Source organism: Halorubrum trapanicum (genome assembly GCF_017873555.1).
Taxonomy (GTDB): domain Archaea; phylum Halobacteriota; class Halobacteria; order Halobacteriales; family Haloferacaceae; genus Halorubrum; species Halorubrum trapanicum.
Genome location: NZ_JAGGKE010000006.1, coordinates 1 through 188987 on the forward strand (window position 1 = coordinate 1; position 188987 = coordinate 188987).

General features: G+C 69.1%; 173 protein-coding genes, 1 tRNA gene and 2 pseudogenes. 80 read left to right on the top strand and 96 right to left on the bottom strand.

Translation table 11 applies throughout. From position 1 onward, the window contains the following. The first annotated feature begins 223 nt into the window (after positions 1–223). On the top strand, positions 224–559 hold the full coding sequence (locus tag J2744_RS08030; protein WP_209546479.1) for a hypothetical protein: 336 nt from the start codon (positions 224–226) through the stop codon (positions 557–559). A gap of 699 nt (positions 560–1258) precedes the next feature. Here the strand turns inward: J2744_RS08030 and J2744_RS08035 are convergent. Next, on the bottom strand, positions 1259–2488 hold the full coding sequence (locus J2744_RS08035) for a hypothetical protein (RefSeq protein ID WP_209546481.1): 1230 nt from the start codon (positions 2486–2488) through the stop codon (positions 1259–1261). Between the two features lie 506 nt (positions 2489–2994). Beyond that, positions 2995–3390 (bottom strand): hypothetical protein, encoded by a 396-nt coding sequence (locus tag J2744_RS08040; RefSeq protein WP_209546483.1) that lies wholly within the window; start codon positions 3388–3390, stop codon positions 2995–2997. Between the two features lie 1635 nt (positions 3391–5025). Between J2744_RS08040 and J2744_RS08045 the strand changes: the two genes are divergently transcribed. Next, entirely contained in the window at positions 5026–15876 is a 10851-nt protein-coding gene (locus J2744_RS08045; protein ID WP_209546485.1) for a choice-of-anchor D domain-containing protein, read from the top strand. Position 15877: 1 nt separating this feature from the next. Here J2744_RS08045 and J2744_RS08050 read toward each other — a convergent pair whose 3' ends face one another. Further along, the gene (locus tag J2744_RS08050; protein ID WP_209546487.1) at positions 15878–16669 is read right to left on the bottom strand and encodes a rhomboid family intramembrane serine protease; all 792 of its coding nucleotides are present in this window, start codon (positions 16667–16669) and stop codon (positions 15878–15880) included. A gap of 317 nt (positions 16670–16986) precedes the next feature. Here J2744_RS08050 and J2744_RS08055 point away from each other — a divergent pair, with 317 nt between their 5' ends. From J2744_RS08055 to J2744_RS08070, 4 genes are all read left to right on the top strand, one after another. Beyond that, the gene (locus tag J2744_RS08055; RefSeq protein WP_321169796.1) at positions 16987–17691 is read left to right on the top strand and encodes an ABC transporter ATP-binding protein; all 705 of its coding nucleotides are present in this window, start codon (positions 16987–16989) and stop codon (positions 17689–17691) included. Between the two features lie 86 nt (positions 17692–17777). Next, entirely contained in the window at positions 17778–18917 is a 1140-nt protein-coding gene (locus tag J2744_RS08060) for an FtsX-like permease family protein (protein ID WP_209546489.1), read from the top strand. Next, a complete protein-coding gene (locus J2744_RS08065; protein WP_209546491.1) occupies positions 18917–20152 on the top strand; it encodes an ABC transporter permease in 1236 nt (411 codons plus the stop codon). Before J2744_RS08060 ends, J2744_RS08065 begins: the two co-directional genes overlap by 1 nt. A 116-nt stretch (positions 20153–20268) precedes the next feature. Next, entirely contained in the window at positions 20269–21423 is a 1155-nt protein-coding gene (locus tag J2744_RS08070; RefSeq protein ID WP_209546493.1) for a S24/S26 family peptidase, read from the top strand. A gap of 21 nt (positions 21424–21444) precedes the next feature. Here the strand turns inward: J2744_RS08070 and J2744_RS08075 are convergent, their stop codons facing one another. Both J2744_RS08075 and J2744_RS08080 read right to left on the bottom strand, forming a co-directional pair. Continuing rightward, positions 21445–22401, bottom strand: a complete 957-nt coding sequence (locus J2744_RS08075; RefSeq protein WP_209546495.1) for a HalX domain-containing protein — start codon at positions 22399–22401, stop codon at positions 21445–21447. Between the two features lie 177 nt (positions 22402–22578). Then, positions 22579–23157, bottom strand: coding sequence for a hypothetical protein (locus J2744_RS08080; RefSeq protein WP_209546496.1), 579 nt, complete (start codon positions 23155–23157; stop codon positions 22579–22581). A 215-nt stretch (positions 23158–23372) separates the two neighbouring features. Here J2744_RS08080 and J2744_RS08085 point away from each other — a divergent pair, with 215 nt between their 5' ends. The 5 genes from J2744_RS08085 to J2744_RS08105 all read left to right on the top strand — a co-directional run bounded on the left by J2744_RS08085 (position 23373) and on the right by J2744_RS08105 (position 27595). After that, positions 23373–23939, top strand: a complete 567-nt coding sequence (locus J2744_RS08085) for a hypothetical protein (RefSeq protein ID WP_209546498.1) — start codon at positions 23373–23375, stop codon at positions 23937–23939. A gap of 243 nt (positions 23940–24182) precedes the next feature. Then, positions 24183–24917, top strand: a complete 735-nt coding sequence (locus J2744_RS08090; protein ID WP_209546500.1) for a hypothetical protein — start codon at positions 24183–24185, stop codon at positions 24915–24917. A 103-nt stretch (positions 24918–25020) separates the two neighbouring features. Then, positions 25021–25560, top strand: coding sequence for a hypothetical protein (locus J2744_RS08095; protein ID WP_209546502.1), 540 nt, complete (start codon positions 25021–25023; stop codon positions 25558–25560). Between the two features lie 225 nt (positions 25561–25785). Beyond that, the gene (locus tag J2744_RS08100) at positions 25786–26331 is read left to right on the top strand and encodes a DUF7344 domain-containing protein (protein WP_209546504.1); all 546 of its coding nucleotides are present in this window, start codon (positions 25786–25788) and stop codon (positions 26329–26331) included. A gap of 262 nt (positions 26332–26593) precedes the next feature. Further along, positions 26594–27595 carry a hypothetical protein gene (locus tag J2744_RS08105; protein WP_209546507.1) on the top strand — a complete coding sequence of 334 codons (1002 nt, stop codon included), beginning with the start codon at positions 26594–26596 and terminating at the stop codon, positions 27593–27595. A gap of 46 nt (positions 27596–27641) precedes the next feature. On the opposite strand, the gene J2744_RS15490 is transcribed toward J2744_RS08105, so the two are convergent. The 3 genes and pseudogenes from J2744_RS15490 to J2744_RS08120 all read right to left on the bottom strand — a co-directional run. Next, complete coding sequence (locus tag J2744_RS15490) at positions 27642–28760, bottom strand: DUF5305 domain-containing protein (RefSeq protein ID WP_209546509.1); 1119 nt, start codon at positions 28758–28760, stop codon at positions 27642–27644. A 53-nt stretch (positions 28761–28813) separates the two neighbouring features. Further along, positions 28814–30001, bottom strand: coding sequence for a DUF7504 family protein (locus J2744_RS08115; protein ID WP_209546511.1), 1188 nt, complete (start codon positions 29999–30001; stop codon positions 28814–28816). Between the two features lie 377 nt (positions 30002–30378). After that, a pseudogene (locus J2744_RS08120) lies at positions 30379–30502 on the bottom strand (RNA-guided endonuclease TnpB family protein); the annotation flags it as partial. Positions 30503–30576: 74 nt separating this feature from the next. On the opposite strand from J2744_RS08120, the gene J2744_RS08125 reads away from it, so the two are divergent. Beyond that, complete coding sequence (locus tag J2744_RS08125) at positions 30577–31554, top strand: coiled-coil domain-containing protein (protein ID WP_209546513.1); 978 nt, start codon at positions 30577–30579, stop codon at positions 31552–31554. A 39-nt stretch (positions 31555–31593) separates the two neighbouring features. Here the strand turns inward: J2744_RS08125 and J2744_RS08130 are convergent, their stop codons facing one another. The 3 genes from J2744_RS08130 to J2744_RS08140 all read right to left on the bottom strand — a co-directional run bounded on the left by J2744_RS08130 (position 31594) and on the right by J2744_RS08140 (position 33034). Continuing rightward, positions 31594–31944: a hypothetical protein gene (locus J2744_RS08130; protein WP_245203273.1), complete on the bottom strand. Its 351-nt coding sequence runs from the start codon at positions 31942–31944 to the stop codon at positions 31594–31596. Positions 31945–32050: 106 nt separating this feature from the next. Then, on the bottom strand, positions 32051–32788 hold the full coding sequence (locus J2744_RS08135; RefSeq protein WP_245203274.1) for an NAD-dependent epimerase/dehydratase family protein: 738 nt from the start codon (positions 32786–32788) through the stop codon (positions 32051–32053). 51 nt (positions 32789–32839) lie between these two features. Beyond that, a complete protein-coding gene (locus tag J2744_RS08140; protein ID WP_007344879.1) occupies positions 32840–33034 on the bottom strand; it encodes a heavy-metal-associated domain-containing protein in 195 nt (64 codons plus the stop codon). 185 nt (positions 33035–33219) lie between these two features. Between J2744_RS08140 and J2744_RS08145 the strand changes: the two genes are divergently transcribed. From J2744_RS08145 to J2744_RS08155, 3 genes are all read left to right on the top strand, one after another. Further along, entirely contained in the window at positions 33220–33810 is a 591-nt protein-coding gene (locus tag J2744_RS08145; protein WP_209546517.1) for an AsnC family transcriptional regulator, read from the top strand. 66 nt (positions 33811–33876) lie between these two features. Further along, positions 33877–34027 (top strand) — tRNA-Gln (locus J2744_RS08150). Positions 34028–34259: 232 nt separating this feature from the next. Next, the gene (locus tag J2744_RS08155; protein ID WP_209546519.1) at positions 34260–34748 is read left to right on the top strand and encodes a hypothetical protein; all 489 of its coding nucleotides are present in this window, start codon (positions 34260–34262) and stop codon (positions 34746–34748) included. A gap of 403 nt (positions 34749–35151) precedes the next feature. On the opposite strand, the gene J2744_RS08160 is transcribed toward J2744_RS08155, so the two are convergent. The 3 genes from J2744_RS08160 to J2744_RS08170 all read right to left on the bottom strand — a co-directional run bounded on the left by J2744_RS08160 (position 35152) and on the right by J2744_RS08170 (position 37312). Further along, entirely contained in the window at positions 35152–36204 is a 1053-nt protein-coding gene (locus tag J2744_RS08160; protein ID WP_209546521.1) for a cell division protein FtsA, read from the bottom strand. Continuing rightward, a complete protein-coding gene (locus J2744_RS08165) occupies positions 36201–36686 on the bottom strand; it encodes a FlaD/FlaE family flagellar protein (protein ID WP_209546523.1) in 486 nt (161 codons plus the stop codon). Before J2744_RS08165 ends, J2744_RS08160 begins: the two co-directional genes overlap by 4 nt. 107 nt (positions 36687–36793) lie before the next feature. Continuing rightward, entirely contained in the window at positions 36794–37312 is a 519-nt protein-coding gene (locus tag J2744_RS08170; RefSeq protein WP_209546525.1) for a zinc ribbon domain-containing protein, read from the bottom strand. 171 nt (positions 37313–37483) lie between these two features. Here J2744_RS08170 and J2744_RS08175 point away from each other — a divergent pair, with 171 nt between their 5' ends. The 7 genes from J2744_RS08175 to J2744_RS08205 all read left to right on the top strand — a co-directional run bounded on the left by J2744_RS08175 (position 37484) and on the right by J2744_RS08205 (position 46386). Beyond that, positions 37484–38368: a pantoate kinase gene (locus J2744_RS08175; RefSeq protein ID WP_209546527.1), complete on the top strand. Its 885-nt coding sequence runs from the start codon at positions 37484–37486 to the stop codon at positions 38366–38368. 31 nt (positions 38369–38399) lie between these two features. Further along, positions 38400–39167: a DICT sensory domain-containing protein gene (locus tag J2744_RS08180; RefSeq protein ID WP_209546529.1), complete on the top strand. Its 768-nt coding sequence runs from the start codon at positions 38400–38402 to the stop codon at positions 39165–39167. A gap of 675 nt (positions 39168–39842) precedes the next feature. Continuing rightward, a complete protein-coding gene (locus J2744_RS08185; RefSeq protein ID WP_209546531.1) occupies positions 39843–40133 on the top strand; it encodes an AbrB/MazE/SpoVT family DNA-binding domain-containing protein in 291 nt (96 codons plus the stop codon). A 545-nt stretch (positions 40134–40678) separates the two neighbouring features. Continuing rightward, positions 40679–42073 carry a signal recognition particle protein Srp54 gene (locus tag J2744_RS08190; protein ID WP_209546533.1) on the top strand — a complete coding sequence of 465 codons (1395 nt, stop codon included), beginning with the start codon at positions 40679–40681 and terminating at the stop codon, positions 42071–42073. A gap of 515 nt (positions 42074–42588) precedes the next feature. Further along, positions 42589–43851, top strand: a complete 1263-nt coding sequence (locus J2744_RS08195; RefSeq protein WP_209546535.1) for an MFS transporter — start codon at positions 42589–42591, stop codon at positions 43849–43851. A gap of 25 nt (positions 43852–43876) precedes the next feature. Then, positions 43877–45670 carry a DNA polymerase/3'-5' exonuclease PolX gene (gene polX, locus J2744_RS08200; RefSeq protein WP_209546537.1) on the top strand — a complete coding sequence of 598 codons (1794 nt, stop codon included), beginning with the start codon at positions 43877–43879 and terminating at the stop codon, positions 45668–45670. A gap of 71 nt (positions 45671–45741) precedes the next feature. Next, positions 45742–46386 carry a DUF7095 family protein gene (locus J2744_RS08205; RefSeq protein WP_209546539.1) on the top strand — a complete coding sequence of 215 codons (645 nt, stop codon included), beginning with the start codon at positions 45742–45744 and terminating at the stop codon, positions 46384–46386. A 475-nt stretch (positions 46387–46861) separates the two neighbouring features. Here the strand turns inward: J2744_RS08205 and J2744_RS08210 are convergent, their stop codons facing one another. The 5 genes from J2744_RS08210 to kdgK1 form a co-directional block, all read right to left on the bottom strand. Continuing rightward, positions 46862–47704 carry a class I SAM-dependent methyltransferase gene (locus J2744_RS08210; protein ID WP_209546541.1) on the bottom strand — a complete coding sequence of 281 codons (843 nt, stop codon included), beginning with the start codon at positions 47702–47704 and terminating at the stop codon, positions 46862–46864. Positions 47705–47775: 71 nt separating this feature from the next. Beyond that, complete coding sequence (locus J2744_RS08215; protein WP_209546543.1) at positions 47776–48282, bottom strand: hypothetical protein; 507 nt, start codon at positions 48280–48282, stop codon at positions 47776–47778. A 92-nt stretch (positions 48283–48374) separates the two neighbouring features. After that, on the bottom strand, positions 48375–49211 hold the full coding sequence (locus tag J2744_RS08220; protein ID WP_209546545.1) for a deoxyribonuclease IV: 837 nt from the start codon (positions 49209–49211) through the stop codon (positions 48375–48377). 75 nt (positions 49212–49286) lie between these two features. Next, positions 49287–50159, bottom strand: coding sequence for a lipoate--protein ligase family protein (locus J2744_RS08225; RefSeq protein WP_209546547.1), 873 nt, complete (start codon positions 50157–50159; stop codon positions 49287–49289). Between the two features lie 15 nt (positions 50160–50174). After that, positions 50175–51131 carry a bifunctional 2-dehydro-3-deoxygluconokinase/2-dehydro-3-deoxygalactonokinase gene (gene kdgK1, locus J2744_RS08230; RefSeq protein ID WP_209546548.1) on the bottom strand — a complete coding sequence of 319 codons (957 nt, stop codon included), beginning with the start codon at positions 51129–51131 and terminating at the stop codon, positions 50175–50177. Between the two features lie 510 nt (positions 51132–51641). Between kdgK1 and J2744_RS08235 the strand changes: the two genes are divergently transcribed. Beyond that, on the top strand, positions 51642–52556 hold the full coding sequence (locus J2744_RS08235) for a serine/threonine-protein kinase RIO2 (protein ID WP_209546550.1): 915 nt from the start codon (positions 51642–51644) through the stop codon (positions 52554–52556). A gap of 269 nt (positions 52557–52825) precedes the next feature. Here J2744_RS08235 and J2744_RS08240 read toward each other — a convergent pair whose 3' ends face one another. The 6 genes from J2744_RS08240 to J2744_RS08265 all read right to left on the bottom strand — a co-directional run bounded on the left by J2744_RS08240 (position 52826) and on the right by J2744_RS08265 (position 59620). Next, positions 52826–53845 (bottom strand): AbrB/MazE/SpoVT family DNA-binding domain-containing protein, encoded by a 1020-nt coding sequence (locus J2744_RS08240; RefSeq protein WP_209546551.1) that lies wholly within the window; start codon positions 53843–53845, stop codon positions 52826–52828. A 2-nt stretch (positions 53846–53847) separates the two neighbouring features. Beyond that, positions 53848–54525, bottom strand: a complete 678-nt coding sequence (gene phoU / locus J2744_RS08245; RefSeq protein ID WP_209546553.1) for a phosphate signaling complex protein PhoU — start codon at positions 54523–54525, stop codon at positions 53848–53850. Beyond that, complete coding sequence (gene pstB / locus J2744_RS08250; RefSeq protein ID WP_209546555.1) at positions 54522–55445, bottom strand: phosphate ABC transporter ATP-binding protein PstB; 924 nt, start codon at positions 55443–55445, stop codon at positions 54522–54524. Before pstB ends, phoU begins: the two co-directional genes overlap by 4 nt. Before the next feature lie 6 nt (positions 55446–55451). After that, positions 55452–57080, bottom strand: coding sequence for a phosphate ABC transporter permease PstA (gene pstA, locus J2744_RS08255; RefSeq protein ID WP_209546557.1), 1629 nt, complete (start codon positions 57078–57080; stop codon positions 55452–55454). Beyond that, positions 57080–58213 (bottom strand): phosphate ABC transporter permease subunit PstC, encoded by a 1134-nt coding sequence (gene pstC, locus J2744_RS08260; protein WP_209546559.1) that lies wholly within the window; start codon positions 58211–58213, stop codon positions 57080–57082. The genes pstA and pstC overlap by 1 nt, the downstream gene beginning before the upstream one ends. A 153-nt stretch (positions 58214–58366) precedes the next feature. Next, entirely contained in the window at positions 58367–59620 is a 1254-nt protein-coding gene (locus J2744_RS08265; protein WP_209546561.1) for a PstS family phosphate ABC transporter substrate-binding protein, read from the bottom strand. A gap of 207 nt (positions 59621–59827) precedes the next feature. Between J2744_RS08265 and J2744_RS08270 the strand changes: the two genes are divergently transcribed. The 8 genes from J2744_RS08270 to J2744_RS08305 all read left to right on the top strand — a co-directional run bounded on the left by J2744_RS08270 (position 59828) and on the right by J2744_RS08305 (position 68059). Further along, complete coding sequence (locus J2744_RS08270; protein WP_209546563.1) at positions 59828–60763, top strand: halo transducer protein; 936 nt, start codon at positions 59828–59830, stop codon at positions 60761–60763. Positions 60764–60893: 130 nt separating this feature from the next. Beyond that, on the top strand, positions 60894–62165 hold the full coding sequence (locus J2744_RS08275; protein ID WP_209546565.1) for an ABC transporter substrate-binding protein: 1272 nt from the start codon (positions 60894–60896) through the stop codon (positions 62163–62165). Further along, entirely contained in the window at positions 62162–63202 is a 1041-nt protein-coding gene (locus J2744_RS08280) for an FAD-dependent oxidoreductase (RefSeq protein WP_209546567.1), read from the top strand. Before J2744_RS08275 ends, J2744_RS08280 begins: the two co-directional genes overlap by 4 nt. Next, positions 63199–64398 (top strand): FecCD family ABC transporter permease, encoded by a 1200-nt coding sequence (locus J2744_RS08285; RefSeq protein ID WP_209546569.1) that lies wholly within the window; start codon positions 63199–63201, stop codon positions 64396–64398. Before J2744_RS08280 ends, J2744_RS08285 begins: the two co-directional genes overlap by 4 nt. Continuing rightward, positions 64399–65355 (top strand): ABC transporter ATP-binding protein, encoded by a 957-nt coding sequence (locus J2744_RS08290; RefSeq protein WP_209546571.1) that lies wholly within the window; start codon positions 64399–64401, stop codon positions 65353–65355. It begins immediately after the preceding gene. A 95-nt stretch (positions 65356–65450) separates the two neighbouring features. Beyond that, positions 65451–66701, top strand: a complete 1251-nt coding sequence (locus J2744_RS08295; protein WP_209546573.1) for an ABC transporter substrate-binding protein — start codon at positions 65451–65453, stop codon at positions 66699–66701. Continuing rightward, positions 66702–66878: a hypothetical protein gene (locus tag J2744_RS08300; RefSeq protein WP_209546578.1), complete on the top strand. Its 177-nt coding sequence runs from the start codon at positions 66702–66704 to the stop codon at positions 66876–66878. It begins immediately after the preceding gene. An 86-nt stretch (positions 66879–66964) separates the two neighbouring features. Beyond that, positions 66965–68059, top strand: a complete 1095-nt coding sequence (locus J2744_RS08305; protein ID WP_209546582.1) for a DUF7551 domain-containing protein — start codon at positions 66965–66967, stop codon at positions 68057–68059. Between the two features lie 68 nt (positions 68060–68127). On the opposite strand, the gene J2744_RS08310 is transcribed toward J2744_RS08305, so the two are convergent. Together J2744_RS08310 and J2744_RS08315 are read right to left on the bottom strand one after the other, a co-directional pair. After that, complete coding sequence (locus J2744_RS08310; protein ID WP_209546587.1) at positions 68128–69189, bottom strand: TrmB family transcriptional regulator; 1062 nt, start codon at positions 69187–69189, stop codon at positions 68128–68130. 162 nt (positions 69190–69351) lie between these two features. Beyond that, a complete protein-coding gene (locus tag J2744_RS08315; RefSeq protein ID WP_209546592.1) occupies positions 69352–71712 on the bottom strand; it encodes an alpha-amylase family glycosyl hydrolase in 2361 nt (786 codons plus the stop codon). 104 nt (positions 71713–71816) lie between these two features. Here J2744_RS08315 and J2744_RS08320 point away from each other — a divergent pair, with 104 nt between their 5' ends. Further along, positions 71817–74003, top strand: a complete 2187-nt coding sequence (locus tag J2744_RS08320) for a glycoside hydrolase family 15 protein (protein ID WP_209546594.1) — start codon at positions 71817–71819, stop codon at positions 74001–74003. Positions 74004–74465: 462 nt separating this feature from the next. On the opposite strand, the gene J2744_RS08325 is transcribed toward J2744_RS08320, so the two are convergent. The 3 genes from J2744_RS08325 to J2744_RS08335 form a co-directional block, all read right to left on the bottom strand. Next, complete coding sequence (locus J2744_RS08325; protein WP_209546598.1) at positions 74466–74651, bottom strand: DUF7511 domain-containing protein; 186 nt, start codon at positions 74649–74651, stop codon at positions 74466–74468. Positions 74652–74749: 98 nt separating this feature from the next. After that, positions 74750–75568 carry an imidazole glycerol phosphate synthase subunit HisF gene (gene hisF / locus J2744_RS08330; protein ID WP_209546600.1) on the bottom strand — a complete coding sequence of 273 codons (819 nt, stop codon included), beginning with the start codon at positions 75566–75568 and terminating at the stop codon, positions 74750–74752. 45 nt (positions 75569–75613) lie between these two features. Further along, on the bottom strand, positions 75614–76684 hold the full coding sequence (locus J2744_RS08335) for a glycosyltransferase (protein ID WP_209546602.1): 1071 nt from the start codon (positions 76682–76684) through the stop codon (positions 75614–75616). Between the two features lie 258 nt (positions 76685–76942). On the opposite strand from J2744_RS08335, the gene J2744_RS08340 reads away from it, so the two are divergent. Further along, the gene (locus J2744_RS08340) at positions 76943–78262 is read left to right on the top strand and encodes an RNA-guided endonuclease InsQ/TnpB family protein (protein WP_209546604.1); all 1320 of its coding nucleotides are present in this window, start codon (positions 76943–76945) and stop codon (positions 78260–78262) included. A gap of 38 nt (positions 78263–78300) precedes the next feature. Here the strand turns inward: J2744_RS08340 and J2744_RS08345 are convergent, their stop codons facing one another. Next, a complete protein-coding gene (locus J2744_RS08345) occupies positions 78301–78573 on the bottom strand; it encodes a helix-turn-helix domain-containing protein (protein ID WP_137688989.1) in 273 nt (90 codons plus the stop codon). Positions 78574–78725: 152 nt separating this feature from the next. Here J2744_RS08345 and J2744_RS08350 point away from each other — a divergent pair, with 152 nt between their 5' ends. Continuing rightward, positions 78726–79118 carry a PPOX class F420-dependent oxidoreductase gene (locus tag J2744_RS08350; protein ID WP_209546606.1) on the top strand — a complete coding sequence of 131 codons (393 nt, stop codon included), beginning with the start codon at positions 78726–78728 and terminating at the stop codon, positions 79116–79118. A 100-nt stretch (positions 79119–79218) separates the two neighbouring features. Then, entirely contained in the window at positions 79219–79938 is a 720-nt protein-coding gene (locus tag J2744_RS08355) for a class I SAM-dependent methyltransferase (RefSeq protein WP_209546608.1), read from the top strand. A gap of 58 nt (positions 79939–79996) precedes the next feature. Here J2744_RS08355 and J2744_RS08360 read toward each other — a convergent pair whose 3' ends face one another. Both J2744_RS08360 and J2744_RS08365 read right to left on the bottom strand, forming a co-directional pair. Continuing rightward, complete coding sequence (locus tag J2744_RS08360; RefSeq protein WP_209546610.1) at positions 79997–80407, bottom strand: TRAM domain-containing protein; 411 nt, start codon at positions 80405–80407, stop codon at positions 79997–79999. A 95-nt stretch (positions 80408–80502) separates the two neighbouring features. Then, complete coding sequence (locus J2744_RS08365; RefSeq protein WP_209546612.1) at positions 80503–81150, bottom strand: helix-turn-helix domain-containing protein; 648 nt, start codon at positions 81148–81150, stop codon at positions 80503–80505. Positions 81151–81240: 90 nt separating this feature from the next. On the opposite strand from J2744_RS08365, the gene J2744_RS08370 reads away from it, so the two are divergent. Beyond that, positions 81241–82767, top strand: coding sequence for a cytochrome P450 (locus J2744_RS08370; RefSeq protein ID WP_209546614.1), 1527 nt, complete (start codon positions 81241–81243; stop codon positions 82765–82767). Positions 82768–82859: 92 nt separating this feature from the next. Next, a complete protein-coding gene (locus J2744_RS08375) occupies positions 82860–83765 on the top strand; it encodes a dihydrodipicolinate synthase family protein (protein WP_209546616.1) in 906 nt (301 codons plus the stop codon). 27 nt (positions 83766–83792) lie between these two features. Here J2744_RS08375 and J2744_RS08380 read toward each other — a convergent pair whose 3' ends face one another. Next, positions 83793–84578: a YkgJ family cysteine cluster protein gene (locus J2744_RS08380; protein WP_209546618.1), complete on the bottom strand. Its 786-nt coding sequence runs from the start codon at positions 84576–84578 to the stop codon at positions 83793–83795. A gap of 132 nt (positions 84579–84710) precedes the next feature. Here J2744_RS08380 and J2744_RS08385 point away from each other — a divergent pair, with 132 nt between their 5' ends. Further along, the gene (locus J2744_RS08385; RefSeq protein WP_209546620.1) at positions 84711–85157 is read left to right on the top strand and encodes a DUF5788 family protein; all 447 of its coding nucleotides are present in this window, start codon (positions 84711–84713) and stop codon (positions 85155–85157) included. Positions 85158–85170: 13 nt separating this feature from the next. Here the strand turns inward: J2744_RS08385 and J2744_RS08390 are convergent, their stop codons facing one another. The 6 genes from J2744_RS08390 to J2744_RS08415 all read right to left on the bottom strand — a co-directional run bounded on the left by J2744_RS08390 (position 85171) and on the right by J2744_RS08415 (position 90387). Next, on the bottom strand, positions 85171–85641 hold the full coding sequence (locus J2744_RS08390) for a Rieske (2Fe-2S) protein (RefSeq protein WP_209546622.1): 471 nt from the start codon (positions 85639–85641) through the stop codon (positions 85171–85173). 87 nt (positions 85642–85728) lie between these two features. Further along, on the bottom strand, positions 85729–86328 hold the full coding sequence (locus J2744_RS08395; protein WP_209546624.1) for a DUF5789 family protein: 600 nt from the start codon (positions 86326–86328) through the stop codon (positions 85729–85731). 80 nt (positions 86329–86408) lie between these two features. Next, entirely contained in the window at positions 86409–87359 is a 951-nt protein-coding gene (locus J2744_RS08400; RefSeq protein ID WP_209546626.1) for an aminotransferase class IV, read from the bottom strand. Continuing rightward, complete coding sequence (locus tag J2744_RS08405; protein WP_209546630.1) at positions 87356–87997, bottom strand: anthranilate synthase component II; 642 nt, start codon at positions 87995–87997, stop codon at positions 87356–87358. Before J2744_RS08405 ends, J2744_RS08400 begins: the two co-directional genes overlap by 4 nt. 40 nt (positions 87998–88037) lie before the next feature. Then, positions 88038–89753, bottom strand: a complete 1716-nt coding sequence (locus tag J2744_RS08410; RefSeq protein WP_209546633.1) for an anthranilate synthase component I family protein — start codon at positions 89751–89753, stop codon at positions 88038–88040. Positions 89754–89811: 58 nt separating this feature from the next. Next, entirely contained in the window at positions 89812–90387 is a 576-nt protein-coding gene (locus J2744_RS08415) for a helix-hairpin-helix domain-containing protein (protein ID WP_209546636.1), read from the bottom strand. Positions 90388–90490: 103 nt separating this feature from the next. Here J2744_RS08415 and J2744_RS08420 point away from each other — a divergent pair, with 103 nt between their 5' ends. Further along, positions 90491–90949 carry a transporter gene (locus tag J2744_RS08420; RefSeq protein WP_209546639.1) on the top strand — a complete coding sequence of 153 codons (459 nt, stop codon included), beginning with the start codon at positions 90491–90493 and terminating at the stop codon, positions 90947–90949. 537 nt (positions 90950–91486) lie between these two features. On the opposite strand, the gene J2744_RS08425 is transcribed toward J2744_RS08420, so the two are convergent. The 5 genes from J2744_RS08425 to J2744_RS08445 all read right to left on the bottom strand — a co-directional run bounded on the left by J2744_RS08425 (position 91487) and on the right by J2744_RS08445 (position 96575). Beyond that, positions 91487–92311, bottom strand: a complete 825-nt coding sequence (locus J2744_RS08425) for a shikimate dehydrogenase (protein WP_209546642.1) — start codon at positions 92309–92311, stop codon at positions 91487–91489. A gap of 73 nt (positions 92312–92384) precedes the next feature. Next, a complete protein-coding gene (locus tag J2744_RS08430; RefSeq protein WP_209546645.1) occupies positions 92385–93521 on the bottom strand; it encodes a DUF373 family protein in 1137 nt (378 codons plus the stop codon). A 112-nt stretch (positions 93522–93633) separates the two neighbouring features. Next, positions 93634–94569: a signal peptide peptidase SppA gene (sppA, locus tag J2744_RS08435; protein WP_209546648.1), complete on the bottom strand. Its 936-nt coding sequence runs from the start codon at positions 94567–94569 to the stop codon at positions 93634–93636. Between the two features lie 154 nt (positions 94570–94723). Then, the gene (locus tag J2744_RS08440; RefSeq protein ID WP_209546651.1) at positions 94724–95647 is read right to left on the bottom strand and encodes a coiled-coil protein; all 924 of its coding nucleotides are present in this window, start codon (positions 95645–95647) and stop codon (positions 94724–94726) included. A gap of 250 nt (positions 95648–95897) precedes the next feature. After that, the gene (locus J2744_RS08445) at positions 95898–96575 is read right to left on the bottom strand and encodes a 2,5-diamino-6-(ribosylamino)-4(3H)-pyrimidinone 5'-phosphate reductase (RefSeq protein WP_209546661.1); all 678 of its coding nucleotides are present in this window, start codon (positions 96573–96575) and stop codon (positions 95898–95900) included. A gap of 129 nt (positions 96576–96704) precedes the next feature. Between J2744_RS08445 and J2744_RS08450 the strand changes: the two genes are divergently transcribed. The 5 genes from J2744_RS08450 to J2744_RS08470 all read left to right on the top strand — a co-directional run bounded on the left by J2744_RS08450 (position 96705) and on the right by J2744_RS08470 (position 101527). Then, a complete protein-coding gene (locus tag J2744_RS08450) occupies positions 96705–97574 on the top strand; it encodes a helix-turn-helix transcriptional regulator (protein WP_209546664.1) in 870 nt (289 codons plus the stop codon). Between the two features lie 215 nt (positions 97575–97789). Continuing rightward, positions 97790–99010 (top strand): ABC transporter substrate-binding protein, encoded by a 1221-nt coding sequence (locus tag J2744_RS08455; RefSeq protein ID WP_209546667.1) that lies wholly within the window; start codon positions 97790–97792, stop codon positions 99008–99010. A 4-nt stretch (positions 99011–99014) separates the two neighbouring features. Then, the gene (locus tag J2744_RS08460) at positions 99015–100127 is read left to right on the top strand and encodes a FecCD family ABC transporter permease (RefSeq protein ID WP_209546670.1); all 1113 of its coding nucleotides are present in this window, start codon (positions 99015–99017) and stop codon (positions 100125–100127) included. Further along, positions 100127–101047 carry an ABC transporter ATP-binding protein gene (locus tag J2744_RS08465; RefSeq protein ID WP_209546673.1) on the top strand — a complete coding sequence of 307 codons (921 nt, stop codon included), beginning with the start codon at positions 100127–100129 and terminating at the stop codon, positions 101045–101047. The genes J2744_RS08460 and J2744_RS08465 overlap by 1 nt, the downstream gene beginning before the upstream one ends. Before the next feature lie 45 nt (positions 101048–101092). Then, positions 101093–101527 (top strand): VOC family protein, encoded by a 435-nt coding sequence (locus J2744_RS08470; protein ID WP_209546676.1) that lies wholly within the window; start codon positions 101093–101095, stop codon positions 101525–101527. A gap of 41 nt (positions 101528–101568) precedes the next feature. On the opposite strand, the gene J2744_RS08475 is transcribed toward J2744_RS08470, so the two are convergent. From J2744_RS08475 to J2744_RS08515, 9 genes are all read right to left on the bottom strand, one after another. Further along, a complete protein-coding gene (locus J2744_RS08475; RefSeq protein ID WP_209546679.1) occupies positions 101569–101772 on the bottom strand; it encodes a hypothetical protein in 204 nt (67 codons plus the stop codon). Between the two features lie 81 nt (positions 101773–101853). Beyond that, positions 101854–104022, bottom strand: a complete 2169-nt coding sequence (metG, locus tag J2744_RS08480; protein ID WP_209546683.1) for a methionine--tRNA ligase — start codon at positions 104020–104022, stop codon at positions 101854–101856. 310 nt (positions 104023–104332) lie between these two features. Beyond that, on the bottom strand, positions 104333–105247 hold the full coding sequence (locus tag J2744_RS08485; protein WP_209546686.1) for a thiamine-phosphate synthase family protein: 915 nt from the start codon (positions 105245–105247) through the stop codon (positions 104333–104335). Further along, complete coding sequence (gene dcd, locus J2744_RS08490) at positions 105244–105870, bottom strand: dCTP deaminase (RefSeq protein WP_209546689.1); 627 nt, start codon at positions 105868–105870, stop codon at positions 105244–105246. The genes J2744_RS08485 and dcd overlap by 4 nt, the downstream gene beginning before the upstream one ends. A gap of 92 nt (positions 105871–105962) precedes the next feature. Continuing rightward, positions 105963–106706 (bottom strand): YIP1 family protein, encoded by a 744-nt coding sequence (locus J2744_RS08495; protein WP_209546692.1) that lies wholly within the window; start codon positions 106704–106706, stop codon positions 105963–105965. Positions 106707–106787: 81 nt separating this feature from the next. Then, the gene (locus tag J2744_RS08500) at positions 106788–107450 is read right to left on the bottom strand and encodes an NfeD family protein (protein WP_209546695.1); all 663 of its coding nucleotides are present in this window, start codon (positions 107448–107450) and stop codon (positions 106788–106790) included. A 109-nt stretch (positions 107451–107559) separates the two neighbouring features. Further along, entirely contained in the window at positions 107560–107874 is a 315-nt protein-coding gene (locus tag J2744_RS08505; RefSeq protein WP_209546698.1) for a DUF7312 domain-containing protein, read from the bottom strand. Between the two features lie 85 nt (positions 107875–107959). Next, positions 107960–109717, bottom strand: coding sequence for a pyruvate kinase (pyk, locus tag J2744_RS08510; protein WP_209546701.1), 1758 nt, complete (start codon positions 109715–109717; stop codon positions 107960–107962). Between the two features lie 586 nt (positions 109718–110303). Further along, positions 110304–111239, bottom strand: coding sequence for a thiazole biosynthesis protein (locus tag J2744_RS08515; protein WP_209546707.1), 936 nt, complete (start codon positions 111237–111239; stop codon positions 110304–110306). A gap of 441 nt (positions 111240–111680) precedes the next feature. Between J2744_RS08515 and J2744_RS08520 the strand changes: the two genes are divergently transcribed. The 5 genes from J2744_RS08520 to J2744_RS08540 all read left to right on the top strand — a co-directional run bounded on the left by J2744_RS08520 (position 111681) and on the right by J2744_RS08540 (position 113167). Continuing rightward, a complete protein-coding gene (locus J2744_RS08520; RefSeq protein WP_048078289.1) occupies positions 111681–111947 on the top strand; it encodes an eL43 family ribosomal protein in 267 nt (88 codons plus the stop codon). Positions 111948–111950: 3 nt separating this feature from the next. Next, a complete protein-coding gene (locus J2744_RS08525; protein ID WP_007994536.1) occupies positions 111951–112085 on the top strand; it encodes a DNA-directed RNA polymerase subunit P in 135 nt (44 codons plus the stop codon). 25 nt (positions 112086–112110) lie between these two features. Further along, positions 112111–112368, top strand: a complete 258-nt coding sequence (locus tag J2744_RS08530) for a KEOPS complex subunit Pcc1 (protein ID WP_209546710.1) — start codon at positions 112111–112113, stop codon at positions 112366–112368. 120 nt (positions 112369–112488) lie between these two features. Further along, positions 112489–112875, top strand: a complete 387-nt coding sequence (locus J2744_RS08535) for a prefoldin subunit beta (RefSeq protein ID WP_209546895.1) — start codon at positions 112489–112491, stop codon at positions 112873–112875. Positions 112876–112879: 4 nt separating this feature from the next. After that, complete coding sequence (locus J2744_RS08540) at positions 112880–113167, top strand: DUF3194 domain-containing protein (protein WP_209546713.1); 288 nt, start codon at positions 112880–112882, stop codon at positions 113165–113167. 79 nt (positions 113168–113246) lie between these two features. Here the strand turns inward: J2744_RS08540 and J2744_RS08545 are convergent, their stop codons facing one another. The 5 genes from J2744_RS08545 to J2744_RS08565 all read right to left on the bottom strand — a co-directional run bounded on the left by J2744_RS08545 (position 113247) and on the right by J2744_RS08565 (position 118440). Further along, positions 113247–113801 (bottom strand): GMP synthase subunit A, encoded by a 555-nt coding sequence (locus J2744_RS08545; protein ID WP_209546715.1) that lies wholly within the window; start codon positions 113799–113801, stop codon positions 113247–113249. 104 nt (positions 113802–113905) lie between these two features. After that, positions 113906–115426 carry a tRNA pseudouridine(13) synthase TruD gene (gene truD / locus J2744_RS08550; protein WP_209546718.1) on the bottom strand — a complete coding sequence of 507 codons (1521 nt, stop codon included), beginning with the start codon at positions 115424–115426 and terminating at the stop codon, positions 113906–113908. After that, positions 115426–115764: a peptidyl-tRNA hydrolase Pth2 gene (gene pth2, locus J2744_RS08555; RefSeq protein WP_209546721.1), complete on the bottom strand. Its 339-nt coding sequence runs from the start codon at positions 115762–115764 to the stop codon at positions 115426–115428. The genes truD and pth2 overlap by 1 nt, the downstream gene beginning before the upstream one ends. Before the next feature lie 119 nt (positions 115765–115883). Then, positions 115884–116705, bottom strand: a complete 822-nt coding sequence (locus J2744_RS08560) for a bacteriorhodopsin (protein ID WP_209546724.1) — start codon at positions 116703–116705, stop codon at positions 115884–115886. 202 nt (positions 116706–116907) lie between these two features. Then, complete coding sequence (locus J2744_RS08565) at positions 116908–118440, bottom strand: phytoene desaturase family protein (protein ID WP_209546727.1); 1533 nt, start codon at positions 118438–118440, stop codon at positions 116908–116910. Positions 118441–118574: 134 nt separating this feature from the next. Here J2744_RS08565 and J2744_RS08570 point away from each other — a divergent pair, with 134 nt between their 5' ends. The 5 genes from J2744_RS08570 to J2744_RS08590 all read left to right on the top strand — a co-directional run bounded on the left by J2744_RS08570 (position 118575) and on the right by J2744_RS08590 (position 124295). Next, the gene (locus J2744_RS08570) at positions 118575–119342 is read left to right on the top strand and encodes a helix-turn-helix domain-containing protein (protein ID WP_209546730.1); all 768 of its coding nucleotides are present in this window, start codon (positions 118575–118577) and stop codon (positions 119340–119342) included. 61 nt (positions 119343–119403) lie between these two features. Then, entirely contained in the window at positions 119404–119829 is a 426-nt protein-coding gene (locus tag J2744_RS08575; protein ID WP_209546733.1) for a plastocyanin/azurin family copper-binding protein, read from the top strand. Between the two features lie 105 nt (positions 119830–119934). After that, entirely contained in the window at positions 119935–120771 is an 837-nt protein-coding gene (locus tag J2744_RS08580; RefSeq protein WP_209546736.1) for a sulfite exporter TauE/SafE family protein, read from the top strand. Position 120772: 1 nt separating this feature from the next. Beyond that, positions 120773–123361 (top strand): heavy metal translocating P-type ATPase, encoded by a 2589-nt coding sequence (locus J2744_RS08585; protein ID WP_209546738.1) that lies wholly within the window; start codon positions 120773–120775, stop codon positions 123359–123361. A 148-nt stretch (positions 123362–123509) separates the two neighbouring features. Then, complete coding sequence (locus tag J2744_RS08590; protein WP_209546897.1) at positions 123510–124295, top strand: aldo/keto reductase; 786 nt, start codon at positions 123510–123512, stop codon at positions 124293–124295. 15 nt (positions 124296–124310) lie between these two features. Here J2744_RS08590 and J2744_RS08595 read toward each other — a convergent pair whose 3' ends face one another. Then, entirely contained in the window at positions 124311–125774 is a 1464-nt protein-coding gene (locus J2744_RS08595; RefSeq protein ID WP_209546741.1) for a PAS domain-containing sensor histidine kinase, read from the bottom strand. A gap of 78 nt (positions 125775–125852) precedes the next feature. Then, a complete protein-coding gene (locus tag J2744_RS08600) occupies positions 125853–127703 on the bottom strand; it encodes a S9 family peptidase (RefSeq protein WP_209546743.1) in 1851 nt (616 codons plus the stop codon). 116 nt (positions 127704–127819) lie between these two features. Between J2744_RS08600 and J2744_RS08605 the strand changes: the two genes are divergently transcribed. Next, positions 127820–128869, top strand: coding sequence for a glycosyltransferase (locus J2744_RS08605; RefSeq protein WP_209546746.1), 1050 nt, complete (start codon positions 127820–127822; stop codon positions 128867–128869). A 47-nt stretch (positions 128870–128916) separates the two neighbouring features. On the opposite strand, the gene J2744_RS08610 is transcribed toward J2744_RS08605, so the two are convergent. The 7 genes from J2744_RS08610 to J2744_RS08640 form a co-directional block, all read right to left on the bottom strand. After that, on the bottom strand, positions 128917–129552 hold the full coding sequence (locus J2744_RS08610) for a halocyanin domain-containing protein (RefSeq protein WP_209546749.1): 636 nt from the start codon (positions 129550–129552) through the stop codon (positions 128917–128919). Positions 129553–130073: 521 nt separating this feature from the next. Further along, complete coding sequence (gene mfnA / locus J2744_RS08615) at positions 130074–131189, bottom strand: tyrosine decarboxylase MfnA (protein WP_209546752.1); 1116 nt, start codon at positions 131187–131189, stop codon at positions 130074–130076. A 77-nt stretch (positions 131190–131266) separates the two neighbouring features. Further along, positions 131267–133645 (bottom strand): phosphoenolpyruvate synthase, encoded by a 2379-nt coding sequence (ppsA, locus tag J2744_RS08620; RefSeq protein ID WP_209546755.1) that lies wholly within the window; start codon positions 133643–133645, stop codon positions 131267–131269. Positions 133646–134026: 381 nt separating this feature from the next. Continuing rightward, the gene (locus tag J2744_RS08625; protein ID WP_209546760.1) at positions 134027–134656 is read right to left on the bottom strand and encodes a hypothetical protein; all 630 of its coding nucleotides are present in this window, start codon (positions 134654–134656) and stop codon (positions 134027–134029) included. 196 nt (positions 134657–134852) lie between these two features. Then, complete coding sequence (locus J2744_RS08630; protein ID WP_209546763.1) at positions 134853–135452, bottom strand: hypothetical protein; 600 nt, start codon at positions 135450–135452, stop codon at positions 134853–134855. Next, positions 135449–136216 (bottom strand): nucleotide-binding protein, encoded by a 768-nt coding sequence (locus tag J2744_RS08635; RefSeq protein ID WP_209546766.1) that lies wholly within the window; start codon positions 136214–136216, stop codon positions 135449–135451. Before J2744_RS08635 ends, J2744_RS08630 begins: the two co-directional genes overlap by 4 nt. A gap of 119 nt (positions 136217–136335) precedes the next feature. Then, positions 136336–137748 (bottom strand): GntP family permease, encoded by a 1413-nt coding sequence (locus J2744_RS08640; RefSeq protein WP_209546770.1) that lies wholly within the window; start codon positions 137746–137748, stop codon positions 136336–136338. Between the two features lie 152 nt (positions 137749–137900). On the opposite strand from J2744_RS08640, the gene J2744_RS08645 reads away from it, so the two are divergent. Further along, complete coding sequence (locus J2744_RS08645; RefSeq protein ID WP_209546773.1) at positions 137901–138347, top strand: universal stress protein; 447 nt, start codon at positions 137901–137903, stop codon at positions 138345–138347. 376 nt (positions 138348–138723) lie between these two features. Here J2744_RS08645 and J2744_RS08650 read toward each other — a convergent pair whose 3' ends face one another. The 5 genes from J2744_RS08650 to J2744_RS08670 form a co-directional block, all read right to left on the bottom strand. Further along, positions 138724–138996: a DUF7385 family protein gene (locus J2744_RS08650; protein ID WP_004596496.1), complete on the bottom strand. Its 273-nt coding sequence runs from the start codon at positions 138994–138996 to the stop codon at positions 138724–138726. A gap of 120 nt (positions 138997–139116) precedes the next feature. Next, positions 139117–139989, bottom strand: coding sequence for an endonuclease V (locus tag J2744_RS08655; protein WP_209546776.1), 873 nt, complete (start codon positions 139987–139989; stop codon positions 139117–139119). After that, a complete protein-coding gene (locus J2744_RS08660) occupies positions 139989–140975 on the bottom strand; it encodes a rhomboid family intramembrane serine protease (protein ID WP_209546779.1) in 987 nt (328 codons plus the stop codon). Before J2744_RS08660 ends, J2744_RS08655 begins: the two co-directional genes overlap by 1 nt. 567 nt (positions 140976–141542) lie before the next feature. Next, the gene (locus J2744_RS08665; protein ID WP_209546785.1) at positions 141543–142250 is read right to left on the bottom strand and encodes a type I 3-dehydroquinate dehydratase; all 708 of its coding nucleotides are present in this window, start codon (positions 142248–142250) and stop codon (positions 141543–141545) included. A gap of 81 nt (positions 142251–142331) precedes the next feature. Continuing rightward, on the bottom strand, positions 142332–143306 hold the full coding sequence (locus tag J2744_RS08670; protein ID WP_006629799.1) for a transcription initiation factor IIB: 975 nt from the start codon (positions 143304–143306) through the stop codon (positions 142332–142334). Between the two features lie 280 nt (positions 143307–143586). Here J2744_RS08670 and J2744_RS08675 point away from each other — a divergent pair, with 280 nt between their 5' ends. The 3 genes from J2744_RS08675 (at position 143587) to J2744_RS08685 (ending at position 145380) form a co-directional block, all read left to right on the top strand. Further along, complete coding sequence (locus tag J2744_RS08675) at positions 143587–144387, top strand: cobalamin-binding protein (protein ID WP_209546787.1); 801 nt, start codon at positions 143587–143589, stop codon at positions 144385–144387. After that, positions 144384–144971: a DUF84 family protein gene (locus J2744_RS08680; protein WP_209546791.1), complete on the top strand. Its 588-nt coding sequence runs from the start codon at positions 144384–144386 to the stop codon at positions 144969–144971. Before J2744_RS08675 ends, J2744_RS08680 begins: the two co-directional genes overlap by 4 nt. A gap of 154 nt (positions 144972–145125) precedes the next feature. After that, positions 145126–145380, top strand: coding sequence for a DUF7123 family protein (locus J2744_RS08685; RefSeq protein ID WP_209546793.1), 255 nt, complete (start codon positions 145126–145128; stop codon positions 145378–145380). Between the two features lie 40 nt (positions 145381–145420). Here J2744_RS08685 and J2744_RS08690 read toward each other — a convergent pair whose 3' ends face one another. The 4 genes from J2744_RS08690 to J2744_RS08705 all read right to left on the bottom strand — a co-directional run bounded on the left by J2744_RS08690 (position 145421) and on the right by J2744_RS08705 (position 149916). Further along, positions 145421–146032: a winged helix-turn-helix transcriptional regulator gene (locus tag J2744_RS08690; protein ID WP_209546795.1), complete on the bottom strand. Its 612-nt coding sequence runs from the start codon at positions 146030–146032 to the stop codon at positions 145421–145423. A gap of 92 nt (positions 146033–146124) precedes the next feature. Then, a complete protein-coding gene (locus J2744_RS08695) occupies positions 146125–147264 on the bottom strand; it encodes an SPFH domain-containing protein (RefSeq protein ID WP_209546799.1) in 1140 nt (379 codons plus the stop codon). 116 nt (positions 147265–147380) lie between these two features. Then, a complete protein-coding gene (locus J2744_RS08700; protein WP_209546802.1) occupies positions 147381–147881 on the bottom strand; it encodes an SRPBCC family protein in 501 nt (166 codons plus the stop codon). A 31-nt stretch (positions 147882–147912) separates the two neighbouring features. Continuing rightward, positions 147913–149916, bottom strand: a complete 2004-nt coding sequence (locus tag J2744_RS08705) for a bacterio-opsin activator domain-containing protein (protein ID WP_209546805.1) — start codon at positions 149914–149916, stop codon at positions 147913–147915. A 207-nt stretch (positions 149917–150123) separates the two neighbouring features. Here J2744_RS08705 and J2744_RS08710 point away from each other — a divergent pair, with 207 nt between their 5' ends. Then, positions 150124–152187: an AAA family ATPase gene (locus J2744_RS08710; RefSeq protein ID WP_209546808.1), complete on the top strand. Its 2064-nt coding sequence runs from the start codon at positions 150124–150126 to the stop codon at positions 152185–152187. Between the two features lie 20 nt (positions 152188–152207). Here the strand turns inward: J2744_RS08710 and J2744_RS08715 are convergent, their stop codons facing one another. Next, on the bottom strand, positions 152208–152438 hold the full coding sequence (locus J2744_RS08715) for a hypothetical protein (RefSeq protein WP_209546811.1): 231 nt from the start codon (positions 152436–152438) through the stop codon (positions 152208–152210). Positions 152439–152502: 64 nt separating this feature from the next. Continuing rightward, positions 152503–153279 carry a bacteriorhodopsin gene (locus J2744_RS08720; protein WP_209546814.1) on the bottom strand — a complete coding sequence of 259 codons (777 nt, stop codon included), beginning with the start codon at positions 153277–153279 and terminating at the stop codon, positions 152503–152505. Positions 153280–153457: 178 nt separating this feature from the next. Here J2744_RS08720 and J2744_RS08725 point away from each other — a divergent pair, with 178 nt between their 5' ends. The 3 genes from J2744_RS08725 to J2744_RS08735 all read left to right on the top strand — a co-directional run bounded on the left by J2744_RS08725 (position 153458) and on the right by J2744_RS08735 (position 155917). Further along, positions 153458–153838: a hypothetical protein gene (locus J2744_RS08725; RefSeq protein WP_209546816.1), complete on the top strand. Its 381-nt coding sequence runs from the start codon at positions 153458–153460 to the stop codon at positions 153836–153838. Positions 153839–154018: 180 nt separating this feature from the next. Beyond that, positions 154019–155071: a Brp/Blh family beta-carotene 15,15'-dioxygenase gene (locus J2744_RS08730; RefSeq protein WP_209546819.1), complete on the top strand. Its 1053-nt coding sequence runs from the start codon at positions 154019–154021 to the stop codon at positions 155069–155071. Between the two features lie 105 nt (positions 155072–155176). Next, positions 155177–155917 carry a protein sorting system archaetidylserine synthase gene (locus J2744_RS08735; RefSeq protein ID WP_209546822.1) on the top strand — a complete coding sequence of 247 codons (741 nt, stop codon included), beginning with the start codon at positions 155177–155179 and terminating at the stop codon, positions 155915–155917. A gap of 96 nt (positions 155918–156013) precedes the next feature. Here the strand turns inward: J2744_RS08735 and psmB are convergent, their stop codons facing one another. After that, a complete protein-coding gene (psmB, locus tag J2744_RS08740) occupies positions 156014–156745 on the bottom strand; it encodes an archaeal proteasome endopeptidase complex subunit beta (RefSeq protein WP_209546824.1) in 732 nt (243 codons plus the stop codon). 240 nt (positions 156746–156985) lie between these two features. Next, the gene (locus J2744_RS08745; RefSeq protein WP_209546827.1) at positions 156986–157162 is read right to left on the bottom strand and encodes a hypothetical protein; all 177 of its coding nucleotides are present in this window, start codon (positions 157160–157162) and stop codon (positions 156986–156988) included. A gap of 346 nt (positions 157163–157508) precedes the next feature. On the opposite strand from J2744_RS08745, the gene J2744_RS08750 reads away from it, so the two are divergent. Next, positions 157509–158189 (top strand): uracil-DNA glycosylase family protein, encoded by a 681-nt coding sequence (locus J2744_RS08750; protein ID WP_209546830.1) that lies wholly within the window; start codon positions 157509–157511, stop codon positions 158187–158189. A gap of 260 nt (positions 158190–158449) precedes the next feature. Here J2744_RS08750 and J2744_RS08755 read toward each other — a convergent pair whose 3' ends face one another. Further along, entirely contained in the window at positions 158450–159685 is a 1236-nt protein-coding gene (locus J2744_RS08755; protein WP_209546899.1) for an asparagine synthase C-terminal domain-containing protein, read from the bottom strand. A gap of 5 nt (positions 159686–159690) precedes the next feature. Continuing rightward, positions 159691–160374 carry a PHP domain-containing protein gene (locus J2744_RS08760; RefSeq protein WP_209546901.1) on the bottom strand — a complete coding sequence of 228 codons (684 nt, stop codon included), beginning with the start codon at positions 160372–160374 and terminating at the stop codon, positions 159691–159693. Positions 160375–160619: 245 nt separating this feature from the next. Here J2744_RS08760 and J2744_RS08765 point away from each other — a divergent pair, with 245 nt between their 5' ends. Then, positions 160620–161354, top strand: a complete 735-nt coding sequence (locus tag J2744_RS08765) for an FAD-dependent oxidoreductase (RefSeq protein ID WP_209546833.1) — start codon at positions 160620–160622, stop codon at positions 161352–161354. A 47-nt stretch (positions 161355–161401) separates the two neighbouring features. Then, positions 161402–161827: a metal-dependent transcriptional regulator gene (locus tag J2744_RS08770; RefSeq protein WP_209546836.1), complete on the top strand. Its 426-nt coding sequence runs from the start codon at positions 161402–161404 to the stop codon at positions 161825–161827. A 25-nt stretch (positions 161828–161852) separates the two neighbouring features. Here the strand turns inward: J2744_RS08770 and J2744_RS08775 are convergent, their stop codons facing one another. The 6 genes from J2744_RS08775 to J2744_RS08800 all read right to left on the bottom strand — a co-directional run bounded on the left by J2744_RS08775 (position 161853) and on the right by J2744_RS08800 (position 168037). Further along, entirely contained in the window at positions 161853–162725 is an 873-nt protein-coding gene (locus tag J2744_RS08775; RefSeq protein ID WP_209546839.1) for a helix-turn-helix transcriptional regulator, read from the bottom strand. Between the two features lie 143 nt (positions 162726–162868). Then, entirely contained in the window at positions 162869–163735 is an 867-nt protein-coding gene (locus tag J2744_RS08780) for an ABC transporter ATP-binding protein (protein WP_209546842.1), read from the bottom strand. Then, on the bottom strand, positions 163735–164844 hold the full coding sequence (locus tag J2744_RS08785) for a FecCD family ABC transporter permease (RefSeq protein WP_209546845.1): 1110 nt from the start codon (positions 164842–164844) through the stop codon (positions 163735–163737). Before J2744_RS08785 ends, J2744_RS08780 begins: the two co-directional genes overlap by 1 nt. A gap of 4 nt (positions 164845–164848) precedes the next feature. Continuing rightward, positions 164849–166039 (bottom strand): ABC transporter substrate-binding protein, encoded by a 1191-nt coding sequence (locus tag J2744_RS08790; protein ID WP_209546848.1) that lies wholly within the window; start codon positions 166037–166039, stop codon positions 164849–164851. 175 nt (positions 166040–166214) lie between these two features. Next, positions 166215–166481, bottom strand: a complete 267-nt coding sequence (locus J2744_RS08795; RefSeq protein ID WP_209546851.1) for a DUF7513 family protein — start codon at positions 166479–166481, stop codon at positions 166215–166217. Further along, positions 166478–168037, bottom strand: a complete 1560-nt coding sequence (locus J2744_RS08800) for a Na+/H+ antiporter NhaC family protein (protein ID WP_209546854.1) — start codon at positions 168035–168037, stop codon at positions 166478–166480. The genes J2744_RS08795 and J2744_RS08800 overlap by 4 nt, the downstream gene beginning before the upstream one ends. 389 nt (positions 168038–168426) lie before the next feature. Between J2744_RS08800 and J2744_RS08805 the strand changes: the two genes are divergently transcribed. Genes J2744_RS08805 through J2744_RS08820 form a run of 4 tightly spaced genes read left to right on the top strand, consistent with a single transcriptional unit; the run spans position 168427 to position 171238 of the window. After that, positions 168427–168894 carry a 30S ribosomal protein S15 gene (locus J2744_RS08805; protein WP_209546857.1) on the top strand — a complete coding sequence of 156 codons (468 nt, stop codon included), beginning with the start codon at positions 168427–168429 and terminating at the stop codon, positions 168892–168894. Between the two features lie 40 nt (positions 168895–168934). Further along, positions 168935–170224: an exonuclease RecJ gene (locus tag J2744_RS08810; protein WP_209546859.1), complete on the top strand. Its 1290-nt coding sequence runs from the start codon at positions 168935–168937 to the stop codon at positions 170222–170224. Position 170225: 1 nt separating this feature from the next. After that, on the top strand, positions 170226–170594 hold the full coding sequence (locus J2744_RS08815) for a KEOPS complex subunit Pcc1 (protein WP_209546861.1): 369 nt from the start codon (positions 170226–170228) through the stop codon (positions 170592–170594). Beyond that, on the top strand, positions 170591–171238 hold the full coding sequence (locus tag J2744_RS08820) for a 30S ribosomal protein S3ae (RefSeq protein WP_209546863.1): 648 nt from the start codon (positions 170591–170593) through the stop codon (positions 171236–171238). The genes J2744_RS08815 and J2744_RS08820 overlap by 4 nt, the downstream gene beginning before the upstream one ends. Before the next feature lie 111 nt (positions 171239–171349). Here the strand turns inward: J2744_RS08820 and J2744_RS08825 are convergent. Further along, positions 171350–171852 (bottom strand): annotated as a pseudogene (locus J2744_RS08825) (GNAT family N-acetyltransferase); the annotation flags it as partial. Positions 171853–171909: 57 nt separating this feature from the next. Between J2744_RS08825 and J2744_RS08830 the strand changes: the two are divergent. Both J2744_RS08830 and J2744_RS08835 read left to right on the top strand, forming a co-directional pair. Then, positions 171910–172188, top strand: a complete 279-nt coding sequence (locus tag J2744_RS08830; RefSeq protein WP_209546865.1) for a DNA-directed RNA polymerase subunit L — start codon at positions 171910–171912, stop codon at positions 172186–172188. A 156-nt stretch (positions 172189–172344) separates the two neighbouring features. Further along, positions 172345–173373 carry a glycosyltransferase family 4 protein gene (locus tag J2744_RS08835; RefSeq protein WP_209546903.1) on the top strand — a complete coding sequence of 343 codons (1029 nt, stop codon included), beginning with the start codon at positions 172345–172347 and terminating at the stop codon, positions 173371–173373. Positions 173374–173409: 36 nt separating this feature from the next. Here the strand turns inward: J2744_RS08835 and J2744_RS08840 are convergent, their stop codons facing one another. After that, on the bottom strand, positions 173410–173733 hold the full coding sequence (locus J2744_RS08840) for a DUF7510 family protein (protein ID WP_209546867.1): 324 nt from the start codon (positions 173731–173733) through the stop codon (positions 173410–173412). Between the two features lie 157 nt (positions 173734–173890). Here J2744_RS08840 and J2744_RS08845 point away from each other — a divergent pair, with 157 nt between their 5' ends. From J2744_RS08845 to J2744_RS08855, 3 genes are read left to right on the top strand one after another with little or no spacing between them, the layout of a single operon-like run. Further along, positions 173891–175165, top strand: a complete 1275-nt coding sequence (locus J2744_RS08845) for a Single-stranded DNA binding protein (RefSeq protein ID WP_209546869.1) — start codon at positions 173891–173893, stop codon at positions 175163–175165. Beyond that, a complete protein-coding gene (locus J2744_RS08850) occupies positions 175162–176811 on the top strand; it encodes a hypothetical protein (RefSeq protein WP_209546871.1) in 1650 nt (549 codons plus the stop codon). The genes J2744_RS08845 and J2744_RS08850 overlap by 4 nt, the downstream gene beginning before the upstream one ends. After that, positions 176811–177605 (top strand): metallophosphoesterase, encoded by a 795-nt coding sequence (locus J2744_RS08855; RefSeq protein WP_209546873.1) that lies wholly within the window; start codon positions 176811–176813, stop codon positions 177603–177605. Before J2744_RS08850 ends, J2744_RS08855 begins: the two co-directional genes overlap by 1 nt. A 20-nt stretch (positions 177606–177625) precedes the next feature. On the opposite strand, the gene J2744_RS08860 is transcribed toward J2744_RS08855, so the two are convergent. The 4 genes from J2744_RS08860 to J2744_RS08875 form a co-directional block, all read right to left on the bottom strand. Continuing rightward, positions 177626–178099 carry a Zn-ribbon domain-containing OB-fold protein gene (locus J2744_RS08860; RefSeq protein ID WP_209546875.1) on the bottom strand — a complete coding sequence of 158 codons (474 nt, stop codon included), beginning with the start codon at positions 178097–178099 and terminating at the stop codon, positions 177626–177628. Further along, the gene (locus J2744_RS08865; protein ID WP_209546877.1) at positions 178096–179256 is read right to left on the bottom strand and encodes a thiolase family protein; all 1161 of its coding nucleotides are present in this window, start codon (positions 179254–179256) and stop codon (positions 178096–178098) included. The genes J2744_RS08860 and J2744_RS08865 overlap by 4 nt, the downstream gene beginning before the upstream one ends. Before the next feature lie 103 nt (positions 179257–179359). Further along, positions 179360–181654 carry a DNA mismatch repair endonuclease MutL gene (gene mutL / locus J2744_RS08870; protein ID WP_209546879.1) on the bottom strand — a complete coding sequence of 765 codons (2295 nt, stop codon included), beginning with the start codon at positions 181652–181654 and terminating at the stop codon, positions 179360–179362. A 477-nt stretch (positions 181655–182131) separates the two neighbouring features. Then, the gene (locus J2744_RS08875; RefSeq protein ID WP_209546881.1) at positions 182132–183265 is read right to left on the bottom strand and encodes an ABC transporter ATP-binding protein; all 1134 of its coding nucleotides are present in this window, start codon (positions 183263–183265) and stop codon (positions 182132–182134) included. 227 nt (positions 183266–183492) lie between these two features. Between J2744_RS08875 and J2744_RS08880 the strand changes: the two genes are divergently transcribed. The 5 genes from J2744_RS08880 to J2744_RS08900 all read left to right on the top strand — a co-directional run bounded on the left by J2744_RS08880 (position 183493) and on the right by J2744_RS08900 (position 187485). Next, a complete protein-coding gene (locus tag J2744_RS08880; protein ID WP_245203277.1) occupies positions 183493–184776 on the top strand; it encodes an extracellular solute-binding protein in 1284 nt (427 codons plus the stop codon). 15 nt (positions 184777–184791) lie between these two features. Beyond that, entirely contained in the window at positions 184792–185787 is a 996-nt protein-coding gene (locus tag J2744_RS08885; RefSeq protein ID WP_209546883.1) for a carbohydrate ABC transporter permease, read from the top strand. Beyond that, positions 185784–186872: a sugar ABC transporter permease gene (locus tag J2744_RS08890; RefSeq protein ID WP_209546885.1), complete on the top strand. Its 1089-nt coding sequence runs from the start codon at positions 185784–185786 to the stop codon at positions 186870–186872. The genes J2744_RS08885 and J2744_RS08890 overlap by 4 nt, the downstream gene beginning before the upstream one ends. Before the next feature lie 143 nt (positions 186873–187015). Beyond that, complete coding sequence (locus J2744_RS08895) at positions 187016–187222, top strand: hypothetical protein (protein WP_209546887.1); 207 nt, start codon at positions 187016–187018, stop codon at positions 187220–187222. A gap of 62 nt (positions 187223–187284) precedes the next feature. Then, positions 187285–187485, top strand: a complete 201-nt coding sequence (locus J2744_RS08900) for a hypothetical protein (protein ID WP_209546889.1) — start codon at positions 187285–187287, stop codon at positions 187483–187485. Positions 187486–187557: 72 nt separating this feature from the next. Here J2744_RS08900 and J2744_RS08905 read toward each other — a convergent pair whose 3' ends face one another. Then, positions 187558–188589, bottom strand: coding sequence for a glutathione S-transferase family protein (locus J2744_RS08905; RefSeq protein ID WP_209546891.1), 1032 nt, complete (start codon positions 188587–188589; stop codon positions 187558–187560). Positions 188590–188987: the final 398 nt, after the last annotated feature.

Here is a 188987-nt window from a genome sequence, read left to right on the forward strand (position 1 = left end):
TTCCGTGAGATCATCCTCTCGTTCGCCCTCAACAACCTCAAGAAGCTCACCAAAACACTATGATCCCGCTCCCGTACCGCATTTTCAATAGAGCACAATCGTCGGCTCTGTTGAAACCCTCAGCAGCTGATATATTTTGGTCCTTCGTGGTCAGTACAGGAGAAGCACGTATCATTCAGTACAGGCGGCATATTTACGTCGGTATTGTTCGATTAGACGACTAATGACTGATTGGGAGCGAGTAAGACAAGAACTCAAAGAGGCGGAGTATTCTGGATTTGAGTTCGATAGCGGCGATACGGCCGTGCCGGGATTATCCGGTGAGTGGGTATCTGGTAATATCCCACGCGAGGGAGGATTGAAACACGAGAACCAACCACTTTGGATACGGATTCTCGACGCGCTACCCGGGGGTGATACTGTGGAAGCCGACCCGGAAAATGCCCCGGAAAGCATACGCAACATCGCCACTGAACACGGGTTGGAAGTCGTGATATTCAGCGTCTCTGCTGACGAGGCACGTATCGCACTTTGTGACCCCTCAAAACATGATTTGTAACGGTGTGTTCGCAGCTCTCATCGACCGGCTGTTTCAGGCGAAAATATGTCTCAAGAATAGGATTTCAACAGAGCCCAATCGTCTTGACATCCTCCTCCGCCTTCAGGCGGAGGAATCCCGAGCGGTGGGAGTTTCAGGTTTGCAACCATGTTTCTGCCACTTTGCGGGAACCCGTTTAACCCAGTCGTCGTAGTCAGTGGCTGTCTGGCGGTGCCAAACCGCCGATACTCCTATCCTCAGTATCGGTGACTCCCATCTGTTGTTTTTGCCAGCAGGGAGTCGCTGACACGTCGGCGGACTCAGAGTTATCGTGAGGCTTGCTCAACCAACAGGCACGAGACGAACGCGTCTAGCATTCGTGTTCACCGTGTTGGCGTTTCGGATATTGTCTCATTAGTGGCGGGGAGACCGCCTCCAAAGGTCGTTCGGAATCGCTCCGTTCCGACCTGACCCTACCGGTATGGACGATGCACTAGTGAGTAAAAGTACGGATTGGAAACTCCGAACTGTCGTCAAACGGAGGCTGTTGAACGTACTGTCGGATTCATCCTGCGCCTAAACGCGCAGGTATTCTCCTTGATTTTCTATAATCTCACCGTCCCCTGTCGGCGTGTTCTCACTGGTGTGAGTGGTTCATCGTGTCTCGGAAGTGTCGCCGCCTGCTTGACTGTCTCCGACTCTCCCGTATCAGATCCCGGGTCAGTCCCTGCTACGTGTGCGAGAGAGCAGTCCGATCGCCAGAAGGGCGGCGAGGAACTGCGGAACCCCGGTCAGCGGTGCCTGCTCCTCGCTCACGACATCGTCAGTATCGTTGGGCTCGATCGAACCGTTGCCGTCAGATGTGGACTCGCTCGAATCTGACGATTCGTCGTCAGTCCCGTCGTTCGATGACCCGGAGTTCGACGACCCGTCCGTGTCCGTGTCGTTCCCGTCGGTTTCGTTTCCGCCGATGGAGTCCGTGCTATTTTCGTCAGTCTCGTTTCCATCGAGTGTATCCGTGCCGTTCTCGTTGGATTCTGTCTCATTCGCGCCTGTACTCCCCTCGCCGTTATCGGATCCATCAGAGGTATTGTCACCGCTTCCACCGGTACTCGCTCCGTTGTCGCTCGAATCGCTAGTGTTCTCCGTGTCGCTGTCGGAGTCACCGTCCCCATCGCCGCCGTCAGCGGAACCCCTATCTGAGCCACCGTCGGTGGTGGCCTCGCTCACTTCGATGCTCGTTTCGGTGATCTCTAGCACCTCCTGTTCGGTGGTATCGGCGATTGACCCCTCCCCGAACACGCTTGAGAACACCTCATACTCACCCTCTTCGTCAGGGACGGTTAGCCCGGTCTCGTACACGAACGTGTCTCCAGACGTGTCGGTCGCGTCCGCCTCGATCTGTTCCGGTTCGCTGCCGTCCATCACCACGAGTTCCACCGAATCGATCGCCGGTTCGTCGTCGGTTATCGAGTCGAGTTCGACGGTTGCGTTGACCGTTTCCCCCGGTTTCGCCTCATCTGGGACCGTCAGCTCAGCGTCGTAGCCCGCGACGACGACCGGTTGAGTTGCGCGTCCGCCATCTCCGTCCAACACGAGGAGATACGTTCCCGCGTCGATCTCGTCAGTCGAAAACGTGGTCGAACCGTTGCCGACCATCGGTGCGAAGTCAACCATGCTTCCGCTACTGTTGTAGTGGAGGAGCAGATAGTTCTCGTTTTCCGGCGCCGTCGTCGACGCTTCGATGCCCTCGCCGGGCTCCACGCGCGCAATGGACGTGATACTCAGCTCTTGCCCCCCGGCTTCGACGACGCGGTCAGGGACGTCGATCGGGTCAGGAACCGACACCTCGTACGTGGTGGAGGCCGCTCCGACCGCTGATAGACCCGTAGCTGTAAATAGGAGGACGAGCGTCGCGATGAGTACCAATCGCGATGCTGAAAGTTTCATTTACCGGTTCTTGGAAACTGTCATTGATAAATCTATCTTCATTTCACCCGAAACGGTCCATCTGAGGTGGTAAAAGTCCGAGTCGCTTGCCGCTCGATACGCGCTACTTTCTCGACACACATCTCCAGAGCGACCTCCGAGTGGTAAATAACGCTCCCGAGCCGACCACAGCGACAAGTTACAAACTTTGGATACAATAGACAGATCGTATCAGATAAACCAAACTATTATGTCACTCGATTATGTTATCGACCAGTATGCATCTGCCTAGCCGGCACCAATTTTTTGCGGTCACCTTTGCGTTCATCATGGTCGTTTCCATGATGGCGCCCGGCGTGGTCGCATCTGGGGGGCCAACAGCGAGCAACGGACCGATTGAGCAAACCGGTGACCAGATCGACGGCCAGTCGTCGAACACGACGACGAACCAAACGAGCGACCAGATCGACGGCCAGTCGTCGAACACGACAACGAACGAAACTAGTGACCAAACCGACGGCCAGTCGTCAACCGTAACTAGTGATCAGACCAGCGTCCAGTCGCCGGACGTAACCACGAACAGTGCGACCAACGTCGGCAGATATCTCGCGACACTCAACGGTAATCTCAGCGCTCTCGGTTCTCATGAGGAAGTCGAAGTCTACTTCGAATACGGCGAAGCGAACTCCGGTCTCACCCGACAGACTGAACCGGTGGTAGTGAACGAAACCGGGAGCTTCGAAACGCGTCTTGAGTTCCTTGACCCTAATACTAATTTCGAGTTCCGAGCCGTCGTCGAAGCCAATGAGACGGTTAGAGGAGAGACTCGATCCTTCAGTACGGAATCCGGAGATGTCTCGATTCCGTTTATCGAGGCGGGCGGCGTCGATAACCTGACAGTTTGGGCAGGAGCGGTCGCCCATCCGCGGGTCGACCCGCTCGGAACCCCATCCGACTCCGGAATGACCACTGCGATCCCGCCAACGTTTCTTTCTACCGGAGGCGTGAATGGTCAATTGGACAAAAACAGGGTTTCGGTGTATGACCGCGATCAAAATATTTCTATCCAGTACAACCAGAGACAGGGTGCGGTAATTGACGCCGGGGACTTCCAGGACTCTTCTGTCGACCTCGTCGCTGTGAGGACTGAAACCGGACAGGACGGCGTGCCGGACGTGACGGATATCGACTCGCTCTTACAGAGTGAGGAAAACACCGCGCAGTTCGTCGAACGCGACGCCACTCTCAATAACGGCAGCGCGAGTTTCGTCTTTGAGCCATCGACGCGTGGCAACTACGTATTCTTGGTGATGAACAGTGATTCAGTGGAAATTAGTGAAGGAAATATCACCGAGCGTGACAACGCACGCGTACTCGGTATTGATGTCGCCGTCGTTCAAGACCGAAGCTCCGTCGTCACGCCGACGCGGTCCGACGGGTATCCGGACGCCGAGTACCGACCGGGCGAAAACGTCACGGTGGATGTCGAAACCGAGATCGACAATTCGACCGGAACCATCACGCACGCCGTCGTCCTCTACAATGAGACGAAGCTTAGTGGTGAGAGCATTACTGTCGAGGCCGGGAGTCTCAGCGATGTTAGCTTAGACAACATCTCGTCCAGTACGACGATTAAGCGATTCGACGGGGTTCGCGAGACCGACGGCGATGCCGAGCTCATGGGCCAAGATCTCGGGGATCAATCGGAAATCGGGCCGCTCTTCTCGATCTCCGATCTGGTCGATTTCATCGGGAGCGGCATCGGTGAGAATCTCGCGCCCTCGGAAGGCGAGTCCGTGATCAACGCCTCGATGGTCGCCGTGTCCGGAACGAATGCGGACGCGACTCTCGAGGTCGGCACGCTCGAGAACTTCTCGACCGGTAGCGACGGGCAGCAAGAGTACACGATCGTTCACATCGCCGAGAACAACGAGACCGGTGAACTCGAGACGAACAGGGAAACCGTCACTCTACGGGATCAGCTAGACCCGTACGCAACCGTCGATATCGACGAAGAGGATTCTAGGCTCAACGTGCTGGACGGCGAGGAGATCGTCGTCAATGCGACGGTGACCAACGTCGGTAATGGGACGGTTGACGATGAAGCAAGTCTGTATCTTAACGGTACTCAAGCGGAGAAGTTGACCGGTTTTGAGGAGTCTGACTTTGGTCGGATACCCCAAACAGAAGACATTACTACGAGAATTACGTTAAATGCTGGCGAATCACAACGTCTCTCATTCGCGTATAATACATCTAATGATACAGCTACATCTGATGTCATTGATGAGGTTCCAACCGATCTACCAGTTGAGATTCGAACTAGCAATGGAACCGCCACAACAATTGCCCAAGTCGGCGATCAGGGAGAAAACTTCTCGGTTGATGTCGACCAGGGTGCCTCCGACAACGAGGTCGTCCAAGGCGAGAACCTGACGATCGTCACCAACATCACGAATGACGGAGACATCTCCGGCACCCAAACTATCAGTGCGACGTTGGAAAATACTTCAGTCGAGTATACTACCGAATCGGCCGAAGTCTCGGTCGATCCGGGCGTGACGAAACCGGTCGAGCTCACCTTCGAGAAGGTTGACCTCCCACAGGGTAACTACACCGTCAACGTCAGCTCCGAGAACGACTTCGACGAAGTCGGTGTCGAGGTCCTCCCCGGGCCGGACTTCGATGTCGAACTCACCGCCGTCGACGATTCGGTCGTGGCCGGTAACGCCGTCGACGTGACCGCCACCGTCTCGAACGTGGGCGGGGCCGCGGGCACGGAAGACGTCGAATTCCTGTTCAACGGGACGGCGATCACCACGAACGAGAGCGTCACGCTCAACGCCTCGGAGTCCGCCACGTTCGACTTCTCCGCTGAGACCAGCACAGCCGATATCGGCGAGCGGGACGTCACGGTGCGCGCCGGCGACGCCTCGAACTCGACCACCGTGACGGTACAGTCCCCGGCGGAGTTCGACATCGTCCAAGCCGAATCCGTCGAGGATGTCGCTCCGGGTTCGAACGCCACGATCGAAGCCGAAATCGAGAACGTCGGAGATGTCACCGGCACGCAGAACGTCACGCTGGTGGATCCGCCGGAAGACGACGAACTCGGAGGCAGCAACGAAACCGTCGGTGTGGAAGAAGACGTCACGATCGGATCCGGCGACACGGAGACGGTCGAGTTCGTCGTCGAGACCGAGGAGGAGGACGCCGGCGAAACGCTCTCGTACGCGGTCGCGACCGAGGACGATTACGAGCCGGTCAACGTGAGTCTCCTCTCCGATGCGCAGTTCGACGTCACCATCGATGAGGACGCCACGGACGGGAGCGTTACTGAAGGTGAGAACCTGACTGTCGTTGCCGATATTGAAAACACCGGTGGAAGCAGAGACGAGCAGACCGTCTCGTTCGATCTCCTCGACGAGCTCCCCGACGGTACGGAGACCGCTATCGACGGACCGGAGAGACCTATCGAACTCGGAGCTGGCGAGAACGAAACCGTCGAAGTCACTCTCGAAACCGATGAAACCCCGCCGGGCGCTTACAATGTGTCGGTCCTTTCCGAAGACGACGAGGCCAACCTCGGTGTCGATATTCTCGAAGCAGCCGACATCGGCGTCGGGATAACCGAAACCAATGAGCCGATCGTCGCCGGCGAGCAGCTCAACGTCACGGCGAACGTTTCGAACGCCGGGGAGGCGAACGCGACTCGGGACGTCGAGTTCCTGTTCGACGGTGCGCTCGTCGAAGGCGAGACCGAAGCGGACGTCACAATTGAAGGCGGGGAGACCCGACAGTTCGACTTCACCGTCACGACCGAGACGGACGACTTCGGCGAACCCAACGTCACGGTTCGTGCTGGCGCCGTTGAAGAAACGCGGGCGGTGACGGTCAGCAGACCGGCGGAAGTCGAGTACTCGAACCTCACGTCCTCGGATACAGCCGTCACAGTTGACCAGAACGTCACCGTGACCGCGGACGTCGAGAACGTCGGCGACGTCCAGACGACTGTCAACGCCACGCTCGCGGTCGCACTGGACGGCGAGCAACGAGCCACGCTGAACGATTCGGTCACCCTCAACGGCTCCGAACGGAAGCAAGTCCGGTTCGAGTACGGGTTCGACGACACGGGCACGTACGAACTGACGATCGTCGACTCAGGGATCGATCCACTGAGTATCGAGGTCAGCAACCGAGTCGTCGAACTCAATCTCAGCGCGAACGAGACGCAACCGCTGAACGGAAGCAACGTTCGCTTCACCGTGACGAACGCGACGGCCGATGGCAACCCGATCTCGGACGCGACGGTCACGGTGGACGGAGCCGAGGCGACAACGAACGGCTCCGGGGTGGCGGTCGTTCCGGTGACCGGTGACGATGAGGTCACCGCAACCGCGAGCAAGGAGACGAACGAGACGACGAACACCGCGTACAACAGCGACTCAGTTGAACTGTACGTCCTCCAGCCGTCTGACCTCGAGTACGGCAACCTCTATGTCTCACCGGACGATCCCGAGACGCGAGAGGAAGTCACGATCAACGCGACGGTCACTAACACGGACGACGTCCAACGCGCATACAACGCGACCGTCTACGTCGACGGCGAGCCGATCGACACGACCGAAAACGGTACCCTCAACGCGAGTGAGACCAGGGTACTGATCTTCACCACCGCGTTCGACACTCCCGGAATCCGGGAGATTGCCGTCGGCGATGCCGACATCGACGGTGAAAACCAGACCACGCCTGTCTCCATAGGCGTTGATACCGCGGAACGACAGCTACGCCTTACCGCCAACGAGACCGAAGTCAACCAGAACGACACCGTTGAGTTCATCGTTGAAACCGACAGTGAACCGGCGGTGAACGCCACGATTGACGTCGACGGTGAGGATCTACAGACCGGCGACGACGGAGCGGCGACCTACACCTTCGACGACTCAGGCGAGTTCACTGCGACGGCGACCAAGCCGTCGAACGATAGCGTGGCCTACCTCGATGATTCGGTCGACATTCAGGTCAACGCTCCCGCGGATATCCAGGTGACCGACGTCTCGCCGCTGCGAACCCAGATATACACCGACGAGACCCTGACCGTCGAGGTGACGGTCGAGAACGTCGGCGACCTCCGCGGCTCCGAGGAGGTCAACTTCGCCTTCCAGGAAACTGAGCTCAGCGAGACGACCGCCGAACTGAACGGGAGCGAGAGTCAGACGCTCGTGTTCGAGCCGACCGCGAACGAAACGGCGGGCCAATACCCCGTCACCGTCGAAGACCAGACGTACCAGACGATAACAGTCGATCCCGCTCTCGAAACGACCAAATTCACGGCTCCGCGGACCGTCACGATCGGTGAGGAGCTCGTCGTGACCGCTACCGTGGAGAATCGCGGGTCGGTTCCGGCTGACAAGACGGTCCGGCTGAACGTCAACGGGACTGAGGTGGCTACCGAGACAATTGAGAACGTCCCCGCCGGTGGCGAAGAGACGGTGGAGCTGACGTGGGACACGACCGGAACCGACGTCGGGCCGAAGACGGTCTCTGTCGACGGTCTCACCACGAGAACGGTGACGGTCGAACGCCGGAGTGTCGGCCTCACGATCGCTTCGAACGCGACGGCTTCGACGACGCCCGGAGATCCGGTTCGGTTCACGGTCAGGGCCGACGGCAAGCGGATCGACGGTGCGACAATTCGCGTGGCCGGAAAGACGCTCACGACCGGACCGGACGGCACCAATACGACCACGTTCGAGACGCCGGTCAGGAGTTTCGCACGCGCTCAAAAAAGTAGCACTGATACCAAGCGATTCCGCACCGATTCGACGTTCGTCGAGGTCCGCGAACCGGCGCAACTCTTCGTTGACGAGGCCTTCCTCCCGACTGACGAGACCTACGTCGGCGACGATGTCGAGGTCTTAGCGACCGTCTTCAACGTCGGCGGCGTCGAGGGCACCATCGAACTCAACGTCACGAACGCCTCGGACGAGACGGTCGAGACGCGTAACGTGACGCTTGGAAGGGGTGAGTCGACGACCGTCACGCTGACGCCGCAGCTCAACACGACCGCCGAGACGGAGACCCTCACTGTCAACGGCGTCGAAGCCGGAGACGTCGAGGTTCTTCGGCAGTCGGTCATAACTGACGTCTCGGTCAACTCGACGGCGATCACCACCGAAGACGCCGTTCTCGTCAACGCCACGGTCACGAACCGCGGAACCACCGCGGACGAGGACGGGGTCACGGTCAATATCACCGCTGGCGGCGAAACGAGTAATCTGACTACCGGAACAATTTCCGATGGTGAATCGGAGACGGTCTCCGAGACGTTCGCACCCGACGATGACGTCATCATCTCGGTCGAAGGACCGGCGAATTCGTTCACCCGGTCGGTTACGGTCGACAACGTGGTCGAGGATCTTCAGGTGGAGGCGAACCCCTCGACGGTGACTGAAGGGGAAGATCTGAATATCACCGTTAGGGCCAACGGAGGCCTCGTCGACGCGACGCTTGAGATCGACGGCGATACCTTCGACGTTACCGACGGGACGGCGAACATCAGCACGCCCGACGAGCTCGCCCCCAGCGACTACACCGTAGTCGCCACGAAAGAATCCGATGCCGAAACGAGCTACAACAGCGACTCGGTGGACGTAATCGTTCAGGAACAGGCAGACATCGAAGTCGACGACGCATACAGACTGGTCACGCAAGCGTTCACCGGTGACAACGTGACCGTTGAGGCCGACGTCGTCAACAACGGTGACCTGTCCGGGACCGAGACCATCAACCTCACCGACGGCTCGGGTGAGATTCTCGCCAACCAAACGGTCGACCTCGGTGGCGGTAACGAGACCACGATCACGCTGAACGCGACGTTCGACACCAGCGGAACGCGAACCCTCTCCGTGGGCGACGAAGTGGCCGGTCCGGTCGAGATCGACCCGCAGACGGTCGTGACCGACTACACGGTTTCGAACACGACCGTGACCGTCGGCGAGCAGGAGACGACGCTCAACGCGACGGTTCGTAACCGTGGATCGACACTCGACGAGAGCTTCGCGGTGAACCTCAGCGTCGGCGGCGAGGGAGACGTCGACAACGTCACCGTCACCGACCTCGGAGCGGGCGAGGTCGACCACGTCGAATTCAACCGGACGTTCGACACCGTCGGTCGAACCAACCTCACAGTCAATCAGGAGCAGCCGACGAGCGTCCTCGTCACCGAGCGCATCGAGGACCTTGACATCGACGTCGAAACTCCGAACCCGACTACGGGTGACGAGGTCCGCTTCAACGTCACGAACGGCACTGGCGGTGCCGTCGACGACGCGACGATCGTCGCAAGCGGTCGGGTCCTCGAGACGAACGCCAGCGGACTGGCGAACGCGACCTTCGCCTCCGGTACGATCACTGCGTCAGTGACGAAAGACGGCGATCAGACCACGTACAACCCCGACAGCGAGACGTTCACGGTCAACCGCCCGGCGGACGTGCGGCTGCTCGGCGCCGACGTGGATTCGGACACGGTGTACGCGGGGGAGAACGTCTCCGTCGAGGTCGATCTGCTGAACACCGGCGGGATCGCCGCCGACCGGAACGTCACCCTCGACGTCGACGGGGAGACGGTGAACGCCTCCGTCGAGACGATACCCGCCGGCGACGCGCCGACGGTGACGCTCTCGACGCAACTCAACGAGACCGGCGAACGGACGCTCTCCGTTTCGCACAACGGGACGGACGCGACCCGGCAGTCGACCGTTACCGTCGATCCCGCGACGAGCGTCGCGAACTACACCGTGTACGACACCGCCATCTCGGTGGACGGATCGGTCCGCGTCCAGGCGAACCTGGTGAACGACGGTGGGATCGACGACAACGTCACCGTGGACTTCTCCGTCGACGGTAATCAGGAAGATAGCCGGACCGTCGACGTCGCGGCCGGCGCGACCGACTCGACGAACTTCACGTTCATTCCCGAAACGAACGGAACGAGCACGGTCGCCATCAACGACTTCGAGCAGACCGAGATCTCCGTCGCGCGCGACCAGATTCAGCTCACCCTGACGACGTCGACGCCGACCGTCGCTTCCGGTGAGGACGTTGCGTTCACCGTCACCGACGAGAACGGTGACGACGTCCAGGATGCGACGATCGCGGTTGCGGACCAGCGGGTCTCCACTAACGTCATCGGTGAAGCCGAGACGACAGTTCGGGCAAGTGGGAACTACACCGCCGTGGTGACGAAGACCGGTACCGACGAAGTAGCGTATGAACACGACACCGTCGAAATCAACGTCACGGACCCGATCACAGTTGCGGCGACGGACGACGGAGACTTCGGTGAAGTCGGCGCCGCTCCGGCGGGCGGAACCGAAGAGACCGTCACCGTCGATATCACCAACGACGGCGGCCGTCCGATCTCGCTCGGCCGCGCCAGCATCAGCGGCGAGGACGCGAGCCAGTTCGAGGTCGAAGACGCTCCCGATTCCATCTCCGCGGACAGTACGAGGGAAATAACCGTCGCGTACGCGCCGACCGAGCGCGGTGATGCCTCGGCGACGCTCCGCTTCCGCGCCGATACTCCGAGCGACCCCGTCCGAGAAGTCGGTCTCGCTGGCACCGGCGTCGCCCCCGGGATTTCCGTCAACGCGTCCTCGATCGCGTTCGGCGACACCGACGTGGGTGCGCCGACGGAAACCGTCGAGATCACCAACACCGGTAACAGCGAACTCCGGTTCGAGACGGAGCTGACGGGCGGCTTCGACGGCACGGCGGCAGCGACCAGCCTCGGTCCGGGGAACAGCACCACGGTCGACGTGACGTTCACCGCGCAAGAGCCCGGGACGTACGGCAGTCAACTGCGCTTGGCATCGAACGATCCGTTCAACGGAACCGTGACGGTCGGCGCGAGCGGAACCAGGCTCGGCGGCGAGCTCCTGACCGACCCGAGCGGCGAGTACTCGTTCGGCGAAGTCACGGAGGGCTCCACCGCGAGCGCGAGCGTCCTCCTCGAGAACACCGGGACGGCCGGTCTGACCGTGACGCCTTCGGTCGATGACGAATCGAACGGCACCTTCACGGTCAGCGACGGAGGCGGCGACATCGCTCTCGGACCCGGTGAGTCCGAATTCGTCACCGTGGAAGTGACGCCGGAGGGCACCTCACCCACGGCGAACGTCACCTTCGACACGAACGATCCGAACGTCACGGGCACGCTGAACCTCTCCGCGACGACGCTCACCGCGACGGCAACCATCACGACGCCGGCCGACGACGCTAACCTCACGTTCGGTGGCGTCGCCGTGGGCGGGTCGGCCACCAACGCGACCGTCATCGAGAACACCGGCGACGCCGAACTCGAAATCGAGACGGCCAACGCGCTCTCGAATTCGGACTTCGAGGTCGTCGGCTCGCTCGGCACGGTCACGATTCAGCCGGGAGCGGCCCGCGAGATCCCGGTCAGGTTCACGCCGACGAACCCCGGAGATCGGACTACGAACCTGACGCTCGGAACGAACGATCCGAACAACGACCCGATCAACGTCACGCTTGAGGGCTCCGGTGAGACGACGAACCTCGTCGGAGACACCGGCACCATCGAGTACGAGACGATCGGTGAGGGCGATTCGGTCACGCGCACAGTCACGCTCGAAAACGACGGCACCGAGGAGCTCACCGGGCTCCGCGTCGACTCGAAGACCGGCAGCGGCGCCGGTCAGTTCGCGGTTGACGCCGACACCCTTCCGGACTCGCTTTCGGCCGGCGAGACGACAGATGTCACGGTCGCGTTCGAACCGACCGCGGACGGGAGTCACTCGGCGACCGTGATCTTCGCCGCGAGCGGTGACGTCGCCGGCTCCAGTCAGTACGCGGTCTCGCTCTCCGGTGAGGCGACACCGCCCGACGTCGCGGTCAACGATACCGACCTCCAGTTCGGGTACGTGAACACCGTCGAAGACGAAGACGCGACGGGCACGATCCAGATCACCAACGACGGTCGGTCGGGGACGAACCTCACCGTCGAGGGCGTGTCTATCACTGACAACGACACCGACGCCTTCACCGTCACCAATGCACCGACTGCCGGGACCGATATCTCGAGCGACGGCTCGGAGAGCGTCACCGTCGGCTTCGACCCCGACACCACCGGCGACAAAACGGCCACCCTGGCGATCGAGACGAACGATCCCGACGAAGACACGGTCGAAGTCTCGCTGACCGGTGTCGGCTCGGCCCCGAGCGCGGCGGTCGATCGAAACTCGACCCAGTTCGGTCAAGTCCAGACAAACACGACGAGCGCGTCGGCGGCGATCGAACTCACGAACGACGGCGGCGAAGCGCTCACCGTCACGGACGTCACGACGACCACGGATCAGTTCCGCGTGACGGACGGCGTCGAAGACGACGCGTCGACCGTCGTTCCCGGTGCGACTCGCACCATCGTGGTCGTGGCCGAACCGACTCGGACCGGTGAGCGGACGGCGAACCTCACGATCCAGTCGGACGACCCGGCCGGCGACACGAACGTGACCCTTGCCACGGAGGGTATCGAGCCGGTCCTCAGCAACACCACCCTGAACGGGAGCTTCGGTGATGTCCGCACGGGAAGCTCTGAACGGCGCTCCCTCACCGTCACTAACGACGGGAACGCGACGCTGGAGATCGACGCGTCGAGCATCAGCGGCTCCGACGTCGACGCCTTCACGATCGTGAGCGGCGAACCGACGTCGCTCGCTCCCGGCGAGGCTGAGACGTACTCCGTCGCGTTCGGGCCGGACGAAGAAGCCGAAGAGTACGGCGCGACGTTCGAGCTCACCTCGAACGACCGCGACCTCTCGGTCCCGCTCACTGGTGACGGCATCGCGGGCAACGCCTCGCTCTCCCCGTCTACCAGGGACTTCGGTTCGGTCCAGCTGGGCAGTAGCCGCGAACAGACGTTCACCTTCGCAAATGACGGGACCGCGCAGCTCGAAATCACGAGCATCTCCGTGACCGGCGACGACGCCTCCGCCTTCTCGGTGAGCGGCCTGTCGACCGGGACGATCGACGCCGACGAGTCGAGAACCTTCATCGTCGAATCCTCGCCGAGCGTGACCGGGAGCGCGACTGCGACGCTCGAGATCGATACGGCCCAGTCGGGAACCACCACGGCCAGCCTCGGCGTGACCGGGGTCGAACAGGATATCGAACTCGACGCCGAGAGTCTCACGTTCGACCGGACACGGCTCGGAACGACCACCACGACGACACTCACGATCTCCAATCCCGGCAACGCACCGCTGAACGTGTCCGATCTGGCGCTCGCTGGGACCAGCTCGGACCAGTTCAACGTGACCGAGCCGTCCGTCACCGACGGCTCGCCGCTGACGGTCGAGCCCGGGAGCAGCCGCGAAGTCGAGGTGGCCTTCTCGCCGCCGGTCGACGATGTCGAGGAGGCGAAAAACGGCACCGCCCAGACCGCGCGGCTCCTCGTGAGAAGCGACGATCCCGACGACGACGAGAGCACCCTCGAAGTCGCACTCGCCGGTACGGGCAAGACGCCCGAACTCCGGGTGAGCAGTGACGCGATCCGGTTCGGGTCCACGTCGCTCGGCGACACGTCCACGCGCGAGCTGACGGTCACGAACGACGTCAGCGCGACTGCGAACGTGACCATCCGGACCGTGGCCGCTTCGGGGGGTATCGGCAACGAATTCACCGTGACCGACGCCGGCAGGGACGCCCTCGAACCGGGCGAATCGACGACTGTCACCGTCGAGTTGACGCCGCAGGTCCCGGGCGCGAAGTACGGGTCCCTGAACGTCATCACGACCGACCCGCGCCAACCCGGCAAGTCGGTGTTCCTCTCGAACAGCGAGACGATCGTGACCGTCACGTACGGTAGCGTCATCGCCTCCTACCAGAACGTCCAACCGGGACTCCAGCCCGAGCGGTCGTTCCGCCCGTACCCGGACGACGACGCCGAAGTGATCGGGACGCAGCCGTTCGTCCAGACCAGCAGCGACTTCAACATCACTATCGACGGCTCGCCGACCCCGTTCGGTCAGGCGGTTAACGAGACCGAATACACCGATATCCGGTACCTCTCGGCGACTAAGTCGAACCTCTCGGCCAGTTCGCTCGAGAACAACACCTTCACGTTCCGCGTGAGCAAGTCCAGACTCTCCGAGCTGGATGCTGATCCGTCTAACGTCACGCTCCTCCGGTACGACGGAAGCGAGTACACCACCGTCGAGACCAGCTACCTAGCGGGCAGTACCAGTAGTATCGCTGGAAGCAATTACATCTACGAGGCGACGACCGACAGTCTCTCGCAGTTCGCCATCGCAGTGCCTGTAGAAGATCAAACGGATGACGACCCCGGCGACGACCCCGGCGACGACCCCGGTGACGACCCCGGCGACGACCCCGGTGACGACCCCGGCGATGACCCCGGCGACGACCCCGGTGACGACACCGGAGACGATCCCGGCGACGACACCGGAGACGGTACCGTCCCGACGCCGCCCGACATCGACGGTCCCGTCGACGTCGAACCGCCGGAACCGCCGGCGGACGTCGACGTCTCGGTCGACGAGACCGCCGACATCGAGGTCGATGCCGATACCGGCCAGTCGAGAGCAACCTTCGGCGAGAACAACACGGTCGAGTCGGTCGCGTTCGACTTCGAGGTGGAGGGCTCCGTCAACGCCCGCACGCTCGACAGCGAACCCGACGAGACCGGGCCCGCACCCGGTTCCTCCGTGGCCGTCACGCAGATTTCGGTCGGGGACCAGCTCGAGAACTCCTCGGCCACGATCCAGATGCGCGTCTCCAACGAGCGGCTCAACGAGACCGACGCTGACGCTGAGGACCTGCGGATCAACCGCTTCGCGGACGGCGAATGGCAGGGACTCGAGACGGCGATCGTCAACGAGACCGACACCCACGTTCGGATCGAGGCCCAGACGCCCGGGTTCTCCTACTTCGCGGCGTCCGCCGTGAGCGAACCCGAAGCGGTCGCTCAGGTGACGCCCGAGACGGTCGAACCCGGTGAGGAGGTCGAACTCTCGGGTGCCGAGTCCACGGACCAGTACGGCGACATCGCGGCGTACGACTGGAACGTCGCCGGCGAGACGCTCACCGGCGAGACGGTTACGACGACCGTCGACGAGACCGGAACGATCGAAGCCGAGCTGACGGTGACGAACGACGCGGGCGAGACGGACACCGCAACCGTCTCGTTCGCCGTCGAGGAACCGGCCGGTGACGGGACCGGCGATGGAACGGGTGACGGGACCGGCGACGGAACAGGCGACGAACCGGCCGAGGAGCCGGGCGGATTCCCCGTGGTCGCGCTCATCCTCGTGGTCTTCGTCCTCGCCGCGGTGGCGGTCGTCGCGCTGTACGCCCGCCAAGAGGAGTAGCTCACGACGAACCTGGTCGGCCGGCGTCGACCCGTTTTTTGACGCGATTCTCGAAGAACTCCCACTCGTGCGCGAGGTACGCGGTCATGAAGCCGAGAGCGTATCCGACGAAGTGGACGTACACGTTCGTGACGCTCCCGCCGGCGGCGACGGTCTGTGGGAACGCCGTCGCCAACAGGAGAATCCACGTCCCGGTCCCGACGATGACCACCGGATCGGACGCCGATGCCCGCCAGCGGTCGTGGGAGTTCGCCAGCCGCCGTTCGTGACGAACAAAGGACCCGCCGAACAGGACACTCAGCGCCACTCCGGCCGTTCCGACGGCGAACGTGAGCGCCGACTGCGGCACCGCGAGTATCGCGATACCGCTTATCGAGAGGAAGAACGCCGTGAGCAGCAGCGTCGTGTCGATCGGTTCCCCGCGGTTCGCCTCGATGTACCGCCCAATCGCGACCGGGAGGAACCCCACGAGCGCCATATTCACCCCCGAGAATCCGTACGTGACCGCGTCCCGAGGGACGGCGAGGTTGAGCAGCGATAGCGTCACGGGAAATATCGATAGCGCGGCCACGAGGGCACTGAGAAACAGCCACGGGGTCCGCGCGTGGCGAGAGAGCGCGTAGAACGCGCCCGACACGAGCAGAAATACGGCGACGTTCCCGGCGAGATGCTCCGCGGAGAAATGAACGAACGGGGCGGTGTACGCGGTCCAGAGCGACGGGTCAGCATACGCGAACGACAGCGTGCGGCGAGTCGACTCAGCCAGGCCGAACACACCAATGATAATTGTCATAATGACCCCAACTGGAATGAGAGCGAACAGCCTCTCAGGATTCGCAAAATTATCAAGACCAATTGACAATTTCGTATTCATATGAAATCTCGACGATGAGGGCTATAAACTTCTCCTGTAAAATTATCAAATATGGTTTTAAACGTCGTTTATTGGATGTGAAAACGAAGTAAGTCGTCGTAATTCTCACATATATCTATAAATTTTCTTTTACTATTCGGGATGAGATTCGGAAGCGCCGACGACTCGACCGCGTTCAGCGGAATCGCTCTCCGAGACGGCCGGTTTTTTGTTTATTCGAGACGGAAGGTCACTCCGTGACGGGTCCCTCCTCACCGCGACCGCTCGTCGTCTGTACGGAGGTAACACGGCGGTACGGTTCCGACGGCGGCCCGTTTACGGCCGACGGACGGACCGTGACGGCCCTGGATTCGGTTTCGCTCGACGTCGCCGGCGGCGAGGTGGTCGGCGTGGCCGGTCCGAGCGGGAGCGGGAAGTCGACGTTGCTCCACCTGCTCGCCGGACTCGACACGCCGACGAGGGGGGAGATCGAGGTCTGCGGCACGACCGTCGGCGCGCTGTCCCGCCGCCGACGAACGGCCTTCCGGCGGGAGAACGTCGGGATGGTGTTTCAACGGTTCCATCTGCTCCCCGCGCTCACCGCCCGCGAGAACGTCGCGCTCCCGCTGGTCCAAGCGGGCGTCGCTCGCTCGGACAGGCGGTCTCGCGCGAGCGAACTCCTCGCTGCCGTCGGGCTCGACGATCGGGGGTCGCATTACCCGAGCGCGCTCAGCGGCGGCGAGCAACAGCGCGTCGCCATCGCCCGGGCGCTGGCCGCCGACCCGGCCGTCGTCATCGCCGACGAGCCGACGGGCGAACTCGACAGGGAGACCGGCGAGCGCGTTCTCGACCTCCTCACCGACGTGAGCGACGGCCGTGCCATCGTCGTCGCCTCTCACGACGAGTACACGCTCGGCCGTACCGATCGCGTCGTCCGACTGCGCGACGGTGCCCGGCAATGAGCGCGCGACTCCGACGAACCGCGGCGGTGATCGGACTTGGGGTGCGGCGCGTGTTCGGCCGGCTTCGCGGTGTCGCACCCGGACGCATGGGTGTCTGTATCGCGGGCGTCGCCGTCGCGGTCGCGCTGTTGTTCGTCGTCGCGAGCGTGTCGATCGGCCTCGCGGGCAGTACGACCGTCGAGAGCGAGGACATCGACTACTGGATCGTCCCGGACGACGGCGGCACCGGGAGCGTCCCGCTGGAATCGGAAGGCGCCCGCCTCAGCCAGGTTCACACCATCACCGCGGACCTCACTGCCGACGACCGGATCGAGTACGCGTCCCCTGTCGCGTTACAGCCGCTTCGCTTGGAGAACCCGTCGACCGGCGACCGAGAGTACGTGATCGCGCTTGGGGTTTTACCGCCCGATAGCCAGCGGCGCGTCGCCGACATGCGGCTCGGACCGCTGAGCGAGGCGTACCCGTACTACGCCGACGGCGAGTACGACGGCACGTGGACCGGTGAGTTCGTCGCGTCGCCGGCGGTCGCAGATCGGCTGGCGCTCGACGTCAACGACACCGCCGCGGTCGGCGGCGCGAACCGATCGCTCACGCTCGTCGGCGTCAACGATCGCGAAATGGCCGCCGGGTTCGGTGAAGTGCCCGCGATCGCGATGCCGCTCGCGGAGCTACAGTCGCTGACGGGCCTCGCCGAGGCGGACGAGGCGGACCAGATCCTCGTCAGCACGACCGACCCGAGCGTGGAGTCGGTGCTCGACGCGATCTATCCGCGCACGGAGGTCGTCTCGCGCGCCGGCCTCACCAGCTTTCAGACCACGTCAACGAGTCTGCCGCTGGCGATGGCGCTCGCCGCCACCGTCGTGGCCGGCGGGATCGGCGTCGCGTTCGTCGCGACGATGATGGGGCTGGAGCTGACCGCCGGTCGACGCGAACTGGCGGTGCTCAGCGCCGTGGGGTTTTCCAGACGCACCCAAGCGCTGGTCGTCGTCTCCGAGACCGTCACCGTCGCCGTGATCGGTGGGGTTCTCGGCGTCGGTCTCGGCGTATTCGCCACGTTCGCGGTGAACGCGGGGGTGGCCGCCGCGATCGGCGTCCCGTCGTTGGCGACGATGACGCCGGCGGTCGCCGGCTACGCGTTCGTCGTCGCGGTCCTCGTGGGACTGTGTGCCGCCCCGTATCCGCTGTATCTGACGGTCCGAACGGACACGCTGGAGGAGCTCGGATGATGTCGCGAGTCCGCGCGGCGCTCGGTATGACCCGGATCGCGGTTCGACAGCTTCGCTCCGACCGAATGCGGACCGTCTTCGCCGTGGTCGGGGTGGCGCTCGCCGTGCTCTCCGTCACGCTGCTCGCCGGCGTGGGTGCGGGCGTCGTCTCGACGGGGAACGAGATGTTCGACGAGTCGGGCCGCGACCTGTGGGTGTCCGGTGGGCCGATCGACATCGCCCCCGGCTCAGTCGGGGGGTTCCGGAACCCGATCCCGAACGCGCATCCGCTCGCGGAGGAGATCGCTGCCCACGAGGACGTCGAGACCGCGGTTCCGATGGCGTTTCAGGTCGTCTACGTGAGCACGGACGGCGAGGGGTTCGAGACGACAGTGGGGAGCGGGGTTCCGGGGGCGGGCGGGAGTTCCGTGTCGATCCGAGAGGGAGAGGGGCTCACCGGTCCGAACACCCACTACGCGGACGGGACCTACGAGGGGGAGATGACCCGTCAAGCGATCGTGTCCCCCGAGACCGCGGAGGAGTTCGATCTCTCGGTCGGCGACACGGTTCACGTCGGCGGCACCATCGCGAACGCTCGGCGAAACGAGTTCGAAGTGGTCGGGATCTCGCCCACGTTCGAGAACTTCCTCGGCACCGGCACCGTGACGATCCGACTGAGCGAGCTACAGACGCTCACCGGGAACGCGTACGACGACCGCGCGACGCTGATCACGATCCAGACGGCTCCCGGGGCGAACCCGGAGGCGGTTCGCGACGAGCTCGCCGCCGAGCACCCGGAGTACACGTTCCGCACCAACCAGGAGCAGCTCGTCTCGCTGCTCGAACGGCAGGCCGTCGTCCTCGCGGCGGGCGTGAGTCTGGTCGGTCTCGGCGTTATCGCCGGCGGGGTCCTCTCGTTGAACGTCCTGTTGTCGATGATCTACATCCAGCGGCGGTCGCTGTCCATCCTTCGCGCAGTCGGCGCTACCCGCCGGAGCGTCGTCGGCATCGCGCTCGTCGAATCGCTGGCGATCGCCGCCGCGGGCTACCTGCTCGCGATCGCCGTGACTCCCCTCCTCGCCGGGAGTCTCAATCGAATCGCCTTCGCCGTCACGGGATTCGAGGGACTCGTCCGAGTTCCGACGTACGCCTACCTCGCGGGCGCGGGCGTCGCGTGCGGATTCGCACTCCTCGGCGGCACGCTCGGCGCGTGGCGGGTCGGCCGTGTCGCGTCCGTGAGCGCCCTCGAACGGTGACCGCGGGACCGAGTAATTCGGCGAACGACATATAGGTGAGAGGGTCCTACCGACGCCGTAGCGTCGACATCTCGCACGCGCCATCAATGAACCTCCGATCGCTGGCCGGATCCGGTGTGACGGCCCTTCTCGTCGTCGTGATCGTCGCCATGCTCGTCGGCCAACAGCTGGGCCAGCCGATCGTTCTCGGGTTCGTGCTCACCGGCAGTATGAACGCCGAGCCCGCGAACATGGCCCCGGGCGACGGCTTCGTCGCAGTTCCGCCGTCGATCGCCGGGGACATCGAGGAGGGCGACGTCGTCACCTTCGAGGCGCGCGAGCTACAGGGTGGCGGGCTGACGACGCACCGGGTCGTCGACGAGACCGACGAGGGGTATATCACGCGCGGGGACGCGAACCCCTTCACCGATCAGGACGGTCCCGAGCCGCCGGTTCAGGAGTCGCAGATCGTCGCGGTTGCGTTTGAGCTCAATGGTGAGGTGATCGTGATCCCGCGGATCGGACAGGTGACCTTGGCCCTTCAGGCCGGATTCTCCGCCGCCGCGTCGGCGCTCTCCGGGATCCCCGGGCTGGATGGACTCGCCGAGGGGAACGTCGGCTCGTCGATGGTCCTCGTCGGACTGCTGCTGCTCGCGTACAGTCTCGTCGCCGAGGGCGTCGGCGGCACGAGCCGCCGGTCCGACCGCGGCGATCGCTCGCGTGACCGGCGCAGCGAGATGAGTTCGGTCCTGGTTCTCGCGGTGATCCTCCTCCTCATCACCGTCCCGGCGACCGCAAGCATGGTGGTTCCGTCGGGAACGGACGACATCACGATCGTGAGTTCGCAGACGCCGAGTTCGAGCCCCACCGTCATCGAGCGCGGCGGCTCGGTCGAGTACAGCTACAACTTTACAAACGACGGTATCATACCTCGGATCGCGACTGTCAACGCGGCCAGTACCGGCGTCGATGTCGCGAACAGCTCGCTCATCGCGAATCGGGGTGAGACTGCCTCAACGACAGTTACCATCCACGCGCCCGAAGAGACGGGAGCGTACGTTCGGTCGGTCTCCGAGTGGCAGTACGTCCAGTTCCTCCCGGCGCCGGTCATCCTCTCGCTTCACGCGGTCCACCCGTTCGTCGCTGTCGCCGCCATCAATGCGGTTATCGTCGCGGTGGTTACTGCGGTGTACGTGTCCGCCGTCGGACTCTCGCCGTTTCGGTTCCGTGACCGGGAACGCGAGCTGTCGTTTTCTGACCGTCTTCGACGGATACTCCGGCGGTGGCGGTGACCGCTCCGCCGCCCGGATCGATCACACGCCGATCGCCAGTCGAACGTTCCAGCCGGTGAGCAACAGCCCGACTCCGGTCGCGACCACCGGGGGCCAGTAGTACGAGAACCGTTCGCGCCGTCGCGCGCCCTGGACGCTGACCGAGATCAACACGAGTAACACGAGCAGCTTCAACAGGAGAAATCCGGGGATTCCGCCGGCGCTCAACAACCCGTCGACGACTGGGTTCGCCTCGACGAATCCCGGACCCGCGAGCGTCGCGTACAGCGTGGAGACGACGTCGCCGACCCCGTACGTGAGCGCGGCGAGAAACCAGAGGGCGTAGAACTCGCGGGACCGGGTTCGGTACAGCGGTTCGCCTGCGTTGAGGTCCGGTGAATCGACAGCCGTTGTTCGCGACACGATCTCCGCCTCGCTTCCGCCGTCTCCCTGACCCGCATCCGGGTCGTCGATCGCCGCGAGCAGCGTGTCGATCTGCCGACGCCGGGCGGCGATCTCGCCGGTCAGCTCTCGGTAGCGCTCGTCGTCTGCCAACTTCGCGTCGTCCCGCCGCCGCTCCATCCCTCTGCGCCGCGCCACGAGCGAGAGGTACGTGTCGACCGCGCTCGAAACGGCGCCGCGGTCGGCGAGACGTGCGACCGTCTCGCGGAGTTCGCCACGATCGATCGGTCGCGGTACGTACTCGTCGATATCGAGTCGAAACACGTCGTTCCCGACGCGACCCCCCGAGAGAAGCCCGACCTGACAGTCGAGGTTTCGGGCGCGCAGTCGACCGAGAAGCTCCTCGGCCGGCGGGTCGGTGAGCTCGCCGTCGAGGAGGACGACGTCGACCCCGTCGAGCGCGTCGAGCGCGTCGAGCGCGCACTCGCTGTCGCCCGCGATACGGACGCTGTGTCCCTCCAGCCAGCCGGCGTACTTCTCGGCCTGCTCGCTGTTTCCTTCGACTATCAGGACCGTCACGTCGGTGTCACGGGGCATCCCACTCCTCTCTTACTTGCGTTGCCGGAGCCATAAGACCGCGGGAACCGGTCGGGTAAGGAGCCAACGACACCCCTACGAGGTGTCGGACGATGTGAGCACCGTGAGGAACAGGTCGCCGTTTTGAGACAGATAATCGATCCTGACGGAGTCAAGAACGACCGAGGGCTATCGAGTTCAGCTGTCGGTCGCCTCAGCGCTGATCGTGAGAGTGAACGTCGCGTCGTCGTTGAAGTCCGAGATGTCTCCGTTGAGCAGGTCGATTTCGGCCCCGAAGTTGACCGCCTCTCCGCTGTCGAGGCTCGTGTCGTAGTAGTCGTCCGAGAGGATGTTGGTGTCTCCTGTCGCCGCAATCGTCTCACCGTTGGCGACGATGCCGAACGCCTCTTCATGATCTGCGTTGGCGTCGTCGGACCCCGTACCGGTCACATCGACCGTAAATGTGATCGAGTCGACCGTCTGCGTTCCGTTGTTGGTGACGGCGACCAGTTCTTCGAACGTCGTCACGGCATTCTGGTTGAGTCCGTTCCCGTCCGCGTCACCAAGTGTGAGCTGGATCGTGTCGCCCGAATCGTCGACGTACGGGCCGTCCTCGTTGACAGGCGTGAGTGCCAGGAGCGCGTCCGCGTCGCCCGTGGTCTCCACGGAGACCGTCCGCTGGGCCTCTACCGTGTCGAACGCGCCGGTACCCAGGATTGCGCCGCCGCCAGCAACCAATCCGCCCAGTCCGATCAGGACGCTACGTCTGCTTGCCATACCTGTCCTCTGTGGCCTACCCACTTTGTATTGAGTCGCTTGAACCGTCGCAAGCCGATCCGAACCGCGGTATCGATGGGCTTGAACCGCGTATCGCGGTGGCTGAACGGCCGGATGATTTCCGGGATTCCGCGGTCGCCGCGGAAAGCCCGTCAATACAAAGCCGTCGAGCGACGAGGGGCTGACACGGGCGCGTTTCCGCGCCGAACCCCAAGATGCCCACGCGACGACAGACCGCACTCGGCCTCGGCTCGATGGCGCTCGGCAGCGCCGTCGTCAGCTCCGCGTCCTTTCTCTCGGAAACGACTGCGGCGGCAGACCTCCGGGTCGTCGTCTCCTCGGAACTCTCGCTCACGCCCGGCCGTGCCGGCGAGGAATACGTCCGAACCGACGACGACGGCGAGGTCGAGGCGATCGTGATCGAGCACCTGAACCAGCGGGCGATCTCGCAGTTCGAGGAGCTGGTCGAGGTGACGAACAACGGCGACGTGCCGTACGACCGGCTCGCCTTCTCGTTTTCCGCGGCGGGCGATGACCCCGACGCGTCGAGCGTTGCGGTCGCGGAGACGCTCCGGGTGGTCTCCGCCGACGAGCCGACGGGGACGGACGCGCAGGGACGGACGACGGTGCTCGCGGACTCCGGCGAGACGTTCGATGCCGGCGACGTAGTCACGTTCGGACTGGTCGTGAACCTGATCCCCGACGACGCGCCCGGCAACCTCGAAGAACTCCCCGAGCAGTCGAGCGTCACGCTGGAGATCGCCGCGATCGACGAGGAGTAACTGCGATCTGATACTTTTGGCGCTGGACGGATCTCTCAATGTTTGGTAGCACGGACCACGAATTGACACCATGCGCTATCATACCGTTAGCGTCTGCCGATTTCCTGTGTGGATCTGGTCTCGTCAAGCACCGCTTGAAGCCGCTTCCGAGTCCGGATCTGGATTCAAGCCCCTCCTTCGATCGTTTCAGGTAAGCTAATACTAAGTGGATACCTCCGTATGAGGTGAGTAGGTGGAAGCTATATGGTCAAGCGACGCAGCATGGTGGTCGGTCTCGGGGCGTTGGCAACAGGAAGCGGCGCGGTCTTCTCGTCGGCGGCACTACAGAGTACGAGTGCGAGCAACGCCTCGTTCCAAGTGTACACCGTTCAGGAGCTGAACGTCACGCGCGGTAGTAGCGATTACGACCGGGAAGACAACAATATCTCGAAGGCAAGTGACCTCCCGCAGGCCGATGTCGACGGCGACACGCAAGGCGATGATCTCAGTGTTAATGTGGCGACGAAAAACAACGCCTCCAGCCAGTCGTTGGCTCACTTGCTCGACGTGGAAAACAACGGCACGGAACCCGTCAACGTGGCCTTCGGATTCAGTACGTTCGGCAGCATCGTCGTCGACGGTGATTCGACAAATCCCGGAGACGGCGAAGTCACAGAGGATCAGGTTCAGGGAATGTACAGTTTCCAGGTAAACACGAGCGACTCATCTGACGGGATCAACAGTGATAACGGAACGGACATCTCCCCCGGGACCTCAAATGCGAAGGACGCCCCTCAGAATTATAAAACGATCCCGGCTGGTGAGACGTTGGCGGTCGACCTCGTCGTCGACGCACCAAGTGAGGTCGTCTCGGCTATCAATCAGGCGTCGGATCCAAGTGGCAACCCGTTCGACAAGGAAAGCCAGGCCAACACGACACTCGTCAATGAGATCCTCGTCGGAACCGAGAGTGACCTAACGAGTACGGGTAATCAATAATCGGCAACCGGCTCATGACATCGTTTCTCGGATTGAACTGTTCGATTTGACTCCTTCACCCTGACGTGTTCCAACACGACGCCAGACGACGACGATCACGCGCATGATCAGCCGACGACAACATCTTTTCCGAATCGGCGCGACGGCGAGCATTCTCGTCTCGGGATGTCTCGGTGGCGACGACAGGGAACTGCCCGGGATGGACTCTGATGGAGATTCACAGCCCCGCGAGGTCGTCATCACGTACGACGAGGCGCTCACCGCTCGCAACGACGCCGTAGCTGCGCGCGACGAGGGGATCACGGCGTTCAACGAGAACGCGTACGCCGACGCGATCGACGCCATCGAGACCGCGCGCTCCGGCTGCGAAGACGCCGAGGACGGGTTCGCTGAGGCTGCCGACCTCGCAGCCGAAATCGAAGAAGAGACGGCGGCCGGAATCTGCGAGACCGCCGTCGACGAGACCGCGCTTCAGGCGGACGCCACCGACGCGGCGCTCTCGGCCGCACAGGCCGCTCGTGACGGCGCCGACGCGGAGACGATCAACGGTCACATCGAGCGGTTCCGGTCGCTCCGCGAGGACGCCGCAGCGCTTACGGTCGAGGACACGGACGCCGTCGCGAGCGCCCTCGGACTGGAGTGACTCGCGCACGAGGGCGAGCGGAATACCCGAATAATTATACTGGTTCGAACTAGTCACTCCGATAGCATGTGTGGGAGCATGAGCCGACGGCCGGTCTGGAGACTGCGTTCCGTTATCGACCCCGCCGATCCCCGAAGCGTCCGGACGGAGACGCGCTGATGTCGCACCCGACACCGATCGCTGGAGCGCTCAGCCTGATGCGTTCGTCGCCGGAGGTGCCGTGACGTGTCGCTCGACGACCAGCGGAAGTACACGCCGCCCGAGCAAGACGAGATATACGACCTGTTGAGCAACCACCGCCGGCGGTACGTGATCCACTTCTGTAAGCAGGCGGACGGCCCCGTGTCGCTCTCGGACCTCGCGGAGCGGGTCGCGGCGCGCGAGCAGGACAAGTCCGTCTCGGAGCTCACGTCGAGCGAGCGCAAGCGCGTGTACACCTCGCTCCAACAGACGCACCTCGATCGGCTGGCGGAGGCGGACATGGTGGAGTACGACGGCCGCGAGGTCGAACTCACCGAGAACGCCACCGAACTCGACGTCTACCTCGACGTCGTCCCCGAGGGGTCGATCCCGTGGGGGGTCTACTACTTGGGACTCTCGCTCCTCGCCGTCGTCGTCCTCGGCGGCGTCTGGATCGGGTTCGTCCCCACGGAGCCGGTCCCGGAACTCGGGTGGGCGGCCATCGTCGTCGCGGTGTTCTTGGCCTCCTCTGTCGCACAGGTGATACAGAACCGGCGGTACCGCCTCGGCGACATCGACGAACCGCCGTGAGCACCGCTGGCTGCGGCACGGGACCTTTCGGAGCCGGAGGCCTGCTCGCCGCCCGTCACCCACGAAAGCACAGCAATACTATACGTCCGCAGAACTAACTCTTCGTCCGAGAGACACCTGCTGATCGCAGATCAGCCCACCGACGACGGGGCGATACCGTCCCCGTGTGGCCGGTGACATCGGGCGAACGGACGCGAAAGACCAAACGGGGGTCAACATGGGACGAAAACGTCGACGCAGTCGGGGGGGCGAGAGCGGCCGCGTGAGCCGCCGGGCCGTCCTCGGTGTGCTGGTGGTCGGAGCGGGCGGCGCTGCCGGCGTCCAGAGTACCGGAGCCTTCTCGTCGGTCACCGGCAGCCGCCAGTTCAGCGTCGGCACCGCCGCCGACGAAAACGCCCTTCTCGGGATCGAGCCGGCCGCTCCCACCGGCGACACGGGCGAGACGGTACGGCTGTTCACGGTCACGAATCGGTTCGACGAAGCGCTCGTCCTCGACCGCGTCGGCGTGCGCTCGTCCGGATCGCTCGGGATCGGGCGGAGCGACCTCCAGATCGATCGGCGGACGCTCCAACCGGGCGGGACGACCGATATCGCCGCCGGACTTTCGTGTTCGTCGGACACCACCGACGACGTCGAGATCGCGATCCGCGCGGCGACGAGCGACCGCGATGAGTCGGTGGAACTGGTCCGGTCGACATCCGTCACGTGTGAAGCCGCCGCGTCCTGTCTCACCGGCCCGGAGATCGAACTGGAATCGGAGACGGTGCCCTGTATCGATGTCCACCTCCGAGGCGGCGGAGAAGTCGATATCGAGGCCGAGGGGAGTACCGTCGACGGCGACGCCGCGGTCACGCTCGGCGGCGGGGGAGAGGTCGCAGTCGGACTCGAAGGGAGCCGGATCCGCGGCGACCTCCGGATCGAGATCCGCGGCGGCGGGTCGGTCGACCTTTCGCTGGCGGACAGCGAGATCGACGGCGCGGTCCGGATCGACACGCCGGGCGGTGCCGAAGTCGAAGTCGAGATGGAGAATTCGACGATCGGCGGCGGCATCTCCATGAACCTCGGTGGCGGCGGCACGGTCGGTCTCTCGATGGAGGACAGCGAGATCGGCGACGACACCGAGATCACCACGGGCGGCGGCAGCGAAGTCGGCGTCGAGATGGAAGGGAGTCAGATCCGCGGCGACCTCGCCGTCGACTCCGGCGGCGGCAGCGAGGTCGAGGTCGAAACGGAAGACAGCGTGATCGAAGGTGACCGTCCCTGACGCCCGAGCCGGCGCGGAACGTGGCCGTCCGTCGGGCGCGGCGTCCTCAGAAGTCGAACTCGCGGAACTCGTCCATCGTCATGTCGGCGTAGTTGACGAGCCAGTCGCTCGCCGGCGAGTCCGGCCGGACGTAGAGGTACGCGAAGTCGCCGTCGAGGACCGTGCTCACTCCGAGCTGCTCGTCTTTGATAACGCGTTTGTTGGTGTCTATCGCGACATCGACTAACCCCTCCAAGTCGTCGACGAGGATCGTCGCCTCGTAGTCGCGTTCCGACGGGAACGTGCCGCGGGTTATCCACTCGGAGAACTCCTGTTCCTGCTGGTGGATATCCAGGATCTCGCGCTCCTCCGGCGAGACGGCGGCGTACCCGCTCCGTTGGGCGAAGACCAGTCCGGCAGCGCCGCCGATCCCGAGGAGGAAAAGCAGGATCGATCCGACCGTCTCGACCGTCCCCGGGTCCACCGCTCGCTCGACCGTCTCCGTCTGCTGGCCCGATTCGTCGACGGTGTTCATCTCCAGCACGCGGAACGTCTGTGGGTTGACCGTCATCGGCATCGTGCTCTCGTAGGCTTCGCTCACCGACTGCCCCGCCAGCGTCCCCTCGACGGACGACGCCGCGACGATCCGGATCTCTATCGTTCCGGCGGCGCCGAGCTGCCGTTCGATCGTCCGGATCGTCTCGAACACGGACTCGATCTCTACGGCCGCATCGACGGTGTGATTGTCCTCGTTCGTGACTCCGTCGTTTCGGCCGCTCGCCAGCGGCTCGGCGTACTGCCAGAGCACCGTGTCCCCCTCGACGCCGCGATACTGAAGCCGGACATCGGTGGTGACGTTCACCGAGCCGGTCTCGGCCGTGTGTTCGTACACGTACGTCACGTCGAGTTCTCTGGAGAGGTTCACGTAGTACACCGGTCGGTTTCGGACGCGCTCACCCTCTTCGAACACGAGGGAGTCGTTCGTGATCACCGTGCTGTGTTCGTACGCCGTCGACTCGCTCCACTGTTCGACGACGACCTCCTCGCGCTCGACGTCCTGCGTCGCGTGGACCTGATAGCTCCACCACCCGCCGATCGCGGCGAGGATGAGGAGCACGGCGAGGAAGACGCCGGACCACTTTTCGAGGAACGCGCGGATCCGAAGTGACTGATCGATGTCGCTCACGGCGGTGTCTCAGCGGGCGTTTTTCGGGGTGTCTCTGGTCGTTCTCCCGTCATCTATTCCACGTACGTCCCGGTCGAGTCCATCGAGACGACTTCGTCGAACAGGGGTTTGAGCGTATTGATCGCCTGCGGATCGCCTTCGAGCGGGTCGGCGTGAAAGTGCGCGACCGCGTCCGTCTTGGTGAACGTGCTGAGAAATACGTGGAGAAACCGGAACGCGTTTTTGACGTCTCTGTAGTTCAGCAGGACGTTCAGCGAGTCGTAGCAGACACGGATCTCCCGGTCGTCGGTCGACCAGCCCTGCGTAATCCTCGAGACGACGATCCCGAGCCGAGTGATGTCGTTCGGGTTGTTGATCTGTGTGGACTCGACCGTTCCGTCGGCGGCGGGGGGAACCGACTGCGCGTACCCGACGGAGATCACGTGGGTCCGGTGCCCTTCCGACGCGATGTCTTCCAGCCGCTCGCCGCCCATCGGCTGGTAGCGGACGAGCAGCACGTACGGGTCGCGGTCGCTCTCCCGCCCGAACAACAGCTCGTGACAGCCGTTCCGAGTCCGTTCAGACCGCGATTCGGACTGGACCAGCACGTTCGTTCCGGGATCGAGTCGTCTCCCGTCGAGGGCCGACTCGTCCTCGGCGAACCCGGACGCGTCCAGCCCTTCCGAGGTAGCGGTCGGTGAAGGCTCGGCCGACACGCTTCCGTCCGACGGAGATCGAGTCGCCTCGGTCATCGTGGAGGACTCCCCCGTCGCCGAGATCTCGTTCCAGATCCGACCGCTGGTCTCGTCCGTCCGGTCGTCCAAGCTCGGTTCCGTCCCCACTCCGGCCGCGTCGGTTCCGGTTCGCCCCGCGTCGTCCCTCGACGGATCGCCATCAGTTGAAATGTTTCCTACCGACCCGTCGTCCGTCGATTCGTCGTCTTCCGGCCCGTCGTTCCACAGCCGACCGCCTCCCTTCTGCCGGTCCGTGATGTCGCTCGCGCGCGGCTCAGGCGGGTCTCGCCCGACCGCGTTCCCGGACTCGTCGTTGCCGACCCACTCCCAGCGGTCCGTGTCGATATCCGGATCACTTGTCCGACCGCTCGCGTCGTCGCCGGTGTCGGGCGACTCGCCGTCACGCCGTCTATCCGGGCCGTTCTCCGATCGACCGGCGAACTCGTCGCCGAACTCTGAGGCGATGTCGCTGAACCTGCTGGCGCGATCGGACCGACTTCCGGAGCGCTCTCCGTCGGATCCGGTCATTGTCGGCGGGGCGTCTGGGGGCGAAGCTCGTTGCCCGTCACCGATGTGTGTCGGCGGTCATCCGTAGACGCGGTCCGCTGCCGGGATCGATAAGAGGGTTGCGGCAGTCGGTCGGACTTGGTTGAGACAGGGAGGCGACCGTGGTGTTCTGCCATCCTGATACTATTTACCAGACTAGTAGTTTCATATTATAAAACTATCGTAACCGAACGGGCTCTGGGTCGGATATCCCGGTTTTCTACGAAATCAGACGCTTTCAACCAACTTTTGATGGTACTCGATTCACATTGGTTCCGGGAACGGAAGACCACGAATTTAGTCGTGGTTTGACATCATCCCCACGCTGAAGTGCCAGGATTCCTCCGTTGGGGGTTCGGCTACCGATCCACGGAGGCAACTTGCGGGTTCGTGCGCACTTCTTTGGGACTGTCGTGAGGGTGGTTGCCCCGACCACTCGTGGTCGTCTCACTCGAATCGCACGGGCCGTGCCATCCTCCTGACACGGTATTGCTTCGCCGCAAGTTGGCGTCAACACCCAACTATTAAACGGACAAATACCGTAGCTTATCGGTGTAATGGGCACTCGGGACAGCGAAGGCGACACCGCGGCCGACGCCGACACCTTCCAGCAGTGGGTGAGACACACCGCGGAGTCCCGAGGGATGACAGAACACGAGCTCTTGAACCAACTCGTTTCCGCGTTCTGGGCCCTCGACGAGATGGGTGACATCGGTCTCGATTCCGCGTCCGCCCCGGAAAACGCTGAGTCCGGAACCGACCGGAAGTGGAAGCCCCCCCGAGATAGATCAGATGGCGATACAGCGCCATCCGGCACAGAGACAGTTGGCGGAGACGAGACGACGACGCCGAACTCGCCCGAGTCGGAGACGTCGGAACAGCTCGATCCGGACGACCTCGACCCTCAAGACGACCTCAGCCCGACGGAGGTCGAACTTACCAGGCGGGTCGCGGAGCTACGGCGACAGATCGCCGACCTCTCGCTCGACGTCGAACAGCAGCGGTCCAGACAGGAGGAGTTCACCGATCGGCTCTCCGACGACGTGACCCGGATTCACAGCGAGATTCAGTCGCTCGAATCCCGTGTGGATCAGGAGAACGGCGAGGTGACGGACCGAATTGACGCCGTCGAAGCGAGCCTTGAAGACGTTGAGGAAACTCAGGCCGAGTTCGAGACGTGGATAAACGAGGAGTTCGATCAGATTGAGGCCCTCTTCGAGCAGGTCCTCGGCACAGTCCGCGGGTTCGACGACCGGATCGAGGAACTTTCGACCACTGTCAACACCGTTTCCGACGCCGAGCAGGACCGCGAGGCCCTCGATACGGTCCGAAGACAGGCGATCCGGAAGGGAATCGACACCGGGCGGTGCGAGAACTGCGGTATGACCGTCGACCTGTCGATGCTGTCGGAGCCTTTGTGTCCCTCGTGCGATGAGCAGTTCTGGGACGTCGAAGACGCCGCCCTGTGGAACCCGTTTTCGAAACCGACACTCCGGACCGACGGTCGACCATCCCGGCCGTCCGACCGTGAGTGAACTTCTGCCGCCGGCGTGAGTTTTCAGCGTAGGAGACCGTCAAAACAGCGTTGCGGCCTCGATACCGGCCACCAGCTTGGTGACGTTGTACATCGACACGGCCGCGAACAGCGCGGACGGAACTCCGTATCCAACCAGGCGAACTACCGATGCGAGGTGGGCGTCCGCTCGGCGCGCACACACGGTGATGGAGGCGACTTCGGTGACCAGTGCGATCACGGCGATGACCGCGAAGGAGGTAACGAGGAGTCCGGTGGTGACCCCCATTCGGTGGAGCAGGAGCGCTACCATAGTGTTCGCCTCGTAGATCCCGGGAACGTACACGAGTCCGACCGCCGTCGTGGCCGCGTCAACCGCCTTCGTCGCGGTCAGTAGCGCGATCCCCGACACAGAGAGGAGGCTCCGTCTCGCGTTTCCGAACTGTTGGGAACCGACTGTCGACCGCGACCGCTCGGACGGCCTTCCTCCCCGTCTCTCCGCCCGACGCCCTCGGCGTTCACGCTCTTCCCGATCGTGCCAGGGCCTCTGTCCGCTCTGGGACCGATCCGGTCGATCCGCGCGCCGCGACATGGTGACGTTCCACAAGTAGTTTCAAAATATATAAACATATGCGACAGTTCAACTCGCACCAGTCGAGAGAACCACTTCGGAACCTCCGGATACCGGTCTCGGCCGAGCCTGGGGTTTCACCCCCGCTCGGCGTCGTCGCGCCACGAGTGCGCCGGCTCCCAGCCGAGCAGCCGCTTCCCTTCGAGCAGTCGAAGACCGACTCGTCGCCGTCGAGGTCGCACTCGGCGGGGAGTTCGCCGTGGACCGCCTCGATCGTCGCGGCGGTGTCGCGGCGATCGAGGCCGTTCTCCGCGCCGACGATCAACACCGCCTTGTGGCCCTCGACCGAGGCGTCGGGATCGATCGCGGCCTCGATCGCCGCGACCACGTCGCGCACGTCGACGGACGACCAGCAGTTGCCGCTCGGGTCGGCGGTCGCGGGGTCGAACGTCTCGCGCGCCTCGCGGCGCCGCTCGTCGCCGGGGTACGTGACCCACGAGAGGCGCAGTGAGACGGCGGCGACCCCGTGTCGGCGGGCGGCGGCGGCCGCGGTCTCCTCGCCGACCACCTTCGAGAGACCGTAGGAGTCTTCGGTTCCGTCGGCGTCTCCTCGTCGCTCGGGGGCACGCGGCGGTCGACGGCGACCACCTCGCGGCCCGCGTCGGCGAGCGCGTCGACCGTCCACGCGCCGACGCCGCCGGCGACGATCCGCGCCTCCGTCCGTGCGTTTCGATGCCTACGCCGAGGCCTCGTAGCCGGCGTCCTCGATGGCGGCCACGACGGCGTCGACGTCCACGTCGCCCTCGACGGTCGCGGTGCCCGCCTCGTGGTCGGCGCTGGCCGACTCGACGCCCGGAAGCTCCCCGAGCGCGTCGGTCACGTTGTCCTCACAGCCCGTACACGACATGCCGTCGACGTCTATCGTCGTCATGCGCGCTCGTTGGCGTCGCGGATACAACTGCCTTTCCGTCGCCCCCGCGGGCGACCGGTTTCTGGGCGCTTCGTGTCCGGCCGCTCTTCACGGGCGCTTCGTGTCCGGCCGCCCTTCTTGGATGGCCTCGGTTCGGCCGTCCGCCGCCCGGACGCCTTTTTGCCGCGCCGACCGAACGCCCGGCCATGCGCACCCTCGACGAGACGGACCGGGAGATCATTCGGCTGCTGTTGGCCGACGCGCGGCGCCCGTACAGCGACATCGCCGAGCGCGTGGACCTGTCGGCGCCCGCGGTGTCGGACCGGGTCGACCGCCTCCGCGAGGTGGGCGTGATAGAGGGGTTCACGCTCCGGATCGACGGCGACGCGCTCTCCGACGGGCTGCGGGTCCTCGCGACGCTCGCCGTCGCGCCCGCGGACGCCGAGCGCGTCCACGAGGCGGTCGCGGGCCACGAGCGCGTCGGGCACGCGTTCCTCACCGCCGACGGCGAGGTGACGGTCGTCGCGCGCGTCGAGGAGGGGACCGCCCGCGATCTCGTCGACGACGCGGTCGGGCTGGACGCCGTGCGCGACCTGTCGGTGCGCCCGCTCGACGCCCACGAGTGGTCGCCCGCGGTCGGCGACGCGGACCTCGCTATCGAGTGCGTCGAGTGCGGCAACACCGTCACCGCTGAGGGGGAGTCCGCTCGCATCGACGGGACGCTGTACCACTTCTGTTGCGGCTCCTGTCGGGCGAACTTCGAGGAGCGGTTCGACCGGATCGAGGAAGGGGCATAGCTGGCGGTGCCGGGTCTCGTCGCGGAGAGTAACGTACTTGAGTGCCCGCCGGTTAGCCGAACTCGCAGTCCCGTGGTGTAGTGGCCAATCATAATGGCCTTTGGAGGGAATCCGTCCGCGTCTGCGGCTCACGCGCGGCTGTCGGTCGTTCCTGCCGGAACGCCCGTCGGATGCCCGAAGTCAGCCATTGACGGCGGTTCGAATCCGCCCGGGACTATTCTCCGAACGAAGTGAGGACGAATAGTCCCGACCACGGATTCGAAGCAGGGAACGGAGCGAAGCGGAGTGACCGCGGTTCGAATCCGCCCGGGGCTATCCGCTGACCGAACCGACGGCCGCTCGTTCCACGGGTGGTTCCGCGAGCCTCTCCACTCTCCGACAGTCGGCGCCTCCACCGTCGAGTCCGAACCACCTATGTCATTTTTTACCATGCGGATCGTGGGTGTCTCATGGACATCTCCGAATACCGGGAGTCGGTCGCCGCGAACCGGCGCAAACACGGCTTCGGGGCGGTCGATGAGGGGACGGACGAGTTCGATCGGCTGTGGGCGATCCGCGAGACGGACGACACCCTCGGCGACGTGGCGGTGTTGGCGACGCTGGTCGAGGGTGAAGCGGTCGGTCCGGAGACGCTCGCCGAGACCGCGGCCTCGTTCCGCGACGTGCTCGCCGACAGGGTCGACCCCCGACCGGGGCGCGCCGACGGCGGCGAGGCGCCGACGCCGATCGGCTACGTGACCTTCGCGGTTCCGGACCCGGACGCGCCCCTGCTCGACGCGATGTCCGGGTTCACGGTCGCGAAGCGCCGGACGAACGTGTTCCCGCTCGTGTACGACGCCGAGGCGGAGCGCCTCCACCGCCACGAGGTGCCGCGGCTGAAGGGACGGGGGATCTACCGCCGACAGGCGGACGACGCCGAACGCCTCTTTGAGGTATAGGTCGCTAACCGTGGATCGGCGGCAAACGCCTCCAGATCCTCAGCCGATCGCTTATAAACCGACACCAGATCGACTACGAACACCTCCAAAGCCCCAGTCGCGAGGGTGCCGCACACTCGCTGCGCTCCTCGCTCGTTCGCTCCGCTCACTCACTGCGGTGCTTGCGTCGTCTGCGGCACCCTCGCGACTGCCCCTTTGAGTCCCACTCGACCGCGACCGCAGCCTCACGCCTCCCCAGCCTCGCGGTTCGCGCTCTTCGAGCGCTCACCGCGTCCCTCGCGCGTGCGACTCGCGCCCTGCGGGCGCTCGTCGGCACGCGCCACCGCATTGGTCTGAATAAGCGTAGCGCGGCTCGGCCGCTGTGTGGTTTAAAGTATTAAAAATCGAACCGCTCGCGCGCCGCTCAGACGAGCCGCGCCGCGATGCGCGCCGCGCCGTCCGCGGCCGCGGTCGCGGGCTCGTCGGGCGAGACGACCTCGACGTCGCGGTCGAGCGCCTCGCTGAGGCGCTTCTCGAACTCCTCGGTCAGCCCGGGGATGCACGCCATGCCGCCGGTGACGGCGAGGGGGCGCCCGAGCGCCAGCTGGTAGGGCTTCATGTGGTCGTTCGCGAGCTCGGGGAGGAACTCGTTGGCGACGACGTCGACCGCCTCGTCGATGTAGCGGTCGATCGGCTCCTGAACGCCGCGGTCGACGGTGAACTCGTGGCTCCCGCCGCCCGGCTGCTGGACCACGTCGGTGAACGGCTCGAAGTCGTACACGTCGCCGTGCTGCTCTTTGTACTCTCGGGCCGTCGTCCGGTCGATGTGGACCCGCCCCTGGGTCTCCTCCTCGACGGCGGCGACGATCCGGCGGTCGACCTCGTTGCCCGTCACCGAGCCGGTCGAGAACGGCGAGAGCTGCTCGCCGCGCCGGTAGGCGCACGCCTCCATCGTCGTCGAGCCGAGGTTCACCGAGACGAACACCTCGTCGATCGCGTCGAGGTCGTCGCCGTAGGCGGGGATCGCCCCGCACAGCGACTCGGGGTAGCTCCGCGTCTCAATCTGACCGATGGAGGAGCCTTCGATCACCGACTTGAGGTTCTCGACGCCCGCCTCGTTGTCGATGGTCGGCACCGCGTAGACGACCGCGCTGTCCTCGGGCACGTCGTGGGCGTCCACGACCGCCTCGAAGAAGCGCTCCGCGTCCGCGACGCTGTCGTCGTCCTCGGGGAGTCCCGAGCGCAGCATGAAGCGCACGCGGTCGGGGTACTCGACCGCGGCCTCCTCGCCGAACAGCACCTTCTCCTCGCCGGTGATGGCGTCCTCGTAGGTCGCCAGGCAGGTCAGCACCGAGTGGCGCTCGCGGCCGCCCCGTCCGTCGGGGACGTCGAGCACCGTCCGAGTGCTGCCCAGTTTCACGCCGACCGCTGCCGATTCGTCCGATTCGTTGATATCCGTGGATTCGTCGTCGCTCATTGGTCACTCGCACACGAAGCGATCCGGACGATGGAGACGAGGCTGATCCGGTGGTCCGCGGGCGTGAACGGTCGGTCGCGCGTCGGGGCGTCGAACCCCTCCAGGCGGCGCGTCAGCGCCGCGACCGCGTCGTCGCCGACCCAGTCGAGTTCGGCGTAGTAGGACAGCGCGTCCCGGCTCCGCAGGTGGCCGCCGACGTCGACGAGGTAGCCGAGCCACTCGCCGATCTCGCGTTCCGCCGCGGGCGACGCCGGGATCGCCGTCAGGTACGGCCGATCCCCGCTGTCGCCCCCGTTCAACCGCTCACCACGCTGACGCTGGAGCAGCTCCGTGAACGCCGCCGAGCGCGCCGCCTGCTCGGCTCGGTTCCGGTTCGGCCGCCGGAGCGCCCGCTCCCGAGGCGCTCCGTCTCCGTCGGTTCGCGGCGCGTCCGCGATCCGGCGCAGCTCCCGTACGTCGTACCGTCGTGGATTCAGACTCATGTTCCGTCCGTCGTTCGCGTCCGTACCCGAACCCTCACGGCGGGGTCATATGATAGTTGGCCTTCAGTTATCAGCGGTGAGAAACAACCGACGGGGGACCGTCCGCGTTACCGATCGTCCGCCTCCGCCCACGGGAGCGGCTCGGTACACCAGTGACAGAAGTCGAGGTCGGCGTCGGTCTCCTTGCCGCAGTTGGGACACGCCACTTCCAGCGTCTCGCCGTCCTTCCCGCTAATGGCCGCACTCGGGGGAATTTGGTCGCCTCCTGGGGCGTCGTCGCCGTCCGCGCTCGCGACGCGGCGCCGCATCGCCTCGGCGGCGGCGTCGGCCCGCTCGCGCTCCGCGATGTCCGCCCGCCCGACGAGGAACGCGTCGAGCGCCGACAGCGCGAACAGAAGCGCGACGGGGAGCGCAACGTCGGTCGGGATCGCCGCCGACACCGCCGCGGGGTCGGCGAACGGGTCGACCGGCTCGACGTCGTACAGCGCGAACAGCGCGACGCCGCCGCCGACGATCGTCAGGTGCCACAGCAGCGCCCGTCCCCACCGGCGCAGCGTGAGGTGGCCCAGCCCCGGGAGCACCAGCGCGAGCACGGCGGCGAGGACGGGACGCAACTGGCTTCGCATACGGCCCGAGTTCGGTCGGCCGGTATTTAGGCCTGCGGTGTCGTCCCGAGCGTCCGGCACATCCCGTCGCGCCCGCACCCGCGTCGCGTCCGCACTCCGCTTCCCGCCCGCACCCGCGTCCGTTCGTCCCGGATAACAACCGTTAATCGCGGCCCGCTCGTCGGCCGCCACATGAGCAGCCAGCGGGCGACCGCGTTCGTCCCGGGTCACGTCACCGCCTTCTTCAGCGCACACCCCGCCGACGACCCGGTCGTCGCCGGATCGCGCGGCGCGGGCGTGACCCTCACCGACGGCGTGACCGTCCGGGTGTCGGCGGGCGACGATCCCGGAAGTCCGGGGACCGGGTCCCGTACGATCGACGGGGAGACCGGATCGATCGGCGCGGTCGACGACGTGCTCGACGAACTGGACGCCGCCGCGGCCGGCGTCGCGGTCGAGACCGACCTCCCGATCGGCGCCGGCTTCGGCGTCTCCGGCGCGGCGGCGCTGGGGACCGCCCTCGCCGCGAACGCGGCGTTCGACCGCCGCCGCTCCGAGAACGAGCTGATTCGGATCGCCCACGCCGCGGAGGTCGCCCGCGGGACCGGTCTCGGCGACGTCGTCGCGCAGGCTCGCGGCGGGGTCCCCGTCCGACTCGAACCCGGCGCGCCGGGCGTCGGCGAACTCGACGGCGTGCCGGCGACCGCGCGCGTCGAGTACGTCACGTTCGGCGAACTGTCGACCGAGGTGGTGTTAGGCGGGGACACGGCGGCCCTCTCCGCGGCCGGGGAGGCGGCGCTCGATCGGCTCCGGGCGGACCCGCGGCTCCCGACGCTGATGGACGCGGCCCGCGAGTTCGCCAGCGAGGCTGACCTCCTCGTCCCCGAGGTCGCGGAGGCGATCACCGCGGTCGACGAGTCGCCCGAGGAACCCGACGACCCCGGTGCCGCGATGGCGATGCTCGGCCGCACCGTCTTCGCGCTCGGGACCGGGCTCTCCGACGCGGGCTACGATCCCGAGGGCTGTCGGATCGACGCCGCCGGCGCGCGGCTCGTCGGCGAGCGCGGCCGGGAGTAAGGACTTTGCGCGTTCGGCCGGAGTAACCTATATGCCCGAATCGCTCCGCTCGTTCTTCGACGAGCTCGAGGCGCCGGACCGGCACCTCGTCCTGTTGAACCGGTCGTCGCCGGACCCGGTCCGAAACCTGCTGGAGTCCTTGCTCGACGGCCAGCCCGTCTCGGTCAGCGAGGCCGAGGCCGACGCCGCGGCGGACGACGATGTGGTCGCCCTCGTCGAGAACGGGTCGGTCGTCGCGCGCTCTCCCCTCGACGAACTGCTCGAATCGGTGCTGCTCATCAACTCCGACCTGTACAAGACCGGCGGGATCGAACTCGACGAGGTCGCGCTCCCCGACGTGTTCGAAGGGCTGGACGAGGTCCCGTTTCGGGTCCGCGGCTATCCCGCCTCGAACAAGGAGAAGCTCCTCCTCATCATCATCTCGCGCGTGATAGAGCGGATCGCGGTCGAACACGGTACCGGAACGCTGCGCGCCTCCTTCCAGCGGCTCTCGCGGATCGACGACGAGCGCGGCACCCGGTCGGTGTACGAGCGCGTCGCCGGGACCGGCGTCGACGTCCACGTGTACGGCGTCGGGGACGCGGATTCGCTCTCGGGGCTTCCGGTCACCGTCCACACCGGGACCTCCTACCCGTATCAGCGGTCGTGGTTCGTCGTGTTCACGCCGCCCGACGGCGGCGACGGCGACCACGTCGCGCTGCTCGCGATCGAAGACGAGCCGAACGTCTGGGACGGCTTCTGGACGTTCCGTCCGGAGCTCGTGACGCGGATCGAGCGGTACATCGCCGAGGAGGTCTGAGGCGAGGACGACTCTAAGAGTTGCCGGGTCGGTGCTACCGAGAGTGCGGCTGGTCGCCTGGTGAGAGAGTCTGCCAGTCGATACTATTTATAGAGACTAGAAGGCGAATACACCCGCCTTCAGGCAGGTGATGAAGCCGACATGATGGGAAGCAGTCCACTAGTCGAATGTCTCTCCCGAGTTTCACAGACGGAGATTTAACCGACAGGCCGCTCTATACGGAGCTAGGAATCGGTCGGAACGGAGCGGATTCCGAACCGTCCTTCGGAGGTCGTTCGAGAGAGCGAAACTCTCTCGTGATGACGAAAATCTTCGATTTTCGAACCACGGCCTGTCCGCCCGCGTAACGAGGCAGTATCTGAAAGGGCAGTTGGTGAACGCTACATCCTCGAAGGGTGTGTCTGTGCCGACTGCTCGAAGCGAGTCAGACGATACCCCCCACTCCGGTGATGCCTGCCAGCGTCCCCGTGGCAAAAACAACACTGGGACGCCGTACACGGTCGAGGATAGGGGTAACGGCCAGTTGGCATGGCCAGCAGTCCACCAGTCCGACACTATGGGACTACCCGTGCCCGAAAGGTCTGGTAGTCAACTGACTGGACTGTAAACCTGAAACTCCCACCGCTCGGGATTCCTCCGCGTTTACGCGGAGGAGGATGTCAAATTAGCGGGAGTATGCCTCGCGTCACCGTCGATGGTCGGGTCACTATTCCGGAGTCTATTCGGCGGGAGCTCGGAATCGAACCCGGAGACAAAGTCGTATTCGAACGGGTCGATTCCGAGTACCGGCTCCGAAAACGGGGTATCGGAACCGAAGCCCCAGAAGATCCCTTCGAGAAATATCGCGGAAGCGCCCGGAGCGATGACAGGACACCGGATCGGATGCGCCGGCTCCGCGATGAGTATCCGCGTGACGTGGACCGCACTTCCACGGGTAACGAATTTCCAGACACCGATGGAACGTGAATACCGATTTATAACTAGATGAAGCGGTGGCGCGTGCCTGCGAGCGGCCGCCTCCGGCGGCCGCGAGGAGCACGCGCGAGGTCGTCGGGCGAAGCCCGACTGCCAGAGGGACCTTCGGTCCCTCGCTGGACGCGGCGAACGCGAGCGGCGCAGCCGCGAAGCGTGAGTCGCGAGGCTGGGGAGACGTGAGGTGCGGTGCTGTGCGGTGCCGTGCGGGGCGGGGCGGGACTCAAAGGGGCAGTCGGGAGGCAGGCACAGGCGACGTAAGTAGCGTGGCGCTACGCGCCACGGAAAGCCGGCGGCAAAGCCGCCGGCGACACCGCAACGAGGGAGCGAACGCAGTGAGCGACCGAGTGAAGCGCGCAGCGAGCGTGCGCCTGCCTCCCGACTGGGGCTTTGGCGGTGTTCGCCGACGACTTGGTAACAGCCATTTATAAGCGAACGGCAAGGGCGAGGAAGACACTCCCCACCGTCTCCGCACTCGAAACGTATCTGCGGCCGCCGACGAACAAAGCTTTACCGCGTCGCCCGCCTATCTCCGGCAAATGGTACTCGACGACCTCGGCACGTCCCTGCGGAGCAGCCTCGACAAGCTCCAGGGGAAGTCCCGACTCTCCGAGAGCGACGTCGAGGAGATCGTCAAGGAGATCCAGCGCTCGCTCCTCTCCGCCGACGTCGACGTCGCCCTCGTGATGGAGCTGTCGGACTCGATCAAGTCCCGCGCGCTCGAAGAGGAACCGCCGGGCGGCACCACGGCGAAGGACCACGTCCTCCGGATCGTCTACGAGGAGATGGTCGAACTGGTCGGCGACTCCACGGAACTCCCCCTCGAAAACCAGACGATCCTGCTCGCCGGGCTTCAGGGGTCCGGGAAGACCACCTCCGCGGCGAAGATGGCGTGGTGGTTCTCGAAGAAGGGACTCCGCCCCGCCGTCATCCAGACCGACACGTTCCGGCCGGGCGCGTACGACCAGGCCAAACAGATGTGCGAGCGCGCCGAGGTCGAGTTCTACGGCAACCCCGACAACGACGACCCGGTCGACATCGCCCGGACGGGGCTGGAAGAGACCGAAGACGCCGACGTTCATATCGTCGACACGGCCGGGCGCCACGCGCTCGAAGACGACCTCATCGCCGAGATCGAGGAGATCGAGGGCGTCGTCGACCCCGACCGTTCGCTGCTCGTGCTCGACGCTGCGATCGGGCAGGGCGCGAAAGAGCAGGCCCGCCAGTTCGAGGAGTCCATCGGTATCGAGGGCGTGATGATCACCAAGCTCGACGGGACCGCGAAGGGCGGGGGCGCGCTGACCGCGGTCAACGAGACCGACTCCTCTATCGCCTTCCTCGGCACCGGCGAGACCGTTCAGGACATCGAGCGGTTCGAGCCGTCGGGGTTCATCTCCCGGCTGCTCGGGATGGGCGACCTGAAACAGCTCTCCGAGCGCGTCGAGCGCGCGATGCAGGAGACCCAAGAGGAGGACGACGACTGGGACCCCGAGGACATGCTTCAGGGGGAGTTCACCCTGAAGGATATGAAACGCCAGATGGACGCGATGAACAAGATGGGACCGCTCGATCAGGTGATGGACATGATCCCCGGGCTGGGCGGCGGGATGATGGACGAGCTGCCCGACGACGCGATGGACGTCACCCAAGACCGGATGCGCCGGTTCGAGCGCATCATGGACTCGATGACCGAGGAGGAGCTGGAGAACCCACGCGTCGTCGGCCAGTCCCGAGTCGAGCGCATCGCCCGCGGCTCCGGCACCGACGAGGAGACGGTCCAGCAGCTCTTAGAGCAGCACTCGATGATGGAGGAGACGATCGGCCAGTTCCAGGGGATGGGCGAAGGTGACATGCAGCGCATGATGAAGAAGATGGGCGGTGAGGGCGGCGGCGGTCTCGGCGACATGATGGGCGGCGGCAAGGGACCGTTCTGAATAGCGTACTGTCCGCGGATTGATTGTCCGTTTTTCCGTGACCGCGCGGTGCTCGGTGGTACTGGATCTCGAAGCTCTAGCCGCTTATTTATAAGTCGTCACCCTCGCGGCGACGGTGAATCCTTCCAACTCCCCAGCCGCTCACCTATAAATCGGTGACTGTGACTCGGCGGGGAACTCCTTCAAAGCCCCAGCCGCGAGGACTCGCGCGGCTTGCTGCGCTCCTCGTCACTCGCTGCGCTCGTTCCTGTGGTGCTTGCTGCGCCGTGCTTCGCCCTCGCGACTGCCCCTTTGAGTTCCACCCCGCACAGCAACCGCGCCTCACACCTCCCCAGCCTCGCCGCTCGCTCCCTCCGGTCGCTCACGGCGTCCCTCGCGCGTGCTGTCTCGCGGCCTGTCGGCCGCTCGCAGGCACGCGCCACCGCGGAAAAGTCAGAGATGACGAGATCGATCCCTACCGGCAGCAGTCGAGCGCTTCAGGTCCTTTATACGGGTGACCGGGCTACGGCTTGGCGATGGACCGCGACCGGATCGGCGAGTACGACGCCTTGATCCTCGTCTCGCTGATCTGGTTCCTCGGGAAGTTCGTCCGCTACCTCTTCCCGCCGCTGTTCGAGTCGATCCAGGGCGCCTACGGCGTGAGCAACGCCACCGTCGGGACCGCCTTCACCGGCTTCATGCTCGTGTACGCGCTCCTCCAGTTCCCGAGCGGGGCGGTCGCGGACCGGCTCGGTCCGGTGCGGGTAATCGTCGCGGGCGCGCTCGTCGCCGGCGCGGGGTCGCTCGCGGTCGTCTTCGACGCGCCCTTCGCCGCCCTCGTCGCGGCGATGCTCGTCGTCGGCGCCGGGACGGGCGTCCACAAGACCGTCTCGGTGCGGCTGATCGCCCGCGTCTACCCCGCTCGAACCGGGCGGATGCTCGGCGCGCACGACACCCTCGGCGCGATGGGCGGGGTCGCCGCGCCCGCGGTCGTCGTGGCGGTCCTCTCGGCGCCGCCCGCGCTCGCGGCCGTCCTCGCGTCCCTCCCCGGCGCCGACTGGCGCGCGCCGTTCCTGCTCACCGGCGTCCTCGCGGTCGGTCTCGCGGTCGCGACCGCGGTCCGGCTCTCCGGGTCGCCCGCGGCGACTGGGGGAACCGACGCCGACGGCGACGACTCGCCGGGGGCGCGCGAGTACTTCCGCTTGTTCCGGAAGCCGCGCTTTACGGCGTTCGTGCTGGTGACCGTCGGATTCTCGTTCGCGCACAACGGCCTCGTCGCGTTCCTCCCGCTGTACCTCTCGGAGGCCGCCGAACTCCCGACGTCGACCGCGAACCTGCTGTACTCGCTCGTCTTCGCGGTGACGTTCGTCCAGCTGGTCACCGGCGACCTCTCCGACCGCGTCGGCCGTTTCCCCGTGATGGTCGCGACGCTCGGGCTGGCGGCGGTGGCGCTCGTCGCGCTCGTCTCGCTCCCCGGTCTCGGTGGCGGCGCCGTCGCGGCCGCGGTCGTCGTCGCCGCGTTCGGACTCGGCTCGCACGGCTTCCAACCCGTGCGCAGCGCCTACCTGATGGAACTGCTCCCGGAGCGGCTCGCCGGCGGAGGGTTGGGCGTCGTCCGCACGCTGCTCATGGGCGCCGGCGCGCTCGCGCCGAGCGCGGTTGGCGTCGTCGCCGACGCGGTCGGCTTCCGGCCCGCGTTCGCGCTGCTCGCCGGGTCGATGGGACTCGCGGCGGTCGTCGCGGCCGGACTCTGGGTGACGGAGCGTTCCGCTCGCGGGGGAAGTTCCCCGTCGACCTAAGTGGGACGCCGACGAACGGCGACCGATGAGCCGGAACGACGAGGTCGCGACGCGGCTGGAGGAGTTCGCCGACCTCCTCGAAGCCACGGGCGTCGAGTACAAGCCGACCGCCTACCGACGGGCGGCCGAGAACGTCCGCGAGCACCCCGCGCCGATCGAGGAGCTCGCGGCCGAGGGCGAGGACGCGGTCGCCGAGATCGACCGCGTCGGCGACGCCATCGCCGCGAAGATAGTCGAGTACGTCGAGACCGGCGAGATCGAGGAGCTGACCGACCTCCGCGAGGAGCTACCGGTCGACATGGCGGGGCTGACCGCGGTCGAGGGGGTCGGCCCGAAGACGGTCGGTTCGCTGTACGACGCGCTCGGCGTCACCGACCTCGACGAGCTGGAGGCCGCCGCGAAGGCGGGGGAGATCCAAGAGGTCTCCGGCTTCGGCGCGGTGACGGAACAGAACATCCTCGACAACGTTCCCTTCGCGCGGGAGTCCCGCGAGCGGACCCGCCTCGGCGACGCCCGCCCGGTCGCGGACGACGCGCTCGCGTCCCTCGCGGACCTCGATTCGGTCCGGTCGGCCGAGGTGTGCGGGTCGATCCGCCGGTGGAAACCGACGATCGGCGACGTCGACCTGCTCGTCGCCAGCGAGGAGCGCGACCCGATCGTCGAGGCGTTCACCGATTGGGACGCCGCGGACGCGACGATCGAGGCGGGCACCGGGAAGGCGAGCGTGCGCGCGGACGGCACCCGCGTCGACCTCCGGATCGTCGACCCCGACGAGTTCGGCGCCGCGCTCCAGTACTTCACCGGGTCGCGCGCGCACAACGTCGCGGTCCGCAACCGGGCGATCGACCGCGACCTCAAGCTGAACGAGTACGGGCTGTTCGACGTGAGCGACGTGGAGGGCGAAGCCGCCGCCGGAGATGGTGACGAGGCCGACGTCGAGGCCGCGGAACCCGACGCCACCCGCGTCGGCGACCGGGTCGCCGGCGAGGACGAGGACGGGGTCTACCGCGCGCTCGACTTGGACCCCATCCCGCCCGAACTGCGCGAGGACCGCGGCGAGGTCGAGGCGGCCGCCGAGGGGCGGCTCCCGTTCCTCGTCGAGCCGGGCGACCTCCGGGGGGATCTCCACACGCACACCGACTGGTCCGACGGCGCCTTCTCGATCGCGGAGATGGCCACGGCGGCCGACGAGCGCGGGTACGACTACCACGTCGTCACCGACCACGCGACCGGGCCGGGGATGGTCGGCGGGGTCGGTCTCGACGAGTCCGACATCGAGGAGCAGGCCGCGGCGATCGCGGAGGCGGCCGAGGAGGTGGACATCCCGATCTTCCACGGGATCGAGGCGAACATCGACGCCGACGGCGGCCTCTCGACCGACGACGAGACGCTCGCCGCCCTCGACCTGGTCGTCGCGTCGCCCCACGCCGCGCTCGGGCAGGACCGGGAGGAGGCCACCGAGCGTCTGATCCGGGCGGTCGAACACCCGCACGTCGATGTCCTCGGCCACCCGACCGGCCGCCTCATCAACGAGCGCCCGGGACTCGACCCGGACATCGAAGCGATCGCGGCGGCCGCGTCGTCGTCCGGCACCGCCATCGAGGTGAACGCCAATCCCGCCCGGCTCGACGCCGACGGCGAGTTCGTCCGGGCCGCGGTCGAGGCGGGCGCGCCGATCGCCGTCAACACCGACGCGCACGCGCCCCGCGAACTCGACAACGCCCGGTACGGGGTTCACACCGCGCGGCGGGGCTGGGCCGAGACGTCGAACGTGCTCAACGCGCGCTCGCTCAACGGGCTTCGGTCGTTCGTCCTGTGACGGCGGACCGACCTCGGACGCCGCCCGCCCGAGCGTAACCGGTTTGCCCGCCCGCCGTCTACTTCCCGTCAATGGAACGCGAACGGGCCGTCGATCGCTTGGAGTCGCTCGTCGACCGCGTCGCGGGCGAGCCGATGCCGGTGCCCGTCCGCGAGGTGTGGGCGTTCGGCGACGTCGCGCTCGGGCTGGACCCGGTCGACCGGCTCGACGTCTACCTCACGAAGGACGTGATCATGGGCGGCGACAGCGAGGCGGCCGCCGCGTTCGAGTCCGAGTACGGCGTGAAAGGCGTGGGGACCACGGTCGACGCCGCGTGGGCCGAGGCTAATCCGGACCGCGTGCGGACGAGCGACAACGGGTACGCGGCCCCCGAGAAGTGTCTCGCGGCCGAGCTGGTCGATGATGACGAGCCGATCCACCTCGAGGTGTGTAACGCGGGCTTCGAGGACAACGTCCGCCAGCGCCTGAAGGGGGCGCTCGCCCGCGACGCCTACGAGGAGGTGCTCGACCCCCGCGGGGTCTGTCTGTGGGTCGACGGCGAGCGCGACGAGGAGGCGTTCGACCGCCTCCGCGAGGCCTCCCTCGCGATGCCGACGCTGCCCGCCGCGCTCGGGATGCTCGGCGCCGACGAGGACGCCGCGAACGAGGCCGCCGACGTGCTCACACAGCGGCGCGCCGAGCAGGAGGGGGCGTCGGTGCGCGGCGACATGATCTGAGTCCGGACGCGCTTCCGCCGCTATTTATAAGTAGAACCCGATGCGGTGGCGCGTGCCTTCGAGCGCCCTCCGGGTGCGAGAAGCACGCGCGAGGGACGCGGTGAGCGACGTGGGCGACCGGAGGGAGCCCCGAGCGAACCGCGAGGCTGGGGAGGCGTGAGGTGCGGGGCGGTGCTGTGCGGGGCGGGACTCAAAGGGGCAGTCGCGAGGGCGAAGGCGGCCGAAGTAAGCACCGCAGGAACGAGCGTAGCGAGTGACGAGGAGCGCAGCGAGGCCCCCGAGCCCTCGCGACTGGGGCTTTGGCGGTGTCCGCCGCCGATCCACCGTCAACTGTTTATAAGCAAGCGGCTGGGGCCTTGGCGGTATTGGCCACCGATCCGTTATCGTCCATTTATAAACTGTCTTGGACGCTGCCGACGCTACCGCTCGCTATTTATAACCAACCACGCCGACGCACCGATTCGAATTCACTATCTCACTCCACTCGGCCCACGGTCACGTCGAACGGGACGTACTCGACGCGCTCGTACTCCTCGGCGCCCATCGCGTCGACGACCTTCCGTCCCATCTCGCGCCAGCGCCCGCGGAGGTCGTCGTAGGCGCCCTCGGAGGTCGCGGCCACCAGTTCGTCGCGGTGGTCGGCCAGCCCCGCGCCGGAGGCCTTCCGCGCCGCCGAGCGCAGCGCGGCCTCGGCGTACGGCGGCTCGGTCCGCTTCTCGTGGACGTAGCGCCGCGTCCGCACGTCGACCAGCCCCGCCGCGTCGAACGCCTCGCGCACGCGGTCGCCGAGCGCCACGTCGGTGTCCACCCCGTCGACGTACGCCTCGCGCGCCTCGCGCTCCAAGCGCTCCTCGGCGCCGACGGTCGAGGCGACTCGCACGTCCGCGTTGTCCGGCTCGACCGCGGCGACGAGGTCCGAGGAGACCCGGGCGAGTTCACGGACCGCCGCGGGTGGATCGGGGAGGTTGATCAGCAGGGCCTGACAGACGGCGAGGTCGACCGCGCTCCCGCCGACCGGGAGCCGGGTCGCGTCGCCCGCGAGGTAGCCGATCCGGCCGTCGGATTCCGATTTCCGTTCCGCTTCGCGGGCGACCGAGAGGAGTTCCGGGTCGGCGTCGACGCCGATCACTGTCGCTGAGCGCTCGCGGTCCGCTGTCTCCGCTTCGGCGGCCAACACTCTGGTCAGCTCTCCGGTGCCGCAGCCGACGTCGAGGACGCGCTCGCGGCTCGACAGCTCGAGGTCCGCGAGCGCGTCGCGGCCGTCGTCCCACATCCCGCGGCGGGTGTGTTCGAGGTACTCGGCGGAGAAGCGTCGCACGCCCTCGCTTCGGCGCGGGCGGAAATAAACGTCCGGAGATCGGTCGTCGCGCTCGCGCCGGGTCGCGTTCCTCAGTCGCCGTCGTCGATATCCTCGTCAGCCTCGTCGCCGTCGTCGATGTCCCCGTCCTCATCGCCGGACCCGAACCCGACGAGATCGGCGCCGAGGACGGCGGTCACGCCGGCGCAGTAGCCGACGAACGCGCTGCTCACGCCGATCGCGGCGAAGCTCACCGTCACGTCGCCGATCGCCGGACTCCCCCCGTTGACGCCGGGGACGCCGACGACCGTCCCGAGGAGGACGAACCCGCCGAGGACGACCGCCGGCACGACGCCGACGGCCAGACACGCCGGTCCCCCGCAGCGCGCGTACGCCCCGGCGGCCGCCAACGGCCCGGGCGCGTAAAACACCAACAGCGGCAGGAGCCGGTCGGTCAGGGCGCTCGCCGTCGTCACGTCCGCCGACTCGGCGGCGAAGGCGGCGACGAGCGCGAGCGTCACGACCCCGGCGAACCCGACCACCAGCCCGACCGCCCGGTCGCGGCGGCGTCCGAACAGTAACGCCTTCGTGGTGGGCATATCCGTGGATCGATCACGGGGTTACTTAAATCCGCGTCGGACGGGTGGCGTCCTCGGGGAGAACAGAGACGGCGCCGCGGAGACGAGGGCGCTCAGTCGCGGCGGAGTTCGCGAACCCGATCGATGTTCCACGCGAAGCTCTTCCCGTCCTCGGTCGGCGTCTCCAGGGCGAGCGGCACGTCGGTCAGGTCGGGGTGGTTGAGGAACCGCTCCATCCCCGCCTCGCCGATGTGCCCCTCGCCGATGTGGGCGTGTTCGTCCTTGTTGGTGCCGCACTCGTGTTTCGAGTCGTTGAGGTGGACGTACTTCAGGTGCTCTAAGCCGACCACGTCGTCGAACTCCGCGATCGTCCGATCGACCGCTTCGGGCGTCGAGAGGTCGTAGCCCGCCGCGAACGCGTGGGCGGTGTCGACGCAGACGTCGATGTCGGTCTCCGTGCGGTCGATGACTCCCGCGAGGTGTTCGAACTCGCCGCCGAGCTTCGTCCCCGCGCCCGCGTCGCTCTCGATCAGGATCGTCACGCCGTCGGGCACGTCGAGGTCGTCGATCACGGAGGCGGCGTTGTCGAGGCCGCCCTCGACGCCGGCGCCCGTGTGCGCGCCGAGATGGACGTTCACGTACGGGATTCCGAGCTTGTCGGCCGCGTCGACCTCCGTTTGCATCGAGTCGAGCGACTTCTCGCGCAGTCCGTCCTTCGGCGTACAGAGGTTCACGAGGTAGGAGGTGTGGATCACCCACGGTCCCTCCAGGTCGCGTGCGGTCCCCTCGCGGAACCGCTCGGCCTCGTCGTCGTCGATGTTCGGGTCCTGCCACACCTGCGGCGAGTGGGTGAAGATCTGTCCGCAGTTGCCGCCGACCTCGACCTGATTTCCCACGGCGTTGTCCACGCCGCCGGCGATGGAGACGTGCGCGCCGACCTTGAGACTCATACCGGACACTGGGGGGCGGCCGAAAAAGCCCCTTCGGAACCGGGCGAACTCCCGCTCGCGCTTCCCGAAGTCCCCCTACGCCCCGTCGCGCCCCGGCCGCGTCCGGATCCATTCCTCGTCCCGGTACTTCTCCTCGACGAGCTCCGCGGCGCGCTCAAGCTCCGCGTCCGTCCACGACCCGTCCGCCTCGACGGTCGCTTCGGGAGCCTCGCTCGCCCAGTCGGCAAGCGCCGACTCGACGGCCCCGACCGCCTCCGCGCGGTCGACGTCGACCAACTCGTCCATCCCGACGACGCGCTCGCGGAACGCCTCGGGCGTCACCGGCGGGTCGGCGAAGACGCCGAGGTGCCGCGCCGCGTCGACCGCGTACGACAGCGACCCGTGCTGGATCACCGCCTCGCGCTTCCGGTACTGCGCGTTGCCGGCGATCTTCCGACGTCGGTCCTCGTCGGGTCCGGCGGCGGATCCGCTCGCGTCGCCCGCCACCACGTCGTGCGCCGGGTGAAGCTCGCGGAGATAGCAGGCGGGGCGGTACAGCTCCGGGACCGACTCCTCGACGTAGTCGGCGTCGACCCCGAGACGGTCGAACGCGTCGAGGACGGGTTCACAGAGGAGGTGGTAGCAGTCGAGCAGTTCGCCCGGCACCGTCTCCGCGGGGACCGCGATCGAGTAGGCGATGTCGCCGCGCGCGTCGTGGTAGATCCCGCCGCCGCCGGTTTGGCGACGCGTCACGTCGATCCCCTCGCGCTCGCAGAACGCCCAGTCGACCGTCTCGGGGTCCTGATGGCGGCCGAGCGTGAGACAGCTCGGCTCCCAGCGGTACGCCCGGAGCGTGGCGGGACCGCCCGCCGCGGCGGTCTCGGCGGCGACCTCGTCGAGCGCCATCTGTAACGGACCGGGGCGGGCCTCCTCGCGGATCAGCCGCCAGTCGACGGCGGGCGCGGTCATACCGTCACCCTCGGCTCATCGGTTTATCCCGCCCTCGCCCTCGATGACGCTCCGGACCTCCTCGCGGGTCGTCACCGCGAGGTCGCCGTCGGTGGTGCGTTTCAGCGCCGCCGTCGCCGACCCCCACCGGAGGGCTGCCGGGAGGTCGCCGCCGCGCAGCCGTTCCGCGATGAACCCGGCGACGAACGCGTCGCCGGTGCCGATCGCGTCGAACGTCTCCGCCTCGAAGACCGCCTGCTCGTACACCGACCCGTCGTGGAGCGCGACCGACCCGTCGAGTCCGCGGGTGACGACCACCGTGTCGAACCCGAACTCCGTGGCCAGCCCGTGCGCGATCTCGACGGCGCCGCCCTCGCGGCCGAGCACCTCGCGCGCGTCGCGCCGGGGGACGAACAGCGTGTCGACGTGCTCGAACAGGTCCTCGTACGCCGCCCGCGCCGTCTCCGGGTCCCAGAGCTTCGACCGGTAGTTCAGGTCGAACGAGCGGGTGGTCCCCGCGTCGCCGGCGGTTCGCAACAGCGAGGTCGTCGTCTCCGCGGCCGCCTCCGAGAGGGCGGGCGTGATCCCCGTCGTGTGGAACCACTCCGCCTCCTCGACCGCCCCCGCCGGGAGTTCCTCCGGCTCGACCGTCGTGATCGCCGCGTCGGCGCGGTCGTAGATCACGTTCGTCCCCCGCGGCGAGCCGCCGTGTTCGAGGTAGTAGGTCCCGACCCGGCTCGCGTCCGGGTCGGCCCACGCGACGCCCGGTCGAACGCCGTGGCTCCGCAGCTCGTTCACGATCCGGCGCCCGGGCGGCGAGTCGGGGAGCTTCGAGAGCCAGCGGGCGTCGGCGCCGAGCCGCGCGGCCCCGACGGCGACGTTGCTCTCCGCGCCCCCGGCCTGAACGGTCAGGTCGCGGGTCGTCTCCAGCCGCTCGCCCCGCGGCGGCGACAGCCGGAGCATCGTCTCGCCGAACGTGACGAGGTCTGTCATCGGGACCACCCCGCGGCGCGCGGGTCGAAGGGATTCATACCGGGTGCTACGCTCGGCCGACTATAAGAGGGGGTGATCCGGCGCCGAGCCTCACTCGCGGGCGAGCGAGAACGTCACCGTCTCCGGCTACTCCGCGTCCTCGCGCTCCCGGTAATCCGGGAGCACGTCGTCTTGCATCACCGCGCCCTCGGTCGGCGACTCTGGCCGGCGGGTCATCGGTTTGCCCCACGTCGTCCGGTGTGGCTCGGCATCCGGGTCACCACTCCGCGACGGAGCCGTCGTCGTGGCGCCAGACGGGGTTGTGCCAGTCGACGTTGCCGCGCTGTTGCGGACGTGCTCCTCGTCGATCTCGATTCCCAGCCCGTCGCCGTTCAGAGTACGGTAGATCCGACCCCGACCGCTCCTCCGAGACCGTCGACTGCAGAGTCAATTTGTTATCGCGATATACACTATATTTGATCCTCCGCCGAACGCACGTCCCTTTTAGGAATCGCCGGAGTAGGGGCGCGTATGGTGCGAAACGTCGCCGGCGACATGGCGGAACTCGATCCCGAGGACTTCTATCTCCTCTCGGGCGTCGAGCAGGGGATGCGCTTCTCGGAGTGGGTCCGCCGCGACAAGCTCCCGGACTACGCCGACCTGACTCGCGAGGAGGTCGACTATCGGATCGACCGCTGCCTCGACCGCGAGCTGATCGAGCGGAAGACGATCCAGTACGAGGGGTACCAGCTCACCTTCGAGGGGTACGACGCCCTGGCGCTCCGGACGTTCGCGGAGCGCGAGACGATAGACGGCGTGGGGTCGCCGCTCGGACTCGGCAAGGAGGGCGACGTGTACGAGGCGCAGTCGTTCCGCCCGCTCGCCTTGAAGTACCACCGCGAGGGGTACACCAACTTCCGCGAGGTCAACCGCGACCGCGAGTACACCGCCGACCGCGACCACGTCTCGTGGCTGTACACCGCGCGCAAGGCCGCCGAACGCGAGTACGAGGCGATGGAGGAGCTGTACCCCGACGTGAGCGTGCCGCGACCGGTGGATCACAACCGCCACGCCATCGTGATGGAGAAGTTCGCGGGCGTCGAACTGTCGCGCGCGACGCTCGACCCCGAGCAGGCGGTCGGCGTTCTCGATCTGATTCTCCGCGAGCTCGCCATCGCCCACGAGATGGGCTGGGTCCATGCCGACGCCTCCGAACACAACGTCGCGGTCGCCGAGAGCGGGATCACGATCTTCGACTGGCCGCAGGCGGTGTCGGTCGACCACGAGAACGCCGGGGAGTTCCTCGAACGCGACGTCGAGAACCTCATGCGGTACTTCGCCCGGAAATACCCCCACGAGGTGCCCCGAGACGCCGATACCGACGGAATCGCGGCTGCTATCGCCGACGGCTCGTTCGAGAGCGTTCGGGCGTTCGGTGAGGAGTAAACCGCATAGCGCAATATAAAATACGTTCCCTCCGATCGGGTAGCAGCGGCGCATTACTACTGACGAGCTACCAGCGAGAACCGAGCGGACGGACGAAGCGGTGTTCGCTGCGGTTTCCGCGACCACCGGACTGGCGGCGTTCCGCATCTGGGCCGAACGCGGAGGCGGTAGCCCTCCCCCCGACGTCGAAGCCGTCGTCGACGGCACCGACCCGCGGCCGGGCACAGCGGACAGGGCCGAATCGGAATCGGTCGTCCGCGGTCCGGGGATCAGACGTCGATGTTCTCAGCGCGGATCGCCGTTCTCGCGGCGATGTCGGCCATGTGTCGACCGCACTCGGCCGCCCGCCGGACGCGGGAGAGCACGTCGGACAGCGCGACCGCTTCGGGCACCGATTCCGGGCCGGACCCGTCGTACAGACGGCGTTCGACCGGCTCGATACGTGCCACGGCGTCGTCGCACCGTTCCCTCACCGCTCGTACCTTCGTCATGTCCCCGTCGAGGACGGCCGTTACCGCGTCGTCGATCGCACATACGACGTCGTCGGTCGCGGAACGCGCGTCCGCGGCCACTTCGTCTCCGAGCGGCTCGGACAGCCCCTCTCCGGTGCTCGCGATTCCGATGGCCTGCTCGGTGACCGTTTCGAGCCGACGAGCGATCGAGTAGTAGGCGAACAGCTCGGGCCGGGAGACGCCCAACGCGTCGAGTTCGGCGTGCGAGACGAGCGACCGCGAGAAGTGTCGCGTCACCATCTCCGCGGAGCGACGCGTTTCGTCGGCGCGGTCGCGGATCCCCGCATGCGTGTCGGCGGCGTCGACGAACCGCTCGGTCGCGTCGCGGAGGAGCGAGGTGACCACGTACTGGAGCTGAACGATCGACTGGCGGACCGAGGCGGAAGCGGTGTCCAGGAGGTGTCTGATCGTGATCTCCGCGTCCGACTCGTTCAGGATGTTCGTCCCGACCAAGTCCCGGACCGTCGACCGAACGGCCTTCCGTTCCGCCGCCGAGAACGCGCCCGTCCGGTGGAGGGTTATCGTCTCGAACCCGACCGCGTGCGCCGTGCGAACGGCGCGCCGGACGGCTTCTTCGCCGCCGTCGCCGACGTCGATCGTCGCGGCGTCCAGCGAGTCGACGTCCGCCTCCGAGGACCGGACGAGGATCGAGCCGTCGCGGTGGGTGTACAGCTGTAGCTCCATCCCGGCCTCGAAGCCGTGGCTCGTGGCCCACTCCTTCGGAATCGAGACGGTGAAGGTGCCGCCGCCGACCTCCTGTAGTTTCCTCGTCTCCATGGTCAGTAGATCAGTTTCGGGTCGCCGTCGTCCATGTACAGCGTCCGCGCGGCGATGTTGACGGCGTGATCGCCGATCCGCTCCAGATCGCGGATCGTGAGCAGCAGCCGCGACACGTCGTCGAGCAGCCGCTCGATCTCCCAGCGGTCGGACTCGCCGGCGATCAGTTCGCGAACGACGGCCTCGCTGGCGTTCTGACACGAGGCGTCGAGCTCGTCGTCGCGCTCGGCGATCGCTCGACACGCCGCGGAGTCGGCGTCGACGTAGGCGTCGAGCGCCGCCCGGACCTGTCCGCGGGCCGTCTCGCCGATCGTCTGAATCTGGACCTCCGCGATTTCGTCCGAGCGACCGGCGAGCGCGTACCGGGCGAGGTTCGTCGCGAGGTCGCCGATCCGCTCTAAGTCCGTGAGGATCTTGAACGACGCGGCGACGAATCGGAGGTCGGACGCGACGGGCTGTTGGAGCGCGATCAGGTCGATACAGTCGCTTTCGAGGTCGAGGTACCGCTGGTTGATCCGTTCGTCGCCGTCGATCACCTCGCGGGCCAGTTTCTGGTCGTCGCGTTCGAGCGCGTCGAGCGCCCGGGAGAGCTGATCGAGCACCGCCGTCCCCATCGACTCGACCTCGGACCGCAGCGCGGCCAGCGACTCGCGGTACTCTTTGCGGGGCACGGCGATCACCCGAACTTCCCGCTGATGTAATCCTCGACGCGCTCGCTGTTCGGGTCCTCGAACACCTGATCAGTTTCGCCGTACTCGACGAGTTCGCCGCCGGTGAGGAAGACCGCGGTCTGGTCGGAGATGCGCGCAGCCTGTTGCATGTTGTGCGTGACGATGACGACCGTGTACTCCTCGGAGAGGTCCTCTATCAGGTCCTCGATCTTCGCGGTGGCGATCGGGTCGAGCGCCGACGCGGGCTCGTCCATGAGGATGATCTCCGGGTCGACGGAGAGGCACCGAGCGATGCAGAGCCGCTGCTGTTGCCCCCCGGAGAGACCGAGCGCGTTGTCGTCGAGTCGGTCGTTCACCTCGTCCCAAAGCGCCGCGTCGCGGAGACAGCGTTCGACGAGCCGATCGCGTTCCTCCTCGTCGCTCCGGTTCAACAGCCGAGCGAGCAGGCCCGTGTCGAGGTCCCCGTGTTTCTCCGGGCCGTACGCGATGTTCTGTCGGATCGACTTGGGGAAGGGGTTCGGCGACTGGAACACCATGCCGACCCGCTTCCGGAGTTCGACGAGGTTGACGCCGTCCTGGTAGATGTCCTGGCCGTCGAAGCGGACCGTGCCGTCGATCCTCGCGGAGCTGATCCGGTCGTTCATCCGGTTGAGACACCGGAGGTACGTCGACTTCCCGCAGCCGGAGGGACCGATCAGCGCGGTGACGCTCTGTTCGGGGATCTCCATCGAGACGTCTTTCAGGGCGTGGTCGTCGCCGTAGTAGACGTCGAGGTTCTCGACGGTCATCTTGGATTCCCCCTCGAACTCGTACTCTCGCCACTCGTCTCGCGTCTGCTCGACGCTTTCGCCGGTGGTCGTCGTGAGCGGCTGGTCGGTGCCTGTCGTCGCGGTGTCCGTCTGGGTCTGTGGGTTCTGGTTCTCGCTCATTTTTGATCAGGTGTGGCGGAGCCGGCGGCGGAAGTAGTAGCGCGTTGCGATCCCGATCGCGTAAAACGACAGGACGATGATCAGGAGGATCAGTGCGGTCGCCCACCGGAACGCGTCCGCGTCGCCGACGTTGCTGCTGGCGCCCACGCCGGCCGAAATGAGGGCGTACAGTTGGTAGGGCAGCGCCGACGTCGCCTCCAGGAGCGCCGGGTTCGCGACGAACGGCGGCGCCGACGTGAACTGGAAGCTGCCGAGGACGTCGACCGTCTGCGAGCCGGGGACGAACGTCCCGCCGGCCATCGTCAGCAGGATCGGGGCCGTCTCGCCCGCGATGCGGCCCACGCCGAGGATGACGCCGGTGACGACGCCCGGGAGCGCCGCCGGCAGGACGACGCTCCGGATCGTCTGCCACTTCGAGACGCCCAGCGCGGCGCTGGCGTCGCGGTACTCGTCCGGGACCGAGAGCATCGCCTCTCGGGACGTGATCACCACGAGCGGCAGCAGCATGAAGCCGAGCGTGATCATCCCGGAGAGCAGCGACTTCCCGTTGCCGAACCGCGGGATGAGGAAGGCGAACCCGAACAGCCCGAAGACGATACTCGGGGTGCTCCACAGCCCGTTGGTGGCGACCTCGACGACCTGCGTGAACCGGCCGCGCTCGGCGTACTCGGTGAGGAAGACCGCCGCGCCGACCCCGAGCGGAACCGCCAGCAGGACGGCCCCGATCACGAGCCAGATCGTGCCGACGATGGCGGGCAGCACGCCCTGGAAGTCGTTGAAGAGGGCGACCCCGTTCATCACGAACGGAACGGAGACCGGGAGCGTGACCGACACGCCGAGGATCGTCGTCTGCGGTCCGGTGCCGAAGCCGAACTCGGCGCCGTTGAGCAGGCCGGGGACCCCCTGAACGACCACGTATGCGACGAGGACGAAGAGGAAGGCGATGATAGAGAGCGCGTTCAGGTAGACGAGCACGTACGCGCCCATGTGACGGCCGCGGGCGCCGAAGCCGCCGTACGCCTTCGCCGACGCCCACCCGCCGTACAGCGCGCTGAACAGCGTCGCCGTCGGGACGAGGAACCCGGCGGTGATCGAGGCCTGCTGTGCCCAGTCGAGCTCCCACACCCACTCCGGGCCGATGACGCCGGTCAGGAAGACCAGTCCTATCAGCGCGAGGAGGCTCCCGAGGGGAAGCGTCGATCCGACGTCTTCGCGCGGGAGGACGGTGACCGCGAAGGCGGTGCCGCCGGCGACGACGGCGCCGATCACGCCGATCGTCGGGCCGAGGCCGAGCGTCTCGCTCACCACGCCGCCGCCGATCACGACCCACGGGACCGCAGCGCCGAACCCGGCGACGAGACCGGCGCTCGGGTCGGGGTCCGTCCGGACGTAGCCGAACCGCGACCCGACGCCGAAGGCGACCACCGCGACGCCCAGCGCGGTCAGCAGGCCGCCGAGCAGCGTCACGGTCCGCACCCCGGCGATCGCTCCGGTGAGGCTGATCCGTTCGAACAGCGCCGCGACGGCGAGCGCGAACAGGACCGCCGAGAGCCCGACAGCGCCCGCGGCGACGGCGTCCGTCTCGGTCGTCTCCTCCTCGATCAGCTCTCCGCCCGTCTGGGTCGCACCGGCCATCAGATCTCACCTCCGAGCCGCTTGTGCATCCGCCACTCGATGTACTGCGCGCCCACGGAGATGGCGAGGACGGTGACGAACAGGATCACGCCGGCGACGAACAGCGCGTCCATCTGGAGACCGTCGGCCTCGCCGTAGTTCCGAGCGATGATCGAGGTCAGCGTCTCCATTCCGTAGAAGACGTTGACCAGCGGCTCCGTGAGACGAGGCACGCCGCGGAGCATCACCGTGGCCGCCATCGTCTCGCCGATGGCCCGCCCGACGCCGAGCAGGACCGCCGCCGAAACGCCGGAGAACGCCGCCGGGAGGGTGATCGAGGTCATCGTCTGCCAGTCGGTCGTCCCCAGCGCCAGCGACCCGCTCTTCATCGACTCGGGGATGCTGCTCAGCGCGTCCTCGGCGACGGAGACGACGGTCGGGAGCGCCATCAGTCCGACGACGATCCCGACGAACAGGTACGAACCCTGTCCGGTCGTCTGGAACTGGTCGGAGGCCCAGGGACTCAACACGGTGAACCCGATGAACCCGTAGACGATCGAGGGGATGCCGGCGAGGACCTCGACGCCCGGCTTGACGACCTCGCGAACGGGGGCGGGGGCGATCTCCGAGAGGAACAGGGCCGCCGAGACTCCCAGGGGCGCGGCGACGGCGGACGCGATGAGCGTCACCATCACCGTTCCGTGGATCATCGGCACCATCGAGTACCGGATGGGCGGGGAGACGGCGTCCCAGTTGGGCTGGATGAACATCCTGAGTCCGGGAACCGTGAACCCGTACACCGTCGCGCTCTCGTACCGGATCACCGGGATCGACTCCCGGAAGATGAAGACGACGATCAGCCCGAGGATGAGGATCGTCGACACCGTCATCATCAGCGAGATGACGTACGCGGTCTCCTCTTGGTAGCGGAACCAGCCGACCGCCGACGAGGCGAGGAAGGCGACGAAGGGGAGGATCGTCCAGTCCGACACGGCCAGGAACCCGACGAGCGCGCCGAAAAGCGACAGCGCCATCACCGAGACGATCGCGAGCGCGGCCGGATCGGTCTGGTCGACGAACTCTCGCGTCTTGCGGATCCGGGCGCTGATAGCCCTGCGTATTCGTTCGCTCTGGGTGTCCGTTACTGGTGCCATGGCTTTGGGATGAGTGGCATTTGCGTTTTGGGTGTCTCGTAGAAATTGGCGTTTCAGAGTGCCCGGGGACGCGGTCGATTGCTGGGCGGTAGTCTGCGCGCACCGCGACGGATCGTGTCGCGGTGCGCGACCGGAGATCGGGACCGGGCCGATCTACGGCGTGAGGAGGTCTTCCGTGGCGACGGACGAGACCTGATCTTTCATCGCCTCCAGGTCGCTCGTCGGGAGCGGGATGTAGTTGTTCCCCTCGACGAAGACGGTCTGTCCGAACTCGTTGAGGAACATGTTGACGAACGCCGCCTCCCGCCGGTCGTACCCGCCGCCGTCGGGGTTGTTCTCCTCGATGAGCGTGTACATGTGGAGGTCGCGGTTGAGCGGGTAGCTGCTGTCGAAGATCGTGTTCTCCGCGTCCCGGCTGGTCTCGTACAGCGTGCCGTCGAAGTTGATCGCGATGGGCGTGACCTGGTCGCTCGTGAACGCCAGCGCCATGTACGCGATGGCGCCCTCGTTCTGGGCGACCGCCTGCGCGACCTGTTGGTTCTGCCCGAAGCGGGTGTCGACGCCCGGCATGGCGGCGTCGGCGCCGCCGAGCATGTTCAGCCGGAACGAGGTGTCGGTGCCGGACCCCTCGGCGCGGCCGATGGCGTAGATCTCCTGGTCGTAGTCGATGCCGTCGATCTCGTTCCAGTTCGTGATCTCGTCCTGGTAGATCTGACGGATCTGCTCGCCGGTCAGCTGGCTGACGCCGGCGTCCGAGACGTCGGAACTGACGACGACCGGCTGGCCGTCACGACCGACGACGTTGTCGACGACCCTGTTTTGCGCCTCCTCCTCGCTCCAGCCGAGCTCGGCCGTGATCGGGCCGGAGGAGTTGCCGATGTCGACGAGTCCCTCGGTGACGGCCTCACAGCCGGTCCCCGAGTGGCTCAGTCCGACCGTCGTCGGGAACGGCGGTTCGGAGCGCTGCTCCGTCGGCTCGAAGCCGAACTTCGAGGCGAAGTAGTCGGCGATGAGCATGCCGTCGGCGCCGTCCGACGCGAGTTCGTCCCAGCCGGGGACCGACCCCTCGTCGTTCGCGCCCCAGTACTCGCCGTCGCTCGACGGGGCGTTGGAGTTCCAGTACGAGCTGCCGGTGTTCGAGATCGGGTACACCGTCGACGAACCCTCGGCGTTGAGCAGCGAGCTGTCACCGCTGGAGCTGCTGTCCTCGTCGTCGCCGTCGCCGTCGCCGCCGTCGCCGCCGTCGCCGCCCCCGCCGTCGCTGCTATTGCCGCCGCCGCTACTACCGTCGCCACCGTCGTTGCTCTGTCCGCTACAGCCGGCCAGGCCGGCCGCTCCGAGCGCTCCCGAGGTGATGAGGACTTTCCGCCGCGATACACTACCGTCGGCCCAGTTCCGGTCGGACATCACCTGAAGAGTCTGGAGTATCTAATAAGGTGGTTTATATTTCTGGTATACTGAGGTACGTATAAATCACAGAAACGCAGTACCGGACCGGTCTGGTATGTACAATCGTTACTCCTACATATCTCTCCGTACCGTTCCGTTGGGTACCGGCCGCAAACGATCCGTTCTGACGGAAGGTATACACCAGCCTGTGAAAAACGGCGATGTATGACCGAATCCGCGCCGGTAGCGACCCCTCTCGACGAACTGGTCGAGACCGCCGTCGACCAGACGGGCGAGGACCCGGAATCGATTCGCACGTGGCTCGAGCCGTTCACCGACGACGAGGCGGTTACGCCCGCGGCGATCGAGGCGACCGTCACCGACGTCTCCCAGGTACTCGCCACCGCCGAGACGCGCGTGGACCTCGCGACGCGCGCCCACGAGAGCGCGAGCGACGCCGCCGCCGACGTCCCGGACCTCGATATCGTCGACGTCCGACGACGCGCGTTCGCGGAGCGGCTCGCCGACCTCCGGGCGGACGTCGAGGCGCTCGGCGGAGAGCTCGGATCGGCGGCGGACGAACTCGACTCGCCCGCGGACGTCTACGAGGCCGCGGTCGACCTCCACGAGATCACGACCGGCGCACAGGAGGTCGTCCGCGTCGCTCACGACCTCGAAACCGAGCTCGAAGCGTTCGAAGCGTGGCTCACCTCGGCCAACAGACGGCACGACGCGCTCGTCGACGAAGTCGAGAGCGCCGAGGAGTCCGCCGCGGCCGTCGCCGAGACCGTCGAGTCGCTTCGGGCCGCAGACGCCCCCGAGCAGGAGCGCTGGTTCGACGCGACCGTCCAGACGCGCGTGCTCGAGGTCGCCGTCGCCGACCTCCGGGCGGAAGCGGCCGACCTCCGCACGTGGGCGGAGGGCGAAGGGGTCTCGTTCCCGGACGATATCGAGGCCCGGATCGACGAGGTCGAGCGCGAGGCGGCGGCGAACGCCGAGGCGCTCGCGGACCGACCGAGCTTAGACGCCCGGTTCGCCGACCGGCTCGAAGCGCTCGAAACGGAGCTGGCGGCCGTCAGTCCCCCCGTCGCGTGGGCGCGCGTCGACGAGGTAATCGCAGAGGCGCGCGCGGGAATTTCGGGCGAGACGAGCGGGGACTGACGCTCGGTCGACGAACGGATCGAGCTGACCGATCCCGTCGGTTCGAGCGGTGTGGCTTCCCCCCGCGACGAGTATTTAGGTTCGCCTAACATTCGAAACGGCTTTAATCCTTTAGGGAAGCCTAAATCATATGGAACGAGACGCGGACCGACCCGCCGGCACGCGGCGCGACGCGATCAGGTACTGCGGCGCCGTCGCCGGTGCGGGACTGCTCGCCGGGTGTAGCGGGACCGAGTCGACGCCGAGCGGGTCCGGATCGGGTGACGGAAACGGCTCGGCGGACGGCGGCGCCGGCGGGGACGACTCGTCGAGCGAGTCCGAAGGAGGGGGCGCGGACTCGTACGCGGCCGAGATGGCGCCGGTCGGCGAGGTGACGTTCGACGCGGTCCCAGAAAGCGTCATGGCTTACAGCCTGTTGTACGCCGACCTCGCGGTGGCGCTCGGCCACGGCGACGCGGTCAACTCGCTCGGCTTCGACGCCGACGCGGGCGGCAACACGCTCGACGCCTACTACGCCGACCTCGACGGCGTCTCCTTCGACCGCGAGGGACTCGAACAGCTCAACACGGGGTCGGGCGGCGGCATCTCCGTCGACCGCGAGCTCCTCTACGAACTCGACTCCGACCTCCACCTCGCCGACCCGGCGCTTTTCGTCTCCTTCGACGGCTGGGACCGGGACGACGTAGACGAGATCCGCGACAACGTCGGGCCGTGGTTCGGGAACATCTACAGCCGGCGGCACTCCGAGCCGCCCGAGTCGTACCGCGCAGACTACGAGTACTACACCCTCCCCGAGATCGGCGAGCGCGTCGCCGCCGCGTTCCGAGAGGAGGAGCGCTTCGCCGCGCTCGATTCGGTCCGGGAGGACCTGGTCGAGACGATCCGGAGCGACCTCCCGCCCGCCGAGGAGCGCCCGACGGTCGCGACGCTCCTCTACATGGACGGGACCTACTACCCGTCTCGGACCGACCAGCCTGGCTTCGCGAACGCGCACGTGCGCCCGTTCGACGTCCCCGACGCGTTCGCCGCCGAGGAGGTCACCTACGAGACGGCCTACGACCACGAGCAGCTGCTGGAGGTCGACCCCGACGTCATCCTCCACCAGTACGGGATCGCCTCCTACTACGACGTGGGCGCGACCCGCGAGGAGCTGTCGGAGCACCCGGTCGCCGGCGAGCTGTCCGCGGTCGCGAACGACCGCTTCTACCCCTCCGGCGACCCGGTCCAGGGACCGATCATGAACCTGTTCCAGCTCGAGATGACCGCGAAACAGCTGTTCCCGGAGCGGTTCGGGGAGTGGCCGAACTACGAACACGGCGACGACTACCCCGATATCCCCGCCGACGAGCGGCTGTTCGACCGCGACGAGGTGGCCTCGATCGTCGCCGGAGGGGCGGAATGAGCGACGCCGTCGACCGCGACGTCACCGACCGCGCTGCCGCCGACCGCGACGTCGTCGTGGTGGGGGGCGGCCCGGCCGGCTGCGCCGCCGCGGTGTTCGCGGCGCGCGCCGGTCTCGACGTCGTCGTCTTCGACCGCGGGCGGTCGTCGCTCGTGCGCTGCGCGCACCTGGAGAACTACCCCGGATTCCCGGCCGGGATCGACGTCGGAACGCTCTCGGACCTCATGCGCGCGCAGGCAGAGCGGGCCGGCTGTGCGGTCGTCGAGGACCTCGTCGAGTCCGTCGAGCGCTCGGAGGCCGACGCGGACGAGCCTGAAACCGAGCGGTTCATCGTCGGCCTACAGGAGGGCGAGTCGGTCACCGCTCGTCGGGTGATCGCGGCGACGCGCTACGACGGCGAGTACCTCCGCGGACTCGACGACGACGACGCGATGTTCGAGGTCCACGACCACGGCGGCGAGACGCACGAGCACTTCGACCGCGAGTACGCGGACCGCGACGGGACGACCCCCGTCGAGGGGCTGTACGTCGCGTCCCCCTCGGAGGCCGACCGGCAGGCGATCACGGCCGCGGGCCGCGGCGCTCGGGTCGGAAAGAAGGTCGTCGCCGACGCCCGGATCGAGGACGGCTGGTGGCCGGCGGCCGCTGAGGGCGTCGACTGGGTCCGTCGCGAGGCGGAACTCGACGACGAGTGGACCGACCGAGACCGGTGGGTCGAGTGGTTCGACGCGGAGCACGCCGACGGCCCGGTCGACCCCGACTCGGAGCGGTTCGCCCGCGTCCGCGAGGCCGCGATCGACGAGGCGCTGTCGTCGTACGTCGACGCGGACGAGGAGGCGGCCCGCGCCGCGGCCGGCCACCGCGCGCTCGCCGAGCGCCTCGATCCCGAGGCGGTCGTCGACGCCCACGGGACCGACGCGCTGCTCGACGCGATGGACGACGAGGTGATCGCCGCGTACGCGGCCGGTGACGGGTCGAACGCCGGAGGCGACACCGACGACACCGACGCCGAGCCGGTGGACGGAGGGCGGCGATGAGCGGCGGGGAATCGACGACCGGCGGGGAGGGGCGGACCGTCGGCGGCGGCTCTCCGGCTCGGCGCCCGGCCGAAGGCGGTCGGCTCGGGTGGCTGTTCGACCCCCGGCTCGTAACGGTCGCGGCGGGAAGCCTCGTCCTGGTCGCCGTCGCGGGACTCGTCCAGGTGAGCTTCGGGGCGTACTCGATGACGGTCGGACAGGCGTGGCGGGCCGTCCTCGACCCCGCCGTCCTGTTCGACCCGCGGTGGTTCCTCAACTTCCTCCTCGGCGAGGAGCTGATGCGGACGGTCACGGGGTTCCAGGGCGAGCTGCCGCAGCTCGCGCGCGAGACGCTCATCGTCTGGAACATCCGGCTGCCGCGGGTGCTCGTCGGCGTCGTCGTCGGGATGAACCTCGCCGTCTCGGGCGCCATCTTCCAGGCGGTGACGCGGAACGAGCTCGCCAGCCCGTTCATCCTCGGCGTCTCCTCCGGCGCGGGGCTGATGATCCTGCTCACGCTCGTGGTGTTCGGGAGTCTCTCGGCGTTCCTCCCGATCATCGCGGCGCTCGGCGGGGCGGTGGCGTTCCTGATCGTGTACGCCATCGCGTGGAAGAACGGGACCAGCCCCGTCCGGCTCGTGCTCGCGGGCGTCATCGTCGGGACCGTCTTCACAAGCCTCCAGACGGGGCTGTTCTTCTTCGCGGACGACATCAGCGTCGTCCAGTCGGCGATCCAGTGGACCACCGGCTCGCTGACGGGGACCGACTGGGAGCAGGTCCGGATGGCGCTCCCGTGGACGGTCGTGGCGGTGGTGCTCTCGCTCGCGGGGTCGCGGCAGCTGAACCTCCTCCTCCTCGGCGAGCAGACGGCGAAGTCGCTGGGGATGTCGATAGAGCGGGTTCGGTTCGCGCTCTCCGGCGTCGCCGTGCTGGCGGCGGCCGCCAGCATCGCGGTGGCGGGCATCGTGAGCTTCGTGGGGCTCATCGTCCCCCACGTGGTCCGGAACCTCGTCGGCAGCGACTACAAGCGGGTGATCGTCGGCTGCCTGTTCGTCGGCCCGGCGCTGATGGTCGGCGCCGACGTGGGCGCGCGCCTCGGGATGAGCGTGCTGACCGGCGCGGACTCGCAGATCCCGGTGGGGATCGTCACCGGGCTGGTCGGCGGGCCGTACTTCCTGTACCTGATGCGGCGACAGCAGAACATGGGTGACCTCTGAATGTCCACAGAACACGCGGACGCGACGGAGTCGGGCGAATCGAGCGGTGCGAACGAGATGAACGGCGCGACCGAAGCGGACGGCCCGCAGGGAACGGGCGGCGGGGACGGACAACACGGAACGAGCGGCGCGGGCGGGCAACACGGAACGGGCGGGGCGGGAGCCGCGAGCGACCTCGACGGCGAGGACCTCGTGTTGGGCTACCCGACGGCCCCGGAGCCGGTGATCGACGGCGAGTCGATCGCGGCCGAGCCGGGCGCGGTCACCGCCCTCGTCGGCCCGAACGGCTCCGGGAAGAGCACCCTGCTGAAGGGACTGGCGAACCAGCTCGCGCCCGAGGGCGGCTCGGTGCTGCTGGACGGGCGCGACGTCCACTCGATGGACACGAAGGCGCTCGCGAAGAAGCTCGGCCTGCTTTCACAGGAGAGCACGTCGCCGGACAGCATCACCGTCGAGGACCTCGTGTACCACGGTCGCTACCCGCACCGCGGGTTCTTCGAGCGGACGACCGCCGAGGACGCCCGCGCGGTCGAGCGCGCCATCGACCTGGCGGGCTGCGGCCACCTGCGCGACCGCGAGGTCGGCAGCTTAAGCGGCGGGCAAAAGCAGCTGGCGTGGATCGCGATGGTCTTAGCGCAGGACACCGACGTGCTCCTGCTCGACGAGCCGACGACGTTCCTCGATCTCCACCACCAGATGGAGGTGATGGAGATCATCGAGACGCTCCGCGACGAGAGCGAGGTCACCGTCGTCGTCGTCCTCCACGACATCGAACAGGCCGCGCGGCTCGCCGACCGGGTGGTCGCGCTCAAGGACGGCGAGATCCGGGCGCGCGGGCCGCCCGAGGAGATCGTCACCGAGGACCTGCTCACCGACGTGTTCCGCGTCGATGCCGAGGTCGTCGACACCGATCGCGGCCCGCGGGTGACGCCGCTCCGGGCGCGACACGAGGAGTAGCCCGGCTCGCGGCGGCGAGCAGCGCTCGGCCGCGACAGATTTTAGGACATCCTAAAGATCGGAACGGTTATATTGTTTTAGGTTGGCCTAAAAGTATGTCCAACGGCAACGAGGTGCCCGACGAACCGACCCGCAGAGCGTTCGCGAAGTACGGCGGTACCGTCGCTCTCGGCGGTCTACTCGCCGGCTGTACCGGCGGCGGTGCCGAGTCCGACGGGAGTGACGGCGGCGCGAGCGACGGCAACTCGACCGACGACGGCTCGACCGACGGCGGCGACTCGGAGGAGTCCGCGGACGACGCCGGCGACGGGAGCTACACCGCGTCCATCTCGCCGGTGGGCGAGGTGACGTTCGAGTCGCCGCCGGAGACGGTGTTCACGCGGCTCACCCACCACGCCGACATGGCGTTCGCGCTCGGTCGGAGCGACGGGATCACCGCGATGCACGCGCCCGACTACTACGACGCGCTCTGGAACCAGTACGTCGAGCGCCTGCCGGGCGTCTCGCTCGACTGGTCGGGACTCTACTCCTCGTGGGAGCCGGACAAGGAGAAGCTGTACGAGCTGGACAGCGACATCCACCTCGCGGACCCGGCGTGGGTGACGCAAGTCGAGGGGTGGGACCGGTCCGACATCGACGAGATCGCGGAGAACGTCTCGCCGTGGTTCGGGAACTCTCTCAGCGACCGCCACCAACCGCCCGCGGAGGAGTGGGCCGACGGCTACGAGTACTACGGGCTGTGGGAGCAGTTCGAGCGCGTCGCCGAGGCCTTCCAGGAGCGCGAGCGCTACGAGGCGCTCGCCGAGGTCCGCGAGGGACTCTTATCGACGATCGAAGACGGGCTGCCGACGGAGTCGGAGCGGCCGGACGCGGTGTTGATCTCCTCCGGTGACATGGAGACGGTGTACGCCTACACGCTGGACAACCCGGGATTCCTCACCTCGCACACGCGGCCGCTCGCTCCGAATCCCGCCTTCGGCGGGTCCGTCGAGTCCGGCGCGACGGTCGACTTCGAACAGCTGCTCGAGGCCGATCCCGACGTGATCCTCTTCCTCGGCGGGATGCAGCCCGGCACGAGCATGGCCGAAGTTCGGTCGACCCTGGAGAACGACCCCGTCGCCTCGGAGGTCACGGCGGTCCAGAACGGGCGGGTCCACCCGCAGGGCGCCCGGTATCAGGGACCGATCCTCAACCTCTTCCAGCTGGAGATGACCGCGAAGCAGCTGTATCCCGACGAGTTCGGCGCGTGGCCGACCTACGACGAGGGACCGTACCCGGAAATCCCGCAGGAAGAGCGGCTGTTCGACCGGCAGCGGGTCGCGGACGCGATCAACGGGGACCTGTAGATGCGCGCCCGCGAGTGGGCCGTCGCGGCGACCTCCGGCGACCCGACCGACTACGACGTGCCGGCGCTGCCGACGTGGCGCGTCGAGCGCGGCGAGGGCGGCGACGTGGCGTTCGCCTCGGCCGACGGCGACGAGCCGTTCATCGCCGCCGCCAACCCGGTCCGGGTGCGCCGATGACCGGAGCGCTCACAATCCCCCGAATTCGCCCCACTTCGGGGCCGTAACCCCGTCAAACGCGGTTCCCCGCCCGTGAGGACACCACCGTGATCGGAACCACGCTACTCGACATCGCGGACCACATCGAATCGCTCGCGGTCGCGGACGGCGAGTTCTCGCTCGTCTGCGCGCGCTACGGTGACCGACCGGTCCCCGCCGCGGGGCTGCGGTTCGACAGCCGCGAGACGGCCCGTGCGGCGGCCCGCGCGACGGAGCAGTACCGCGACGCGCTCCGCCGGTACGACCCCCAGCTCCCCTTCTACGACATCGTCGTCAGACAGGAGTTCGTCGAGTCAGAGCCGGGGTCGGCTGGCGTTCGGGCCGCTGACGCCCCGCGTTTCGTCCCGGACGGCGCCGACCGACCGACGGACGAACTCGCCGACCGCGTCGTCGACGGCGACGCGGTCGGTCCCTCGCGAGGCGGTCGTTCGAGCGACGGTGATCGCGGCGACGACGCGGGGTCGGCGATCCCTCGGCTTCCCGGCCGCCCGCCGGAACGCGGCCGGCGCCGCGACCGCGTCGAGTTCTGCCACGCCGCGGCGGCGGCGACGTTCGAGGCGCTCTCCGCCGGTGGCCACGACCGCGCGGAGTCGGCCGTGATGGACGCGTACTTCGCGTTCGCCGAGCGGCTCGCGGACCCCGACGACCTCTGTCTGTGTCTCCTCGAAGCGATGGCGGCGGCGCTCGAACGCCACCTCGATCCGGGAACGCAGGCGGCGGTGCTGTCCGCGGCCGCCGAGCGGCTCCCAGACCTCCCAGAGCCGCCCGCGTCGGACCCGCCGAAACCGTCCGACTCGGACCCGGTGACCGCCGCGTTCGACCGCCTCGCGGCGGTCGGTCTCGTCGACGGGTACGAACGACTCGACGACGCGGAACCGGTCCCGGGATCGGGAGCCTCGGCCGCGGACGACGCGGCGGTCCGCGTCTCCGGCTACGCGCTGTCGCCGACCGAGGGGCGAGTCCCGACGCTTCCGCTGGCGCTGGAGGTGTGTCGCCGCGACCCCCGCGGGCGGATCGCCGGGGTCGCCCTCCTCCCGGACGGCGGCGACCCGAGCGGTCCGGACTGGCGGTTCCGGATCACGCCGGACGCCCCCGACCGCGACGGCGGTCCGGTGAGCGCGCCGATTCCGCCCGAGGACTGACGGTCGTCGGGAGCCATACGACTGTCGTCGCGCGTCTCGGGGGAGCTCCGGCGCACTCCGGCGTGCTCTCACTCGTCGTCCGGCTCGATCCGGGCGAGGTCGGCCTCGACGTCCTCGACGAACGCGCCCTGTCCGCCGACAGTGACCTCGCCGTCGTCGGTCTCGACGACGAGCGAGTGCTCGACCGGGAACTCGTTGTTCGTCGGCTCCACCATCCCCTGTCTCGTCTCGACGACGCGGCCGACGATTTCGGCCGGTTCGTCGTCGTCGGTCCACCGACCGCCGACGGTCACCCGAGGCGGGTCGCCGGCGCGGAGCCGGAGGGTCGCCTGGAGGACGGTGTGTCTGAAGTTCGTGTACTCGGCCGGGAGCGGCGCCGAGTCGGCGACGAGGACCTCGGTCGCCGCGGGCCAGTAGTTCCCGAGGAACGAGCCGACGATCACCGGCGCGAGCTGCTCTTGGGCGAAGGCGATGGCCTGCCGGTCGGTGGTCGACCGGCGGAGGAGCTCCGGCGGGGCGACGACGCCGGCCGCGGAGTCGACGGTGAGGAGCGTCGGCATCGCCTCGCCCCAGCTCCGGACGACGTTGGCGACTCCCGACAGCGCGGGGTCGTCCGCGTCGAGGTCCGCGTCGGCGTCGGAGACGACGAGTAAGACGAGCACGCCGCGGTCGACCGCGTCCGCGAGCGCGTCCCTGACCTCCGGGACCTGTCCGGCGGTGAGCGACAGCGTCACCTCGGACTCGGCGTCCGAGAGCAGCGAGCGCATCCGCTTGAGGACGGTGACCCGCGATTTGATCACCTCGAACTGCTCGGCCTGTCGCTCGACGCGGGAGTACCGCTCCGCCAGCCCGGGCCGCATCGCGTCGACGTCGGACCGGAGCCGCTCTATCACCTCGTCCGGCGGGTTCGCGCGGATCGTCGTCGGCACGACGTGGTCGTTCACCTCGACGAAACCGCGCTCCGCCAGCGACTCGCTCACGCTGTAGACGTACCGCTTCGAGACGCCCGCCGCGTCGGCGACGGTGCTCGCCTTCGCCTCGCCGTGTTCGAGCAGACTGAGGTAGGTGTCGACCTCCTTGTCGGAGAGTCCGAACCGACGGAGGAGGTCGGTCAGCGTCCGGTCGTCCATACGAACGCCTCTTCCGAGCGACACTTATAAGGGTCGGTCCGCGAGCGTCCGCGGAGACGACGACCCGGCCGACCCCCTCGCCGCGGTCCCCGGTGCCCTCGCCGCACTCCCGGACGACCTCGCCGCACTCCCGGACGACCTCGCCGCGCTCCCGGCCCGCGGTCACCGGAGGACGGCTACCGAATCGACCGCGACGCGGAGTTCGTCGCGGTCGGCGTCGCCGGCGTCGGCGCTCGGGTCGTCGCCGTCGCCCGCGTCGTCGCGGACGCGACCGTCTCCGAACAGATCCGCCCCGACAGATCCGGGGACCGCGACGGTCGCCGGCTCCTCGGCGAAGTTGACGACGACGAGGAGCGGTTCGCCGCCGCCGTCGTCGGTCGGGTCGCCGCCGTCGGTCTCGCTCCCGTCCGCTTCCGGCGGCGTCCGCTCGTAGGCGGTCACGCGCTCGGCGTCGCCCTCGACGACGCGCACCTCGCTCGCGCGGCCGTCGAACGCCACGTCCCCGTCGCGGAGGAGCCGCTCGTTCTCGCGCAGCGCGGCCAGTTCGCGGTGGAAGTCGGTGAGGTCGTTGTCCCCGTCGTGCCACCGGATCGGACCGCGGTACGTCTCGTTGCCCCGTTCCTGTCCCGCGTAGATCATCGGGGCGCCCGGCAGCGTGAACGTCACCGCGGCGGCCGCGCGGAGCGCGTCTCGGCCGTGCTCCGCGAGGTACCGGTCCTCGTCGTGGTTCTCGACGTAGCGCATCTGCGCGCCCCCGTCGCCGAAGCCGAGCCACTCGCCGCGGGCGAGCGCGGTCTCGACCGCGTCGGCCGGCTCCTCGTCCGCGCCGACCGCGCGGAGCGTCTCGTACAGCGAGGTGTCGTAGTGGCGGTGGAACTCCCCCTCGCCGTAGAACGGGTCGTGGGGCAGCGTCTCGTCGAGGAGGAGCACGTCGTCGGGGACGCGGTCGGCGACCTCCTTCCAGAAGCCGTGCGGGACGCCCCACGCCACGTCGGCGCGGAAGCCGTCGACGACGCCGGCCCACTCGTCGACGGCGTCGAGCAGCCACTCGCGGACCGCCGGGCTGTCGTAGTTGAGGTTCGGGATCCGGCCCCACTCGAAGTAGTAGTCCGGCATATCGCCGTCCCCGAGCTCGGCCCAGTCGATGCCGGTCACGTCGGCCGCGGCGTCGGTCCGGCGGTAGTGGTCGGCGTACGCGTCGACGCCGGCGGAGTGGAGCTGGAAGGCGGGGTGGTCGCGGGAGGTGTGGTTGATCACCAGATCGAAGACGACGCGGATGCCGGCGTCGTGGCACGCGTCGACGAGCGACTCGAACGACTCGCGAGAGCCGAGGTCGGCGGCGGTGTCGTAGTAGTCGGTGACGTGGTAGCCGTGGTCCGTCGGCGAGGCGAGGACGGGGGTGAGCCAGAGCGCGTCGACGCCGAGGTGCTCCAGATACTCGACTCGGCGCTCGATCTCCCGGAACGTCGTCGGCAGCGTGTCGCCCGCGAACGACCGGACGAACACCTCGTAGATCGTCGGGGATTCGGCCCAGTCGGGCGTCGGGTTCGGCTCGGTGACCGCGACCGGTCCGCCGCGGTCGCCGGCCGCCTCCCCTTCGCCGGCGCTGCCCCCGCCGGTCTCGATCCGCACCGTCTCCGCGGCCCCGTACCGTTCGCCGTGCGGAACCGCGTGGATCCGGACCGAGTCGGGGAGGTCGTCGAGCGGGACCGAGAGCGTCCGCCCGTCCGCCCGCGACTCGATCGCCGCGACCGTCTCCGGGTCGGCGTCGCGGTCGTCGACGAGGAACGTCGCGTGGAGCGCCTCCGGGTCGCCGCCGCGCTCGACGTCGTCGACCGCGGGTGCGGGGTCGAGCGCGGCCGTCAGGCGGAGGCGGCCGCTCTCTTCGGGGCCGTCGGTCTCGACGACCGTCGCGTCGAGCGAGACTCGCGGGCGGCCGGGACCGGGAACCTCGCAGACGCCGTGGGACGCCGACGACCGGTCGTCGTTGGCGGCGAGCGCGAAGCCGTGACTGCCGGGCGGCACGCGCACCGAGGCGACCCACTCGTCGCCGTCGCGCTCGGGGCGGTCGAGCGCGAGCCGGTTCTGGCCGAGCGGCCACAAAAGCGACACGCGGTCGACGTCCGCGTCGTTGACCGGGAGGTCGGCGGCCGGGACCCGGATTTCCGTCTCGCGGCGCTCGTCGGGGAAGGCGCGCACGCGCTGGCGGTGGACGCCGTCGGGCGCGTCGAGCGCGAGGACGTAGGTCCCGGGAGCATCCGGGGCGAGATGGACCACCGGGTCGTCGTCGCGGCTCGTCTCGCCCGCGCGGAGCACAGCGGTCGGGGAAGCCGAACTGACCGCGGTCGCCGAACTCGGCGGCCCGGTCGCTTCGGGATCCGGACCGTCTCCGGCGGCGAGGTCGCTGTCGGCCGGCGCGTCGCGGACGGTCCACCGGTAGGTCCCGTCCGGGTCGGGGGAGCGCGGCGCCAGCTCGACCGACTCGCCGACGCTCGTCGTTCGCGGGGGGCCGGGTTCGTACACGCCCGGTCCCTCGTCGCGGCGGGGTTTGAGGGTTTCCGTTCGCGAAACACGTGAACAACAATTACACCAAAACTTCATATCGCACCGCGGCGTACGATCTCGCAATGCAACTCCGCGACGCGCTCGACGACTACAAGCGCCACGCCGGCGACGGGACGCACTTCCCCGGCGAGCGGCGCACCGTTTCCGGCCGTTTTTCGGGGGGAGACGGCCGGCTCGTCCACGTCGGCGACGACGGCGAACTCCGCGATTTCGGCTACCCGCTCACCGGTCGGACCGGTCTCGTTCGGTCCCGGATCGGTCTCGCCGTCGACGACGAGGTCACCTGGCTCGACGAGGCGGACACGACACAGCGGTACGTCGGCGACACCGCGATGGTCGAAACCGTCCACGAGACGCCGCGAGCGACGGTGACCCGCCACGACGTCACGCTCGGCGACGCGCACCTCACCCGCGCGTCGGTCGAGTTCCCCGAGGGGGAGTCGGCCGACGGCGGCGCCGACGGAACCGACCTCGGCCCTGCGGACCCCGCGGACGCCTCGCTCGTCGTCTACGCCCGCTTCGCGCCCGACGGCCGCGACGACCGGGTGGGACAGCTCCGGTTCGACGACGCCGTCGAGGTGTACCACGCCGACGAGCACGACTTCCTCGCGAGCGCGACCGGCTTCGCGGACCTCCGCGGCCAGCTCCCGGCGACGTTCCCGGAACTGCTCGACGACGACCCCACCGACCTCCCGCGCGACCGCGACGGCGACCGGTACGAGGAGGAGCGCCTCTCCGGGGAGGTGATCGCCGACGTGCCGCTCTCGGACGGGATTGCGACGGTCGCCACGCTCCTGACGGACCGGGCGGAGACCGACCGCGAGACGGCCCGCGAGCGCCTCGACGCGCTCTTCGCCGACCTCGACGGCGTCGACGCGCTCGCGGACGCGGCCGCGGACGCGCTCCCGACCGTCCCCGAGTCGGCGCCCGCCCGCGAGTCCGTCGTCGCCGACCTGCGCGTCCTCTCGCTGCTCTCCGCGCCGTCCGGGCTCCGGATCGCGGGGCCGGACTTCGACCCCTACTACGAGCACTCCGGGGGCTACGGCTACACGTGGTTCCGCGACGACGCGGAGATATCCGGGTTCCTGCTCGGCGCCGCAGACGCGCTCGGCGTCGACCTCGACGACCGGCACGCCCGGTCCGCGCGGATGTACGTCGCCACGCAGCGCCCCGACGGCTCGTGGCCCCACCGGGTGTGGCCCCGCGACGGCGCGCTCGCGCCCGGGTGGGCGAACGCCCGCATCGAGGACGGGCCGGACGTCGACTATCAGGCCGACCAGACCGGCAGCGTCGTCGCGTACCTCGCGCAGGCCCGCGCCGCCGGCGTCGAGATCGCGGGGCTAGACCGGACGCTCGTCGCCGCGCTCGCGGGCCTCGACCGGACGCTCGAACCCGACGGCCGCCCCGTCGTCTGTCAGAACGCGTGGGAGGACTCCGCCGGCCGGTTCACGCACACCGCCGCGACGTTCCTGGAGGCGTACAGCGAACTCGGCCGCCACGGGGAGGGGCTCGCCGTGGACGCGCTCGACGACTCCGACGCCGTGCCCGGCGCCGCGTCGCTCCCGGACGACCTCGCCGCGCACGCCCGCGACCGAGCCCGTGAGGTGTACGCGGCGCTCGACGACCTGTGGGTGCCCGAGCGCGGCTGCTACGCGCTTCGCGAGACGGTCGACGGCGGGATAGACGACCGGCTCGACTCGGCCACGCTGGCGCTGGCGGCCGCGCACCGCTCGTTCGACGCGCTCGGCGAGGCGGGCGAGGAGCGCCGAGACGGCGACGACGGTCCCGAGGCTGGCGGCGCGGTCGACGCGGAGCGACTCGACCGGCTGGTCTCGCACGTCGAGGCTGTCGTCGACGGGCTCTATCACGAGACCGACGCGATCACCGGGCTGACTCGCTACGAGGGCGACGGCTGGCGGCGGGCGGGGCAGGTCTCCGAGAAGGTGTGGACGGTCTCGACCGCGTGGGGCGCGCACGCCTGCGCGGAGCTGGCGGCCCTGCTCGCGGCGCACGACGACCCCCGCGCGGCCGAGATGACGGCCCGCGCCCGCGGTCTGCTCGCGCACGTCTCACCCGGCGGCTCCCTCTGCGAGCCGACCACGTACCTCCCCGAGCAGTTCTTCGACGACGGGACGCCCGACAGCGCGACCCCGCTCGGGTGGCCGCACGCGATCCGGCTGGCGACGGTTGCGCTGCTCGACGACGAGCTGCCGCAGTTCGCCGACCGCGCCGCCGCGGACGACGACTGACCGGACCTCGGCGACTATTTATAAATGATCAGTGCGGTCGGCGCGTGCCGACGAGCGCCCGCAGGGCGCGAGTCGCACGCGCGAGGGAGTCAGTCGCCCGGAGCAACGCGGAGGGCGACTGACGAGGCTGGGGAGGTGTGAGGTGCGGTTGCCGTGCGGGGCGGGACTCAAAGCCCCAGCCGGGAGGCGGACGCACGCTCGCTGCGCGCTTCAGTCGCTCGCGTTGCTCGCTCCTTCCAGTGCTTGCGTCGCCTGCGTCCGCCTCCCGGCTGGGGCTTTGGAGATGTCCTCCGTCGATCTCCCGTCGACCATTTATAAACGAGCGGCTGGAGATTTGGGGGTGTTCGCCATCGATCTACCGTCAGCTATTTATAAGCGATCAACTGGCGTTCTGGAAGTGATTACCGCCGCTCCGCTCACAACGACTTATAAATAGAAACCGAAAACACGAAAAACCCGATCTTATCGCCACTCCTCGCGGGGAATACAGTCCTCCTCCCGGACCGTGACCCACCGGGTGGTTCGCTCGTCCGGGTCGACGTCCGGCTCGAAGAACGTCACCTCGCCGCCGTCGTCGCTGTCGGTCCGTTTACAGACGAGTTCCGGCGACCCGTCGCGAACACGTGCGGATGACGTGGACGTGGACATACGTCACGGTTCGCGCCCGATCGGATAATAACTGTTGGTTTCGGGTGCGGAAAAATACACACTACAACTGTAGTTAGCGTCTCACCGGGACGCCGCGCTCAGCGCCGCACCGGGACGCCGCGCTCGTCGAGGTACGCCTTCGTCTCCTCGATGGAGTAGTCGCCGAAGTGGAAGATGGAGGCCGCGAGACCGGCGTCCGCGTTCGCCTCGGTGAACACCTCGTACATGTCCTCGGGGGAGCCGCAGCCGGAGGAGGCGATGAGGGGGGTCGAGACGGCCTCGCCGACCGCCTTCATCAGGGGAACGTCGTAGCCGTCCTTCGTCCCGTCCTTGTCGATGGAGTTGACGAACAGCTCGCCCGCGCCGCGCTCCTCGGCCTCCTTCGCCCACGAGACGGCGTCGATGCCGGTGCCCTCGCGGCCGCCCTTCTTCGTACACTCGAACCACACCGTCTCGCCGTCCTCGTCCTCGTAGAAGTGGTCGCCCGCGTCGTCGTACCGCCGCCGCGCGTCGACGGAGATGACGATGCACTGACTACCGAACGCGGCCGCGCCCTCCTCGATCAGCTCCGGGCGTTCGAGGGCGCCGGTCGTGATCGACACCTTGTCCGCGCCGGCCCGGAGCGTCTCCTTGATGTCGGCCTTGGTGCGGATACCGCCGCCGACCGTCAGGGGGATGAAACACTCGTCGGCGACCGCGTTGACCACGTCGAGCATCGTCTCGCGGCCGTCGGCGCTGGCGGTGATGTCGAGGAAGACGAACTCGTCGGCGCCGGCCGCGTTGTACTTCTTCGCCAGCTCCACCGGGTCGCCCGTGTACTCCAGGTTCTCGAAGTTGACGCCGGTGTACACCGCGGCGTCGCCGTCGTCGTCGCGGTCGACGTCGATACAGGGAATGATGCGCTTCGTGAGTCCCATTCGTTACCGGGGTGTTGGCCGCGCCCTCGGTTAAAAGGCGCGGGCCTACTCGTCCGCGTCGACTTCGGTCACTCGCTCGCCCTCGACCCCGGTCGGTCCACCGCCGTCAGCCTCGGTCGCACCGTCACCGTTCGCACCGGCCCGCCGGTCGTACTTCGCGACGGCGCGGTCCGCGCGCGTCGAGATGCCGTTGGGGTTCCGCGCGGGGCTTCGGTCCCGCCGCCGCGCGACGAGTCCGTCGGAGGTCCCGCCGGTGAGACCCAACAGCACGTCGCGGCCCGTCGCCGCCCACCGCGTGGGCGTCGACTCGCCGCGGACCACGTCCTTCGCCGCGCCGAGCGCGTCGCCGAGCGCGTGCGAGCCGGTCCGGAGGAGCACGGTCGGCCGCACGCCGTAGTTCTTCAGCAGGCGGTAGGCGAGCGCTCGGTACTTCCAGCCCCACTCGTGGGCGCTTCGGCCGCCGTCGGCGGCGGTCGGGGTCGGAAGCTCCTTCCGCGCAGCGAGTTCCGGCCGCCACGCCACCTCGCGGTCCATGCGCGCGAGCCGGTGGGCGGCGTCGCGCGCGCCGCCGACCCGGAGGTACTCGTCGAAGCCGTCGAGGTCCCGCAGGGCGTCCCGTCGGAACGCGACGTTGCCGCCCTCGAAGTAGGTGACGTCCCGGCCCGCGATCCGATTGCGCTCCGGTTCGCTCGGACTGCGCTCCGGTTCGCTCGGATCGTCGCGCTCCGCGTCGTCCGTCGCGGTCGAATCACCGTCGGCCGTCCCGCTCGGCGGGATCGGCGTCACCGGTCCCGAGACCACGGGCGACGCGTCGAGACCCGCCGCGACCGCCTCGCGCCACCCCGGCTCGATCCGGTTGTCGTAGTCGACCAGCGCGACCGCGTCGCTCGTCGCCACCTCGATCCCGGCGTTGCGGGCGACGTTCACCGTCCGGTCGGAGATTTCGACCAGTACGTCCACGTCGTCGCGGTCGCGAACCATGCCGGTCGTGCCGTCGGCCGAGGGACCGTTGACCACGATCACCTCGGCGTCGGGCGCGTCGGCCGCCAGCGCGTCGAGGCAGGCGGCCAACCGGTCCCGACCGTTGAGCGTCGGGACGACGACCGAGAGATCCATACGACCCGCTATCGGGGCGAGGAGGTAAAAAGGACTGCGTGTGCGTTCGACCGGCCCCGTCAGCGGGGGCCGGCCGGTTCGTGCGGGGGACGCTCTGCGTAATTCAAGCTGGAACCTCCGACCTCAAGGAGTGAGCGTAGCGAGCGAGTAGGTCGGAGAGAAACCGACACAGTACTACACCAACCATGCTCGATGACTGGCCGACTCCCCACCGAGCCATTACTAATATAAAGTCATAGGTCTACATCTGAAGTACGGATGGAGGTACGTCGCACCGTCCCCGTCAAACTCGACGTGGCCGACAGCGACGCTGACCTCCTCCACGAAACCATCTCCGAGTTCCTGTGGGCCGCCAACTACGTCGTAGACCACGCGTGGCAAGGCGAATACAAGACCACGAGCAAAGCTGAACTCCAACGCGAAACCTACGACGACGTGCGGGCCGAGACGCGACTCCAAGCGAACCTCGTCCAAAACGCTCGCAACAAGGCTGCCGACGCCGTACAGAGCGTCGTCGCTCGGTGGAAGCAAGGCGACTACGCTGGGAAGCCGAACTTCTCCGCACCGACGCTCGTCTACGACAAGCGATGTGCGACGTTCAACGACGACCACGCGACGCTCTCGACCGTCGAAGGACGCATCACCGCGGAGTACGTCCTCCCCGACGAGAACCGCGAGACGCCCCACTCGGAGTATCTGTTCAATGACGACTACGAAGTGACAGGCGGGGAACTCCACTACCGAGACGGCAATTTTTACCTTCACGTCCGAACAAAGGCGGACGTGGAGTTCGAGACTGCCGACGACGGCAACGACGAGCACAGCACAGTCCTCGGCGTTGACCTCGGCATCGAAAACGTCGCCGTCACCTCCACAGGGACATTCTGGAACGGGTCGGAGTTGAATCACTGGCACCGCGAGTTCGAGAAGCGGCGTGGTTCACTCCACCAGCGCGGCACGCGGGCCGCCCACGAAACCATCCAGTCGGTCGGACGTACTGAGACGGGCCGCTACGACCACTTCTTACACACTGTCTCCAAGGAACTCGTCGCGGAAGCCGTCGAGTATGGCTGCGACGTGATCGCGTTCGAGAACCTGACCGGGATTCGTGAGCGGATGCCCAACGCCAAGAAGTTCCACGCGTGGGCGTTTCGACGCCTGTTCGAGTACGTCGAGTACAAAGCCGAAGTGGTTGGCATCTCGGTCGAACAGGTGAGTCCTGCGTACACGAGCCAGCGGTGTTCCAAGTGCGGCTTCACTCACGAGAACAACCGTTCAACCTCGGACGGACAGGACGTATTCGAGTGCCTGAAGTGTGGATACTCGCCCCACGCAGACTACAACGCGGCGAAGAATATCGGATTGAAGTATCTCCGTTCGGCGCAAAAGTCGTCGGGCGGAGGCGCACCCGTAAACGTGCGTTTGAATCGCGGGATGTTGAACGTGAATGGCGAGTACGAGCCTTCCGCCGACGGCGGACAGAACGGGAGTCCATGCGAAAGCCCCACCCGCAACGAAGCGAACGGCGAAGTCGTTCGAGAGGCGCATAGCGCCTCTCGTGATGACGAGACGCCGTAGGCGTCTCGAACCACCGTGAGCGAGTAGGGTGGGGTAGTTTACACCGTCAGGTAGTACACCTGTTTGCGCGCGTCCTTGAAGCTGTACCGCGAGTCGACGAGGCCCTCCTCTTCGAGGCGGTTGAGCGCGTAGCGGACGGTGCGGTCCGGCAGCAGCGACTCCTCGGCGAGACCGCCCTGCGAGAGTGGTGCGTCGCCCTCCAGCACTTTCGCGACGAGCTTGGCGCTCGGGGGTAGCTCGCGCAGGCGGTCGCGGTACTCGGTCTCCGACAGGCGGTCCTGGTCAGCGGTCTCCGCGGGACTGGTACTCATGTCTCACACGAATCCCACGGGTAGTGGTAAAGGTTGGCTACATATAGGGGAATCTGCCTGTGATAATATAATGTGTTAATATCACTCTTCGTCCGGCCCGTCGTCGACGATCCGTCCGGGACGTTTTCCGGCGGGCGTTCGTACCTCGTCGCGTGATACCCGAGTCCCACGTCGACATCCTCGAGGCCGAGTCGTACGCGCACTTCGCCACCGTCGGACCGGACGGCCTCCCTCACGTCACGCCGGTGTGGGTCGACCACGAGGACCGCGAGTACGTCCTCGTGAACACGCTCCGCGGGCGCCGCAAGGAGCGGAACGTCCGAAACAACCCGAAGGTCGGCGTCAGCGTGCTCGACCCCGACGACGCGTACCGATACGTCTCCGTCCGCGGCGAGGCCGAACTGACCGAGGAGGGCGCGCGCGAGCACATCGACGAACTCGCCCGCCGGTACTTCGGCGTCGACGAGTACCCGCACCACGACGAGGAGGAGGGCGCGCGGGTGATCGTCAAGATCCCGGCCGAGAACGTCGCCACGAGCGGGTGACCGCGGCGACGGTCGGCGTCGCTTCCAGCCGGCCGCGCCGGGTCCGGCGCCGGACCGCATCCAGTACGGTTTTGTCGGTCCGGCTTCCATCACGGACAACGTGAAGGGACAGGACTGGTACCAGGCCGACGAGGTCGCCGAGGAGTACGACGACGTCCGCTTTTCCGGCGGCGGACAGCTCATCGACCGCCGGGAGAAAGAGGCCGTCCTCTCCGCGTTGGGACCGATCGATCCGGGCCATCGCGTGCTGGAGGTCGCCTGCGGCACCGGTCGGTTCACGACGATGCTCGCCGATCAGGGCGCGGACGTCGTCGGACTCGACGTCTCCCGCGAGATGCTCGAACAGGCCCGCGAGAAGGTCGCCGCCGCCGGCCACGCGGACACGGTCGAGTTCCTCCGCGGCGACGCGTCGCGGCTCCCGTTCCCCGACGACCACTTCGACACGGTGGTCGCGATGCGCTTCTTCCACCTGATGGACGACCCGGTCCCGTTCGCGACGGAGCTTCGCCGGGTCAGCCGCGATCAGGTGTTCTTCGACACGTTCAACAGCCGCAGCCTGCGGACGCTGTACACCTGGCTGCTCCCGATGGGGTCGCGGCTCTACTCCGAGCGCCAGGTCGCCGCCATGCTCGGCGAGGCGGGGCTCGCGCTCGCGAACGAGGAGCACGACTTCGTGTTACCGTACGGCTTCTACCGCGAACTCCCGGGGGCCGTCGCGAAGCCGTTCCGGGCTCTCGACGAGCTCGCGGGCGACACGATTCCGGGCGACTACGTCGCCTCGGTGTCGTACTGGGACGCCCGGGTGGCGGACGAGGAGTGAACGCGGAGCGACGCGTTCGTCGCCTTCGGACCGCTGCCCGCAGTTCGTCCCGTCGCTCTCAGACCGCCTCCTCGACGACTTCGCCGACGGCGAAGTTGGACTTCACTTCCGTCACTTCGATCTTCACGCGCTCTCCCACCTCGGTGTCCGGGACGATGATCACGTAGCCGCGCTCGACGCGAGCGATTCCGTCGCCCTGCTTGCCGAGGTCCTCGATCTCGACGTACCGCATCTCGCCCGGCTCGACCGGCGGCTGTGGGCCGTCGTCGCTCCGCGAGGCGGCGGTGTCGGGGTCGCCGGCCGCTTCCGGCGACCCGTCGCGGGCGACGAGCGCGACGCGGTACGTCTCGCCCGGCTCCAGCGATCCGGTGTCGATCTCTCGGCTGGGCACGTCGACGACGTACTCGCCGTCGTCGGTCTCGCGAACTTCCGCGCTGAACAGACAGAGGAGCTTCTCGGAGATTTCCATAGTAGACTCCACCGGATGCTGGTGGCCGGTTAGTATAGTTGTACCGCCGACGCAGTCAGGCGTCGCGTCGACCCGAGTCGCGGCGACTCTCCCCGTCACCCGAGGAACGCGTCGACCAGCGCCGCCTCGGCCTTGCGGAGGTGTGCGCCCGCGGTCGACGACGAGCAGCCGATCGACGCCGCGACGTCGTCCACCGATCCGGTCCGGGGGACCTCGTAGTAGCCGACGCGGTGCGCGGCCCGCAGCGCCTCCCGCTGGCGTTCCGTAAGCCGGACTCCGGCCAGCCGCCGACCGCCTCCGTACGACCCGATGCGGTCGATCTCGACGGCGATCGGGTTCGGTACCGCCGCGAGCGCGTCGCGAAGTTGGTCGGGCGGCCCGATCAGTCCGAACGACAGCCGGCCCGCCGGCCGGAACACGACCGGCGGGACCGAGAGGTACTCGGTGTCGACGAACGCGTCGAGGAACCGCTCCGTCGGTCCGCCCAACCGCTCGTACGCCTTGAGGTAGAACGGCGCCTCCCCGGGGACCGTCTCGAACCGCTCGATCGCCTCGACCTCCCGCAGTCGGTCGAGGTACGGCTCGCGCGGGGCCGCGACCCGGAACAGCGTCGCGAGCGTCCCGTCGGGCAACCGCCGCCACGTCAACAGCTCGCTCCGCCGGCCGTCGCCGCCGTCGAGGAAGTCGTGCATCGGATGCCGGACCGCCGGCGGGAACTCGAACTCGACGTGGACGTAGCGCATAGGTCTCTCACGCGGTGCCGCACACTTTAATTTAAAAGACACGGACCAGTCCGTGCCAAGGCTCAGTCCGTCGCGGCGCCGATCGATCGTATGGGTCAGACGACGACTCGATCCGACGACGACTCCAATCCGTCGACGGAGCGCACCGCAGACGGCGCCGATCCGTCGACGAAGCGCACCGCAGACGACGCCGACCCGCCGCGACCGCCGGCGCCCGGGGGTCTCCCCCTGCTCGGGAACGTTTACGAGCTGGCGAGCGACGCGCTCGGGTTCTACGAGCGCCGCGCCGCGACGCACGGCGGCGTCGTCCGGTACGACGTGTTCGGCACAGAGAGCTACCTCGTCACCGACCCCGAGGCGATCCGCCGGATCCTCGTCGACGACCACGATCGGTACGAGAAGGGCGCGATGCCGCGAGACCAGCTCGGCGGACTCCTCGGTGACGGGCTGTTCCTCGCCGAAGGGGACGACTGGCGGGAGCAGCGGACGGCGATCCGCTCCGCGTTCTTCCGCGAGCAGGTGGCCGAGTACGGCGACCCGATGGTCGATCACGCACGCCGCGCGGCGGCGTCGTGGGACGACGGCGACGTCGTCGACGTCCACGCCGCGGCGACGGACTACGCGTTCGACGTTCTCGCCGAGAGCCTGCTCGGGAGCGATGTCGAACGGGAGCGTGAGACCGTCCGCGCGGCCGCCGAGAGCGTCACCGAGCGGTTCGACACGCGGCGGCTGACCTCCTTTCTCCCGGCGTGGGTGCCGACCCCGACGAACCGGCGGTACCGGCGGCGGCTGGCGGCGCTTCGGTCGACGATCCGCGACCTCGTCGCGGAGCGGCGCGCGGCCGGCGCGCCGGCGAACCCCGGCGAAGCAGACGACCTCCTTGGGACGCTCGTCGCGGCCGCCGACCTGGGGGCGATGGACGACGACCGGCTCGTCGACAACGCGGTGACGTTCCTGTTCGCCGGCCACGAGACGAGCGCGCTCGGGCTCACGTACACGCTCTACTGCCTCGCCGACCGCCCCGCGTTCCAGCGGCGGGTCCGACGGGAAGTCGCGGCGCTGGACGGCGATCCCGCCCCCGCTGACCTCAGGGAGTGCCCCGCGCTGACCGCGGCCGTCGACGAGGCGCTCCGCTTGTACCCGCCCGTTCACTCCTTCTTCCGCGAGCCGACCGAGCCGGTGACGCTCGGCGGCCACCGCGTCCCCGCGGGCGTCGTGTTGACGCTCTCGCCGTGGGCGGTCCACCGCGACGACCGGTGGTGGGACGATCCGACGACGTACCGCCCCGAGCGCTGGCTCCGCGACGGGGCGGCGGGGGCCGTCCACGGCGACGACGCTCCCGGACCGGCGGTCGGCGAGCGCCCGGAGTACGCGTACTTCCCGTTCGGGGGTGGACCGCGCCACTGTATCGGGATGCGCTTCGCGAGACAGGAGCTTCGCCTCGCGACCGCAACGGTGCTCCGACGGCTGCGGCTGGAGCCGGTGACGACCGACCTGTCCGTGCGGGCGAGCGCGAACACGCGGCCGGCCGGTCCCGTCCGGGTCCGGGTCCGCGACCGGCCGGCCGAAGCTGACGACGGTCCCGCCGCCGCTCGGTCGCCGGTCGGAGGCGAATAGCGGTTCGTCGCCCTCGACGACGACGCCCGCCGCACTCGGAAATTCCCGCCTCCGGACCAAGGTCTTTGTCACGCCCGGTCGAATCGGTCCCTATGACCGCTCCGGAGTTCCGACGCGGCGCCGTCTCGCCACCGATCGTCACGCCGTTCGACGCCGACGGCGACGTGGACACCGACACGCTCGCGGACCACGTCGCGACGCTCGTCGAGGTCGGTCTCGACGGAATGGTCCCGTGCGGGACCACGGGCGAGTTCGCGAGCCTCACCGACGAGGAGCGTCGGACCGTGGTCGAGACCGTCGTCGACGCGGCCGACGGGCGCGTGCCGGTGATCGCCGGGGCGGCCGACACCTCGGTCGCGGGGGTCCGCGAGCGCCTCGAAGCGGCCGACGCGGCCGGCGCGGACGCGGCGCTTGTCACCCTCCCGTACTACCACAACTCGACGGCGCCGGCGGGGCAGCGGGCCTTCCTCGACGCGGTCGCCGACGACGCGCCGCTCCCGATCTACCTCTACGACATCCCGTCGACGGTCGGCGAGCCGATCGATCCCGACGTCCTCGCGGCCGTCGCCGAGCGCGACCCGGTCGTCGGGGTGAAGGACACCAGCGGCGACGTCTCGGCGGTCGACACCGCCGTCGACCGGACCCCCGACGAGTTCACCGTCTTCCAGGGCGTCGACGCGCTGCTGTACCCGAGCGTGAGCCTCGGCGTCGACGGCGGGATCCACGCGCTCTCGCAGGTCATCCCGGAGGTCTTCGTCGCGCTCGGCGAGGCGATCCGCCACGGCGACGACGAGCGGGCGCTGGCGCTTCACCGTCGCGCGGTCGGCCCGCTGTTCGAACGCTGCGCCGACCACGGCTTCGCGCCCGCGACGAAGGTCGCGGCCGCCCACCGCGGGTTCATCCCCGACCCCCGCGTCCGGCCGCCGCTCACGCTCCCGGACGAGGACGCCCGCGAGGAGATCCGCGCCGACGTGGACGCGGCGCTCGATACCGTCTGAGAAGGGCGGACAGTCGAACGCTCCCGGCTACTCCCCGCCGATCGGGGTTCCGTCGGCCGCCTTCGGACCCTCGGAGTCGAAGACGACGGCGTCGCCGTCGGCCCGCTCGCGCGCGTCGGGATCGTAGCCGTCGCGGACGCCGATAGCCTCCTCCAGTTCCCGCACCGCGCGCTCCTTCAGCGCCGCCGCCAGCTCCTCGGCGTCCTCCCGGGAAATGTCGCGGCCGAGCCCCTCGCACTCGTGGGCACGGACGACGCCCGCCTCGTCGACCGCTTCCCCCATCGGCTGGCTCGTCCCCTCCAGGGCGACGCTGAAGGGGTATGTCCGACAGATGAGCGGGCGCGCGTCGTGGACCGTACACGCGCCCTGCCCGTCCGACTCCTCGTAGAAGGTACAGTCGCCGCAGTCGTCGGTCGCGAGCGCCCACTCGAACGTCTCGCCGGTCGGCTCGCCGTCCGCGTCGGCGTCGAGTCCGAACGGCATCGGTCTGGCGACGTCGCGCCAGTCGTACGCCTCGCCGAACGTCTCCTCGGCGGCGTCGGCGACGCGGCGGACCTCGTCCGGAAAGACGGTCGCGGTGTGGGGTTCCCGGTCGGCGTCGCCGCCGCCGTGACACCCGGACTCGGTCTCTGCGCCCCCGTCCCCGTCGTCGGTCCCCGGGCCAGCCGGCGCACCGCCCGGCTCGTCCGGCGCGTAGCCGGTACAGCAGCCGCCACAGCGCGTGCACTCGAAGCCGATGGACTCGATGGCGTCCGCCAGGTCCGCGACCGCGAGGTCGCGGGCCGCGGCGAGTTCGGCTTCGAGCGACTCCATGCGATCCGATCGCGGCGCGGCGCGGTTAACGTCGTCCCTTCCCGGGTCGCGACGCGTTCGACCGGAGTCGACGCCGCGCTCGGCCGGGAGCGGGCGAAGGAGCGAAGTACGCCCGTCGCCTACCGGACGGGCGTGAAGGAGTACGAGCGGAAACAGCTCTTAGAGCGGGTCAATCGAGAGTCCTCGACCGTCGGGGTCGAGATCCCGGAGTCGATCGAGATCCAGGGCGAGGCGATCGACCTGCGCTCGTTCGTCTTCGAGATCAAGCGGCGCGACTCGGTCCCGCCCGGCGAGCGCGACCGCGTCGAGCGCGCCAAGCGGAACCTCCGGCGCGAGCGGCTCGACCGGCTCGAACCCATCGAGGAGAACGAGGTGAGCCGGGAGGAGGGCGAGCGGCTGGCGGCGTCGATAATCGGCATCGACCGCGCGCTGGAGGCGCTGGAGGGACTCGACGCACCCGACCCGGAGACGGAGGCGAAGCGGCAGGCGGCGGCCGACCAGAAGCGCTGGATGAACTTCTTACAGAAGGCGCTCGGGCGCGAGGACGCCGGCGGCGGGAGCGGCCGAACGCGGTTTTGAACGCCGGCGCCGCTCAGTTTCCGGTGAAGTCGATCCGCGAGCCGCCGCCGTCGCCCTTCCCGGCGGAGGGACCGAGTCGGACGAACTCGTAGGCGTCGTCGTCGAGGTACACCGCGCCGTCCGCCACCGTCACGGCGACCGATTCGAGGACGGCGCCCTCGCAGGGACCGAAGTTGCAGTAGCCGCCGTCGGCCTCGAACGTCGCGCCGTGCTTCTGACAGAACACCTCGCCGTTGCGGACGAACGCCCCGTCGTCCTTGTCGAGTCGGACGTCAGTCCAGTGCTGGCAGTAATTTCGGAACGCGCGCACCTCGCCGGCGGCCCGCGTGAGGACCGCCTCGACCTCGGGGCTGCCGTCGTCGCTTTCCCCGAGGTCGCCCTCGCCCTCGTCGACCGTCTCGGGGTCGACCGGCCGCAGCGTCGCGAGCAGCGTGCTCTCCTCCGGAACCTCCTCGACGCCGGCGATCCGGCGGTGCTCGTCCATGTCCGAGGGAGACCGGCGACCGGCTTGAACGTTGTGCGTTCGCGCGTCGGGGACCGCCCTCGGCGCGGTATCGCCCGCCGATCCGGGTCAGACCCCGAGCCACTCGTCGTCGCGGACCTCGTAGCCGTGCGTCCGGCAGTACTTCGCAGCCTGTCGGCGGAGGTCCCGCGACCCGGGAACCGACTCCGTCTCGCGGATCCGGTCAACGACCCAGTCGGCGATGGCGCGGACGCCCTCCTCGTCGTCGACCTCGTTTATGTCGCTCAGCGCCCGGAAGGTGCGCTCGAACGCCTCGTGTTGCGACCGCCCGAAGTCGACGTTTTCGAGCGCGGCCGCCGCCTCGACGACGCGCTTCATCGCGGCCGCGACCGCCGGCCGGCGAACCCGCTCGCGGACCGTCGCCGGCGCGTCGAACGCCTCCAGGTCCGCGTCGGGGATCAGGTCCGCGACGGTGTAGACCCGAGCCGCCGATTCGAGCTCGCGGTCGCCGACCGCGGCGACGACCTCCCGGCCAGTCGCCGGGAACGTCAGCGGTTCGAGCGCCGCTTCGAGGGCCTCGGTCGCCGCGTCGTCGAGCGGCGGCTCGGTCTCGTCGCCGCGCTCCAACTCGGTCTCGACGTCGCGCTCGCGCTGTCGTCGGTCCTCGTCTGCGGCCTGTTTCTCCCGTCCGTCCTTGTCGTCTGCCATCCGTCGTTTAGGATCCCTGATGGGATAACGCTGTGGGGAACCCCGATCCGCGGAATCGCTTTGGCGGTCCGCTTCCCCGGTCACAGCCGCTCGCCGTCGTAGTGCCTCTCCTCGATCCGCCGGTCGAACAGCCGCGAGAGGAGCGTCGTGAGCGGGCCGGCGACCCCCTCGCCGTCGTCGCCGCCCCCTCCGCCGTCGACCGCGATGCCGTCGACGGTCGCCACGGGGCGGACCTCCCACGTCGAGTTCGTGAGGAAGGCCTCGTCGGCCTCGCGGACCGCGTCCGGCGCGAACGTCCCCTCCTTGACCGGGATCCCCTCCGACTCCGCGACGTCGATCACGGTCGCCCTGGTGACGCCCGGGAGGATCGGGCCGTCGAGCGACGGCGTCTTGAGGGCCGTCCCGTCGACGAAGAAGAGATTCGAGGTCGCGCCCTCCGCGACGTGCCCGTCCGGGTCGAGCATCAGGGCCTCGTCGGCGCCGGTGACTCGGAGTTCGAGCCGGGCGAGGATTCCGTTGAGGTAGTTGTGCGTCTTCGCGGCGGCTGGGATCGCGCGGTCCGCGGGCTTGCGCGTCTTCGTCGTCTGGAGCGCGGCCGGGCCGTCGTGGACCGGATCGCTCCCGACACCGCCGCGCGGGAGCGGCTTCGCGATGACGACGACGGTCGGGTCGACCTCCGGGTCGGGATCGAGGGTGCCCGGCTGGACGCCCCGCGTGATCGAGAGCTTGACATAGGCGTCCGCGAGGTCGTTCGCGGCGAGCGTCTCGTCGACCCGGCGTTTCAGCTCCGCGTCGCCGATCCCGTGATCGAGTCCGAGCGTCTCGCAGGTGTCCGCGAGCCGGTCCGCGTGCGCCTCCCATCGGAAGAGGTCGCCGCCGTACGCGCGCATCGTCTCGAAGGCGGCGTCGCCGTAGGCGAACCCGCGGTCCTCCACCGAGACGCTCGCCTCCGCGGCGGGGACGAGCTCGCCGTCGACGTGGTACCGGAGCGGGTCGTCGTCGCTCGATGACGACTCGTTCGGGTCACTCATCGCTCGCACACCTCCACGAAGTTCCGAACCATTCGCTTCCCCCGCGGCGTGAGGATGCTCTCCGGGTGGAACTGGACGCCGACGTGCGGCTTCTCGCGGTGGCGCACGCCCATCACGACCTCGCGCTCCTCGGCGGTGCGGGCGGTCTCGACCAGCTCGTCGGGGAGGTCCTCGCGCTCGACGCACAGCGAGTGGTACCGGCCGACGCGGAGCCGGTCGGGGAGGCCGTCGAAGACTCCCTCGCCGTCGTGGGTGATCGTCGAGGGCTTCCCGTGGACGACCTCGGGCGCGTGGCCGACGCGGCTCCCGCGGCTCGCGCACAGCGCCTGATGGCCGAGACAGACGCCGAACACGGGGCGGTCGAGTTCGAAGACGGCGGTCGAGACCCCCGCGTCGGCCGGGGTGCCGGGGCCGGGCGAGACGACGACGCCGTCGGGGTCGAGCGCGCGGATCCCCGCGAGGTCGACCGCGTCGTTCCGCCGGACCGTCACCGCGCCGGCGACCTCGCCGACGTACTGGACGAGGTTGTACGCGAACGAGTCGTAGTTGTCGACGACGAGGACCCGCGCGTCGGACTCGCCAGCGCCGGGACGCCAGTCCCCCTCCGCGGTCGCTGTGTCGCTACCGGCGCCCGTCATCGCTCGACCGCCTCCTCGCCGGTCTCGGCCGAGCCGCCCGTCATCGCTCGCCCGCCTCCTCGGTCGGCTCGTCGAGCGCGTCCTCGACCGGCTCGTCGACGGCCATCCCGCCGGCTGCGAGCGCCTCGTCGACCGCGCTCACCAGCGCGCGCGCCTTCGCGAGCGTCTCCTCGTACTCCGCGTCCGGGTCGGAGTCGTGGACGATCCCCGCGCCGACGCGGAGGTGGTACTCCGCCGCGTGGCGCACGAGCGTCCGGATGACGATGTTCAGCGTCGCGCGCCCGTCGAAGCCGGCCGCGAGCATCGACCCGGTGTACGGTCCCCGGCGCGTCGGCTCCAACTCGTCGATGATCGCCATCGTCCGCGGCTTCGGCGCGCCCGTGATCGTTCCGCCGGGGAAGCAGGCCGCGACCGCGTCCGCGAGGCCCACGTCCCGCCGCACCTCGCCTTCGATCTGGCTCACGAGGTGCATCACCTCGCTGTAGCGGTCGACGCGGCGGTACTCGCTCACCTCGACCGTGCCGAACCGCGACACCTTGCCGAGGTCGTTCCGCTCCAGATCGACCAGCATCGCGTGTTCCGCGCGCTCCTTCGCGTCGCCGGTCAGTTCCGCTTCCAGTGACTCATCGGCGGTCGACGTGTCCCCCCGCGGGCGCGTCCCCGCGATGGGTTCGGTGACGAGGCGCGCGCCGCGCTCGGGGTCGTCGGTCGGCTCGCGCTCCAAGAGCAGCTCCGGACTCGCGCTCACGAGGTCGACGCCGCCCGGGCGGTCGCCGAACTCGATCAGCCCCGAGTACGGCGCCGGGTTCACGTCCCGGAGCGCGTCGTACGCGTCGACCGGGTGGACCGCGGCTGGCGCGGTCAGGCGCTGGGAGACGTTCGCCTGAAAGGTGTCGCCCTCGCGGACGTACTCCTTGACCCGCCGGACCGCGTCGGCGTACCCCTCGCGGCCCACGTCGCTCTCGAAGGTCGCGCTCCCGGCGGTCGGATCGGGCGCCGCCTCGGCGTCCGGGCCGCCGCTCTCGATCCGACCTATCAGCGCCGCCGCGCGCGACCGTCCCTCGTCGAACAGCGCGTCGAGCGCGGCGCGGTCGGCGTCGGGGTCGTCGAGTCCGTCCGGCACGCGGGGGCAGGCGGTCACTCGGAGCGTGACGGTCTCGTCACCGGCGTCGGCGGCGCCGTCGGACGACCCGCCCGCGTCCACCGGACACTCCCAGGCCGCGATCCGGTCGAACAGGGCCACCCGAAGCCGCGGCAGCCCCCGATCGTCCACGGCTCCCGGACCCTCGGGGGCCGCGGGCGGGAACTCCTCCAGTTCGCGGGCGGCGTCGTAGGAGAGCCAGCCGAACGCGCCGCACGGGTACGGCACGTCGCAGTCGCCGCGCGCCAGCCGTTCGCCGTCGAGAACGCCCTCCAGCGCCGAAAGCGAGGCGGAGGGGCGCCGGTAGTCGCCCGCGTGTTCCGATTCCGACTCGCCTTCGGCTTCCGATCTCCCCCGCTCACCGCCCGCGCCGGCGACCACCGCGTCCCCGGAGACGGTCAGTCGCTCGACCGGGTCGACGCCGAAGTACCCCCAGCCGGACTGGCCGCCGGTCGTCTCGTAGAAGACGCCGCCGGGACCGTCCCGCGCCCGGCGGTAGGCCGCGAAGGGGTCGTCGACGGCGACCCGGAGCTCGACCGGGACCCGCGCGCCGTCCGGCGCCGCGGCGGCGACCGCGCGGAACCGGTCCCGGTCGGTGTGTACCGTTCGCCTCATGGGACCCTGTTCGGCGGGGGCGGTGAAACAGTTGCGGTCGTCGAAACCGGTCCGCCGGTTAGAACTCGCTCGCGCGGTCGATCCACGTCGCGGCGCGCTTCTCGCCGACGCTCGTCCCCTCGGCGATCGCGGCGGCGTCCGCGCCCGCGAGGTCGTCAATCGTCTCGATCCCGATCTCCGCGAGGCGCTCGGCGTACGCCGGTCCGATGCCCTTGATCTCCTCGACGCTCGGGCCGCGGTCGTCGTCGTCGACCGCGACGTCGTCCGCCTCGCTCCCCGCGGCCTCCGCCGGCTCCGCCGCATCGTCGGCTTCGGTTCCGCCGTCGTCGGTCGCGGCGACCTCCTCGTCGACGAGCGACTCGGTCGAGGCGGCGGCCTCCGTCTCCGCGGCGACCGGATCGTCGTCCCCGTCCGCGAGGTCGTCGACGTCGGTCTCGCTCTCGTCCGATTCGTCCGCGACCGACTCGCCGGCCTCGCTCTCGTCGGTCGGCTCGGTCTCGTCCACTTCGGTCGCGGACGCCTCCGCGGCCGGTTCCGACTCGCGCTCGACGGTCACTTCCGTCTCGGCGGACTCGCGCTCGCCCGAACCGCTCCCGAATCCGAGCTTCTCTTTGAGCTTCTGGAGTAGAGCCATTGCCGGCGGCTACACGTGCGAGATATTTAAAAACCCTCTCCGCCGCAACGACCCGTCGCTCCGTCTCGCCGATTTATAAGTGGCACCGGCCCGTTCCGAGTGTATGGACGTTCTCAACCCCGTCATGTGGTCGGTCCACGTCGGCTTCGCCGTCCTCTGGGTCGGCAGCGTGCTGTTCGTCACCCTCGCGGTGCTCCCGCCCGCGCTCCGCGGCGACATCGGCGGCGACGCGCTCGGCTCGGTCGTCGGCCGCCTGCGCTGGATCACCCGGATCGGCGCGGTCGCGTTCGTCGCGTCCGGCGGACACATGGCCGGGACGCAGTACACGTTCGAGGCGCTGACGAGCACGCCCCGCGGCCACCTCGTGTTGACGATGCTGGGGCTGTGGTTCGTCGGAACCGGACTCGTCGAGGTCGCCGGCTCGAAGCTGGCCGACGGACTCGACGCCGGCAAGCTCAGGGAGCCGGCCCGCGACGCCAAGCCGTTCCTCTACGGCGCGTCGGCCGTTTCTGTGGGGCTTATCGTCACCGCGGGGCTGCTCGCCAGCCCGACGGTACTTTAAAGGTAGTCGCCGCTGTCGATAGCCTCTTTTTAGGTGTCGTCGACCGCGCGCCGAACGCTTCCGAAAGCCCAGCCGCTCGGCGATACGTGGTCGCTAACTCTGCGGTGAATCCCTCCAAAGCCCCAGCCGCGAGGACTCGCGCGGCTCGCTGCGCTCCTCGTCACTCGCTGCGCTCGTTCCTGCGGTGCTTCCGTCGTCACCAGAACGCTTCGCGTTCTGGTTGGCTCACGAGAGCTTCGCTCTCGTGAACGCCGTGCTTCGTCCTCGCGGCAGCGTGGCGCTACGCGCCACGGGCAGCGAGGGACTGCGTCCCTCGGGCAACCGGGCTTCGCCCGGTGACAGCCGGCGGCGGAGCCGCCGGCGACTGTCCCTTTGAGTCCCACCCAGCCCCGCACCTCACGCCTCCCCAGCCTCGTCGGTGGTCCTCCGCTTCGCTCCGGACCACCGACTCCCTCGCGCCGACGGTTCGCGGCCCTTCGGGCCGCTCACCGGGGCGCGCCACCGCATCGTCCGTTTATAAACAACCGCGCCGCAACGTCACTCTAACTCCGCACGCAGCGCGGCGTTCATCGCCTCGACCGGCGCGTCCTCGCCGGTCCATATCTCGAACGCCTCGACCCCCTGGTAGAGGAGCATCCACGCGCCGTCGACCGTCGTCGCGCCCGCGGCGGCGGCCTCCCGCAGCAGGCGCGTCTCGATCGGCGCGTACACCGCGTCGAGGACCGCGAGGTCGCCGTGGAGGTGGTCCGCGGGCACCGGCGTCTCCTCGGGAGCCTCCATCCCCACGCTCGTCGCGTTGACGAGCAGGTCGGCGGCGGCGACGCGGGTAGCGAGGTCGTCGAGGCCGCCGCCGGTCGCGTCCGGCACGTCCTCGGCCAACTCGGTCGCGCGCTCGGCGGTGCGGTTCGCCACGTGGACCGTCGCGCCCGCGTCCGCCAGCGCGAACGCGGCCGCCCGCCCCGCGCCGCCCGCGCCCACCACCAAGGCCTCGCGCCCGTCGACCGTCACGTCGTGGTGCGCGAGCGCCCGCGTCACGCCGGCCGCGTCGGTGTTGTGGCCCCGCGGCCGGTCGGTCTCGCCCGCCCTCATCGGCCCGTAATCGACCGTGTTGACCGCGCCGATGCGCTCGGCGAGCGGGGCGGCGTCGACCGCGCGCAGCGCGTCCCGCTTGAACGGCACCGTCACGTTGAGTCCCGCGACGCCGAGGTCGGCGCCGCCCTCGATCGCCGCGACGGCGGCGTCGGCGTCCGGCTCGAAGGTCACGTACCGGGCGTCGAGTCCGAGCGCCGCGTAGCCCGCCTCGTGCATCGGCGGCGACAGCGAGTGGCCGACCGGGTTCCCGATCAGTCCGTACACGTCCATGCCCGCTCACGCGGCCGCGACCGACAAAAGGCGGTCGGTCGGGCGCGTTCTCTCTCGCCGGCTCCGCCCGGACTCACTCCCGCCGCCCCTCGGCGTCCCGCTCCGCGTCGATGACGTCTTCGAGGGTCTCGGTGCCGACGTCGCTGGCGACCTTGACGCCGACGAGCGACACGACGATGCCGCCGACGATGAACGCCGCGAGCTGCTGGACCGGCGTCATCGTCATCCCGTAGGCGGACAGCGGCTCGTGGATCGCCTCCTGCGCGAGGAAGTACCCCGCGAAGCCGCGGACGACCAAGGCGACCGCGGCGATGACGAACGGGAGGTTGAGGTACGGCGTCCGGATCCCCTCGTCGCGGATCAGCTCGTCGAGCAGCCGCCCCACCGCCGCGGTCACGCCGGCGACCGCGAACCACGGGACCGCCGCGTAGGTGAACTCCACGACCTCGACGAGCCGCGGCGACCCGGAGGCCAGTTCCGAGGCGGCGAGGAAGCCGAAGAAGCCGCCGACGAGGGCGAGTCCCCCGGCGACGACGTACGTCACGACCGACACCTGCCCGGCGTACAGCGCCTCGCGGACCCGCTCTGGCATCCCCGCCACGAGCCGGTCGATCGCCAGCCCCTTGTACAGCAGCGCGGCGCCGAGCAGGCCGGCGACGCCCGCGATCGCCTCGCCCGCGGAGAACTGCGAGAACAGCACGGGCAACAGAAGCAGCGCGACGCCGATGGGGACCAGCACCGTCGACCGCAGCTGCTCGTCGGCGAGGAACTGCTTCAGCAGGTAGTAGGTGGACTCGATGTCGCGGGCCTGTCGGACGACGACGCGGTCGACGGAGTCGACGGGGACCCTCGACTCGACGACCGGGAGGACCCGCTCGTCCTCGGCGGAGTCGACGACGACGATCGCGGCCCGCGGCTCGTACCGCTCCACGAGGTCGTCGAGCTGGGCCGCGATCGAGCGGTCGGCGCCGACGGCGGTGTCGCTCTCGGCGGAGACGACCGCCACCACCGACTCCTCGCGCTCGTCCCTGAGGTCGCGCGCGACGCGCAGCGACTCCAGCAGGCAGTTCACGCTGGCGTCCTCGGGGTCGTCCAGCCCGGCGTCCGTGACCAGCGACCGGACGGCCTCCCAGCCGGCGACCGGCATCGGGACGTTGGTGGCGCGACCGATCGCCCCCGAGCGGTCGACGCAGATGACCAGCGTCGTCACGTGTCGACTCACATCGCGGCCGGACAAAAATCCTCCCCGTCGGCCGCCGCGTGCGGTTCGGCTCCGGCGGCCGCTCCCTCCCGCGGCCGGCGGCGCGTCGCCTCGGCCGCCGCTACCGGAACTCCACGTCGATGTCGCCGCCCTCGTCGGCGAACACGCCCGCGATGCCGCTCCCGGCGGCGAACGCGACGCGCTCGGCGCCGATGCCGAGCCGCTCCGCCAGCCCGCGTTCGGGCGTGAACTCCTTGACCTCCGGCTCTGCTCCGAGCAGGTCCGCGAGCCGCGCCTCCACGTCGTCCTCGGTGCCGAGTTCGTCGACGAGACCGATCTCCGCGGCGTCGTCGCCGAGGTACACGCGCGCCTCGGTCTCCCGGATCTCCTCGGGGTCCATGTCGCGGCCCTCGCTCACGGTCTCGACGAACTGCTCGTAGTAGCCGTCGATGATCCCCTGGAGGTACTCGCGCTCGTCCTCCTCGATCTCCTTCAGCGGGACGCCGGCGTCCTTGTACTCGCCGGCGGTGAACTGCTCGTAGGAGATCCCGAGCTTGTCCGCCAACCCCTTCGCGTTCGGCCGGGAGCCGACGACGCCGATGGAGCCGACGAGGCTCGCCTCGCGCGCCCACAGCTCGTCGCAGCCGCTCGCGATCCAGTAGCCGCCCGAGGCGCAGGTGTCCGTCGCGTACGCCACCGTCGGCCCGTCGAACTCGGCGGCGGCCCGCCGGATGTCGTCGCTCGGCACGACCTCGCCCCCGGGCGTGTTGAGCTCGACGAGCAGCGCCGCGACGTCCTCGTCCTCGTCGGCCGCCTCGATCTGTTCGACCACGTCGTCCGCGGTCGCGCCGCCCGGTCCCGACAGCGGCGACGGGCGGCCCTGACTCCGCCGGATCGGTCCCGACACGGTCACCTTCGCGGTGTTGTACTCGTCGGCGTCACCGAACCGGCCGCCGGTGAGCCGCGCGAGGGCCGCGCGGCCCGCGATCGTCGTCGCCGCGCCCACCGCGGCCGCCGCGAGCAACCCCTTCCGTCCGTTCGTCGGCGCGTCGTCCATACCGACGGTTGGCGTCGCACGCGCTTATAAGCGGTGGCCGGCGCGGACCGTCGCCGCCGGTCTCGACTCGCTCGTCGCGGCCGCGACGCTGCCCGTCACGCTACTCGGCGCGAAAAACCGCAGAAAACCGCGTCGGAACCGCTTCTCGCCCGGCTTACAGGAGGCCGGTCTTCTGGAGCTTCATCAGGTCCTCGGTGTCGAGCGTCTCGCCCTCCTTGAACTTCTGATAGATCTCCTCGGCCTCTTCCTTCTCCTCTTCGCGCTTCTCGGCGCGCTCGTCCTCCCGCTCTTCCTCCTCCTTCTTGTCCAGCTCGCGCAGGCGCTTCTGGACGCGGACGAAGTCCTCGTGGTGGCGGTCGGCCGCCTCTTGGGCCTCGACGAACAGCTCGTGCATCTCGTCGGCCTCGTCGCGGATGTCGTCGGCCTCGCGGTAGGCCTCGATCATCTGGTTGTGGTGCTCCTGGGCCTTGTCCGCAAGCTCCGTCACCTTCTGGTGGTGCTGGGACGCCTCGGAGCGGACCTCCTCGGCCTCCTCGACGAGCTCGTCCAGCTCGCTCGTGTCGTCGACCTTCTCCTTCTTCTCGGCGAGCTTCTCGCGTTTGTCGTCGATCTTCTCGATCAGCTCGCGCTCGTCTTCCGCGTCGAGGACCTCCGTCTGCTGACGGAACTCCAGGTCCTCGATCTCCTCTTCGAGCTCCTCGATGGACTTGCCGGAGCCGAGTTCGAGGTCCTGTTTGATCTCCTCGACCTCGTCGAACAGCTCGTTGGCCTCGGCGTTGAGCTCGTTGCGCTTGTCCTTGTGTTCCTGGACCTGCTCGTTGAGCTCGTCGCGCTTCTCGCGGTGTTCCTGGGCCTCGTCGACCTTCTCGCGCGTCTTCGCGTTGAGGTCGTCGCGCTTGGAGGCGCGCTCGGAGGCCATCTGGTTCAGCTCGTTGCGTCGGTCTCGCAGCTGACCGGCGCGTTTGATGAGCTGGCCCTTGGAGCCGTTCTCCAAGTCGTCCTCAGAAAGGTCCACGTTGTCCGCCTCGTCCATCGCTTCCACGTCGTACTGCTCGATGACTTCTTCTTTCGTTACCATTTGTTATCTCTCCATCACCGCTCCGGCGATAGCGGACGCTCGCTGTGGTGCGTCGGGCCGTCTGCAAGAACTCCCGTTCATTTCAGCGTGCGATTCCACCAGCGCCAGAGGCGTTCTGGTACCAGCAACTACCCCCGGGCGATACATAAATACTTCGGTGATTTCCGTGTACACCGGTGCCACGGCCCGTGTACCTCTCGATTTCGTGGTTACGGTTCACACGGAGGTGGCGAGCGGCGTCCGGCTCGGTTCACGGCTCCCCGTCCGCTTCGACCTCGTACGAGAGGACGACCCCGTCGTCGAGCCGTTCCGTCTCCGTGAGCGTCAGGTCGGGAAACGCCTCGGTGAAGCCCGTCCCGTCCGCCAGCGTGGGGGCGTCGCGGCCGCCGATGACGAGCGAGCCGACGTAGACGTGGAGCTCGTCGACGACGCCGGCGTCGAAACACGAGAAGATCACCTCGCCGCCCCCCTCGACCATCAGGCGGTCGACGCCGCGGTCGGCGAGCTTGTCGAGTCCCTCGGCGACGTCGACGCGCTCCTCGCCGGCGACGATCACCTCCGCGCCGGCGTCGGCGAGCGCCGCCCGCCGCTCCCGGTCGGCCGCGGTCGAGACCAGGAGATACGTCGCCGCCGCGTCGTCGAGGATCCGGGCGTCGGTCGGCGTCCGGCCGGTGGAGTCGACCACGACGCGGGCGGGGTCGCCCGACCGCCCGTTCCGCAGGCGCTCGACCCGGCGGTCCTCCTCGTCGAGCGTGAGGTGGGGGTCGTCCGCGAGGACGGTCCCGACCCCCACGAGCACCGCGTCCGCGGCCGCTCTGACGCGGTCGACCCGGTCGAAGTCCTCCGGGCCGGAGATCCGGAGCTGTTCCCGGCGGCGGGTGGCGAGCTTCCCGTCGACGCTCTGGGCCGCGTTGACGACCACGTGCATACGCGAGGGTCGTCCGGACGCGGAATGGTCGTTTCGGTCCCCGTTTCGATTACTGACTCGTGCGCCTCCCGCGGCGCCGCTGACGGAGGGAAAGTGATTTAGGTCGGCCTAAATAACGGGCGGTAACCGATGACGATCGCAAACGACGGAACTGTCACGGCGGCGGGAGACGACGCCCACCGTGCTGACGACGCGATCGACGCGGTGGCGTTCCTCGCCCGCTCGAAACACCGCGTTCGGGTGCTCGAACTGCTCGACGACGGGCCGCGAACCCGGGAGGAGATCGCCGCGGGGACGGACGCGACGCGCGTGACGCTCAGCCGCATCCTCGGCGATCTGGAGGACCGCGGCTGGATCGACCACGACCACGCGGACCGATCGTACGCGCTGACTCGGTTCGGTCGGCTCGTGTTCGGGGACTTCTCCCGACTGCTCGGAACCGTTTCGGTCGGCCGGACGCACCCCGACCTGGTGAACCGCCTGCCGACGGAGTGGTTCGGGTTCGACCCGCGGTGTCTCACCGACGCGGAGCGCGTCGCCGCCGAAGCGGCCGACCCCCTGGCGGCGGCCCGCGTCGTCGCGAACGCGATCCGCGAGGCCTCGTCCTGCCGGTCGCTGCTCGGGACGTTCATCGCGCTCCCCATGTACGCGGCCGAGGAGGCCGTGCGCGCGGGGGACACCCTCGACGGGGCCGTCGTCTTCGACTCCAACGTCACCGCGACGATGCTCGACGACCCCGACCTCCGGTCCCGGTGGCAGCGACTCGAAGCGGCCGCCGACGGCCACTTCTACTTCGGTGCCGACGGGACGGTCCCCTGTAGTATCGACCTGATCGACGGGACGGCGTTCCTGACGATCGACCGCGAGGACGAGCGTGGCTTCGATATTCTCCGGACCGACCAACCCGACGTCGTCGAGTGGGCGGAGGAGACGATCGCGCGTTACCGCGCCCGGGCGACGCCGCTCGCGCGACTGGCCGACGGCACGGACCCCGAGTAGACTGCTGACCGCGGACGAGTTTCCTCCTAATTCCGTCGGTCTCCGCACGTCGCCGGCCGTGAGCGACGCGAACGCGCCGATCGGCGCCCGCTCGAAGGATTACCGTGTCCCTCCCGAACGGTCCGTTCGATCGTTCACGGCGTGAACGCGACGCCACGCCGCATTACGGCGAACGCGAGGAATCACTATCACTGTTTAGGCCAACCTAAACTCGTATGCCACGAAGGCGTCAGCTGTTGGCTGGAACCGCTGGATTCGTCGCTGCCGGGTTCGCCGGCTGCCTGAACGAGACCGACGGATCGGCCGCCGGCGGGACGAACGACTCCGCGGGGGGAAACGGCTCCGCGACCGAGACGACCGACGACGACTCCTCCGAGGAGGAGGACTCGGGCGGTATCGACCCGTACACGGTCGAAATCGCGCCTCACGGCGAGTTCACCTTTGAGGCGGTGCCGGAAACGTACTCCGTCATCCCCAGCGTCTACCTCGACATCGGGATGGCGCTCGGGAAGCAGCCCGTCGCGGCGACGGACATGGCCCGCGCGCCCCGGAAGCTCTACGACATCCTCCCCGACGTCACGTTCGACGAGGAGGCGATCATGGCGCTGGCCTCGGGCTCCGAGTCCGGCTACGACAAGGAGAACTTCTACGCCCCCGGGCAGGACGTCAATCTCATCGACCCCCGGGACCTGGGACGGTTCACTGACTGGGACGACTCGGATATCCAGGAGATCGAGGACGCGACCGGCCCGTTCGTCGGGACCGGGATCCGGTTCGGGCCGACCCACCCGTTCGGAAACGATCAGGACACCTACTACGAACTCTACGACGTCTTCGAGAAGATCGCGACGGTCTTCCAGGAGCAGGAGCGCTACCAGGCGTGGCAGTCGCTCCACGACGAGTTCATGTCGGACATCGAGTCCGAACTGCCGCCCGAGGACGAACGACCCTCGGTCATCCCGCTGTGGCGCGGCGTCGACCCGACGTCTGGGCAGTTCTATCTCTCGGACATCCACCAGTACCACAACCAGACCAAGCCGCTCGAACGGCTCGGCCTCCGGAACGCCTACGACGCGGAAATCCCCAGCGGCGGTTACATCGGGTACGAGGAGCTGCTCGAGTACGACCCCGACTACATCTCCGTCGGCGGCTCGCTCGTCTCGAGCACACACGAGCAGTTCGTCGATCAGGTCGTCGAACCGTTCGAGAACGACCCGAGCGGTCAGGACCTCACCGCCGTCCAAGAGGGGAACATCCTCCGCATCGGCGACCAGTATCAGGGCCCCATCGTCGACCTCTTCGCGACGGAGGCGGTCGCCAAGATGGTCTGGCCGGACCGCTTCGGCGAGTGGCCGGGCCCGGTCAGCGAGGTCCCCGAGGACGAGCAGCTGTTCGACCGCCAGCGCGTCGCAGACATCATCAACGGGAACTTCTAGCCCGATGGCGAAGGCATTCGACCGACTCGCGAAGCTGCGCGCGGCCGGCGCTGACTGGTACGCCACCTCGAAGCTCGGACTGGTCGTCGTCGGCAGCCTCGCTGTCCTGCTCGGATCGACGATACTGCAGGTGAGCTTCGGTGCGTACCCGCTTGCCCTCGGCGAGGCGTGGAACACGGTCTTCGACGCACAAGTGGTGTTCAGCCCCGACGTCTGGCGGTGGGCGTTCCTCGGCGCGAACGTGCCCGAGTGGCTGACCCGCCAACAGATCATCGTCTGGAACCTCCGGCTGCCGCGCATCCTCGTCGGCGCGCTCGTCGGCGCGAACCTCGCGGTGTCGGGCGCGCTGTTCCAGATCGTCACGCGCAACGAGCTCGCCAGCCCCTACATCCTCGGCGTCAGCGACGGCGCCGGACTGGTCGTGTTGCTCACGCTCACGTTCTTCTACGGACTCATGCCGGTCCTCCCGCTGTTCGCGGCGATCGGCGGCGGGCTGGCGTTCCTGCTCGTGTACGCCATCGCGTGGAAGAACGGCACCAGCCCCGTCCGCTTGGTGCTGGCGGGCGTCGTCGTCGGCTCCGTCTTCGGGTCCGTCCAACGCGCGCTGTTCTTCTTCATCGACGACCTCGGCGTCGCGATGGCCGCGCAGGCGTGGCTCTCCGGGACGCTCATGAACGCCGGGTGGGAGGAGGTGCGCATCGCGCTCCCGTTTACCGTCATCGCGATGGCGCTGGCGTTCACCGTCACGCAGGAGCTCGACGTCCTGTTGCTCGGCGCGGACCGGGCGGACTCGCTGGGGATGCCCGTCGAGAAGGTCAGGTTCGCGATCGCGGGGATCGGCGTCCTCTCGACGGCGGCCGCCATCGCCGTGGCCGGTCTCATCGGCTTCGTCGGACTCATCGTCCCGCATATGGTCCGGAACATCGTCGGTAGCGACTCGAAGCTACTCTTAGCCGGCTGTCTGTTCCTCGGTCCGGCGCTCCTCGTCGGCGCGGACGTCGGCGCGCGGCTCGCGCTGAGTCCCGTCCAGCTCCCGGTGGGCGTCATCACCGGCATCGTCGGCGGCCCGTACTTCCTCTACCTGATGCGGAAGAAGACCAACCTGGGTGAAGTCTGATGGGTGACGGACGCTCCTCACGGGTCGAGCGAGAACCGGCCGACTCCCGCTCCGCCTCGGAGCCGGAGTCCGAGACCGAGACGGGGACGGAAGCGGCCGACTTCAGCGGGAGCGACCTGGTCTTGGGCTACCCCGGCCTGGACGACCCCGTCGTCGACGGCGAGTCGATCGCGGTCCCGCCGGACGAGGTGACCGCCCTCATCGGCCCGAACGGGAGCGGGAAGAGCACGCTCCTGAAGGGGCTCGCGGACAAGATCTCGCCCGACTCCGGAACCGTCCTCGTCGACGGCCGGCAGATCGACGCGTTCGGGTCGAAGGAGCTGGCGCGCACGCTGGGCCTGCTCTCACAGGAGAACGTCGTCCCCACCGGTATCTCGGTCGAGGACCTCGTCGAGCGCGGGCGCTACCCGTACACGGGATTCTTCGACTCGCTGTCGGACGAGGACCGCGAGGTCGTCGACGAGGCGATCCGGCTCGCGGGGATCGACCATCTCCGCGACCGCGACGTCGACAGCTTAAGCGGCGGCCAGAAACAGCTCGTCTGGATCGCGATGGCCATCGCGCAGGACACGGACGTGCTCCTGCTCGACGAGCCGACGACGTTCCTCGACCCGCAACACCAGCTGGAGGTGATGCAGATCGTCGAGACGCTCCGCGACGAGAGCCGGATCACCGTCGTGCTCGTTCTCCACGACATCGCGCAGGCCGCGCGGTACGCCGACCACGTCGTCGCGCTCAAGGACGGCTCGATGCGCGCCCGCGGCCCGCCCGAGGACGTGATCACGGAGGAGTTGCTCGCCGACGTGTTCGAGATCGACGCGGCGGTGCTGGACACCGAGTACGGGATTCAGGTCGTCCCGCAGAACCCCCTCGCTGACGGCGCGGTCCCTCCGACCGGCGACCCCCCGACGCCCGATTAACGCGGGGTCGACACCGTTTTCTCGGCCACCGGCGACTCACGGACCGTGTCCGACCCAACCGCGCACCACCTCGGGATCACCGTTTCCGACCTCGACCGCGCCGTCGACTTCTACGTCGAGACGTTCGGTCTCGACGTCGTCAGCGAGTTCTCCGTCGGCGGCGACGCCTTCGCCGAGGCGGTCGACGTCGAGGACGCGTCGGCCGAGTTCGCGCACCTCGACGCGGACGGCGCCGTCGTCGAACTCGTCGCGTACGACCCCGCCGAGGAAGCGGGCGACGGTCCCGCGGCCGACAATCCCACCCTGAACCGCCCCGGCGCGACGCACCTCGGCCTGTCCGTCGATGACGTGGAGGCGTTCTACGACGGTCTCGACGACGACGTGGAGACGCTCAGCCCGCCGCGCACGACCGAGAGCGGGACGACGATCCTGTTCGTTCGCGACCCGGAGGGGAACCTGATCGAAGTGCTCGACGCCTGATCCGGTCGACGCCGCCCGCGACGGTCCCGCGCGCTCGTCCCCTACCGATTCGCCTCGCGCATCACGAGCAGCGACAGCGGGACGCTCGCGGCGACGAGTCCGTAAACGCCCCCGAGGATCGGTTCGACGCCGAACTCGGGGGCGAGCAGGTAGCCGGCGGCGAAGCCGATCGGGTCGCAGATGACTGCGACGAGGATCAGTTGTGCCTGAAACGAGAGCGCGTCGAACCACGGGAGGAGGGCCATTACGAACCCCCATCCGCTCGGCAATCACATAAAAGTTCGAACGGACGCGTGGTTTCGTCGGCGGCCGCGGCCCCGTGGGACTTACTTCACCTTCGTGCCCGGCGCGGCGTCCTCGTAGGTCGTGAGGAGGTCGGCCTCCTCGCCGGCCGCGAGGACCATCCCGTTGGACTCGACGCCGAACAGCTCCGCCTTCTCCATGTTCGCGAGTACGATCACCTTCGTGTCGGGGAGATCGTCGACGTCGTGGAGTTGTTTGAGACCCGCCACGATCGTCCGGGTCTCCGCGCCGAGGTCGACGGTGAGCTTCACGAGGTCGTCGGCGCCCTCGATCCCCTCCGCCTCGTCGATCCGGCCGACGCGGACGTCCAGTTCCTGGAACTCGTCGAAGCTGATGCGGTCGTCGCTGAGGGGTTCGATGTCAGTCATATCGGTGTCGTCAGTGGTCCCCGTTTCGTCGTCTTCCGTTCCGTCGTCTTCCGTTCCGTCGTCGCCCTCACCGTCGTCGCTCTCCGACTCGGCGACGCGCGCTTCGAGCTTCTCGTTGAGCGCCTCGACGCGCTCGTCTTCGATCTGCTCGAACAGCTCGGTCGGCTCGCTCAGGTCGCCGGCGGGTCCCTCGCGGGCGGCCTCGACCGTCGCGTCGTGGACCGACCCCGGCTCGCCGAGCTGCTCCCAGAGGCGCTCGCTCTTCTCGGGCGCCAGCGGCTCGAAGAGGACGGCGATCGCCTTCGCGAGCGCGACGCAGTCGTAGATGACCCGCTCGGCCGCCTCCGGGTCCTCGTCGACGAGCTTCCACGGCTCGTTGCGCTGGATGTACTCGTTGCCGAACCGCGCGAGGTCGGTGACGGCGTCGCCCAGCGCCCGGACCGAGTAGTCGTTGACGGCGGCCGCGACGTCGTCGATCGCCTCGTCGATCCGCGCCGCCACGTGGTCGCTCGGGGCGTCGGCGTCGGGACCGTCCTCGTAGTTGCGGTGGGCGAACAGCAGCGAGCGGTAGAGGAAGTTGCCGACGGTCCCCACCAGCTCGGTGTTGACGCGCTCGGCGAACTTCTCCCACGAGAAGTCCACGTCCTGCTGGAACCCCCCGTTGGTCGCGAGGTAGTAGCGCAGCGGGTCGGGGTGGAACCCCTCCTCGAGGTACTCGTCGGCCCAGACGGCGCGGTCGCGGCTGGTCGAGAACCCCTTGCCGTCGAGGGTGACGAAGCCGCTCGCCATCACCGCGCGCGGCTCCGCGTGGTCGGTCGCCTCCAGCATCGCGGGCCAGAAGATCGTGTGGTGCTGGATGATGTCGCGGCCGATCACGTGGACGATCTCGCCGCCCTCCGGGAACTCGTCGCTGGCGCCCTCCTTCCAGGCGGCCTCCCAGTCGAACGCGTCGCTTCCGACGCGCTCGGAGTACTGCTTCGTCGAGGCGATGTACTCGATCGGGGCGTCGACCCAGACGTATAAGACGAGGTCCTGCTCGGCGGTTTCACCGCCTTCCCGAGGCGACTCCGTCGCCTCGCCGCCGGGATAATCGATCCCCCAGTCCATGTCGCGGGTGATACACCAGTCCTGTAACCCCTGCTCGATCCACTCGCGGGGCTGGTTCCGGGCGTTCGAGGTGCCTTCGAGCCGGTCGAGGAACTCCGAGAGGTAGTCGGCGAACGCGGAGACCGCGAAGAACTTGTGGGTGCGCTCGCGGTACTCCGCGGGGTTGCCGGTGATCGTCGACTCGGGGTCCTCCACCTCGCCGGGTTCGAGGTGGCGCTGGCACCCCTCGTCGCACTCGTCGCCGCGGGCGTGCGCGCCGCAGTACGGGCAGGTCCCCTCGACGTACCGGTCCGGGAGGTACTGGTCGTCGACGGGGTCGTACGCCACCATGATCGCCTTCTCGTAGAGGTGGCCGGCCTCGTCGAGGTCGCGGACGAGCTGCTGGGTCAGTTCGGTGTTCGTCTCGTCGTGGGTGTGGCCGTAGTTGTCGAACTCGACGTTGAACTTCGGGAACGTCTCGGCGTACCGCTCGTGCCAGTCGAGCGCGAACGTCTCCGGGGAGACCCCCTCCTGCTCGGCGTTGACCGCGACGGGGGTGCCGTGCATGTCGGAGCCGGAGACGAACGCGGTCTCCTGGCCGAGTCGTTCGAGCGCGCGGCTGTACACGTCGCCGCCGACGTAGGTGCGGAGGTGACCGATGTGGAGGTCGCCGTTGGCGTACGGCAGTCCACAGGTCACCACCGCGGGGCGGTCGGTGGGGAAGTCGTCGTGGCTCATGTGGTGTGTATGTCGTGTGTCGGTCGATCGGGTCTAAAGCCCGCTGGTTCGGGACCGGCGAGTGTCGCGCGGTCCGCGAGGGGTCGCGCGTGGCCGCCAGCCGTCGAGACCGGCGATGTCGACGGTCCGGGCGCTGCGGAGGGGCGACGGGATTCGCCGCCGCGTCGGCGTCGACCGCGCTACCGGTCGTCGCCGCCGCGACGGGTCCACCCGTCGCTAGAAGGAGCGCATCCGCATCCCGGACCGCCGGAGTTCGGTCACGCCCGTCGATTCGGGCGGTCAGGTCTAAAAAGCGTCGCCGGAAGTCAGCTCACAGCAGGCCGCGGACGACCCGCGCCGCCTCGGCCGCGGTGGGCGCGAGGACGTAGACGATCGGCTCGACGCCGACCGCGCCGGTCTGGTACAGCACGAGCGTCTCGGCGTCCTCGTCCGTCGAGCGGTCGGCGGCCGCGACCGCGTCGGCGACCGCCTCGCGGGTCGGTCGCTCGGCGTCGAACTCGACGGTCGGGTGGGCGGCGCCGAGGGTCTCGACCGTTTCGGGTTCGTACCGGAGGTTGACCGCGCCCCGGACGTCCGCGCCCGCCTCGCGCGCCGCGAGCAGCACCGTCGCGACGTGTTCGCTCACGCCGAACTCCGGCTCGCCGGGGACCATCGCCCGGCCCTTCACGTCGACGAGCCGACCCGGGACCGCGGCGACGTCGTCGACGGTGGCCGCGTCCGCGAGAGACTCCGCGACGTTCGCGCCGACGTTCGGGATGAGTCCGGCGAAGCCCGAGGCGTTCGTCAGGGTGCGGAGCCCCCGACGGACAGAGGTGAGGACGCGCTCGCGCTCGCGGAGGCCGCTGTCGGGGTCGTGGACCGAGAACTCCACGTCGGCGTCGGCGAGCGCGGGCATCGCGTCCTCGTGGAGGTCGGCGAGGAGGTCGCCCTCCTCCAGCTGGCGGATCAACACCTCGATCTCGACGAGCGCGGCCACCGGGGTGAGGTCGCCGCTCGCCAGCCCCTCGCCGACGCGCTCGACGAGCTCGCGCACGCGCTCGTCCGCGACGATCCGGTCGTGTCTGGCCACGTCGCCGGCGGCGTACTTCGAGACCGCCGACTGCGAGATGCCGAGCGCGTCGGCGACCTCCAGCTGGGTGAACCCCCGCTCCCTGAGGTCCTCCGCGAGCATCGAGCGGACGGTCGGGAGGAACTCGTCGACGACGACCTCCTCGATGAACCTCATCGGTCTTCACCCCCCGAACGTCCCGCACTCCCGCCGCCGCTCTCGCCCGCGAACTCGGGGTCGTCGCCGATCCGGGACGCCTGCGGCCCGTCCTGCCCCTGGTACTTGGAGCCGCGCTCGGCCCCGTACGGGCGCTCGGCGGGACGTTTCAGCTCCGTGAAGGTGAGCTGCGAGACGCGCATGCCCGGCGAGAGCGCCACCGGGGCGGTCCCGAGGTTCGAGAGTTCGAGGGTGATCTGCCCCTCGTAGCCCGGGTCGCACAGGCCCGCGGTCGCGTGGACGACGATGGCGAGCCGGCCGAGCGAGGAGCGCCCCTCGACGTGCGCGACCAGGTCGTCCGGGATCGAGACGCGCTCGACGGTCGTCCCGAGGACGAAGTCCCCGGGGTGGAGGATGAACTCGTCGCCCTCGGGGACGGTCGTCTCCGTGACGTACTCGCTCACCTCGCCCGCGTCGGTCGGGTGGATACAGGGGATGTTGGTGCGCTGGAACTCCAGGAACCGCTCGCCGAGCCGCAGGTCGACGCTCGCGGGCTGGACCTGCTGGTCGACGTCGTCGAGCGGCTCGATCGCGAGGTCGCCCTCGGCGAGCCGGTCGAGGATGTCGGCGTCCGACAGGATCATACCGAGAGGGGGAGCGCCGGGGGGTTAAAAACTCCCGAATCCGCGGTCGCCGGCGTTCCGACGCCCGTCCCCAGCGCGTTCCCGAGGCGGGGTCATACCGCCGCGAGCAACAGCGCGATCGCGGCGAAGAACGTCGCCACGCCCGCCGCGGCGCCGCGACCCAGGTCGTGTTTGGCCTCCAGCCCGCCGACGACAACGACCCACTGGATCGCGATCCCGACCGCGGACGCGACCAGCAGCGGTCCCGTCGCGCCCGTGATCGCGGCGACGAGGTCCGTCGTGAGCGCCTCGAACGACGACCCCGCGGGCTCCGCGTTCGAGAGCGTGTACCAGATCGCGACGATCCCGGCCCCGAGCCGGAGCAGCTCCGCGCCGAGTGCCCAGCCGGCGATCACGAAAGAGTCGCCGGCGGAGCCGGAGCCGCCGGCGACGAGCGCCCCGACGTGGAGCGTGACCGCGAACAGCACCCACCAGAGCGGCACGCCCAGCAGGCCGTAGTGGATGTAGCCGCCTGCGGCGTCGCGCAGCTCCTCCCCCGCGTCGACCTCTATTTGTTTCGGCTCGTCGCACTGGTCGGCGAGCACGGAATCGGAGTCGTCCCCGAACGTCTCGCACGTCGACTCCGGGGGCCGATCGGGGTTGTCGACGGTGATCTGCTGGTCGACGGTCGCGTCGAAGACCGCTCCGAGCGCGAGGATCCCGACGGTGGTACCGATCGTGACGACGACCAGCATCGCGACCGCGACGGCCCCGGCTCGAGGGGAGCCGAAGGCGTCGCGAACGCGGTCGAGGACGCTACCGGGCAGACTCGCGAGCGCGGCGAGCGGGGAGGGCATGACCGGACGATCTCGGCCGACGGACAAGTGTTTTTTCGCTCGCGGGTTCCGGACGGGAACCGGCGTTCCGGCCGGGCGGCGTCATTCCCGTTCGAGTTCGGTCTCCGGATCGGCGTCCCGGTCGCTCGCGTCGGCGTCTCGGTCGCCGCGGTCCCGCTCGCCGCCGCCCTCCGCGGTCTCGGCCTCGCTTGCGGCGGCCTTCCGGGCGCGGTCGGCGGCCAGTTCGCGGTCGATGTCGTCCTCGACGTACCCCATCGACTCGACGGTGACGACGTTGCCGCCGCCGGGGTCGACGACCATCACCTCCTCGCCCTCGTCGATCTCGCCGTCTATCGACCGGGCGGAGTAGTGGGGATTGAAGCCGCCGCCGGCGAGTTTCACCTCGCCGCCGGTGGGTGTCACCCGCTCCGTGACGGTCCCCGTCTTCCCCTTCAGCGAGTCGCTGTCGGTGGTCTGTTGTTGCCCTTTCCCGCCGTAGAGGTCGAACTCGTGGTAGCCGTAGAAGGCGGCGGCGCCGAACACGAGCGTCAGCACCGCCATGAAAAGCGTGAGGAGGGCGCCGGCGACGCCGAACGCGGTCAGGAGTAGCCCGCCGAGTCCCGCGCCGATGAGCGCGATGCCGACGACGATGAAGTTCGCCCCCGGCGCGAGCGCCTCGGCCATCGAGAGCAACAGCCCCGCTGTCAGGAGCAAAAGCGGGAGTGTGTCCGGAGAGACGAGGCCGGACTGTACGAGCGCGTCCATATCCTGTCCTACGGCCGCGGCCTGATAAGTGATGGTGCGCGCGGCCGCGGCGTCCCTTGAGTCGTCGACGCTCGCCGGCGTGGATCGCCCCGGTCGGCGGTGCCCGCGTTCAGAACCCGACCAGCAGCACGCCGACGGTGAGCGCCACCCCGAGGACGACGAACGCCGCGTGTTCGAGTTCGACGTCGCCCGGCTCTATCGGCTCGTCCATCGGCGTGGCGGTGTCTTCGGTGACACCGTCCGGGCCGACGTCGTCGACCGAGAAGCGCCACTCGCTCTCGTCGTCCGCGGTCTCGTCGCCGGCGTCGTTGGCCCGACTCCTCTCGCCGGAGACCGAGGCGTCGTCGCCGGGGGGCGCGGTCTCGTCGCCGGCGTCGGCGCTCGAACTCCCGTTGCGGGCACCGTCGCCGGATTCGTCGCTCATGGACGCCCGTACACGGTTCCGCGATAAATGGCTGGCGGGCGCGGTCGCCGTCCGGCGGGTGCGGTCCCCGGCCGACGGGGAGGGTCTACCGCTTCCGGGCGGCGGCGATCACGTCGCCGGCGTACACGACGCCGCGCTCGCCGTCGACGGTCACCGTGGTCCCGTCCGCGACCGAGTCGGGTAGCCGGGCGCCGGAGACCATCGGGACGCCGAGTTCGCGGGCGACTACGGCGGGGTAGCCGGTCATCCCCTCGCGGGCGTCGATGACCCCGGCGATCCGGTCGAGGTCGCCGGAGAACTCCTCGTCGAAGTCGGGACCGAGAACCACGACGGAGCCGTCCGGCAGCGCGTCGATGTCGCCGTCCTCGGTCCGATGGACCGGCGCGGAGGCGTGGCCGGCGACGACCGCCTTGCCGGTCACGAGCGTCTCGGCGGCGACGTGGACCTTCAGGGTGTTCGTCGTGTTCGTCCCCTCGAACTCGGTGAGCATGCCGGAGAGGACGACGAGGGTGTCCCCCGACTCGGCCCCGCCGCGGTCGAGCGCGGCGTCGACCGCGTTGTCGAGGATCCCCTCCATGTCGTCCGCGTACTCGGTCAACACGGGGCGAACGCCCCACGAGAGCGCGAGCTGGCGGCGGACGCGGTCGTTCGGCGTCGTCGCGACGACCGGGACGCCCGGGCGGAACATGGCGGTCTTGCGCGCGGTGAAGCCGGACTCGGAGACCGCGACCACCGTCGAGGCGCCGATGTCGCGCGCGAGGTAGCGCGCCGAGCGCGCCAGCGCCTCGGTGCGCGACCCCTCGTCCGCGGTCGGGACGCGCTGTTCGCGCGTCTCCGCGTACTCGTCGCTGGACTCGACCTGGCGGACGATCCGGTCCATCGTCTCGACGACGTTGACGGGGTCCTCGCCGATGGCGGTCTCGCCCGAGAGCATCACCGCGTCGGTGCCGTCGAGGACGGCGTTGGCCACGTCGGAGGCCTCCGCGCGGGTCGGCCGCCGCGAGGAGACCATCGAGTCGAGCATCTCCGTCGCGGTGATGACTGGGACGCCCTCGTTGACGCAGGTCCGGATGATCCGCTTTTGGATCACCGGCACGTCCTCCAGCGGGCACTCGACGCCGAGGTCGCCGCGGGCGACCATCACGCCGTCGGCGGCGTCGACGATCTCCTCGAGGTTCTCCACCGCGCCGGCGCGTTCGATCTTCGCGACGATCGGGATGTCGTCGCTGCCGCGGGCCTCCAGCTCGTCGGCGATCTGGTAGACGTCGTCGGCGTCGCGCACGAAGGAGGCGGCCACGAAGTCCGCGTCGGTCCGGGCCGCGAGGTCGAGTTCGGCCTCGTCCTCGGGGGTGATCAGGTCGACGTCGATGGCGACGCCCGGGAGGTTGACGCCCTTCCGCGAGCTGAGCTTCCCGCCGGAGAGGACGGTCGCGACCACGGACTCGCCGTCGACGCGCTCGACGCGGCACTCGATCCGGCCGTCGTCGAGCAGGATCGTGTCGCCCGGTCCGGCGGCCGCGATGGAGTGGGTGAGACCGACGCGCTCGGGAGTGGCGTCGTCGCCCTCGACGAAGGTCACCTCGGACCCGGTCGCGAGCGAGATCGGTTCCGCCAGCTCGGCGGTCCGGACCTCAGGTCCCTTCAGGTCGACCATCACCGCGAGCGCGTCGTCGATCTCGTCGTCGACGGCGCGGGCGCGCTCGATCACGGTCTCTCGGTGGTCGGTCGTTCCGTGGCTGGCGTTGAGTCGGACGACGGACATCCCGGCGTCCGCGAGGCCGCGGATCGTGTCCCGGTCGTCCGAGGCGGGACCGATCGTACAGACGATCTTGGCGTTTCGCATATCGGCGGCTTCGGCGCATGGCCGGAAAAAGGCATCCGGTTGCGTCGCTCCCGAGTCAACGTTCGTGATGGTTGACTGAACGGTCGCGCCGCGGGTTCCGGATCCGGTGTGCGACGACTGTTTATAAACAGACGAAGCGGTCGGCGCGTGTCTCCGAGTGGCCGCCGAAGGCGGCCGCGAGTAGTGAGAGACCGACGGTCTCTCTGACAGCCGGCGGCTTTGCCGCCGGCGAGAGCACGCGCGAGGGAGTCAGTCGCCCGAAGCGGAGCGAGGGCGACTGACGAGGCTGGGGAGGCGTGAGGTGCGGTCGCGGTGCTGTGCTGGGCGGGACTCAAAGGGGCAGCCGTGAGGCGGGCGCAGGCGATGTAAGGACCACAGGGAGCGAGCGAGTGAAACGAGCGACCGACCGAGGACCGCAACGAGCGTGCGCCCGCCTCACGGCTGGGGCTTTGGAGGCGTTCCCTATCGGTCTACAGTCGACCACGTATAACCGAGCGGCTGGGGCTTTGGAGGACTCCGTCGTCGGGGCGTCAGCGGGAAGCGATGTACGAGCGACTGCGGCTTCGCCCGTTAGGGAATTCGTTTATCAGTCGTCGGCGGGCGCGGGCGCGCCGCCGGCCGACAGCGACACCTCGGGCGCGTCCACCTCCAGCTCGTCGAGGGCGGACTGCGCGGCGCGCTTGCCGGAGACCAACATCGCGCCGAACGTCGGTCCCATCCGCGGGAGACCGTGGGCGGTCGCGACCGCCATCCCGGACGCGATCAGGCCGTCGTGGACGATGCCCGTGTGTTCGACGACGGCGTCCTCGCTCTCGCCGACCCACATCGAGTCGTGGCCGGGCGAGTCGTGGCCGGGGGCGCCGTACTCCCCGTCGCCGGTCTGGTCCATCCCGGTGTTGTGCTCCTTCGCGTGCTCGATGCCGGGCGCCGAGAGGACGCCGCGCTCGTCGAGCTTGCTGATCGCGACCGCGTCGTGGCCGGTCGCGTCGATCACGAGGTCGGACTCGACCGCGATGGGGTCGACGCAGGTGATCTCGCGCGGGAGCGCGTGGACCGGCGTCCAGTTCATCACGATCCCTCCGACACGGTGGTCCTCGCGGACGACCAGGTCGGTGAACTCCGTCATGTTCTGGACGCGCGCGCCGGCGTCGCAGGCGGCCTTGATCAGCCCGGAGCAGGCCTCGGGACCGGGGGCGGTGTAGAGCCCGTCGACGTCCTCGACCGGATCGTAGTCCACGTCGAGGTCGTCGAGGATCTCCTGGGCGGGGTCTCGGACCGTCACGGTGTTCATCAGGAACCCGCCGAGCCAGAAGCCGCCGCCGAGGTAGTTGTTCTTCTCGACGATCATCACCTTCACGCCGCGCTCGGCCAGCTCCTTCGCGGCCATCAGGCCGGAGGGACCGCCGCCGAGGATGATCACTTCCGAGTCGGTGAACTCGAGGAATCCGTCGGTCCACTCGGTGCCGATAGCTCTCGTTACGTCGGTCTCGCTCACGTCCGCGAAGCCGTTGAATCCGTTCATACAACTTAGTAGTATTACTTGGTTGTGAAATGTGTTGCGGTCGATACGCGGCTGTGTTTATAAGGCGTGACTGTGAGACGGCGGCGAACACCTCCAAAGCCCCAGTCGCGAGGGCACCGTACGCTCGCTGCGCGCTTCAGTCGCTCACTCCGTTCGCTCCTTCCAGTGCTTGCGTCGCCTACGGCGCCCTCGCGACTGCCCCTTTGAGTCCCACCCGCACAGCACCGCGCCTCACGCCTCCCCAGCCTCGCCGCTCGCTCGGGGCTCCCTTCGGTCGCCCACCTCGCTCGCGGCGTCCCTCGCGCGTGCGACTCGCGGCCTTCGGCCGCTCGTCGGCACGCGCCACCGCCTCCGTCACCCGCGTTCCGTCGTCGCCGCGGGCGTTTCCGACCGCCGCAACTCGCAGCCTTTTTACCTGCGCTGCCGGTAGAAGTGGCTACTATGGCTGAGGACAAGGCTCGAAGCACCGGCAGCGCGGGCCGATTCGGCGCCCGCTACGGCCGAGTCGCCCGCAAGCGGGTTCAGGACATCGAAGCGGAGATGCGCAACGCGACCGTCGACGGCGACGACGTCACGCGCAAGGGTACCGGCATCTGGGTCAACGAGGAGACCGGCGAGACGTTCACGGGCGGCGCGTACCGCCCCGAGACGCCCGGCGGTCGCACCGTCCGCCGCTCCATCCGCGCCGCGCTCGCCGACGAGGAATAGGTCATGAGCTACAAGTGCTCCCGCTGTAAGCGCGACGTCACCCTCGACGAGTACGGCGGCGTGCGCTGCCCGTACTGCGGCCACCGCGTCCTCCTGAAGGAGCGCGGCGGCGACATCAAGGAAGTCGACGTCGAGTAACGCCGTCTCTCCCCTCCACCGGACCGTGACGGCGACGCGCGCACACGAGACGGTCCTTTCCTTCACCTACTCCACCGAGCGACGCGCCCGCGTCGTGGCCGCCGCCCTCGGTCCCGAGGTCGGCGAGATCGACGACGCCCGTTCGACCGCGACCGTCGACCGCGAGGGCGACGCGGTCCGGGTCCGCGTGCTCGCCGACGACCTCGTGGCCCTCCGCGCCGGCGTCAACAGCTGGTCGCGCCTGGTCGGCGTCGCCGAGCGCGTCGGTGCGGGAGGCGAATAATCCCACCGCGACACCGCCGATAACACCCGTCTCCGGGGCTGTCCCGCCCGGACCGCTCGTCGTCGGAGAAGTCGGGGGTTTTTCCGTCCGGGCCGCCTCGTTCCGCCCATGCAAGGGAACATGCCGCCCGAGGCACAGGAGAAGATAGAGGAACTGCAGGAGCTTCAGGAGACCGCACAGCAGGTCGCCGAGCAGCGGGAGCAGGCCCAGAGCGCGCTCAACGAGTCGAAGACCGCCCTCGACGCCCTCGAAGACGTCGACGAGGACGCGGGCATGTACCGAGAGATCGGCGAGGTCCTCGTCGAGACGGACTACGAGTCCGCCTACGACGACCTCGAGAACAAGGTCGAGTCGCTCGAAGTCCGCGCCGAGCAGCTCGAAAAGCAGGAGGAGCGCGTCGAAGAGCAGTTCGACGAGCTCCAGAGCGAGCTCCAGCAGATGCTCCAGGGCGGCGCGGGCGGCGGCGGCCCGATGGGACCGGGCGGCCCGGGCGCCGGCGGCGCGTAAGGCCGTGACCGACGACGGAGCCGACGGTTCCGAGGCGGCCGCGGCGGACGCGGAGCCGAGCGACGACGAGGTCGTTCGCACCGCGGCCGAGGCGGCCGAGGGGATCGTGTTCAAACACTACGACCAGTCGACGGTCACGGACCTGGACGTCACCGTCACGTTCGAGGAGGGCGTCCTCGACGTCGACGTCTACCTCAACGCGCCCGAGGACGCCGATCCGGACCGGGAGGCGGTCGCGCAGGAGGCGGTCGAGACCGCGGGCGAGGCCGTCGACGAGCTGTTCGCGGAGTAGCCGCTCGCCGCTTTTTGCTCACCGTCGCTTTCCCAACCGCGACCCGTAGGTGTGCGGTTCGCGTGCGTTAGCGACGCGCCTACGCCGACTCGCAGATCGCGACGAAGTTCTCGAAGACCTCCTCGCCGCGCTCCGTGTGCGCGACCTCCGGGTGCCACTGGACGCCGTACAGCCCTGCGTCCGGGTCGGCCATCGCCTCGATGCCGCAGACGTCGGAGGTGGCGGTGTGGGCGAACCCGTCCGGGAGTTCGGTCACCTCGTCGGCGTGGGAGGCCCAGACGCGCGTCTCCGGCGCGAGCGAGCCGACGAGCGGGTCCTCGTCGTCGACGATCTCGACGTCGACGTCGGCGTAGCCGCCGTAGTCGCCCTCGCCGACCGCGCCGTCGAGTTCGCTGGCGATCAGCTGCATTCCGAGGCAGATCCCGAGCACGGGGACGTCGCCGTCGAGGTAGTCCGGCGCGTTGCCGACGCGGTCCATGTCCGGGCCGCCCGAGAGGACGATCCCGTCCGCCTCGACCTCGTCGGCCGGCGTCTCCGCCGAGATTATCTCGGTGTCGACGCCGAGGTCGCGGAGCGCCCGCCGTTCGAGGTGCGTGAACTGGCCGTGGAGGTCGATGACGACGATCCGGGTCATGGCCCCGATTGACGGTTCCCGCACAAAAGCGCCTCGGAACGGCTGACAGTATCGTGGTGGTTTCGACCGCTGAAATCGTCCAGTAGTACACGAACGCGGATCGATCAGAGGTCGAGCGGGCCGCGCTTCGTGAACTCCCGGAGCAGCACGGTCGCGTACGAACCGCTCGGGAGCGCGAACCCGAACCGGGGGTCCCCGTCCGCGAACGAGACGTCGAGGTCAGTACGGAGGAGAATCGCCCGCCGGGTGCCGCGGGAGTCGAACTCGCCGGGGAGCGCGAAGTCGCCCGGCTCGACCCCGACGTCGGCGAGGACCTCGCGCTCGATCTCTCCGGGTTCGCCGTCGCCGAGTTCCGTCTCGGTGCCGACGAGCGGCGCGGTGACGAACGCCCGCCCCCGCTCGCAGTGCCGCGAGACCACCTCGACCCGGTCGGCGTCGACCCGCTGGAGCCGGTCAGTGTCGGGCGCGTACAGCTCTCCGGGCGCGTCGCCGTCGGCGAAACAGACCGCGTCGCCGGCGACGGGGCGGTCGAACGGAAGTCCCCGTCGCAGCCGCTCGCTGACGATCCGGTTGAAGCAGAACGACTGCGCGGCGTTGACGAACAGCCGCTGGAGGTTGGAGGGGACGGCCTCCAGCGCGTGCCACCAGTCGTCGTGGTCCGCCGGCGCGTCGGGGTCGACGTCGCGGTCCGCGAGCCGGTGGACCATCGAGCGCTCGAACCGGAGCTTGCCGGGGATCGCGTTCAGGCAGGCGGCCCAGTCGCCGTCGCCCGTGCCGTCGGCGGCGGAGCGCTCCGCCCCTCCGGCCGCGTCCGAGTCGGCGACGCCGTCCGCGACCGCGTCGTCCACCCCGAACGCGGCGTCGACGCGGTCGCGCGCGGCTCTGGTGTCGTCCGGCTCCGTCTCCGACGGATTGCCGGCGTACAGCCGGACCGCCTCGCGGGGGTCGTTCCGGGCGATCGCGAGTCCGACGACGTGCGTGACCGGTCGCCGGCTGCCGAACCGCTGCTGGCCGAAGTAGTTCGGGACGCCGACGGTCGCGTCGATCGGGAACTCCCGATCGGCGGCGTCGGCCCCCGGCCCCTCTCCGTCGGCGCCCTCCGCCCCGCCCGCGAACCGCCGGAGGTCACGAACCGCGGCGGCGACGCGCTCGGGGGCATCGTCGACCGCGTCCGCGACCCGGATCTCGAAGGCGTTGCCGGCGAGGTCGCCGAACGAGAGGCTCCGCCCCGCCCGGCCGAGCGCCTCGATCTCGGCGCCGCGGATCTCGGGGAGGTCGGCGGCGTCGACGCCGCGCACCGTGAACAGCTGCGTGGTCACGGCGCGCTTGTCCTTCGTCCCCGCCCACGAGACGCGCTCGCGGCTGACGCCGAGCGCGTCCGAGAGCCGGCGCGCGAAGTCGTTCGTGTCCCAGTCCCGGAGCGTCGCCCGGATCACCAGCTCGGGGTAGCTTCCGGTGTCGGCGTCGAGCGGCTCTGCGTCGAACGCCTCCAGCTCCCGGACCCGGAAGTCCTCGGGCGACTCGCGGAGCCGGCCGCCGATCCCGTCGGCGTCGCTGACGTAGTGCTCGATGCCGACCGCGCGCTCGGTCGGATGCGCCTCGCGGAGGGTGTCGGGCGCGGCCATCAGTACAGCGAGAGGTCGCCGGTCACGCGGTCGACGGTGTCGTCGCGGGCGGGCCCCACGGCGAGCGCGGTGACCGTCCCCGGCTCCAGCTGGGTGTGGCCGGCGTCGCGGACGATCGCGTACGGGATCCCCTCCTTGTCGGCCTTGTCGGCCAGCTCGAACAGCTGGCTCTCGGAGTCGCCCTTGAGGACGACCTTCTTCTGTCCCTCGCCCTGCCACTTCTTCCGCGCTCGCTTGCCCGCGTCCTGGTACGCCGACAGCGACGCGTGCGCGACCTGCGCGGCGAGCTTCCCCTCGCCCATCCCGATGTCCGTCCGGGCGACGATGGCCTGTTTCATGTCTCGTCTCACCGCGGCCGCGGGTTTAGCGCTTTGCTCTCGGCGGCCGTGCCGGCGGCTTGCGGGCACGAAGCGGCGAAAAAGGACTCTCGAGAGCGCGGCGACCGCGCCACGGTCGATCAGTCGTCCGCGGGCGCCGTGCCGGTCCGAGTGGCCGGGCCGAGACCGGGCGCCATGTCGGCGACCGTGCGCTCGTTGTCGACGACCCACCGCAGCAGGAGGAACGCGAAGAGGTACTTCGCGACGATGTCCATCCCGCTGTAGGCCCACGAGGTGACTGCGGGCGACTGGATCAGCGCGAGCCCCTCGGCGCCGAGTCCCCAGACGATCGGGTAGCCCAGCCAGAGGACGACGGTGAGGATCTTCAGCGTGTCGAAGATCTCCGCGGTGCCGGCGAGCTCGGCGTCCCGCGACCACTCGGCGAGCAGGATGTAGAGGACGACGACGAAGAACGCGCAGCTGATCCCGTACCAGACCCAGCGCAGCAGGTACGAGGACGTGGTCATCGCGGCCGCGAGACCGGTGACGCACATCCCCACGTCGGCCGCGACGGCCGTGAACAGCTTACTCAGGTTCGTTCCGGCGAGCAGGCCGAGCGCGATCAGGATCATCGGCGTCGAGAACGCCCACGTGAGGTACCGCCCCCACGGGGTGAACACGCCGCCCTCCGGCCCGGCGCCCATCCCCGCGAGCGCGTGTCCGGACGGCATCTCGAGGAACCCGACCGTGATACCGGAGACGAGCCCGGTGTAGCTGGATATCGATACCAGCGGCACCATCATCGCGGCGACGAATATCAACTGCGCGCGCGGGTCCTCCACCTTCCGCCCCATATAGACGAACAGGAGGATCGAAAAGCCCGCGAGCGCGATGTTCACCCACAGCGACGCGCTGAGGAGGGTGTTGTCCTGAATGAACTGATATATCTCGGTTTGGGTCATTTCGAGCGGGACTGTGCCGCTTGCGAGCAAGTCAGCCGCTGCTGTTTCGATCATGCGACGGCCGGAGATACGAGACGAGTTTAGTAAACAAACCAACCTGACTGGTATGGGTTTTCTGACAGTCTTCGATCTCGAAACGAATTATTCGAAATATTTTGATTCTACAAAACAGAGGTAAACGAACAGTTCTCAAAACCACCGATCAGCGCCCGACCAGCGGCAGCCGATCGAACGGTCCGCCGGCCACGTCCGCCTCGATCGCGGCCGCGCAGTGCTCGCCGGAGAGCAGGCACATCGGCACGCCGATCCCGGGGTTGCTGCTTCCGCCGACGTAGTAGAGCCGGTCGGTCCCTCGGACGCGCGGTCCGGGGCGGAGCGGCCCGGTCTGTCGCACCGTGTGCGCGAGACCGAGCGCGGTCCCGCCGGGCTGGTCGAACCGCTCCGCGAACTCGGAGACGCACGCCGACTCCTCGGCGACGATCCGGCCGCGGAGGTCGACGCCGGTCCGCGACGCCACCGCGTCGAGGACGCGGTCCCGGAGCGCCGTCCGCCGCTCCGGCGTGTCGTCGAGGCCCGGCGCGAGCGGCACGAGCGTCACCACCGCCTCGTGGCCGTCGGGCGCGACCGACGGGTCGGTCCGCGACGGGACGTTCACGTACACGACCGGCTCCGTCTCGTCGGTCGGCCACGCGGGGTCGTCGAATATCGCCTCGAAGTGCGGGTCCCAGTCCGTCGGGAGCGCGAGCGTGTGGTGTTCCAACTGCGTCAGTTCTCCCTCGACGCCGAGGTACAGCAGGTGCGCGGAGGGACCGTACGTCCGCCGGTCCCAGTAGTCGCCGAACCGCGGCACCGTCCCCTCGGGGAGCAGTTCGCGCTCGACGTGCGCCGGCGGCGCGTTACAGACGACCCGGTCGTGGACGTACCGGTCGCCGCCCAGTTCGACGCCGACGCCGTCGTCGAGCGGCTCCAGTCCGGTCACCGCGACGTCCGTGTAAACATCGGCGCCGGCGTCGCGCGCGATCGTCTCGACCGCCTCGACGACCTCGTACATCCCGCCCATCGGGTAGTAGACGCCCAGCCCGTAGTCGACGTGGCTCATCAGCTGGTACAGCGCCGGCGTGTTGTGCGGCGACCCGCCGAGGAAGACGAGCGTGTACTCCAGCAGCTGTCTGAGCTTCGGGTGGTCGACGTACGATCCGACGCGCTCGTCGAGGCTGGACAGGAGATCCAGCTCTCGCCCGCCGGCGAGGACGTCGAGCGAGAGGTAGTCGCGGAACCGGGACCGCCCGGGGAGGACGAACCGGTTCATCCCGGCGTCGTACGCCCGCTCCGCGTCGTCGAGGTACTCGCGGAACGCCTGGCCCGCGCCCGCCTCGTACGACTCGAACAGGTCGGCGGCGGCCGTCGGGTCGGCGGGCACGTCGGCTCGGTCGCCGTCGTCCCAGAACACGCGGTAGTGCGGGTCGAGCCGGGTCAGCTCGTAGAACTCCTCGGGAGACCGGTCGAAGTCCCCGAAGAACCGCTCGAACAGGTCCGGCAGCAGGTACCACGACGGCCCGGTGTCGAACCGGAACCCGTCGACGTCGAGCCGACCGGCCACGCCGCCGACGCGCTCGGCGCGCTCGTACACCGTCACCTCCGCGCCGGCGGCCGCGAGGTACGCGGCCGCCGAGAGTCCGCCGATTCCGGCCCCGACTACCCCCACCGACTGCTCGCGGAGCGCGTCGTCGCTCATGGGCACGGTACGGACTTGTGCCGTGTGAGTCGTCGCCAACTCTCGACGGGGCTTTATGCGTTCGCCCGCCGGGCCGCCCCGAGGCGTACTCGTTCGGCTCGCTTTTTTTCCGACTTCGGCCGCACGATCGAGGTATGAGACGGCGGTCGCGGTCGTCCGACTCCAGCCCCGCCGAGCGTCTCGGAACCGGACCGGCAGGACCCTCCGGCTCCGACGGCGCCGCCGGCGCAGACGCGTCCCGAAACGGTTCGGAGGCGCCACGGAGCGGGAAGGCGTGCGACGACGCCGGGGTCCGCGTCGAAGTCGTCGTCCGCGAGCCGACGCCCGCCCCGGTCGCGGAGGCGCTGCCGCCGGGAGCGGTCGCCGAGGACGTCGACCGCGTTCGCGTCGACGACGCGGTCGTCTCGCAGTTCCGCGCCGACCGCACGGTCGACGCGGAGCTGGTCTTCGACGGCGGCGACGAACTCGTCTACCGCTGTCGGAGCCGGCAGGGGGGTCCGTTCCCCGTCGACGCCGTCGAGTCGCTCGGCTACCCCGTGTCCACGGTCACGGTCCGGACGGCGCCCGATCGCGTCCGACTGGAGCTGTCGCTGCCCGCCGCCGACCCGCTCGGCGACGTGATCGACGCGCTGGAGGCGACCGGCGGGTCGGTGCGGCTCGAACGGCTCACCAGCTCCGGCGGCGCCGACACCCGGTCGGACCCGGTCGTCGTCGACCGGGGGCGGCTCACGGAGCGGCAGCGCGAGGTGATCCGGACCGCACAGCGGCTCGGCTACTTCGAACACCCCCGGGGGGCGAGCGCGACGGAGGTGGCCGACGCAATCGGCATCGCCCGCGCGACCTTCTCGGAACACCTCGCGGCGGCCCAGCGGCGCGTCTTCGAGGACCTCGTCGGCGGCTGACCCGTTCCCGCTCGCTGAGGGCGACCGCGATATTAAAACCGTTCAGGTCCTCAGATAGGGTATGTATCGCAGACGGTTCCTCCGAGAGGCCGGCGCCGTCGGGAGCGCGGCGGCGGCCGTCGGTCTCGCCGGGTGCGCGAGCGTCGGCGGCGAACCGGACCACGACGTCGGCATGCTCGCCACCGCGTACCGACCGCGGGAGATCACGGTCTCCGTCGGCGAGACCGTCGTCTGGGAGAACACGAGCGCGAGATCGCACACGGTCACCGCGACCGCGGGAGGGATCCCCTCGGAGGCGGAGTTCTTCGCCTCCGGCGGGTTCGACGACTACGAGTCCGCGCTGTCGGCGTGGCAGTCGGACTTCGGCGGACGGATGGAGAGCGGGGACCGCTTCGAGCACACGTTCTCCGTCCCCGGCGCGTACGAGTACGTCTGTATCCCCCACCGCGAGGGCGGGATGTTCGGCACCGTCGTCGTGGAGGAGTGAGCGTCCGTGACCCGGTCTAACGTCGTCGCCCGCGACGACGCTGCGCTCCGTCCCGCCCGACGAAACCCCTTCCGGCCTTCGCGCCGAACGGGAGGTAACTGACAGATGGCCCTCTCGCCGCTCCTCGGGACCGACGTGCTGCTGTTCGCCGCCATCGGGCTGCTCGGCGGCGCCCACTGTATCGGCATGTGCGGCCCGCTCGTCACCGTCTACGCGAGCCGGATGGACGCCGAGGGCGGTCGGACCGACGGCGGCGGGGCGGGCGCCGCGCCGCCCGCCAGCGCGCCGACCGGCCGCGAGGGGCACCTGACCACCTACGAAGTCCGCCAGCACGCGCTGTTCAACCTCGGACGCGCGGCGAGCTACGCGACGATCGGCACGGCCCTCGGCGCGCTCGGCGGCGCGGTCCTCGTCACGGCCGCGACCCTGACCGGCGCCGCGGAGGCCGTCCGCGGCGGGGTCGGACTGCTCGTCGGCGCGGCCGTCGTCCTCGTCGGGGTCCGGTACCTCCTCGGCGGCGCGACCGGCGGGGTCCACCTCCCCGGACTCGACCGCGTCACGGGGTGGCTCACGGGGTACGTCGACCGCCTCGCGAACGGGCCGGGGATCGTCGCGCTCGGCGCGGTCCACGGCCTGCTCCCCTGCCCGATCCTCTACCCGGCGTACCTGTACGCGTTCGCCAGCGGCTCCGCGGTCGCCGGCGGCGTCGCGCTCGGCGCCCTCGGGCTGGGGACGATCCCCGCCGTCTTCGCCTACGGGACGCTGATCGAGAGCGTCGACCCCGTCCACCGGCGCCGGGTCCACCGGCTGCTCGGCGTCGCGTTCGTCGCGCTCGGCTACGTGCTGTTCGCGCACGGGCTGATGTCGGTCGGAATCTCCGTGCCGCACCCGAGCCTCCCGTTCTGGAACCCGCTCGACGCCGGGATGATGGGGGCGATGTGAGATGAGCGAGGCGCCGCCTTCGGCCGGCTCCGGCGCGGCCGCGCGCGACGACCCCGCCGTCTGTACGCTCTGCGAGCTCCCGACCGAGGGCGTCGACGTGACCGACGACGACGGCAACCGGTTCTGCTGTACGGGCTGCCGCGACGTGTACGGCGCGCTCGGCGACGTCGACGTGGACGCCGACGCGGTCCGCGAGCGCCGACGGGCGAACGGGGATGGCGAGGGCGACGCCGACGCCCGCGGAGCGGACGCGACGACCGCCGCCGAGGCCGCCGACGCCGACCGCGACGTTCCGGACGGCCACGAGGCGACGTACCTGGAGGTCGACGGGATGCACTGCGCGACCTGCGAGGCGTTCATCGAGACGGTGGCGACCGACGCCGACGGCGTCAGCGCCGCGAGCGCGAGCTACGTCACCGACACGGTGCGGATCGACCGCGACCCCGACGCCGTCACGGTCGACGACCTCACGGAGACGGTGAGCGGGCTGGGGTACAGCGCGTACGCCCGCGACGACGCCTTCTCGCGCCGGCAGGCGCACAACTTGGCGACGGCGCGGCTCGCGGCGGGCGTCATCGTCGGGATGGCCGTCATGCTGCAGTACATCACCCTCATCTACCCGACGTACTTCGCGTTCCCGTTCTACGACCAGCTGACCCTCACGTACCTCAACGAGGCGATGGCCTCGACCTCCGGGACGTACTTCTTCATCGTCATCGGCGTCCTGACGACCATCGTCTTATTTTTCACCGGGAAGCCGATCCTGCGAGGCGCGTACGTCAGCGCGAGGACGCGCTCGCCGAACATGGACCTGCTCGTCGCTATCGCGGCGGTGAGCGCGTACCTCTACAGTACGCTCGCGGTGATCTTCGTCGAGTCGCCCTCCATCTACTACGACGTGACCGTCGCGATCATCGTCGTCGTCACGGTCGGCAACCACTACGAGGACTCGGTGAAAGACCGCGCGACGGAACTCCTCTCCGAGGTCACCGCGGTCCAGGTCGAGGACGCCCGCCGGCTGACCGCGGAGGGGGAGACGGAGTCGGTCGCCGTCGACGCGCTCGAACCGGGCGACCGGCTCCTCGTGCGCGCCGGCGAGCGGGTCCCGGTCGACGGCGAGGCGGTCGACGGCGACGCCGCGGTCGACGAGTCGGTCGTCACCGGCGAGTCGCTCCCGGTCCGGAAGGTCGCGGGCGACGCGGTCGTCGGCGGCTCCGTCGTGACCGACGGCTCGCTCACGGTCGCGGTCGGCCCGGACGCGACCTCCAGCCTCGACCGCGTGGCGGAGCTGGTGTACGACCTCCAGAGCGGGAACCACGGCGTCCAGAAGCTCGCTGACCGCCTCGCGACCGTGTTCGTCCCGGCGGTCCTCGTCATCGCGGCCGTCGCCGCCGGGGCGTCGCTCGCGCTCGGCTCCGCGCCGACCGACGCGATGCTCGTCGGCCTGACGGTGCTGATCGTCTCGTGTCCGTGCGCGCTGGGGCTGGCGACCCCGCTCGCGGTCGCCGCCGGGATCCGCGACGCCCTCGAACGCAACATCGTCGTGTTCGACGACACCGTCTTCGAGCGGATCCGCGAGGCCGACACGGTCGTCTTCGACAAGACCGGGACGCTCACGACCGGCGAGATGCGCCTGATCGACCGCGCGGTCGACGACGACCTGCTCCGGCTCGCGGCCGCGCTCGAATCCCGGTCCGCGCACCCGGTCGGGCAGGCGATCGCCGCGGCGCGCTCCGCGGCGGACGCGGTCGACGCCGGTCCCGGCGAGACGGGCGACGACGGCGCGACGCCGGCCGTCGCGGACGGCGGCGCGGAGGAGATCGACGCGCCGACCGACGGGGGCGACGGCCCCGCGGTCGAGTCCTTCGAGAGCCACGCCCGCGGCGTCTCCGGCGTCGTCGACGGCGTCGAGGTCGTCGTCGGCCACCCCGACCTGTTCGACGAGCGCGGCTGGGCCGTCCCCGACGGGGTCCGCGAGGCGGTCGCGGACGCGCGCGACGTGGGGCGCGTCCCGGTCGCGGTCGGCCGCGACGGCGCCGCCGAGGGGTACGTCGTCGTCGGCGACGAGCTTCGCGACGGGTGGGAGGAGACCGTGACCGCGCTCGACGACTCGGGCGTCGAGGTGATCGTCCTCACCGGCGACGACGAACGCGCCGCGGCGGTGTTCGCCGACCACGACGCGATATCGTCGGTGTTCGCCGGCGTCCCGCCGGAGGGGAAGGCCGAGGCGGTCGGGCGGCTGAAGGAACGCGGCGTCACCGTGATGGTGGGCGACGGGACGAACGACGCGCCGGCGCTGGCCGCGGCGGACCTCGGGGTCGCGCTCGGCGGGGGCACCGCGATGGCCGCCGACGCCGCCGACGCCGCCATCGTCGACGACGAGCTCGGCTCCGTGGCGACCGTCTTCGAGCTCGCCCGGGCGGCGGGCCGGCGCGTGAAGGGGAACATCGGCTGGGCGTTCTGCTACAACGCGGTCGCCATCCCGCTCGCGGCGACCGGCCTCCTCAACCCCCTCTTCGCCGCGGTCGCGATGGGCGCGTCGAGCCTGCTCGTGGTGACCAACTCCTCGCGGGCGCTGTTGGACGACTGACGCGGCCCGGCGGCGCTCGCCTCGCCCTCGGGCGTCGACCACGACGCGGTCGCGTCCGCCCCTACCGCAAACGATTTTCGGCTCACGCGTGTAGACGGAAGCGATGACAGACCAACAGCAGCAGCCCGCGGTTCCGACCCGCAACGGGATGCCCGTCCTCGGACTCGGCACGTGGGAGAACGACGACCCGACGCAGTGTACCGAGTCGGTCGCGAACGCGCTCGACGCCGGGTACCGCCACGTCGACACCGCCCAGATCTACGGTAACGAGGCCGCCGTCGGCAAGGGGATCGCACAGAGCGACGTCGACCGCGAGGACGTCTTCCTCGCGACGAAGGTGTGGATCGACAACCTCGCGCCCGCGGACGTGGCCGCCTCGACCCGCGAGAGCCTCGACAAGCTCGGCGTCGACGCGGTCGACCTCCTCTACGTCCACTGGCCGGCCGGGGAGTACGAGCCGGAAGAGACGCTGCCGGCGTTCGCCGAGCTGCGCGACGACGGCCTGATCGACCGGATCGGCGTCTCCAACTTCGAGCCGCACCACCTCGACGCCGCGACCGACGCGCTCGGCGAGGCGCCGTTCGCGAACCAGGTCGAGATGCACCCGCTGCTCCGGCAGGAGGAGCTCCGCGAGTACGCCGACGCCAACGACGTGGAGCTCGTCGCCTACTCGCCGCTCGCCCGCGGCGAGATCCTCGACGACCCGGCGATCGTCGACATCGCGGAGAAACACGGCGTCAGCGCGGCGCAGGTGAGCCTCGCGTGGCTCCGCGAGACGGGCGTCACCGCCATCCCGAAGGCGACCGGGGTCGACCACATCCGCGACAACCTCGCGAGCCTCGGCCTGGAACTCGACGACGAGGACGTCGAGGCGATCGACTCGCTCGGCCGCAGCGACCGCCAGCTCAACCCCGACTTCGGGCCGGACTGGTAGCGCGAGACCCGCCGCTCACTCGGACGCTCGCGGCAGCGACACCGTGATCCGGTTACCGCGCGCGCCGTCGAGCGAACGGCCCTCGCCGCGCTCGTTGCCGGCCGCGTCTCGGCCGTCGCGCTCGCCGCCCGTTATCCCGGCGTCGACCGCCACGGTCCCGTTCGACAGCTCCACGCTCCAGTAGACGAGCCAGAACCCCAGCCCGCTGCTGTGGTAGACGTGAGTCATGTCGTGGTCGCCGGTGAGCACGTCGGCCTCGACGGCCGGGATCGGCGGGAGGTCGTCCTCGACGACGAGTTCCGCTCCCGCCTCGGTGCGCCGCAGTCGCACCGTCACCGTCGGGTTCTCGCGGTCGGCGTGCTGAAACGGGTTCTCCAGCAGTTCGGTCACCGCCGACCGCAGCTCCGCGCGGCCCGTCACCGCGACCTCGTCGAGCCCGTCGACCTCGATCGAGCCCGCCGGGTACCGCTCCCGCACGCGCTCGACGCACTCCGCGACCACGCTCCGGAGGTCGATCCGATCGGTCTCGCGGTGGTCGGTGATCAGCTCGATGATGTCGCGTTCCTTCTGTGCGGTCTCGAGGAGCCCCTCGCCGACGCGCCGGATCACCGCGGTGTGTTCCGCCGACTCCGGCACGTCGGTCTCCAGTTCCTCCAGCTCGCCGAGGACGACGTTGAGGTCGTTCCGGAGGTTGTGCCGCAAGAGGTTGTCCATCACGACGAGCTGTCGCTCGCGCCGCCGCCGGTCCGTGACGTCCTTCGTGAACCCCGTGATCCGGATCACCTCGCCCCCTTCGGTGATCGGCTCCCCCTGTACCCAGACCCACCGGTTGTAGTTCTCCGCGGCGTTCACCCGGTACTCGATGTCGACGGACGCGCCCCCGGAGAGGGTCTCCATGGCCTCCCGGACGGCGGGCCGGTCGTCGGGGTGGATCGCGTCGAGGAACGCCCCGGGATCGCCGCGGAGCTCGTCGACCGACGCCCCGTAGATCTCCTCGTAGGCCGGGTTCACGAAGAGGAGCTCCGACCAGTCGGCGTCGAACATCCAGAGCACGTCGCTGGAGACCGCCGCGATCTCCCGGAGGTTCGAGGCCGCCTCCGCGCGCTGGCGCTCCGCCCGGACGCGGTCGGTGACGTCGCGGGAGCTGACGACGAACCCGTCGAGCGCGGGGTCGGTGAGGTTCGACATCCGGCTCTCCAGCCAGACCCACGACCCGTCGCTGGCCCGGTGGCGGTACTCCGCCGTGACCTCGGTGAACTCCGCGGCGCGAATCGCTCCCTCGAACGTTCGTCGCACCCCCTCTCGCTCGTCCGGGTGAACGTACTCGAAGGCGCTCGTCCCGACGATATCCGCGGGTTCGTAGCCCAAGATCCGCTCGACGGCCGCGTTGACGTACGTGTACGTCCCCTCCTCGTCCAGCAGGGCGACCTTGTCCTGTGACTGATCGAGCAGCAGGCCGTGCGGCTCGGACCGACTCATCTCCTCACTCTCGTTCGCGTACCTCCATAACCGTCACGGCGGTCTCCGGGTCCCGAGAGCGCTCCGCCGGACGACGGCTCAAACGTGCTCGGCGAGGAAGTCGACGATCTCGCGGTACGCCTCGATCCGGTTGTCGAGCTTCGCGAAGCCGTGCCCCTCGTCGTCGAAGATCAGCTTGCGGACCGGAACGCCCTGCTCGCGCGCCTTTTCGACGATCTGTTCGGCTTCACCTACCGGAACCCGCGGGTCGTTCTCGCCGTGGAGGACGAACAGCGGGGCCTCGATCCGGTCGATGTTGTTGATCGGGGAGACGGCCTCGAGGAACTCGCGGTCCTCGGCCAGCGAGCCGTACTCGGCCTCGCGCAGCGAGCGCCGCCAGTCGCCGGTGTTCTCTAAGAACGTGACGAAGTTCGCGATGCCGACGATGTCGACGCCCGCGGCCCACAGATCCGGGTACTCCGTCAGCGACGCAAGTACCATGAAGCCGCCGTAGGAGCCGCCCATCGCGACGACGCGGTCCGGGTCGACCTCGGGGTGGTCGTGGAGCCACCCGACCCCCTCGCGGATGTCTCGCACCGAGTCCATCCGGTTCTCCACGTCGTCGAGCGCGGAGTACGCCTTCCCGTACCCCGAGGAGCCGCGGACGTTGGGCTCGAAGACCGCGTACCCGTGGTTCAGCAGGTACTGCGTGACCGAGGCGAAGGAGGGCCGCCGCTGGGACTCCGGCCCGCCGTGGATGTCGACGACGACGGGGTAGCCCGACTCGGGCGGCTCCGTCTCCGGGACCGAGAAGAACGCGGGAATCTCGCGCCCAGCGCGAGACGACGTCTCGCTGGCCGACGAACGTCGTTCGTCGACGTCGAACGTCGGGTAGTGGACCAGCTCGCGCTCGACGAAGGTGTCGGGCGGGACGCCCGCGGTCGAGGCGCGCGTCCACCGCTCCGTATCGCCCGTGGTCGCGTCGACGACGTAGACGTTCGCGTTGCGCGTGCTCCCCGTCGCCGTCACCGCGAACCGGTCGCCCTCGGGACCGAAGCTCACGCCGCCGGCGACGCCGTCCGGCAGGTCCGGCTCCGGGAACTCGTCGATCCGGTCCGGCGCGACGAGCTCGCCGGCGGTGAGCTCGGTGTAGCCGTCGACGTTCCGGGAGTAGACGAGCCGGCGGGAGTCCTCGTCTATCGCGACGCCGTCGACGTTCCACTCGCCGCCGTCCGCGACGACGGTGAACTCGTCGGTCTCCAGGTCGAGCCGCTCCAAGCGCAGCGTGTCCGTCTCGCGGTCGGTGACGAGGTAGACCCCCTCGCCGTCGGGACCCCACTCCGGGCCGGAGTACCGCACGTCGCCCTCGTGGGGCGTGTGGTGGGTCAGGTCTCCGCTCGACAGATCGAGGGTGTACACGTCGTGGTCGAACGAGGAGTGCGCCTCGTGGACGATCAGCCGGTCGTCGCTCGGCGACCAGCCGGCGACCGAGAGCCAGCCGTCGCCCTCGTACACGAGTTCGGCGTCGTCGCCCGTCTCGTCGCGGCCCTGGACGTACACGTCGAAGACGGCCTCGTCGCGGCGGTTCGACGCGAACGCGAACCGGTCGCCGGTCGAGTTCCAGCCGCCCCACCGGTGTTTCGCCTCGGGCATGTCGGTGAGGTCCGTGATCGCGCCCGACTCGTAGTCGAGCCGGTACAGCTGCGCGCGCTCGTTGCCGCCCTCGTCCATGCCGAAGACGGCCTCCGACCGTTCCGGCGAGGAGTCGACGAAGGAGACGGACTCCTCGAAGAACGTGTGCTGTTCGGGCCACGACTCCGGCTCGCGGACCGACCACACCTGGCCCGTGCCGGTCGTGTCGAGGAGGAAGGAGAGCCGGCCGTCGGGACCGAGGTCGGCGCCGCCCGCGTTCCGCACGTTGAGGTAGCGCTCGATGTCGTACTGTCGCATGCCACTCGGTTCCGCGCGCCCCGTGAAACCGTTTCGGGTGGCGGACCCCCCGATCTGGACCGACGCTCCGCCCGGATGCCGTGTCTTTTTACCGGCGCCCCCCGTGCGGTCGGCGTATGCGCGTCGCGTTCGTCTCGCTTTTCGCCCCCGGACACGGGGAGACCCCGGCGCGAACGCGAACGCTCCGAACCGCCCGCCGACTCGCCGACCGCGGGCACGACGTGGTCTGGCTCTGCGCCCGCTGGTGGGGCGGCGACCACGACGCCTTCGACGACGAGGGGATCGAGTACCGCTCGGTCACCGCCGAGCCGACGCCGGTCGCGTTCGCCGCGAAGCTCCCGGCCGCGCTCCGGCGCGTCGGACCGGACGTCGTCCACGCGGTCAACAGCCCGCCGACGCCCGCGCTCGCCGCCACGGTCGGCGGGACGCTCTCTCGGACCCCGGTCGTCGTCGACTGGTGGCGCGACCACCCGGCCGACGCCCGCCGCTGGTATCGGCCCCTCGCGCGCCGCGCGGACGCGGTGACGGCCCCCTCCCGGACCACCAAGACGCGCGTCCGCGAGCACGGCGCCGACGGCGACGACGTGCGGGTGCTCCCCGAGAGCATCGACTTCGACGCCGTCGAGTCCGCGGCCGTCGACGACCGGTTCGACGCGGTGTACGCGCGGCGGCTCGACCGCCACGCCAACGTCGAGACGTTCCTCCTCGGACTCGCCGAGCTGCGCGGCCGCGACTGGACCGCGGCGGTGATCGGCGACGGCCCGGAGCGCGGCCGGATCGAGTCGACCGCGAGCGACCTCCGGATCGACGACCGGGTCGAGTTCCTCGGCGACCTCCCGACCGAAGAGCGGATTCCGATATTCAAAGGAACGCACGTCGCGGTCGCGACCGCGACGTGGGAGACGTTCGCGACCGACCTGCTGTGGGCGGTCGCGTGCGGCTGCGTCGCCCTCGTCGAGTACCAGGCGGACTCCAGCGCCCACGAGCTCGTCGAGGGGCGCGAGCGCGGCCGGCTCGTGACGAGCCCGGCGGAGCTGGCCGACGAGTTCGTCGCGGTCGGCGACCTCGAGCGCCGCGCGGTCGACCGCGAGTTCGCCTCCTTCGACCACGAGGCGGTGATCGACCGCTACGTCGCGCTGTACGAGGAGCTCGTCGACGGGGAGTGACGGAGCTACGGGCGAGGGGGAACCGAGAAGAGCGCGATCGCCGTCCGCTACGCCTGTTCCTGTCGGGTGATCGAACCGCCGTACTTCATGAAGACGAACGCCAGTCCCAGCGTGCTCACCATCGCGATGAACGTCGCGATCCCCAGCGCGCGGGCGGCGTCAGGGACGAACACCGCGTTCGACTCGCCGCCGCCGACGTCGACGGTGGCGACGTCCTCGCCGACGGCGATGCCGCCGTGCATCCCGACCGCGGTGTGGGGCACGCAGTGGTAGTGGGTGATGCCGGCGTCCTCGCTCGAGGTCTCGTACTCGTAGGTGTTCCCCTCCTCGCCGACCGGGTCGCCGCTGTCGAGGCTGGCCGGACCGCCGTCCTCGACCGTCTGGACGTTGTGGTCGCCGCCGTTCCCCGTCCACTCCCAGATGATCGTCGTCCCCTCGTCGACCCACACCAGCGTCGGATCGAACGCGAGGCCCTGGTCGCCTGCGCCGACCGAGATGGTCACTTCGTCTTGGCCGCGGGCGTCGGTATAGGAGCCGCCGTTCCCTTCGGCGCTGCTCGGCCAGTCGGGTTCCACTTCCTGTGCAGCCGCCGTCCCCGCCGTCGCCGTCGCCGCGCCGGCGGCGGCCGCCGCACCGCCGGCCGTCCGCATGAACGCGCGCCGAGAGACGTCGTCCGAACTCATACAGCCCGGTTCGTGGTCGCCCGTAGTGAATATGTTGATCCGAACGCGGCGACGACGACGATTCTCGGCCGACCGTGACTCCGGCCGGCTGTGCGGTTGTTTTTAAAACGAACGGAGATACCGCTGTCGACTATTTATAAGCGGTCCGCGACGCGGCGGTGGCCGGTGCCAAAGTCCCGGCCGCTCGGCGATACGCGGGTCTCGTGGTGAACACCACCAAAGCCCCAGCCGGGAGGTGGGCGCACGCTCGCTGCGCGCTTCGGTCGCTCACTTCCTTCGCTCCCTCCAGTGCTTGCGTCGCCTGCGCCCACCTCCCGGCTGCCCCTTTGAGTCCCACCCCGCACCGCGCCGCACCGCACCTCACGCCTCCCCAGCCTCGTCAGTCGCCGTCGCTCCGCTCCGGCGACTGACTTCCCTCGCGGGCGGTTCGCGGCCGCCGGTGGCGGCCGCTCACCGGCGCGCCACCGCATCGTCTATTTATAAGGGAGCGTCGCCGCTGCGGTCGCGTATTTAAATACGACCTACCGCCGAATCCCGTCGAGGTCGTCGAGGAACGCCCGCAGCGTCGACCGCGTCACGTGCGGCATACACACCACGCGGAGCTCTCCGCTTCCGGTCCGCGACACCTTCCAGCCCGCGTCGCGGAGCGCCGCGAACTCCGACTCGGGGACGTCGGCCGCGACGAGCGGGAGCTCGGGGTCGACGGCGTCGTATCCGCGGTCCGCAAGTTCGGCGGCGAGCCAGTCGGCGTTGTCGGCTGCGCGCTCGGCGGCCTCGCGGTAGCCGTCGGGCCACAGCGCGTCCATCGCCGCGACGGCGCCCGCGACGCCCGCACCGCTCCGCGTTCCGGTCAAGGTCGCCTGCGACCGGGACTCCAGGTACGGCGTGTCGACCGCGAGCGCGTCGAGTGCGGCGTCTTCGCGGGCCAACAGGCCGCCCGCCGGCACCGGCGCCTGCCCGAACTTGTGGGGGTCGATCGTCAGCGTGTCGACCGGCGCGTCGGCGAACGACCAGTCGCGGTCGGTAAAGGGGAGAATGAACCCGCCCCACGCGGCGTCGACGTGAAATTGCGCCTCGACCTCGTCGGCTATCGCCGCCAGCTCCGGGATCGGGTCGACCCGGCCGTACTCTGTGCTGCCGGCGACGCCGACGACGAGCGCGGTCGCGTCGTCGACCGCGGCCGCGACCGCGTCCGCGTCGGCCCGGTAGTCGTCGTCGAGGGGGACGGTCCGCAGCTCCACCCCGAGCAGCTCCGCCGCCTTGGTGAACGAGAAGTGCGCGCTCGCCGGTGCGACGACGTTGACCGCGCTCCCGCCGTGCCTGACGCCGCTCCCGGCGCGCCCGTCGTCGCTCCCGCCGTGGCGGTTCCGGGCCGACCGCACCGCCTGAACGTTCGCTTCGGTACCGCCGGAGGTGACGTACCCCGCGGCGCGCTCCGGATCCGGGTGGTCCGCGAGCGTCGCGAGCCGCTCGACCGCGCGCGCCTCCAGGTCCGCCACCGCCTCGTAGGTGGCGGGGTCGCCCGGGTTCGTCGCGAGGAACCGCTCGGCGGCCGCGCGGGCGTCCGGGTGCGGCTCGGTACACATCGAGGAGAGCACCCGGTCGAACGACTGCGGCTCCGGTTCCGGCTGACGCATCTGCCCTCCCCTTGCCGGGGGCGGCTCTTACCCGTTCCGCTCTCGGCTCCGACGGAGATAATTCCCCTGAGACGGACTCAACGCACCGAGTCGAGCAGGAGCCGCTGTTCGGTTCGCTTCACCTCGTGTTGGACGTCGCGGACCGCGTCGATGTTCGCGGAGATAGAGGAGATCCCCTTCTCGACGAGGAACTCGACCATCTCGGGCTTCGAGCCGGCCTGCCCGCAGATGCTGGTGTCGACGCCGAGCTCGCGGCACGTCTCGATCGTGTCGCCGATGAGGCGCAACACGGCCGGGTGGAGCTCGTCGAAGCGGTCGGCGACGTGCTCGTTGTTGCGGTCGACCGCGAGGGTGTACTGCGTGAGGTCGTTGGTGCCGAAGGAGGCGAAGTCGATCCCCGCCTCGGCGAGCTCCTCGATCTGGAGCGCGCTGGCGGGCGTCTCGACCATCACGCCCCAGCGGTGCGTCTCGGGGTCGATCCCGGCCTCGCGCATGTGCCCCGCGATCCCCTCGACGTCGGCCGCGTCGTTGACCAGGGGGAACATCACCTCCAGGTTGTCGTACCCCATCTCGTAGAGGCGCGCGAACGCGGCCAGCTCCTGGCGGAACGGCTCCGGCTTGTCGAGGCTCCGCCGGATCCCGCGCCAGCCGAGCATCGGATTGGGTTCGACCGGCTCGCCGTCGCCCCCCTCCAGCTCGCGGAACTCGTCCGTCGGCGCGTCGATGGTGCGTACCCGAACCGGTCGGGGGTAGAACTCGTCGGCGACGCGCCGGACGCCCTCGATGAGCTCCTCCTGATACGCGCCGGCACCGTGGTCGGCGATGTACTTCTCGGGGGTCTTCCCGAGCGACAGCACCATGTGCTCGATCCGGAGCAGGCCGACGCCGTCGGCGCCCGTCGCCGCGGCGCGTTCGGCCGCCTCCGGGATCGAGACGTTCACCTTCACCTCCGTCGCCGTCATCGGCTTGACGGGGGTCTCGGGGCGCGCGGCCTCCACCGGCTCGAACTCCTCGCCGGACTCGGCCGACTCGTCTTCGCCCGCCCGGATCGTCCCCTTGTCGCCGTCGAGGGTGACGTGCTGGCCGTCTTCGAGCACGCGGGTCCCCTTCCCGGTCCCGACGACCGCGGGGACACCGAGCTCGCGGGAGATGATCGCCGCGTGGCTCGTCATCCCGCCCTCATCGGTGACGATGCCGGCGGCGCGTTTCATCGCGGGTACCATATCCGGCATCGTCATCTCCGTCACCATCACGTCGCCCTCCTGGACCTGATCGAGGTGATCGAGCTTGTGGACGATCCGGACGGCCCCGGAGACGACGCCCGGACTCGCACCGAGTCCGTCGACGAGGACGTCCGCGTCGTCGTCGCCGTTCGTCGCGCCGTTCGCCCCCGATCTGCCGTTCGGTCCGGTCCCCGCCGCCGCGCCGTCGCGGTCGGCGGTCGCCGCGTCGGTGCCTGCTCCGCCCGCGGCGACCTCGCTCGCGCCCCCCTCGTCGCCAGCGTCCTCCCGTATCGTGGTGATCGGGCGCGACTGGAGCATGTATATCTCGCCGTCGTAGATGGCCCACTCGACGTCTTGGGGAGAGCCGTAGTGGTCCTCGACGTGCTCGCCGAGTTCGACGAGGTCGCCGATCTCGCCGTCCGAGAGGACCCGCGCCGTGCGGCGGCCCTCGTCGACGTCGACTTGGGCCGTCTCGCCGGTCTCCTCGTCTTTCACCATCTCGACCTTCTTGTCCGCGACGGTGACCTCGTCGACCTCGCCCCGCTTCCGGTCGTACACGTAGTTGTCGGGGGAGACGGTGCCGGAGACGACCGCCTCGCCGAGCCCCCACGCGGCCTCGATGGTGACCTGCGGCTCGCCCGTCGAGGGGTGGCTGGTGAACATCACGCCGGACTTGTCGGCGTCGACCATCCGCTGGACGACGACCGCGATGTCGACCTCGGAGTGCGGGAACCCCCGCTGCTGCCGGTAGTAGATCGCGCGCTGGGTGAAAAGCGAGGCCCAGCACTCCTTGACGCGCCGGAGGAGATCGTCCTCGCGGACGTTGAGGAACGTCTCCTGCTGGCCGGCGAAGGAGGAGTCGGGCAGGTCCTCGGCTGTGGCGGACGAGCGCACCGCGACGAACGCCGCCTCGCCGTCCTCGCCCATCGCCCGGTACTGCGCGAGGATCTCCTCCCGTACCGACTCCGGGAGCGGCGTGTCGAGGATGAGCTCCTCCGCGCGCTCCTCGGCCTCGCGGAGCGCGGCGGAGTCCTCGGGGTCGACGTCGACCGCCTCGAACAGCTCGTCGTCGATCCCGGCCTCCTCGATGAAGGTGCGGTACGTGCCCGCGGTGACGGCGAACCCCGGCGGCACCGGGAGTCCCGCACCAATGAGTTCGCCGAGCGACGCGGCCTTTCCGCCGACGGTCCCGACGTCGTCGGCGTCGACGTCCTCCAGCAAGAGTACTGCCATTCGTGTACTCGGAGGATCCGCGAGGCGACCTATGAAGCTTCCGGCAAACGCAACGATGAATAAAACACAACTCGGTACCGAGTTGTGACCGATAGCGTACCGTAGAGGACGCTCCGAACGCGAGTCACCGAACGAGCGTTCAGCACCGTCCGGTCGCGTGACGCGAGATCGCGGGCGATGAAACGCAACCAGCTATTTCAGCGATACAAGGGCCGAAGAGTCGGGGACAGCGAACCGAACCGCGGTTCGTACCCTTCCGTACGGGTCGTTTCCGTCTATACTTACCCCTCGTTTCGTAATCCACTACCGTAACACGTTACAACATCTGTAACATCCGGCTCGACGGATCCCGGTGTGTCACGACCGACCTCGGAGCCGGACTCAGTCGTCGCGGAGCCGCCGCCGTTCGCCTCGCAGCAGGCGCTCCCAGAGGCCGAACAGTCGGCTGTCGAGACCGTACGCCTCGTCGACCCGCCGGACCCACCGGTCGTCGGCGAACAGGTGGCGCTGGAACCGCCGCACGTCGGGCGAGAGCCGGTCGCGCTCGCCGCCGTAGTACGACAGCGACTCCTCGCGGGTCCGCGCGACGAGGTCGGCGGGCACCTCGATCCCGTCGGCGGCGGCGACGTGGTCGAACCACTCCAGGTGGAGCAGCGAGTCGGCGAGGAGGAACCGCTCGCGGAAGCCGGAGACCCGCGACAACGCCGGCGCGCCGTCGATCCGGACGTCGGTCGGGCGCGAGAAGCGCGGCGCGGTCGCGGTCACGGACGCCCGGTCTGTGACCGCGCTGACGACCCGTCGCAGTCGCCAGTCGGCGTACCGGACCGGCGCGATCAGCGCGAGTTCGTACCACGTCGGCAGCCACTCGCAGTACGGCTCCGAGAAGGCGCCGTCCGCGAGCAGCGTCGCCGCGACCGAGCGCGCCTCGGCGGGCGTCAGTTCGTCGGGCGCCGTCCGGAGGCGACGGGCGGTTCGGTCGGCATCGAGGGCGTCGACCCCGGTGAACCCCATCCCCCGGGCGACGCTGGTCGTGTACGCGCGGCCGGCGGCGTACCAGTCCGCGAAGTCGGCGGGCGTCGTCAGCCGCAGGAGGCTGAGGACCGTGATACCGGCCCGAGGGACCGGGGCGAGATAACGGTTCGGTCCGGAGCCGCCGCTCCACGGATCCGGTCGCGTCGAGCCGAGCCGGACTCGGGGTGAGGCTCGCTCACTTGGCGTCGCTCGGTCCGTCGAGCGCGTCGTCGAGTCCCCACTCCGCGGCGCGGTCGCGGGCCTCCGACCGCGCCTGCTCGCGGATCGCGTCGATCCGGTCGTCGTCGTCGAGAAAGGCCGCGACCGCGTCGTCCTCGTCGTCGGCGTCTCGCAGGCGTTCCTCGGGTGCCGCCTCGCGCGTCAGCTCCGCGAGGTCGGCGTCGTCGGCCAGTTCCGTCGCGGCCGCGTCGGGCGCGACGCGCAGCGCGTCCTCCTCGTGGGCCGCCGCCAGCCCGCTCGCGTCGACGGCGTACAGCTCGACGCGGTAGGGACCCGGAACCGCCAGCTCCGCGAGCGCGTCCGGCCCGCCGCTGTCCGTTACCGTGTTGTACGCCAGCACGGGAACGCCGTCGTCGAACGTGATCACGCCGCGGGCCTCGCCCGACAGCAGTAGCGTCTCCTGGGGAACGAGCGTCGCGTAGCCGGTGAGTTCGCGGTCGAGGGCGCGCGACAGCGTCGTCCCCACGTCCGAGACCACGCGCGAGCGCAGGAGGGTCCCCCGCGGGATGGTGAGCGTGGCCGGTTCCGCGGGCGACCCCTCCGGTTCTCCGCTCATGGCGTGTCGGGGACGACCGCGCTGCGGAACCGGTCCGCGACCGCGTCGCCGTCGCCGTCGCGCACGTCGAGCCGGTCGGCGGCCCGGCGGTAGCGCGCCGCGGCCTCGCTCTCCGGCGCGTGCGCGAGGAGGGGCTTCCCCGCCCGGCGCGCCGCCCGGACCGCGTCGCTCTCGGGGACGTTCGCGAGGACGGGACCGCCGAAGTGGCGCTCCGCCTGCGCCGCCACGCCGTCGGCCTCGCTCCGGACCTTATTGAACAGGACGCCGGCGGTCTCCGTGCCGTACGAGCGCGCGTACTCCTGGACCTTCAGGCCGTCCGAGAGCGCGGGGATCGTCGGCTCGACGACGACCACGACGCGGTCGGCGAGGACGACCGGCAGCACGGCGGACTTCGACCCCAGCGCCGCCGGTGAGTCCAGCAGGAGCACGTCGGTGTCGCGCGCCAGCTCCGCTACCACGTCGCGGAGGCGCTCCGGCTCCGCGGCCTCGAAGCCGGCCAGCGAGGTGCCGCAGGGGACGACCGACAGCCCGAACCGCTCGTAGGTGGCCTCGCTCACGTCCGTCGCGGTGCCCCCGACGAGCAGGTCGTGGAGGGTGACCGCCGCGTCGTCGAGTCCGGCGTGAAAGAGGAGGTTCGCCATCCCCGTGTCGGCGTCCACGACCGTCACGTCGTGGTCGGCCGCGAGCGCCATCCCGAGCGCGAGCGTGCTCGTCGTCTTCCCCGTGCCGCCCTTCCCGCTGGCGACCGCGAACGCCTCGACCATGCGCCGACGTGTCGGGTCGGCGGGCTAAAAGCTGTCCATCGCTGGCGGGCGGGAACCAGTAGTGAACCGATGCGAGAAGCCGCCGCGGTGCGACGGTCACACCGACGGGACTGCGCCGTCTACGCGAACGGGAACACCGACGAGAAGACGAGCGTCGTCACCAGCCCCGACACCGCGATGAGGGTGGTCAGGACGGTCCAGGTCTTCAGGGTCTCCTCCTGCGTGAGCCCGCCGATCTCCTTGACGAGCCAGAAGCCGGAGTCGTTGTACCACGAGCAGATGTTTCCGCCCGCCCCGATGACCATGACGAGGTACGCGGGGTGAACGGAGAGCTGGCCGACGAGAGGGGCCATGATCCCCGCCGCGGTCAACATCGCGGCGGTCGCGGACCCCTGCGCGATGCGGACGACCGCCGCGATGAGCCACGCCGTCACCAGTAGCGGGATCCCGACCTCCTGGAGCGATCCGGCGATGTAATCGCCGATCCCGGAGGCGGCCAGCAGCGCGCCGAACGCGCCACCGGCGGCGGTGATCGCGGCGATGTTCCCGCCGCTTTTCAGCGCCTCGGTGAGCTCGTCGCTCCACTCGCTTTGCATCAGATCGTCGTGGCGGTAGAAGGAGATCGACGCGACGACCGCGGCGAACATCAGCGCGACGTTCTTGTCGCCGAGGAAGCCGACGATCGGTTCCAGCGTCGCGAGTACCGGGAACCACTGCTGGAACGTGTCGACCGCGGTGGCCGACCCGATGAGCGCGACCGCGACGATGATCGGCGCGAGCGACTCGAGGATACCGGGAAGTTCGCTGGTCGGCCGCTCGGCGACCGCTTCGAGTTCTTCCGTCGTCGTCGACATGGTGTCCCGCAGCGGGATGTCGAGGCGCGCGTTGATCCAGCGGCCGTAGCCGAGACCGGCGATGAGCACCGCCGGGATGGCGGTGATGATGCCGATGAGAATGGTCATCCCGAGGTCGCTACCGACCTCCGCGGCGACGGCGAGCGGCCCGGGGGTCGGGGGAACGAACACGTGCGCGGCGGCCGCGCCCGTGCCGACCGTGACGATGAACAGCGTGTAGTCGCGGCCGACGCGAGCGCGCATCGACCGGGCGAGCGGCGCCATCAGGTAGAACACGCTGTCGAAGAAGACCGGGATCGCCAGCACGGAACTGCTCCCGAGCAGCGCGATATCGGAGTTCGACTCGCCGAGCACGTTCTGGAACCCGCGGACGACGCGCTGTGCGGCCCCGCTTTCGAGCATCGCCTTCCCGATGACCGCCGCCATCAGGATCGGGATGCCGATCCCCGCCATGTTGTCACCGAACGCACCGGCGACCTCGGTGGCGGCCATCGTCGACGTGAAGTCGGGAACGAACACGGCGTTGACGAGCCCCACCGTGAACCCCGCGATGACGAGGCCGATGAACGCCGGGAAGTCGAGCCACACGAGCAGCGCGACCACCACGAGCAACCCCACGACGAACGTCAACAGCGGGCTATGCGAGAATTCGACAGCCTGCAACGGTATCGGTCCCATACAACTCGGGACTTGCTTACTCCGGGGTTAAAAAATTATATATGATAAATAATTAAAACCAATATCTTTCATGACAGATTAATTTTGATCGAGCGGGCACCGAATTGCCGCCATCCGGTGGCACTAAACCGGCGGGACGGCTCTCACCACCCATGGAACGTGCGCTCGTCGCGATCGAACCGACTGACGGAACGAAGGAGTTCGCGCGGGAGGCCGGGACCCTCGCCGCGGGCGTCGACGCCGAGGTGGTCGTCGTCCACGTCACGACCGAAGAGGAGTACACCGCCCGCCGACAGGCGATGGCGTCGATGCCGAGCGGGGCGGAGACGTACTCCACGGACGACGCCAGCGAGGGGGCGGCGAAGTTCGCCCGCGACTTCGCCGCGGACGCCCTCGCCGACGTCGACGTGGCGTACGAGACGGCGGGCTACGTCGGCGAGAAGGGCGCGGTGTTGCTGGACGCGGCCGAGGAACACGACTGCGATCACGTGTTTCTCGCGGGCCGCGACCGGTCTCCCACGGGCAAGGCGCTGTTCGGGGACCCCACTCAGCGCGTGCTCCTCGAGTTCGACGGCCCGGTCACCGTCGTGACCGCCTGACCGGAGCGGGGGCGATCACGGCCGATCGCCGACCGATCGGTCGTCTTCTAACTCCGTGACGCGCTCGCGGATCTCGTCTCGCTCTCGGGTGACCCCGTTGACGGCCGCTTCCGGATCGCCGATACGACTCGTGGGATCGAAGTACGCGTCGCCGGCGAACAGGCCGACGGCGAGAACCGACGACCCCGCCGATGAGAAAGCCGACGAGGGACGTGACCGTCATGAAGAGCGCGTCCGCAGCATCCTCGGCGCTGACTGGGAGAGCGATCGGCAGACGCCGCTGACGTGCGACTCCCCAAAGGGGTCTCACCAGCCGGTCCGACTCGCCGTCGCTTGGCCCGCTGCTCGCAGACGGCTCAACTCACCACCGCCCGCCTCACTCGTCGTGGATGAAGACGAGCCGCTTCGACTCCGTGTTGACCAGACAGAGGTCGATCCCGTCCCGGGTCGCGCCGATCTGCTGCCAGCCGTGGTCGCTGACGAACAGCGTCTGGAAGACGCCGCGGTCGCAGTCGGGGTTCGGGCAGCCGACGCCCGCCGCGTTCTTGTAGACGGTCGTCCCGCCGCCCGAACTCTGGCGCACCAGCCCGTCGGTCAGCGACCGGAACTCCTCGGCGGACATCGGACTCTCCGCGTCGTCGTCTCCCATGCGATCGCGTTTACGGCCGATCGTCTAAAAACCGACTGCCCGTGGCAACTGATGACACAGGTACGACGCCGCGCCGCCGACCCGCGTCTCAGTCCGCGACGTGCTCACCCATCGTCGCGCTCAGTCCGCGTCCCGTTTCACCGTATCGGCGTACGCGTCCGCGAGCCGCGTCGGCTCGGGGAGCTTGTAGCCCGCGCAAAGCGCCGCGACGAGGTCGACGGCGGTCTCCGCCGACAGCCGATGGCCGGGGCTCACGTACAGCGGGTTCACCCGCCTGCTGTTCGGGTACTGGCGCGACTGGAACGCGTGGCCGATGACGGTGCCCGCCTCGGCGGTCGTCACCGCGTCGTCGGCGCGGATCGGCGTCCGCCAGCCTTCGGGGCGCTCGTCGGTCACCTCGTCGGGGTCGCCACAGAGGAGGCTCTTCGCGACGCCGACGCTCGGCACGTCGCGGAGGACGCCGACGTGGGTCGCCAGCCCCGCCTCCCGGAAGTGGATCCGGCCGGAGCCGTCGCAGATCAGCAGGTCTGGGTCGGCGTCGAGCGCGTCGAGCGCGGCGAGGATCGGTTCCCCCTCCCGGAACGCGAGCAGGCCGGGGATGTAGGGGATCGACAGCGACGTCGTCGCGCTCGCGTACTCGATCACGCGCCCGCCCCGGAGCGCGACCGCGGCCGAGACGGCCGCGTCGGGCCGGTCCTCCCCGCGGTCGGTGAGGAACGCCTGGTCGACGCCGACGACGGTCGGGGCGTCCGGATCGGGCGTCGTGTCGGCGCTGCGCTCGTCGTCGCCGGTCCCCAGCCGCGCCTGCGCCTCGTCGCGCGCCGGCGGGAGTCCGTCGGCGAGCGAGGCGACCTCCTCGACCGCGACGGCGGCCGGGTCGAGACCGTGGTCGTCTTCGAACGTCGCGGCCGCCGCGATCTCGCGCTGGAGGGCCTCCATCTCTGCGCGCGACAGCGACGGATCCGGTCGGAGATCGGGTCGCGCGAGGTCCATCAGAACCGTCCGCCGGGACCGCCCGGCCCGCCGGGACCGCGCGGGCCGCGCGCGCCGCCCATCGAGACGCCGCCCGCGCCGCCCGTGGAGCGCGCCAGCCCCTCGTTGCGCTTCCCGAACGCCAGCCCGATGGCGAAGCCGATCAGGTGCGCGAGGTGCGCGATGTTGCCGGCGCTCCCGCCCCCGCCGGCCTGGAGGCTCTGGACGACGAGGACCGCCGAGACGAGCGCGATCCCCCACGTGAGGTACTTGATCTTCATCGGAATCACGAAGAACAGCAGCACCTGCATGTTCGGCCGCCAGACGGTGAGGACGCCTAAGATTGCGAAGCCGGCGCCGCTGGCGCCCAGCACGCCGACGGGGGGTGCGCCGGTCGCGATCCCGAACAGGACGTGGCCGAGGCCGGCGATCATTCCCGACAGGACGAAGAACGCGACGAACCGCTTCGACCCCACCGCGCGCTCGACGAGGGGACCGAAGAACAGGATGACGATGCTGTTGCCGACGATGTGGAACAGCACTCCGGGTGCGTGCGAGAACACCGACGTCACCCACGTCCAGACGTTGGCGAGCGCGTCCGGCTGGAGGACGAACAGCTGGTCGTGGAGCGCCTCCCCTCCGACGAACAGCGCGACCCACTGGGCGACGAACGTGACCCAGATCGCCAGCAGGATGGCGTAGGTCGCGTTGTTTCTGAAGTATCCCATGATCCCCCCGGTCCCGCTCGCGCGGTCGACCCGACGTTTGAACCGGCCGACGACCCCCGCGGACGCGCCCCCGGCTCGGCCGCCGGTGCCGCCCGTCGACCCGCCCTCGACGCTCTCGTCGAAGCCGCTGTCGAAGACGCCGCCGGGGTCGTCCCACTCGGCGAGGCCCGGGCAGTCGTGGTTCTCGGGCAGTCGGTGTTCGGCACAGAACGTCTGGCCGCACCGCTTACACTGGTACGGGAGGTTCTCGTACTCCCCGCACACGTCGCACGTCGCCATTGGCGTGTGTTACGGGGGCGGTCGTAAAGCGGTTTGGCTCTATACGTGGTTTCTCGTGCGACGGACGGCGGCCGTGATGATTGTTTATAAACGCTATCTGACAGCACAGCGGCGTGCACTTCCAAAGCCCCAGCCGCTCGGCCGTACGACGATAGATCTCGTAGATCTCCGATCGATACGAACACCGCCAAAGCCCCAGCCGCTCGGCCGTACGACAATAGATCTCGTAGATCTCCGATCGATACGAACACCGCCAAAGCCCCAGCCGCGAGGACTCGATGGGCTCGCTGCGGTCCTCGTCGCTCACTCCGTTCGCTCCTGCGGTCCTTGCGTCGCCCGTCTTCGTCCTCGCGGCTGCCCCTTTGAGTCCCGCCCAGCACAGCAACCGCAGCCTCACGCCTCCCCAGCCTCGTCAGTCGCCCTCGCTTCGCTTCGGGCGACTGACTCCCTCGCGCGTGCGACTCGCGGCCTCCGCTTCGCTCCGGCCGCTCGTCGGCACACGCCACCGCACCGCATCTGTTTATAAACGGTCGCCGCAGGTCCGGCTATCTACTTATAAATGATCAGTCACTCGTCCGCTCCGCCCTCCCGCAGCCCGTCCACGAGGTCTCTGAGCGTCGCGAGCGGGTACTGACCGGGCGCGGTCGCGTTCGCGGGGTCGACGGGCGCGTAGCCGATCTTCGAGCCGTAGAGGGGCGTGACCGCTCTGGTGTGCCGTCCCGGCTCGCCCATACACATCGTCGCGACGCGGTGGCCGGCGGCGGTCGCCTCGTGGGTCGCCTCGATCATCGCGAGCGCGTCGGCCGGCGCGGTCGCGGTCGTCGCCAGCTTCCCCGCGTCGCCCTCGCTCGCGGCGTCGGCGAGCAGGTCGACGAGCGCGGCCGGCTCCGGGGTGGACTCGAAGTCGTGGACCGACGCGATCACCTCGACGCCCGCCTCGCGCGCGGCGTCGCGCAGCGCGGTCGCGTGCGACGCCTCGGCCGGGTCCGGGTGCGTCCCGCGCAGCGCGGCGAGTTCGACGTCGACCGCGGCGACGGCGTCGCGACCGACCGCGTCCGAGAGTGCGTCGTAGCGGCCGAGTCCCTCCGCCTCGCCGCCCTCCCACGACGCCCGGTTCGTGACGACGAGCGGGAGGTCGCCGTCGTAGCTCGCCAGCTGGTCGAGCGGGGAGTCCGCGAGGTCCATCCGGAACTCCACCGCGTCGGCGTGCTTGCGGGCGCGCGGCTCCTCGGTGAGGTCGGCCGTGCTCGCCGCGAGGACGAACTCCTCGAACATGCCCGGGCGTTCCGCGGCCGGGGACTTAGCTGTGTGCGTCCGGGCGGAAACGGAAGCGCGCGGGCGGCAGAAGCGGTCGGCTTACGCGACGAGACCGTCCTCGGCCTCGAGCAGCTCGTGGTAGCGGTTCCGGATGGTGACCTCGCTGATGTCGGCGACCTCCGAGACCGCGGCCTGCGTCGTCTTCTCGTTGGTGAGGAGCGCGGCAGCGTAGACGGCGGCCGCGGCGAGACCCACCGGCGACTTGCCCGAGTGGACGCCCTTCTCCTTGGCGTTGCGCAGGAGGCTCTTCGCGCGCATCTCGGACTCCTCGCTCAGTTCGAGGTCGGAGGCGAACCGCGGGACGTACTGCTCGGGGTCGGCCGGCTTCACTTCCAGCTTCAGCTCGCGGACGACGTACCGGTACGTCCGGGCGATCTCGGCCTTCTCGACGCGGGAGACGTCGGCGATCTCGTCGAGGCTGCGCGGGACGCCGGCCATCCGGGCGGCGGCGTACACGCAGGAGGTGGAGACGCCCTCGATGGAGCGGCCGGGGAGGAGGTCCTCGTCGAGTGCGCGGCGGTAGATGACGGAGGCGGTCTCGCGGACGTTGTCCGGGAGGCCCTGCGCCGACGCCATGCGGTCGATCTCGCCGAGCGCCTGCTTGAGGTTGCGCTCCTTGGAGTCGCGGGTGCGGAACCGCTCGTTCCACTTGCGGAGCCGCTGCATCTTCTGGCGCTGGCGCGCGCCGAGCGACCGGCCGTACGCGTCCTTGTCGCGCCAGTCGATGTTCGTCGAGAGCCCCTTGTCGTGCATCGTGTTCGTGGTCGGGGCGCCGACGCGGCTCTTCTCGTCCTTCTCGCGGGAGTCGAACGCGCGCCACTCCGGCCCGCGGTCGACCGAGTCGGCCTCGACGACCAGCCCGCAGTCGCTGCAGACCGTCTCGCCGTGCTCCTCGTCGTTGATGACGTGACCCCCGCACTCCGGGCAGCTCAGCGTCTCGTCGGTGTCTTCCGATTCTTCCTCGTTCGTCTCCGTTCGGGAGCGACTCCCCCGTGTGTGTAGTCGTTCACTCATAGCTCGGTTGCCCCCGGAAACTGAAACTGCCCGAGAGCGATCTTAGTTTACCGTCGACGGAACACAACTTAAAACGACCGGAACGTGTCGCTCGAATCCCGACGAAAGGACACGATCTATCACGCGTTTTTGCCGATCTCCGATCGCCCGTGACGCCCGGTCTATCCCGCCCGACCGCACTCGACCGACCGCCCGGTCGATCCCGCTCGACTCCGTCCGCCCCTCTCCGGCGCTCGCCAAGACCGAAACCGTTGACAGGGCCGCGGCCGGATCGAAGGCCATGTCCGCGCCCCGCGTCGTCTCGCTCGCCCCGAGCGCGACCGCGACGGTCGCCGCGCTCGACGCGGCAGACCGCCTCGTCGGCGTCACCGCCCACTGCGACCGCCCGGAAGACGCGGCCGCCCCGTCCGCGCACGGGACCGATTCACCGACCGTCGTCGGCGGCTGGCTGAACCCCGACCTCGACCGCGTCGCCGCCCTCGAACCCGACGTCGTCCTCACAAGCGACGCGCTCCAGAGCGACCTCGCCGACGCCTGCCGCGAGCGCGGCCTCGACGTCGCACACCGCGAGCCGTCGACCCTCGACGACGCCGTCGACGGGTTCGCCGCCCGCGGGAGCGACGTGGGGCGGCCCGAGGCCGGCGAGCGACTCGCGACCGACGCGCGCGACCGACTCGATCGGATCGCCGAGACGGTCGCCGACCGCCAGCGGCCGACGGTGTACTGCGAGGAGTGGTCCGACCCCCCGATGGCGGCCGGCAACTGGGTTCCCGACGCGGTGCGCGCCGCGGGCGGCCGCTACCCCTTCGTCGATCCGGGCGAGCGCTCCCGCGAGGTCGACCCCGCGGACGTCGAGCGGGTCGACCTCGATCACGTCGTCGTTCACATCTGCGGGCACGGCGACCGCGTCGACCCCGAAACCGTCGCCGGACGCGACTGGGAGGTCGACGCCCCCGTGAGCGTGATCGACGACGACCTGCTCAACCAGCCGAGCCCCGCGCTCCTCGACGGCGTCGAGCGCCTGGCGCGCTTGCTCCATCCCGAGGCGTTTTCGGCCGGCGGCGACGACGCCCGAACATGACGACCCTGCGAGTCGGCGTCGGCAGCGGGAACCCGGTGAAGCGGCGCGCGGTCGAACTGGCGCTCGGATCGGCGGCGGACGACGACCTCCCCGGCGACCCGACCGGCGTCGCGGTCGATTCGGTGCCCGTCGACTCCGGCGTGAGCGAGCAGCCGACGGGCCACGCGGAGACGGTCGCGGGCGCGGAGAACCGCGCCGCTGCGGTCCTCGAAGCGGAACCGAGAGACGGCGACGCCGCGACGGTCGGGCGGGCGGGGTACGACCTCGGCGTCGGCGTCGAGGGGGGCGTCGCCGAGTTCGACGGGACCGACGGTCGGTACCTGATCATGTGGGCGGCGGTGACGGACGGTGACCGCGTCGGCCGCGCCGCGGGACCGAGCCTCGCGCTCCCGGCGGACGTCGCCGCCCGTATCGACGACGGGGCGGAACTCGGTCCCGTGATGGACGACCGCCTCGGGACCGACGGCGTCGCGACGCGCGGCGGCGCGGCGGGCGCGCTCACGAACGGCCGCGTCGACCGCGCCGAGGCGCTCGCGGCCGCCGTGAGCGGTGCGCTCGGGCCGTTCGTCTCGAAGCTGTACTGACCCCGCCTCGGGCCGTCGACGCGGTTCGAAGACCGTACCTAAACGCGACGGTGGGGCGCGGATCTCTCCCTTCGATGTCGGGGAAACCGCAAGACTGCGCCGTGTTAACTCCGTCTACCAACCGCCTTATGCGGGGCGCCGACCTGATACGCGTATGAGCACTGCCCAGCCGGACGCGGTCGCGGCCGAATCGACCGGTCTCTCCGCGAAACAGGCGCGCATCCTGCGGTACCTCCGCGAGAACGCCGCCGACCGGACGTACTTCAAGTCGCGGCTGATCGCCGACGACCTCGACCTCTCGGCGAAGGAGGTCGGCGCGAATATGGGCGCGGTCGCCGACGCGGCCACCGAGGTCGACGTCGAGAAGTGGGGCTACTCGTCGGGCACGACGTGGATGGTCACGGCCTGAACTCCGACTCAGCGCCTAAAATACGCCTCAGAGCGCGGAATTAGGGATCGTACGCCACGAGCGACGCGGCGTCGTCGGCGAGCGCGACCGCCTCGGCGTCGAAGGAGTCCGCGTACCGGACGACGAGCGTGAGCAGCCGCTCCGGCTCGGTCAGCGCGTAGCCGTCGGTCCGGTCCAGCAGGCCGGCGCTCTCCAGGTCCGCGGCCGCTGCGCTTATCGTCGGCCGGGAGACGTCGAGCGCGCTCGCCAAGTCCGCCCCGGTGGCGTCCGGGTCGCGCAACAGCGCGAGGATCATCCCCCGGGGCGTCTCCCGGCGGAGGTAGCCGAGCGCCCGCTTGTCGGTCTCGTCGAACCGGCCAGCCGGGAAGAACCGCCGGTAGTCGGCGTCTTTCACCGACTCGACCGTTCCCGCCGCTTCGAGCTTCCGGAGGTGGTACTGCGCCTCGCCGGTCCCGAGCCGGAGGTCGTCGCGGAGCTTCGAGAAGTGCGCGCCGGGGGTCGTCGGCACGTAGCCGCGGATCGCCTCCCGCGTCTCGTTTTCGTCGCCGTCGCCGTCGTCGGCGCTCGCGGTCCCGACGAACGGCGCGGCGGCTCCGACCGCGGCGAACCGCCGGAGCGTCTCGCGCTTTCGGCCGTCGAACCCCTCTGTCACGGCCGTATTAGTCGACGCCTCGACAAAAACACTTCGCTCGGGGACCGGTTCACAGAGGATATTCCGCCGCCTCGACGGCGTTTCGTACCGCTCTACTCCTCTTTCTCGACTTCGGCGTCCGCCGCCTCCTCGTCGTCCATTTCCTGGATGACCTCGTCGGCGGACCTGATGCTCGCGCCGGCGTCGCCAGCCTTCACGGCCTCGGCCTCCTTCTCCAGCTCCTCGACGTTCATCTCCGCGGACTCCTCGATCTGGCCGAGGATCTCGTCGATGTCGTCGAGTCCGAGCATCTTCCGCGTGTCGTCGTCGAACTCCTTCCCGTCGAGTCCCTCCATCTCCTGGACGTCGGAGCCGGAGAGGGCCTTGCCGTAGCGGCCGACGAGGCTCGTCAGCTCCTGCGGGAGGACGAACGTGGTGGACTCGCCCTTGCCGATCTCTTCGAGGGTCTCCATGCCGCGCTCGATGATGGCGCGCTCGCCCATCGATTCCGCGGAGCGCGCGCGGAGGACCGTCGAGATGGCGTCACCCTGCGCTTCGAGGATCTGGGACTGCTTTTCACCCTGCGCGCGGATGATGTTGGACTGCTTGTCACCTTCCGCCTGCTCGACCGCGGAGCGGCGTTCCCCCTGCGCTTCGAGGATCATCGCGCGCCGGCGGCGCTCGGCGGAGGTCTGCTGCTCCATCGCCTGCTGGACGTCCTTCGAGGGGTTGACCTCGCGGACCTCGACGCTCTCGACGCGGATCCCCCACTCGTCGGTGGGTTCGTCCAGCTCCTTGCGGATCTTCGCGTTGATCTCCTGGCGCTTGTTCAGCGTGTCGTCGAGTTCCATGTCGCCGAGGACGGCGCGGAGGGTGGTCTGGGCGAGGTTCGAGACGGCCTTCTTGTAGTCGTCGACCTCCAGGAACGCCTTCTTGGCGTCCATCACCTTGATGTAGACGACCGCGTCCGCGGTCACCGGGGAGTTGTCGCGGGTGATCGCTTCCTGCCGGGGCACGTCCAGCGTCTGCGTCCGCATGTCGAACGGGTACGTCCGCGAGACGAACGGCGGAATGAGGTTGATACCCGGTTCGAGCAGCTTGCGGTACTCGCCGAAGACGGTGAGCGTCTTCTTCTCGTAGGCGTCGACGATCTCGAACGACTGCCAGAGCGTGACGACTACGAGCAGGAGCGCGAGCAGTCCGACGCTCACGAGCCCGAAGCCGAGTCCGGATTGGAGGGTGATCGGATCCATGCCCTTCGTTTAGACCATCGTACGCTTAATAGTTCGCCCGCCGGACCCCGAATCGTCTCGCCGTCCTTCGGTCGGCGCGCCCGATCTGACGCCGCCGCCGGCGGACTCGCCGACCGCTACCGGTCCCCGCCGAACCTCGCCGCGACGTTCTCTAAGGCCGCCCGGAGCTGTCGCTCGTTGAACCGGCGGATCACGGGCGCGCCGACCCTCGTGAGCGCGTTCTCCGGCAGGTCGTACGTCGCGGCGTACGTCAGCTCCGTCCCGCCGTCGACGGGCGCGAGCCGGAGGTCGATCGTTCCGGTGAGCGTCCCGCGGAGTTCGAAGACGTGGCGCTCGGGCGGCTCGTGGACGGTCTGGACGATCTCGCCGTCGATCTCGACTCCCGCCATCCGGTAGACATACGAGAGGCGCTTGCCGCCGTTCCCCAGCGGCTCGACGTCTCGCACGTCCGTGAGTCCGGGCGTGATCGCCGCGTGGTTCGCGGGATCGTCGAGGAACCCGAACACGGTCTCGGGATCGGCCGCGACGGCGATGGCGTCGCTCGCGGCGAACGGGTCGTCGCCCGCCGCGGACGAGTCGTCGGCCGCGTCGCCCCGGTCCGACGCGCCGTCGCTCATGGGTCTCGACGCCCCGTCGCCGCCTCCGGAGTCATCCGCTCGACCGGGGGTCGACGTACGCCTCGACCAGCTTCCGCTCGGCCGCGCGGAGGTGCTGGTGGAACGTCTGCCGGGTGATCCCCATCCGCTCCGCGATCTCCGAGCCGTCGACCGGCCGCGGCCACTCGAAGTAGCCGTTCAGCTCGGCGGTTTTCAGCGCCGCGCGCTGCCGCTCGGTGAGCCGCTCGTCGACCGCCGCCGCGAACTCCGCGACGGTGCGGTCGCGGCTCTCGCGCTCGACGCGCGACCGGAGTTCGACGCCGTCGTACTCGTCGCGGAACACGTCGAGGATCGACCGGACGTCGCGCTCGGGCGGCGCCTCGATCGTCAGCGTCGCCGCGTCCGCCGTGGCGGTCGCCTCCGTGACGACGCCGCCGTGGTCGGCCAGCCGCGCGAGCGGCGGCGACTCGGTGACGGTGACGGCGAAGCTGACGCCGTCGTTCGTCTCCGAGACCGGCCGCACCGACTCGACGAGCGGCAGTTCCGGCAGCTCGCCGAGGTCCACGTTGCCGCCGTCGACTCGGAAGTACAGCTCGCCGGCGTCGTCGTCGAGCCGCGTCGTCCCGAGGTGCTCGACCTCCTCGCCGACCGCGTCGGCGATCCGCGTGAGCGACGACGCCGGATCGCGGATCTCCACGACGATCTCGCAGACGCGGTCGGTGGTGAGGATCCGCGTCGTCTCGACCGAGTGGAGACCGTTGGCGATCATCTTGCCGACCGACTCGCACACCTTCCGCTCCCGGCGGTCGAGGACGTTCGCGCCGTTCCCGTAGATACCCAACACCCCGTACCGGCGCTTCCCGTACGTGAGCGGGACGACGAGCAGCTGCGTCCCGCCGGCGGACTCCGGCGAGAGCAGGCCGCCGTCGCCCCCCTCTATCGACCCGCCCTGAAGCTCCTCCGTCTCGATCGCCTCCCGGACCTCGGCCGGCGTCTCCTCGACGTCGAGCGTCGTTCCCGGCTCGACCCGCACCCCGCTCGCGGCGCTGATCTCGAAGCGCCCGGTCGCCGAGGAGACCTCCCCGATCCACGCGCCGGCGTACCCCGGCTCGTCGGCGACGACCTCGCAGACGCGCTCCGGGATGACCTCGGGGTCCCAGTTCTCGACGAGGATCCGGCTGATCTCGCTGAGGAGACCGTTCACCCGACCGAGGAGCCTGTCGAGCGCCCGGCGCTCCGTCGCGAGCTTCTTCGCCCGCTCCTCGGCGAGCCGCTCCGCCTCCTTCCGCTCGCTGACGTCGTTCTGGAACCCGACGTAGTGGGCCAGATCCCCCTCCTCGTCGTAGACGGGGGCCACCGTCAGCTCGTTCCAGAAGGGGGTTCCGTCGCGCCGGTAGTTGCGGATCTCGACGGTCACCTGCTCCTCGTTTCCGATCGCCTCCGCGACCTCCTCGACGGTCTCCGGGTCCGTCCCCGGCCCTTGGAGGAACCGGGGGTTCCGCCCGAGAGCCTCCTCGACCGGGTAGCCGGTGTGTTCCTCCCACGCGCCGTTGACGTACACGAGCGGGTAGTCCGGGAGGTCCGGGTCGCTGATGCTGATCCCGATCGGCGCGTCCTCGACGGCCCGCCTCACTTCCGGCGCGGACGGCTCGTGGTCGGAGACGTCCTGTCGCGGCTCCGCGGCGGTCGTCCCCGAGGCGACCGCGGAGACGTCGGCGACGAGCCGCTCGATCGACGCCGACCCGTTCTTCCGGAGGAACCGGTCGACGCCGCTCTCGAAAGCCGCCTCCGAAAGGCCCTCCTCGTCCGTCTCGGTGAACATCACGACCGGCACGCCGGCGTCGGCCTCCTCGATCGCGGTCGCCAACGCGATGCCGTCGTCGCCGGCCAGCGCGTACTCGCTGACGACGCAGTCGTACTCGCCCGTCGTCGCCTTCGCGACCGCGGACGCCGCGGTCTCCGTGCGCGTCACGTCGAACCCCGCGGCGTCGAGCGCCGACCGGATCCGATCGCTTCCCTCGTCCGGATGGACGAGCAGAGTCCGAGCGTTCGCCATACGCTCCCTTTCGTATCAATACGAGTTAATGGTTGCCAGTATTCCGAGGAGGTAGAGCGGGGTCCCTCGCTCGCCGCGAACGAGGGGCACCGGACGCCGACGGTGTCCAGTTAGGCATGATTCCTTTGTGATCGCTACGCGTCGCGATCGACGTATGCTGCCGACGATCGTCGCCGGAGAGGCGTCCCGCGACCGGAGCGACGAACGATGAGCGTGCGCGTCCCGGTCCGGGAGCCGCCCACGTCGGTCCCCGGGGACCGCGTCGGTCTCCCCGAGTCCCTCCTCGCGGACCTCGGGGTCGGTCTCGGCGACTCGGTCGCCGTCGAGGACGCGCACCGCGTCGTCGCCCCGGTCGTCGCGGTCGACGACGGTGAGCGGGCCGTCTTCCTCCCGGAGCGACTCCGCCGGACCGCCGGCGTCGAGCCGGGCGAGGTCGCGACCGTGGCGGTCTCGGACCTCCCGGTCGCGTCGTCGGTCACGCTGCGACTCCGCCAGTCGGTCGATCTGGCGCGGAGCGAGGACGCCATCCGTCGCCGGCTCGACCGACGCGTCGTGGCCGTCGGCGACGAGTTCGATGTCACCCGCCTCGGCGGCGCCCTCACGCTCCGGTTCGCCGTGCGGGACGTGACCCCCTCGTCGCCCGCCGTCGTCGGCGACGAGACCGAGATCACCGTCGCGGCCGACGACGGGAAACCGGCCGTCGTCGCCGAACACCCGGGCGGCGCCGGCGACGAGTTCGTTTCGACGGCGACGTTCGAGCGCCTCCGCGACGCGGTCGCGACCCGGTTCGACGCCGCCGACACGTTCGAGTCGGCTGGGTACCCGACGCTGGGACTGCTCCTCCACGGGCCGCGCGGGTCGGGGAAGACGACGCTCGTCGAGACCGTCGCGGCCGCGACCGGCGCGACGCTCGTCCGCGCCTCAGCGGCCCGGATTCGGGGCGAGCGGGCCGGCGACCGGGCGGACCGGCTCGACCGCGTCGTCGAGACCGTTCAGGAGAGCGAAGCGACCGTCGTCCTCCTCGACGACCTCGAGGCGCTCGGGACCGACGACGGGGGCGGGTCCGCGCTGGCCGACCGGTTCCGGGCGACGATCGACGAACTCCGCGCCGGGGACCGAACCGTCGTGATCGGCGCGACGACCGACCCGAGCGGCGTGCCGTCGGCGCTGCGCCGCGGCGGGCGGTTCGACCGCGAGATCGGGGTCGAACCGCTGACGCCCGCGGAGCGGCGGGACGCGCTCGAAACGCTCTGCGAGGGCGCGCCGCTCGCGATGGACGTCGACTTCGAGTCGGTCGCCTCGCGGCTCAACGGCTACGTGTTCGCCGATCTGGCCGTCCTCGCGGACGCGGCGCTGGAGCGGGCGGTCCGGCGCGACGGCCGGACCGCGATCCGGATGGCCGACTTCGACGCCGCGCTCGACGACGTCGAGCCGACCGGGCTCCGGGAGGTCACGGTCGAGTTCCCCGCGGTCGGCTGGGACGAGGTCGGCGGGCTGGAGGAAGCGAAACGCGAGCTGGTGCGCGCGGTGTACTGGCCGCTGGAGTACGCCGACCGCTTCGCGGAGCTGGGGATCGACCCCCCGTCCGGCGTGCTGCTGTACGGGCCGCCGGGGACCGGGAAGACGCTGCTCGCGCGGGCCGCGGCGAGCCTCAGCGACGCGAACTTCATCCCGGTGAACGGACCGGAGCTGCTCGACAAGTACGTCGGCGCGAGCGAGCAGGCGGTCCGCGACCTGTTCGCCACGGCGCGCGAGAACGCGCCGGCGGTGGTCTTCTTCGACGAGGTCGACGCCGTTTCGCCGAAGCGCCGCGGCGACGACACGGGCGCCGGCGAGCGCGTCGTGTCACAGCTGCTGACCGAACTCGACGGGCTGGAGCCGCTGACCGACGTCGTGGTGATCGCGGCGACGAACCGCCCGGACAGCATCGACGAGGCGCTGCTCCGGCCGGGTCGGATCGAGAAGATGGTCGAGACGCCGCTCCCGGACCGCGACGCGCGCCGCGAGATTCTCGGGATTCACGCGCGGGAGACCCCGGTCGCGTCCGGCGTCGACTTCGACTCGCTCGCCGACCGCACCGGCGGGTACAGCGGCGGCGACCTCGCGGCGCTGGTCCGGGAGGCCGGGCTGCTCGCGATCGAGGACGCGATCGTCGACGACGGGCCGCCGGTCGAGCCGACGGTCGGGCGCGACCACTTCGAGCGCGCCCTCGCCGAGACCTCGCCCTCGACCCGTGACGGCCGCGACGACGCCGGTCTTCCGGACGAGTAGGCGACACCCGTCGCCCGCTCTCACCTCTCGTTCGGCTCCTCGTGGAGGTTGAGAACGAAGTAGACGACGCCGCCCATGGCGATCAGTTCGAGCGCCGCCATCGTCCAGAATCGCACGTTGAGTCCGCCGCTCGGTTCCTGTAGCGTCGGGATCAGGAAGATTCCGACGAGCGCGATCGCGGCGCACGCGCTCAGCCCGACGACGGCCCGCGTGTTCAGTACTGGCGGCCGTTCGGTGGTGGTTTCGGTCATGTCGAAAAATGAGGGGTGGAACGGTTTGAACCGTGCTGTTCGCTGCGTCGGGTGGAGTACCCGATCAGTCCGCGGCGGAGGCCTCGGCGCCGGCGGACGGCTCCGGCGCCCCGGTGTCGCCGAGGATGGCGCGGCTGCGGAGCAGGATGAAGCCGAAGCCGACCTTGGCCGTCACGTCGAGAACCATGAACAGGAGGGTCTCGATGCCGAGACCGACGACGCCGGCACCCTCAGTGCCGATGATCCACAGGATCGGGTAGGCCGTCCAGAGGACCAACACCAGCGCGGTCAACGTGTTGAACGTGCTCTGGACGTCGGCCGAGCGCTGCTTCGCCGCGCTGCGGAGGCTCGTGGCGAGGAAGTACAGCACGACGATCATGCAGATCGTGCTGAACAGCCACCAGGAGTACCGCGCGACCGCCGTGTGCGAGAGCGCGCCGACGAGACCGGTGACGATCATCAGCGCGTCGACGCCGACGAGCGTCCCGATGGTCACGCGGTCGACCTTCGCGAGCAGCGCGAGGTCGAGCAGCAGCAGCGGCGTGGTGAACAGCCAGTCCGCGTACCGCGCGTAGTAGATGTCGAGCATCTCGCCGCCGACCTGGACCTCCGTCAGGCCGATGCCGAAGAACATCGACAGGTACGCCGCCGACGCGATCCCCGGCACGAGGATCGTAATCGCGTAGTACTCACGGGCCTCCTTGTCCGTCACGCCCCAGCCGCGGGCGATGAAGTAGAAGGTCCCGAGGAGCATCAGTAGCGTTCCGATACCCAACCACAGCGTCTCGGGGCGTCCGTCCCCGAGCAGGTCGTATCCCGCCGTTAGCGCTATCGGATCCATACCCACATCATGATACAGTATATATTCTATTGAGATCGATGCCAACCCAGTCAGGTATCGCCGTCGCCGGACGCTCGCTTACGGAAGCGCCTCGACCGTCGCCGCCGGCGTCGCAGCCTCCTTCGGGGGAAACGTTGTCGGCCCGAAAGTAATGGGACTGGGGCACCAGGGATCTCACATGGCCGACGACGACACCGAGGCGGAAGCGGAATCGACCGTCGAGACCACCGCGGAACGGGAGACGGAGGCGGAGGCGACCGACGACGTCACCATCGACGTGGAGGCGATCGACGCGTACGAGCAGCGCATCGAGGAGCTGTCGGCCGCGGTCGAGGAGCGCGACGAGACGATCGAGGAGCTCCGGTCGGTCGTCGAGGAGCAGTCGGAACAGATCGACACGCTCGAAAACCAGTTTCTGGACCTGTCCGCGCGGGTCGCCGACGGCCGGAACCTCGGCGTCTGCCCCGAGTGTAACGGTCCCACGGAAAAGAAGGAACGGCTCTTCCGGTCGGACACGATCGAGTGTACGCGCTGCGGCGAAGTGATCCACACGTACTGACCGGGTCGATCCGAGACGCCTCCTCGAAGCGCCCCGTAGTTCCGGACCGCTCGCCGTCCGGACCGCCTCCTCGACCGAGCGGCGTTCCCCGGGACACCGCCGCCGCGGCGCGGAACACGACTATAAAAGCCCGAATAATGACGACGAGGCCCTAACCCCCTGAGGGCCGTACGTACCGGTATGTCGACGTCGACGGCGAGTCCGGTACAGCGGCTACTCGGTGAACCGGAGCGGACGGCCATCGGTGCGTCGCGCGCGGCGTTGCTCCTGCTCGCGGTCGGTTTCGGGGCGCTGTCCGCGGTCGGCACCGACGTGTCGCTCCGAACGCAGATGATCGCGTACCTCGTCGGGATGGTCGCGCTGAACCTCCCGCACGGGGGGTACGAACACTTCTCGAACCTCCGCCGGCGGGGACTCCCGTTCGGCGCGCGGTACGTGGGGCTGTACGTCGGCTTCGTCGCGGCGTTCGTGACCCTGTTCGTCGTCGCGCCGCTGCCCGCGCTGGCGCTCGCGTTCGGGACGGCGGTCGCGAAGGGGGGTCACGGCGACCTGCGCGTGATGGACGCCTTGGTCGGCACCGATCACCTGCCGACCCGGCCCCAGCGGGCGCTCGCCGCTCTGGTCCGCGGCGGGGCCGTGATGGTCGTCCCCGCCGTCTTCTGGACGGACACCTTCTACGGCTTCACCGGCATCATGCTCGGCGTCTTCGACGGGCGGCTGGCTGGTCCCGCCGCCTCGTCGCCGGAGGCGTTCACCACGGCGCTCGGCGCCGGGTACGGCATCGCAGTACTCGCGCACCTCGGCGGCGGGCTCGCGACCAGCTGGCGCGCGACCGGCGGGATCGGTCGGTCGTGGCTCCTCGACGCCGCGGAGACGCTGCTGCTCGTCGCGTACTTCGCGCTCGTGCCCGTGGTCGTCGCGATCGGGCTGTACTTCCCGCTGTGGTACTCGCTGCGCCAGTCGGCCCGGAGCATGGTCGTCGAGCGCGAGCGCCCCAGCCGGACCGAGGGCGTCTCGCTCGTCGTCGCGTGGGGCGTCCTCGTCGTCGGCGCGCTGGCCACGGCGACAGTCGCCGTCACCCTGTGGACCGTCGCTCCGAACCCGCTGGCCGGCGGGTCGCTCCTCTCCGGCGCCGTCGCCTTCTACACCATCTTCGTCTGCGTCATCGCGCTCCCGCACGTCGTGGTCGGGGAGTGGCTCGACTTCGGGCGCGGCATCTGGCACGTTCCCTGACGGCGGGCGCGGACGCGACCGCGGCGCGCCCGCCGCGGAACGGACGGCCCGCTCGCGGTCGACGAGATAACAAGCCCTAAAACCCGTCTCGTCGACCGATACGGTATGGCTCTGCGGTTCGCTCGGCGGCTCGGGCTCGCGGACGCGGTGACCGTGGCCAACGCCGCCGTCGGCTTCCTCGCCGTCGTCGCCGCGACGGTCGACGTCGCGCTCGCGGCCCGGCTGATCCTCCTCGCCGCCGTCGCGGACGGACTCGACGGCGTCGTCGCCCGCCACCGCGGCTCGACGCCCGCCGGTCCGTACCTCGACTCGCTGGCGGACGTGGCCTCCTTCGGAGTCGCGCCCGCCGCACTCGTCGCCGCGGTCGTGGGCGATGGGCGCTCGCTCGCGACCGACCCCGCGCTCGTCGCCGCCGGAATCGGCGCGGGAGCGCTGTTCGTCGCCGCCGCGGTCGCCCGGCTCGGACTCTACACCGCCGACGAGGACGGGTCTCGCGAGACGGTCGGCGTCCCAACCACGCTGGCGGCGACGGTGCTCGCGGCCGCCGTCATCGCCGGCTACACCGCCCCGCTCCTCCTCGTCGCGGCGACGGCGGCGTTCGCGCTGCTCATGGGGTCGACGGTCACGTATCCGGACCTCCACGCGCAGGACGCGCTCGTGATGGGCGTCGTCCAGGCGGCGGTGATACTCACCCCCGCCGGCCACATGGCGACGGGCGCGCTCCCCGCGTGGATCGGCGAGGGGTTCGCGTTCGCGCTGCTGTTCCTCTCGTGCGGCTACCTCCTGCTCGGCCCGCGCTTCTACTGGGGCGACGGGATCCGCGCACCGCCGGGCCTGCGGCGGTGACGCGGGAGAAACGAAGCCCGGACCCGCCGGTAGCGGTCGGTCGAAAAATCGCGGTGAGAATCGATCGACGGTGTCCCGTCGACGGCCCGAGGGGCCTTACAGCAGGTCGTCGAACTCCTTGTACCGGGTGATGTCGACGCCCTCGTCGGTGACGACGGCGACGTTGATTCCGTTACCGGACGCGAGGTCGCGCTCGACGGCGGACTGGATCGCCTTCGCGGCGATGTTCTTCGCCTCGTCGATGGTGACGTCGTCGTCGTACTCCTGTTCGAGGACGCCGAGCGCGTACTGCGACCCGGAGCCGGTGACGGTGTACTCCTCCTCGGTCGTGCCGCCGAGGGCGTCGATGGAGTAGATGTGCGAGCCCTCGTCGTCGACGCCGCCCAGGATCGGCTGGACGATGTAGAACGCGCCCGAGCGGAGGAGGTTCCCGGTCAGCGTCGACAGCGCCTCCATCGACATGTCCTTGCCGCGGCGGGCCTCGTAGAGGCTCGTCTCGGCGCGGAGCGTCGAGATGAGGTTCTGCGCCGCCGAGACGGAGCCGGCGATGGTCAAAGCGCCGCGCGGGTGGATCTCCTCGACCTTCTGGACGTCCTTCGAGGAGACCATGCCGCCGAGGGAGGCGCGCATGTCGGTCGCCATCACGACGCCGTCCTCGGCCTTGATGCCGACGGTCGTGGTCCCGGTCTTCATCTCGCCGTCGCCCTCCGCCTTCGCGGCGCGGCGCTCGCTGTGTTCGAACTCGCCGAGCTCCGGTCCGAAGACGGGCTGGTCGCGGCCCAGGTCCGCAGCCGGCCCGTCTGAGAGGTCGCCAGTCGGTGTTCGCATTACACGCTCGTTCGCCCGGCGCGCAGATAAAGGCAACCCTTCGGGGGCCGCCGACCGGTTCCGACGGGCCTATCCGTCGCCGGGCCGCGACCCGCCGACTGCGGCGGGGTACGCGGTGTCGAAGGCGGGCAGCGACGGAGGGACCGAGGTCGCGGCAACGCCGTCGCTCCGGGTCGGTTCGGCGTTCGTCGGCCGCGCAAAACAGCTACGACGGTCGGTCGGTCACTCCTCGTCGGCGGATCACTCCTCGTCGGCGGTCTCGAACGCCTCGGTGGTGGTCTCGACGAGTCGGCCGACGGGGACGTTGACGCCGAGGTGCCGGCGCGCGAAGACGGCCACCGGGAACAGCGAGATGCCGACGGCGACGGTCGCTTGGTGCAGCCCGAAGAGGGCCGCCGTTCGGATGCGGTCGAACATTGGACTTCTGCCCGAGCCGAACGCGGGGATATATAAATATCTTCCGTGGCCGGTGCCGTTTCGAAGCCGTCGCTGTCCTGCGATTCTCTGTCTTAAATTAACGATTCTGAAATATATCTCGCCTCGCTGCGATCGACGCGTATCCCAAGCCGGTCGGACCGCGTTTATCCACATAACTTATGAGAATCCACGACGGCTCGTGCGCCTCGCATCGATCCCTCCGCGACTCTCCCCTGCCCTCGGTCGGGCGCACCGAAGCGCACCCGAGACCGCCGCGCTGAGGCGGGCCGACCTCCGCCGCGCCGGACCGAACAGGATATAACCGACTGTGCACCTATCGTGTCGCGTGCAGAACGTCACGGACCAGATCCGGAACCCCTTCGGGATGCGTCCCGACTGTCCCTCGTTCGTCCCGGGCTACGGCGACGCCAACGCCGACTTCCACGTCGTCGGCGACCGGCCGGGCGTCCACGGCGGGACCGCGGCGGGCGTCCCCTTCACCGGTGAGTCATGGTCGCCCGCGTTCCTGTCGGCGCTCTCGGGGGCCGGACTGATCGCGGGGGTCGCCGAGGGGGTCGCCCCCGACGGCGTCGCGCGCGACGGCGACCCGACCGCGGTCGATCCGCTCCGAACCGACCGAACGTTCCTCTCGTACCTCCACATGTGCGCGAGCGAGGAGCCGCCTGACGAGGACGCCTACGACGACATGGAGCGGTTCTTCGACGCGGAGCTCCGCGCCATCGCGGCCCACGTGCTCCTCCCGGTGGGCGCGCGAGCGACCGAACACGTCCTCGAAACCTACACGGCGCGGGCCTGGAAGACGGAAATCGACATGGACGCGCTCCACGGCGAGGAGCTGCTCGGCGCCGGCTGGCTCGTCGTGCCGATCAAAGACCCGGCCGACTGGACCGACGGCGACGCCGACCGGCTCGTCGCCTCGCTGGAGGAGCTTCGGTCGACCGACTTCCGTCGCGAGAGCGACCTCGGCCGGTTCGTCGCCGGCAGCGACCCGTATCTGGTCCGCTGACGCGGTGGCCGCCCCGTGAGCACCCGGAATCCGCCGGTTTTGCTCGGATAGACGTGAACTTTCCCCGGCAAAGCGCGCCTCCGATGCGGCGATTCAGCAGTAATCGGCCAGTTCTACGGACGATCGTTTTCTGTCTCGGCTTCAACGGTGTCATATTTGTCGCTACTGCCCGTATTTTATACCTGTCCCGCCGATCCCTGAGTAGACGCCCGGTCGATCGGGCGTCGGCCGCAGGACTGGTACTCCACGCGGCGACTTGGTCAGTTCCGGCCCTCTCCGGCCGGTTTTTCCTCGCTACACAGCGCCTCGACGTACTTCCCGACGTGGTCGTCCATCCGCCGCTTGTAGCCCGCCCGCCGCGCGAGCCGGTCGAGTTCGCGAGAGACGTACGTGCCGTACTGGACCGCCTTCTTGTCCGCGGTGGAGACCGACTCCGGCACGCGCCCGGCCGCGACGCGCCGGAGCGCGACCTTCCGCTCGTCGCCGTCGACGAGCAGGTCGTCGGGGAGCGCCAGCGCGGCGGCGACGACTCGGTCGTCGAGCAGCGGCGTCGACGGTTCGACGCCGGCGGCGCGGAGCGCGAGGACGTCCCGCGCTAACTGGTCGGGCAGCGTGCGGACGGTCTCGGTCCGCGCCCCGCGGACGGTGTCGGCGTCGACGCGGGGGTCCTCGGCGGGGTCGACGACCTTGCTGTAGCCGCCGAACAGCTCGTCGGCGCCCTGTCCGACCGCGAGGCGGTCGAACCCGTCGGCCGCGGCCGCCTCGGCGGTCAGGTACAGCGGCACCGCGATGGCGACGTCCATCGGGTTCCGGCGACCGGTCGCGGCCGCGACCGAGCGAACCGCGCGGGTGAGGTCGTCGTGCGTGATCTCGACGACTCGCAGGTCGCGGCCCATCGCGTCCGCCGCGTCGCGCGCGGCCGCGACGTCGTGGCTCCCCTCGAAGCCGGCGACGTAGCAGGGGGCCTCGGGGACCGCGGCCGCGACCAGCCCGGAGTCGACGCCGCCGGAGAAGGCGACCGCGAGGTCGCCGCCGCCCTCCTCGCCCCGGCCCGCGGACCGAACCGAGGACGCGAGATCGTCGAGCGCCCCGGTCACGGCGTCGTCGACCGCCGACAGCGCGACCTCTCGGTCCGCCGTCGGCTCGGAGTCGGGGAGCCGCCAGACGCGTTCGGTCCCGGCCGCCGAGACGACGCTGCCGGCCGGGACCGATTTCGGGTCGTCGCACGCGCCGCGGTCGAAGTCCCACGCGCCGGGGTCCGTCGGTCGCCGGTCGGTCTCCGGGTCGAGCGCGTCGCGCTCGACGAACAGCGGTTGGCGGCCGAGGGCGTCGCGGACGAGGACCGGACTCTCCCGGTCAGGCGGGTCGGTCAGGAAACCGGCGAAGCCACAGCCGCCGGGAAGGGGGTCGCCGTCGCGAAGCGCGGCGCGGACGCGGTTCGGGGCGGCGCCTCGGAGAGCGGAGTCCACGTCGTCGGGAGGCGTAGCCGGCGACATCGCGGTCACCGGAGCGAGTCGAGCGCGCGGAGCGCACGGCGCTTGGCGCCCCCGCCGAACTGCTTGAGCGAGATCCGCCACGGGGTGCGCTTGCCCACGACGCTCGTCCGCCCGTCGGCGATCCCGTCGAGGATCGCGGCGGCGGAGCGCTCGTCGGCCCCGACCTCCGTCACCGCCTGCCCGACCATCTCGGAGATGTGGGCGTCACTGCCGGCGGTCATCGGGACGCCGTTGCGCACGGCGAACTTCTCGGCCTGTCGGTTCGAGCGCCCGGTGAACAGCCGGGAGTTGTACACCTCGATGGCGTCGGCGCTCGCCAGCTGCTCGTCGGTGATGTGCGCGGCGACGCCGTGGCGGGACTTCTGGAAGGGGTGGGGGACGACCGCGATCCCGCCCTGGTCGCGGATCCGGTCGAGCGTCTCGTCGAACGGGAGCCCGCTCTCGATCTCCTCTTCGATACCGAACGCGAGGACGTGGCCGACCGCCGAGGTCACCTCCATGCCGACGACGCCGACCAGCCCGTAGTCGGGGGCCTTCTCGGCCGCCTCGATGCTGGCGTCGATCTCGTCGTGGTCGGTGACGGCGAGCGCGTCGAGCCCGACCGCGGCCGCCTGCTCCAAGAGGAGCTCGACCGGGTCGCGCCCGTCGTACGACAGCGCTGAGTGCGCGTGTAGCTCGACCGATAGCACGCGCTTCGGTTCGTGCGTGGTCATAAAAAGCGCCCCGGTCCGCGCGCCGGTCCGCGCCCCGATCCGATCCGGTCGGCGGTCGGTTACCCACCGCGTCGCTCCGTTCACACCGTGAACGTTCGTAACGTCGGAAATCGTTAACTCCCTGTTCGCCCAATCCGACTCATGGTCGCATCTCGGAGACAGCCACACTCGGCGGCGACGGAGGACCGAACTGACGGACGAACCCGGCGGGCGGTGAGCGTATGACCGGCTCCGAAGCGGACGTTCTCATCGTCGGCGGCGGCGTGAGCGGGCTCTCGGCCGGGCTGTTCACGGCGAGACACGACCGCGAGACGCTGATCGTCGACGCGGGGAGCTCGATCCTCCGGCGGAACGCTCACCTGGAGAACTTCCCCGGGTTCCCGGCCGGCGTCAACCCGCGACAGTTGCTGGACCTGTTGGCGGAGCAGGCCGACGACGCCGGCTGTAGCCGCGTTTCGGGGCGAGTGACCCGCGTCGACGCGGTCGACGACGGCTTCCGCGTCGAAACGGCGGACGGCGACGGGTATCGGGCGGAGTACGTCGTCGTCGCCACGAAAGGCGAGGTGGACTTCCTCGACCCGCTCGACGGCGTCGGGATCGTCGAGCGCGGAAAGACGTACGTCGACGCCGACGAGCGCGGACGGACGGGCGTGGACGGGCTGTACGCCGCCGGGCGGGTCGCCGGGAAACCTCATCAGGCGATCGTCTGCGCGGGCCACGGCGCCGAGGTCGCGGTCACGCTCCTCGAAGACGACGACCGGCCGTTCTACCACGACTGGACGGCGCCCGAGGGGTACTTCACCGACCGCGGCAGGGAGGTGCCGCCGGGCTGTGAGGAGATCGGTCCCGCCGAACGCCGCCGTCGCGAGGACCGGTCGCTCGCGGCGACCCGGGACCGGTTCGCGGACGTTCACCCGGACGACCAGGTGACGCACCCGTCCCTCGGGGAGGACTGACGTTATGCGGTGGTATCGCGTGAAACGGGTGTCAGAATGCCGCTGAGATGAACCGCACCGGCCGGTACCTGCTCGCCATCCACGCGCTCACGCGCCGCGGCACGTCGCCGATCCGGACGAAGGCGGTCGCCGAGGAACTCGATCGGTCGCAGGCGGCCGTCACCGAGAAGTTCAAGCGCCTCGACGACGCCGGGTTGGTCGCCTACGAGCCGTACAGGGGCGTCACGCTCACCGAGGCGGGACGGAGCCGGGCCGTGACGACGCGTCGGGTGTACGCGATCGTCTTGTGGTTCTACCGCAGCGTCCTGAAAATCGACTCGTGCGAGGCCGAGGCGATGAAGGTCGCCGAAGCGCTCGGACCGAGCGCGGCGAACCGACTCACCGAGGTGGTCCCGTCCGGCGTGTACTCGACCGTCTCGATCGAGGACGTCCCGCTGGCCGTTCCCCGCGACGAGACGCTCGAAGGGGTGTAGGTCGGACCGGCCGTCGGGAGGGCGGTCACGTCGCGGACGCGCGCTCCCGCTCTCCCAGCTCGACCGACTCCGATCGGACGTTGCGGAACGTTATCCGCGCCCACTCGACCACCCTGGAGTTCTCCGATTTGATCACCGTCGTGTCCCCCTCGGTCTCTCCCCAGGTCATCAGGAACGCCGTGTCGTCGTCGACGAGGTACACCTCGCAGGGGAACGGCTGGTCGGAGCTGAAAAAGGTCGGCGATTCCGTCGCCGATTCGAGCGCCGTCCACTGGTCTCTGACGCTGTCGTTCTCCAGACAGACGGTCGTCGCGTCCGCGTCGAAGACGACCTCGTCGTCGGTTCGGGCGCCGTTTCGACTCGCCGCGAGGCCGTTTTTCATCGAGAGCTGCGTCGCCGTGCTCGCCAGCGCGCGCACCGACCGACTGTCGGCGATCGCGTCCGCGACGGCCCGAGACGCGGCCATCGGGTCGACGGCGTCGTCGACGACAACCTCGCTGTCGACGAGGTGTCTCAGCTGGAGTCCCCGCCATCCGATCGGGAGCTGTCCGGTCACGTGGGACTTCTCGTTGCCGACGTGGACCGTCTCGATCAGCTCGGCCAGCTCCTCGTATATCGCCGCGCCGACGTCCGTTATCGAGAACTCGTCGTTCGCGTAGCTGCGGTCGATCCAGCTGCGCTCCTCTAAGTCCGAGAGGATCCGACTCAGCGTGACCCGGGAGACGCCGGTCGCGTTCAGTAGCGCGTCCCTCGTGTGCGGTCCTTCGGAGAGTAACTGGAGGATGTGTATCCGGTGCTCCGACCGAATGAGGAAGACGGCGTCCTCGATCGCACCGGGATACTCCGTGACCCTCCCGTCGATTCTCTCCGGGTCGGTCTCCTCCTCGGGCAGGTTCATACTCGCGGCGATGCTATAAACCCGCCTGTCCGCTCCCGACTCGTCCATAGATATTAGGCCAGCCTAAAAATATGAAAAGTTTGCGGTTCTCCTTCCGATGGTACGAGCGGATAAAACGGGATCCGAACGAACTGGGGGCGGACCTACTCGGGTCGGGTCAGCGACTGCTGCGGGTGGATCCGGAGCTCCGGCTCGTACTGAACCTCCGCTCGAACCTCGAACACCTCTGCGAGCAGCGATTCGGTGACGACCTCCCCCGGACTTCCGCGGGCGAATATCTCCCCGTCTTGGAGGGCCATCAGGTGGTCAGCGTGGCGCGCCGCCTGCGCGATGTCGTGTAAGACGACGATGACGGTGATGTCTCGCTCCCGGTTGAGGCGGCGGACCGTCTCCATCACCTGTAGCTGGTGGTTCAGATCGAGGAACGTGGTCGGCTCGTCGAGGAGCAGCACGTCCGTGTCCTGTGCGAGGACCATCGCCATCCACGCGAGCTGTTTCTGTCCGCCGCTGAGATCGCCGACGGAGCTCTCGCGGAGGTGTTCGACGCCGGCCAGGTCGATGGCGCGCTCGACGGCGGCCTCGTCCTCGTCGGAGACGCCGTCGAAGAACCCTCGATACGGGTACCGGCCGTGGTACACCAGGTCCTCGACGGAGAGGTCCCCCGGGGATTCGTTCTCCTGTGAGAGCCGGCCCAGCGTCCGTGCGAACTCCTTCTGATCGTACTCCCGCACGGTCCGCCCATCGACGCGGACGGTTCCCTCTCGCGGGTGTAGGTGATCCGAGAGGGCCTTCAGGAGGGTGCTCTTCCCGCTTCCGTTCGGCCCGATCAGCGCGGTCACCTCGCCGTTCGGAATTCGAAGCGTCTCACAGGAGACCACGACTTCGTCGGACGACGGATACGCGAGCGACAGATCGCTCGCGGAGACGACGATCTCCGCGTCGTCGTCGCGCTCTTCTGCCGCGTGCTCCGCGTGTTCCGCGTGATTCGCGGTATCGATTTGCTGTGTCATCAGATTTCACCGAGGTTCGTCTTCTGTCGCATCAGGTAGAGGAAGTACGGTCCCCCGACGAGTCCGGTGATGACGCCCACCGGAAGCTGGGTCGGGTTCAGCGCCAATCGCGCGCCGACGTCGGCGCTGACGAGGAGCGCGGGACCGACGAACACGCACCCGATGAGGAGCGGTTTGTAGTCGCTGCCGACGAGGTTCCGAACCATATGCGGGACGATGAGACCCACGAACCCGACGAGACCGGCGACGGAGATCGCCGCCGAGGCACAGAGGATTCCGATCGCGGAGGCGCCGAACCGGACTTTCTCGATGGACATCCCCAGCGACTTCGCGGTGTCCTCGCCCAAGAGGAGGACGTTCAGCTGGCGCGAGATGAGGAGCGCGAGTCCCAACGCGAGCGTCGTGAACGGGAGGGCCAGTCGGACCTGCTCCCAGTCTTTCCCGATCAGCGACCCGGCCATCCACGTCCGGGCGGACATGACCGTCGCGAGGTCGTCGATGAAGAAGAACAGGCCGCTCTGGACCGACCCGAACACGGTCCCGACGATGACGCCGGCGAGGACCAGCCGAACCGGACTGGCGCCGCTCTTCCACGCGATGGCGTAGACGAGGACGAACGCCACCGCCCCGCCGATCGACGCGAGTATCGGGAGGGCGGACGCCATCGCCGGGAAGAACATCAGGACGACGATGATGACCAGCCCCGCTCCCTGACTGATCCCGAGGATGTACGGCGACGCCAGCTCGTTCCGCGTGATCGCCTGGAATATCGCCCCGGAGACGGCGAGGTTGGCGCCCACGAGGACGCCGACCAGAATCCGCGGGAGACGGATGTTCCAGACGACCAGCGTCTGCCGGCCGAACTCCGCGGGGAGCGACCGGCCGAGCAGGAACGTCTCCCACGCGCGGACGCTGAAGATGACGCTCGGGTCTAAGACCGTGCGCCACGCCTCGCCGAGCGTGAGCTGGTACGTGCCGAAGCTCACCTGCGCGAGGGTGGAGACGACCAGGACGGCGAGGCTGCCCAGCACCACCGTCACCAGCGACGGTGAGATCCAGTCGTAGGTGAACCGCTCAGAGACTTGCTTTCGAACTGACACTTCGGACATCTGGTCAGACGTTGCCGAGGATGATGTCGGTGAGCCGGTCCCGGTCGAACAGCTGCTCGTCCTCGGAGAGCTCGCCGACGGGACCGGGCCACTCGCCGAACTCCTCGGGGTAGATCTGCTTGGCGCCGGCCTCGAGCGAGAACAGCTCGATGATCGGTCCCATGAACGTCCCGGCGACGCGAACCACGTTCTCGTTCTGGATCGCCGTGAGCTGGCTCCCCTTGTTGTTGTTCTGGAAGCCGCTCAGGATCTGGTTCCGGAGCCGGTCGTAGGTCCCCCGCGACAGCGACGGTTCGACGATGTAGTCCGGATCCACCTGTAGGAGCGCCTCGTACCCGACCTGGCCGTCGACGCTCATGTCCGCGAACGCGTCTTTCACGCCCAGCTGGCGGAGCGTGTGCGTGTCCTTGCGCTTCCCGTTGATGTTCGCGGGGGTGAAGTTCCCGCTGTCCGGCTGGATACCGTTGATGAGCAGCGTCGCGGTGGGACGCTCCTCCTCCGGCGGGAGCCGCGACTGCACCTCGTCGAGGACCTCGTTGTGGAACTGTTCCCACGCCGCGAACTGCTCTTGGCGCTGGAAGATCTGGGCGACCTTCTCGAAGGCCTCGTACATGTCGTAGTACGGGTCTTCGCCCATGATCGGCGTGTGGAGCTGCGAGCCGAGGAACGGGGCCACGTTGTTCGCGATCTCCTGGATGTCCTGGTCGTTCCAGTCCGCCCAGTACTCCATGTGCCGCGGGTCCACGAGGATGACGTCCGGATCGACCTGGTAGAACGTCTCCTTGGAGTAGTTGCTGCGCCCCTCGACCTGCGTGATCTCGTCGGGGTTCCACTCGACGCCGGGCAACAGGTCGTAGAACTTGGTGTTCGGCGAGATGAACCCGCCCGTCGCCTTCGGCGCGATGTTGAACGCCATCCCGAAGTCGATCCAGTTCTGCGTCAGGTACGTCTCCGGCACCTCCTCGAAGGTGTGGCTGCCGTAGGGCTGGACCGTGACGCTGTACGAATCCGACTCCGACTCCGAATCCGACTCCGACGACGTCTCGCTTTCCGTCTCGTTTTCCTGCTGTTGCCCGGTCGTGTCGTTCTCGGACGCCGGCTGCGAGTTTCCGGCGTCACTCGAATCGGAAGTACATCCTGCGACACCGCCTGCGAACAGGCTGCCGCTGACGGCCAAATACTTTCGTCTCTGCATGCGGCTTTAGGTTGGCCTAAACCAAAATAGTATTTCGGTGGTTGTCGAGTGTTCACGGCGTGATACAGCCGATCAGGCGCTGTTGATGACCCTCTGTCTCCCGATCGCTCCGCTCACGGCGGTCCCGCCGAAAGCGTTCCGGCGGGGACGACGATCGGCTGGGGACTCCCCGCGGTCAGAACGCGCTCTCGCCGACCGTCTTCCGGTAGGTCGCTCGCCCGGTGTGGGTCGCGTCGTCCCACGACTCCACGTCGACGATGATCCGGGTGTCGACCGCGTCCACCGGCGCGCCCTCGATCCGCAGCGTCGAGTCGCCGATTCGGGCGACGTGGTCGCCGTCCCCCTCGCCGGTCACCATCACTTCGAGGGCGTTGCCCGCCGCGTAGTCCGGCGTCGACCCCCGGAACGACCAGCCCGCGAGGAACTTGTCGAAGACGCTCATGCGCGCGACACCTCCTCGGAGACGCGGTCGGGAATGTACTCCCGCCCGAAGCCGGTGATCGCGGCGAGGACGAATATCGCCACGAGGAACCAGCCGTGGAAGACGTACGGGACGACCTCGATCGGGTTGACGACCATCTCGGAGCCGTACTGGGCGCCGAGACCGTCGGGACCGACCATCACCTGGTACCCCACCAGCACGCCGCCCGCCCACGGGAAGATGTAGCCGAGCGCGGAGGTGTTCGCGTCGAGGATGTTCGCCCGCCGGTAGCCGTTGATGTTGAACTTCTCGCCGATCCGGGCGACGTACGGGGCGATCGCGATCTCCGCGGCGGTGTTGATCGTGATCATCCCGTTGATCGTCGCGGTGCCGAGGACCATCGTCAGCTCGGCCCGGCGGACGGTGGTCGCGACGGAGTTCAACAGGAACTCCAGGATCGCCTCGAAGCCGCCGCCGCGGATCATGATCTGCGCCATCGACACGATCAAAAGCGTCAACACGATGAGCGGGAAGAAGCCGGTCGCGCCCGTGTAGAGGCTCCCGCCAACGCCCGTGGTCTCGCCGACCGCGACGAACGGGAGCGCGGTGAACGTCCCGGCCTCGCTCACGGTGAACACGAGGATGTCGCTCACCGACGAGAGTCCGAACAGGAGGTTGAACGCGACGGCGACGACGATCCCCCACGAGATCGCCTCGACGATGTGCCGGCCCGCGACCGCCGTCGCGATCACGACGCCCATCGAGATCAAGTGGACCAGCCCCGGCGCGGCCGCGTCGAGTTCGGCCGCGCCCTCGAGGCTCGCGCCCGGCAGCACCGAGCCCATGATCAGATAGGCGACGAACGCGGGAACCGCGGCGAGGATCGCGTACTTGAACCGCGAGGCGACGACGCCGCCGATGTCGGCGTCCTGCGTCACCGCGCTCACGATGGTCGTGTCGCTGACGGGCGCGAGGTTGTCGCCGAAGACGGCGCCCGAGAGGATCGCGGCGAACAGCAGCACCGGGTTCGCGCCGAGGAGGACCCCGGCCGGGAAAAAGAGGGTCACGAACGCGATGGTGGCGCCGTACCCCGTCCCGATCCCGGTCGCGAGCAGTCCACAGAGAACGAACGCGGCCGCCGGGAACGTCGCCCCGCCCACGTTCAACGCGTCGGCGGCGTAGATGAGCCCGTTGACGAACCCGCCGACCTGTAGCGTGTCGGCGAACATCCCGGCCCACAGCCACGCGACGATCGCCGTGGCGGCGACGCGCTGGGTCATCCCCTCGAAGATGGTGTCCGCGTACGTCTTCCAGTTCCCGCGCACGAAGAACATCCCGAGGATCGTCCCGATCAGTGCCCCGATCACCAGCCCGTCCGCGCCGCCGACCCCGAGGACCCCGCTCTGGAAGATCGCCCAGCAGATGAAGAAGACGAGCGGGACCGTGCTCGCCCACTTGCCGCCGCGGAACTCGATCCGTGGGCCGTCGTCCCGCTCGTCATCGACGCCGAACTCGCTGCCGTCGGGCGGCTCCCCGCCGTCGGTCGCGGGCGGGGACGCGTCTCTCGTTTCGGTCATCTGTCGTTCACACGCCTCCGCATACTGACAACCTACCTAAACCTTCGTTTCCGGGGATATTTCGCCCGGAACAAAAACGGACGGCGCGGAACGACCCCGCAAACGGGGTGGGTGTGCGGACGCGTCCGCCGTTTCGGGCCACAAGAACACGCTTAAGAACCCCGGCGACGACGGCTCATACGGGAACAGCACAGCTGCAGATCCGACGTGCTGGGGGTCTTTTCGCCCTCGGCTTGGGAATGTAGCAGTGCGCCGACGCCTCCGGCGTCGCGGTCGGGCGGTCCGCTCGCGCGGACCGTCCGCTCGGATCGCTCGGTCCGCGAGCGGTCCGTAGCCGCGCCGCGCGGAGTCGCGGTCACGTTGCGGTTGTGCCGTTCCAATTTCAGACAATGGCACGAATGCACACGCGCCGTCGCGGTTCGTCCGGTTCGGACAAGCCGGCGACGGACGAGACCCCGGAGTGGAGCGACGTCGACGCCGAGGACATCGAGTCCCGCGTCGTCGAACTGGCGGAGCAGGGCCACGACCCCAGCGTCATCGGCCTCAAGCTGCGCGACGAGGGCGTCAAGGGCGTCCCGATCCCGGACGTGAAGCTGGCGACCGGGAAGAAAGTCACCGAGATCCTCGAGGAACACGACGCCGACGCCGACATCCCCGAGGACCTCCGCAACCTCATGTCGCAGGCGATCCGCCTGCGCGAGCACATGGAGGAGAACGGGCAGGACCACCAGAACAAGCGCGCGCTCCAGAACACGGAGTCGAAGATCCGCCGCCTCGCGAACTACTACCGCGGCGACGAGATCGACGAGGAGTTCACGTACACCTACGAGAACGCCGTCGAGTACCTCGAGGAGTAACGCGGCTTAACGCGGCGACAGATTATACGTCCACCCACCCATGACCGAAGCGACGTCCGCCACGCCCGCCCCCGACGCGCTCGCCGGCGTCCTCGCAGACGCGCCGTTCGTCCGGCTCGTCGCGACCGACGACGGCGACGCGCTCGCGGCCGCGGGGCTGCTCGCGCGAGCGCTCCGAGCGACGGGCACGCCGTTTCAGGCGCGCGTCGACCCCGACCCGGTCCCCGACGACGTCGACGACGGCGTCGCGGTGACCGTCGGCGTCGACCGCGGCCCGCACGCGCTCGACGGCGGGGGGCAGCCGGCCAGCGCGGCGGCCTTCGCGGTCGCCCGCGCGCTCGGCGTCGAACCCGATCCGGTCGTCGCGCTGGCCGGCGTCGTCGCGGCCGGGTCGATCCCCGGCGCCGACGGCTCCGGCGACGCGCTCGACGCCGCGGAACGGGCCGGCCGTGTCGAGCGGCGGCCCGGCGTCGCGCTTCCGGTCTCCGGTGGAAACGCGGACGGCGACGAGACCGACGGCGCGGACGCCGCGCCCTCGCGCGCCGAGGCCCTCGCGGCCTCGACGCTCGCGTCGACGCGGTACTCCGGCGACCCAGAGGCGGCGCGCGACGCGCTCGCCCCGCTGGGACTGCCGGCCGACCCCGACGCCGACGACCGCCGGCGCTTCGCGTCGCTGGTCGCGGTCGACGCGGTCGACGGCGACGACGCCAGCGATCGCGCGGCCTCGGCGGTCGAGCGCGCACTCCGCCCGTACGCGACCGACGGCCCGTTCGAGACGGTCGGCGGCTACGCCGACGTGCTCGACGCGCTCGCCCGGGAGGCGCCCGGGACGGGCATCTCGCTCGCGCTCGCGAGCGACCCGGACGCGTCGCTCCGGACGGCCGCGCTCGACGCGTGGCGCCGCCACGGACTGGCGGCCCACCGCGCGCTCGACGCCGCGACTGTTGGCCGGTACGACGGCTGCGTCGTCGCCCGCGTCGACGCGTCTCCGACGGTCCTGCCGACGGTCGCCCGGCTCGTCCGGGACTTCCGATCGCCGGAGCCGGTCGCGGTCGCGCTCGACGAGAGCGCGGGGCGGCTCGCGGCCGCCGCGACCGCCGGCGGTGGGCGCGCAGCGGGCGACGCGGTCGCCGGTGGGGGCCGCGCAGCGGGCGACGCGGCCGCCGACCCGATCGGACTCGGCGACGCCTGCCGGACCGCCGCCGGCGAGGTCGGCGGCCGTGGCTGGGGGACCCCCCAACGCGGCGGGATCGCCGTCGAACCGGACGCGAGCGATACGGGCGACCCCGACATCACGGCGGCGCTGGCCGCGCTCCGGGAGGCGATCTGAGATGATCGACGACGCCGCGCCGTCGCCCGCGAACGACGCCGACCGGACCGCGACGGTCCGGACCGAGCACGCCGACGCCGCGACGGTCGCGGCCGCGCTCGGGCCGGACGAGACCGACTCGATGCGCACGCGCGTCGACGGCGACGTCGTCGCCTGTACCGTCGCGCGACCGACGACCGGGGGACTCCAGTCGACGCTGGACGACCATCTCGTGAACCTGCGCGTCGCCGACAGCGTCATCGAGCGCGGTCGGGCGCACGCCGACCGAGATTCGCCGCGAACCGACGCCGCGGACGCCGACTCCATCGACACTCTCGACTCCGCAGACGAACCGCAGACGACCGACACCGACACACAATCCGACACATGAGCGAACGATCCGTATCCAAGAGCAGAGAACAGAAGCGCTGGTACAACGTGCTGGCGCCCGAACAGTTCGACCGACAGGAGCTCGGCGAGACCCTCGCCGAGGAGCCCCAGCAGGTCGTCGGCCGCACGATCACGACGACCCTCGATCAGCTGACGGGCGACTCCAACGCGAACAACACGAAGCTGACCTTCAAGATCACCGACGTGGGCAGCGACTCGGCGTACACCGAGTTCATCAAGTACGAGCTGACGCGCGATTACCTGCGCTCGCTCGTCCGCCGCGGCGCCTCGAAGGTCGAGGCGTCGATCACGGTGCTGACGACGGACGACTACCGCGTCCGCGTCCAGCCCGTCGCCCTGACGACGAAGAAGGCCGATCGCTCGCAGGAGAAGGCGATCCGCCGCGTGATGATCGACAAGGTCCACGCCGCCGCCGAGGAGCGCACCTTCGAGGCGTTCGTCGACGCGATCGTCGACGGGAACCTCTCGTCGGCCATCTACGGCGACGCCAAGGAGATCTACCCGCTGCGCCGCGTCGAGGTCCAGAAGCTGACCCTCGAAGCGCGCCCGTCCGAGGTCGCCGCCGAGGAGGAGACCGCCGTCGACGTCGACGCCGACGAAGTCGCGGTCGACGCCGACGAGTAACGACTCGTCCGACCGACGCGACCCGTTTTGCGTTTATCGACCGCGTAGCGGCCGGGCCGTCGAGCCGCATCGCGCGGTCCCGCTGTCGAGCCGCATCGCGCGGTCCCACCGTCAGACATCCGAGACAGAGAGCGTCATCTGCCGGCGATACGGCTCGAATCCCCACCTCTCGTAGAACGCTGTCGCTCGCTCGTTATCGACGTCGAGTCGGAGTTCGCCGCAGTCGCGTTCGCGGGCGTCGGCGGCCGCGCGCTCCAGCAGGTCGGTCCGCGAGTCCGGAGTCGCGGTACGGATCCGCCACGTAGATGTCTCCAATCACGAGCCGGTCGGGGCGGTCGAACACCTCCGGGGCACTCGTCGACGCTCGTCGAGGGGAACGCCGCGAGATCGCGGTCCGGGTCGGGAACCCCGACCGGCGCGGGATCCTCGGGGTCGAGGCGTTCGGGGTCGGCGTCGCTGGGGTCGGCCTCCGGATCGACCGCGACGACCCACGTCCGACAGTCGTCGTTCTCGCGGAGCAGGTCGAGCCGGAACGCGGTCTCCGCCGCGATCAGTTCCTCGTCGGACCGGTCGGCGAGCGGCATACCCTTTCGGGTCGCGTGCGACTCGTCCGCGTCCGTCGATATCCCGGAGACGAAAGCTTGAAACGCCGCTCGCCCGACCTCTCGGGTATGGAACTGCGGGTCATCGAGAAGACCGACACGGAGCTCAACATCGAGATCGCGGGCGAGGATCACACGTTCATGAACGTGCTAAAGGGCGCCCTGCTGGAGTCGGAGGACGTTGCGGCCGCGACCTACGACGTGAACCCCGAGCAGTCGGGCGGCCAGACCGAGCCGGTCCTCACCGTCAAGTCGGAGGAGGAGGACCCGCTCGACGTGCTCGCGGACGCCGCCGAGTCGATCACCGAGCGCACGGACGCGCTGCGCGACGCGGTCCGCGCGGCCTGAGACGGTCCCTCTTTTCGTCCCGATCGGTCCCCGTCGCTTCTACCCGAGCGGCTACTCCCTGCCGAGCGGCCGCTTCCTCGCCGCGCGCTCGCCTCCGTGAGGGGCATACCTAAGTGCCGACTCCCGAAACGGAGGGGTATGCCGCCGAGCGTACTCATGCTGGGATGGGGGTTCCCGCCGAACATCACCGGCGGGCTGGACGTCCACGTCGGGGAACTGTTCACCGGGCTGCGAGACGACCTCGGCGTCGACGTCACGCTGGTGTTGCCCGCGGAGTTCGCCCCCGACGACGAGCCGGGACTCGAACCGGTCGAGACCGGCGAGGGCGACGTGGCGGCGCGCGTCGGCCAGCTCTCCGACCGGTTCGCCGCGCTCGCGCCCGACCACGACGTGGTCCACACGCACGACTGGTTCGGGTACGGTCCCGGCCGCGCCGCCGCCCGCGAGTCCGACGCCACCTGGGTCTCCTCGTTCCACTCGCTGGCGAGCGACCGCAACATCGACCCGCCGAGCCGAGAGGTCGAGACCGAGCGCCGGCTCGCGAACGCGGCCGACACGAACATCGCGGTCAGCGAGATCGTCCGCGAGGACATCCGGGAGCTGTACGACGCCGACTCGCGGGTCGTGTACAACGGCTTCTCGACGCCGAAGTTCTCCGGGAAGGACGTGCGCGCCGACCTCGGCATCGACGGCGAGATGCTGTTCTTCGTCGGCCGTCACACCGACCAGAAGGGGATCTCGCACCTCCTGTACGCGACCAAGAAGCTCCGCGGCCGCGACGCGACGCTCGTCGTCGGCGGGTCGGGCCACCAGACCGAGCAGCTGAAGCGGTTCGTCGAGCTGCTCGGCATCGAGGAGCGCGTCGAGTTCGTCGGCTACGTCCCCGAGGCGGAGCTTGGCGACTACTACGCCGCCTCGGACGCGTTCGTCTCGCCGTCGTACGCGGAGCCGTTCGGCATCACCATCACCGAGGCGCTGGAGGCGGGGACGCAGGTCGTCGCGACCCGCTCGGGCGTCGCCGAGGTGCTCCCCGACGACTGCCTCGTGGAGGTCGAGACGGACTCGGAGTCGATCGTCGACGGGATGATCGAGGCGCTCGACCGCGAGGAGCCGCCGCAGTACGAGCGCCGCGAGTGGGGCGCCGTCGCCGAGGACACGCTCGCCGTGTACGAAGACGTCGCGTAAGTTCCCCGGTCCCCGTCCCCCGCGACCGCAACGCGTTCAGTCCTCTCCGCCGCGGTACACGTCGAACTCCGTCACCGGCTCCGGGTGCGTGACCCGGAAGCCGTCGGCGGTCTCCATCACGCCGCGCGTGCTGCCGGTCGCCCCGCCGTACGGGCTCTCCTCGCCGCCCGCGCCGGCGCCCTGGTACGGCGAGGTGTACGGCGATCCGGACACCGGATCGTCGAACCCCTCGGGCGGGAGGTAGATCCGCTCGCCGTCGTCCGACCGCACGACGACGGCGACGTCTCGCGTGCCGGTCACGTCGATGACCGTGCGGTCCGCCGTGATCCGCGAGTCGACCTCGATGTCGGTGTCGTCCATGTGGCCTCCTGTGACCGGGAGCGGTTTAGCTGTGCCGGCGGGGCGCGCTGCTGTCCCGGCCGGACCGCCCCGGCGCACCGACGCCCCGGCAGAACGCGACGCGCCGCGGGAACCCCGTGGTGAATCCTTTTGTGCGGCCGCGCCGAACCTCGCTTCGATGGACGTCAACAGCCATGCCGAGGAGCTCGCCTCCGACCTCGGCGTCGACAAAGAGGAGGTCAAAGCCGACCTACAGAACTTACTGGAGTACAGCGTCCCCATCGACGAGGCGAAACAGAGCGTCCGCCGGAAACACGGCGGCGGTGGCGGCGGCTCCTCCCCCACGCCCGACGCCGTCGACGTCGGCGAGATCACGACGGACAACGACGGCGTGACGGTGACGGTCCGCGTGCTCACGCAGGGGACGCGCACGATCCGCTATCAGGGCGACGACCTCACGATCCGCGAGGGCGAGGTCGCCGACGAGACGGGCGTCATCTCCTACACCGCCTGGCAGGACTTCGGCTTCGAGCCGGGCGACTCGCTGACGATCGGCAACGCCGGCGTCCGCGAGTGGGAGGGAGAGCCGGAGCTAAACCTCAACGACTCGACGACCGTCGCCATCGCCGACGAGGCGGTCGCGGTCGACCGCGAGGTCGGCGGCGACCGCAGCCTCGTCGACATCGCGGCGGGCGATCGCGGGCGCAACGTGGAGGTCCGCGTGCTGGAGGTCGACGAGAAGACCATCTCCGGGCGCGACGGCGAGACGGAGATCCTCGAAGGGGTCGTCGGCGACGAGACCGCGAAGCTCCCGTTCACCGACTGGCAGCCCCGCTCCGAGATCGAGGCCGGCGCCGACCTCCGGATCGAGGACGTGTACGTGCGGGAGTTCCGCGGCGTCCCCTCGATCAACCTCACCGAGTTCTCGACGGTGACGCCGCTGCCCGATCCCGTCGAAGTCGCCGAGGACGCCCCCCGGCTCTCGGTCGCGGACGCCGTCGCCTCCGGCGGGATGTTCGACGTCGAGGTCGTCGGCAACGTCCTCGAGATCCGGGACGGCTCCGGACTCATCGAGCGTTGTCCGGAGTGCGGCCGCGTCGTCCAGAACGGCCAGTGCCGGAGCCACGGCGACGTCGACGGCGAGGACGACCTCCGCGTGAAGGCCATCCTCGACGACGGCACCGACACCGTCACCGTCGTCCTCGACGACGAGCTGACGGCCGAGGTGTACGGCGGCGACCTCGATGACGCCCTCGACGCCGCGAAGGACGCGATGGACAAGGAGGTCGTCGCCGACGACATCGCCGACTCGCTCGTCGGGCGCGCGTACCGCGTCCGCGGGAACCTCTCGGTGGACGACTACGGCGCCACCCTCGACGCGGACGAGTTCGAACTCGCGGACGACGACCCGGCCGAGCACGCCCGCGCCGCGCTCGCGGAGGTGGGCGAATGAGCGACGACGGGCCGGGCGCCCGGGAGGTCGCCTACCGGCTGTTCGCCGCCGAGTTCGACGACGCCTCGCTGTCGTACTCCGAGAGCGACGAGGAGCGCGCCCCCAACTACGTCGTCACGCCGACCGGCGCGCGGGTGAACCGCCTGTTCACGGCGGGCGTGCTCACCGAGGTCGAGCGCGTGAACGACGAGACGCGCCGCGGCCGCGTCGTCGACCCCTCCGGCGCGTTCGTCACCTACGCCGGCCAGTACCAGCCGGAGGCGCAGACCTTCTTGGAGCGCGCCGACCCGCCCGCGTTCGTCGCGCTCACCGGGAAGGCGCGCACCTTCGAGCCGGAGGACTCCGACCGCGTGTTCACCTCGGTCCGCCCGGAGAGCCTCAACGAGGTCGACGCCGACACCCGCGACCGCTGGGTCGTCTCCGCCGCGGAGGCCACCCTCGACCGCCTCGCGGTGTTCGCGACGGCGCTCGACTCCGACCTGCGGGGCGACGACCTCCGCGCCGGGCTGGAGGCGGGCGGCGCCCCCGCCCCGCTCGCGGCCGGGATCCCGAAGGCACTCGATCACTACGGCACCACGGCGGCCTACGCCGAGGCGGTCCGCCGGCTCGCGGTCGACGCCCTCGAGATGATCGCGGGCGACCGCGACGAGGTCCGCGCCCTCGACGTCGCCCCCGACGAGGGGGAGGCGACCGCGATCGGTCCGCTCCCGGACACCGACGTGACGATCGAGGAACCGGCCGCCACGACCGGAAGCGACGAGGTCTCGGAGGGGGAGTCCGTCTCCGAGCCGACCGCGGACGCCGAAGCCTCAGTCGACGACTCGGCTGAGCCGGCGACGGATGAGTCGACCGATACGGGAACCGACAAATCGACCGATACGGGAACCGGTTCTCCCGACGAGTCAGAACCCCTCACCGACGCGGACGATTCGGACGAGACGACCGACGTCGCTGACGCCGCCGATACTCCCGATGACGGCGGTCTCGGCGACTTCGACGCGACCGCAGACGACGCGGCCGCGACCACGGAAGACGACGCGGACGCGACCGCAGACGACGCGGCCGCGACCACGGAAGACGACGCGGACGCGACCGCAGACGACGCGGATACGACCACGGAAGACGACGCGGATGCGACCGCGGACCTCGATCCGGACGCGGACGCCGACGACATGTACCAGCTCGACGACGAGGAGCGCGAGGAGATCGAGTCCGAGTTCGGGACCGACTTCTCGACCGGGACCGAGGTCGACGAGCCCGGCGAGGCCGACATCGACGTGCCCGACCCCGAGGACCTCGCCGAGGAGTCTGTCGACGATTCCGCGGCGGCGGCGGACGCGGTCACCGGCGAGGGCGACGAGACCGAGACCGCCGACGCCTCCGAGTCGGCGGTCGAAACCGACGTGGAATCCGATTCCGACGGGGAGGTCGACGCCGACGAAGGGGGAGACGTCGACCTCGAATCCGCGGCGGTCGCGGCGATGGCCGACCTCGACGACGGCGACGGGGCGCCCCGCGAGGCGGTCGTCGAACGCGTCGCGGACGAGCGCGGCGTCGAGCCGGGCGCGGTCGAGGACGCCATCCAGGACGCGCTGATGAGCGGCCAGTGTTACGAGCCGGGAGACGGGCTGCTCAAGCCGATCTGATGGCGCGGGTCGAGCCGGTCGTCGGCGAGCCGGCGGCCGTGGCCGACCTCGACGGGGAACGCGCGCTGCTCGTCGCCGACGTCCACGCCGGCATCGAGGTTGGCCTGCGCTACGAGCGCGGCGTCGAACTGGACTCCCGCGCCGACGAGCGTCGCGAGCGGCTCTGTGACCTCGTCGTCGAGACCGACGCCGACCGGCTCGTGGTGCTCGGCGACCTCGCGCACCGGATCGGCGCGCCCGACGGCGACGAACGCGAGGAGCTGGAAACCCTGATCCGCGCCGTCACGGACCGAGTTCCGATGACGCTCGTCGAAGGGAACCACGACGCGGGCGTCGCGGCGGCGTTCGCCGCCGACCTCGACGTCATCGGCTCCGAAGGCGGGTTCCTCGGCGACGAGCCGACGTCCGGCGTCGCGGTCTGTCACGGCCACACGTGGCCCGACCCCGCACTCCTCGACGCCGACGTGGTGTGTACCGGCCACGAACACCCGCAGGTGCGGCTGGAGGACGCGGTCGGCGGCTCGCGCGTCGAGCGCGCGTGGCTCCGCGGCGAACTCGACCCGGCGGCGTTCGTGGAAGACGCCGGAGATGAGCGGGACGGTTCCGACCCGCCCGAAGACGACTCCGACCCGCCCGAACTTGTCGTCTTCCCGGCGTTCAACGAGCGGTCCGGCGGAACGTGGGTGAACGTCGAGGGACAGTCGTTCCTCGCGCCGTACCTCCCCGCGGCGCTGCCCGCCGCGGACGCGTACCTGCTCGACGGGACGCGCCTTGGAGATTATCGGCAGGTCTGAACCGCAGAAAACGAGTCCGCCTACTCCTCGACCGGCCGGAACCGGAACCCGTCCCACTCCTGGCTCTCCGGTTCGCGGATGCCGGCGCCCGGCTCCCGAAGCTCGTCGGCGTAGACCGGCTCGACGCGGTCGCCGATGTCGACGTCGAACTGCTCGTCGGCGTCGGCGTCGCCGCTCCCGGTCTCGGCTATCTGGCCGAGCGCGCGGACCGGCGGTCCGTCGTACCCGTCGCCCATCTCGAACTCGACGATCGCGAGGGTGTTCGGCTCGCGGACGCCCGGGGGCGTCGCGGTCGATGTCGTCCAGGTGACGACCCGGCCCTCGCGCTCGCGGAGGTCGACCGTCCCGACGCGCTCGGCGCCGTTCGGACCCACGGTGTGGGGCGGGTACGTGACGGTGCCGTCCGCGTACTCCGTCGCCTCGAAGGTCGGTTCGCCGCTGTTCCTCTCGTCGCTTCCGGTCGCGCTGTCGGCGTCGGTCTCGTTGTCGCTCATTGGCTTCCCTCCAAAACGGTGGTGGTCACGCAGTTCCCGAACCCGCCGACGTTGCAGGCGAGACCCGTGTCGGCCTCGACCTGTCGCGGCCCGGCGTCGCCCGTGACCTGCTTGAATATCTCGTACACCTGCGCGACGCCGCTGGCGCCGAGCGGGTGCCCCTTCGATTTGAGACCGCCGGAGGTGTTGATCGGGAGGTCGCCGTCGCGGTCGGTGACGCCCTCCTCGACCGCCTTCCACCCCTCGCCCTTCTCGAAGAAGCCGAGGTCCTCGCTCTGGAGGAACTCCAAGATCGTGAACATGTCGTGGAGTTCGGCCACGTCGACGTCGTCCGGGGAGATTCCGGCCATCTCGTAGGCGATATCCGAGGAGTCGACGACGCCGCCCATCGTCGTCGGGTCCGCGCGCTCGTGGACGACGTGCGTGTCGGTCGCGCCGCCGATGCCAGAAATCACGGCGTAGCTGCCGTCGGGCGCGTACTCCTCGGCGACGGACTCGGGACAGAACACGAGCGCCGCGGACCCGTCGGTGATCGGGCAGAAGTCGTACAGCCGGAGGGGGTCGGCGACGGTCGGCGAGTCGAGGACCGTGTCGAGGTCGACCTCCTTCTGAAACTGCGCGTGGGGGTTGTCCACGCCGTTAGCGTGGTTCTTCACCGCGACCTTCCCGAGGCTCTCGCGGGGCGCGTCGTACTCGTCGAGGTACAGGCGCGCGGTGAGGCCCGCAAAGGAGGGGAGCGTCACGCCCTGTTTGTACTCGACCGGGTGGGTGAGCGACGCGATCACGTCGGTCGCCTCCGCGGTCGTCCGGTGGGTCATCTTCTCGCCGCCGACGAGCATCGTGAGGTCGCTCGCGCCGGAGGCGACCGACTGCCACGCCGCGTACACCCCGGCGCCGCCCGACGAGGAGGTCTGGTCGATCCGCGCGGTGTAGGCCGGCTGCGCCGCGAGGTCGTGGGCGAGCGCGTTCGGGACGCCGGTCTGTCCCTCGAACTCGCCGCTGGCCATGTTCGAGACGTACAGGTGGTCGAGGTCGTCGCCGTCGACGCCGGCGTCGTCGAGCGCGGCCGCGCCCGCCTCCGCCAGCAGCTCCCGCACCCAGGCGTCGCGCTGCCCGAACCGGGTCATCGACGCGCCGACGATCGCTACGCGTTCCATATCGGTGGGTCCACCGCGGTCGCCTAAAACGTACCTCTCTGCGGTCGGCGACGGGTCGGCAGCGCCCGCCGCCGTCCCGATTACCCGTCGGACGGGGTGACCGCTACTCCGCGCGTCGTCCGCCGTGCCCCGGGTAGTCGCGCTCGAACCGCGACCCGATCTCCTCGCGGTCGAGTCGGATCACGACCGGGCGTCCGTGCGGACAGGCGTACGGGTTCTCGCAGGCGTCGAGCCGGTCGAGGAGGTCGACGACCCGCCCCTCGGTCAGCGAGGTGTTGCCCGTGACCGAGGGGTAGCAGGCGAGGTCGGCGAGCAGCTCGTCGACGGCGTCGACGACCGGGGCGTCGCCCGCGGCGGCGTCGTCGACCAGCGCGGACAGGGCGTCGCGCAGGAGGTCGGGGTCGAGCGCGGCGTCGAAGACGGCCGGGACCGCTGTCACCGAGACCGCGCGGTCGCCCGCCCGCTCGGCCCGGAAGCCGATCTCGGAGAGGTCGTCGACGAACTCCTCGAACAGCGCCGCCTCGCGGGCGGTCAGCTCGATTCGGACCGGCTCAGCGAGCGCCTGCGCGTCCGCGCCGTCCGCGAAGACAGCCTTGAGCCGCTCGTAGTTCACCCGCTCGTCGGCCGCGTGCTGGTCGATCAACACGAGGCCGTCCGGCGCCTCCGCGACGACGTACGTCTCGTGAAGCTGGCCGAGTATCCGCAGCGAGGGCAGCGAGTCGAACTCGCGCTCGCTCTCCGTCGCCTCGCCGTCGAGGGTCCGCTGTCGCGTCGCGGGGTTCGTTCGGGGGGTCGAGCGAGTCGCGTCCGACGGCGTCGTGCCCGATTGCGTCGCGTCCGATCGCGCCGTATCCGACCGCGCTTCCCGCGTCTCGGGTTCCGCTGCCGCGTCGTCGGTGGGTTCTGTCTCGGTCTCCTCGCCGATGTCTCGACTCTCGCTTCCGGCGACGCCGTCGTCGGTCGCCGGTCCCGCGTCGCGATCCGCGGAGTCGTCCTGCCAACTCCGGGGAGAGGGTCGAGGTTCGCCGTTCGCACCGTCGGTCGCGTCGTCGGTCGCACCGCTACCCAGATCGTCGACCGCCCACGCCGCGTCGTCGTCGGGGTCCAGTTCGGTCGGCGTCGCCGACTCTTCGGCGTCGGTCTCGATCGACATTTCGCCGCTTTCGGGCGCTCCGCCGGGCGTTCGCTCGGAATCGGCCGACTCGGCCGACTCGGTCGCCGTCGTCGGTTCGCGCCCCTCGCGCGCGGCGCGCTCGTGGTCCGTGTCCGCGCCCCCGACGGCCTCGTCGTCGGGCGTCTCCGGAGTGACGGCGGTCTCGGCGGGCGCCGACTGGCCGCGGGGCGCCGTCGACCGGATCAGGCCGTGGTCGAGGAGGGCGTCCTCGACGGCGGCCTCGACCGCCGAGCGGACCGCCGACTCCTCGTCGAAGCGCACCTCCAGCTTCCGGGGGTGGACGTTCACGTCGACGTCGCCGGCCGGGACCTCGACGAAGAGGACCGCGAACGGGTAGCGGTCGGGCGCCAGCTGCCCGCCGTAGGCGTCGAGGGTCGCCTCGCGGAGCGCGCTCGCGGTGACGTACCGTCCGTTGACGTACGTCGAGAGGTAATCGCGGGTCGAGCGCGCCGTCTCGGGGTGCGAGACCAGTCCCGTGACCCGCTCGACGGGGGCGTCGTCGTCGGCCCCTCCGTCCGCGTCGCCCTCGTCGGGCGTCCAGTCGACGTCGATCATCGACTCGGCCACCTCGCGGCCGTAGACGGCGAGGACGGCCGAGCGGAGGTCGCCGTTCCCCTCGGTCGCGAACGTCTCGCGGCCGTCGTGTTCCAGCGAGACCGCGACGTCCGGATTCGCCAGCGCGTAGCCGGTCACGACGGTGTTCACGTGGTCGAACTCGGTGGCGGTCCGCTTGAGGAACTTCTCCCGGGCGGGCGTGTTGAAGAAGAGGTCGTCGACCTCGACGGTCGTCCCCGCCGGACAGCCCGCGGGGCGGACCTCGCCCACCTCGCCGCCCTCGACGGCGATCTCCGCGCCGGCCTCGGCGTCCGGGGGGCGCGAGCGGACGGTGAGCCGGGAGACGGCGCCGACGGTGTACAGCGCCTCGCCGCGGAAACCGAGGGTCCCGACGCCGCGGTCGAGGTCCTCGATGTCGCCGATCTTCGAGGTGGCGTGTTCGGCGACGGCCGCCTCCAGCTGGTCTTCGGGGATGCCGACGCCGTCGTCGCGGACGCGGATCCCCTCGGTGCCGCCGGACTCGACCGAGACGGCGACGCGGCTCGCGCCCGCGTCGAGGCTGTTCTCGACCAACTCCTTCACGACGCTCGCGGGGCGCTCGACGACCTCGCCGGCCGCGATCCGCTGGACGGTCCGCTCGTCCAACCGCTCGATGTCTGGCGGCTCCATGCTTACCGTCCGTCGGACGAGCGCGCACTTCAAGCCGTTGTCGCCGGCGGCGACGCGAGGTGGACGGGTTCCCGGAGAAGCCGTCATTTACGAGTAAAACCACGTGGCGCGTGCCTTCGAGCGCCCTCAGGCGCGAGAAGCACGCGCGAGGGAGTCGGTCGCCCGAGCGAAGCGACGGGCGACCGACGAGGTTGGGGAGGCGTGAGGTGCTGTGCGGATGCGGTCGGGCGGGACTCAAAGGGGCAGCCGGGAGGACGAAGCACGGCGACGCAAGCACCGGAGCGAAGGAGCGGTAGCGACTGAGCGAGGAGCGCAGCGAGCCGCGCGAGTCCTCGCGGCTGGGGCTTTGGAAGTGTTCACGGTGGTAGCAACAGTTTTCGTACGAATGGCAGAACCCGCCGTGCCCGTCTCCGATTCAGAGAGAAAGTACGAACGATCGGTTCACACACCAGCGCCGAATCCTAAAACCGACCTCGATTACGCGACTGCGGCGGCAATCTCCTCGTCGGTGAGGAACACGTCCTCGCCCGTCTCGGCGTCGAACAGGTGGAGGTCCGCCTCCGCGAAGGTGACGCCGACCTCGTCGCCCGCCTTGGGCTGGACCTCCGCGGGCGACCGCGCGAGGAAGTCCTCGCCAACGCCGAGGTGGACATAGTTGTCGGAGCCGATCGGTTCGACAACCTCGACGGTCGCGGCCAGCGTCTCCTCGCCGGTCGGATTCTCGACGATCTCCATGTTCTCGGGACGGATTCCCAGCGTGTACGGGCCGCTTTCGAGGTCGTGGCCCGCGACGTACTCGCGGCTGAGCGAGAGCGCCAGCCCCGACTCCTCGTCGCGGATCGTCGCGGTCGTCCCGTCGGTCTCGACGTCGACGTGGAGGAAGTTCATCGACGGCGAGCCGATGAAGCCGGCGACGAACTCGTTGACCGGGTTCTGGTACACCTCTGTCGGCTCGCCGACCTGCTGGAGCTCGCCGTCGTTCAGGATGGCGAGGCGGTCGCCCATCGTCATCGCCTCCTCCTGGTCGTGGGTGACGTACATCGCGGTGACGCCGAACTCCTTCTGTAGCTTCTGGATCTCCGCGCGCATCTCCGTGCGGAGCTTCGCGTCGAGGTTCGAGAGCGGCTCGTCGAAGAGGAACACCTCCGGCTCGCGCGCGATGGCCCGGCCGAGCGCGACGCGCTGCTTCTGCCCGCCGGAGAGCTCGTCCGGCTTGTCGTCGAGGAGGTCCTCGATGCCCATCATCTCCGCCATCTCTCGGACCCGCTCGTGGCGCTCCGCCGTCGTCATCTCGGTGCTCATCTTCAGCCCGAACGCCATGTTCTCGCGGACCGTCTTGTGCGGGTACAGGGCGTAGTTCTGGAACACCATCGCGACCGGGCGCTCCTTCGCGTGGATGTCGGTCACGTCCTCGTCGTCGAAGCTGACGGTCCCGGAGGTCGGCTCTTCGAGTCCCGCCACCATCCGGAGGGTGGTCGTCTTCCCGCACCCGGACGGGCCGACCACGGTCACGAACTCCCCGTCGTCGATCTCCAGGTCGAGGTCGTCGACGGCGACGATGGTCCCCCTGTCGAACTCCTTCCGGAGCGTATCGAGCGTGACGCGTGCCATTTCCCTGAAGACTGGTCCGCTGGCATATGAGTTCTTTGCTGTTTTTCTGATATATGGTGAACTATCTCTTCTCAAATATCGCGTTCATCGGCAGCGACCGAAGCGACTGCCGAGCGACTCGATCGGCGGAGAGTTGATCCGGGTCGATCCGTATCAATCCGGATCGATCGGGATGTACCCCAAACACTAAATGTATGAAAATATAATTCATCATTTGTTCTGGCCACATGAACGAGAAACGTAGAACGCTGCTCAAGACGATGGGGGGATCGACTGCGCTCGCGGCGCTCGCGGGCTGTATCAGTACCGGTGGCGACGGCGGCGACGGTTCCGACAGCGGCAACGGGTCCGATGGCGGCGACGGGTCCGACGGCGGCGGCGGGAACTCCGGCTCCGCGCGGCTGTGGGCCGACCTCACCGACGCCGAGGACGAGGACATGGACGCGTACATCTCCGACTTCGAGGAGGAGTCGGGCTACATCATCAACAAGGAGGCGCCCGGCGGCGAGCTCGACCAGCAGCTCGAAACGGCGATTCCGGCCGGCGACGGCCCGGATTCGTGGATCTGGGCGCACGACTGGGTCGGCCGGTTCGCGGTCCGTGAGGACCCGCCGTTCCTGTACGACGCGAGCGACGACGTCGATGTCTCACTCGACAGCTACACCGAGACCGCACAGCAGGCGGCCCAGTTCGACGGCGGGCTCTACGGCCTGCCGTTCGCGTCCGAGACCGCCGCGCTGTACTACAACGCGGACATGGTCGAGGAGCCGCCGGAGACGCTGGAGGAGATGGTTTCGGTCATGGAGGAGCACCACGATCCTGAAAACGGCCAGTACGGGCTCTCCTTCCCGGGCGTCGACCCGTACCAGGCGAGCGGGTTCATTCAGGCCTACGGCGGCGACCTCTTCGACGAGGAGAACCTGGAGGTCACCGTCGACAGCGACGCGTGTAAACGGGGGATGGACGCGCTCGAAACCCTCTACGAGTACATGCCCGCCGACCCGGGCTACGAGTCGCAGATCGTCGCGTTCTCGGACGGGCTCGCGCCGTTCGCGATCAACGGTCCGTGGGAGCTCGGCAACCTCCAGAGCGAGGTCGACAACCTCGGCGTCACGACGCTGCCGACCGTCGACGGCAACAACCCGCGCTCGTACTCCGGCGTCCAGCTGTTCTACTTCAGTTCGATGCTGGCCGACGCGGACCAGTCGACGGTCGACGCCGCGACCGGACTCGCCGAGTGGTACACGACGAACCCGGAGATCATCCGGAGCAACGCCGAGTCGCAGGGGTACATTCCGGTCCTCGGCGAGGTCGTCGAAAGCGGCGACGTCGCGGACGAGGTCCAGGCGTTCGCCCAGCAGGTGGAACACGGCGTCCCGATGCCGAGCCACCCCGACATGGACAGCGTCTGGACGCCCGTGACGGACGCGTTGGAGCGCGTCTTCAACGGCGACCAGGAGAGCGACGCCGCGCTCGACCAGGCCGCCTCCGAGATCCGGGAGGCGCTGTAGGCACCCTCCGGAGCGATGGCCTCTTCGCAACCCGGAACCGGCGTGAGCGGACTGGGTCGCCTGCGCTCGGCGCTGCCCTTCTCCAGTCGCGACTGGGGACTGCTGTTGGTCGCGCCCGGCGTCATCCTCTTTTCGAGCTTCATGCTGTACCCCATCTTCTATCTCTTCTACATCTCGCTCACCGACGCGACGTTCGCCGGGTCGGTGATCGGGGGCGGCGCCGAGCTGATCGGGCTGGAGAACTACGTCCAGCTGATCGGCGACTCGCAGTTCAAGACGTCGATGATCACGACGTGGCTGTTCGTCGCCGTCTCGCTCGTGATCAAGGTGTTCCTCGCGGTGGGGATCGCCCTCCTCTTGAACCACGCCCGCGTCGCCGGGAAGCGGTACATGCGCGCGGCGGTGATCGTCCCGCTGGGGTTCCCCGGCATCTTCACGATCACCGTCTGGCGCGGGATGTTCAGCGACGCGCGCTACGGCGTGTTCAACACGATACTGGGCCGATACAACGAGTTCATGTCGTCGCTGTCGGCGCCCGAGCTGCTCCTGTTCGACGTGCCGATCGGCTTCCTCAGCGGCCGTTGGGAGGCGTTCTTCGCGTACGTCACCACGGAGGTGTGGCTGGCGTACCCGTTCATGGTTATCATCATCGTGAGCGCCTTACAGGACGTTCCCCGGTCGCTCCACGAGGCGGCGATGGTCGACGGCGCGGGCGCACTCCAGCGGTTCCGCACCGTGACCGTACCCGCGATCAAGGGACCGGTGCTTTTCGCGTCGATCCTCACGGCCGCGACCTCCTTCCAGCAGTTCCTGATCCCGTGGGTGTTCAACCAGGGGGGACCGTCGCGACAGAACGAGCTGATCATCGTGTACGGCTACCGCGAGGCGATCACGTTCAATCAGTTCGGCCTGTCGGCCGCGATCTTGATCGTCGGCATCGCGTTCGTCGGGCTGTTCATGTTCGTCGCCGTGCGCTACGGCGGTCTCGCCGAGGGGGTGGGTGACGAATGAATCCCCTCGGCTCCGCGGCCGCGCTGGTCGCTTCCGCGGCCGCGCTGGTCCGCTCGAAGCTGGTCGCGCTCGCGACCGCGCCGAAGCGGTTCTCCGTGATGATCCGGCGAGCGGTTTACGACGTTCGCACGGGGAAGCGTACGTCGTGGGACGTGACGAAGAGCGTCCTGATGACCCTGTTCGGACTCGCGATGGTGCTCGTGCTGCTGTTCCCGCTGTTCTGGATCACGAGCGCGTCGCTCGCGGAGGGGTCGCGGCTGTTCAACACGAGCGGCATCTTCCCGGACCCGTCGACGTACAACCTCGGCGCGTACCGGTGGGTGATCTTCGAGTCCGACTTCTTCTTCGTCGACGGCGACTGGGGGTACCCCCAGCTCGTCATCGGCGGCGGCGGCGGACTTCTCCCCTTCAGCTTCCGGTGGGCCGGCACCGAGACCGGCCCCGGCGCGCTGTTCAACAGCCTCTACATCGTCAGCGTGACGCTCGCGGCCGGCTTCGGAATGATCGTCCCGGCCGCGTACGCGTTCTCGCGCCGGCAGTTCGTGGGCCGCAAGCGGATCCTCTACGGCTACGTCCTCTTCACCCAGATCGGCGCCGGGCTGTCGATCGCGACGCTCGTGGCGCTGTACTCGCTGTTCAGCACCTACGGACTCACGAACAACCTGTTCGTCCTCGGGCTGTTCTACGCCGCGTCGGCGATCCCGTTCAACACGTGGCTGCTGAAGACGTACATGGACAACATCCCCGTCTCCTACGAGGAGGCGGCGATGGTCGACGGCGCGAGCTTCCTCGACACGATCCGGGAGGTGATCCTCCCGCTGACGAAGCCGGGACTCGCGGTCGTCCTGATCTTCGTCTGGCTCGCCGGCTGGAACGAGTTCATCATCGCGCAGACGCTGCTCCGCCCCGAGAACTATCCCCTCTCGGTGGAGCTGTACAACATCGCGACCGAGGGCCGGTTCTCGACGCCGTGGACGCGGTTCGCGGCGTTCGCGAACCTGTTCGCGCTGCCGGTCGCGATCGTCTACTTCGCGGCCCAGCGCTCCGTCGAGGACGGCCTCTCGTTCGGCGGGATGGAAGGGTAGTCGCGTCGTCCGGTCCCTCCGAAATCCACTCTTTCGATTCCGACGACTCCTGCCCCGGCGAGAACGGGTACTCAAACTCCGTCCAACTGAACGGGGTAAAACACACAATCGATCACTGTCTCACCAACGATGTCATCGACGCGATGCTCGCCGGGGCGGGTGTCGCACAGATCGCCGCGATCCTCACCGGAGGACCGGTGAACGCACCCGCGTTCGTGATCAGCGAATGCGCGGCTGTCCTCTTGGCGACCGGCTGGCAGATTGTCGACAACAACGCGGAGGGGGAAAGAGTTCAGATCGTCGTGTTCTTCCCCAACGTCATCGGCGTTCCCGGTATCGATCCTCAGTGAGGCGACGCGACGTGTCCTGACTGTACCCAAGACTTATGACTCGCAAAGCAAGGGGCTGAATCATGTTGAACAAAGTTGGAAAATACCTGTATCAGGCGTCCGATCCGGACCCGCGGGCGCTGAAAATCGTCGCGGTCAGTTCGGCGTTCATCCTGTTCCTGTTCGCCTCGGACCCGCTCCCGGGGAACCGGTACTACGTCGTCGGCCTTCTCCTGACGACTCTGGCCCTCGCGGCCGCGATACTCCTTCTCTTTGCCAAGTAGTGGCGGTCCGCGTCGCGACCGCCGTCCCTTCTCTCCCGCATCACCGCTCGCAGTCCTCGGCCTCCGCTCCGATCAGTCCGCGGCGTTCGGGCTCGGAGCCTCGCCGCCGAGCCGGTCGCGGTCGTGGGCGGCCTCGAAGTCGAGGTCGGGCCCGCGCGCGATGATCCCCGACGGGGTCACGTCCGGGTGCGTGGTGTAGTAGTGCTCTTTGATGTGGTCCATGTTCACCGTCTCCGCGACGCCCTCGGTCTGGTAGAGGTCGCGCAGGTACGGCCAGAGGTTCTCGTACTGGTGGATGAACTTTCGGTTGCACATGAAGTGCGTGTGGTACACCTGATCGAAGCGGATCAGCGTGGTGAACATACAGATGTCCGCCTCGGTGAGCGAGTCGCCGACGAGGTACCGCCGGTCCGCGAGCCGCTCGTCGTAGCGGTCGAGCGCGTCGAAGAGGTCGTCTATCGCCTCGTCGTAGGCCTTCTGTGAGGTGGCGAAGCCGGCGCGGTAGACGCCGTTGTTGATCGGCTCGTAGATGTCCGTGATCACCTCGTCGACGTCCGTGACGGTCGCGTCGTCGCTCTCGTCGGGGAGCAGCGAGACGCCGTTCCCGAGGTCCGCGAACGCGGTCGAGAGCATCCGGAGGACCTCTCGCGACTCGTTGTTGACGATGGTCTCTTCGTCTTTGTCCCACAGCACGGGAACCGTCACCCGGCAGGTGGCGTCGGGGTCGGCCGCGACGTACAGCTCTCGGAGGTAGTCGCTGTCGTGGAGGTGGTCGCGCGTGCAGCCCTCCTTCTCCGGGGTGAACTGCCAGCCGCCCTCGTCGCGGTACGGGTCGACGACCGAGACGCTGATCGCGTCTTCGAGGCCGAGCAGCGACCGCGCGAGCAGCGTCCGGTGCGCCCACGGGCACGCGTACGAGACGTACAGGTGATACCGGCCGGCCTCCGGCTGGAAGCGCTCGTCCGGCTCGGCGTCGACGTGGTCGGGCACGTCGCTGCCCGCGATCCAGTTCCGGAAGGTGGTCTCGCCGCGCTGGAACGCCCCCTCCTCGTCGGTCGTTTCGTAGGTGTCCGTGCGCCACTCGCCGTCGACGAGCTGATTCATACGCAGTAGTTGGGCTTCGGTCCCTATAACGTGGGCGGGGACACGCGTGTCACCCGTTTACGTTGTATATACTGAGCGTTCCTGATCTGCCCGGTTGCGGTCGGTCGCGTGCGGATCGACCATGACTACCTCCAAAGCCCCAGCCGCGAGGACTCGCGCACCTCGTTGCGCTCCTCGCTCGTTCGCTCCGCTCACTCGCTGCGGTGCTTACATCGGTGTGCTTCGTCCTCGCGGCTGCCCCTTTGAGTCCCACCCCGCACAGCACCTCGCGCCTCCCCAGCCTCGTCGCGGGGGGGGGGGGCCCCCCCCCCCCCCCCCCCCCCGGGGGCCCCCCCCCCCCCGGGGGGGGGGGGCCCCCCCCCCCCCCGGGGTGTTTTAGTGGGGGGGGCCCGGGGGGT

Bases quoted from the DNA above. Each gene is read 5' to 3' on its own strand.
- J2744_RS08335 (WP_209546602.1), bottom strand. From the start codon at position 76,684: ATGGATCTCTCGGTCGTCGTCCCGACGCTCAACGGTCGGGACCGGTTG.
- hisF (WP_209546600.1), bottom strand. From the start codon at position 75,568: ATGGGACTCACGAAGCGCATCATTCCCTGTATCGACGTCGACCGCGAC.
- J2744_RS08310 (WP_209546587.1), bottom strand. From the start codon at position 69,189: ATGGACGACCGGACGCTGACCGACCTCCTCCGTCGGTTCGGACTCTCC.
- J2744_RS08125 (WP_209546513.1), top strand. From the start codon at position 30,577: ATGGGCACTCGGGACAGCGAAGGCGACACCGCGGCCGACGCCGACACC.
- J2744_RS08300 (WP_209546578.1), top strand. From the start codon at position 66,702: ATGCGCGCCCGCGAGTGGGCCGTCGCGGCGACCTCCGGCGACCCGACC.
- J2744_RS08685 (WP_209546793.1), top strand. From the start codon at position 145,126: ATGAGCACTGCCCAGCCGGACGCGGTCGCGGCCGAATCGACCGGTCTC.
- J2744_RS08035 (WP_209546481.1), bottom strand. From the start codon at position 2,488: ATGAAACTTTCAGCATCGCGATTGGTACTCATCGCGACGCTCGTCCTC.
- J2744_RS08295 (WP_209546573.1), top strand. From the start codon at position 65,451: ATGTCCAACGGCAACGAGGTGCCCGACGAACCGACCCGCAGAGCGTTC.
- J2744_RS08720 (WP_209546814.1), bottom strand. From the start codon at position 153,279: ATGGATCCGATAGCGCTAACGGCGGGATACGACCTGCTCGGGGACGGA.
- J2744_RS08080 (WP_209546496.1), bottom strand. From the start codon at position 23,157: ATGGCAAGCAGACGTAGCGTCCTGATCGGACTGGGCGGATTGGTTGCT.
- J2744_RS08410 (WP_209546633.1), bottom strand. From the start codon at position 89,753: ATGAGGCGAACGGTACACACCGACCGGGACCGGTTCCGCGCGGTCGCC.
- J2744_RS08095 (WP_209546502.1), top strand. From the start codon at position 25,021: ATGATCAGCCGACGACAACATCTTTTCCGAATCGGCGCGACGGCGAGC.
- J2744_RS08730 (WP_209546819.1), top strand. From the start codon at position 154,019: ATGTCGACGTCGACGGCGAGTCCGGTACAGCGGCTACTCGGTGAACCG.
- J2744_RS08735 (WP_209546822.1), top strand. From the start codon at position 155,177: ATGGCTCTGCGGTTCGCTCGGCGGCTCGGGCTCGCGGACGCGGTGACC.
- J2744_RS08495 (WP_209546692.1), bottom strand. From the start codon at position 106,706: ATGCCCTCCCCGCTCGCCGCGCTCGCGAGTCTGCCCGGTAGCGTCCTC.
- J2744_RS08360 (WP_209546610.1), bottom strand. From the start codon at position 80,407: ATGGAAATCTCCGAGAAGCTCCTCTGTCTGTTCAGCGCGGAAGTTCGC.
- sppA (WP_209546648.1), bottom strand. From the start codon at position 94,569: ATGGACGACGCGCCGACGAACGGACGGAAGGGGTTGCTCGCGGCGGCC.
- J2744_RS08400 (WP_209546626.1), bottom strand. From the start codon at position 87,359: ATGAGTGACCCGAACGAGTCGTCATCGAGCGACGACGACCCGCTCCGG.
- J2744_RS08220 (WP_209546545.1), bottom strand. From the start codon at position 49,211: ATGAGTCTCAAGGTCGGCGCGCACGTCTCCATCGCCGGCGGCGTGGAC.
- J2744_RS08560 (WP_209546724.1), bottom strand. From the start codon at position 116,705: ATGACCCAAACCGAGATATATCAGTTCATTCAGGACAACACCCTCCTC.
- J2744_RS08390 (WP_209546622.1), bottom strand. From the start codon at position 85,641: ATGGACGAGCACCGCCGGATCGCCGGCGTCGAGGAGGTTCCGGAGGAG.
- J2744_RS08500 (WP_209546695.1), bottom strand. From the start codon at position 107,450: ATGGACGCGCTCGTACAGTCCGGCCTCGTCTCTCCGGACACACTCCCG.
- J2744_RS08600 (WP_209546743.1), bottom strand. From the start codon at position 127,703: ATGCGACAGTACGACATCGAGCGCTACCTCAACGTGCGGAACGCGGGC.
- J2744_RS08115 (WP_209546511.1), bottom strand. From the start codon at position 30,001: ATGACCGGATCCGACGGAGAGCGCTCCGGAAGTCGGTCCGATCGCGCC.
- J2744_RS08270 (WP_209546563.1), top strand. From the start codon at position 59,828: ATGACCGAATCCGCGCCGGTAGCGACCCCTCTCGACGAACTGGTCGAG.
- J2744_RS08090 (WP_209546500.1), top strand. From the start codon at position 24,183: ATGGTCAAGCGACGCAGCATGGTGGTCGGTCTCGGGGCGTTGGCAACA.
- J2744_RS08715 (WP_209546811.1), bottom strand. From the start codon at position 152,438: ATGACCGAAACCACCACCGAACGGCCGCCAGTACTGAACACGCGGGCC.
- J2744_RS08790 (WP_209546848.1), bottom strand. From the start codon at position 166,039: ATGCAGAGACGAAAGTATTTGGCCGTCAGCGGCAGCCTGTTCGCAGGC.
- J2744_RS08695 (WP_209546799.1), bottom strand. From the start codon at position 147,264: ATGGATCCGATCACCCTCCAATCCGGACTCGGCTTCGGGCTCGTGAGC.
- J2744_RS08905 (WP_209546891.1), bottom strand. From the start codon at position 188,589: ATGAATCAGCTCGTCGACGGCGAGTGGCGCACGGACACCTACGAAACG.
- mfnA (WP_209546752.1), bottom strand. From the start codon at position 131,189: ATGCGTCAGCCGGAACCGGAGCCGCAGTCGTTCGACCGGGTGCTCTCC.
- J2744_RS08655 (WP_209546776.1), bottom strand. From the start codon at position 139,989: ATGGACCTCGCGCGACCCGATCTCCGACCGGATCCGTCGCTGTCGCGC.
- J2744_RS08175 (WP_209546527.1), top strand. From the start codon at position 37,484: ATGAGCAGCCAGCGGGCGACCGCGTTCGTCCCGGGTCACGTCACCGCC.
- J2744_RS08380 (WP_209546618.1), bottom strand. From the start codon at position 84,578: ATGGAGTCGCTCGAAGCCGAACTCGCCGCGGCCCGCGACCTCGCGGTC.
- J2744_RS08425 (WP_209546642.1), bottom strand. From the start codon at position 92,311: ATGGACGTGTACGGACTGATCGGGAACCCGGTCGGCCACTCGCTGTCG.
- J2744_RS08050 (WP_209546487.1), bottom strand. From the start codon at position 16,669: ATGACAATTATCATTGGTGTGTTCGGCCTGGCTGAGTCGACTCGCCGC.
- J2744_RS08215 (WP_209546543.1), bottom strand. From the start codon at position 48,282: ATGCCCACCACGAAGGCGTTACTGTTCGGACGCCGCCGCGACCGGGCG.
- J2744_RS08375 (WP_209546616.1), top strand. From the start codon at position 82,860: ATGACCGCTCCGGAGTTCCGACGCGGCGCCGTCTCGCCACCGATCGTC.
- J2744_RS08895 (WP_209546887.1), top strand. From the start codon at position 187,016: ATGCTCGCCGGGGCGGGTGTCGCACAGATCGCCGCGATCCTCACCGGA.
- polX (WP_209546537.1), top strand. From the start codon at position 43,877: ATGAGCCGGAACGACGAGGTCGCGACGCGGCTGGAGGAGTTCGCCGAC.
- J2744_RS08765 (WP_209546833.1), top strand. From the start codon at position 160,620: ATGACCGGCTCCGAAGCGGACGTTCTCATCGTCGGCGGCGGCGTGAGC.
- J2744_RS08710 (WP_209546808.1), top strand. From the start codon at position 150,124: ATGAGCGTGCGCGTCCCGGTCCGGGAGCCGCCCACGTCGGTCCCCGGG.
- J2744_RS08290 (WP_209546571.1), top strand. From the start codon at position 64,399: ATGTCCACAGAACACGCGGACGCGACGGAGTCGGGCGAATCGAGCGGT.
- J2744_RS08610 (WP_209546749.1), bottom strand. From the start codon at position 129,552: ATGAGTTCGGACGACGTCTCTCGGCGCGCGTTCATGCGGACGGCCGGC.
- J2744_RS08800 (WP_209546854.1), bottom strand. From the start codon at position 168,037: ATGACCGAAACGAGAGACGCGTCCCCGCCCGCGACCGACGGCGGGGAG.
- J2744_RS08705 (WP_209546805.1), bottom strand. From the start codon at position 149,916: ATGGCGAACGCTCGGACTCTGCTCGTCCATCCGGACGAGGGAAGCGAT.
- truD (WP_209546718.1), bottom strand. From the start codon at position 115,426: ATGGCCGCGCCCGACACCCTCCGCGAGGCGCATCCGACCGAGCGCGCG.
- J2744_RS08195 (WP_209546535.1), top strand. From the start codon at position 42,589: ATGGACCGCGACCGGATCGGCGAGTACGACGCCTTGATCCTCGTCTCG.
- J2744_RS08645 (WP_209546773.1), top strand. From the start codon at position 137,901: ATGGAACGTGCGCTCGTCGCGATCGAACCGACTGACGGAACGAAGGAG.
- ppsA (WP_209546755.1), bottom strand. From the start codon at position 133,645: ATGGCAGTACTCTTGCTGGAGGACGTCGACGCCGACGACGTCGGGACC.
- J2744_RS08340 (WP_209546604.1), top strand. From the start codon at position 76,943: ATGGAGGTACGTCGCACCGTCCCCGTCAAACTCGACGTGGCCGACAGC.
- J2744_RS08795 (WP_209546851.1), bottom strand. From the start codon at position 166,481: ATGAGCGTCTTCGACAAGTTCCTCGCGGGCTGGTCGTTCCGGGGGTCG.
- J2744_RS08145 (WP_209546517.1), top strand. From the start codon at position 33,220: ATGCGCACCCTCGACGAGACGGACCGGGAGATCATTCGGCTGCTGTTG.
- J2744_RS08075 (WP_209546495.1), bottom strand. From the start codon at position 22,401: ATGCCCCGTGACACCGACGTGACGGTCCTGATAGTCGAAGGAAACAGC.
- J2744_RS08235 (WP_209546550.1), top strand. From the start codon at position 51,642: ATGGTGCGAAACGTCGCCGGCGACATGGCGGAACTCGATCCCGAGGAC.
- J2744_RS08820 (WP_209546863.1), top strand. From the start codon at position 170,591: ATGAGCGAACGATCCGTATCCAAGAGCAGAGAACAGAAGCGCTGGTAC.
- J2744_RS08420 (WP_209546639.1), top strand. From the start codon at position 90,491: ATGGACGTTCTCAACCCCGTCATGTGGTCGGTCCACGTCGGCTTCGCC.
- J2744_RS08590 (WP_209546897.1), top strand. From the start codon at position 123,510: ATGCCCGTCCTCGGACTCGGCACGTGGGAGAACGACGACCCGACGCAG.
- J2744_RS08770 (WP_209546836.1), top strand. From the start codon at position 161,402: ATGAACCGCACCGGCCGGTACCTGCTCGCCATCCACGCGCTCACGCGC.
- J2744_RS08890 (WP_209546885.1), top strand. From the start codon at position 185,784: ATGAATCCCCTCGGCTCCGCGGCCGCGCTGGTCGCTTCCGCGGCCGCG.
- J2744_RS08830 (WP_209546865.1), top strand. From the start codon at position 171,910: ATGGAACTGCGGGTCATCGAGAAGACCGACACGGAGCTCAACATCGAG.
- J2744_RS08505 (WP_209546698.1), bottom strand. From the start codon at position 107,874: ATGAGCGACGAATCCGGCGACGGTGCCCGCAACGGGAGTTCGAGCGCC.
- J2744_RS08280 (WP_209546567.1), top strand. From the start codon at position 62,162: ATGAGCGACGCCGTCGACCGCGACGTCACCGACCGCGCTGCCGCCGAC.
- J2744_RS08810 (WP_209546859.1), top strand. From the start codon at position 168,935: ATGACCGAAGCGACGTCCGCCACGCCCGCCCCCGACGCGCTCGCCGGC.
- J2744_RS08275 (WP_209546565.1), top strand. From the start codon at position 60,894: ATGGAACGAGACGCGGACCGACCCGCCGGCACGCGGCGCGACGCGATC.
- mutL (WP_209546879.1), bottom strand. From the start codon at position 181,654: ATGGAGCCGCCAGACATCGAGCGGTTGGACGAGCGGACCGTCCAGCGG.
- J2744_RS08745 (WP_209546827.1), bottom strand. From the start codon at position 157,162: ATGTTCGACCGCATCCGAACGGCGGCCCTCTTCGGGCTGCACCAAGCG.
- J2744_RS08320 (WP_209546594.1), top strand. From the start codon at position 71,817: ATGCAACTCCGCGACGCGCTCGACGACTACAAGCGCCACGCCGGCGAC.
- J2744_RS08840 (WP_209546867.1), bottom strand. From the start codon at position 173,733: ATGGACGACACCGACATCGAGGTCGACTCGCGGATCACGGCGGACCGC.
- dcd (WP_209546689.1), bottom strand. From the start codon at position 105,870: ATGATCCTGTCGGACGCCGACATCCTCGACCGGCTCGCCGAGGGCGAC.
- J2744_RS08855 (WP_209546873.1), top strand. From the start codon at position 176,811: ATGGCGCGGGTCGAGCCGGTCGTCGGCGAGCCGGCGGCCGTGGCCGAC.
- J2744_RS08515 (WP_209546707.1), bottom strand. From the start codon at position 111,239: ATGAACGGATTCAACGGCTTCGCGGACGTGAGCGAGACCGACGTAACG.
- J2744_RS08595 (WP_209546741.1), bottom strand. From the start codon at position 125,774: ATGAGTCGGTCCGAGCCGCACGGCCTGCTGCTCGATCAGTCACAGGAC.
- J2744_RS08475 (WP_209546679.1), bottom strand. From the start codon at position 101,772: ATGGCCCTCCTCCCGTGGTTCGACGCGCTCTCGTTTCAGGCACAACTG.
- J2744_RS08345 (WP_137688989.1), bottom strand. From the start codon at position 78,573: ATGAGTACCAGTCCCGCGGAGACCGCTGACCAGGACCGCCTGTCGGAG.
- J2744_RS08670 (WP_006629799.1), bottom strand. From the start codon at position 143,306: ATGAGTGAACGACTACACACACGGGGGAGTCGCTCCCGAACGGAGACG.
- J2744_RS08680 (WP_209546791.1), top strand. From the start codon at position 144,384: ATGACGACCCTGCGAGTCGGCGTCGGCAGCGGGAACCCGGTGAAGCGG.
- J2744_RS08160 (WP_209546521.1), bottom strand. From the start codon at position 36,204: ATGAGCGACGACGAATCCACGGATATCAACGAATCGGACGAATCGGCA.
- J2744_RS08700 (WP_209546802.1), bottom strand. From the start codon at position 147,881: ATGAGCGACGGCGCGTCGGACCGGGGCGACGCGGCCGACGACTCGTCC.
- pyk (WP_209546701.1), bottom strand. From the start codon at position 109,717: ATGCGAAACGCCAAGATCGTCTGTACGATCGGTCCCGCCTCGGACGAC.
- J2744_RS08780 (WP_209546842.1), bottom strand. From the start codon at position 163,735: ATGACACAGCAAATCGATACCGCGAATCACGCGGAACACGCGGAGCAC.
- pstA (WP_209546557.1), bottom strand. From the start codon at position 57,080: ATGGCCGGTGCGACCCAGACGGGCGGAGAGCTGATCGAGGAGGAGACG.
- J2744_RS08815 (WP_209546861.1), top strand. From the start codon at position 170,226: ATGATCGACGACGCCGCGCCGTCGCCCGCGAACGACGCCGACCGGACC.
- pstC (WP_209546559.1), bottom strand. From the start codon at position 58,213: ATGGCACCAGTAACGGACACCCAGAGCGAACGAATACGCAGGGCTATC.
- J2744_RS08030 (WP_209546479.1), top strand. From the start codon at position 224: ATGACTGATTGGGAGCGAGTAAGACAAGAACTCAAAGAGGCGGAGTAT.
- J2744_RS08725 (WP_209546816.1), top strand. From the start codon at position 153,458: ATGGCCGACGACGACACCGAGGCGGAAGCGGAATCGACCGTCGAGACC.
- J2744_RS08040 (WP_209546483.1), bottom strand. From the start codon at position 3,390: ATGGGCGACCGCTCCTGCCCAAACTGTCAGGTTATCGACGCCGCCCGC.
- J2744_RS08635 (WP_209546766.1), bottom strand. From the start codon at position 136,216: ATGGTCGAGGCGTTCGCGGTCGCCAGCGGGAAGGGCGGCACGGGGAAG.
- J2744_RS08885 (WP_209546883.1), top strand. From the start codon at position 184,792: ATGGCCTCTTCGCAACCCGGAACCGGCGTGAGCGGACTGGGTCGCCTG.
- J2744_RS08240 (WP_209546551.1), bottom strand. From the start codon at position 53,845: ATGGAGACGAGGAAACTACAGGAGGTCGGCGGCGGCACCTTCACCGTC.
- J2744_RS08665 (WP_209546785.1), bottom strand. From the start codon at position 142,250: ATGTTCGAGGAGTTCGTCCTCGCGGCGAGCACGGCCGACCTCACCGAG.
- J2744_RS08190 (WP_209546533.1), top strand. From the start codon at position 40,679: ATGGTACTCGACGACCTCGGCACGTCCCTGCGGAGCAGCCTCGACAAG.
- J2744_RS08225 (WP_209546547.1), bottom strand. From the start codon at position 50,159: ATGACCGCGCCCGCCGTCGACTGGCGGCTGATCCGCGAGGAGGCCCGC.
- metG (WP_209546683.1), bottom strand. From the start codon at position 104,022: ATGAGCCACGACGACTTCCCCACCGACCGCCCCGCGGTGGTGACCTGT.
- J2744_RS08185 (WP_209546531.1), top strand. From the start codon at position 39,843: ATGCCTCGCGTCACCGTCGATGGTCGGGTCACTATTCCGGAGTCTATT.
- J2744_RS08165 (WP_209546523.1), bottom strand. From the start codon at position 36,686: ATGAGTCTGAATCCACGACGGTACGACGTACGGGAGCTGCGCCGGATC.
- J2744_RS08675 (WP_209546787.1), top strand. From the start codon at position 143,587: ATGTCCGCGCCCCGCGTCGTCTCGCTCGCCCCGAGCGCGACCGCGACG.
- J2744_RS08440 (WP_209546651.1), bottom strand. From the start codon at position 95,647: ATGGTAACGAAAGAAGAAGTCATCGAGCAGTACGACGTGGAAGCGATG.
- J2744_RS08865 (WP_209546877.1), bottom strand. From the start codon at position 179,256: ATGGAACGCGTAGCGATCGTCGGCGCGTCGATGACCCGGTTCGGGCAG.
- J2744_RS08525 (WP_007994536.1), top strand. From the start codon at position 111,951: ATGAGCTACAAGTGCTCCCGCTGTAAGCGCGACGTCACCCTCGACGAG.
- J2744_RS08180 (WP_209546529.1), top strand. From the start codon at position 38,400: ATGCCCGAATCGCTCCGCTCGTTCTTCGACGAGCTCGAGGCGCCGGAC.
- J2744_RS08405 (WP_209546630.1), bottom strand. From the start codon at position 87,997: ATGACGGGCGCCGGTAGCGACACAGCGACCGCGGAGGGGGACTGGCGT.
- psmB (WP_209546824.1), bottom strand. From the start codon at position 156,745: ATGCGAACACCGACTGGCGACCTCTCAGACGGGCCGGCTGCGGACCTG.
- J2744_RS08900 (WP_209546889.1), top strand. From the start codon at position 187,285: ATGTTGAACAAAGTTGGAAAATACCTGTATCAGGCGTCCGATCCGGAC.
- kdgK1 (WP_209546548.1), bottom strand. From the start codon at position 51,131: ATGACAGACCTCGTCACGTTCGGCGAGACGATGCTCCGGCTGTCGCCG.
- J2744_RS08140 (WP_007344879.1), bottom strand. From the start codon at position 33,034: ATGACGACGATAGACGTCGACGGCATGTCGTGTACGGGCTGTGAGGAC.
- J2744_RS08370 (WP_209546614.1), top strand. From the start codon at position 81,241: ATGGGTCAGACGACGACTCGATCCGACGACGACTCCAATCCGTCGACG.
- J2744_RS08285 (WP_209546569.1), top strand. From the start codon at position 63,199: ATGAGCGGCGGGGAATCGACGACCGGCGGGGAGGGGCGGACCGTCGGC.
- J2744_RS08205 (WP_209546539.1), top strand. From the start codon at position 45,742: ATGGAACGCGAACGGGCCGTCGATCGCTTGGAGTCGCTCGTCGACCGC.
- J2744_RS08585 (WP_209546738.1), top strand. From the start codon at position 120,773: ATGAGCGAGGCGCCGCCTTCGGCCGGCTCCGGCGCGGCCGCGCGCGAC.
- J2744_RS08580 (WP_209546736.1), top strand. From the start codon at position 119,935: ATGGCCCTCTCGCCGCTCCTCGGGACCGACGTGCTGCTGTTCGCCGCC.
- J2744_RS08170 (WP_209546525.1), bottom strand. From the start codon at position 37,312: ATGCGAAGCCAGTTGCGTCCCGTCCTCGCCGCCGTGCTCGCGCTGGTG.
- J2744_RS08835 (WP_209546903.1), top strand. From the start codon at position 172,345: ATGCTGGGATGGGGGTTCCCGCCGAACATCACCGGCGGGCTGGACGTC.
- J2744_RS08660 (WP_209546779.1), bottom strand. From the start codon at position 140,975: ATGGCGACGTGCGACGTGTGCGGGGAGTACGAGAACCTCCCGTACCAG.
- J2744_RS08640 (WP_209546770.1), bottom strand. From the start codon at position 137,748: ATGGGACCGATACCGTTGCAGGCTGTCGAATTCTCGCATAGCCCGCTG.
- J2744_RS08265 (WP_209546561.1), bottom strand. From the start codon at position 59,620: ATGTCCGACCGGAACTGGGCCGACGGTAGTGTATCGCGGCGGAAAGTC.
- J2744_RS08545 (WP_209546715.1), bottom strand. From the start codon at position 113,801: ATGACCCGGATCGTCGTCATCGACCTCCACGGCCAGTTCACGCACCTC.
- J2744_RS08565 (WP_209546727.1), bottom strand. From the start codon at position 118,440: ATGAGCGACGACGCGCTCCGCGAGCAGTCGGTGGGGGTAGTCGGGGCC.
- J2744_RS08625 (WP_209546760.1), bottom strand. From the start codon at position 134,656: ATGGGGTTCACCGGGGTCGACGCCCTCGATGCCGACCGAACCGCCCGT.
- pth2 (WP_209546721.1), bottom strand. From the start codon at position 115,764: ATGAAACAGGCCATCGTCGCCCGGACGGACATCGGGATGGGCGAGGGG.
- J2744_RS08805 (WP_209546857.1), top strand. From the start codon at position 168,427: ATGGCACGAATGCACACGCGCCGTCGCGGTTCGTCCGGTTCGGACAAG.
- J2744_RS08155 (WP_209546519.1), top strand. From the start codon at position 34,260: ATGGACATCTCCGAATACCGGGAGTCGGTCGCCGCGAACCGGCGCAAA.
- J2744_RS08485 (WP_209546686.1), bottom strand. From the start codon at position 105,247: ATGAGGTTCATCGAGGAGGTCGTCGTCGACGAGTTCCTCCCGACCGTC.
- J2744_RS08630 (WP_209546763.1), bottom strand. From the start codon at position 135,452: ATGAGCGGAGAACCGGAGGGGTCGCCCGCGGAACCGGCCACGCTCACC.
- J2744_RS08065 (WP_209546491.1), top strand. From the start codon at position 18,917: ATGTCGCGAGTCCGCGCGGCGCTCGGTATGACCCGGATCGCGGTTCGA.
- J2744_RS08085 (WP_209546498.1), top strand. From the start codon at position 23,373: ATGCCCACGCGACGACAGACCGCACTCGGCCTCGGCTCGATGGCGCTC.
- J2744_RS08520 (WP_048078289.1), top strand. From the start codon at position 111,681: ATGGCTGAGGACAAGGCTCGAAGCACCGGCAGCGCGGGCCGATTCGGC.
- J2744_RS08785 (WP_209546845.1), bottom strand. From the start codon at position 164,844: ATGTCCGAAGTGTCAGTTCGAAAGCAAGTCTCTGAGCGGTTCACCTAC.
- J2744_RS08060 (WP_209546489.1), top strand. From the start codon at position 17,778: ATGGGTGTCTGTATCGCGGGCGTCGCCGTCGCGGTCGCGCTGTTGTTC.
- J2744_RS08875 (WP_209546881.1), bottom strand. From the start codon at position 183,265: ATGGCACGCGTCACGCTCGATACGCTCCGGAAGGAGTTCGACAGGGGG.
- J2744_RS08445 (WP_209546661.1), bottom strand. From the start codon at position 96,575: ATGCACGTGGTCGTCAACGCGGCCCAGAGCGTCGACGGGAAGCTCGCC.
- J2744_RS08605 (WP_209546746.1), top strand. From the start codon at position 127,820: ATGCGCGTCGCGTTCGTCTCGCTTTTCGCCCCCGGACACGGGGAGACC.
- J2744_RS08535 (WP_209546895.1), top strand. From the start codon at position 112,489: ATGCCGCCCGAGGCACAGGAGAAGATAGAGGAACTGCAGGAGCTTCAG.
- J2744_RS08455 (WP_209546667.1), top strand. From the start codon at position 97,790: ATGCCACGAAGGCGTCAGCTGTTGGCTGGAACCGCTGGATTCGTCGCT.
- J2744_RS08395 (WP_209546624.1), bottom strand. From the start codon at position 86,328: ATGGCAGACGACAAGGACGGACGGGAGAAACAGGCCGCAGACGAGGAC.
- J2744_RS08850 (WP_209546871.1), top strand. From the start codon at position 175,162: ATGAGCGACGACGGGCCGGGCGCCCGGGAGGTCGCCTACCGGCTGTTC.
- J2744_RS08860 (WP_209546875.1), bottom strand. From the start codon at position 178,099: ATGAGCGACAACGAGACCGACGCCGACAGCGCGACCGGAAGCGACGAG.
- J2744_RS08755 (WP_209546899.1), bottom strand. From the start codon at position 159,685: ATGTCGCCGGCTACGCCTCCCGACGACGTGGACTCCGCTCTCCGAGGC.
- J2744_RS08415 (WP_209546636.1), bottom strand. From the start codon at position 90,387: ATGGCTCTACTCCAGAAGCTCAAAGAGAAGCTCGGATTCGGGAGCGGT.
- J2744_RS08460 (WP_209546670.1), top strand. From the start codon at position 99,015: ATGGCGAAGGCATTCGACCGACTCGCGAAGCTGCGCGCGGCCGGCGCT.
- J2744_RS08880 (WP_245203277.1), top strand. From the start codon at position 183,493: ATGAACGAGAAACGTAGAACGCTGCTCAAGACGATGGGGGGATCGACT.
- J2744_RS08570 (WP_209546730.1), top strand. From the start codon at position 118,575: ATGAGACGGCGGTCGCGGTCGTCCGACTCCAGCCCCGCCGAGCGTCTC.
- J2744_RS08365 (WP_209546612.1), bottom strand. From the start codon at position 81,150: ATGCGCTACGTCCACGTCGAGTTCGAGTTCCCGCCGGCGGTCCGGCAT.
- J2744_RS08845 (WP_209546869.1), top strand. From the start codon at position 173,891: ATGGACGTCAACAGCCATGCCGAGGAGCTCGCCTCCGACCTCGGCGTC.
- J2744_RS08650 (WP_004596496.1), bottom strand. From the start codon at position 138,996: ATGGGAGACGACGACGCGGAGAGTCCGATGTCCGCCGAGGAGTTCCGG.
- J2744_RS08465 (WP_209546673.1), top strand. From the start codon at position 100,127: ATGGGTGACGGACGCTCCTCACGGGTCGAGCGAGAACCGGCCGACTCC.
- J2744_RS08775 (WP_209546839.1), bottom strand. From the start codon at position 162,725: ATGAACCTGCCCGAGGAGGAGACCGACCCGGAGAGAATCGACGGGAGG.
- pstB (WP_209546555.1), bottom strand. From the start codon at position 55,445: ATGAGCGAGAACCAGAACCCACAGACCCAGACGGACACCGCGACGACA.
- J2744_RS08325 (WP_209546598.1), bottom strand. From the start codon at position 74,651: ATGTCCACGTCCACGTCATCCGCACGTGTTCGCGACGGGTCGCCGGAA.
- J2744_RS08575 (WP_209546733.1), top strand. From the start codon at position 119,404: ATGTATCGCAGACGGTTCCTCCGAGAGGCCGGCGCCGTCGGGAGCGCG.
- J2744_RS08450 (WP_209546664.1), top strand. From the start codon at position 96,705: ATGACGATCGCAAACGACGGAACTGTCACGGCGGCGGGAGACGACGCC.